Source organism: Candidatus Niyogibacteria bacterium CG10_big_fil_rev_8_21_14_0_10_46_36 (assembly GCA_002772995.1).
Classification (GTDB): Bacteria; Patescibacteriota; Minisyncoccia; order 1-14-0-10-42-19; family 1-14-0-10-42-19; genus 1-14-0-10-46-36.
This window is the reverse complement of record PFCO01000001.1, coordinates 1-198,309: the sequence shown is the minus strand read 5'-3', so window position 1 is coordinate 198,309 and position 198,309 is coordinate 1. Positions and strand designations below refer to the sequence as shown.

202 protein-coding genes, 4 tRNA genes and 1 pseudogene (1 of these 207 only partly in view) are annotated in these 198,309 nt (G+C 45.8%); 164 read left to right on the top strand and 43 right to left on the bottom strand.

Annotated elements, in window-relative coordinates; all coding sequences use genetic code 11:
* Both COU47_01035 and COU47_01030 read left to right on the top strand, forming a co-directional pair.
* A pseudogene (locus COU47_01035) lies at positions 1-533 on the top strand (hypothetical protein) (it extends 19 nt beyond the left edge of the window).
* Positions 534-536: 3 nt separating this feature from the next.
* Positions 537-764, top strand: coding sequence for a hypothetical protein (locus COU47_01030; GenBank protein ID PIR70001.1), 228 nt, complete (start codon positions 537-539; stop codon positions 762-764).
* A 35-nt stretch (positions 765-799) separates the two neighbouring features.
* Here the strand turns inward: COU47_01030 and COU47_01025 are convergent, their stop codons facing one another.
* Positions 800-1,450: a hypothetical protein gene (locus tag COU47_01025; GenBank protein PIR70000.1), complete on the bottom strand. Its 651-nt coding sequence runs from the start codon at positions 1,448-1,450 to the stop codon at positions 800-802.
* Positions 1,451-1,502: 52 nt separating this feature from the next.
* Complete coding sequence (gene hppD / locus COU47_01020) at positions 1,503-2,666, bottom strand: 4-hydroxyphenylpyruvate dioxygenase (protein PIR69999.1); 1,164 nt, start codon at positions 2,664-2,666, stop codon at positions 1,503-1,505.
* 92 nt (positions 2,667-2,758) lie between these two features.
* On the opposite strand from hppD, the gene COU47_01015 reads away from it, so the two are divergent.
* The 11 genes from COU47_01015 to COU47_00965 all read left to right on the top strand — a co-directional run bounded on the left by COU47_01015 (position 2,759) and on the right by COU47_00965 (position 19,118).
* Positions 2,759-4,072, top strand: coding sequence for a hypothetical protein (locus tag COU47_01015; GenBank protein PIR69998.1), 1,314 nt, complete (start codon positions 2,759-2,761; stop codon positions 4,070-4,072).
* A 101-nt stretch (positions 4,073-4,173) separates the two neighbouring features.
* Complete coding sequence (locus COU47_01010) at positions 4,174-4,971, top strand: hypothetical protein (protein PIR69997.1); 798 nt, start codon at positions 4,174-4,176, stop codon at positions 4,969-4,971.
* Between the two features lie 9 nt (positions 4,972-4,980).
* A complete protein-coding gene (locus COU47_01005; protein PIR69996.1) occupies positions 4,981-5,640 on the top strand; it encodes a hypothetical protein in 660 nt (219 codons plus the stop codon).
* A gap of 93 nt (positions 5,641-5,733) precedes the next feature.
* On the top strand, positions 5,734-7,743 hold the full coding sequence (locus COU47_01000) for a hypothetical protein (GenBank protein ID PIR69995.1): 2,010 nt from the start codon (positions 5,734-5,736) through the stop codon (positions 7,741-7,743).
* A 72-nt stretch (positions 7,744-7,815) separates the two neighbouring features.
* The gene (locus COU47_00995) at positions 7,816-11,298 is read left to right on the top strand and encodes an isoleucine--tRNA ligase (protein PIR69994.1); all 3,483 of its coding nucleotides are present in this window, start codon (positions 7,816-7,818) and stop codon (positions 11,296-11,298) included.
* Between the two features lie 2 nt (positions 11,299-11,300).
* Entirely contained in the window at positions 11,301-11,882 is a 582-nt protein-coding gene (locus COU47_00990; GenBank protein ID PIR69993.1) for a hypothetical protein, read from the top strand.
* Positions 11,883-11,929: 47 nt separating this feature from the next.
* Positions 11,930-13,873: a hypothetical protein gene (locus COU47_00985; protein PIR69992.1), complete on the top strand. Its 1,944-nt coding sequence runs from the start codon at positions 11,930-11,932 to the stop codon at positions 13,871-13,873.
* Between the two features lie 30 nt (positions 13,874-13,903).
* Positions 13,904-15,211, top strand: a complete 1,308-nt coding sequence (locus COU47_00980) for a glycine--tRNA ligase (GenBank protein ID PIR69991.1) — start codon at positions 13,904-13,906, stop codon at positions 15,209-15,211.
* A 2-nt stretch (positions 15,212-15,213) separates the two neighbouring features.
* Positions 15,214-16,509 (top strand): hypothetical protein, encoded by a 1,296-nt coding sequence (locus tag COU47_00975; GenBank protein PIR69990.1) that lies wholly within the window; start codon positions 15,214-15,216, stop codon positions 16,507-16,509.
* A gap of 5 nt (positions 16,510-16,514) precedes the next feature.
* Complete coding sequence (locus tag COU47_00970; protein PIR69989.1) at positions 16,515-17,549, top strand: hypothetical protein; 1,035 nt, start codon at positions 16,515-16,517, stop codon at positions 17,547-17,549.
* Positions 17,550-17,552: 3 nt separating this feature from the next.
* The gene (locus tag COU47_00965; protein PIR69988.1) at positions 17,553-19,118 is read left to right on the top strand and encodes a methionine--tRNA ligase; all 1,566 of its coding nucleotides are present in this window, start codon (positions 17,553-17,555) and stop codon (positions 19,116-19,118) included.
* 30 nt (positions 19,119-19,148) lie between these two features.
* Here the strand turns inward: COU47_00965 and COU47_00960 are convergent, their stop codons facing one another.
* The gene (locus COU47_00960; GenBank protein ID PIR69987.1) at positions 19,149-19,385 is read right to left on the bottom strand and encodes a hypothetical protein; all 237 of its coding nucleotides are present in this window, start codon (positions 19,383-19,385) and stop codon (positions 19,149-19,151) included.
* An 85-nt stretch (positions 19,386-19,470) separates the two neighbouring features.
* On the opposite strand from COU47_00960, the gene COU47_00955 reads away from it, so the two are divergent.
* The 7 genes from COU47_00955 to COU47_00925 all read left to right on the top strand — a co-directional run bounded on the left by COU47_00955 (position 19,471) and on the right by COU47_00925 (position 27,441).
* A complete protein-coding gene (locus COU47_00955; GenBank protein PIR70014.1) occupies positions 19,471-20,298 on the top strand; it encodes a hydrolase TatD in 828 nt (275 codons plus the stop codon).
* Between the two features lie 141 nt (positions 20,299-20,439).
* Complete coding sequence (locus COU47_00950) at positions 20,440-21,693, top strand: hypothetical protein (GenBank protein PIR69986.1); 1,254 nt, start codon at positions 20,440-20,442, stop codon at positions 21,691-21,693.
* Positions 21,694-23,355: a hypothetical protein gene (locus COU47_00945; GenBank protein ID PIR69985.1), complete on the top strand. Its 1,662-nt coding sequence runs from the start codon at positions 21,694-21,696 to the stop codon at positions 23,353-23,355.
* 73 nt (positions 23,356-23,428) lie between these two features.
* A complete protein-coding gene (locus COU47_00940) occupies positions 23,429-24,646 on the top strand; it encodes a hypothetical protein (GenBank protein PIR69984.1) in 1,218 nt (405 codons plus the stop codon).
* Complete coding sequence (locus COU47_00935) at positions 24,643-26,013, top strand: hypothetical protein (GenBank protein ID PIR69983.1); 1,371 nt, start codon at positions 24,643-24,645, stop codon at positions 26,011-26,013. Before COU47_00940 ends, COU47_00935 begins: the two co-directional genes overlap by 4 nt.
* Positions 26,006-26,671: a hypothetical protein gene (locus COU47_00930; GenBank protein ID PIR69982.1), complete on the top strand. Its 666-nt coding sequence runs from the start codon at positions 26,006-26,008 to the stop codon at positions 26,669-26,671. Before COU47_00935 ends, COU47_00930 begins: the two co-directional genes overlap by 8 nt.
* Positions 26,659-27,441: a hypothetical protein gene (locus COU47_00925; GenBank protein PIR69981.1), complete on the top strand. Its 783-nt coding sequence runs from the start codon at positions 26,659-26,661 to the stop codon at positions 27,439-27,441. Before COU47_00930 ends, COU47_00925 begins: the two co-directional genes overlap by 13 nt.
* Here COU47_00925 and COU47_00920 read toward each other — a convergent pair.
* From COU47_00920 to COU47_00910, 3 genes are read right to left on the bottom strand one after another with little or no spacing between them, the layout of a single operon-like run.
* Complete coding sequence (locus COU47_00920; GenBank protein PIR69980.1) at positions 27,438-28,154, bottom strand: N-acylneuraminate cytidylyltransferase; 717 nt, start codon at positions 28,152-28,154, stop codon at positions 27,438-27,440. The genes COU47_00925 and COU47_00920 overlap by 4 nt on opposite strands.
* Positions 28,151-29,287, bottom strand: a complete 1,137-nt coding sequence (locus COU47_00915; GenBank protein PIR69979.1) for a hypothetical protein — start codon at positions 29,285-29,287, stop codon at positions 28,151-28,153. Before COU47_00915 ends, COU47_00920 begins: the two co-directional genes overlap by 4 nt.
* A 6-nt stretch (positions 29,288-29,293) precedes the next feature.
* Positions 29,294-31,027, bottom strand: coding sequence for a nucleotide sugar dehydrogenase (locus tag COU47_00910; protein PIR69978.1), 1,734 nt, complete (start codon positions 31,025-31,027; stop codon positions 29,294-29,296).
* A gap of 113 nt (positions 31,028-31,140) precedes the next feature.
* Between COU47_00910 and COU47_00905 the strand changes: the two genes are divergently transcribed.
* The 5 genes from COU47_00905 to COU47_00885 are packed head-to-tail and all read left to right on the top strand — an operon-like array spanning position 31,141 to position 36,901.
* Complete coding sequence (locus COU47_00905; protein ID PIR69977.1) at positions 31,141-32,487, top strand: hypothetical protein; 1,347 nt, start codon at positions 31,141-31,143, stop codon at positions 32,485-32,487.
* 2 nt (positions 32,488-32,489) lie between these two features.
* A complete protein-coding gene (locus COU47_00900) occupies positions 32,490-33,518 on the top strand; it encodes a hypothetical protein (protein ID PIR69976.1) in 1,029 nt (342 codons plus the stop codon).
* Positions 33,515-34,909 (top strand): hypothetical protein, encoded by a 1,395-nt coding sequence (locus COU47_00895; protein PIR69975.1) that lies wholly within the window; start codon positions 33,515-33,517, stop codon positions 34,907-34,909. The genes COU47_00900 and COU47_00895 overlap by 4 nt, the downstream gene beginning before the upstream one ends.
* 12 nt (positions 34,910-34,921) lie before the next feature.
* The gene (locus COU47_00890) at positions 34,922-36,295 is read left to right on the top strand and encodes a hypothetical protein (GenBank protein ID PIR69974.1); all 1,374 of its coding nucleotides are present in this window, start codon (positions 34,922-34,924) and stop codon (positions 36,293-36,295) included.
* A gap of 3 nt (positions 36,296-36,298) precedes the next feature.
* Positions 36,299-36,901, top strand: a complete 603-nt coding sequence (locus COU47_00885; protein PIR69973.1) for a hypothetical protein — start codon at positions 36,299-36,301, stop codon at positions 36,899-36,901.
* A gap of 2 nt (positions 36,902-36,903) precedes the next feature.
* Here the strand turns inward: COU47_00885 and COU47_00880 are convergent, their stop codons facing one another.
* Positions 36,904-37,635 carry an acylneuraminate cytidylyltransferase gene (locus COU47_00880; GenBank protein ID PIR69972.1) on the bottom strand — a complete coding sequence of 244 codons (732 nt, stop codon included), beginning with the start codon at positions 37,633-37,635 and terminating at the stop codon, positions 36,904-36,906.
* 53 nt (positions 37,636-37,688) lie between these two features.
* On the opposite strand from COU47_00880, the gene COU47_00875 reads away from it, so the two are divergent.
* The 6 genes from COU47_00875 to COU47_00850 all read left to right on the top strand — a co-directional run bounded on the left by COU47_00875 (position 37,689) and on the right by COU47_00850 (position 44,214).
* Positions 37,689-38,777 carry a hypothetical protein gene (locus tag COU47_00875; GenBank protein PIR69971.1) on the top strand — a complete coding sequence of 363 codons (1,089 nt, stop codon included), beginning with the start codon at positions 37,689-37,691 and terminating at the stop codon, positions 38,775-38,777.
* Positions 38,767-39,603 (top strand): hypothetical protein, encoded by an 837-nt coding sequence (locus COU47_00870; GenBank protein ID PIR69970.1) that lies wholly within the window; start codon positions 38,767-38,769, stop codon positions 39,601-39,603. Before COU47_00875 ends, COU47_00870 begins: the two co-directional genes overlap by 11 nt.
* Before the next feature lie 7 nt (positions 39,604-39,610).
* A complete protein-coding gene (locus tag COU47_00865) occupies positions 39,611-40,630 on the top strand; it encodes a hypothetical protein (GenBank protein ID PIR69969.1) in 1,020 nt (339 codons plus the stop codon).
* A gap of 2 nt (positions 40,631-40,632) precedes the next feature.
* Complete coding sequence (gene asnB, locus COU47_00860) at positions 40,633-42,486, top strand: asparagine synthase (glutamine-hydrolyzing) (protein PIR69968.1); 1,854 nt, start codon at positions 40,633-40,635, stop codon at positions 42,484-42,486.
* Between the two features lie 31 nt (positions 42,487-42,517).
* Positions 42,518-43,192, top strand: a complete 675-nt coding sequence (locus tag COU47_00855) for a hypothetical protein (GenBank protein PIR69967.1) — start codon at positions 42,518-42,520, stop codon at positions 43,190-43,192.
* A 125-nt stretch (positions 43,193-43,317) separates the two neighbouring features.
* Positions 43,318-44,214: a hypothetical protein gene (locus COU47_00850; GenBank protein ID PIR69966.1), complete on the top strand. Its 897-nt coding sequence runs from the start codon at positions 43,318-43,320 to the stop codon at positions 44,212-44,214.
* Positions 44,215-44,285: 71 nt separating this feature from the next.
* On the opposite strand, the gene COU47_00845 is transcribed toward COU47_00850, so the two are convergent.
* The gene (locus COU47_00845; protein PIR69965.1) at positions 44,286-45,527 is read right to left on the bottom strand and encodes a hypothetical protein; all 1,242 of its coding nucleotides are present in this window, start codon (positions 45,525-45,527) and stop codon (positions 44,286-44,288) included.
* A gap of 160 nt (positions 45,528-45,687) precedes the next feature.
* Here COU47_00845 and COU47_00840 point away from each other — a divergent pair, with 160 nt between their 5' ends.
* The 19 genes from COU47_00840 (at position 45,688) to COU47_00750 (ending at position 63,262) form a co-directional block, all read left to right on the top strand.
* Positions 45,688-46,569, top strand: a complete 882-nt coding sequence (locus tag COU47_00840) for a hypothetical protein (GenBank protein ID PIR69964.1) — start codon at positions 45,688-45,690, stop codon at positions 46,567-46,569.
* Positions 46,562-47,521 carry a GDP-mannose 4,6-dehydratase gene (locus COU47_00835; GenBank protein PIR69963.1) on the top strand — a complete coding sequence of 320 codons (960 nt, stop codon included), beginning with the start codon at positions 46,562-46,564 and terminating at the stop codon, positions 47,519-47,521. The genes COU47_00840 and COU47_00835 overlap by 8 nt, the downstream gene beginning before the upstream one ends.
* 77 nt (positions 47,522-47,598) lie before the next feature.
* Entirely contained in the window at positions 47,599-48,777 is a 1,179-nt protein-coding gene (locus COU47_00830; protein ID PIR69962.1) for an aminotransferase DegT, read from the top strand.
* A complete protein-coding gene (locus COU47_00825) occupies positions 48,764-49,711 on the top strand; it encodes a hypothetical protein (protein PIR69961.1) in 948 nt (315 codons plus the stop codon). The genes COU47_00830 and COU47_00825 overlap by 14 nt, the downstream gene beginning before the upstream one ends.
* Before the next feature lie 158 nt (positions 49,712-49,869).
* Positions 49,870-50,673, top strand: a complete 804-nt coding sequence (locus COU47_00820; GenBank protein PIR69960.1) for a hypothetical protein — start codon at positions 49,870-49,872, stop codon at positions 50,671-50,673.
* Complete coding sequence (locus COU47_00815; protein ID PIR69959.1) at positions 50,670-51,629, top strand: hypothetical protein; 960 nt, start codon at positions 50,670-50,672, stop codon at positions 51,627-51,629. Before COU47_00820 ends, COU47_00815 begins: the two co-directional genes overlap by 4 nt.
* Positions 51,596-52,552, top strand: a complete 957-nt coding sequence (locus COU47_00810) for a hypothetical protein (protein ID PIR69958.1) — start codon at positions 51,596-51,598, stop codon at positions 52,550-52,552. The genes COU47_00815 and COU47_00810 overlap by 34 nt, the downstream gene beginning before the upstream one ends.
* Positions 52,549-53,454, top strand: coding sequence for a hypothetical protein (locus tag COU47_00805; protein ID PIR69957.1), 906 nt, complete (start codon positions 52,549-52,551; stop codon positions 53,452-53,454). The genes COU47_00810 and COU47_00805 overlap by 4 nt, the downstream gene beginning before the upstream one ends.
* 72 nt (positions 53,455-53,526) lie before the next feature.
* Positions 53,527-54,282 carry a hypothetical protein gene (locus COU47_00800; GenBank protein PIR69956.1) on the top strand — a complete coding sequence of 252 codons (756 nt, stop codon included), beginning with the start codon at positions 53,527-53,529 and terminating at the stop codon, positions 54,280-54,282.
* Between the two features lie 6 nt (positions 54,283-54,288).
* Positions 54,289-54,798: a type 1 glutamine amidotransferase gene (locus COU47_00795; GenBank protein ID PIR69955.1), complete on the top strand. Its 510-nt coding sequence runs from the start codon at positions 54,289-54,291 to the stop codon at positions 54,796-54,798.
* Complete coding sequence (locus COU47_00790; GenBank protein ID PIR69954.1) at positions 54,791-55,456, top strand: hypothetical protein; 666 nt, start codon at positions 54,791-54,793, stop codon at positions 55,454-55,456. The genes COU47_00795 and COU47_00790 overlap by 8 nt, the downstream gene beginning before the upstream one ends.
* Positions 55,457-55,486: 30 nt before the next feature.
* Entirely contained in the window at positions 55,487-56,308 is an 822-nt protein-coding gene (locus tag COU47_00785) for a hypothetical protein (protein ID PIR69953.1), read from the top strand.
* On the top strand, positions 56,305-57,255 hold the full coding sequence (locus COU47_00780) for a hypothetical protein (protein ID PIR69952.1): 951 nt from the start codon (positions 56,305-56,307) through the stop codon (positions 57,253-57,255). The genes COU47_00785 and COU47_00780 overlap by 4 nt, the downstream gene beginning before the upstream one ends.
* Positions 57,256-57,333: 78 nt before the next feature.
* A complete protein-coding gene (locus tag COU47_00775) occupies positions 57,334-58,215 on the top strand; it encodes a hypothetical protein (protein PIR69951.1) in 882 nt (293 codons plus the stop codon).
* Positions 58,216-58,219: 4 nt separating this feature from the next.
* Entirely contained in the window at positions 58,220-59,215 is a 996-nt protein-coding gene (locus COU47_00770; GenBank protein ID PIR69950.1) for a hypothetical protein, read from the top strand.
* A gap of 4 nt (positions 59,216-59,219) precedes the next feature.
* Positions 59,220-60,587, top strand: a complete 1,368-nt coding sequence (locus COU47_00765) for a hypothetical protein (protein PIR69949.1) — start codon at positions 59,220-59,222, stop codon at positions 60,585-60,587.
* A gap of 1 nt (position 60,588) precedes the next feature.
* On the top strand, positions 60,589-61,812 hold the full coding sequence (locus COU47_00760; protein ID PIR69948.1) for a hypothetical protein: 1,224 nt from the start codon (positions 60,589-60,591) through the stop codon (positions 61,810-61,812).
* Positions 61,813-61,829: 17 nt separating this feature from the next.
* On the top strand, positions 61,830-62,279 hold the full coding sequence (locus COU47_00755; protein ID PIR69947.1) for a dTDP-4-dehydrorhamnose 3,5-epimerase: 450 nt from the start codon (positions 61,830-61,832) through the stop codon (positions 62,277-62,279).
* A gap of 5 nt (positions 62,280-62,284) precedes the next feature.
* Positions 62,285-63,262: a GHMP kinase gene (locus COU47_00750; GenBank protein PIR69946.1), complete on the top strand. Its 978-nt coding sequence runs from the start codon at positions 62,285-62,287 to the stop codon at positions 63,260-63,262.
* 2 nt (positions 63,263-63,264) lie between these two features.
* Here the strand turns inward: COU47_00750 and COU47_00745 are convergent, their stop codons facing one another.
* On the bottom strand, positions 63,265-63,867 hold the full coding sequence (locus tag COU47_00745; GenBank protein PIR69945.1) for a phosphoheptose isomerase: 603 nt from the start codon (positions 63,865-63,867) through the stop codon (positions 63,265-63,267).
* A 62-nt stretch (positions 63,868-63,929) separates the two neighbouring features.
* Here COU47_00745 and COU47_00740 point away from each other — a divergent pair, with 62 nt between their 5' ends.
* The 10 genes from COU47_00740 to COU47_00695 all read left to right on the top strand — a co-directional run bounded on the left by COU47_00740 (position 63,930) and on the right by COU47_00695 (position 75,724).
* Positions 63,930-64,961 (top strand): NAD-dependent epimerase/dehydratase, encoded by a 1,032-nt coding sequence (locus COU47_00740; GenBank protein ID PIR69944.1) that lies wholly within the window; start codon positions 63,930-63,932, stop codon positions 64,959-64,961.
* Positions 64,952-66,154 carry a histidinol phosphate phosphatase gene (locus COU47_00735; GenBank protein ID PIR69943.1) on the top strand — a complete coding sequence of 401 codons (1,203 nt, stop codon included), beginning with the start codon at positions 64,952-64,954 and terminating at the stop codon, positions 66,152-66,154. The genes COU47_00740 and COU47_00735 overlap by 10 nt, the downstream gene beginning before the upstream one ends.
* Positions 66,151-66,984: a hypothetical protein gene (locus tag COU47_00730; GenBank protein ID PIR69942.1), complete on the top strand. Its 834-nt coding sequence runs from the start codon at positions 66,151-66,153 to the stop codon at positions 66,982-66,984. Before COU47_00735 ends, COU47_00730 begins: the two co-directional genes overlap by 4 nt.
* Positions 66,981-67,874 carry a hypothetical protein gene (locus tag COU47_00725; GenBank protein ID PIR69941.1) on the top strand — a complete coding sequence of 298 codons (894 nt, stop codon included), beginning with the start codon at positions 66,981-66,983 and terminating at the stop codon, positions 67,872-67,874. The genes COU47_00730 and COU47_00725 overlap by 4 nt, the downstream gene beginning before the upstream one ends.
* Before the next feature lie 82 nt (positions 67,875-67,956).
* Entirely contained in the window at positions 67,957-69,030 is a 1,074-nt protein-coding gene (locus tag COU47_00720; GenBank protein PIR69940.1) for a hypothetical protein, read from the top strand.
* A 71-nt stretch (positions 69,031-69,101) separates the two neighbouring features.
* Positions 69,102-69,764 carry a hypothetical protein gene (locus tag COU47_00715; protein PIR69939.1) on the top strand — a complete coding sequence of 221 codons (663 nt, stop codon included), beginning with the start codon at positions 69,102-69,104 and terminating at the stop codon, positions 69,762-69,764.
* Between the two features lie 89 nt (positions 69,765-69,853).
* Complete coding sequence (locus tag COU47_00710) at positions 69,854-70,705, top strand: short-chain dehydrogenase (protein PIR69938.1); 852 nt, start codon at positions 69,854-69,856, stop codon at positions 70,703-70,705.
* Positions 70,706-70,765: 60 nt separating this feature from the next.
* A complete protein-coding gene (locus tag COU47_00705) occupies positions 70,766-72,652 on the top strand; it encodes a transketolase (GenBank protein PIR70013.1) in 1,887 nt (628 codons plus the stop codon).
* Positions 72,653-72,756: 104 nt separating this feature from the next.
* Positions 72,757-74,202, top strand: coding sequence for an aldehyde dehydrogenase (locus tag COU47_00700; protein PIR69937.1), 1,446 nt, complete (start codon positions 72,757-72,759; stop codon positions 74,200-74,202).
* 94 nt (positions 74,203-74,296) lie between these two features.
* On the top strand, positions 74,297-75,724 hold the full coding sequence (locus tag COU47_00695; protein PIR69936.1) for a hypothetical protein: 1,428 nt from the start codon (positions 74,297-74,299) through the stop codon (positions 75,722-75,724).
* On the opposite strand, the gene COU47_00690 is transcribed toward COU47_00695, so the two are convergent.
* A complete protein-coding gene (locus COU47_00690; protein PIR69935.1) occupies positions 75,721-75,924 on the bottom strand; it encodes a hypothetical protein in 204 nt (67 codons plus the stop codon). The two genes, COU47_00695 and COU47_00690, sit on opposite strands and share 4 nt — an antisense overlap.
* Positions 75,925-76,013: 89 nt before the next feature.
* On the opposite strand from COU47_00690, the gene COU47_00685 reads away from it, so the two are divergent.
* From COU47_00685 to COU47_00605, 17 genes are all read left to right on the top strand, one after another.
* Positions 76,014-77,390, top strand: coding sequence for a hypothetical protein (locus tag COU47_00685; protein ID PIR69934.1), 1,377 nt, complete (start codon positions 76,014-76,016; stop codon positions 77,388-77,390).
* 7 nt (positions 77,391-77,397) lie between these two features.
* Entirely contained in the window at positions 77,398-78,213 is an 816-nt protein-coding gene (locus COU47_00680) for a hypothetical protein (GenBank protein PIR69933.1), read from the top strand.
* Positions 78,214-78,222: 9 nt separating this feature from the next.
* Entirely contained in the window at positions 78,223-79,215 is a 993-nt protein-coding gene (locus COU47_00675; protein ID PIR69932.1) for a hypothetical protein, read from the top strand.
* 7 nt (positions 79,216-79,222) lie between these two features.
* Positions 79,223-81,922, top strand: coding sequence for a hypothetical protein (locus COU47_00670; GenBank protein PIR69931.1), 2,700 nt, complete (start codon positions 79,223-79,225; stop codon positions 81,920-81,922).
* Between the two features lie 5 nt (positions 81,923-81,927).
* Positions 81,928-82,674, top strand: coding sequence for a hypothetical protein (locus COU47_00665; protein PIR69930.1), 747 nt, complete (start codon positions 81,928-81,930; stop codon positions 82,672-82,674).
* A 5-nt stretch (positions 82,675-82,679) separates the two neighbouring features.
* Entirely contained in the window at positions 82,680-83,360 is a 681-nt protein-coding gene (locus COU47_00660; protein PIR69929.1) for a hypothetical protein, read from the top strand.
* Positions 83,361-83,494: 134 nt separating this feature from the next.
* Positions 83,495-84,661 (top strand): hypothetical protein, encoded by a 1,167-nt coding sequence (locus tag COU47_00655; GenBank protein ID PIR69928.1) that lies wholly within the window; start codon positions 83,495-83,497, stop codon positions 84,659-84,661.
* A gap of 234 nt (positions 84,662-84,895) precedes the next feature.
* Positions 84,896-86,071 carry a UDP-N-acetylglucosamine 2-epimerase (hydrolyzing) gene (gene neuC, locus COU47_00650; GenBank protein PIR69927.1) on the top strand — a complete coding sequence of 392 codons (1,176 nt, stop codon included), beginning with the start codon at positions 84,896-84,898 and terminating at the stop codon, positions 86,069-86,071.
* Positions 85,953-86,786: an acylneuraminate cytidylyltransferase gene (locus tag COU47_00645; GenBank protein ID PIR69926.1), complete on the top strand. Its 834-nt coding sequence runs from the start codon at positions 85,953-85,955 to the stop codon at positions 86,784-86,786. The genes neuC and COU47_00645 overlap by 119 nt, the downstream gene beginning before the upstream one ends.
* Positions 86,783-87,811: a hypothetical protein gene (locus COU47_00640; GenBank protein ID PIR69925.1), complete on the top strand. Its 1,029-nt coding sequence runs from the start codon at positions 86,783-86,785 to the stop codon at positions 87,809-87,811. Before COU47_00645 ends, COU47_00640 begins: the two co-directional genes overlap by 4 nt.
* Before the next feature lie 46 nt (positions 87,812-87,857).
* The gene (locus COU47_00635; GenBank protein PIR69924.1) at positions 87,858-90,134 is read left to right on the top strand and encodes a hypothetical protein; all 2,277 of its coding nucleotides are present in this window, start codon (positions 87,858-87,860) and stop codon (positions 90,132-90,134) included.
* A gap of 28 nt (positions 90,135-90,162) precedes the next feature.
* Complete coding sequence (locus tag COU47_00630) at positions 90,163-91,170, top strand: hypothetical protein (protein PIR69923.1); 1,008 nt, start codon at positions 90,163-90,165, stop codon at positions 91,168-91,170.
* A gap of 5 nt (positions 91,171-91,175) precedes the next feature.
* On the top strand, positions 91,176-92,054 hold the full coding sequence (locus tag COU47_00625; protein PIR69922.1) for an ADP-L-glycero-D-manno-heptose-6-epimerase: 879 nt from the start codon (positions 91,176-91,178) through the stop codon (positions 92,052-92,054).
* Entirely contained in the window at positions 92,051-93,220 is a 1,170-nt protein-coding gene (locus tag COU47_00620; GenBank protein PIR69921.1) for a hypothetical protein, read from the top strand. Before COU47_00625 ends, COU47_00620 begins: the two co-directional genes overlap by 4 nt.
* A complete protein-coding gene (locus COU47_00615; protein ID PIR69920.1) occupies positions 93,204-94,124 on the top strand; it encodes a hypothetical protein in 921 nt (306 codons plus the stop codon). Before COU47_00620 ends, COU47_00615 begins: the two co-directional genes overlap by 17 nt.
* A gap of 768 nt (positions 94,125-94,892) precedes the next feature.
* Complete coding sequence (locus tag COU47_00610) at positions 94,893-95,267, top strand: hypothetical protein (GenBank protein PIR69919.1); 375 nt, start codon at positions 94,893-94,895, stop codon at positions 95,265-95,267.
* Positions 95,268-95,270: 3 nt separating this feature from the next.
* Entirely contained in the window at positions 95,271-97,949 is a 2,679-nt protein-coding gene (locus COU47_00605) for a preprotein translocase subunit SecA (protein PIR69918.1), read from the top strand.
* A 37-nt stretch (positions 97,950-97,986) separates the two neighbouring features.
* Here the strand turns inward: COU47_00605 and COU47_00600 are convergent, their stop codons facing one another.
* A complete protein-coding gene (locus tag COU47_00600; GenBank protein PIR69917.1) occupies positions 97,987-98,199 on the bottom strand; it encodes a hypothetical protein in 213 nt (70 codons plus the stop codon).
* A gap of 274 nt (positions 98,200-98,473) precedes the next feature.
* Here COU47_00600 and COU47_00595 point away from each other — a divergent pair, with 274 nt between their 5' ends.
* Positions 98,474-98,920 carry a hypothetical protein gene (locus COU47_00595; GenBank protein PIR70012.1) on the top strand — a complete coding sequence of 149 codons (447 nt, stop codon included), beginning with the start codon at positions 98,474-98,476 and terminating at the stop codon, positions 98,918-98,920.
* Here COU47_00595 and COU47_00590 read toward each other — a convergent pair.
* Complete coding sequence (locus COU47_00590; GenBank protein PIR69916.1) at positions 98,917-99,573, bottom strand: hypothetical protein; 657 nt, start codon at positions 99,571-99,573, stop codon at positions 98,917-98,919. The two genes, COU47_00595 and COU47_00590, sit on opposite strands and share 4 nt — an antisense overlap.
* Positions 99,574-99,631: 58 nt before the next feature.
* On the opposite strand from COU47_00590, the gene COU47_00585 reads away from it, so the two are divergent.
* From COU47_00585 to COU47_00505, 17 genes are all read left to right on the top strand, one after another.
* Positions 99,632-100,156: a hypothetical protein gene (locus COU47_00585; GenBank protein ID PIR69915.1), complete on the top strand. Its 525-nt coding sequence runs from the start codon at positions 99,632-99,634 to the stop codon at positions 100,154-100,156.
* A gap of 30 nt (positions 100,157-100,186) precedes the next feature.
* Entirely contained in the window at positions 100,187-101,719 is a 1,533-nt protein-coding gene (locus COU47_00580; GenBank protein PIR69914.1) for a glutamine-hydrolyzing GMP synthase, read from the top strand.
* Between the two features lie 24 nt (positions 101,720-101,743).
* Complete coding sequence (locus tag COU47_00575) at positions 101,744-102,664, top strand: hypothetical protein (protein PIR69913.1); 921 nt, start codon at positions 101,744-101,746, stop codon at positions 102,662-102,664.
* A gap of 94 nt (positions 102,665-102,758) precedes the next feature.
* A tRNA-Met gene (locus COU47_00570) sits at positions 102,759-102,835 on the top strand.
* 25 nt (positions 102,836-102,860) lie between these two features.
* Positions 102,861-102,935, top strand: a tRNA-Asp gene (locus COU47_00565).
* 83 nt (positions 102,936-103,018) lie between these two features.
* Positions 103,019-103,891 carry a hypothetical protein gene (locus tag COU47_00560; GenBank protein PIR69912.1) on the top strand — a complete coding sequence of 291 codons (873 nt, stop codon included), beginning with the start codon at positions 103,019-103,021 and terminating at the stop codon, positions 103,889-103,891.
* Between the two features lie 20 nt (positions 103,892-103,911).
* Positions 103,912-104,310: a hypothetical protein gene (locus COU47_00555; GenBank protein PIR69911.1), complete on the top strand. Its 399-nt coding sequence runs from the start codon at positions 103,912-103,914 to the stop codon at positions 104,308-104,310.
* A 3-nt stretch (positions 104,311-104,313) separates the two neighbouring features.
* On the top strand, positions 104,314-104,679 hold the full coding sequence (locus COU47_00550) for a hypothetical protein (protein ID PIR69910.1): 366 nt from the start codon (positions 104,314-104,316) through the stop codon (positions 104,677-104,679).
* Positions 104,680-104,689: 10 nt separating this feature from the next.
* Positions 104,690-105,076 carry a response regulator gene (locus tag COU47_00545; protein PIR69909.1) on the top strand — a complete coding sequence of 129 codons (387 nt, stop codon included), beginning with the start codon at positions 104,690-104,692 and terminating at the stop codon, positions 105,074-105,076.
* Positions 105,077-105,099: 23 nt separating this feature from the next.
* Entirely contained in the window at positions 105,100-106,626 is a 1,527-nt protein-coding gene (locus tag COU47_00540) for a hypothetical protein (protein PIR69908.1), read from the top strand.
* 127 nt (positions 106,627-106,753) lie between these two features.
* Entirely contained in the window at positions 106,754-107,455 is a 702-nt protein-coding gene (gene pyrH, locus COU47_00535; protein PIR70011.1) for a UMP kinase, read from the top strand.
* A 100-nt stretch (positions 107,456-107,555) separates the two neighbouring features.
* The gene (locus tag COU47_00530; GenBank protein PIR69907.1) at positions 107,556-108,731 is read left to right on the top strand and encodes a hypothetical protein; all 1,176 of its coding nucleotides are present in this window, start codon (positions 107,556-107,558) and stop codon (positions 108,729-108,731) included.
* A 5-nt stretch (positions 108,732-108,736) separates the two neighbouring features.
* Positions 108,737-110,851 (top strand): DNA topoisomerase (ATP-hydrolyzing) subunit B, encoded by a 2,115-nt coding sequence (gene gyrB, locus COU47_00525; protein PIR69906.1) that lies wholly within the window; start codon positions 108,737-108,739, stop codon positions 110,849-110,851.
* A gap of 94 nt (positions 110,852-110,945) precedes the next feature.
* Positions 110,946-111,125, top strand: a complete 180-nt coding sequence (locus COU47_00520; protein PIR70010.1) for a preprotein translocase subunit SecE — start codon at positions 110,946-110,948, stop codon at positions 111,123-111,125.
* 3 nt (positions 111,126-111,128) lie between these two features.
* Positions 111,129-111,674, top strand: a complete 546-nt coding sequence (locus tag COU47_00515; GenBank protein PIR69905.1) for a transcription termination/antitermination protein NusG — start codon at positions 111,129-111,131, stop codon at positions 111,672-111,674.
* Between the two features lie 10 nt (positions 111,675-111,684).
* On the top strand, positions 111,685-112,113 hold the full coding sequence (gene rplK / locus COU47_00510) for a 50S ribosomal protein L11 (GenBank protein ID PIR69904.1): 429 nt from the start codon (positions 111,685-111,687) through the stop codon (positions 112,111-112,113).
* A gap of 104 nt (positions 112,114-112,217) precedes the next feature.
* Positions 112,218-112,802 (top strand): hypothetical protein, encoded by a 585-nt coding sequence (locus tag COU47_00505; protein ID PIR69903.1) that lies wholly within the window; start codon positions 112,218-112,220, stop codon positions 112,800-112,802.
* Positions 112,803-112,833: 31 nt separating this feature from the next.
* Here COU47_00505 and COU47_00500 read toward each other — a convergent pair whose 3' ends face one another.
* On the bottom strand, positions 112,834-113,268 hold the full coding sequence (locus tag COU47_00500) for a dUTP diphosphatase (protein PIR70009.1): 435 nt from the start codon (positions 113,266-113,268) through the stop codon (positions 112,834-112,836).
* A 169-nt stretch (positions 113,269-113,437) separates the two neighbouring features.
* Here COU47_00500 and COU47_00495 point away from each other — a divergent pair, with 169 nt between their 5' ends.
* The 7 genes from COU47_00495 to secF all read left to right on the top strand — a co-directional run bounded on the left by COU47_00495 (position 113,438) and on the right by secF (position 120,128).
* Positions 113,438-113,968: a DNA mismatch repair protein MutT gene (locus COU47_00495; GenBank protein PIR69902.1), complete on the top strand. Its 531-nt coding sequence runs from the start codon at positions 113,438-113,440 to the stop codon at positions 113,966-113,968.
* A 9-nt stretch (positions 113,969-113,977) separates the two neighbouring features.
* Entirely contained in the window at positions 113,978-114,616 is a 639-nt protein-coding gene (gene tmk, locus COU47_00490) for a dTMP kinase (protein PIR69901.1), read from the top strand.
* 78 nt (positions 114,617-114,694) lie between these two features.
* Positions 114,695-115,576, top strand: coding sequence for a thymidylate synthase (gene thyA / locus COU47_00485; protein ID PIR69900.1), 882 nt, complete (start codon positions 114,695-114,697; stop codon positions 115,574-115,576).
* 12 nt (positions 115,577-115,588) lie between these two features.
* Positions 115,589-116,356, top strand: coding sequence for a hypothetical protein (locus tag COU47_00480; GenBank protein PIR69899.1), 768 nt, complete (start codon positions 115,589-115,591; stop codon positions 116,354-116,356).
* A gap of 52 nt (positions 116,357-116,408) precedes the next feature.
* On the top strand, positions 116,409-117,854 hold the full coding sequence (locus tag COU47_00475) for a hypothetical protein (protein ID PIR69898.1): 1,446 nt from the start codon (positions 116,409-116,411) through the stop codon (positions 117,852-117,854).
* A 7-nt stretch (positions 117,855-117,861) separates the two neighbouring features.
* On the top strand, positions 117,862-119,220 hold the full coding sequence (gene secD / locus COU47_00470; protein PIR70008.1) for a protein translocase subunit SecD: 1,359 nt from the start codon (positions 117,862-117,864) through the stop codon (positions 119,218-119,220).
* Between the two features lie 5 nt (positions 119,221-119,225).
* Positions 119,226-120,128, top strand: coding sequence for a protein translocase subunit SecF (secF, locus tag COU47_00465; protein PIR69897.1), 903 nt, complete (start codon positions 119,226-119,228; stop codon positions 120,126-120,128).
* A 31-nt stretch (positions 120,129-120,159) separates the two neighbouring features.
* On the opposite strand, the gene COU47_00460 is transcribed toward secF, so the two are convergent.
* On the bottom strand, positions 120,160-120,507 hold the full coding sequence (locus COU47_00460; GenBank protein ID PIR69896.1) for a hypothetical protein: 348 nt from the start codon (positions 120,505-120,507) through the stop codon (positions 120,160-120,162).
* A gap of 114 nt (positions 120,508-120,621) precedes the next feature.
* On the opposite strand from COU47_00460, the gene COU47_00455 reads away from it, so the two are divergent.
* The 18 genes from COU47_00455 (at position 120,622) to COU47_00370 (ending at position 134,884) form a co-directional block, all read left to right on the top strand.
* A complete protein-coding gene (locus COU47_00455) occupies positions 120,622-122,334 on the top strand; it encodes an alanine--tRNA ligase (GenBank protein ID PIR69895.1) in 1,713 nt (570 codons plus the stop codon).
* A 21-nt stretch (positions 122,335-122,355) separates the two neighbouring features.
* Positions 122,356-123,573, top strand: coding sequence for a hypothetical protein (locus tag COU47_00450; protein PIR69894.1), 1,218 nt, complete (start codon positions 122,356-122,358; stop codon positions 123,571-123,573).
* A 68-nt stretch (positions 123,574-123,641) separates the two neighbouring features.
* On the top strand, positions 123,642-125,075 hold the full coding sequence (locus COU47_00445) for a hypothetical protein (GenBank protein ID PIR69893.1): 1,434 nt from the start codon (positions 123,642-123,644) through the stop codon (positions 125,073-125,075).
* 157 nt (positions 125,076-125,232) lie between these two features.
* On the top strand, positions 125,233-125,460 hold the full coding sequence (locus COU47_00440) for a translation initiation factor IF-1 (protein ID PIR69892.1): 228 nt from the start codon (positions 125,233-125,235) through the stop codon (positions 125,458-125,460).
* A 6-nt stretch (positions 125,461-125,466) separates the two neighbouring features.
* The gene (locus COU47_00435; protein PIR69891.1) at positions 125,467-125,580 is read left to right on the top strand and encodes a 50S ribosomal protein L36; all 114 of its coding nucleotides are present in this window, start codon (positions 125,467-125,469) and stop codon (positions 125,578-125,580) included.
* A gap of 11 nt (positions 125,581-125,591) precedes the next feature.
* Complete coding sequence (locus COU47_00430; protein ID PIR69890.1) at positions 125,592-125,978, top strand: 30S ribosomal protein S13; 387 nt, start codon at positions 125,592-125,594, stop codon at positions 125,976-125,978.
* A 1-nt stretch (position 125,979) separates the two neighbouring features.
* Entirely contained in the window at positions 125,980-126,414 is a 435-nt protein-coding gene (locus COU47_00425) for a 30S ribosomal protein S11 (GenBank protein PIR69889.1), read from the top strand.
* A 14-nt stretch (positions 126,415-126,428) separates the two neighbouring features.
* Positions 126,429-127,049 carry a 30S ribosomal protein S4 gene (locus COU47_00420; protein PIR69888.1) on the top strand — a complete coding sequence of 207 codons (621 nt, stop codon included), beginning with the start codon at positions 126,429-126,431 and terminating at the stop codon, positions 127,047-127,049.
* Positions 127,050-127,086: 37 nt separating this feature from the next.
* Positions 127,087-128,067, top strand: a complete 981-nt coding sequence (locus COU47_00415; GenBank protein PIR69887.1) for a DNA-directed RNA polymerase subunit alpha — start codon at positions 127,087-127,089, stop codon at positions 128,065-128,067.
* A 5-nt stretch (positions 128,068-128,072) separates the two neighbouring features.
* A complete protein-coding gene (locus COU47_00410; protein ID PIR69886.1) occupies positions 128,073-128,420 on the top strand; it encodes a 50S ribosomal protein L17 in 348 nt (115 codons plus the stop codon).
* Positions 128,421-128,424: 4 nt separating this feature from the next.
* Positions 128,425-128,793, top strand: a complete 369-nt coding sequence (locus COU47_00405; GenBank protein ID PIR70007.1) for a 50S ribosomal protein L13 — start codon at positions 128,425-128,427, stop codon at positions 128,791-128,793.
* Between the two features lie 4 nt (positions 128,794-128,797).
* Positions 128,798-129,214: a 30S ribosomal protein S9 gene (locus tag COU47_00400; GenBank protein PIR69885.1), complete on the top strand. Its 417-nt coding sequence runs from the start codon at positions 128,798-128,800 to the stop codon at positions 129,212-129,214.
* 177 nt (positions 129,215-129,391) lie between these two features.
* Positions 129,392-129,985 (top strand): hypothetical protein, encoded by a 594-nt coding sequence (locus tag COU47_00395; protein ID PIR69884.1) that lies wholly within the window; start codon positions 129,392-129,394, stop codon positions 129,983-129,985.
* Positions 129,986-130,136: 151 nt separating this feature from the next.
* Positions 130,137-130,805, top strand: coding sequence for a hypothetical protein (locus COU47_00390; protein ID PIR69883.1), 669 nt, complete (start codon positions 130,137-130,139; stop codon positions 130,803-130,805).
* Entirely contained in the window at positions 130,802-131,332 is a 531-nt protein-coding gene (gene grpE / locus COU47_00385) for a nucleotide exchange factor GrpE (GenBank protein ID PIR69882.1), read from the top strand. Before COU47_00390 ends, grpE begins: the two co-directional genes overlap by 4 nt.
* 30 nt (positions 131,333-131,362) lie before the next feature.
* Positions 131,363-133,270 (top strand): molecular chaperone DnaK, encoded by a 1,908-nt coding sequence (locus COU47_00380; GenBank protein PIR69881.1) that lies wholly within the window; start codon positions 131,363-131,365, stop codon positions 133,268-133,270.
* Positions 133,271-133,272: 2 nt separating this feature from the next.
* Positions 133,273-134,340, top strand: coding sequence for a molecular chaperone DnaJ (dnaJ, locus tag COU47_00375; GenBank protein ID PIR69880.1), 1,068 nt, complete (start codon positions 133,273-133,275; stop codon positions 134,338-134,340).
* A gap of 85 nt (positions 134,341-134,425) precedes the next feature.
* Positions 134,426-134,884, top strand: a complete 459-nt coding sequence (locus COU47_00370; protein ID PIR69879.1) for a hypothetical protein — start codon at positions 134,426-134,428, stop codon at positions 134,882-134,884.
* A 28-nt stretch (positions 134,885-134,912) separates the two neighbouring features.
* On the opposite strand, the gene COU47_00365 is transcribed toward COU47_00370, so the two are convergent.
* Positions 134,913-134,988 (bottom strand) — tRNA-Lys (locus COU47_00365).
* A gap of 150 nt (positions 134,989-135,138) precedes the next feature.
* Here COU47_00365 and COU47_00360 point away from each other — a divergent pair.
* Both COU47_00360 and COU47_00355 read left to right on the top strand, forming a co-directional pair.
* Entirely contained in the window at positions 135,139-136,035 is an 897-nt protein-coding gene (locus tag COU47_00360) for a mechanosensitive ion channel family protein (protein ID PIR69878.1), read from the top strand.
* A gap of 6 nt (positions 136,036-136,041) precedes the next feature.
* Entirely contained in the window at positions 136,042-136,674 is a 633-nt protein-coding gene (locus tag COU47_00355) for a hypothetical protein (protein ID PIR69877.1), read from the top strand.
* 31 nt (positions 136,675-136,705) lie between these two features.
* On the opposite strand, the gene COU47_00350 is transcribed toward COU47_00355, so the two are convergent.
* Positions 136,706-136,981, bottom strand: coding sequence for a hypothetical protein (locus COU47_00350; GenBank protein ID PIR69876.1), 276 nt, complete (start codon positions 136,979-136,981; stop codon positions 136,706-136,708).
* 114 nt (positions 136,982-137,095) lie between these two features.
* Here COU47_00350 and aspS point away from each other — a divergent pair, with 114 nt between their 5' ends.
* The 32 genes from aspS to COU47_00190 all read left to right on the top strand — a co-directional run bounded on the left by aspS (position 137,096) and on the right by COU47_00190 (position 161,245).
* A complete protein-coding gene (gene aspS / locus COU47_00345) occupies positions 137,096-138,505 on the top strand; it encodes an aspartate--tRNA ligase (protein ID PIR69875.1) in 1,410 nt (469 codons plus the stop codon).
* 4 nt (positions 138,506-138,509) lie between these two features.
* The gene (locus tag COU47_00340) at positions 138,510-139,226 is read left to right on the top strand and encodes a hypothetical protein (protein ID PIR69874.1); all 717 of its coding nucleotides are present in this window, start codon (positions 138,510-138,512) and stop codon (positions 139,224-139,226) included.
* Complete coding sequence (gene scpB, locus COU47_00335; GenBank protein ID PIR69873.1) at positions 139,183-139,809, top strand: SMC-Scp complex subunit ScpB; 627 nt, start codon at positions 139,183-139,185, stop codon at positions 139,807-139,809. The genes COU47_00340 and scpB overlap by 44 nt, the downstream gene beginning before the upstream one ends.
* Complete coding sequence (locus COU47_00330; GenBank protein ID PIR69872.1) at positions 139,806-140,774, top strand: hypothetical protein; 969 nt, start codon at positions 139,806-139,808, stop codon at positions 140,772-140,774. The genes scpB and COU47_00330 overlap by 4 nt, the downstream gene beginning before the upstream one ends.
* A 32-nt stretch (positions 140,775-140,806) precedes the next feature.
* A complete protein-coding gene (locus tag COU47_00325) occupies positions 140,807-141,874 on the top strand; it encodes a hypothetical protein (GenBank protein ID PIR69871.1) in 1,068 nt (355 codons plus the stop codon).
* Entirely contained in the window at positions 141,871-143,724 is a 1,854-nt protein-coding gene (locus tag COU47_00320; GenBank protein ID PIR69870.1) for a hypothetical protein, read from the top strand. Before COU47_00325 ends, COU47_00320 begins: the two co-directional genes overlap by 4 nt.
* 180 nt (positions 143,725-143,904) lie before the next feature.
* The gene (locus COU47_00315) at positions 143,905-144,402 is read left to right on the top strand and encodes a transcription elongation factor GreA (GenBank protein PIR69869.1); all 498 of its coding nucleotides are present in this window, start codon (positions 143,905-143,907) and stop codon (positions 144,400-144,402) included.
* Between the two features lie 59 nt (positions 144,403-144,461).
* Positions 144,462-145,925: a lysine--tRNA ligase gene (gene lysS, locus COU47_00310; GenBank protein ID PIR69868.1), complete on the top strand. Its 1,464-nt coding sequence runs from the start codon at positions 144,462-144,464 to the stop codon at positions 145,923-145,925.
* A gap of 435 nt (positions 145,926-146,360) precedes the next feature.
* On the top strand, positions 146,361-146,795 hold the full coding sequence (locus COU47_00305; protein ID PIR69867.1) for a cell division/cell wall cluster transcriptional repressor MraZ: 435 nt from the start codon (positions 146,361-146,363) through the stop codon (positions 146,793-146,795).
* A 1-nt stretch (position 146,796) separates the two neighbouring features.
* Positions 146,797-147,675: a 16S rRNA (cytosine(1402)-N(4))-methyltransferase gene (locus COU47_00300; protein PIR69866.1), complete on the top strand. Its 879-nt coding sequence runs from the start codon at positions 146,797-146,799 to the stop codon at positions 147,673-147,675.
* Between the two features lies 1 nt (position 147,676).
* On the top strand, positions 147,677-147,982 hold the full coding sequence (locus COU47_00295; GenBank protein PIR69865.1) for a hypothetical protein: 306 nt from the start codon (positions 147,677-147,679) through the stop codon (positions 147,980-147,982).
* A gap of 58 nt (positions 147,983-148,040) precedes the next feature.
* Positions 148,041-149,738, top strand: coding sequence for a hypothetical protein (locus tag COU47_00290; GenBank protein PIR69864.1), 1,698 nt, complete (start codon positions 148,041-148,043; stop codon positions 149,736-149,738).
* 3 nt (positions 149,739-149,741) lie between these two features.
* Complete coding sequence (locus COU47_00285; protein ID PIR69863.1) at positions 149,742-151,043, top strand: hypothetical protein; 1,302 nt, start codon at positions 149,742-149,744, stop codon at positions 151,041-151,043.
* Between the two features lie 3 nt (positions 151,044-151,046).
* On the top strand, positions 151,047-151,505 hold the full coding sequence (locus tag COU47_00280; protein PIR69862.1) for a hypothetical protein: 459 nt from the start codon (positions 151,047-151,049) through the stop codon (positions 151,503-151,505).
* A gap of 2 nt (positions 151,506-151,507) precedes the next feature.
* Positions 151,508-151,580: transfer RNA gene (locus tag COU47_00275), tRNA-Glu, on the top strand.
* Positions 151,581-151,764: 184 nt separating this feature from the next.
* Positions 151,765-152,202, top strand: coding sequence for a peptidase M15 (locus COU47_00270; protein PIR69861.1), 438 nt, complete (start codon positions 151,765-151,767; stop codon positions 152,200-152,202).
* Between the two features lie 30 nt (positions 152,203-152,232).
* Complete coding sequence (locus tag COU47_00265; protein ID PIR69860.1) at positions 152,233-152,571, top strand: hypothetical protein; 339 nt, start codon at positions 152,233-152,235, stop codon at positions 152,569-152,571.
* 46 nt (positions 152,572-152,617) lie between these two features.
* On the top strand, positions 152,618-152,878 hold the full coding sequence (locus COU47_00260) for an endonuclease (protein PIR69859.1): 261 nt from the start codon (positions 152,618-152,620) through the stop codon (positions 152,876-152,878).
* A gap of 6 nt (positions 152,879-152,884) precedes the next feature.
* Positions 152,885-153,637: a hypothetical protein gene (locus COU47_00255; GenBank protein PIR69858.1), complete on the top strand. Its 753-nt coding sequence runs from the start codon at positions 152,885-152,887 to the stop codon at positions 153,635-153,637.
* 126 nt (positions 153,638-153,763) lie between these two features.
* Entirely contained in the window at positions 153,764-154,249 is a 486-nt protein-coding gene (locus tag COU47_00250) for a hypothetical protein (GenBank protein ID PIR69857.1), read from the top strand.
* Between the two features lie 43 nt (positions 154,250-154,292).
* Positions 154,293-154,625, top strand: coding sequence for a hypothetical protein (locus tag COU47_00245; protein PIR69856.1), 333 nt, complete (start codon positions 154,293-154,295; stop codon positions 154,623-154,625).
* Between the two features lie 101 nt (positions 154,626-154,726).
* Positions 154,727-155,059 carry a hypothetical protein gene (locus tag COU47_00240; GenBank protein ID PIR69855.1) on the top strand — a complete coding sequence of 111 codons (333 nt, stop codon included), beginning with the start codon at positions 154,727-154,729 and terminating at the stop codon, positions 155,057-155,059.
* Between the two features lie 3 nt (positions 155,060-155,062).
* On the top strand, positions 155,063-155,584 hold the full coding sequence (locus COU47_00235) for a hypothetical protein (GenBank protein ID PIR69854.1): 522 nt from the start codon (positions 155,063-155,065) through the stop codon (positions 155,582-155,584).
* A 74-nt stretch (positions 155,585-155,658) separates the two neighbouring features.
* On the top strand, positions 155,659-155,841 hold the full coding sequence (locus COU47_00230) for a hypothetical protein (protein PIR69853.1): 183 nt from the start codon (positions 155,659-155,661) through the stop codon (positions 155,839-155,841).
* Positions 155,841-156,446: a hypothetical protein gene (locus COU47_00225; protein ID PIR69852.1), complete on the top strand. Its 606-nt coding sequence runs from the start codon at positions 155,841-155,843 to the stop codon at positions 156,444-156,446. The genes COU47_00230 and COU47_00225 overlap by 1 nt, the downstream gene beginning before the upstream one ends.
* 10 nt (positions 156,447-156,456) lie before the next feature.
* Positions 156,457-156,873 (top strand): peptide-methionine (R)-S-oxide reductase, encoded by a 417-nt coding sequence (gene msrB, locus COU47_00220; protein PIR70006.1) that lies wholly within the window; start codon positions 156,457-156,459, stop codon positions 156,871-156,873.
* Between the two features lie 26 nt (positions 156,874-156,899).
* The gene (locus COU47_00215) at positions 156,900-157,274 is read left to right on the top strand and encodes a hypothetical protein (GenBank protein PIR69851.1); all 375 of its coding nucleotides are present in this window, start codon (positions 156,900-156,902) and stop codon (positions 157,272-157,274) included.
* Between the two features lie 63 nt (positions 157,275-157,337).
* Positions 157,338-157,616 carry a hypothetical protein gene (locus COU47_00210; GenBank protein ID PIR69850.1) on the top strand — a complete coding sequence of 93 codons (279 nt, stop codon included), beginning with the start codon at positions 157,338-157,340 and terminating at the stop codon, positions 157,614-157,616.
* Positions 157,577-158,140: a hypothetical protein gene (locus COU47_00205; GenBank protein ID PIR69849.1), complete on the top strand. Its 564-nt coding sequence runs from the start codon at positions 157,577-157,579 to the stop codon at positions 158,138-158,140. The genes COU47_00210 and COU47_00205 overlap by 40 nt, the downstream gene beginning before the upstream one ends.
* 37 nt (positions 158,141-158,177) lie before the next feature.
* A complete protein-coding gene (locus COU47_00200; GenBank protein PIR69848.1) occupies positions 158,178-159,044 on the top strand; it encodes a transaldolase in 867 nt (288 codons plus the stop codon).
* 71 nt (positions 159,045-159,115) lie between these two features.
* Positions 159,116-159,970, top strand: a complete 855-nt coding sequence (locus COU47_00195) for a hypothetical protein (protein ID PIR69847.1) — start codon at positions 159,116-159,118, stop codon at positions 159,968-159,970.
* Positions 159,971-159,973: 3 nt separating this feature from the next.
* On the top strand, positions 159,974-161,245 hold the full coding sequence (locus tag COU47_00190; GenBank protein PIR69846.1) for a glycosyl transferase family 1: 1,272 nt from the start codon (positions 159,974-159,976) through the stop codon (positions 161,243-161,245).
* On the opposite strand, the gene COU47_00185 is transcribed toward COU47_00190, so the two are convergent.
* Both COU47_00185 and def read right to left on the bottom strand, forming a co-directional pair.
* Positions 161,238-162,167, bottom strand: coding sequence for a methionyl-tRNA formyltransferase (locus COU47_00185; GenBank protein ID PIR69845.1), 930 nt, complete (start codon positions 162,165-162,167; stop codon positions 161,238-161,240). The two genes, COU47_00190 and COU47_00185, sit on opposite strands and share 8 nt — an antisense overlap.
* Positions 162,168-162,171: 4 nt before the next feature.
* Entirely contained in the window at positions 162,172-162,726 is a 555-nt protein-coding gene (def, locus tag COU47_00180) for a peptide deformylase (GenBank protein ID PIR69844.1), read from the bottom strand.
* Between the two features lie 264 nt (positions 162,727-162,990).
* Here def and COU47_00175 point away from each other — a divergent pair, with 264 nt between their 5' ends.
* Entirely contained in the window at positions 162,991-163,896 is a 906-nt protein-coding gene (locus COU47_00175) for a hypothetical protein (protein ID PIR69843.1), read from the top strand.
* Positions 163,897-163,915: 19 nt separating this feature from the next.
* Here the strand turns inward: COU47_00175 and COU47_00170 are convergent, their stop codons facing one another.
* A complete protein-coding gene (locus tag COU47_00170) occupies positions 163,916-165,295 on the bottom strand; it encodes a cysteine--tRNA ligase (protein ID PIR69842.1) in 1,380 nt (459 codons plus the stop codon).
* A 78-nt stretch (positions 165,296-165,373) separates the two neighbouring features.
* Here COU47_00170 and COU47_00165 point away from each other — a divergent pair, with 78 nt between their 5' ends.
* Genes COU47_00165 through COU47_00155 form a run of 3 tightly spaced genes read left to right on the top strand, consistent with a single transcriptional unit; the run spans position 165,374 to position 168,774 of the window.
* Entirely contained in the window at positions 165,374-166,627 is a 1,254-nt protein-coding gene (locus COU47_00165; GenBank protein ID PIR69841.1) for a hypothetical protein, read from the top strand.
* 26 nt (positions 166,628-166,653) lie between these two features.
* Positions 166,654-167,103: a 50S ribosomal protein L9 gene (gene rplI, locus COU47_00160; GenBank protein PIR69840.1), complete on the top strand. Its 450-nt coding sequence runs from the start codon at positions 166,654-166,656 to the stop codon at positions 167,101-167,103.
* Positions 167,104-167,148: 45 nt separating this feature from the next.
* A complete protein-coding gene (locus COU47_00155) occupies positions 167,149-168,774 on the top strand; it encodes a CTP synthase (GenBank protein ID PIR69839.1) in 1,626 nt (541 codons plus the stop codon).
* Between the two features lie 27 nt (positions 168,775-168,801).
* Here COU47_00155 and COU47_00150 read toward each other — a convergent pair whose 3' ends face one another.
* On the bottom strand, positions 168,802-169,074 hold the full coding sequence (locus COU47_00150; protein PIR69838.1) for a 50S ribosomal protein L27: 273 nt from the start codon (positions 169,072-169,074) through the stop codon (positions 168,802-168,804).
* Between the two features lie 38 nt (positions 169,075-169,112).
* Between COU47_00150 and COU47_00145 the strand changes: the two genes are divergently transcribed.
* Together COU47_00145 and COU47_00140 are read left to right on the top strand one after the other, a co-directional pair.
* A complete protein-coding gene (locus COU47_00145) occupies positions 169,113-169,517 on the top strand; it encodes a hypothetical protein (GenBank protein PIR69837.1) in 405 nt (134 codons plus the stop codon).
* Positions 169,518-169,579: 62 nt separating this feature from the next.
* Complete coding sequence (locus tag COU47_00140; protein ID PIR69836.1) at positions 169,580-170,008, top strand: hypothetical protein; 429 nt, start codon at positions 169,580-169,582, stop codon at positions 170,006-170,008.
* Between the two features lie 93 nt (positions 170,009-170,101).
* Here the strand turns inward: COU47_00140 and COU47_00135 are convergent, their stop codons facing one another.
* From COU47_00135 to murA, 17 genes are all read right to left on the bottom strand, one after another.
* A complete protein-coding gene (locus COU47_00135) occupies positions 170,102-170,752 on the bottom strand; it encodes a hypothetical protein (protein PIR69835.1) in 651 nt (216 codons plus the stop codon).
* 52 nt (positions 170,753-170,804) lie between these two features.
* A complete protein-coding gene (locus COU47_00130) occupies positions 170,805-171,992 on the bottom strand; it encodes a hypothetical protein (protein PIR69834.1) in 1,188 nt (395 codons plus the stop codon).
* 679 nt (positions 171,993-172,671) lie between these two features.
* Entirely contained in the window at positions 172,672-172,938 is a 267-nt protein-coding gene (locus COU47_00125; GenBank protein ID PIR69833.1) for a hypothetical protein, read from the bottom strand.
* Between the two features lie 132 nt (positions 172,939-173,070).
* Complete coding sequence (locus tag COU47_00120) at positions 173,071-174,429, bottom strand: hypothetical protein (GenBank protein ID PIR69832.1); 1,359 nt, start codon at positions 174,427-174,429, stop codon at positions 173,071-173,073.
* A 7-nt stretch (positions 174,430-174,436) separates the two neighbouring features.
* The gene (locus COU47_00115; protein ID PIR69831.1) at positions 174,437-175,912 is read right to left on the bottom strand and encodes a glutamate--tRNA ligase; all 1,476 of its coding nucleotides are present in this window, start codon (positions 175,910-175,912) and stop codon (positions 174,437-174,439) included.
* Positions 175,857-176,984, bottom strand: coding sequence for a hypothetical protein (locus COU47_00110; protein ID PIR69830.1), 1,128 nt, complete (start codon positions 176,982-176,984; stop codon positions 175,857-175,859). Before COU47_00110 ends, COU47_00115 begins: the two co-directional genes overlap by 56 nt.
* A gap of 33 nt (positions 176,985-177,017) precedes the next feature.
* The gene (ftsW, locus tag COU47_00105) at positions 177,018-178,115 is read right to left on the bottom strand and encodes a putative lipid II flippase FtsW (protein ID PIR69829.1); all 1,098 of its coding nucleotides are present in this window, start codon (positions 178,113-178,115) and stop codon (positions 177,018-177,020) included.
* A gap of 17 nt (positions 178,116-178,132) precedes the next feature.
* The gene (locus COU47_00100; protein PIR69828.1) at positions 178,133-179,761 is read right to left on the bottom strand and encodes a hypothetical protein; all 1,629 of its coding nucleotides are present in this window, start codon (positions 179,759-179,761) and stop codon (positions 178,133-178,135) included.
* 37 nt (positions 179,762-179,798) lie between these two features.
* Entirely contained in the window at positions 179,799-180,173 is a 375-nt protein-coding gene (locus COU47_00095) for a hypothetical protein (protein ID PIR69827.1), read from the bottom strand.
* A complete protein-coding gene (locus tag COU47_00090) occupies positions 180,173-180,934 on the bottom strand; it encodes a hypothetical protein (protein PIR69826.1) in 762 nt (253 codons plus the stop codon). The genes COU47_00095 and COU47_00090 overlap by 1 nt, the downstream gene beginning before the upstream one ends.
* A 25-nt stretch (positions 180,935-180,959) precedes the next feature.
* On the bottom strand, positions 180,960-182,018 hold the full coding sequence (locus tag COU47_00085) for a rod shape-determining protein (protein ID PIR69825.1): 1,059 nt from the start codon (positions 182,016-182,018) through the stop codon (positions 180,960-180,962).
* Between the two features lie 39 nt (positions 182,019-182,057).
* On the bottom strand, positions 182,058-183,311 hold the full coding sequence (locus COU47_00080; GenBank protein ID PIR69824.1) for a hypothetical protein: 1,254 nt from the start codon (positions 183,309-183,311) through the stop codon (positions 182,058-182,060).
* Positions 183,312-183,389: 78 nt separating this feature from the next.
* A complete protein-coding gene (locus tag COU47_00075; protein PIR69823.1) occupies positions 183,390-184,466 on the bottom strand; it encodes a hypothetical protein in 1,077 nt (358 codons plus the stop codon).
* 9 nt (positions 184,467-184,475) lie between these two features.
* On the bottom strand, positions 184,476-185,027 hold the full coding sequence (locus COU47_00070) for a ribosome recycling factor (protein PIR69822.1): 552 nt from the start codon (positions 185,025-185,027) through the stop codon (positions 184,476-184,478).
* A gap of 130 nt (positions 185,028-185,157) precedes the next feature.
* Positions 185,158-185,880, bottom strand: a complete 723-nt coding sequence (locus COU47_00065) for a hypothetical protein (GenBank protein ID PIR69821.1) — start codon at positions 185,878-185,880, stop codon at positions 185,158-185,160.
* Positions 185,795-186,808, bottom strand: a complete 1,014-nt coding sequence (locus COU47_00060) for a rod shape-determining protein (GenBank protein ID PIR69820.1) — start codon at positions 186,806-186,808, stop codon at positions 185,795-185,797. Before COU47_00060 ends, COU47_00065 begins: the two co-directional genes overlap by 86 nt.
* A gap of 11 nt (positions 186,809-186,819) precedes the next feature.
* Positions 186,820-188,109: a UDP-N-acetylglucosamine 1-carboxyvinyltransferase gene (gene murA, locus COU47_00055; protein PIR69819.1), complete on the bottom strand. Its 1,290-nt coding sequence runs from the start codon at positions 188,107-188,109 to the stop codon at positions 186,820-186,822.
* A 92-nt stretch (positions 188,110-188,201) separates the two neighbouring features.
* On the opposite strand from murA, the gene COU47_00050 reads away from it, so the two are divergent.
* The 4 genes from COU47_00050 (at position 188,202) to COU47_00035 (ending at position 191,606) form a co-directional block, all read left to right on the top strand.
* Positions 188,202-189,227, top strand: coding sequence for a hypothetical protein (locus COU47_00050; GenBank protein PIR69818.1), 1,026 nt, complete (start codon positions 188,202-188,204; stop codon positions 189,225-189,227).
* Positions 189,228-189,377: 150 nt separating this feature from the next.
* On the top strand, positions 189,378-190,772 hold the full coding sequence (gene dnaB / locus COU47_00045; protein PIR69817.1) for a replicative DNA helicase: 1,395 nt from the start codon (positions 189,378-189,380) through the stop codon (positions 190,770-190,772).
* A gap of 4 nt (positions 190,773-190,776) precedes the next feature.
* Entirely contained in the window at positions 190,777-190,998 is a 222-nt protein-coding gene (locus tag COU47_00040) for a hypothetical protein (protein ID PIR69816.1), read from the top strand.
* A gap of 5 nt (positions 190,999-191,003) precedes the next feature.
* Entirely contained in the window at positions 191,004-191,606 is a 603-nt protein-coding gene (locus COU47_00035; protein ID PIR69815.1) for a recombination protein RecR, read from the top strand.
* A gap of 28 nt (positions 191,607-191,634) precedes the next feature.
* On the opposite strand, the gene COU47_00030 is transcribed toward COU47_00035, so the two are convergent.
* The 6 genes from COU47_00030 to COU47_00005 all read right to left on the bottom strand — a co-directional run bounded on the left by COU47_00030 (position 191,635) and on the right by COU47_00005 (position 198,132).
* Entirely contained in the window at positions 191,635-191,844 is a 210-nt protein-coding gene (locus COU47_00030; protein PIR69814.1) for a hypothetical protein, read from the bottom strand.
* 58 nt (positions 191,845-191,902) lie between these two features.
* A complete protein-coding gene (gene rplU / locus COU47_00025; protein ID PIR69813.1) occupies positions 191,903-192,223 on the bottom strand; it encodes a 50S ribosomal protein L21 in 321 nt (106 codons plus the stop codon).
* 27 nt (positions 192,224-192,250) lie between these two features.
* The gene (locus COU47_00020) at positions 192,251-193,276 is read right to left on the bottom strand and encodes a DNA recombination protein RmuC (GenBank protein PIR69812.1); all 1,026 of its coding nucleotides are present in this window, start codon (positions 193,274-193,276) and stop codon (positions 192,251-192,253) included.
* Positions 193,252-194,226 carry a hypothetical protein gene (locus COU47_00015; protein ID PIR69811.1) on the bottom strand — a complete coding sequence of 325 codons (975 nt, stop codon included), beginning with the start codon at positions 194,224-194,226 and terminating at the stop codon, positions 193,252-193,254. The genes COU47_00020 and COU47_00015 overlap by 25 nt, the downstream gene beginning before the upstream one ends.
* 1 nt (position 194,227) lies before the next feature.
* Entirely contained in the window at positions 194,228-196,849 is a 2,622-nt protein-coding gene (locus tag COU47_00010; GenBank protein PIR69810.1) for a hypothetical protein, read from the bottom strand.
* A gap of 305 nt (positions 196,850-197,154) precedes the next feature.
* Positions 197,155-198,132 (bottom strand): hypothetical protein, encoded by a 978-nt coding sequence (locus COU47_00005; protein PIR69809.1) that lies wholly within the window; start codon positions 198,130-198,132, stop codon positions 197,155-197,157.
* Positions 198,133-198,309: the final 177 nt, after the last annotated feature.

Below are 198,309 nucleotides of genomic sequence, written 5' to 3'. Positions count from 1 at the left end.
ACGATCAGATTCAGAGCCACCACGCGCTCGACGCGTGGAAAGGTCAATCGCTTCGCGATTGGAAAAAGGTTCGCGCAAAGGTTAATATTTCTGCATTACATTTGCTATACTATATTTATATGCATCTTAAGCGAGCTATCGGCATAAGTGTTCTTGCGTATCTTGCGTCCTTTGTAGTGGGCAGTGTCGTTGGCGTTCTTATGGGCATCGACTTTGCCGAAACCCAAGAAATCCCGGCGGTCATGTGGTATGTGGGCGCGGTAACATCCGTTGTGTTTTCTGTTTTGTTTGCGTTCTGGTATTTTCGTTCGCCAAAAACAACCTCAAGCGCAAAGGAGGGGGTAAAGTTCGGTGTTGTTATGATACTGACAGGATTTGCTCTTGATATCGCTGCGTTTTTGCCTTTGTTGCGGCACGAAGACCCATTCGGCCCGATTCTTGCCTATTACGGCGAACCCTTCTTTTGGATAAGCGTTTTATTGGTGCTTGCGGGCGCGACACTCGCAGGAAAATTAAAAGCAAAGAAAAATTGAATTATGACGTTTTGGAATAAGAAAAAGTTAACTATCGGGAGATTCGCGCGTATTTTTTCGGTCGTGTTGGGGCTGGTTCTTATCTGGCGGGGGATTTGGTACGCGCTTGATGGTTTGGATTTGATGATATTTGGAGGGAGTCACACATGGACCGCGTTCGGCGGCATTATTCTCGGATTTTTTATCTTGTGGCTGCCTGACCACGACCTGAAAGAGATAGAAAAACTATAAAAATAAAATCCCTGCATACATGCAGGGATTATTTTTTATACCGAAGTTGAGCAGTATTCGTAGAGAAGCTCCACGCATCGCTTGAATGCTTCTAAGTTCGTGAAGTGCTCATTGTGTGGCACTTTTTTTTCTATGACCACAAATCCGCTTCTGATAACGGAACAATCAACCATGAGATTATCGCCGAGGCCAAAGTTTTCTATCGTCACACCTTTTGGGTCAGTGACGTGCCCGCCTTCTTCCGGATGGGCGGAGTGGCGGCGTTTTTCTCCAAAAAAATGAAAGATGCGCTGGGCGTATGTTTCCGTGGTATTGCGATATCCGAGCACCGGGCGCTTTAATCCGCGCATGTGTCCCATTTCGTGCGCAGTGCCTACATCCATGCTTGGTCCGCGGAAGGGTGTCATGTTTGCGATAACAAATGCAGAAGATTCCATTACATCCACATTTGCGTCATAGATTGCAATACCCATCTCATTCGGTTCAAGGCCGTCCAGGGCAAGTTCGTTATCGAGAGGGAATGCTCCCTCAAAATCATAACGCGCGCAGATTTCTTTTTTCTTTTCTCCTATTTCTATTGCGTTAGGAAGGAACACATCGGGGCCTGCAAGATAAATGCGCTTGTCAGAATATTTCATGTCGTTACGTCTCCTTTGCGGTAAATTCTTACTCATTGAGCGTATCATGCACGATGCGCGCAGTGCAATAATAAAAGCCGCACTATGTGCGGCTTTGTGGTTATACTAGATTTTGCAACTCAAGATCTCTTTCTATGGATTCAAAGAGTGCCTTAAAGTTTCCAATACCAAATCCTTTTGCGCCCGCTCTCTGGATTATCTCAAAGAAAAGCGTTGGCCGATCCATCTGGGTCTGGGTGAATATCTGGAGGAGATACCCGTCTTCGTCGGCATCCACAAGAATTCCTAAGTTTGCCAATTCCTCTAAGTCTTCCTTGAACAAAGCTTTGTGTTTTGCGATACGGTTCGGCACTTCTTGGTAATATGTTTCCGGCGGGCGGGAACGAAACTCTACGCCTCGTTTCCGCAGTTTTCTTACGGTTTTAACAATGTTATCGGTGGCTACTGCAATGTGCTGCACGCCCGGCCCTCCATAAAAATCAAGATACACTTGTATCTGTGATTTCTTTTTCCCCGGCGCAGGTTCATTTATCGGGAACTTGATGCGTCCGTTCCCGTTCGCCATCACTTTACTCATGAGCGCGGAATGCTCGGTGTGTATCTGTTTGTCGTCAAAGGTAAGGAAGTTATAAAACCCCATTGTCTTTTCGTACCAGGTTACCCAGTAATTCATTTTTCCGAGCTCTACATTGCCGACCATATGGTCAATGTATGTTAGGCCAGCGGGCGAAGGGGCGTAGGCGGGTTGCCATTCTTTGTATCCGGGCAGAAACGGACCGGTATAATTTTTGCGTTCTACAAAAACATGCACCGTGTCCCCATAAGTATGAATGCCCGAGAGAAGCGCGCTTCCGTGTTTGTCTCGGCGAAGCGTTGGTGGCATGTACGGATACGCGCCGCGGTTTACAGTTTCTTCAAATGCGCTTTTCGCGTCTTCTACCCCGAGTGCGATAACTTTTACGCCATCGCCATGCCGGAGCACATGCGTTCCTATATCAAAGTCTCTGTAAAGCGCGGAGGTAAATACGAGCCGTATTTTGCCTTGCTGTAATACATATGACGCGCGGTCTTTTACTCCCGTTTCGGGGCCGGCGTATGCAAGCGGCTGAAAACCGAAGGCGCTCTGGTAGTAGTGGGCGGCTTGTTTAGCGTTGCCGACATAAAACTCAACATAGTCGGTACCCATGATAGGCAGAAAATCTTTCGCGCCTTCAAACATTTTTCCGGTGCCGGATGTTTTGTTTTCGGGTTTCTTTTTTGGCATGAGGTGCTGTATCTCCTTTTGTGTATTTCGTTGTTAAATTCGTAATATCGTAAAATATATTCCATGTTTTGTCTATCTTGACACATAAGAAAATGCGTGATACCTTTTTGGGCAATGGCATTTTAAAAATTGTATACAACGAGGAGGGCAGTATGCCGATAAGAACTATCACCACGGAACCGTTTCCAGAAAAGGAAATGGCACGAAGCGGGAACTATAAAGCTTTACTTAAAAAGATGAATGGCGCTCCACGCGAAGGCTTGTATGTCGGGAAGATAGGATTTTTAACTGAGCTATATATGGAAAAGCCCCCAACACTCATAAAAGAGATAGAGGCATATGATATGGGTTTTTCATTCTCAGGGGGTTCAAGCAATATATATCCGCAGGCATTCAAAATAGCGGAAAAGCTTGCTCCGAGATCACATCCGCATACACTGTTAAGCACAGCAGACAAGCAGGTCATGATACATGTAATTGTGCTGAATGCGGGCGAAACAAGCCGTCATGGCGAGACAAACCGGGTTCTTAATATGGATGCCGATGCAGTGTGGTATGTGCACCAGGGGAATGGAGTGTGTGCTACATCGCTTGGCTGGATAGAGTTTCGCACTGGCGATTTTATATACATCCCCGCACGAGTGTGCCATAAGTTTGTGGCTACCAATGATACGGTGGGCGGCAAAGTCATCATGGTTGGCATGGAAAGCGCCGGAGGATTTGAGGCGCCTGAGCGGAGAGTTATAGATAATATTGATATTCCGTACAGCTCCGGAGATGTTCGTTTGCCAAACCCCGATTATCTGAGCGAATTTGATAATCCTGACAATAGTCCGTCCGGTGGTATGGACAAGAGTTATGCTGTTTTTGTAAAACGGGACAACGAATGGAACCGGATTGTGTACCCAGAAACGCCATTTCAGTGCGTAGCGTGGAGAGGGTATGTGTACCCGTTTGCAATCCACGCAAGCGATCTCCATTTTGCTTACACCACAGCTATTCACCCCGATCCGTCCAACTTCGCATTATTTGCGGCAAAGGATATGAGTGCAGTTCTTTCCGTGCTCGGCCCGCGCTATGTACATTCGCTTCCATACAATCACTTAAATCAGTGGGAGGAGGCATTGTTCTACGCACGCGATTACGAAGCGCGTGAAGGAAGCGCTATTGGAGCAGGAGACATGACACTTCATCCTCAGGGCGTATGGCATGGTCCGCAGATACACGCACTTCATAATTGGAAGACGCCAGAACGGGCGGAGTGGCGCGACGAGCTTGCTATTATGTTTGAGGCAGCGAAGCCGTTGCTTCTCTGTGAAGATGGCGAGCGCATACGTGTCCCTGGATATGAGCGTTCGTGGTACGAAAGCTGGGAAGAATATCAGGAATCACAAAAAGAAAAATAAAAACAACGAGCCGAGACATGTTCTCGGCTCTTTACTTTCCCGCTGAATTATTGTATATAAACTACAGTGTAGTTTGATAAATATATACGAGGAGATGAGCAATGACCCAGGTGCATTCGATATTGGAGAAAACGGACGGGTATATGATTGATACGCTCGGGTTTGAAGAGCATATGGCGCAAATCCGCGGGAAAAAGGGGATACCTGTCCCCGGCGAATGGTATAAGCGCCCGTATTATTACGCGCTTCAGATAGAAAAGGATAAGATGCGTCATTCCGGCGAAACAATCCGCTTCCCATCGTTTGTCCAAAAGAAGGATTACGAATTTGAAATAATCGGTATGTTTTTAAAACCCATAAAAACAACTGATAGAAAAGAAGCAATAGCGCATGTCCGAGACCATATGATATTCTGCATCTTCAATGACGCAAGTTGCAGAGACTTCCAGGGGATAGACATGAAGCTCCCGCTTGGCGTCAGCAATTCAAAAGGAATCGCTGACAAGGGGTTTGGAGATGTATGCGCGCATGGGCGCGATCTGAACATGGATGTAAACGGTGTGTTTCATATGCCGATGCGCTTGAAAGTGAACGGTGAAATTCGTGCAAGAACGAATTTTGAAACGATATATTTTAAAGACCCGGAAACAGGCGAGAGGAAAAACTGGTCGTTTGCTGAAGTCATTGTCTTTATGGGGCGCATGAATCAAGGATTTCATGAGAGCATGCTTATCGGTTCGGGTACCGTAGGCAACGGCTCTATCGCGGATGATAAGAAGAACCACCCGTGGCTAAAAGAAGGCGATACCATAACAATGGAAGCGGAAGGACTCGGATCACTGACGAATACAATTGAAGTGGTAGACATGCCGGACCCTGCTGATATCTACGGACGGTAAGGAGAGATTATGAAACAATATATCAAGACGGTATCGGAAACATTTGATTTGGGCGTCATGAATATGATCTTGCGGACAAAAGATATTTTCTTTGATGATGTGCATGTGTTATACCCGGCTGATTGTGATGGTTCGCATCTCACGCGGTTCTTTATGATAGAAAAGGTTTTGTCGCAAGACCGAGATAATGATTTTTGGATGTTTGTTGCGACAGACATATGCAGCTGGATACGGCGCGAAAAAATAGATTTTGATTTTGTGTTTGCGCCCGCACAGCCCGGTGTGCTGGAGATTGCGAAGATATTAGCGAGGGAATTCAAAAAACAATATGCACTCTGGGAATATCATCCTACAGGACGGTTTGGGAATAAGGTCGTAGGCGGGAAAATGGTACCGTTCGGCAGAGCGCTTATGTTTAATGGCATGAGTGCCCAGGGAAGATGTATCGGAGACCGTCTCCCGAGCTTTTTAAAGCAATGCCAGGCCTATCCCGTTGCAGCTGCCGTATTTGCGAAAGGTACAACGGGGCTGGTAGAAAAAGTGGAACGGGAATTTGGTTCCAGATTCTATTCCACGATTCAAATAGACATACCGGTATATAAAAAGGAAGATTGTCCGGAATGCGCGCAGGGCAAGTACGCAACACTCCAGCGCTGGATTGATCTTTGATTACAACCAAAGCCGAGAACACTTCTGTTCTCGGCTTTTCTTTTTGTATTTTTTGTGGTATGGTTTTTCTGAAAATCAAGGAGGCCTTTGAAAATGGCAGACGAAAAATATATATGGGAACCGAATGAATATTTTCTGAATGAGTCGCGCGTTGCACGCTTTATGCAGCGTTATGAAATTTCATCGTGGCAAGAATTACTCGAGGCATCAAACGATATAGAATGGTTCTGGCCGCGTGCGATGGAATTTTTAGGTGTTCGGTGGTTTACGCCGTACGCTAAGCTTTATGATGACACAGAAGGCATTTCTCATACCAAATGGTTTATCGGCGGAAAGCTTAATATTTATAACAACTGCATTGAGCGGAATATTGCACGCGGGCTTGGGAGTAAGGTCTGCGTATGCTATGAGCACGAATCTGGGAAGAAGCGCGCAATCACATTTTGGCAGCTAAAGCTACTTGTTGATACTATTGCTTCCGCCATGAAAGCACATGGCATAGGGAAAGGCGATTTTGTAGGGATGTGCATGCCAATATCAATCGATTCTATAGCGGTCATGTTCGCGTGTTTTAAGATTGGGGCGGTGTGCATGCAAATGGCGCCGACCACGAGCACTGACGGGACAAAAGATATTGTTGACCATGTGAGAATAGCGCGGGCAAAAATGTTCTTTATGGCCGATAGTTATTCGTATGGCGGAAAAAACTTTACTCTGGAAAAAATTCATCAGGGTGTTTCCGATATTTTTTCGGTGCGGCATATTGTTGTGTTTGAGAACGATGCGCCTCATAGTCCGTTTTCCCCGTTTGTTTTCGGAAAGAAAGAAATGAGAAGTGTTTTCTGGGATGATTTTTGCAAGCAGGGCAAAAGCACGATAGCGCGCACGGAACGGTGCAATGCCGAAGATGTAGCCCTTATGCTTTTTAGCTCCGGAACAACGCGGGAAAAGGGGAAAAAGCCAAAGCGTATTCTTCATACGCATGGCGGAGTGCTTGCGCAGATATGCAAAGAGGTGGGGTTTGGATTTGACTGCAAAGAAGACGATGTCTTTTACTGGATGACAAATTTCGGCTGGATGATGGCGCCGTGGGAGATTGTCGGTGCGCTGCATTTTGGCGCTACGCTCGTCTGTTTTGAGGGCGCCCCTTCGTATCCAAAGCCCGATAGGATATTTGGCATCATAGAAAGATATAAAGTAAGCATCTTCGGTTCAACGCCCGGTTTTATAGCGGGGCTCCGCAAGAATCATATAAGCGGAGATGATTTTAACCTTTCTTCGTTACGGATACTCGGCTCAACCGGCTCCATTCTTTTTTCGGAAAATTGGGAGTGGTTCTTTTCCGTGTTTGGGAAGGGAAAGTGCCCGATAAATAATATTATCGGCGGCACGGAGATGCTGGGCTGTTTTGCGCAAAATCTTCCGAATATCCCCTGCAAAATAGGAAGTGTCGGCGTGTTCGCGCTTGGCATGGGCGGAGATATATTCAACGAAAAAGGGGAATCGGTGCGGCGCGAAACCGGCCGGGTTGTCTGCACGCATCCCTTTCCATCTATGACCCGCGGATTTTATGCTGACGAGGAAGGCTACCAGGAAACATATTTTTCTGCCTTTCGCGGCGTCTGGGCGCACGGTGACTTTGCCGAAATGGACGAAGACGGGTTTGTATTCATGCGGGGGCGGAGCGACGACATTATTAATAAAAATGGGATAAAATTTTCTCCGGCAAATATAGAAAGCGCGCTCATTGGTTTCCGGGCGGCAGAGTTCCGGGTTATGGAAGCGATTGCCGTCGGCATTCCAGATAAAAATTCAGAAAACAAAATAATATGTTTTGTTATTCTTGAGGGGCAAGACCGGCTGACCGAAACGGATGAGGCGGCGCTTAGATCTGTAGTTGCGGATATTGTTAATCCGCAAGCAAAACCCGAACGCATATTTGCCATCAAAGAGCTTCCGCGCAATGCCGCGGCAAAAGTGCCATATAAAGCAATAAGTAGGGTGTTCTGTGATAGGTATGTAATAGCGCAAACGCGCGTTGTTAACCCTCAGGCACTTGAAGAAATAGCATGCCATGGAGAATCATACTTCTCTCGTGCGTAAAAAACAAAGCCGTTCTCTTACATATAGAGAGACGGCTTTTTTTATTATCTTTTTTTCTATAAAATAAAGGAAATGGCAGATACGGATAAAAAAGAAAAACGAGTCCCCAAAACGATATTTCCTCAGATAGAAGAGGAGATTCTTTCGTATTGGGCAAAAAATGACACATTCAAGAAGCTTGTCAAAAAAACGGCGAAAGGCAAACCGTTTGTATTTTATGAAGGTCCGCCCTACGCGAACGGCAGGCCGGGCATTCATCATGTGCTCGCACGCGCTTACAAAGATGTTATATTACGGTTCCGCACCATGCAGGGGTATGCTATACCGCGTAAAGCCGGCTGGGATACGCACGGTCTTCCGACCGAAATGGAAGTTGAGAAAAAATTGAATGTACATACCAAAAAGAAGATAGAAGAACTCGGACTTGAAAAGTTTGTTGAGACCGCGCGTGAGAACGTTTTTGAATATAAAGCGGACTGGGAAAAGATGACCGAACGGATGGGCTATTGGCTTGATCTTGAACATCCCTATGTCACAATGACGAACGAATACATAGAGGGGTTGTGGTGGGTATTCGGGCAGATTGCGCGTAATGGATATGTATACCGCGATTACAAAGTATTGCCGTGGTGTCCTCGATGCGAAACCTCCCTTTCGTCGCACGAAGTCGCGCAGGGGTATAAAAAAACGAAAGATACTTCTCTCTATATAAAGTTTCCGGTGAAGGGGGAGAAAAATACATTCTTTTTGGCGTGGACCACGACTCCGTGGACATTGCCGGGGAATGTTGCGTTGGCAGTGAATCCTAAGGCTGTGTATGTAACAGTAACGCACAACGGAGAAAAGCTCATTCTCGGCAAAGACCGTATTTCTAGCTTAGGCGAAGAGTATTCTGGCGGAGAAGAAAAAAGGGGGAATGACTTTGCGGGGATGGCGTATGAACCGCTCTACCCCACAAAAGAAAAACACAAAAATGCATATACGGTTATTGCGGACGATTTTGTAACAACGGAAGATGGAACTGGCATTGTGCACATAGCACCCGCGTTCGGCGCTGATGACCAACGGGTGGGAAAAAAGCACGATTTGCCGACGCTTGTTACCGTAGGTGAAGACGGGCAAATGAAAACACCCGGTTATGCCTGGGATAAAAAAATATTTTCTGATGCGAATGCAATTATTACCAAGGATCTCGCAGAAAAAAAACTTCTTTTTAAAAAAGAAATATATGAGCACGATTATCCGTATTGCTGGCGGTGCAAATCGGCGCTTATGTATTACGCAAAAAATTCTTGGTTTTTGCGTACAACCGCGGTGAAAAGCGCTATGCAAAAAGAGAATGCAAAAATTGGGTGGCATCCGGACTTTGTAGGAAAGAACAGATTTGGCGAATGGCTCCGCGAAAATGTGGATTGGGCAATCAGCCGTGAGCGTTATTGGGGAATGCCGCTCCCGATATGGACATGTGCGTCATGCGATTCGCATGAGATTGTTTCGTCTCTGGATGATTTAGATAGACGCGCAATGCCGGATACGACAGAGCTGTATGTTATGCGGCACGGTGAAGCAACGCATAACAAAGCGGGGATAGTGGGGCCAGCAACTCCAAAGACAGACAAGAAAAACCAGCTGACTGAAAAAGGAAAAAAGCAGGCGCAGCAAACCGCGCGTGCGCTGAAAGGAAAAATAGATGTTATTGTCTGCTCGCCGCTTAAGCGCACGAAAGACACAGCGCATATTGTATCTAAGGAATTAGATGGTATTCCCGTGGAGGTGGAAGAAAGCATTCACGATATTGATGTCGGCGATTATACCGGAAAAACAATAACAGAAGTAAATAAAATCTTTCCGCGCGAAACGCGTTTTGCCACACCCTTTCCCAATGGAGAGAGTATGCGTGATGTCCGTGTGCGTATGATGAATAATATCCGTGACATTATTACGCGCCACAAAGGCAAACGCATACTTGTTGTTTCGCATGGCGATCCGTTGTGGGAATTGTACGCCGCACTTGAAGGAAAAAAAGAAGAGGACTTTTTTGATTCGTGGTATCCAAACACAGGAGAGGTAAAAAAACTCCGCCTGCATAACTGGCCGTATAGTTTTACGCGCGGCGAGCTTGATTTTCACCGGCCATATATCGACAATATTGTTCTTCGGTGTCCGTCATGCAACGAAGAAATGCACCGCATCCCTGATGTTGCGGATGTTTGGTTTGATTCAGGCTCAATGCCATATGCGCAGAACGAAAAGTTTTGGGCAAAGATAAAAAGCAAAACGGTGGGCGCGCGGGATATTAAAAAGACAATTCCGTATCCTGCCGACTACATCGCCGAAGGTATAGACCAGACGCGCGGGTGGTTTTATACGCTCCTCGCGGTGTCTTCTCTTATGCATCTGCCGGCGCCCTATAAAAATGTCATTACTATGGGCTTGGTGCTTGATAAAAAGGGAGAGAAAATGTCCAAGTCGCGCGGCAATGCCGTTGATCCGTTTTCACTGTTCTCTTTGTACGGTGCAGACGCGGTACGGTGGTATTTTTATACACTCAACCAGCCGTGGGATGAAAAGTTGTTTGAAGAAAAAGACGTGCAAGCTGCATCGCGCAAATTTCTTATGATATTTTGGAATGTATTTCAATACTGGGATGGCGCACAAGGAGGAGTGTCTGTCAAAAAAATAACGCGCCCCACGCTTACGCTGCACGATTGGCTGTATGCCCGTCTGCACGAGGTGACGCGCGAAGTAACCGAATACCTTGAAGCGTATGATGTTGTGCGTGCTGCGCGCGTGCTTGAAGAATTTGTCGGAGAGGATATCTCACGCTGGTATGTGCGCAGGGTTCGCGATGCGGTAAAGCTCGGTTCAAAAGCGGAACAGCAAGAGATAGTGTATGTCCTCGGCGATGTACTTCAGGCGGCAGCAACGCTCGCAGCGCCCTTCACTCCATTTTTGAGCGAAGCGATATCCGCCCGTATGAAAAAGAGCGGAAGCGTGCACGAATCCTCATGGCCAAAAAATAAAACGCTTACTGTAAAAGAAAAAACTCTTATTAAAGATATGAAGGAAGTGCGTGAGATCGTTTCCCTAGCGCTTCAAGCGCGCACGCAAGCAGGAATAAAGGTACGCCAGCCGTTAGCATCTCTTACTATCCGTACTGCACAGTATCATATTGAGAAAAAGAAAGCATTGCACGAGCTTATCGCGGGAGAGGTGAATGTAAAACAGGTGCTATTTGATGCAAAGATGAAAGAAGCGGTACGGCTGGATACTGTACTTACTCCGGAATTGAAAAAGGAGGGAGCGTTCAGAGAGCTCACCAGGCAGATACAGGGCATGCGCAAAGAAGCAGGGCTTACGCCAAAAGACAAGATCATCCTGCATATTGGTACGGATGAAAAAGGGGAAGAAATATTATCTCAATATGAACATGACATTAAGCAGGGGGTGGGCGCGCATGCAATCGTCCGTGAAGCATTATCACACCAGTTATTTATGAAAACATCGCTTCAGGTAGATGACTATTATTTTGAGATAGGGTTTGTAAAAAGATAGGCATGTCGGCTTTGATATACCATACTGATAGCATTGTGCTTGATGCATTTGATATCGGGGAGACTGATCGGATGTATGTGTTATTCACAAAAGAATTCGGACTTGTGCGCGTGTTTGCGAAAAGCGTACGGGCGCAATCCTCAAAGCTCAAAAGTCATCTGCAGTTATTTTCTTATAGCCGGGTATCATTTGTACTCGGAAGAGCTTTCCCGCGGCTGATTGATGCCGAGGAAAAGCACGCATATTCATTTTCGGAGGAAGCGTTTTTTATGGCGGGACGCATGGGCAGGTTTCTGTTGCGGGTTATACAAGGAGAAGAGCGCGATATGCGCATATGGGAAGCATTACTTTCTGCGTTCCATTTTTTGCAGGGAACGAATGTGGGCAACGAACACGGCGTGCCGGTGTCTATTGAACTGCTCTTCCAGGCGCGCATGCTTTATTATCTCGGCTATGTCGACGAGCAAGAAGAACATATCCGCCGGCTGCTGCGTGCAGACAATTGGAATGTTCCGTTCACCGGGAACGAAGAGAATATTTTGCAAACAGTGTGCAGTAAGGGCATTCGTGCAAGCCATCTGTAGCGAGATACCGCGTTCGTGCAAATTTTTATATACTATATATGTAAGCTATGAATGAAGAACTTGACGGCAATAATTCAGACTATGTTCCCGGCGATTCTATTGAGCGGCTGCGCAAGCGTATTTATGGCAGGGGAGAATCATACGGACAGGAGCGCATACAGCGCCCGGAATTGGCTCCGTTGCATGACCGGGCTCCGCACGATTGGAAGGATATAAAAGAAGAAGAAATGGCAAAGCAAAAAAAACATCTGCCCAAAAAAATGTCTTATCTCAAACTCTTCCTTATCGGGAGCGGCGTTCTTGCGTTGGTTACTATGGGCGTTGCGGCGTGGGTTGTTTTATCCGGTGGTGGCGGCGTTTCTCTTGAGGGTGCCGAAATATCCGTTGATGCGCCGCGCGAGATTGCCGGAGGGGATTTTGTTGCGTGGGAAGTGCATGTGCGCAACCAAACAGAAAGCGCGCTCGAAGTCGCTGACCTCATATTTGAATATCCTGATGGCGCCCGCCCGGTGACTGAAGAAGACCGCAAAACGCTCCGGCGCCGGATATCACTCGGACCGCTTCGTCCGGGAGAAGAAGTCACAAAGACATTTGAAGCATTTCTTTTCGGAGAAGAGGACAGTATCAAAACTGCGCGTGCGACGCTTGAATACCGCGCTGCCGGATCCAATGTTATTCTGGCGAACGAATCCGAAGGACAGACGCGGATAACTCAATCACCGCTCTCAGTTTTTTTGACCGCTCCCGAAATAATTAATTCCGGAGATGAGGCGGAATTTACTGTAGAGATATCTTCGCAAGCCGATGATGTGCTAGAAAACGCAACGCTTGTGCTCCAGTATCCGGAGGGGTTTTCATTTCGTACCGCAGACCCAGTGCCGTCATTTGGAGACAATCGGTGGGCACTTGGCACCATTGAGCGCGGGGAATCTATGAAAATTACATTCCGCGGCGCTGTCACTGGAAGTGAGCTTGATGCTAAATTATTCCGCGCGGAAATAGGTCAGGAAGAAAATAGCATTCTTACCGTGCTTTACGGCGTTGATAGCGTGTCAGTCACGGTTGCAAAATCATTTCTTGATTTTTTGTATGTTATAAACGATGGCAGTCCGATTGTGCTTGCACCTGACAGTTTTGTTGATGTGCAAATACGCTGGAAGAATAATTTATCGGTACCGGTTGAAAATGCCATATTCCGCCTTCGCTTCGAAGGAAAGGGATATCAAGAAGCATCGGTTATTGTTCCAAACGGAACATACCGCGGCACCGACCAGACAATAACATGGAATGCGTCTTCGTATGCGCCATTTGCGTTCCTTGAGCCCGGTGAAGAGGGGGCATTTAATTTCCGTTTCCGTACTCCGCAGTCGTTCCCAATCCATTCAACTGCTGATGCGAACTTTTTCGTACGGTTTGAGGGAACATTTGAGGCATTGCAGCGCCCGCCGGGTTTTGAGAATATAGATATCGCAACGACTAAGCAGCATGAAATAAAAATAAGTACGGACTTGCAGTTGGTGCGCAAAGCCTTGTACCACGACACAGTATTGCCGGGTTCCGGTCCGTTGCCGCCAGAAGTAGGAACAGAGACAATATACACTGTCATTTGGTCGCTTATAAATTCATCAAACGATATTAATAATCTTACAGTCAAAGCATCACTTCCTTCCTATGTGATATGGAAGGGGCTTGTTTCACCACAGGGCTCCGGTGTGTCTTATAATTCGCTAACGGGAGAGGTGATATGGGCCGTGGGGACGCTTCCGCAGGGCACGGGCATTATCCGTCCGGTCCGTGAAATACGGTTCCAGATTGGGTACATTCCTGCGCCGGGCGATGTTGGCGCGCGTCCCATTATTGTGTCTGAAGTTATAGCGGAGGGAACAGATGCGTTCACTCAAGTTCCTATACGCGAAACAGCACCCGCACAAAATACAGAGCTTCGCTCTGATTCGCAGACGGGGCAAGACGACTGGAAAGTAGCGCCATAGCGCCAAATCTTGTATTATGGCGGGAAAGGTATGGATCAGGAAAAGATGGAAAATATCATACGGTTCTCTAAACGACGGGGATTTATATTCCCCGGTTCTTCGCTGTACGGCGGGCTTGCAGGCACCTGGGACTACGGTCCGCTCGGGTTCCGCCTGAAAGAAAATATCCGAAGGGCGTGGCTTTCTTTTTTTGTTGATAGCCGCGACGATGTGCATGCGATAGATGCCCCTATTTTGTTGCACCCGAAAGTATGGGAAACATCAGGCCATCTCAAAGAATTTACGGACCCACTGGTTGATTGCAAGCATTGCAAGGGACGGTTCCGCGCAGACCATATAGAGGGTACGGCATGCCCAGAGTGTGGCAAGGAAGAGCTAACCGAAGCGCGCCCCTTTAATATGTTGTTTAAGACATGGATAGGGCCGCTTGAAGAAAAATCATCTGAAGCATACTTGCGTCCTGAAAACGCGCAAGGCATTTTTATTAACTTTAAAAATGTCATGGATACGCTTCACCCGAAGTTGCCGTTCGGTATCGCGCAAGTGGGCAAAGTGTTCCGGAACGAGATATCGCCCGGCGAATTCTTATTCCGCACGCGCGAATTTGAGCTTATGGAATTTGAATATTTTGTACATGAAAAAGGATGGAAGAAGGCATTTGAATATTGGTCTGAAGAAATGATGAAATGGACGGATATCCTCGGCTTGTCGCGGAAAAAACTGCACGCGAATGATTTGCCTGACGGAGAGCGCGCGCATTATTCATCGCGCACGATTGATTTTGAATACGAATACCCGTTCGGCGTAAAAGAACTTATGGCGATAGCGTACCGCGGGGATTATGATATGAATCTCCACATGGAGGGGAGCAGCACGGACATCCGTTATTTTGATGAGGAGACAAAAACGCATGAGCTGCCGCATGTAGTAGAGCCGACATTCGGGCTTGATCGCGCGTTTCTCGCGGTGCTCGCAGAATCATATGCTGAAGAGCAAGTGAAAGAAAAAGATGTCCGCACCGTTCTTAAGCTTCCCAAAAAACTCGCACCATATCAGGTTGCAATATTCCCGCTTGTTTCTAATAAAGAGAACATCGTAAAAAAGGCAAGGGATGTGTACGAGGGGCTGCGGAAGGATATGTCTGCTGCGTGGGATGATATCGGCAATATAGGCAAACGGTATCGGAGACAGGACGAAATAGGAACGCCGTGGTGTATTACAGTTGATTACGATACGCTTGAAGACGGCACGGTGACAGTACGCGACCGGGACACTATGGAGCAGGAACGGATACCCGCTGATGCTATTGCTTCATATATCAAAGAAAAGCTCGGATAATTATGAAAAAGAAAAAATCATTTTTTAAAAAAACGCTCCCCAACGGTCTTCGTGTTATTGTAGCCCCCATGAAAGCGACACAGGCGGTAACATTGCTGGTGCTCGTAAAGACCGGATCTAAGTACGAAACCCTCCGCACAAACGGCGTTTCGCATTATTTGGAGCACCTATTCTTTAAGGGGACTACAAAGCGTCCCCGTCCCGAGCAGATTGCGCGGGAATTAGACCGGATGGGCGCGCAGTTTAATGCGTTTACGCTCAAAGAGACGACAGGATATTGGGTGAAGAGCGCCGCGAAGCATTTTGATACATCGCTTGATATTATCGCGGATATTTTGCTTGATCCGCTTTTTCAGAAGGAAGAAATAGAGAAAGAGCGCGGTGTTATTATCCAGGAGCTTTTAATGTACGAAGACATGCCTCAGCGGAAGGTCTTTGATGTATGGGAAGAGCTGCTCTACGGGAACCAGCCTTCTGGATGGCCAATCGGAGGAACCGCTGAAACTATGCGCGGCATTAAGCGCAACGATATTATAAAATACCGGGAAAGCCAGTATGTTGCGACAAACAGCGTTGTTGTTGTTGCGGGGAATATTGATGGCGATACTGCATTCCGGAAAATACGAAAAGCATTTTTCACATTCAAGCGAGGGCGCCCGAGGGGGAAGGTCGCAGTCAAAGAACATCAGGTGCGTCCTGCGCAAAAAATATTTACGAAAAAAACGGAACAATCGCATCTTGTTGTGGGGGCGCGGGCGTATGATATGTACGACAGGCGGAAGTATGCGCTCGGTCTGTTGAGCGATATTTTGGGCGGCACAATGTCCTCCCGGCTTTTTGTTGAAATACGCGAACGGCTCGGCCTTGCCTATTATGTGCAATCCGGTGTTGAATCGTATACGGATTCCGGGTATATCCTTGCACGCGCAGGTGTTACGCACGGCTCGGTAAAGCTGGCTGCAGAAAAAATGCTCGAACAAATGTTTGACCTCAAGCTCTCCGGGCCGACCGATGAGGAGTTGGCATTTGCAAAAGACCATCTGCGCGGCTCGCTTGCGCTTTCGTTTGAATCATCTGATGACATCGCGCAATTTTATGCTGAGCGGGAGCTTTTTTATAAGGATATAAAACCCCCCGAAGAGCTCTTGCGGGAGTTTGAGAAAGTAACCAAGAATGATATTATAGAAGTAGCGCGCGATGTTTTTAATCCTAAAAAAATAAATTTCGCGCTCGTAGGGCCGCGGGCATCAGTGAATCTCTCAACGCTCATCAAGCATGCTTCGCGGTATAAAAAGTAGTTTGTATGGAGTCTCGCAAGCAGATAATTGAAGTAGGGAGCGGCACCATTTTGCGTGTCATTCTTTTTCTGTTACTTTTTGCTTTTTTGTATATCATCCGGAATATTCTTGCGATAGCAATTTTTTCCGTTGTTATCGCGTCGGCAGTTGAGCCTGCGGCAATATGGTTTTCAGACAGAAAGATACCTCGGGTTATCGGCGTACTTATTACATATATCCTTGCGGTTATAGTGCTTACTGCGGCATTTTCGCTCGTCGTGCCGCCGCTCTTCTCTGAATTCTCAAGCCTTGCAACGGATATTCCTACATTCATTCAAAATGTTACGGAGCCTACGGTGCTTGCCCAGTACTTTCCCTCATTGCCGTCTTCTATCGGAAGCATCCTCGGCTCAATCGGCAGAGAGCTCTCCCAGGCTATTTCCGGATTTTCGGGGGACTTTTTCCAAACTGTATCCGGGATATTCGGTGGCGCGCTTTCGTTGCTTGTAATCGTAGTTTTATCTTTTTACTTGTCCGTACAGGAAAATGGAATAGAAAATTTCCTTCGTATTATCACCCCGCTTAATTATGAAGATTATGTGCTGAATGTATGGAAGCGCTCAAAGCGAAAGATTGGGCGATGGATGCGGGGACAAATACTGCTGGGAGTACTTGTAGGCGTTATGAGCTTTTTGGGACTTGCTATTTTGCAGGTTGATTTTGCGCTTTCGCTTGCCATACTTGCGGGAGTATTTGAGCTTATCCCGATATTCGGGGCAACACTTGCTGCCGTCCCCGCGGTTATTCTCGCTTTTTTGCAGGAGCCAATCCTGGGGCTATTGGTGCTTGCGCTCTACATTATTATCCAGCAGATAGAGAACAATCTCGTCTATCCTATTGTTATGCGTAAGGCAATAGGGGTTCATCCGGCGCTTGTCATTTTGTCGATGATCATTGGCGCACAGTTAGGCGGTATTGCGGGAGTTCTTTTAGCAGTTCCCATTGTCGTTGTTATCGTGGAGATATCAAATGATATAATGGCAGAAAAGCATACTACGTAACGTATGGAAAAATTTTATGTTACAACGTCGCTTCCGTATGTGAACGCGCCGCCTCATATAGGATTTGCTCTTGAAGCGGTACAAACAGATGTCATTGCACGATGGAGACGCATCAAAGGAGATGATGTCTTTTTTTTGTCGGGCACGGATGAGCATGGGGCGAAAATAGCGCGAAGCGCTGAAAAGGAAGGGAAAACTCCGCAAGAACTAGTTGATGCAAATGCCGCCACGTTCAAAAAGCTATTAGAAGAGCTCTTCATATCGCATACGGATTTTATACGGACATCGGATACAAAGCGGCATTGGCCAGGTGCGCAAGTGCTCTGGAAAAAGATAGAAGCAAAAGGCGATCTCTATAAGGCGACGTATAAGGGGCTCTATTGCGTAGGACACGAAGCCTTTATCACCGAAAAGGATCTTATTGACGGCAAGTGCGTTGATCACAACCAGAAGCCTGAATTACTTGAAGAAGAAAATTACTATTTCAAACTTTCCCGTTATTCTAAAAAGATAAAAGAACTCATTGCAAAGGGAGAGCTTACGGTGTTTCCTGAATCGCGTAAAAACGAAATTATGGCGCTTTTGGATGATGGGCTCCAGGACATAAGCTTTTCGCGTCCCGCGAAAGATATTCCGTGGGGGGTGCCGGTCCCGGGAGATGACACGCAGACGATGTATGTGTGGTGTGACGCGCTTTCAAATTATATTTCAGCGCTCGGGTTTGGAAGCGAAGATGATGCGCATTTCCAGAAGTATTGGCCCGCGAACCTCCATGTTATTGGAAAGGATATTTTGCGATTTCATGCAGCAATTTGGACCGGAATGCTTTTATCCGCCGGTCTTTCGTTGCCGAAGGCCATCTTTGTGCACGGATTTATTACATCAGGGGGAAAAAAGATGTCGAAGACAATCGGTAATGTGATAGACCCCTTTGATATTATGCGTCGGTTTAGCGCAGATGCGCTCCGGTATTTTCTGCTCCGCGAGATAGAGCCGTTTGAGGATGGTGACTTTACAGAGGAGCGGTTTGTTGATGCGTATAATGCAAATCTTGCAAATGGGCTCGGCAATTATGTATCGCGTGTTGCAAAAATGATAACCCAATATTTCGGGGAAGATTTTAAAAAACCTGAAGGCGCTCTGTTGGACGCGGTGCCGCTCCAGGAATCTTCTGAACTTTTGCGCCAACATAAAGTGAACGGAGGGAATATAGAAACATTCAGCGTGCCGTTTTCCTTTGAGCAATATATCCGCCCGCAGTACCAAGAAGCACTTGATGCGTATCAATTTTCGCGGGCGCTTGATATCGCGTGGGGATTTTTAGGAGAGCTTGATAGGTTTATCCAGCATTATGAGCCGTTTAAGCTTATTAAGACCGACGCAGAGAAAACGCGGGCGGTATTATGGCACACAGTATATGGCGCGTTAGCATTTGCGGATATGGTGCGTCCGTTCTTGCCCGCGACATCTGAAAAGATATTTGCTATTTTTGGCGCAGCTCCCGAGGATTACAAAACAAGGGATGTATTCCGCGTGACGATGGGAGAAGGGCTCTTCCCGAGAAAATAAAAAACGGCCAGGAGAGCCGTTTTTTTTGCTTCAGATATTTTCAATGATAATTTTCGTGTCTTTCCTTTTGAGGATTTTTATTGTTTTTTCTTTGGGATCCGTAAAGATTTCAAGCAAAAATCCTTTTTCATTTTGGACTGCGAAAGAGGCTTTTTTGGGTTGGCGCATAGTAAGCAACACTCCTGTATCTGTATGTTCGCACTGGATATCGCCTGGGTGTGCCCATGTTGCGTACGATTCTTTACTGCCTCTCCCGCTTGTTGGCATTAGTTCTTTACCCATATAATCACATACCCCCGTTTAAAATCCTTGTTGATTCTAGTATAATGATTTTTGTATGTCAATTCCAAAGATGATTGATTCTCATACGCATATGCAGTTTGCTGCGTTTAAGGATGATGTGTCCGAGGTTATTTGGCGTGCGCGCGGAAAGGGAATATGGATAATAAATGTCGGTACCCAAAAAGACACATCAAAACAGGCAGTTGCGCTCGCGGAACAATACGAAGACGGGGTGTATGCAACCGTAGGGCTTCATCCGATTCATACCGATGCATCGTATCACGATCCGCAGGAATTAGGGGGAGGCGAAGGATTTACAAGTAGGGGAGAAGAATTCAGCGTTGAAGAATACACAGAACTTGCGCGCCACCCAAAGGTAGTAGCAATTGGCGAATGCGGCCTGGATTATTATCGGATTGAAGGCGATATAGACGCCATAAAAGAAAAACAAAAAAATATTTTCCGCAAACATATTGATATTGCGAAGGCCATTTCTAAGCCCCTTATGATTCATTGCCGTCCCTCAAAAAAGGACGACGCATACAGGGACATTATTGAAATACTCCGTGAAAAAAGCGCAACGAATGGCGTTGTTCATTTTTTTGTAGGTTCACGCGAGGTTGCCGATGAGTTTTTGTCGCTCGGATTTTCGTTTACATTCGGCGGCGTGATAACATTCGTGCACGATTACGATAAAGTTGCGCGTCATATCCCGCTTGACCGGATACTCTCCGAAACTGATGCGCCCTATGTGACTCCTGCACCCCACCGAGGCAAGCGGAATGAGCCGGCATATGTAGAAGAGGTTGTTAAAAAAATAGCGGAGCTCAAAGAAGTGTCGTTTGAAGGTGCGGCGCGACAAACGGTTTTGAATGCGAAAGAAAAATTCGGGGTATGATAGTGTGCTGAGTGCCAATAGCTTGAAGCCCTTAGGGGCTTTTCTTTTTGGGAAAAGTGTGGTACTGTTTGTGCAGTTTGCCTGGCACTTTTAATAAAAAGTGTTCCGGAGATACTTTGAAAACATTACAATAACCCGCCCTTGAAATACATGATTTTGCGGACAAGGAGGAATAGTATGAATGTATTAGAATGTATGGGCGTGGATCCAATGGATTGGTTTTTGGGCGACAAAGAAGTTGCCTCGCGCCTTATGCAGATGACGACGATTGTTTCCCAGACGAATGATGCGGGAGATATTCGGGACGCATTTTACGAAGTGCTTGAGCCTGTCCATGACAGGCTTCCGTGGACATTCGCGCCACTGTTTGCATCGGGTCGTTTGTCTTCCCGCATGCTTGCGCGTGAGCTTCACTGGGGGTTCCGGCTTTTTGCCGGCCGCTTTATTGGCGGGAATGATCTTTCGAGCATATCGCGGACAATACGCGGATACCATAAGAAGAAGATAAAAGTGAATCTGGATATTTTAGGAGACGCGGTGTTTTCCGAAACAGAAGCGCAGAAATATGTAGACGATTATTGCCGTTTGTTTTCTGGGCTTCCGAAATACGGAATTGACGCATCGTATGATGTCAGCGCGTCGGTAAAAATTTCAGCGGCGTATTCCCAGATTGATCCTCTTTCGCTTGAATATTCGGTTGATATGATATGCGACCGGCTTGAGCCATTCTTTGTGCTCGCACAGAAAACAGGATTCAATATATTCTTTGATGCGCTTGAACGGGATTACCGAGAGATACAGCTCCGCGTGTTTGAGCGGTACTATAAAAAGTACGGCGCAATCGCCCGGTGTGTATTGCAGTCATATACTACTGATTCGCTTGAGATAATCCATAGGCTCGCACGCTTGCATTACCGCTACGGAGATGAATTATGGGTCCGCTTAGTACTCGGTGCGTACCATTCATTTGAACAGTATCTGGCGGAATTACGCGGATGGCATGTTCCTGTCTGGACGGTGAAAGAAGACACGAATAGGAATTTTCGTGCCTGTTTCATTGAGGGTATTAGGCAAGGACTGCATATGGTGTCGGGGACTCATAATGTCGACCACATCCTTCATGCGCTTGTGCACGGTTCTTACGAAACCCAGCTTATCCGTGGAATGGGCGAGCCGTATGCAGAGCAGGCTCTTATTCCGAACGGGCTTCCGGTGCGTTTCTATGTGCCGGTTCTTTTAACAAGTAGCTTTGCGCAAGGTATAGGATTCTTGATCCGCCGCGTTGACGACAACACAGGCTCCGAAAGTTTCCTTGCACGTTTTCACGGCAAGAAAATGAAAAACGCTATAGATATCCTGCAAAAAGGAATCCAGGCGCTCCCCGGGAGGGAATAAATGAAATACAGAGAAGAACAATTCCGGAATGAGCCGCAAGAAGATTTTTCCAATCCCAAGGTGCATGCACGCATAGAAGAAGCGGTTCGCTATATTGATTCAAAAAGACTAGATATGCTGAAACCCTGCCCCATACTCATAGGAGGCAAGGAGTATTACACAAAAGAGTATATCGAAGTATACGACCCCGCGGATTGTTATAAGATATTCGGGAAAGTATGCAAAACAACACCTGAACTTCTGGCGCGCGCGTGTACCGTTGCCGAACAGGCATTCAGAAAGAGTCAGGAATTATTCTGGGATGATTTTGATGGATGGCTTCACAGAAGAAAACATGTGGTGAGAAATGCGGTATCTTTCATACGCGAAGAGCGCTATCACATAGCAACGATTATAGCGCATGAGGTTTCAAAATCGATCAAAGGAGCGCTCGGAGAGGTAGAAGAGGCGATTGATTTTGGCGAACTATACCTGCGGCATATTGATGATGTGTTTGTGCGGGTGTATTCGCGTCCGGATCTTGTGTCGGAGAAAAACATTCGCATTCCGCTCCCGAAAGGACCGATTGCGGCAATAAGCGTATGGAATTTTCCATTTTCGCTTAGTGTCGAAAAGATCTTTGCAGCATACTTGACCGGATGTCCCGTGCTGTTTAAGCCGGCAGAACAATCCCCAATAATAGGATATTACCTTGCGCGTCTCTTGCTTCGCGCAGGAATGGAGGCTGATTTTATCGCGTATCTTCCGGGGCACGGTGATACTGGTGAAGCGCTCGTGCGGCATCGTTTTGTTTCGGGTGTTTGCTTTACCGGTTCTATGAGCGTAGGACATAAGATAAATACTGCGGCTGCGTTATCCGTTGCGGATGATCCGTATGGGTATCCCTATGGCATAAAGCGGTTTGAGCCGGAGCTTGGCGCAAACAATCCGATGATCGTTACGCGAAGCGCAAACCTTGATGATGTTATTAAGGCTGTGTTGCGTTCAAAGTGGGAACAGCAAGGAGAAAAATGTTCCGCGTTGCAGCGTCTTATCATAGTTGCAGAACCCAAACACGAATTTTCCGTATCGGCAACATCGCGGATTATTGATGCCGCATCTTCTTTGGAATACGGCCATCCGGCGAATCGCAAGAAAAAATATAATTACAATGCGGTTATTGATAGAAATGCGTTTGACCGTATAAAGAAACGGATTGCTGACTGCGCGGAGATTAAACAGCCGCTTTTAGCAGTTGATCTCTCGCACATGGAAGAATGCGGATATTTTATCGGGCCGCAGATATTTGAGGGTATACCGCACGATTCGCCTTTGGTGGGTGAAGAAATATTCGGACCGGTTCTATTTATCTTTTTTGCAGGTACGCTCAAAGAAGCAATATTGCTTGCAAATGCATATCCGCATATCACCGCAGGGATTTATTCGCAAAGCGAAGAGGAAAAAAAACAATTTGTGCGCGGCATGGTTACTGGCGGCAAATCAGGGCTGATATATGTGAACCGCGAGATTATCGGTGCGGTGGCAGGACAGCATCAGTTTGGGCCGATGAATCAGTCGGGGAGCGGGTATAAGCTCGGCACAAAAGATCGCCTGCATTTTTTCATTAATGAGGCAGGCATATGTGAAAATTATATGTCCCAGGGCGTTCTTTTTACAGCGTAAAAACAAAGCCTCGTACAGGTCGTACGAGGCTTTTTTATTGCTATAATAGATATATTGAAATAGGCCAACATCTATGAAGGTAGCTATGATAGTGCGAAAATTGAATACACGCGGAGGTGTCCAGCGTCATGTCTTATATGTTGCGCGGGAGCTCAAAAAAGCAGGGCACGAAGTGGTGCTCTACACCTTTCTCTATTCAAAGGAAGATTGCTTTGCGGATTTGCTTGAGGGCATGGATGTGCGTTCGTTGGATTTTTTCCCTACGTACAAGCATCGGAGCGCGTGGAGCATAGTCAATATATTCCGCTCGTTCGGGCAGATGTTCCGTGAGAACGACGCATCAAAAGAACTCGCTGACCTTATTGATAAGGATACAGACATACTGAACCCGCATGACCATGTATGTTACCGTGTTGCGTACTATTTTAAGGAGCGCTCAAAAAATGTGCCTTCCGTATGGGTGATGCATGACATGCCGACAAAACAATTTATGATGCTCCGCGCACAAAAATTAGATTCGCAACTCCGCGTATCTCTTGTAAAGCGCGCGTTTTACCGGGTATATGATGCCTATGATGCTCATAAGTTTATTAAGGCGCAGAACGAGATTGCCGTGCTGGATGAGCGCGATAAGAAATGGGCAAAAAAATATTTTGGGAAAAACGCAACGATAATCCGGAACGGCGTTGATGCTAATTATTTTTCATACCAAGAGCGCATCCCGCCTACAAAAGAAACGGTGTCACTTTTTATGAACGGCATATTTTTTCCGCACCGGCGTTTCGAGGACGGCATATCTGCACTCGGTCTCTTAGTGCAGAGGGGATACAATGCGACGCTCACTATTTCCGGAAGCACAAAAAGCAATGAAAAATATTATGCATCGCTCGTAAGTCTTGTTGCTCGCTTAGGTCTGCAGAAGCGTGTGCGTTTTACGGGAGAGATATCCGAAGAAGATTTTTTGGCAGAATACCATAAGCATCATCTTTTCCTGTTTCCGAATCACATGCAAAGTTGGGGGCTGGCGGTGTTTGAGGCAATGTCTTGTGGGATGCCCGTTATTGTTTCGGATACCGCAGGGGCATCAGAAGTATTGACAGACAAGGAAAATGCTGTTTTATTTAGTGCAAAAGACGTCGGAGCTTTGGCGAAAAGCATAGAGATACTGGTTTCTGATTCACAGCTATACAATACTCTCCGAAAAAACGGCAGGTCGTTTGTTGAGAAAAAGCTTTCTTGGGCGCAAACCGCCGATGCCCTCATACGTCTTTTTGTAAAAGCGAGCGTATGAAAAAAACAATTTTTTTCAGTGTGTACGATGTGCACGTATTCCGAAACCTTTTTTTGCCTCCGGACAGTGTTGTCCGGAAACTTGTTTTGCGTGGAGACCATAATATTGTCATACTGCGGCGCTCTCAAGTATTGCCCGAATTTTTTTCTGCGGAAGAATTAAAAAATATGCCGCATGTAGTGATAGAGAATATATCTTATTTTCGTCCCAAAACGCGGCTTGAGCGCGCGTTTCATTTTTTCTATTCATATCTGGTATTTACTGGCACTACGAAATTGCTTGCTACTGTTGGCGACCGGCTGGATGCGCCTCCCGCCGGAGGGAACAGACACTTATGGGTTATAAAATGGGTTATAGCGCATACCTTTGGAAAATTTAACATAATAAAACGGAATGTAGTTCCGTGGCTCTATCAAAAGATTTTTACTGAGCGACCGTATAAAGCATTATTTGATACGCATAATCCTGATCTTGTGTTTTGCTCTGATATCGCGCATTTCCCCGATATAGAAATAGCGGCCGAAGCAAAACGCCGGAATATAAAAACAGCGGGGATGCCTTCAAAGTGGGACCATTTCAATAAATATTTTGTACCCGTGCAAACGGATGTTCTTGCGGTGCAGAACGAGCCAATGAAAAAAGAAGCAGTCAAATATGAGGGGTACAAGTCTTCGGAGGTTGATGTGGTTGGCTTTCCGCAATGGGATAATTATTACGGTATTGAGCGCCATGTAATACAGCGAGATGAATTCTTAAAGAAGATGGGCATGCCGGGAGACAGCAAAGTCATCCTTTTTGTATCGGGAAGCGTATATGCGGCTGACGAGCCGGATATTTTGCAAGCAATCTCCAACCAGATATCGAAAGGTTTTTTTGGACCTTCTGTGCGGCTATTGCTGCGTCCGTATCCGCAAACAAGCGAAAAGGCAAAGTATCTGCAATTCGAGCAAGATCAGAATGTTTTCATAAATTGGATAGACAATACAAATAGCATGGATAATTTTTTGCACTATGTGAATATGATGTACCACGCAGACGTAGTTATTTCCCTTTTTTCAACGACTGCAATAGAGGCGGCAATATTTGATAAGCCTGTGCTTACAATAGGATTTGACGGGTATAAAAAACGGCCGTATCACCAGTCTGTAAGGCGTTGGGAAGATCTTGCGCATTTTCGCCATGTGCTTGATACAGGGAGTGTAAAGGTGATTAAATCATTCCCCGAGTTATTCGCGCAGATAAGGGCATATCTGGATGACCCGGGGCAGGATAGAGAGCTTCGCAAGGATCTCGTGGACAAGATGTGTTACAAGATAGACGGAAGGTCATCAGAACGATTAGCCAATTTTATTCTTCAGAATGCCTAGTATGTCATTTTCAGAAAAAAATATTTATAAGCGAAATGCCGAAACATGGGAACATATGGCCATACATGGCATGCATCCGGACATACATCTCATAAAGGCGCAAAAAGCTTTATTTCCTGACGGTAAGGGCAAAAAACTTCTTTCTATTGGGTTTGGCGAAGGTCAGGATCTTTTACATTTTGCAAAGGAGGGGTTTATGTGTTCTGGCGTTGAACTTGCGGAAAACCGGATCGCGCACGCAAAAGAGCTTCTGGCAAAATCTGGGTTTAATGCGGAGTTTAAACGGGTTGATTCTCCCAGACTCCCGTTTGATGACAATACATTTGATGTGGTGGTTGCATGGCAGTCATTGTATTACAACTCACGCGAAACGCTCACCGAGTCGCTTGCCGAGGTGTTTCGCGTATTGAAATCGGGCGGGCAATTTTTATCATCCATGGTATCTACAAAGCATAATTTATGCGCAGAAGAGATAGCCCCGTCTTTATACCGGCCTTCGCGCACACCTTCGCAACAAGACGCTATTTTGTATTGTTTTGATAGCGAAGACGAGATACGAAACATATATGGGCAGTTTTCCGATATTAAGATAGGGCACTACGATACCTATTTATTCAAAACGCGCGATTTTCATTACGTTATTGCATGCAACAAATAGACGAGCAACAGCATAAACAAAGGCTCCTAGAATTATTGCCTCACTTTTCTCTTTGTGGTCTCCCGTATATCCGTACTGTGATGCATACGGTTACTGCGGGTGAGCTCGCGTCTCTGCAAAAGAAACATCACTACATATATCTTGTTTCGTATGTAAAATGCGCAGCACCCCGAGGCTGTACGCGTACCGAAAAGCATACAGCAGTCATTCCGCTTACAGATGCCCCCGATGCTATTCTTGCCCGGTTCAAAAAAAATACGCGCAATGAGATACGGAAAAGCGAGCACATTCCGGAACTCACATTTAGGGTAGATGACACCAACCGCCGCGAGTCATATGCCGTGTATGCTCACGCAAAGACTGTTGATGGCGCGCTTCTTTCCCTTAAACGGGAGTTTAGCCAATGCCTGCTGTCAAATGCCTATTGGAAGGGAAAAATGATTGTATCCATTGCTTCGTATCGTGCTGATGGCATTCTGCGTTTCAAGACGATAGCGTCTTTGCGCAAAGACGAAGACATGGATCCGCGCATCATTGGGTATGCTACCCGCCGTCTTGTGTGGGAGATATGTATGTACGGCAAAGAAAAAGGATACACGACGATTGATTTGGGAGGGATTAATTTTTCTCAAAACGCAAAAAAGGGGATTGCTCAATTCAAACAATCATTCGGGGGGGATGTTATTCCGGAGTACACATATCGTTATGAGAGCCGTATATTTTCTATATTGCGAAAGGTGCTTACGCTGTTCGGGAAAGAAATATTTTAACGCTTGCTTCGTCGATTTTTTATCAGAAGTTCGGCAATCTGAAAATCTAAAACGCTATCTATATTCACCGACTCTTCTTCTGTCATGATGTAGGGGCGGGAATCTTTTCCCTTAAAACTGTTTTGCCGCATCAGTACATTTCTTTTGCATGCGTATATCGCCCCGTTTCTCAAGTACACCGGAGGAAGGCTTTGGCGGGGCATATTCTCTTTTGTTTCTTTCCCAAAGTCTACGAGCCGCCCGCGCTTTATTGTTTTCATGCGGTAGGGGTGCTTGTCCCATACGCGGACAACGCTTATGACCGAATCAGCTTTCGTGCGGATGAGCTGCAGGAGACAAGCATCAATATGGCGGGTGGTGCGAAGCGGAGTGGTCGGCTGAAGCATAACAACATAATCGTATGTTGTGTTTTCTTGGCGTTCCATTTCTCGTACAGCATGCTGGATGGTAGGCACGGCAAGGGCGGTGTCTGTTGCGAGTGCTTTTGGGCGGACAAATGGCGCTTCAGCTCCGTATCTCTTTGCTGTGCGGATGATGCGCTTATCCTCAGAGGAAACAACTACTCTTGTAAGTAATTTGCTTTTCAGCGCTTCCGTTATGGAATAGGTGAGTAATGGTTTTCCCGCAAGGGGTTTTATGTTTTTCCGGGGTATGGATTTTGATCCACCTCGGGCCGGGATTACGGCGAGAATGGCGTATTTCTTTTTTCTCATAGTGATAAGTGATTTTTTGCAAAATGTTCCGCTATTTTTTTTGCAGCATAGTGTGTGCCGTTTGTTGTTCCGAATGTGTCCAAAATCTTTGCGTTGTACGATTTTATTGTAGCACGAAGCGTTTCAGTAGTTTTAATAAGGGAATCGATATGCTGGCCTTCGTATGGGATTCCCAACCCCAATGTTTTGACGCATATATTATTAAAGTATATTTCGGGATCGTCTGTGTGTTTCCATTGCGGATACACCAACGGGGTGCCGGAAAGGTGGGAGAGCCATACCGAGCTCCAGCCCGTGCGCGCAAATTGGAATAGTATGTTCCCGCTAAACATAACGGAAGACGGAGTTTTTGTTCCTTGGGGGAGCGTCGTTGTGTCATTCGTATAGATGTGGGTCTCCATCTCTAACGCAGCCTTGTAGAGTCCTGCAAGGCCTGGGATGCCTGTAACATTCACGAATATGCCTTTTTCAACGGGCGCTTCGGTATGTGTATAAGGCGATATCAATGGGGGAGAAAGAATTTCGTCAGCGTATTTTTTTGAATAGTGTTTCCATGAAAATGTTCCGGGCGTTGAGATAATGTGCATCAAGTGCTCTTTTTCAATGGAGGACGCATATTCGGCGGCATGAAGAAGCGTTTCTTTGCGTATTGCTATATCGGTATTATCTATGGAGCGCTCATAAATATCTGACAGGTAACCGAATGAGGCAAAGTACGAGGGAGCGATATTGATACGGACCCTTGGGGAGCGTTGCAAAATCATTGCAATACGGTTGCCGTATGTATCTTGTATGTGTTTCTCTAGCTTTTTTGATGCGTCTTCAGCATTTTTTGCCCACGCGTTTAGATGCGTTTCGTATGTATCGGTGCCGATATAAAAAGTTTTTTTGAGATGCGAGCCGAATGTTTCATCAAGAATTATCTCTTTTGGGTGCTTGGCAAAGAGCAAAGAAAACTCTTCCTGCATAATGCGTTTTTGTTTTTCTCCATAGATAAGGGGGACGACAATAGAAGAACGCGGATGCCCAAGGCGCTCCAGTTCGTCGTTTACCGCGAGTGCGAGTTCCGTGGTGCGCACATAAGGGCCCGTGCCATATGCAAAGTTGGTGATGATGTATGAATGAGGCGCCATATATTATTACTGCGGCAGTTGTCCCACTCCCAAGCCATCGTAGGTAATATGGTCAAAGTGGGCAAAATCCTGCGGCGCAAATACACTCCAGCCGTCTAAAAGAAGGCTTGGTGTGTTCATTGCCTGCGTCGCTTTATGGATATCTATATTTTTATATGAGTGGTGATTATTAAGCAAAAGAACACAATCCGCATTTTTAAATCCTGCGGCAAGGGAGGGTGCTATTTTTATTCCCAGTTTTTTTAGGTCGTATGATGTTGCCACCGGATCATACGCTACAATATTTTTATATGTACGCTGAAGCTTTTTTGTAATATCTACCGCGGTGGAGTTACGGATGTCGGATGTTTCCGGGCTTCCTTTAAATGCCATTCCCACAATAAATATTTTTGCATGTTTCGCAGATTTTTTATTTCGCTTGCAGAACGCGTGCACTTTCTCGTGGACAAAATCAACCATATGTTGATTTATCGCTCTGGAGACGAGCGGAAGCTGGGCTTTGTAGTTCACTTTTTTTGCTGATTCTGCAAAAATGTACGGGTCTTTGACCAGGCATGAGCCTCCCACTCCGGGGCTTGGGTAAGGAATTGGGTTCCGGGGGTAGCCCTCATTTGCTGCACGGATAATTTCCATCGTGTTCAAGTTCATGCGGTCGCATATCTGCGCTACTTCATTTGAGAACGAGAAGCTGATATCGCGGAATGTGTTATTAAGCAGCTTTACCGTTTCTGCCGCTTCCATACTGGATACGCTGATAATGGTATTTGTAAGAGGTTGGAAGAGTTGAGCGGTATAATCAAGGCTTTGTTTGTTGAGCCCGCCAATGACTTGCGGAAGTGTACGAAGTTCTTCAAGTGCTTTTCCTTGGGCGGTGCGTTCCGGAGCGAACGCGATGAAAAAATCGCGTCCCGCTTTTAATCCCGATTCTTTTTCAAGAATGGGGACCACAATATCGCGCGTCGTTCCTACGACAACGGTTGAACGGAGAACAATCAGGTCGTGGGCTTTGAGCGCTTTCCCCACTGCGTGAGCCGCGTTTTTAATGTATGACGATATCATATTATTTTTTTCATCAGTTGCAGTTCCAACGCAAATAATATAGATGTCGCTTTCATTTTTTGAGAGCGTTTTTTTAACAAACAGATTCTTATTGATGTGTTTTTTGAGGAGCGCATCAAGGCCTTTCTCATAAAAATGAGGAACCCCTTTTGTTAATTGCTTTACAACATGCGCGCTTGTATCAATACCAAACACCTTAATGCCGAGATCCGCAAAACTAAGCCCGAGAGTGAGGCCGACATACCCAAGCCCTATGATGGCGACATTTTTTGTTTTGAGTTCACTCCGTCGCCATAATTCAAACGGTGTTACCACGTCTTCAACGGCGCCATTTTCATGCACGATAACTATTTGATGATATTTGTTTTCTGTTGCGTTCCTATTTTTAAATTCGTGGTGAAGGTCTATAAGCATATCTTTCGGAAGAGACGCGCTTTTTACGGTAAGGGGATTTTTGGTCATGATGGACGAGACTGGCGTGGAGAGCGTGTGTCCGGCGAGCAATGCCTGGCGTATATCACCGTCAGTCACTACGCCTTTGAGCTTCTTTTTTTCGTCGACAATAAGACAAATACCCCAGGGGGCTGAGGGTCCGATTTTTTTTCCTTCCTCCATTTTTTTCATTGCATCTTTGATCGTATGGTGGGGGTGGAGAAGGATAGATTGTATGCGTTTATTCATGCAATTTCGTTACAATAACAGAGGTTTTGTATTATTATTTTTATACAAATTTGCTAATCCGTCAATTTTGACAAAAACGCCAAAAATGGTTTATTGTAAAGCATTATCTTCGTATGAAGACTGTTTTTCTTTTTATTTCAAACACCGTTCACACCTCCGATCTGTTACGGACGGAATACATCCATCACCTTGCGCGTACGTTCCGGGTTATTGTCTTTTTGCCCGATACGCTCTCAACCAATATATATCCTGTGATAAAAAATGTGACATATGAGAAGATGCCTATTGCGGATCTTCGTTTTTGGAATCGGATGAAAGAACTGCGCTTAACGCTCAATCGCGAAAACGAATCGTGGTATGAGCCCTTGGTAAACCGGCTACGCATCGATTTTCCCCACCGCAAAAGGCTCCGTTTTATTGCCAAGTTCATACACAAAGGCATTATCCGCAACGACACATTTACTTTTATTGAGGGCATACTGACCAAAAAAATGCCCGAGTTTGAGCGTGCTGTACAGGCGTATAAGCCAAGTTTGGTCTTAATGCCCACTCCCGGCCTTAAGCCGTTTGAAGCGCAGGCAGTTATCCAGGCGCGAAAATTCAATATCCCTACGGTTGCTATGAATTTCAGTTGGGATAACCTTACAACGAATTTTGGACATACAAGAAAAACAGATTATTTGATTTGTTGGAACCAAATGCAGTATGATGATGCGCTTTCTATTCACCGCTACACGCCCGACCATGTTTTTATTGGAGGGCCTATCCGTTTTGACTATTACTTTGATAGTTCTATTCCTTTGGTGGGGCGTGAAGATTTTTTACGGAGCAAGGGGCTTGATCCCCACAAAAAGACCATTCTTATTACGAGCGTTACCAAGGCGTATCCGTTTCAAGTGGAATTGCTCGGGCGGATTATTGCGCTCCGGGATTCAGGAAAAATAAAAGGATCGCCAAATATATTCTTTCGGGTCCACCCGCGCGATCTTATAGAAACCTATAGTGCATTCGCTAATACAGAACGGGTGTACATGGAAAAGGCGGGAGCCGAAATTTCCAATACGAACGGGAAAAAATACACCGAGATGACAAAAGAAGATCTTCTGAATTTAAAACACACGCTTATGTATGCGGATGTTAATGTGAACCATCGCTCTACGGTTACGATTGAGTGCTGTATTTTTCATACCCCTGTTGTAAATATTACATTTGATGATGTATATGGGATGATGTATAAGGAGCGCCATTACGAACCAGTGCTTCGGCATGGTGCGGCGGTGCTTGCGAAAACAGATGAAGAGCTTGCGGGCGCTATTAATGCGTATCTAGACAATCCTGCGCTTCACGAGACAAAACGCCAAACATTACTCCGAGAGTTTATCCCGCACCACGATGGGAAAAGCTACGAAAGAAACATTAATCTTATCGAGCGCATCGCAGCACTCACAGAGAAACAATAAATATGCTGTTGGGCGTCAATTATCACTATATTGGTGAAGAGAACGAATATCCGTATCCGGGGATTTACGCAACTTCGCCTGCGCACCTTACATCCCAGTTAGAATTGCTGGAGAGGCATTTTTCTTTTATGGGGGAGCGGGATTTGCTTAAAGTAATTGCGGGAGAGGCAGCACTCCCCGAGCGTGCTTGTATCGTAACTTTTGATGACGGAATGCAGAACCAATACGAACGGGCGCTGCCAATACTGGACAAACTCGGCATCCCCGCAGTTTTTTTTGTAAATGGGCTTCCATACGGGGAACAAAAAGCGATTTCTATCCATAAAATACATTGGGCGCGGGCTCATATGCCTCCGGAAACATTTTGGCAGAAGGTGCAGGATTATTTTCGGGATATAACCGGCGATATACTTGATCTTTCTCAATTGAGCGTAAGCGAGGAGGAGCTTCGGAAGCACTACTATTATGATGATCCGTATGTTGCGCGTTTAAAGTTTGCGCTTAATAAAGGATTTATATCCGCTGACATCCGGGAGCGCATAGTGGATAGAATATTTTTGGAGTTGGTGCAGAATGAGAAGGATTTTGTAAAAGAGTTTTATATGTCTCCTGAACAGCTTCGGCAATTATATAAACGCGGGATGCTGGGCATTCATACATATTCACATCCGGCTCTCTCATCAATCGATGAGGGGGTTATAAGGAAAGAATTTGATTTGTGCGTTGAAGCGCTTTCATCGGTGATACAAGAACATCCTTTCCGTCTATCAAGTGTCTCATACCCGTACGGCAATGCCGAGGTAATCCCCGCATCAATTCCTAACATAGGGGAGTCGCTTGGGTTTCAGCTCGGCTTTACGATGGAGCGGAGCTTTAATAAAGCTCTTTCTCATCCGCTGTTATTATCGCGACTGGACACAAATGATGTCATTGGAGGGAGGGCGCCGTATTTTTCTATAAAAGACGATGGTTCTATAGCGATGCTTAATCCTAGGATGACGATGTATCGTCATGAATATTTTCGAGAATGAGCAATACAGCACAACAACGAGGAAAAGATCTCTTTTTCACCGAAAGAATGCTCGCATCAGAATCATATGCGACCATTTCCCGCGTCATTGTGCGGGTACTTGCTCTTGGGATTAGTTTTTTTATATTATCATCCCTCTCACCGTATGAGTACGGAGCATACCAGCTGCTTATTGTGACATATGCATTTTTTTCGGCGTTTGTTGGCTGGGGAGGGGGCGTTATCGGTAATGATATTTTTCGGTTTTTTGGGGAAGGAGATGACGCGCGCGCAAAAAAATTATTCCATGAGCTCGCGTTATATCGGTTTATATCGGGAGTGTTGATATGGGCGGGAGTATTTTTTGGAGCATCCTTATTGTCTTTTCGGTTCGGGGAAGAGTTTATCGGCATCATGCGGTTGCTCTCTTTTCTTTTTCTTCATGATATCTTTTTTGATCTATGCAAACTCTTGGTTCGCGCGCGCTTGTTTTTCCGCGCCATTGCGGTGCGTTCTAATGTTAACAAACTTGCACAACTCATAGCGCTTGCGGTGTTTTATTTTACCGCGCATATCGGTATACGCGAGGTGGTTCTTTCGGAGATAATCGGCGCATTTGTCGGGCTTGCAACAATGGTCCCGCTCGCATTGAAGGCGTATGCTCCCTGGCGAAGCATCGCGTCTGCAAAAGAGCGGTTTATGATGTTCGGTATTTTCCGCTCGTACGGAAAATGGAATCTGTTTCGCCCGCTTATCAATAACACATCGGATCTTGTTCAGCCATGGATAATCAAGGTTCTTTTAAGCACAGAGGTGCTCGGTCTTTTTGTTGTCGCAAAAAGCATTATTGGCATGGTAAAAGACTTTTTCCCAGTAAAGTCATTTGTGACACTTATTCCGCTTGTAGGGAGCGACGCAGTCCGCCAGCAAAGGATTTTTACATACGGTACAAAATATATGTTTTTACTGTCGCTTGTTCTTGCGGGCGGCGCGCTTATTGTGTTCCCGCCGGTTATTAGAATATTTTTTGAGCAATATACCCCCGCCCTCCCATTCTTTTATATTTTGCTTTTCAATGTTCCCATCATAGCCTTTGGGTCGCTCCTGGGGTCATATCTTGTGTATTTACGCAAGCAGAAGTTTTTATTTGTAAAAAGCGCTTTGAATGAGACCTTTATATTTGTTTTTTATCTCGTGTGTATACCGCTTATCGGTATTTGGGCGCTTCCATTGGAGCGTATCGTAACGCCGTTAGTTATCTTGCCACTTATTTATTTTTATCTTCGGCGATATAAGATTTCTATCCAATTTGAGTGGAAAAAATTATTCTCTTTCGGAGAAGAGGACAAGGTTTTTTTGCGGACTATCATTTCGCTTTCCTCGGGTTTTCTAAGGAAGGTCGTTCGTGTATAATAAAAAACGCTTATGTCCCGAGATAAACGCGCAAATATCAAAAAAACCGTTTTTATTTCAAGCTTTCATCCGTTCATATCGCGCAACATTCTTGCAACGGATGTACTGCGCTTTCTTTCGGAGAATGGAAATGTCCGGGTTGTTCTTTTTGTGCTTCATTACAAAAAGGATTATTTTGAAAAACACTTTTCATATCCGAATGTAATAATAGAGAGCATCGCCATGCCTTCTCCCTCCGGCAATTTTGCCACTCTTGCGTGCAAGCGTATCTCAAAATTTGTTCATCATACGGCATCGGTGCGCCTTGAGCGGAAATTGAAGTGGAAGCAAGAGGGGAAATTCTTTTATTGGCTGGGGATGTTTGCGCTCGAACCACTCTTCCGTTTTCGTTTTATGCGTTCGTTTCTGCGATTTATAGATTTTCATACCGCGTACAAGGGAAGATTCAAGCCGTATTTTGAGAAATACAATCCTAATCTCATATTTGCCACTGATTTATTAAATGAACGGGATGTGGAGCTTATTCATGAATCAAAACGCTATGCCGTTCCGGCGTACGGAATGGTCCGTTCATGGGACAACCTAACACTCCATGGCTTAGTGCGCGCCATGCCTGATCACCTGGTGACCGCGACCTACCGGTTGCGTGATGACGCACTTCGCTTTCATGATTTTGAGAATAAAAATATAACCGTTGTAGGGATTCCTCATTATGATAAATATTTCCGCGGCCCAAAGCTTTCGCGTGATGAGTTTTTCAAAAAAATCGGCTTTGATCCGGCAAAAAAAATGATTATGCACGCAGTTATCGGGGATCAATATATACCTGACAATGATACCGATCCATATGTATTGGGTATATTGAGCACAATGTCCGAACAGGTCTATGTGCGTTTCGCCCCTACTATTCCTACGAGACAGTTGCAAGGCCAAAAGCCTTATCCAAACATGTACTTTGATAAACCCGGCGTGGTATTTCGCGATGATGTAGAGGGGGATAGAGAGATCAGCATTGAAGACGACGATAATCTCATGTGCGCGATATATTATAGCGATGTAGTAAGCTGTGGGCCGTCTTCCATTGCGCTAGACGGCGTATTTTTTGATAAGCCTGTTGTGATCGCCGGATTCCACTCGCGTCCTCGGGGGTATTTTGAGGGAGACCACCGGTGGGATTATAATCATTACGCGCATCCCGTCGCGCTTGGCGCCATTCGTTTAGCAAAAACAAAAGAGGAATATATAAGCGCTCTTCATAATTACATGAAAGACCCATCGCAAGACAAAGAGGCGCGTAAAGAATTCCGAGAGGCGTGTTGCGGTATTATGGACGGCAAATCCGGGGAGCGGCTCGCAAAGTTTTTAATTATTGCTTCGGGGGCATAGTTTATGGGGCATTTTCGTTACTATATTAAAATGTTGTATTGGCGATACTCTGCGTTTCGTATGCGCCGCTTTAAGCGCCTTTTTGATAGCCGTCCGGCAGATGCGTATTCTCCAAAATGGCATAAGTTATGGAATCTGTATTGGAGAATAAAGAAATACAAGCCCGAAACAGTAGTGGAGTTTGGGAGTGGATGTTCAACTATTATTATTGGACAGGCGTTGTATGAGAATAGAAAAGGACATCTTTTTGCGTATGATGAAAGCGAAAAATGGAAAAAGGTTACGGAAAACTCTTTGCCTGCTCATGTAAAAAACTTTGTTACCGTTTTCTATGCGCCGAAAAAGGAAACCGAATACCAGGGAGTCCAAGGATTTTATTTTGATGGCGATGTTAAGCATGCCGATTTTGTTTATCTTGACGGACCCGAACTTTTGCCTGATAGATTGGTCGCGGTAGATATTCTCCTTATGCAAAATCGACCGACATATATAGTAGTTGATTCCCGGAAATCAAATTGTAATTTTCTTAGGCAGCATCTTTCGGGGCACGCGTTTTCTTTTAATTGGCTTAACAACCAGTCATTATTCATAAAAAAAGAAGGATAAGATTAGCCTTCTTTTTTTCTTTTTAGTAGTTCTTCTGCGGTTAAGAAATCAATTTCGGTATCTATGTCAATCGCTTCTTCTTTTGGTATAAGATGGTAGCGCACATATTTGCCGGCCATCTCTTTGTTTTCTACTAATGTTTTCCATCGAAGCGCGATGACATCCACATGCGCATAGGCTTCGGGGAATGATTGGCGGGGGAGATTGTGCGCGTCTTTGAGGCCCGTATACTCTTCCAGGAAGAAAGGTTCAATATAATTGCCGTTTAGGCGCCATAATTTATAGGGATGCTTGTTCGCCTTTGTGACTGTTCTTGAAGAGTCAGCGCGCGGGTCATCCAATAAAAGCTTGATGCAGGCATCTATGTGTTCGGGCGTGCATAGCGGGGTGGTTGGTGGAAGACGCAGAATAATATCTGCTTGCCAGCCTTCGTGTTCCTTAAGCCATGTTGCCGCGTGATACAAAAAATCAAAGTCGGGAATATTGTCTCCCGCGAGTTCTTTCGGGCGCAAAAATGGAACTTCTGTGCCGTATTGCTTACCGATATCCGCGTATGCTTGAGAGTCGGTAGAAAGGACAACGCGGGGGGCGTGGATTGATTTTTTTGCTGCCTCAATTATCCATGCCATGAGTGGTTTGCCTGCAAGCGGTTTGATGTTCTTATCGGGTATGCCTTTAGAACCAGAACGCGCGCCCACCACTCCAAGTACCCGCAGCCCGTTTTGTTGTTTCATATGGTTATTCCAACAGGTTTGAATTTTTGTGTCAAATACTTTATGCTAATTCCATGAACAATAGGATAAAACTTATTGTCACTCTTGGTCCGTCAACGAAAAATGAATCGGATCTCAGGCGCCTTAAGGATAACGGGGTTGATTTTGTGCGCGTAAATATGTCCCATTCAAGCATCGAGGATCTTGAATATTTTGTTGCGCTCGCGCGTAAGGTCGGCATCCCGTTTATTATTGATACCGAAGGCTCGCAAATCCGCTCAGACATGATCGCGCATGATGCGGCATATCTTGAAAAAGGACATATGATTAAAGCGTATGCTGTTCCGACGGTTGGCGATGCGCATTCGTTTTCGTTGCGGCCAGGCCATATTTTGGGTCAGCTCGCGGTCGGAGATATATTGCGTGTCGGGTTTGATTCTTTGGCGTTGTGTGTATCCGATGTTACGATGCTTGCGGAAGGATATATTGTTTTGCGGGTGCATGAAAGCGGGGTATTAGGAAGCAATAAAGGAATTGCTGTGCATTCTTCAGCCCAAAAACAGTTTAATCTTCATCCGTTAACAAAGAAGGACCACGAATCTATCGCGATCGGACTGCGGGAGCAGATTGGACATCTTGCTGCCTCTTTTATTCGTTCCGGAGAGTATGTGGACGCTATGCGAAAGGCGTCAAACAATTCTATGAAGATTATCTCAAAGGTAGAATGCGCTGATGCATTACTGCATATAGATGACATAATAAAAAGATCGGATATGATCTTGATAGACAGGGGAGATTTGAGCAAGGAAATACCCGTTGAAAAAATACCATTTGTGCAGAAAATTATACTCAAAAAAGCTCGCGAGGCAGGCAAAGAGGTTTTTGTGGCAACAAATCTTTTGGAGACAATGGTTGAGAAAAGAAGCCCGACGCTTGCGGAGGTGCACGACATTGTAACAACGGTGCGTGACGGTGCGGCAGGCGTTACATTGTCAGCGGAGACCGCTATAGGAAAACATCCCATAGAAGCAGTTATGACCATGAATAGAATTTTAAAACATGCATCGTTGGTTCTTGAACATTACCCCGATAAGCATAAGCATGATGAATTAGCCAGGCATTTGGAACAAATAGGGTATCTTGTAAAACATCATGACACGTGATCCCATAATTTTTCTTCATATCGTGAAGGGGGGTGGCGTTACATTCCAGCGGGTCATCGCACGCGCATTTCCAGAGCGGGCAGCAGTACGCACAAAACTTCTTGAGGACGGAACGATGTGGGGGTTTAGCGGCCTTTCACAGCAGGAAAAGGATTCTATTAAGTTTTTATGGGGGCATATTCCTTTTGGAGCGCATACGTATTTTTCAAGGCCTGTCAATTATGTCACGATGCTCCGCGAGCCTATTTCGCGGGTTGTTTCATTTTATTACGCAGCACAAGAAAAAAAAGCATCGCCGTACAAGGCGGATCAAATGGCAAAAGACATTTCACTGCGCGAATTTATTGAAAGTGATGTCGCTATGGTTTCTAATTTTCAGACCCGCATGATTGCGGGAGAAGACATAATGGGCTATGCGAAAGCGGTTCCAATTGATGCGCGCGCGCTTGAGACGGCAAAGAAAAATATAGATGAACATATTGTATTTTCGGGCGTTGTTGAACAATTCGATGAATCTTTGCTTTTGTTGAAAAAAGCGCTGGGTATCCGTCGGGTGTATTATGCGCGGGCGAATGAAAACAAAGCCCCGCGATATAGCAAAGAACGAACACGAATCCCCGAATCTTTGATCGTTCGTATAAAAGAAAAGAATCAATTAGACATACAGCTGTATCATTATGTTCGTGAGCGTTTCGAAAGAGAGAAAAAAGCATATGGCTCCGAATTTACGCGTGATCTTGCGCGTTTTAAAAAATGGAACAAGTGGTATCAGGCATTGCGATTGAATAAGGCAGAAACAACATTACAAAAAATTTTTAATCTCTAATTACACAATGTCCAAGAGAATAACCCTTTGTAATAATTGTGTAGCTCGCGATTTTCATACGCTCTTAACCTTTCGGGGGAATGAGGGGTACGACTTTTTAGGCGACTCCTTTGATGTTGTTGTGTGTAAGCGTTGCGGGCTTTGTTTTTTGCATCCGCGGCCTGCCGCATCAGCGTATGCGGCATATTACAGCGGAGGACTTGGCTCTAGAAAAAAGCGAAATAACACACTATCAAAAGAGAGTATATTAGATAAAAAGCGATACCAAGAGTGGTATGCGGATTGGGTGGTGCGGCATTGGGGCCTTCCTAAAACCGCATCCGTATTAGAGGTGGGATGCGGTATGGGCGCATTTTTATATTTTTTAAAAGAACGCGGATATGAGAACGTATCAGGTGTTGAGATGGGAGAAGAAGCGGCGCAGAAAGCACAAGATGTGTTTGGGGTTCCGATAACTGTGGGTGATTTTTTCTCCCAAGCATATTCTCCGGGGTCATATGATGCGGTAGTTGGTATTGCTTTAATTGAGCATATGCTTGATCCGAGGGCGGCGATAAAGCGCATGGGGGAAGCGTTAAAGCCCGGCGGCGTACTGTATTTGAATACTCCCGACTTGTATGGCATGACATTTCGCAAGCAATTTTTTAAATTTGTGCATACATATTATTTCACCTCGGTAACACTCTCAAGCCTGCTTGAGCAGGAGGGTTTTGAGGTGGAACGCATGCTTTCCGTGCCACTTTTAAAAAGGCATTCAAACATCTTTTTTCCGGAAAATTGCATTCCGGGCGAGATACACATTATCGCGAAAAAAACAGGCATTAAAAAAACGTTCAAAAAAGAAAAGCATCAAGACATCGTTCGGTTGTGTTCGTCTACAAAAATAAAAGAACTTCCATACCTGGCTGCAAACAAACTATTTTTGAATAAATACGCGGGCCCGTTACGGACATTGCGGGCGCGGTTCCGGGATGCTTACAAAAAAAATCCTAAAAGCGAGATGAAAGAATTTTTTGAAACAATATAATTATGTGTGGTATTGCAGGCATTATTCATAGGGATAATTTTGCTCCTTCAGAGGAGCAGCTCAATACGATGGTGCGAAGCCTTGAGCATCGGGGTCCTGATGACGAGGGAACATATATGCGTGAAAATGTGGCGCTCGGTCATAGGCGGTTGAGCATTTTGGACCTGTCTTCGGCGGGGCACCAACCTATGGCATCTGCCGACAAATCATGCTGGATTACATATAACGGAGAGGTGTATAACTATCTGGAGATAAAAGAGGAGCTGAAGGATGTGTCATTCAAAAGCACGAGCGATACCGAGGTTATTTTGCATGGATATCAAAAATGGGGACCGGCTGTTGTTTCGCGGCTGAACGGGATATTCGCGTTTGCCATCTGGGATGAGCGAAAAAAAGAACTTTTTGCGGCTCGCGATCATCTCGGCGTAAAGCCGTTTTACTACGCGATGGAGAACGGCGTATTGTATTTTGCTTCAGAGATAAAAGCGTTGCTTGCCGCGGGCATTAAGACGCAGCCGAATGATAAAATAATCTATGATTATCTCGCGCGCGGTTATTATCAGCACTCGCACGAAACTTTTTTTAAAAACATTTTTCAATTACCGGCAGGCACAACGCTTCGTTGGAGGGATGGTCATATTACGATACAACGATACTGGGATCTTGCCGAGCGGGTTAACGCCGTATCCTCACTCCCGGAGGGAGATGTGTCTGAGCGTTTTTTGCACTTATTCAAAGACGCGGTTACGCTTCAGCTAAGGAGTGATGTTCCGATAGGCATTCAGCTTTCCGGCGGGTTTGATTCTTCCGCGATTACCGCAATGGTGAATAAAGTATCGCAGGGGCAGAAGAATTTCCATCTTTTTTCTCATATTTACGGCGAGCATCAAGATATAGAAAAGCCCTATATGCAGGCGCTTGCCGATGGGCTCGGATGGCATGTTAATTTTATAGAGATACGGCCGCATCATATGGCGGAACTTGCGGAACGCGTACTATGGCATCAAGATGAGCCATTTCCTGGACTGCCCACTTTCGGACTCCATATGGTCGCTGAGCATTGCAAGAGGCAGGGTATTCCCGTTGTGCTGGGTGGTCAAGGAGGAGATGAGATTGGAGGAGGATATGAGTATTACATGGGGGCGTTTTTGCTTGATGTTATGCGTGAGAAGGGAGGGGAACAGGCAAAAAAAGAACTAATGCGGTACGGAGAATCACATGCGTTTGCCGGAGCGGAGGAACATATGAATTTTTTTATGAACACGCTTTCATCATATTTGTACGGGGGGACTTCCGCGGATGGAACGGCATTTACGCATGCGCACGCGTTACGCAGCGAGTTTTTGCGAACACACGCCTCCCGGCTTGAATTTGAAAAGCCCTTTGTGTCTCATTTTAGGAATATGCAATATCGCGACATATTATACACAAAGTTACCCCGCATTTTGCATAGCGCGGATAGAGCAGCCATGGCGTATGGTGTTGAACAGCGCGTCCCCTTTGTTGATTATCGTTTGATAGAGTACGGCTTATCATTGCCGGGCGAGCATAAAATACGGGACGGAGAACAGCGATATTTTATGCGTAAAGCGTTCCGCGATCTTATACCGGATATGGTGCGCAATGCCCCGAAGCGCGCGGTTCCATCGCCGCAACGCGAATGGTTTAAAAAGGACCTTACTTCGTGGATATACCCCATCCTCGCTTCAAAGTCTTTTGCTGAGCGCCCTTACTTTAATCAAAGCGCGGCTCTTGAAGAATACGGGAGATATTGTCATGCGGAACATAACCCGAATTCGTTTCATATCTGGCAGTGGGTGCATTTGGAGCTGTGGTTACGGAAATATTTTGAGTGATATATCCTAATCTCTAACTATCAATCTTTTATTGTTTCCGACAATGAGAATAATTAAAAAAATAAAAAGACGAATAGGATACGAAATAAAACGAACAGTTCGTTTACTTGGGTATGAGTTGTTTTCTAAGAAAAAAGGATATAATTATATTCCCGGGATTTTTGGCGCGGATACTTGGCGCTTGATGGACATTCGGGAATCTGAGCCATTCGGGCGCTTAGCGGAAGAAGTTTCTCGTGAAGGAAGAACCTTGTTAGGCCATGATAGGCTATATACGATATATCAGGCGATTGAAAATGCCGTAAAAAATTCTGCCGGCAAATTTTGTATGGCAGAAGTGGGGGTATATAGGGGTGGAACAAGTAAATTTATGACGAAAGCAGCCTTGTTTTTTTCTGAGGATGCAGAAATGTATAGCATAGACACATTTGAGGGCCATTCTGCAAAAGACATCGCACCCATAGACAGCAATACGCACAGCGCGGGCAAATTCAATCACGCGTCGCACGAAGATGTTAAAAAATATCTTTCAGGGTTGCCTATAACAGCAATAAAAGGAAGAATAGAGGATGTGAGCCACACCACGGCAGATAAAAAGTTTAATGTTGTGCATATTGATACCGATTTATACGGACCCACAAAATACTCTTTGGGATTTTTTGGAAAGCGATTAGCGACGGAGGGGGGGGGTCATTATTGTAGATGACGCATTATCAAACACATGCCCCGGTGTAAAGCAGGCGATTGATGAATATGTTGATGGAAATAAACATGTAAGGAAGTTTTTTCTTCTTACGAATCAGTGTATATTATTGTTTTGATGTTATAGAAATGTTGTATCATATTTATAAAAAAATAAGAAAAAAAATTACAGGACGTGATGCGATAGCACGACTTAAATATTCACCAAGCATTATTGGGTTATTTAAGAAAGCTAATTTAAAAATAATGGATATAGGAGGCAGGGGGGGTGCATCAAAATTATTCCACGGATTTGAATCATGTATGGATTTGTCTATTTCCGAGCCGGATTCTGTCGCACGAGAAGATTTAAAAAAAATTCTTAAAAAAGAGGGGTGGAGGAAAGCAATAGTTATTCCCGAGGCAATTTTTTCAAAAGAGGGGGAGGCAACACTTTATATTACGCGCCAGCCCGGGCTTTCTTCGCTCCTTGAGTCTGATAGAGACTCCCTCTCTCTCTTTAATGTTGCGCATTCTAAATTTGATATTGTGGGGGAAGAAAAGGTAAGAATTATTTCTCTTGATAACGCTGCGTCTCGTTATGATTGCAAGGATGTCGCATTTTTAAAAATTGATACGCAGGGAACAGAGCTTGATATTTTAAAATCAGGAAAAGAAATGCTGCATTCCGTTGTTGTAATTGCTATTGAATCGGAATTTGTTTCTTTATATAAAAATCAATCGCTTTTTTCTGATGTTCATGCGTTTCTTACAGAAAAAGGATTTCGTCTTATTGAAATAGAACCAAAACGAAGGGGGAGAGGCGGGTTTGCTTTTAAAAAATCAAAAAAAGAAATTATGTGGGCGGATTGCTTGTATGTGCGTGATAAAAATAACGATGGCTCCGAACTTTCTTCTTTGCAGAAGATTCGCCTTGGGTCTTTGATGATGTTATACGGATATTTTAGTTTCGCCTTGTTTTTGTTGAAGGACAATGTTGATAATATCCTTTATGAGTCTTTAAAGAAGGATATTGAGAATTTTTAGAACAGAATATTATATTCAAAAAACCAAAAAGACCCCGCGCACGGGGTCTTTTTGGTTGGATTGCAGTTATATTAATCTATCTCATTTGCTAAAAGGTAACTTCCCTGGATAACAGAAAGTGCCGCTGCGTTTGATTGTGCTTGCGCCCATTTAAAAATGACATCTCCGTCTACAGAGCCCATCTGGATGGTCCCGTTAATGGCGATCATCGAATCAGTGTCCTTAGCTAATGCTATTCGATCGCTCGTGATGTCTGCAGATCCTGTTCCTTGAAGTATATCCGAATTGCTCAAACTCCCGCTTGTGGATACAAATCCTATATCGGCTACGGCCCCTGCAGGAATGTTAAATGCTATTTTTAGATCTGGGGCGGCAGCAGTGGTGCTTGCGAATATTGCCCCGCTTACAATATATGTTTTTCCTGCTTCCAGGTCAATCAATTGAAGCTCGCTATCGTTTGACAGCGTTGTATCGTTTGTAATTGTTTCGGTTGTTGATTTGAATACCTGCAAATCCTGTGTTGGGGGGTTAGATAGTCCAGGAATATCCGTTGAGAATACGGGGCTATTATTTGCCGTTAAGGTGTTCCCATTCGTCGTTTGATCGGTATAGTCATTATTGAGTTTCCAATAAGATACAAGATTTGTTTCGTTTCCTACGAGCTCTGATTGGTAGTTGTTTGATATTTCGCTGTTGATTCTAATATCGCTCCATACCCGCACGTCATCTATCAAGCCATCAAAATAACTATTTGTTCCTTGATGCGATCCGATTCTAAATGTTGAATTGCTATTATAGATTGATGTCTTTGAAGCAGCATCAGTTCCTATGCTTGTACCGTTATGAAAGAACTCTGCACTCGCCGCGGAGGCATCCCATGTCATAGCGACATGATACCATTGGCCAGTATTTAAAGAACCAGCAGCGACTTGGTATGTGTCAAAGTTTGTTCCATCGTCCGAAACCTCGAATTCTTGCATCAGCGTTGATCCATTCACAATAAAACTCCAATGATAAGAAAGATTGGGCACACTGTTCCATTTGCCAAGGATTTCATATCGCGTTCCGTCACCGGAAGGAATGGTTTCAAATTTAACCCATGCTTCAAAAGTTAAATCTCCTGATAAATCTAATCCCGTTTGACTGCCATCTGTAATTGACAGGTACTGGCTAGAGCTTGCTTTCAGGTCAACAGAGTGACTGTTTGCCGCATCTACAAAGTCATAGAAGAGGATGAGCGAGATACCGAGCGCCACAACTAAAAAACCCGCTATGAATTTTGCGCTTAGCGCATTTGATTTTATTCTGTTCATGTTGTTTAATTTTTTCTAATGATAATGCTCGACCTTTTTTAAAATATATAGCAATATTTTTTTTTCTTAAAAGCGGATTTCATACTATGCAACAGAAAATGATTTTTATAAATAAACTCCCTAATGCGCATTTTTCTTGTAAAGAAAAGCATGTGTTTATATGATATGGGGTATGCAAAACCTCATCTTTCTTCATATCGCAAAAGTGGGCGGGATGACATTCCGTGCCATTATTGCGCGGCAATTTCCTAAGGATGCAGTTTTTTTGACATACGGCGGGACAGAAAAAGACATACGGGCGCTTGCCGGATTGCCGGAAGAACATCGTCAGCGCATCCAGTGTGTAAGCGGGCACATGCCTTTTGGCGTTCATGAGTACTTTTCGCAGCCGTTTGGATACATAGCCTTTATACGTAATCCTGCCGATCGTATTCTTTCCGAATATTATTACGCGCGGGGGAGCGCTCGCTCCGGCCATTACGCGCATACAAAGATGGCAACAACGCCTCTTCGACAATATGTGGCGGAGGGGGGCGTATCTGTCTCAAATTTCCAGACGCGTGTTCTCGCGGGTCAAGTCGCAAGCGGTATTACCCGGTGGGATACTTTGCCCATGCCCGGTGACGCCTTGGCTCGAGCAAAAAAGAATATCCATGATCATTTCGCGTTTGTTGGTGTGGTTGACCGCTTTGACGAATCTTTATTGGTATGCAAAAAGAAGTTCGGCTGGGATGATGTTCGTTATATTTTGGCCAATGTTACCAAAGAGCGCCCCCGGCGGGAGACTACCGCGATTGATGTTATGCAGATAATACAAAAGAACAACACGCAGGACGCGGAATTATATGCATACGCGAATGCATTGCTTGATGAATCTATTAGAGAATATGGGCCTTCGTTTACGCGCGACTTGAAACTTTTTCGTTTGCGGAATAAAATGTTTAGGACATTTGAACACCCTTTAAAAATCAAATACAAGCATATACGATACCGCGTCGCAAAAGCATGCGGCTTCGGGGGAAAGGAGAATATAGTTGCTTAAAACAATTCTAATAACGGGCATTCGGGGAGCCGGAGGCGGCTCTTTTGCCGAATATGTGTTGGAAAACCATCCGGGCATTGATGTACACGGGCTTGCGCGATGGAGAAGTGGGGCAGAAATAAGAGACATTCAGGGCGTTACCACGCACGAATGCGACCTGCTTGATTTTGGAGCAATTACCTCCGTGATCCAAGGCGTAACACCTGATGCTGTTATTCATTTTGCCTCGTATGCAGATGTGAAGGCATCATTTAGTAATCGTCTTGCGGTGCTTGAGAACAATATCATGGGCACAGCGAATTTGTTTGAGGCGCTGCGGCAGCATTGTCCGGAAACAATCGCGCACCATATTAGTACATCCGAAGTCTATGGATGTGTTACGCAAGCAGACATACCGATAAAAGAGTCTTGTCCGTTTCGCCCGGCAAGTCCCTATGCAGTGTCAAAGATAACGCAGGATTTTTTGGCAGAATTGTACTGGCGCGTAGATGGAATGAAGATAATACGCAGCCGGATGTTTTCATACATGAGTCCGCGCAGAGGCGATTTATTTGCAACATCGTTTGCGCGGCAAATTGCACTCATTGAGCAGGGCAAGAAGAGGGAATTAGTCCACGGAAATCTTGATTCCATACGAACTATTCTTGATCCGCGCGACGCAATGGAGGCGTATTGGCTTGCAACGACAAAGGGGCATTCTGGAGAAGTATATAATATTGGGGGAGATGCTTCCTTGCCGGTGGGTGATTTTTTGAAGCTTCTGATATCATATGCTTCTTGTGCTATACCAACACGCCTTGATTCTGACTTACTGCGTCCGGTTGATGTGACATTGCAAATTCCCGATACAACGCGTTTTAAAAAACTGACCGGCTGGCAGCCCCGCTATATGCTTGCCGAAACCGCCGAATATATGCTCTTCCACGCACGAGAATGGGTAAAAAAACAGTAAACAATGGTCCGCTGCGCTTTGACGCGGCGGATTTTTTTGTTATAACAGAGTGGATATAGGCAGTAAGGAGACGAACATTGAAAACACGCTACCCGTTAGCAGAACAGGTTATTAATACTGAAGACATAGATGCGTTGCGGGAATGGCTCGGAACGTATCCTCGCCTTACAAAAGGAGAAGAAACAGAAGCGTTTGAACGCGAATGGGCAGGGCACATGGGAAGCAGGTTTGCGGTTTTTGTGAATTCCGGCTCGTCGGCAAATTTGCTTGCCGCGTATGCCGAAGCGTATCTTGCCGGAGACGCAGGAACACGCAATAAAAAAGTCATTGTCCCCGCAACCGGTTGGCCGACGAGCATAGCTCCATTTATGCAAGCAGGGTTCCAGTCGCTTATGTGCGGCACGAACAAAGAAGATTTCGGGTACGATTATAATCAGCTGGAAGATACGCTAAAACGGCATAGTCCGTTTTATGTCGTGCTTGTGCATACGCTCGGTGTTCCTGCCGATATGGATATTATCCGCGCGTTGCAGGATGCCTACGGATTTTGTCTCGTATTGGAAGACGCGTGCGCGTCGTATGGCGCGACATATCGCGGCGAGCCAGTCGGTTCAAGCGGAAGCATGTCTTCCTTTTCGTTTTATTTCGGCCATCAGCTTTCCACTATAGAAGGCGGCATGATATGCACGCAAAACAAAGAGCTGCACGATATGTTGATGATGCTCCGGAGCCACGGATGGCAGAAAGACCTGATGCGGAAGGATCAGCTCGCGTTGTTTGCCAAATACGGACCAGATTCGTTTTATGACCCGTTTTTGTTTGTTGTGCCCGGTTTCAACGTGCGCGCGACAGACATCCAGGCATTTCTGGGGCGCAGGCAGATACAAAAGGCAAAAGACATATTTGCTATTCGTAATCGTAACCATGTTCTGTATGCTCGTTCTCTTAAAACTGTGTCACGCCAGACATGGGGAGAAGAAAAAGAACCTTGCAGTATTCATTTCTGCGCGGTCGCTCAAAGCAGAGAGCATCGCAGGCGGATACTTGAAGCGCTTACGAGACATGGCATTGAATCGCGCGTATTTTCTGCGGGAAACCTCGGACGCCATCCGTTCTGGACTGAGCGTTACGGCGAGTTTCGCCACCCGGTCTCTGATTGGCTGTATAATCGCGGCTTCTTTTTGCCGAATAATGAGTCGCTCACCGAAAACGATATCAAATGTATATGCGAGGTGGTAAACAATGTCGACATATAAAACGCACGTACTGGTAACGGGCGGGGCAGGATATATCGGCTCCATCCTTGTACCGGCACTGCTTAAAGAAGGCTATAAAGTAACAGTCATTGATGTATGTCTCTATGGGCAAGCATCATTACTCGATGTGATGCACGAAAAAGTATTACATGTCGTATATGGCGATGTCCGTAACGAACAGCTTATAGCAAAGCACATTCGTAATGCGGATATTATAATTCCGCTCGCAGCGCTTGTGGGCGCGCCGTTATGCGAGAGACTCCCGCTTGAGTCCCAGGCAGTCAATGTAGATGCCATACAAACAATATTACGCTTGCGCAGCAGGGGACAGAGTATATTGTTTCCCACAACGAATAGCGGATACGGCATAGGAGAAGAAGGCATACATTGCACTGAAGAAACGCCGCTTCGCCCGGTATCATTGTATGGACGTCAAAAGGTAGAAGCAGAACGCTTGATACTTGAATCCGGTGATGCAATCACATTCCGTTTTGCAACGGCGTTTGGCATTTCTCCGCGCATGCGGCTTGATCTCTTGGTAAATGATTTTGTGTATCGTGCGGTGCGCGACCGGTATATCGTTCTTTTCGAGGCCGGCTTTAAACGCAACTATGTCCATGTCCGCGACATAGCGCGTGCATTCCTGCACGCCATTGCGCATTTTGATGATATGAAAGACGAACCGTACAATGTCGGATTATCGAACGCCAACCTGAGCAAGCGGGAATTGTGCGAAGAGATAAAAAAACAGGTTTCTGATCTGTATGTGGCGGAATCGGATATCAATGAAGACGAGGATAAGCGGAACTATATTGTAAGCAACGCAAAAATTGAGCACACGGGATTCTATCCGGAGATATGCTTACAGGAAGGTATCTCGGAGCTCATCAAAGGATATCAATTCATAAGGAATGAGATATTCTCTAATGTATGATGCAAAACTCCATGCCATAGCATGGAGTTTTTTTGTTCCGCTAAACGGCTAACACGGGGGTGTGAGCCGTTTATTTGACCGCAAAAGAAAGTTGTTTTTTGCATATTTTTGTGTACAATAGGCAGTGATTTACCTTAAAAATACAAAGGAGAACTGTAATGGGGAAATACACCGGACAGACTGTTTTGGTCACGGGCGCAACACAAGGGGTTGGCAAGGCGATTGCGGAAGCATTCGCAGAAGCAAATGCGTATGTTATCGTCTGCGGCCGCAACGAAGTGCGCTTACAGAATACAAAAAAGCAATTATTACTCAAAGGGGCGGCAGCTGTGTTTTTGTATGCGTTTGATTTTGCTGATGCAGAGGGCGCGAAGAAGGCGCTTAGCAACATACAGAAAGATCATAAAAGGATAGACATACTGGTGAATAATGTGGGTGATCCGTCGCCGTTCGGGAATTTTTTTGAACTTTCGGATGAGGATTGGACGCGTTCCTACGAAATAAATTGTATGAGTATGGTTCGTATGGTGCGCGGTGTCCTACCCTGTCTCTGCCAGTCTCACACGGGACGCATTATCAATATAGCGTCCATGTCGGCGGTAGAACCAGGCATGTATAATCCGCATTATGTCGCGGCAAAGGCGGGGATGGTTGCGGTAAGCAAATACCTTTCCCGTGCACTTGCCGATAAAAACATTCTGGTAAATGCAATATGTCCCGGAACGCTCACAGGTGATGCCTGGGAGCGCAATATTCGGGACTTTGCGGATCGGCATTCATGCGGGATAGGAGAGGCGCGTTCGATTATGGAAGAACAAGAAAAAAAGAAAGTGCCGCTTGCGCGCATGGGTTCGCCTGAAGATGTAGCGCGTCTCGTGCTGTTTCTCGCGTCCGATGCAGCTGACTTTATAACCGGCGAGTGTATTTGTCTGGATGGCGGGAGAGGGAGGTCGGTGCTATGAAAAGAAAAAAGGTTCTTGTAACAGGCGCGTCGGGATTTATTGGAAGAAATATTTTTGAAGTATTATCCGTACGCGATGAGCTGGAGGTATATGGGACATATTTTTCTTCGGAGCCTGAACATAAGGAGCGCTTTATACAAGCTGACTTGCGGGATCGCAACACTATTTTTGAGATCACGCGTGGCATGGACATGGTTATTCATGCAGCAGCGATAACGTCGGGTGCCGCGGATATTGTTTCGCGTCCGTTCATACATGTTACGGACAATGCCATCATGAACACGCTCATATGCGAAGCGGTTCATGTGCAAAAGGTGCCGCACTGCGTTTTCTTGAGCTGTACGGTGCTATACCCAATGAACACAGGGTATCCGGTGACGGAATGCGATGTTGATTATTCTTCAATCCACGATGTCTATTTTGGAGGCGCATGGATGAAAATATTCGGCGAGAAGCTCTGCGAATTTTATTCCCGTATGGGTAACACGCGCTTTACCGTCATTCGTCATTCTAATATCTACGGCCCGCATGACACATACGACATAAGCCGTGCGCATATGTTTGCGGCGACCATCACAAAGGTGATGCAGGCTCCCGAGGGGGGTGAGATTATTGTGTGGGGTGACGGAAGTGAACGGCGCGACTTGGTGTATGTAGACGACATCATCCGCTTTATAGAAACACTTACACGGACAGAACACGGCCCGCTTGAGATAATTAATATCGGAAGCGGAACAGCGTACGCCGTACGGGAGATTGTAGAAAAAATAGTCGCTGCTTCGGAGAAGAACATCACAATACGATACGATGCTTCAAAGCCATCTCTTAAAACATCTCTTGTGCTCAATGTCACAAAGGCGAGAAAAGATTTTTTGTGGACGCCGCGAGTTTCTTTGGAAGAAGGCATACGTAAGACGATGCGATGGTACGAAGAGGAATTTGGAGGTGCGTTATGAGATCATCTGACTGTGGCATAACGGAACGGCTTATTGAAACATGCGCGAAAGTGCATATAGGAGAAAAGGATGAAATATTATCCGTGTTCCGGAATATGTGCCGCATACGGTATTTTGAACTTCAGGTAAAATACGCATTTGATACGGGCGGTATGAAAAAGATGCCCATATATCTCTCTGTGGGGCAGGAGTCTGTGACATCTGCTCTTGCAGCGGTATACAAAGAACCGTATATATTCGCACAGCATCGGGGCCATGATGTCTATCTTGCATACGGCGGGGATGAGCGGGCGCTTGCAGATGAGTTATTGCAGCGTTCCACCGGATGCGCGGGCGGCATGGGCGGTTCGGCTTCCATCCACTCGCCTAAGATTAGTATGTTTGGTCACGATGGCCATATGGGGACACAGGTTCCGATATCCGTTGGCTTTGCTCTCGGTCTCCAAAAAAAAGGAGAGGGTAAAGTGCTGAGTATTATGGGAGACGCCTCCGCCGAAGAAGATTATGTGTTGGGCGCCATGGGATATGCCGCGCGCAAGCAATTGCCGGTCCTGTTCGTTTGCATGGATAACGGCCTTTCTATTCTTACCGAAGTTTCTGTGCGCAGGAACTGGAATATGGTTGATGTTGCCCGTGCCTTCGGGATGCCCGCAATAGAAATAACGGATGACCCATGGCTTATTATGTGGCATGCGTTTTTGATGCAAGGGCAGCTTCCGGCGTTCATAAATATCCATACGGTCCGGCATCTGTGGCATAATGGTACGGGATGCGACGGTCCGCCTGAATGGGATAGATTTGCAATGACAAAAGAAACGATGAAGTCGCTGGGATACGGCAAAGAGATTCGGGCGATAGAAAAAGAAACGAAACGCCATATGGAGTTGCTGTGGGAAACGGCGATAAAGGAGGTGCCGGCATGACGGTAGCCGAAACGATAAAAGAGATAACGCGAAAGCATCTTCTTGAACATCATGGCGTAGCGCTCGGCCAATGTCTTACGGCAGTCGGCTGGGTTGGAGGAACTGTTCCCGAGCTCACCGAAGAACAAGGTCTTATTGAATTATCAATGGCTGATGTTTCCGGAGGGTATATTGCTGTAGGGCTCGCACTCGCGGGCAGGCGGCCGATATATATTGTGCGCTACCAGGGGTTCCAGTGGTTCAATTGCCCCGGCGTTATAAATTACGCCGCGAAAGCAAAAGACATGTGGGGGTATTCATGCCCCATGTTCGTGCGTTCCATTGCGATGGACGGCGCGATAGGGCCGGTTGCGTCAGGTAGTCATCACAGCTTATTTGCGCGGATGCCTGGTATCGCAGTTGCCGCTCCCATGACGCCGAACGAGTATCGGCAGGTATGGGATTATTTTACGGCGCATGACGAGGTGGTGTATGCAAGCGAACATAGAAGAAGCTTTGGGATAGATTATGAGATGCATAATATCATTCGTCCCGATTCCGACATCACGCTTTTTGCAATATCGTCAACGCGGCTGGAAGCCATGAAAGCGGCAAAGCGGCTCTGGGAAGAAGGAAGGATACGGTGCAATCTCATTCATCTACTGTGGCTGAAGCCATTTTTGGTAACGGATGTCATGCGGAAGTCGCTTGCTGATTCGTCCTTTGGCGGACTTATCATTGACGGTGACTTTGAGAACGGAACAGCAAAGCATATTGCATTTGATCTTATGCAGCAGACAGGAAAGACAATGCATGTGCTGGGGCTTGAGGAACGCGCTGCGGGGTTCGCGGAACAATGCGATAATCTCCCTCCTACTGCTGAAAAAATATACGCGCATGTAAAGCGTATTGTAAAAAAATAAACAGAACCGCACCGGGTATCCGGTGCGGTTTTTTCTTGATTTTATCACCTTTTTTTGTAGTATGAATGGTATATGATTGAACGGATTTTCCCGTCAGCGGCGGATAAAGAGCACTTACGAAAAGCAGGTATTCATCCGGAATCCATTGAGGATGATTTTTTTGATTATTCAGGCGTATTAGTGCAAAAGCCCTGGGGGCATGAATATCTATTCTTCAAGAACGACGCTGTCGCGATATGGATGCTTTTTATACAACCGCAGGCGCAAACATCCATGCATTGTCATCCGAACAAACAGACATCGGTTACTGTGCTTTCTGGGGAGGCTGAATGCTCAACACTAGAACGCTCGCTTTACATGTCTGCCGGCAAGGGACTTCTGCTTGAGAAAGGAGTTTTTCATTCAACAAAAGCTCTTTCCCCAAAAGGAATTTATGTCCTGGAGACAGAAACGCCTACAAATAAAAAAGACCTTGTGCGCTTGCGCGACAGTTATGGGAGGGAAGGAAAGGGATACGAGGGGAAGGAGTCTTTTACTTCTTCCAATGAGCACTCGCTTACTTTGCCGATTCTTGCTGATTCACCGCATATTCAAATGGGAGATTGTTCTATCAGCAAGAAAATCTATGCACATACAGATGCGCTATCCAAAGATGCGCCAAATATGCAGAATGCCTCAGTAACGATATTGGCCGGAGAGATTGCTCACACGAAGAAGGAATACAGTATGAAGCCGGGGGATGTTGTGTGGGGAGGAGATTTGCAAAACATAAAAGAATATCATATACCGAAAGAAATAGAATTATTATTGATATCAAAAACACATTAACGCGATATGAAAAAAGCTCTTATTATTACAGGAAAGAATGTTCAGGACCACGAATTCATCTATCCGTATTATCGTTTGCAGGAGGCGGGGTTCAATGTTGATGTGGCCATCCGCGGCAATGAAACAGTACAGGGGATATTAGGCACAAAGATTGTCCCTACACGCGACATTGCAGGTATCAATCCAGATGATTATGACCTCTTAGTATTGCCTGGAGGAGCAAAATGCATGGAGTATTTGCGTCAAGATAAAGAGGTAATTGATTTTATTGCGGAATTTCATGGGCGTGGGAAAGTGATCGCAAGCATTTGTCACGCGGCGCAGTTGTTGATATCCGCGAAAATAGTAAAAGGCAAAAAAATATCAGGATACTATAGCATCAAGGATGACATTGAAAACGCCGGGGCTACATATATTGATGAGCCCGCCGTGGTTGATGATAAGATAGTGACATCCGCGCATTACAAGCATTTGGGTCCGTGGATGAAGGCAACTCTCGCATTTTTTAATGAATAACAGTGCGCCATACAAAGGAATCCTTTTTGATTTTGACGGGGTGCTTGCGCGCACTATGGAAGACAATTTGCGTGCATGGCAAAAGGCATTCGGTGACGCGGGTGGGCAGATAACCGGAGAAGAATATTTTCCTCTGGAGGGCATGCGGCCAATTGATGTAGCTGTATTTTTTTGCGACAAAAACGGCATTCCTGAAACGCGCGCGGAAGACATCATGCACGCAAAGGAGCGCTACTATATGGATGACCATTCGTTCTTATTGTATCCGCATGTTGAGGATTTTATAAAGCTTTGCGCCACAAAGCAAATTCCTACGGGTATTGTAACGGCGGGACTGATGAAACGACTGGAGTCGTCGGTGCCTAATGATTTTTTGTCGCAATTTAAAGCAATAATCACAAGCGATATGTATGAGCGCGGGAAGCCGGAGCCGGACCCGTATCTTGCAGGAGCGGGCGCTATCGGTGTTGCTCCTCATGAATGCATTGTCGTAGAAAACGCCCCGTTCGGAATACGGGCGGCAAAAAGAGCAGGTGCGTATTGTATTGCTATTGCGTCAACTTTGCCCAAAGAAACGCTTTTAGAGGCTGACACTATTGTTGCTTCGTTTGGAGATATAAAAGAACTTCCCGTAGTGTCGACTTTTCTTGCTGATTGACGCAAGTCCTTGTTTTCTTCTACACTGGTGATGTTCTTTAACATCAGTACAGGAGGTTATATGCCGGATACACGAAAGCACGGGACAGTTGTTTCTATTGACGAGCTTCGTTTTTACCGAGAGAAAGGATTTCTCACAAGAGAGCAGGTGTTCTCAAAAGGAGAATGCCATGCGATAAACGCTCTATATGAATCGTATGCGGATGAAAATTTTTCTCCGCTTATGAATCTTCATTGGTATGAAGAATGGATTATGGGCGTGGTGGAGGATCCACGCATTCTTTCGGTTGTTGATACGCTGTCAGACGCCCCGGTAGAAGTAACGCATACGCACTTTAATTTCAAAAAGGCAGGGACTTCTTTTCAGGAACAACCATGGAATCCGCATCAGGATAATACGTATCCTCGCGCTCGTTGGGGGCAGTACATTACCGTTGGTATCGCGTTAACCGACCAGGACAAAGAGAACGGGGCATTGTATGTATATCCGGGTTCGCATGTCGAGCCGCTTCTTGAAGCGGAGCCGACTCCGACATTCCGTGAGCGCGCAGCAGTCGGAAATAAAGTACAGATCCCCGAACATTACGAGGAAACGCTCGTATGCTTGAAACGGGGCTCTATCTTTATATTGCACGGAAACACCGTTCACGGCTCGTACCCGAATATTTCCGACAGAGACAGGCCCTTGATGCTTATCACATATCTTCCGCCGGGTGTTGACTTTGTAGAGGGCAAGAATGCACAGCGAAGACGCATTGCATTACGAAGACCTCGCGTATTCCCGCTTTTTGACGATCATAATGAAAAGGACCGTCTGGGAAAGATATTTCGAAGCCCGGGGAGAGGACGATGAAATTTGATTTTACGGGCAAGAACGTATTAGTTGCGGGCGGTACCGGTCTTATCGGCACACCGCTTGTGCGGATGCTGATAGAAAAAGGCGCGAATGTTACGGTGGCTTCTCTTGATGATCCGTCACGCGCGCATTCTGATGCCGCATTCGTTCAAACGGACCTTCGTTCGTTTGAAGCGTGCCTGAAAGTATGCGCAGAAATGGATTATGTGTTTAATCTTCTTTGCGTAAAAGGCTCACCGTTGTTTATGAAGGAGCACCCCGCACGCGTGTTTGTATCGCATATTCAATTCAATACGAATCTTATGGAAGCGGCGCGGCTTAAAGGCGTGTCCGGATTTCTGTATACGAGCACGGTGGGCGTATACGCACCATCTGCAGTAATGCAGGAAGATAGCGTATGGCATACATTTCCGTCAGAACACGACAAGTTTGCGGGCTGGGCAAAGCGCATGGGGGAATTACAGGCAGAAGCCTATGGGAAAGAATACGGGTGGAACGCAATATCAATAGTGCGCCCCGCGAATGTATACGGGCCGCATGACACCTTTGACCCCGAATCAGCCATGGTAATACCGTCTTTGATCGCGCGCGCGATGTCGGGCGAAGGCCCCTTTGTTGTATGGGGCGATGGTTCCGCTGTCCGTGATTTTATTTATGCGGATGATGTTGCGCGCGGCATGCTTTTTGTCGCGGAACATGGTATCACCAAGCCGGTAAATATCGGAAGCGGGGTAGGTGTTTCAATACGGGAGCTTGTTGAGGTTATTATTTCGTGCCTGCCCGAGAAACCCACCATAGTGTGGGATACCGAAAAACCGACAGGGGATGCGATGCGCATTCTTGATACGTCGCGCGTATCCGTATACGGCTGGAAGCCCGCAATATCGCTGAAAGAAGGCATAGCAAAGACAATAAAGTGGTATGAAAAAAATCATGCCGCATAACCAATTTGACACACGAGGTGAGACCTCGTGTGTTTTTATTTATCTTGCTTGACAAAATTATAAAATATATACTGAATTATGCGTATCGGCACGCAGCAAGAAATGAACACATTTTTTACATTTGACAGCATCCCGCGCAAGCGGATGTCGTTCATTTTAATAACGAAAAATAATGCATCTGAGCTTGAATATGCAATCCAGCGCGCCAAGGAATTCATAACCGACGCAGATGAATTACTGGTTATAGACGGCGCGTCCAACGACAATACAAAGGAGGTAATCAAAAAACATCACCAAGACATACACATCTTTCTATCGGAGGAGGATGTGTGCGGGGCGCACGCAACGAACAAAGGAGTTTTGCTGGCTCAAGGGAAATACACACTGCTTTTATCCGGAGATAGCGTCATAAACAAAAATGCCCTAGAGCAAGCAATAGCGGTGATGGACGGCAACCCCGCCATTGATGTATTGGTGTGCGGGGGGTTTTCGTGGTACGGGAGACGCGCCATCCCTTTTTATGTTCCTCCGGGGGTGCGTTACGGTTCTCGTCCCGAAGACCCGTTTCGCCATAAGGCGTGCGGGTCAGGAACTATTGTACGACGGAGTTCATTCGCAAAGATAGGGCTCCATCCTGTTGGCTGGGCGGCAGACATCGCTTTTATAGCGCAAAGTATTGCGCGGGGCGGAGTCGTTAAATTTTTACGCGTACGATTATTTGAGCACACCATTGATGAGGCAAGCACCACCCAGAAGCACGCAAAACGCCACGCGCAACACCGCTTAGAGGCGGCACGGGAACATTGTTCATTTTCTTTTTATGTGCGTTATCGGATAAAAGAGTATGCGCAAAGATTTTCTATATTTCGGTGCGGTAGGGTTTATTGGAATCGTTTTCTAAAAAAAATAAAAGGACAGCCATTCAAACGACAATATATATGGGATGGCGGGTTGAGTTAATGATATGGATAATAGATTTGAGCAACTAAAAGAATTTCTCCTTATATCGGCGAAATCCCAAAACATTTCAAATTTTTGGGGCAATCAGATTGAAGGATATAAAATAGACGCCACAAAGAAAGATTGGGTCCGGCTGGCGGAAAGGAGGGTGGAAGGACGAGAAAAGCACTCGTTTGGTTTTAGAAAAGGCAAGATTTCTTTTTTGGATTACGCGAGATTCGCTTCATTAAAAGTATTCGCGAAGTTGGCGCGATTGCAATTTTCGTTGCTGGGAGAAGGTTATCACGAACACGCACGAGCCCTTTATTTTTTGTGGAGAAGGGGACTGTATCCGGAGTATAAGGATTTTCTTGCGTCGTTTGATGTTGAGTCGGCAATGTCGCAGGCGCGATACTTTTGGTACATGAAAGTCCTTAAGCGCAAGCAACAACAGCTCTTTCCTCATGGCATGCGTTCTGTGCTTGAGATTGGCGCGGGCGCGGGAGGATTTGCGTTGTTTTGTATAAAAGAATTCCCAATAGAGAGATATGTTATTGTCGACCTCCCGGAAATGTTGGGACATGCCGCTTTCCAATTTATAAAATACACCGATTGGGACATTGTCTACCCCCACCAAATAAAAAACTTTGATGCAACGCGTACAGTATATTTATTGACCCCGGAGCAGGCAGGTATGCTTCCTGATTCATTTTTTGACGCTAGTTTTAATTTTTGGTCGTTTAGCGAGATGCGGCAGTCCGATATCCGAAAATATATTGAGCATATATATCGTGCCGGGAAAGCGCATTCGGTATTTTATAACGTTAATTATATTTTGGCCGTACGTGAAAAAAATGGAGACATTTCGCATAATAATCCGTTATTTTTCCCGTACCGTCCGGATGATAATGTTGTCATTTATAGTATTGATGAGTTTCATCACGAAACGCGGTCGGTATTTGGTTTACGCAATCCCACGCTCGCTATGATGCGTCTTGCCATTATCAATCCTGAAAAATAAAACAATGAAAGTCCTCTTTGTTGTTCGGTGGGCGCTTTTGTTTCATTACTATAAGAGTATTATAGACGAGTTATGCGCGCGGGGACATGCCGTGCATATTCTTTTTGATGCGGCAAAAAATAAAACGGAATCGTTTGATGTTGTGGCCGCCTATGTGGAAAATAATCCTTTATGCAGTTACGCGACCATTCCGAGCAGAAGTGACAGGTGGACGAGCATTTTATTTCCCGCGAGAGACTTTCTAAGTTATCGGAAATATCTTGTGGTCGCGGAGCAAGCAGACCATTGGCGCACAGATTGGATCGAAAAAGCGTTACCGAGAAACATCAGGAATTTTTTACGCAATAAAAATTCTTTGCTCAATACGTTTTTTAAAACGCGTGTGGCGGGCGCATTGTTGCGCATTCCTGAACATTTTGTGCCGCCGGATGCCGGCATATCGGCATTTTTGAGGGACTATAAGCCGGATGTTGTTATTGGCGCTCCGGGCAACATGAGAAATTCAAGCGCCGATACGGAGTTTTTAAAAGCCGCGCGGGCGCTTGGTATTCCCACGGTTCTTCCAGTAATGTCCTGGGATAATTTGACGGTGCGCGGGCTTATTCACGTTATTCCCGACCTTCTTTTGGCGTGGAACGAAGAACATATGCGGGAGGCAATAACGCATCACGCCGTTCCCAAGGAGCGTATACGTATTACAGGCTCGCCACTCTTTGACCAATGGCTTGTACGGCGGAAGCCATCCGAATCCCGCGCGGCATTTTGTCAACGGTATGGTTTTAATAACAAGTGCCCGGTCATATTGTATCTTGGTTCATCAAAAAACATTGCGCGTGACGAATCATGGGTCATTAAAAAAATCGCTTCTCGTCTTCGCCAATCAAAAAAACGCGCGCTTCAGGATGCCCATATAATTATCCGCCCGCATCCAGCGAATATCCATCCATTCGAGCATCTTTCTTTGCCGAATGTTACGCTTCAGAAAGACGCGCAACTTCCGGAAAAAGAAGCCGCTGCTTCTTTGTTTGCCGACAGCGTTTTTTTCGCGGATGCTATTGTTGGCGTGAATACAAGCGCTATGCTTGACGCAATGGCGCTTGGCAAGCCCGTGATTACATTTATGCCGCAACAATACGAAGAAACCCAAAATGCATCTTTGCATTTTCGTAATCTTTTATCGCACCAAGCAACTCCTATCGCAAAGAATGAGGACGAATTATTGTGCGTCATTGAAGATATTATGGAGCATAAAAATTCGTATGACCGACAGAGAAAAAGATTTATTTCCCAGTTCATATGGCCGCGTGGAACGGAATATTCCGCGGGGACGGTTGCCGCTCGTGAAATAGAATTATTAGTAAAAAAGCGATAATATGAACGATGTCACATGCAGGGTTTGCGGTTCAGCCGAACTAAAGCAATTTTTTGATCTGGGGAAGCAGCCGTATGCAAACGCGCTTCGCAAGACAAAAGATCAGGAGGAGGTGCTGTATCCGCTCGCTCTTGTGTATTGCACGGCATGCAGTCTTGTTCAGCTTGGCTACACAGCGGACCCAAAAGAATTATTTTCTGAATATGTGTGGGTAACGGGCACCTCAAAACGTGCCCACGAGCATGCGGAGACATTTTATCGCGAATATAAATCGCGCGTACCAGGAACACACACCGGATATGTGTTGGAGATTGCAAGCAATGACGGAACATTTCTTTTGCCGTTTCAGAGGAACGGTCACGCAGTCCTGGGGGTTGATCCCGCCAAGAATATCGTCGCGCAGGCAAACAAGGACGGCATTCCTACGGAAGCGGAATTTTTCGGTGAAACATATGTTCGTGGACTTCTAAAAAGAGAAGGCCCAGCTTCTTTTGTGTTTGCCCGGAATGTTCTGCCGCATGTGGTGAATACCGTTGATTTTGTGAGAGGTGTCCGGGCCATTATGAATGAAGACGCTGTATGCGCAATAGAATTCCATTATGCGGGCACCATTCTTGAGGAATTGCACTATGATTCTATTTATCATGAGCATTTGTGTTACTTTACGCTACGCACGATGGAGCGGCTACTCCGTGATAACGGCTTGTTTGTATATGATGTGTTTGAAAGTCCGATAAGCGGCGGCTCATTGGTTGTGTATGCCGCAAAAAAGAGCGTTGCTGAAACTGACGCGTTGCGCGTATATCGAAGCCGCGAAACAGAAAAAGGAATAAATAATTATCCTGCTTGGGAGATGTTTCGTGAACGCTCGTGTGTCCATCGGGATGCCATAAGGGAAACACTTTTTGATATGAAGAAAAAAGGAGAGCGTGTAGTGGGGTACGGCGCGTCTGCTCGCAGTTCTACATTATTGAATTTTTGTGACATTGATGATACGGTAATTGCTGTTATCGCGGATGCGAATCCATTAAAGCAAGGACTATATACCGCAGGAACGCATATACCGATTACTTCGCCCGAAAAAGCTATGGCAGAAGATCCGTCCTGCATCATTCTTTTGGGGTGGAATTTTGCCGATGAAATAATGGAGTATGTAAAAAAAATATACGGATATCGGGGATCGTATTATGTTCCGTTGCCCGGCATGCCTCGGCTTATAAAATAGGATATAATAAACACACCATGATAGAAGGAGTGCGTATAATTTCTTTAAAAAAATTCCCCGACGAGCGGGGCGCTATTATGCATGGCGTCCGGAAAGATACGATATTGAATGATTTTGGTGAAGTGTATTTTAAAAAATTATATAAAGATATCATTAATGGGTGGCATGTCCATGAGTCTTTGATATTGAATTATATTTGCATCCATGGGGCGGTAAAGCTTGTGCTGCATGATATGCGCCCGGATTCACCGACCTATAGGCAATTTGAAGAAGTATATTTCGGTGATGATAATTATTGCCTCGTCCATATTCCTCCCGGTATCGCAAATGCTTCAAAAGGGATAGCCGCGCCTTTTTCTATTATGTGTAACATTGCTTCTGAGCCGCATAATCCGGATATTCGCTACACGCGGATAGATCCGCTTTCCGGGGAGATACCCTATGACTGGTCACGCAAACATTACTAATTTGTATGATTATTTCACGAACACCCTTCCGGATAAGTTTTGTCGGGGGAGGAACTGATTTCAAAGAGTTTTATACGCATAGAGCGGGGAGCGTAGTAAGTACCGCTATCGATAAATATGTCTATGTCATCGTCAATAGAAAATTTGGCGATGAAGTTCGCGTTAGTTACTCTCAAAATGAGATAGTGGCACATGTAAGCCAGGTACGGCACGACATCATCAGGGAGGCTCTCACATTGTACGGCATTACAGGCGGCATTGAGGTGGTCGTAGTTTCGGATTTGCCGTTGCGCGGAGTGGGAACCGGTCTCGGCGCTTCAAGTAGTTTAGCCGTTGGAGTGTTGCACGCGCTTGCGGCGTTCAAGAAAATACCGGTAACGCCTCGCAAGCTAGCAGAGGATGCGTGCCGGGTAGAAATTGATATTTTAGGGCGACCTGCGGGGAAGCAAGATCAATACGCAGCAGCTTTCGGACGCCTTAATTATATGCAATTTTATCCAGATGAGCGCGTTGATGTAGTGACGGTGCCTGTATCCCCGGACATACATGCGATACTTGAAAGCAATCTCCTTCTGTTCCATACGGGGACCGATACAAAATCAAGCGTTGTGCTTAACGAACAAAAAAAGCGCACATCTCAAAATATGTCTATGTTGCAGGCGATGGTTTGTCTTGCCCAAGAAACACAAGAGGACCTGCGGTCCGGTCGCATGACGCTCGGGCAGGCGCTTCATGAAAATTGGATGCACAAGCGCAATCTCGCAAGCCAGATATCAAATGCGATGATAGACTCATTTTATGAAAAAGCTCGTGCGGCGGGCGCAAGCGGGGGGAAGATTCTAGGTTCCGGCGGGGGCGGATTTTTGCTTTTGTATTGCGAACCCGAACATCACGCACATGTGCGCAAGGCGCTTTCGGGATTGCGGGAGATGCATTTTCGATTTGAGCGCACCGGGAGCCTTATTGTCTATAACGACGAATGATATTAATTGTGGGGGAGATTGTCTGCAAGGTGATCAAGGATTGCGTGCAGAAAAAGACCATGAGCAGTTTCGGTGGTGCCGTATGTTTGTGTAGGAATATGAATATTGAGCGTCCCCAATGCAAAGAGGGGATTTTTTTTATCAAAACCGGAAAGAGTTACGACAGCGCATCCATTAACCTTTGCTGTTTTTGCCGCGTTAATAATGTTTTTTGATGACCCCGAAGAAGAAATAGCAATAACAGTGTCGCCTTGGTCGGCGTAGAACTCTATTGCCTTCGCAAACATATCTTCAAATGAATAGTCGTTCCCAAAGCAGCTCATAAGAGACGGGTCATTGAAGCATACGGCACGGATACCGCCTATTTTTGTGTAGTCTTGCGCCATGTGGCTTGCGATAGCGGCACTCCCGCCATTTCCTACAAATATCAGTTTCTTCTCCGTATCTGCTGTATGTTTGAACAAAGCAGCTATTTCTCCAAGCGCTTTATCGTAAGGAAATGCGTTACCATGTGCGTCCGTAAAAGACGCATTGGTAATGCCGTTATTCATATGGGCGAGAAATGTTTCTATTGATGATTTGTCCATATTCAATAAAAGTAGCATACATATTTTACAATAGATGTGCAATTAGCGCAAATGCGATATTTATTTTATAGTTTATTTGCATGCGAGTATTTGTGACCGGACATCTCGGCTATATTGGTTCTGTGCTTGTTCCTCTGCTACAGGGGCGCGGGCACGAGGTGACTGGGTGTGATATAGGATATTACGAAGAATGCCGGCTTGACGGCACGCCTTTTGATATTGTTTTTTTGCGCAAAGATATTCGCGCTCTTACAGCTCAGGACCTTGCGGATATGGATGCCGTCATTCATCTTGCTGCCCTTTCAAACGATCCGTTGGGCGACTTGAATCCGTCTTTAACAGAAGACATTAATTTTAAAGGAACGGCGCATCTTGCGGTATGTGCAAAAAACGCGGGCGTTAAGCGTTTTGTATTTTCGTCTTCACAAAGCATGTATGGCATATCTGAAAGCGTTGAAGAGCTTGACGAAGATAAGAGCTCAAAGCATCCGTTGACAGCATATGCGGATACAAAATGGAGAGCGGAAGAAGCAATCCGCGCTCTTGCGTCGGATGATTTTATTGTTACGGTGCTTCGTCCGTCTACGGTATTCGGCGTAAGTCCGTATCTGCGCTCTGACATTGTGCTGAATAGTTTAACGGGATCTGCGTATACAGCGGGGGTGATAGAGATAAAAAGCGATGGGACTCCTTGGCGCCCGGTACTCCATGTACAGGATGCCGCAATGGCATTTATGCTGGCACTCGAAGCTCCTGCGGATATTGTGCAAAAACAGGCATTTCATGTGGGGTATCCGCACGGCAACTACACGGTCCGGGAAATTGCGGAAGCGGTGCAGAAAGCAGTGCCGAAAAGCAAAGTCACCTATACAGGCGAACATGGGAGCGATGCCCGCACATATAAAATTTCATTTAAAAAATTTTATAACGCATTTGGAGACAGATTTGCGCCGCAGTGGACTATGCAGAAGGGGGCAGAGGAACTCGTCTCGTTTTTTGGCCGTATAGGATTTACAGAAGACGATTTTCGCGGACGGCGCACGAATCGCCTTCTTCAGATCAAACATCTTCTTGATACAAAACGGGTGAATGCCCAACTTGAATGGATATGAAGACTCCCATACGACAAGCGGTTATACTCGCGGGCGGCAAAGGAGAGCGGCTTTTGCCGCTTACGCGCACGGTACCAAAACCAATGGCGCCCGTGTATGGGCGTCCATTTCTTGAATATCTGATAACGCGTCTCCGGGATGAGGGTATTACAGACATAGTATTACTCATTGGATACTTGGGGGAGAAGATTAAGTCTCATTTTGGGGATGGAACGCGTTTCGGTGTACATATCGCATACAGCAACGGTTCGCCTGAAGACCAAACAGGCAAACGCATATATGATGCGCGCCATGCTTTGCACGATACATTTTTTTTATTGTACGGAGATAATTATTGGCCGTTTATACTTTCTCGCATATCCGCAGAATATGTTCGTATCGGTGCGCCGGTTCTTATGTCGGTGTACGCAAATACCGACGGCGCCGGCGAGTACGGGAATGAAAATAACGTGGCTCTCCGTTCGGACGGTCTGGTGTATGTATACGATAAAATGCGGAAAGATAAACGTGCTCACGCTATTGATATAGGTTGTTTTGTCCTTACGCGTGATATGTGTGAGGGTATGCCTTCGGGGAATATTTCATTTGAAGAGGACATCCTGCCGCCGCTTGTAGCGCAGGGCAAGGTTGCTGCGTATAGTACTGAGCATCATTATTATACAATTACTAATCACGATCGGTTATTAGTTGCTGAAAAATTTTTTACTCCTAAAAAAAGTGTCATACTTGACCGGGATGGAGTTATAAATAAAAAACCGCGAGAGGGGGATTATGTAAAGCGGTGGAGTGAGTTCGAATTTTTGCCAGATGCGTTAGACGCGATGCGTATGCTCACGCGGAAGGGATATGATATTTTTATCGCAACAAATCAGCGCGGTGTTGCCCGCGGATATATGGCGGAAAAGGACGTAGACGATATTCATGCTCGTATGCGGGATGTATGCGACAAAGAAGGGATTTCCGTGCGCGGCATATATGCGTGTTTTCATAATGACACAGATAATTGCGGATGTAGAAAACCAAAACCGGGGATGCTTTTACAAGCGGCACACGACCATTTCTTTGATATTACGAAAGCTATTTTTATTGGGGATGATATCCGTGATGAGCAGGCGGGGAACGCTGCGGGGTGCAAAACATTTTTGCTTAACGGACAAAAAGACCTCTTATCTATTGCCAGCGCGTTATCATGAGAATTTTTATAACAGGAGGCACTGGGTTTATAGGTTCGTATGTACGCGAATTGCTTTTAAGGCGTGGTCATTATGTATTATCTCTTGAGCGCTCTCCAGGAAGGAGAAAAGAGCGTTCGAAAGAACGCATCATACAAGGAGATCTTGCGGATAGTTTGCGATGGAAAGACGCCTTGAATGCTTATGCTCCTGATGCGGCGATACATATGGCATGGGAGGGCATCCCTCAGTATGACAAAAGAACAAGCGATAAAAATGCTGCTTATAGCATCACCCTTTTCGATGTTTTACGCAGTTCCGGATGCAGGACGATCGTAGGCGTGGGGAGCGGATGGGAGCACGACCCGGAAGCACCCGTATCATTTGTGCGGGCGAAACAAGCTGTTCGGGAATACGGAGAATTGCTCGCGCAGAAAAGCGATATTCGTTTTATATGGGCGCGCCTATTTTATGTGTATGGACCCGGGCAGCGGAAAGACTCCCTTTTGCCGTCAGTGATCACTCAAGTATCAAATGGCATAATCCCGGATATTAAAAATCCGAATGCTTCCCATGATTTTGTTTTCGTAGAAGACGCGGCTGATGCGATGTGCGACCTTGTCGGATCAGAGCAGGCGTCGGGGACGTATGATATAGGATCAGGCAGCGCTTGCGCGGTTGGTACGATGGTGTCGCATGTGGCTCTTTCGTACAACTATATACCGAGACCTATTCACAACACGATATGCGCCGATATCACGCGCATAAAGAAAGATACGGGATGGGAGCCACGCACATTATTACGTGAAGGCATCCGGAAGACAGCTGATTTTTATAGTAATATCCTATGACCCACGAACCGCTCATTTCAATAGGACTGCCTGTTTATAATAGTGTTTCCCGGGAAAATGGTGAAAAGGAATTGTGCCGCGCGCTTGACTCATTGCTTGCTCAAACGCATGCGCGCACAGAGATCATCATTTCCGATAATGCTTCTTCTGACAGCACTGATGCAATATGTACGGCATACGCAGCCAGAGACTCGCGCATTCGTTATATCCGTCACACAGAAAATAAGGGACAAGTCGCGAATATTTCTTTTGTGATCCGTGAGGCGCGCGGTTCGTATTTTATGTTAGCGTCTGATGACGATGTATGGGAAAAGAATTTTATAGAACTGCTGCTTGCTGCGCTTGAGGCGCATCCCGAATATCAGGTAGCAATGGGGTCGTTTGATCGTTTTTATGATGACGGCGTCTTCAAGGATAGCGTCCGTCTTACCGGCAATTTGCATACAACACATCAAACGCCTTACGCAATTTATGAGAAATTGGCATTTGATGCGCCGCTTCATATCTATTTGTATGGATTATTCCGCACCGCATTTATTCAGCGCGCGTTTTTGCGGAATACGCCAGAATGCATACGCTGGGATAGGCCCATGCTTGCAGAGCTTGCTTTGGCGACGCCATTTTATGCGGTGCCGGACAAAGTATTTACGAAGCAATACAAAAAAACAGTAGGGCGTATCCGGTACGCCAATGAGCAGATCGGGCATGTATATACGCGTCCCTTTTCTTTTAGTATCTATGTATGGATGTTTTTGTGGAGGCCGATAACATCCCCGGTTGTTCCACTGCAAAGAAAGATTGGCTTTGTGCCGATATGGATTCGTTTCGTATTTTGGAGTAAAAAGCGAATCGCAAAGGATATGTGGCAGGCTTGCAAAAGAGCATTCTGAGCATTTGATAAAATAATGTATTTATTGTCTATTAATGATTTGCGTTGCTTGAAGGGGCAGCGCTTTTTATTATAGGACTGCTATGAAACAGTACCTTGAAAAAGCTAGATCTCAGATTACGATAGGCAATGTGCAGGTTGGAAACGGCGCGCCCGTTTTTTTTATTGCCGAGATTGGCAATAATCATAACGGGGATTATTATGTTGCAAAGCGTACAATAGAAAAAGCGGTTTGGGCGGGAGCAAATGCTGTAAAATTGCAAAAACGCTCTATTGTTGATGTGTTTGCGCGCGAGCTTCGTGAAAAGCCGCAAACAAAAGACGAAGTATACGGCAAGACATACGGCGAATATCGCGAAGCGCTTGAGTTAACAAAGGAAGAATTCATCCGGCTAAAAGAATATGCAGAGTCATTGGGGGTTATATTTTTTGCAACCCCGTTTGATACGCATAGTGTTGATTTTCTGGAAGACATAGGTGTAGAGACATACAAAATTGCTTCTTTTGATGTTACCAACACTCCGCTTTTGGAATATGTTGCCCGGAAAGGAAAGCCGGTATTTCTTTCTTCAGGCATGGTTACCATAGAAGAACTTGATCGCGCAGTGGGGACTATACTGAGGCACAATAACCAGCTTGTTATTAAGCATTGCGTTACTTCGTACCCGACGTCTGACGAAAAGTTGCATCTTTCCACCATACCGTTTTTTAAAAAACGGTACGCTCAGGTGCCCATAGGATATTCCGGGCATGAGCGGGACATTCTTCCAAGCATCGCCGCAGTGGCTATGGGCGCAAAAACCATTGAGCGCCACATCACTCTTGATAAATCGATGCCGGGCCCTGATCATGGCACGGTAAGCATTGAGCCGGAAGAGTTTAAAGAGATGGTAGATAGCACTCGCAGGATAGAACGGGCATGGGGAACGCCGCGTAAAAATTTTCTTTCTGACGAAGAGCAGGTCCGCAACAAGCATGGAAAGAGTATTGTCTCTCAAAAACGCATCAAAGCGGGAACAGTCATTACTGCGGATATGCTCTCATGTAAGAGCCCCGGGTACGGATTTAAGCCGTATCAGATAAAAGAAGTTCTTGGGAAAACTGCGTCAGTAGATATTGAAGAAGACAGCGTGATTACTGAGAAGCACATTTCTTAAATATAAAATACCAGCATGTATGCTGGTATTTTTTGTTTGACGAGAGCGCATTTGGATTATAGGATGGCAGCATGATAAAAGTTATTGTATTTGATTTTGACGGCGTTATCGTTGATTCTCCAAAGTTGAAGCAAGACGCGTGGTTTGATTTTTTTCCGGAGACATATACCGAGGGGCATGCCGCAGTACAGAAGGTGTTTGCTTCCTTGCAAGAGCAAGAGTCACGATATACTATCTTCCGCGCTATTTTGAAGGAGTTGCAAACTCCGGAACATAGAATAGAACCTCTTGTAGTGCGGTATGCTGACGCATACAGCAAAAAGGTAGAATCAAAAATTATTGAGCGGGGATGCGTTGCCGGAGCGCTTGAGGCGATTAAAGACTTATCGGGGCAGTATTCGTTATACATTAATTCCGGAACGCCCGAGGACGCGCTTATACGCATTCTTGAACGGCTGGATATAAGAAAATATTTTAAAGAAGTATATGGCCGGCCGATAACTCAAGACGGCGGCATCCTTGCCGCAAAGCAAGGAAATTTCGAAAAAATATTGGAGCGAGAACGGGTGAGTGCTCACGAGATGGTTCTCATCGGAGACAGCGATACTGATGTAAAAGCTGCAGAGGAGGTTGGGTGTGCGTTTGTGGGGGTGAGGAATGAAATGAATGCTTGGGATGAGCATAAGCCGTTCCCTGTTGTGCATAATGTGCTCGACATAAAACGATACATATAAAACAAGCCCGGAAGGGCTTGTTTTTCATTTATTTTCTTGTATAATATGTCCAGCGTTATTTAAAAAAAAGACACATAAAGGAGGCACGAATGCTTCATAAAGAATGTCTTTACGATATGTTTAATCTCCAGGGCAGGGTTGCTATTGTAACCGGCGGTAATGGCAGGCTTGGTGCGCAGTATGTAGAAACATTATTGCGCGCGAACGCAAAGGTTATTGTTGCCGATATTGCAAAAGAACCAAGTGAAAAGATAAGCATGTTATTGGACACATACAACGGAAATATTTATTTTCGTACGGTTGATATAACGAACAAAGAAGAAGTCTATTCACTTATGGAGCTTCTCTCTCTATATGATGAGAATGTTCCAAGTATTCTTGTCAACAATGCCGGAATTGATGCGCCGCCAAATGCGTCTGAGAAAGATTTTGGGCGGTTTGAGCATACTGATGAAGAGGCGTGGGAAAAGGTTCTTATGTCTCATCTAAAGAGCGCCCGGGTTATGTCGCGCAGCTTTATACGCGCGCTGAGCCGAAAGATACCAGCACAGAAATCAAGCATCATCAATGTCTCGTCACTCTACGGGATAGTCTCTCCCGACCAGTCCCTCTATGATTTTCGCCGCAATGATGGAGCTGAGTTTTTTAAGCCGGATTCTTACACGACCGCAAAAGCGGGGATGATAGGGTTCACGCGATGGCTTGCGGGGTACTGCGCAGAACAGTCGTTACCCATTCGTGTCAATTGCGTTGTGCTGGGAGGTGTGTATGCGAAGCAAGATGATTCGTTCGTGCGCGCGTATTCGAAAAAAACAATGCTCGGGCGTATGGCAAACGAAGATGAGTATAACGGACTTATGCTTTTCCTTGCATCCGAGAAAGCATCCTCATATATTACCGGCGCGGTGTTTATTGCCGATGGCGGCTTCAGTGCTTACTAACGGGAGGTTACTGCCTTGAAAAAAATAATGTATTACATCCCGCTTGATGAGATCCGGCGGATGAGAGAGAGCATTAAGGATACATTTTCACTGTGTCCTGTTCTCGCCGATATCTTCCGGATAAACGCACTCTACATGATACAGAATGCGGGATCGGGGCACATCGGGACATCTTTCAGCGTTATAGATATGCTGACATGGATTTGGGTGCGTCGCTTACACAATCCAAACAACGCAGATTATAGTAGTGATATTATATTCAGCTCCAAGGGGCATGATGCGCCCGCATTCTACGCGTTGTTAATCGGTATGGAGCGTCTTGCGTTTGAAAAAATACATGCATTGCGAAGAATAGGCGGACTCCCAGGCCACCCCGACAGGATGATACCGGGTATGGTAACCAACACCGGCTCGCTTGGCATGGGAATATCAAAAGCAAAAGGCATGGTATCCGCAAAGCGTCTCCAGGGCAAACTGGGAAATGTGTATGTTATATGCGGAGATGGTGAATTGCAGGAAGGACAGGTCTGGGAATCGCTTGTTTCGGCAAAAGCAGAGCAGATGAGCGAACTGACCGTTATTATTGACCATAACAAGTATCAATCTGACAGACTGGTTTCCGAAACGAGCGACCTCGGGAACATAAAAGCGAAATTTGAAGCATTCGGATGGAATGCTTTTGAAATAAATGGTCATGATATTTCTGCGTTAGAAAATGTTCTATGGCATGCATTTTACGACCAGAGAAAACCCGGGAATCCACGCGTTATCATCGCACACACGGTTAAGGGCAAGGGTGTTTCTTTCATGGAAGATAGTTCTGAAGACGGCTGGTATCAATACCATAGTGGCGCTCTTACGCAGGAACGGTACGAGCATGCTTTTGCAGAATTGTTTTCTGCGCTCACCCAAAAAACCGCAGCGCTTAATATGCATCCGGTGGCTGTGCGTAAGCGCACGGCAGCTGTTGCCACTTCCAATTCAGCTAAGAAGCAAGAGAAACTTGTTTCTGCGTATGGCGAAGAACTTGTTTCTATGGCGCGTGAGCGGGGAGATATCGTTGCACTTGACGCAGACTTGGTAAAAGATTGCGGGCTCGTGCAGTTTCGTGAAGAGTTCCCAGAACGGTATTTCCAGTGCGGCATAGCAGAACAAGACATGGTATCGCGTGCGGGAGGTATGGCGTTGGGGGGGCTTTTGCCGGTTGTGCATTCGTTTGGATGTTTTTTAACACTCCGGCCGAATGAACAGATATACAACAATGCAACCGAACGGACAAAGATAATTTATACTGGTTCGCTCGCGGGGCTCATTCCTGCGGGTCCCGGCCATTCGCACCAATCAGTACGCGATATCCCGCTTATGACGATGCCGGGGATGACAATCATTCAGCCGGCGAATGAACAAGAAGCACGCATGGCAATCCGTTGGGCGGTAGAAAAGAATGATGAAAGTACATACATCAGGCTTGTTACTGTCCCGTGTGAATGTCCATACGAGCTTGCCCCTGCATATGAACTTGAAAAGGGGAAGGGAGCGATGCTCAAGGGCGGAGATGATGTTGCAATTCTTGCGTACGGACCCGTGATGCTCACCGAGGCATGGATAGCAGCAGAGCAGGCATGGCGGGAAGAACGCATTTCTGTTGCGATATTCAACATGCCGTGGCTGAATTGCATTGATGGCAACTGGCTCCGTAGTGTCGCATTTGAAGATTTCTCTTGCGTGTTTGTGATAGACGACCATTATTGTGATACCGGTCTTGGAGAACGGTTTATGGCAGAAATAACCCGTCTCTATCAAAAGAATATTGAGTGTCCGATAGTGTATACGATTGGCATTGAAGATATCCCGGCGTGCGGAACTGCTGATGAAGCATTACGTTACCATGGGCTTCATGCAGATTCTATCGTTCAAAAAATAAAAAAGCGTTATACGGAAAGGTAACGCAAAGCTCCGGAAGAAACTCCGGAGCTTTTTATATATTGATTTTTTGTCGGATTTCTTGTACGGTATGCACAATTGAACATTGATAAGGAGGGTATGCACTCATGAGATATCCCGATACGATTGGCCATTGGCACGGAGGGTTATGGGTGGGGGCCTTGAATGGATGTATAGAAAAATTTGATCCCTGTAGCGGGAAAAGTATAGCTAAGATACACCAGGGGACGGAGGAGGATGCCGCTACTCTTGTAGATTCTGCGAGGAATGAATTTTTTTCATGGCGCAAAACTCCCATTTTAGAACGGGCCTCTATACTTCTCAAAGCAACACAGATAATGGAACGCAATAAGAACAATATCGCGCGCATCGTCCACATAGAAACAGGAAAATCCATGAAAGACGCGCTTGGTGAAGTGAGCGGGGCTATCCGTATGGGGTATTTTTGGGCGAGCGAAGGCGAGCGTTTCTATGGGCGCACCATGACGAGCGGGATGAAAGACAGATTTGCATATACGGTTCGTGAACCGGTTGGCGTATGTGCTCTTATCACCTCATTTAATACGCCCATTGCGAACACAGCATGGAAGATGTTTCCTGCGCTTCTTTGTGGGAATACCGCTGTTATAAAACCGTCCGAATACACGCCGTATACGACGATAATGTTTGCGGAGATGCTCGCGGAAGCGGGTCTTCCTCCGGGCGTGTTTTCTGTATTGCAGGGGGATGGACAAGCTGGGCGTGCTCTTATCGAGCAGGATATTGATCTCGTTAGTTTTACCGGTTCCGCCCGCACTGGATTTGCAGTACGTAGAATAGTTTCGGAGCGTCCGGTGAAAGTGTCTTTGGAACTCGGTGGGAAAAACCCGCTTGTTGTATGCGCAGACGCAGACATAGATTGGGCGGTCGAGTGCGCTCTGCTTTCTGCATTTAGCAATGCGGGACAGCGCTGTGCTGCGGGTTCGCGTATTCTTGTTGATGTCAGTATAGCGAATGTATTCAAAGAAAAACTAGTTGCACGAACGAATGTGTTGCGGCTCGGTAATGCTGATGAAGACGATCTCGGTCCGGTTGTCAGCGAAAAACAACTTATGGCGATGCTGACGCAATGTGAAGATGCGAAGAAGAGGGGGCGTATCGCATTTTTAGCAGGTGGCTATAGAGTGGGGCGACCCGGATATTTTATGGCGCCAACTATTATAGATGATGAATTTCATACATCCCTGCTTGCGCAGAATGAATTATTCGGGCCTATTGTTTCTATCCATGTATTCGATACATTTAGAGAAATGATCGAAATGGTTAACGGAACCCCGTACGGACTCACTGCTGCTATCCATACCAAGCACTCGGATGCCATCCAGTGCTTTATCCGAGATTGCAGAAGCGGTATTGTGTCGGTAAATGGTCCTACATATGGCAGCGAGCCAAACATGCCATTCGGCGGAGTGGGTGTTTCGGGGAACGGTTTCCGCGAACCGGGCACCGAAGCGCTTGATGTGTACACAGAAACTAAGGGCGTGTACATAAAATACTTTCCAGATACAGTCTAAAATAAAAGCTCTCGGGTTATCCGAGGGCTTTTTTATATATGTAATGAGAGGTTGACGAAATGCTTATTTTACGGGAGAATATGGGGTAATTATCATGCAAAAGGAACAGAAAAAGACCATTGTTATTTCAAGTTTCCATACGCTTATATCCCGGAATATCCTTCGTTCGGGAGTGCTGGAGTTTTTGCATGGTAAAGTAAATATTGTTATTTTTTGTCCGCAGCGAAAGAAAGATTTTTTCAAACGCGAATTTGAAAAAGATGGGATTATTGTTGTAGGCATTCCCGAGGTCCCTCTTTCTCGGAGAGAGCAGATTCTCCGGACGGCCGGGGCGTTGCTTTTACCCACATCCACCATGTCTCTTAAGAGCAGGGCGAAATATTGGCGTGAGAAAAAAAGGATACCATACGCTCTTTCCCGTTTTTTATACCATACTATAGCGCGTCTGCACTACACGCCCGTATTGTTCCGTAATATTTTTTCATCATTCTATGACCAAAATATTTTTGGCGGTTTTTTTCAAGCGTATCAACCGGACCTGATATTCTCTACGGACATGCTTGATTGGGATGACATTCGTATGCTTGTGGAGGCAAAACGGCACGGCATAAAAACACTCGGGATGGTCCGTTCGTGGGACAATCTTACGAACAAATCATTAATTCCCGTAGCTGCGGATCATTTTTTAACAAATAATGATTTTATAAGAAATGAGCTCGTGGGGCTCCACAAGGTGCGTTTTAAAGACATTGCTGCAGTCGGCATGCCGCAGTTTGATTACTATATCGGATATAAGCCCACGGGGAGAAAGACATTTTTTGAAAAGCTTGGATTTGATTCAGAGCGGCGAATGATTATGTTTGCACCCATGGGGAGTAAATTTATAGAAACCGATTGGCAAATGCTTCAGTTGCTGCATGACGCCATTCTTTCGGGGGAGATTCACGGACATCCCCAGCTTTTGGTTCGGATTCCTCCAGGGGATGATTTTAATAAAGATGCGCTTCGCCTTTCAGAAAAAGTGAAGATATTTTTTGATAAGCCCGGAACAGCATTTCAGAGTGGAAAAAGAAAGGATAATGAGATGGGAAGGGGTGACATGGTTCATCTTGCCGATTCTTTGTTTTACGCAGATGTACTAGTGAATGCGGGGTCCTCATTGTGTATTGATATGGCGGCATTTGATCGTCCGGTTGTTTATCCTGATTTTGACGGGGGGGAGGGAGCGCCATATTTTCGGAGTGTTCGCCATTTTGGTGAATACCATCATTATCAATATTTATTTAGGCATACGGGCTGCAAAAAAGCTCCTTCGCGGGAAGCGTTGATTGCATGGATAAATACATATCTTGCAACCCCTGCTTTGCATAGAGAAGAGCGCAAAGCATTTTTAGAAAGTCAATGTGGCAAGCACGACGGTAAAGCGCATGCGCGGGTCGCATCCGCCATATTGCAGCTGCTTGAAAACGGGTTCCATGCTTTTTCTGATATTCGCATGGGCAAGAACAAAGAAGATATCTAAAACTTACCCCAACGAATACCATGCCATACCCGTTCGTGTGAATAAAAGAGTAAAATTTTTGCGGCTATTTCAAAAATGCCAACACTCAATGAAAGCTTTATGTTTTTTGTAATAAAAAAAACAAACAGCGCGGTAGTTATTGTCGCAAAAATACGATACGTTATTCCTTTTAAAACACTTCGCGTATGGCTGTCGCGCATGGATGTGTAAGAATGATAACAACTTTTATATAGTATTCTAGGTAGCTGATTTATGCAATAATGATGATTACCATGGAGAACCGTGCGTTATGAGCAATAAGATTGTTTTTATCCCTATATTGCAAGGAGCAGAAGCAAAAAATATTTTGCGGACCCGCTTATATCAGCTTTTACTTTCTGATACGGATATCAGAATTGTTTTTTTTGTCGCGAGTGAAGCAAAGGCGGAATATTATAAAAAAGAATTTTCTCATCCGCAAGTACTATATGAGGTGTTCGGTGCGTACAAACGACCCCGGGGGAGTGAAATATTTGAATATCTAAAATTCCGCTTACTCCGCACATCAACCATTGATTTGCGGCGCAAAAGAGCGCGTGATATGGGTGGCAGCATCTTCGGGTACGTCGCAAGTTATATTCTAACGAGGGCATGTGCGAATAGACTCTGCAGGAGGGTGGTCCGCTTTTTTGATTATTATTGCATACGTGACAATGCCTTTTCTCAATATTTTGACAGGTATTCGCCCCAGCTCATCGTGACGGCGCATCTATTCGGAGAAATAGAGACAAGCATGCTGCGTGAGGCAAAGAAAAGGGGAGTGCGTTCAATCGGCATCGTAAATTCGTGGGACAAGTTAACGGGGCGTGCAATCATGCGCTTGCTCCCCGATATACTTCTCGTGTTTAATGAGATACAGAAAAAAGAGGCATTACGGCACGCAGATATAGATGAAAAAAACATTATTGTTGTGGGGGCGCTTCCGTTTGACTATTATGCGTATGGAACGCCGTCTACTCGTGCCGAATTTACAAAGCGGCTTGGTGTTGAGCCCGATAAAAAAATTTTGGTATATGCTCCCCTGGGCCGCTCAAATAGCGCATCTGATTGGGACATCCTTGATTTGTTGCAATCATGTATGAGAGATGGAAAAATAAAGCATAGCGCCGTTGTTTTGGTACGCTACCCTCCGAATGATTTTATAGACGAAAACGAGGCCAAAAAACGCCCCTCCATTATTTTTGATGTCCCGGGAGTGCGTTTTACCAAAAAACGAGGATTCGGATTGGATTGGGACATGACCCAAGATGACCTTCAGCATTTATTGGATACGGTGGCGCACGCTGATGTGTTTGTAAGTTATGGATCAACGCTCATACTTGATGCGGCGATGCTCGATAAGCCTATAATCAACATTAATTTTGAGATGAGGAAAAACATCCCGCTTTCTCAAAGACCAACGAGTTTTTACGAAACAGAACATTATCAAAAGGCGTTGCGCACGGGTGGCATCCGCATGGTTTCTACTGCTGATGAATTGATAGAGTGGATTAATGTGTATTTCTCGCATCCGGAGTGTGATCACGAGAGCAGACTACGGTTGCGCGATGAACAATGCTGGCGTTTTGATGGGAAAGCCGCGGAGCGGATAGCGGATGTGATATTTTCCGCCATGCGCCAAGAATAGAGATATTATGGAATACCCCAATAAAGAATTCATAGACAAATGGAAAGATATTTCAGGGAAAAGAGAGTCCGGGATGGAATGGACTCTTTTCGTGCCGCCTGGGGAACATCCGCGCACACAGCGACAATTTAATTTATATAATTACTATCAGCTCATTCATAAGATTGTCAAAGGAAAAGGGTATCGCACAGCGTTAGAGATAGGATGCGGCAGAGGGACGCTTGCGTTATTTCTTCACGCGTATGACCGCATGCAGGTAACGCTTCTTGATAGTTCCACGGATGCCATTGGGCTTGCCCGAAGGAATTTTCATGTGTTTGAGGGGGCGGGAGAGTTTGTTGTTGCGGATGCGGCAGATACCGGCCTTGCTGAAGACACGTATGATGTTGTTACATCCATAGGGCTTTTAGAGCATGTGCCCGATTACCATAAAGTGCTGATGGAGGCTTATCGTATTATGAAACCGGGTGGCATGTTGGTGACACTTATTTTGCCGCGCAAATTTTCTTTGCAAGCGCTGAATGATGTATACAAGTTTTTATTGCGCCCGTTTTTGCCAAAAAAGAAACTGCAGAAAGATTATTATCGGAATACCGATACTCCCAAACAGTATGTTACTGCGGCGCAGTCCGCAGGGTTTGCGAAGTGCTCGTATTTTTATGCAAATCCATTCCCCATATGGACGCCGATACCTTATATATGTGAACGGCCGATAACTATGCTGTATCGGGCGATATTACGGTTCCGCCGTTTGTGGACGAAGGAACCCATGAAAACGAATAAGTTCTTTTCGCACGGTTATTTTTTAATATGCTTTAAGTAGCGTTGCTTTATGTTTCAGTATCAAGACATGCCAAAAGAACATATAGTGTGCAATCTGTGCGGAGGAGATAATTTTTTTATTTTGGCAAGAAGCGCTTCTAATGGCCATGCAGCACAAACATGTCTTTGTAAGCGCTGTGGATTGATATATTTAAATCCACGCATGACGAAAGAGGCATACGACGAATACTACAGATCCTTTTATAGAGAAGATAGGGCGCACGCGAAAGGCGAGAAAGAGGAACAATCTCTTGAAGACGGATTTCAGATGAGTGTGCGTTTTGGAGAAGCGCTTGCGCGCGCACTCTCAACATATGTACATACGGAAGGCGTAACGATAGATGTAGGTTCGAATAGCGGGGGCGCGCTTCAGGGGTTTAAGAATATATTTCCCAAATTAGAACTTGTGGGCATTGAGCCATCAAAAGCGCATGCGGAATTCGCAAATATCCGGGGGATTAAAACATATAATTGTCTTTTTGAGGATTTTCCCAAAGAAAAAATGCAAGGCGTATCCCATATTTTGTGTTTTCATACACTCAATCATTTGCTTGATCCGAAGGGGTTTTTTATCTGGGCACATAGTGTGCTGGAGCCCGGCGGGCGACTTATTTTGTCGGTAAAAAATTTCCGAGCGCAAGCCCGCCGGGGCGGCTCCCTTGTCTCCGCAATTCAGATAGACCATGCCTTTATGTTCACTCCTGAGTCGCTCCGTCTTATGTTGCAAATGGCGGGGTTCCGTGTTTTGTATGAAGACAATGACGAATATAAAAACAGAAGCGAATGGACGCATCAACTTAAGTCAGGGTTGTCGGTTCATCACATCCGTATTGTCGCCGAAAAGGCGAATATTCCGGCTCCGGAGGAGCTGGATGTATTAGTAAGCATGCCCCCACTCGTTCTCCAAAGGCAACTTTCCCGTTTCCGTCTGTTTTTATACTACGCGTTATTTTATTCCCGAAAGACAAAGTTACTAAGAAGATTATTCCGTATCCGTTATTAAGCTATATATGCTTTTTTCGCCCCGAAGAAAAAGATATATGCGATATGCGCTCTTTGCTCTCATAGCGGGGTTTTTTGTTGTGGATGCGTTTTTTCTCCTTGTGTTTCTGCAGCAGAACAAAAATGCGCTTGTGTTTAATCCGTTGGTAAAAAAAATATTGCCGACATATCGGGGGCTCCGTGAGCTTGGGGTAAATATCTCGAACCTCGCATATATTCCATATATGTTTGGAGGCGCAGATATTCTTTCGTACGACCTTGAAATTGATAGCGAGGACCTCCGCGCGCTCAACGCAAATCTTCCGGATCCGTTTTCTGATGCGGTGCTCCGGGGGGAAGCGTGGCTGAGCGATGAATTCAAAAAAGAAGTGCCGGCGCGTTTCTTTTTTAATGGAAGAGAGCATGAGGTAAAAGTCAGATATCGCGGCGATAACCCGAACCATTGGGTGCGCACAAAACGATCTTGGCAAGTAGATTTTAAAAAAGAAGATTTGTTTGGAGGTATAGAGGTGATAAAATTAATCATTCCAAGCGACCGCGAGTATTTTGTAAAATACTTGAATGATTACCGCGCCCAGAAGTTTGGCCTTGCTGTGCCCGACGCAAAATATGTGACATTGCGTGTTAACGGAAAAGATATGGGAGTGTACTACCAGATAGAAGACTGGTCAAAAGAATTCTTGGAACGCTCCGAATTGCCGTCCGATGCTAATTTGTATATTACCGAAGACATATCTCTCTCCGAAGGAGATGGCCTTTCTGCGTATGATGGTATCTCCTTTTGGGACAAGCAGACAGATGATGGGCGGTTTAATTTTGAGAATAGGGCTGACCTTGATACGCTGTTGTGGGTTTTAAAAGAGCCTGACGACGCATTCCAGCGTGACATCGGCAATATACTTGATTTGGAAAAATTTTATGCGTGGAACGCCATGTCGCTTCTTGCGGGGAGTAAACATCAAAGTCAAAGCGGGAATGTTCGTTTGTATGCTAACCCAAGCAGCGGAAAATTTGAGACTATACCCTGGGATGTCGGTATAAGTTCGGATATCAGCTTGCCTTTTTTGGGGGAGGATGGCTGTGCTTCGTTCAATGATTTTGTCGCATGCAATGATAAGCTGGTGGATCGGGTGCTTGCGTATCCCGAATTTTCCTTTCGCCAAAAAGAAGTACTCTGGGCGTATGTGTCTGATGACCGTAATATAGAAGACGACATTGCGTTTTTCGATCAGGTGTATCACGATTTACGCCCCCATTTTTATCGTGATTTTGCAAAATACGATAGTAATAGAACATTTGACGCTAAAGTCAGACAAAACAGAAGCGACTTTCAGGATAGCTTTTTTTTGCTCCGCGGCCAGCTACAGGACACGCAAGCAAATGGGGTTATCTCGCTTGATGCATTGGCGCATGAATTGCAAATAGATATAGCGGTAGAGGGATTGGGAGATAGCGCGGTTAAAACACTCACTATTCCCTTTGCTGGAGAAGCAATAGGGAACGCGCGTGTATTTGAAGATTCTAACAAGAATAACATACATGATGCGGGAGACGCGCTTCTGTCCCAGGAATTTATTTCGGGCAAAAATAGTGTCGTCTTTCCGGGTATTCCGCTTCATTTTTCTCCATCGCCGGAGAAAAAGGATACAAAAACGATATTCGTGACATTTGAGCCATTTGGGCAAGGTATGCCTTTTGCGTGGCAGGATGTTCATATTTTGTTTGTGAACTTAATTACGCATGAAGAATTTGATTTTACCGAAACCCGATTCATAGATAAGACAACCTTCCATCATTTTAAGGACATAGCAATGTCTCCGCAGGAGTTTGTGTCTTCGCGCGCCGGTTTTTTCTTACGGAACGGGAGTATTGTACTTTCTTCCGGCACGCATATTATGAGCGGCATCACCGTGATACCCGTAGGGACAACATTTATCGTCTCTCCCGGAGCGACGCTTTTGTTCCAGGAAGGAGCCTCGCTTGTATCATATAGTCCGGTTGAAGCGCGCGGGAGCGAGTTTGCGCGTATTTCTTTCCGTCCATTGCGGGAAGGCGTGGCTTGGGGAGTGTTTGGGGTTGCAAATACTGGAGATGCTAAGAATGTGTTTGAATATGTTGATATGCGTGGCGGAAGTGAGGCCAATATAAATGGGATATTTTTTTCGGGGATGCTTTCTGTATATAATGCTGATGTTGTATTTTCTCATAACGCTGTTGCCGGAGCATATGCGGATGACGGGCTCAATGTGAAGTATGGGACAGTAGATATCATAAACAATATATTTGAGCACAATAGCGCAGATGCGCTTGATCTTGATTATATTAAGCACGGCATTGTTTCCGGGAACACATTTGTAGAGAACGGAAATGACGGCATTGACCTTTCGGGGGCAGGAAGCGGCCTGGTGATACGCAACAATACCATCTCGCGCTCTGGTGATAAGTGCATTAGCGTGGGAGAGAAGTCAGAGGGCAATAGTATTTCAAGCAATATCTTGACCGGCTGCAATATCGGCATTGAAGTAAAAGACCTTTCTACTCCGGTTATTAGCAACAATGAGATCACGGGCAATAATATAGGAGTGCATGCGTACCGCAAAAAAGAAATATTCGGCGGGGGCATGCCGGAGCTGCATGGCAATATCTTCCAAAAAAACGGCATCGATACGCAAAGCGATGAGTATTCAAGCATCATCTTTAATCCTTAACCATTATGCTTCCCAAGCTTCATTTTCAGCGATTTGAATTTAAATATCTGCTCTCTCCGCAGCAAGAATTTTTGATAAAGAAGCGCATTAAGCCATTTATGTCTCGTGATCCGCGTGCTGCAGAATCACAAACCGGGTCATATGAAATATGGAGCTTGTATTATGATAGTCCTCGCTATTTCTATTACCATGAAAAAAAAGACGGCGTAAGAAAGCGAAAAAAGATACGATGGCGGGCGTACAAGCAAAACGGCGTCTTCTCAGAGAACATATTCTTTGAGATAAAGCGGAAAGATGACGCTATTATCTTAAAAGATAGAATATATGTTTCAAAAAAGGAGTATGCGCTATTCGCCGGCCGGGAAGAAGACACCCTTTCCGAAAAAAAAGACAACGTTATCCAAGAATTCTTGTCGGAGAAGTTATTGCGGTCTATTGCGCCTGAGGTGCTGGTTGTGTATGAGCGGGAACCGTTCGTCGGCTCGTTAAATGAAAATGTGCGGATAACCTTTGACCGGAACATACGCGCACGAAAACACAATTCGCTTATATATGAAGGAGAGGATTTTGTTCCGGTGCTGCAAGACAAGACCGTTATGGAGGTAAAATTCAACGGCAAGCTCCCGTTCTATCTGCATGAGGTTATCCGGGAATTCAATTTGCACCGCATGTCGTATTCTAAGTATTGTGAGAGCCTTGATGCATCCCGGAAAGACTCTATTGCATTTTCTTTACGGGACGGTATTATATAATCCATATGGAAAGTTTATTTTCGGAAGGCGCGGGGGCGTCTTTCTCCATTCCGTATATTGCGTTCAATATCCTGCTCACATTTGGGTTGTCTTTTTTGATTGCGTATGTGTATAAAAAAACCCATCGCGGGGTGTCGTATTCGCAGTCCTTTGTATTCACGCTTGTATTGGTATCGGTTATCGTTGCAATGGTGATGATGGTCATCGGGAGCAGCGTTGCGCGGGCATTTGCTCTCTTGGGCGCTTTTTCCATTATCCGGTTCAGGACGCCGGTCAAAGATACGAAAGATGTAGGATTTATTTTCTTTGCGTTGGGTGTGGGTATGGCAGTTGGTACCGGAAATTACGCGATTGCGCTTGTTTCGACAGCGCTGATATTAGCGATAATCTTTTTTCTTACAAAGATTAATTTCGGTTCATTCCATTCGCACGAACATCTGCTTTCGTTTATTGTGGACAGTAAGGACGGCGGGTCCCACTCATTTGAGGAGTTGTTTCAGAAATACATAAAAAATAGCATGCTTTTGAACATTAACGCACGAGAGGGAGGTACTGCGTCCGAGATGGTGTATCATGTAAAGTTTATTGACACCCTTCGTATTGATGAATTTGTGCGGGAGCTTTCCGGGCGCGCGGGCGTTTCTCATGTAAAAGTTATCGCGTATAAGGATGATGTGGAATATTAGATCTAGCTTATTAGTTTTTGCGGGCGGGCCTCATGTGCCCGCTTTTTTTATATTCTATTTATGGGTATTCTTGGTAGCTTGCCTTGAGCTTATTCTAAACTTGCCGAAGGGTGACAATACATCTGGTTGACATTTTGGTATGTGTTTTATATTCTTTTGGCATGAACATTCACAAACAAAGAGGAGGCATGGATATGATCTGGGAAAAGCTAAGCACGGACCTTTTTATTATCGCCGAAGCAGGAAAGAACTTCATCCAAACGGAAGAAGATCGCTCGGTAGAGGAATATTTGGCGAATGCAAAACAGCTCGTTGACGAAGCGGCCGCAGCAGGTGTTGATGCCGTAAAATGGCAGACACATAATGTTGAAGACGAGCAGCTTGATATTGATGTAACAGCGCCTCACTTTAAAGGGAGCGATCGATATTCTTGGGTAACGCGTAATACAAACGCCACTCCGTTTGAAGCTTTTTGGAAGCCCTTAAAGGCGTATTGTGATAAAAAGGGGATATATTTTCTTTCTACGCCAATGAGCCGGGGTGCTGCAAAAATGCTGGATTCTGTAGGCATGCAATTTTGGAAAATCGGTTCGGGTGATATTTTGGATTTTGTTATGCTCGATTATATGCGTGAGAGCGGCAAGCCAATTATTATTTCTTCGGGGATGAGCACCCTTGAAGAAGTAAAAAGAGCAGTTGCCTTTTTGCGGGAGAAGAATGATAAGGTTGCACTTTTGCATTGCGTGTCGCAATATCCTTGCCCGCCAGAGGAGCTTCGTCTCCCAACAATAGAGCTATATAAAGAGATATTTCAGATGCCGATAGGATTTTCGGATCATTCTCTTTCATTTGATTCGGTAGAGACGGCGGTAGCTTTGGGCGCAACGATTATAGAAAAACATTTTTCTATGGACCGCGAGTTGTATGGCGCTGACCATAAGGTGTCATTTACACCTGGCGAATTTAAAGAATTAGTGGATCGCGCGCATGCGGCATATGAGAGCGGCTCCAGAAAAAAAGCAGTGCTGGCGAGTGATTTTGCAAAGAGAGCGCAGACAGCACCCAGAGAAAAGTGTCTCCAAGAAGGAGAGTCGGCTTTCCGTCCATTATTCAGAAAATCGCTTATGGCGGGTCATGACATGTCTGTAGGCACTGTTCTCACAAAAGATGTGCTTTATGCCATGCGACCCCAGCAATATGCCGGCGGGCTGCCCTCAGAAGAGTATGAATCTGTATTGGGAAAGACGATAACGAAAGCTTTAAAAAAATACGATCCCATCACTAAAGACATCATTGTGTAGGGGTTTTTGAGCAAAAGAGTGGAATTAAAATTCCACTCTTTTTTATTACTGTCAAGTCTAGACTAGGTGGGGTGATAAATTGTATTATAATGCCATATTATTGTATCTCAGGGGAGAGAAATGAGAGGGACGCACGAAGAACGGGCTACTTAGGGAGACAGGTAGCAAAAACCATACTACAATACATATATATTATTTCGTCAATTATTTTTATAGAAAAAAGACAGACGACATATGAATAAGAAAAGAAAAATTTGTTTTGTAATTACGAGCTTTATTCATTACAGCAGGAATTTTTTGATACTTGAAGAGCTCCGCAGGCGTGATGATACGGAGCTGCACATTATTGTCGGGGGAGCTGCTCTTCTTCCAAAGTATCTTTCCAAGTTTACAAACATAAAGGAAGAATTGCGGCGCGGAGGATTTACTCATATTCATGATGCATATTTCAATTTGGAAGGCAGTGACGGCATCACAAAAGCAAAAACCGCGGGACTTGGAACAATAGAGTTCTCGACGATTTTCGGAGCAATACAGCCTGATCTTGTGCTTGTGCGCGGGGACCGGTTTGAAGTACTTGCGGCGGCAACTGCAGCGGCGTACATGAATATCCCTGTTGCGCACATTGAAGGAGGAGATGTTTCGGGGACACTCGACGAATCAGTAAGGCATGCGATTACCAAGCTTGCGCACATCCACTTTACGACGAATGAAGATGCGCGTAAGCGGGTCATCTGCATGGGAGAGCGGCCGGAATATGTATTTAATTTCGGCAGTCCCGATGTTGAGCTGGTGCACAAAGCCGCCACCGACTCGGCAGACGTTATAGATTTTGATGAAACGGGGAGTGGCGCGCGCATCGCATTCAATAATGATTTTTTGATGGTGATGTATCATCCCGTAAGCACTGAGGTAGGAACATTGGGAGAAAAAACACGGATGCTTTTGGAGGCGGTACATGAAACAGGGATGCCCGCGTTATGGTTTTGGCCGAATTTTGACGCAGGTGCTGAAGAAATCTCGCACGAGCTCCGCAGATTTCGTGATACGGCAGAGGGTCATACCATCAGATTCACGCGGTATTTGCCGCCGAAAGTTTTTCTTGCGTTGCTGAAAAACACTAAAATGCTTATCGGGAATTCTTCAGCGGGCATAAAAGAGTGTTCGTACTTGGGAGTTCCTGTTGTTATGACAGGCACGCGGCAAAACGGACGATTGCGTTCAGAAAATGTCGTAGAGGTTTCTGACACAAAAGAAGACATAAAAAAGGCGATACAAAAGCAGATGACGCATGGGCGGTATCCGGCGTCAAGCATGTACCATGGAGAAAACACCGCAGAGCGTATCGCGGAAACACTTGCGACAGTTCCTCTGTATATTCAAAAAACATTCCATGAGCAAGAGCCATAAAAAAATATTAGGCATTGTTACTGCGCGTGGAGGTTCGAAAGGAATTCCGGGCAAAAATGTAAAGCCGCTTTTGGGAAAGCCGCTTATTTTTTATACGATCGCTGCTGCGCAAAGATCCGAGGTATTTGACCGTCTTATTCTTTCAACCGATGACGCAGACATAGCGGAAGTCGCGAAACGCTATGGATGCGAAGTTCCGTTCATACGGCCGAAAGAATTAGCGAAAGACAATACGGCGCATTTACCGGTCATTCGGCATGCGGTAGAGTGGCTCAAGGAGCGGGAAGGATATAAACCTGATTATGTGATGATATTACAGCCGACTTCGCCGTTGCGTCAGCCTTTTCATATCAAGGACGCCGTTGCTCTTCTTGATGCCGGCGCAGACACTGTGTTGAGCGTTTCAAAGATACCGAAGCAATTCAGCCCGTATAAGGGCATGGTCATACGGGATGACGGTTTTATGGAGTTGATAAACGGTGATCCGGTGCGCAACCGCGCGATACGGCGGCAGGACCTTAAAGATGCATATTGGAGCGTTGGCGCGATCTATCTTTTTAAGACAGATCTTTTATTTGAGGGAAAGGACCCTCATTTTTATGGGAAGCGGGTTGCCCCATATACAATAGAAACAAAATACATAGTTGACATTGATGAGCCCGAAGATTGGGAGGTCGCCGAAAAAGCATTAATACGGTTGGAAAAAGGAGTATGAACATACTTATTTTAGAAGGAAAACATGATTATTCTCCAAATGCGGTTACCATCTATCGCGCTCTTGGTAATGTCCGGTTTTGGGAGGATGATCTTGCGCTGTCAGTGACGAGTGACGATGAGAGAAAAGATTTCCTTGCGCATACGAATGTTCTCGTGGTGCGTCTTAGGCATAAAATAGACTTTTTGTGGATGGATAAGATGCCAAATCTCAAAATAATTGCGACAAATACAACAGGGCTGAATCACATTGATACGAGAGAAGCCAAGAAGAGAAAAATAAAAATCATTTCTCTGAAGGGGCGCACAGGATTTTTAAAACATATCCCCTCAACCGCGGAGATGACGTGGGGGCTTATATTGGCATTAGCTCGAAATATTCCTTGGGCGTATGGCACCGTTACCGGATACGGTAACAGCAGAGGTGTTGGCAGCGCTTCCGAAAGATGGAACCGAGATGCCTTCAAAGGCAACCAGCTTGCGGGGAAGACGCTCGGCATCATAGGGTTCGGACGTTTAGGAAAAATTGTCGCGCAATATGCAAAGGCGTTTCGGATGAATGTATTATTTTATGATCCGTACAAAAAAACAGCACGGTCGGCAAAAAAAGCATTGTCATTAGAAGAATTATGCAAAAGGGCAGATATTATATCCATGCATGCGTCATATGACCAGGAGAGGCCGGAAGTTATTTTGCAGCGGAGACATTTTGCATTGATGAAAGAAAAAACGCCCTATGTTGTAAATACGGCGCGCGGAGAACTTGTTGATGAAGAAGCGTTGTTGTGCGCCTTGAAAGAAGGATGGATAAAAGGCGCGGCGCTTGATGTTATGGCGCGCGAGGATATGGGAGGCGGCAAGCACTTAAGCGGGAATGAGTTATATAATCATGCATGCGTTTCTTTTGAAGATTTTGAGAAGATGGGCAGGCTCATTATCGTTCCGCACATAGGAGGCGCTACGCACGAAGCGGTGCAGATAACAGAAGATTTTATCGCGGATATCGTCAAAAAACGTTTACAATAATAGCGCATTTATTTTTATAGGGGACTGTGATAGTCTTTAATTACTTATGCAATCAAGAGAATTAGAAAAAATATTGTTATGGGTAGTGCGTATCGGCATTTATGCGTTGCCGTTCACATTGTTAATCGTTTCAAAGAGCGCGTTTTTTCCGTATATTACCACTAAAAATTTTCTTTTTCGGGGGATTGTTGATGTTGTTGCCGCCGGCTGGATCGGCCTGCTTATACTCAATTTTAAGCACTATTGGCCCAAAAAAAGCTTTATCATAATCGCTTTTTCTTTATTGATAGGGGTGGCATTTCTTGCAAGCGTTTTTAGTACTGATCCGTCGTACAGTTTTTGGTCAAATTTTGAGCGCATGGAAGGATTCATCGCGTATTTCCATTTACTTCTCTTGTTGTTGGTACTTGTAGGCGTGTTTCAGAAGCGGAGAGATTGGTTTGTCCTTTTCGGGATGTCTATTGCCGCAAGTGTTCTCTTGTCATTTTATGGGCTGCTTGAATACGCGGGGGCGGTGACAACATTCGCCGATAGCGACCGGGTTATTTCAACCCTGGGAAATCCGTTATATGTTGCCGCGTATTTAACTTTTCACATCTTCCTTTTGGGGTATTTTTTCTTTTATGTCAGAAATACGTATCTTCGCGTGCTTTTTGCGGCGCTCGCGTTTTTTGAGCTCGTTATATTTTTCTTGACCGGTTCGCGCGGAGCGCTTGTAGGTATTGTTGCCGGCTTGGGAGCGATGGTCTTTGTGTCTATGTTCATGGTGAAAGAAAAAAAGAAAAAACTGATCATAGGATTGATTCTTATCACGCTCGCGCTTGCCCCCCTTGGTCTCGGGATGCTTGAAGACGTTTCGTTCGTAAAAAATAACAGCGTCCTTGCGCGCTTCTCGCGCATCTCGATAACCGATACTACCGTATCTTCCCGCTTTATTATTTGGGGAATGGCAGTTGATGCATTTTTAGATAGGCCGGTACTTGGGTGGGGATTGAATAATTTTATTATTCCTTTTGGAGAGCATTATAACCCCGCGTTATTCGGCAATGAACCGTGGTTTGATAGAACGCACAATGTTCCGCTTGAGTGGCTGGTATCTACTGGTATCATTGGTTTTTTCGCATATTTATTATTGATTGCCGCAATACTCTTTTCTTTACGGAAGGCCGCAAAGCGGGGCATTTTAAAACCGCGTGACGCACTCATATTATTTGGAATGGTCATCACATATCTTTTCCAGACACTTTTCGTATTTGATGTGCTCGCAACACACATGATGCTTACGATTGTCGTTGCTTTTCTCGCGGTTTTGATGACCGTCTCAAAAGAGACATGGGAGCAGAAATACCAGAGCATGAGTAGTCGGGCGATATCCGGCATACATATCTTTGGTGTGATAGCAGTGTTTTTTGCCTCGTTTGCGTTTATGTACATTGCTACAATAAAACCGCATCGCGCATCCACTGCTCTTATTGATGCGTTCCGTGCAGTTGGAGAAGGGAAAAACGATGCCGTGCTTAGTTATTTTAATGAGGCGCTCGCATCGTCTCATGGGACTATAGGAGAGCCGGAGGTCCGGGAACAGCTTGCGCGTTTAGTATCAGATGGACTTTCGGGGAGTCCTGGTCTTTTGCAAAATGCTCAAATTCAGGCGATAGCCACTCGCGCACAGGATGAGCTAGAAAAAGAAGTCGCGAGTTACGGAACAACGCATCCCAATATCCGTTTTTCTATCATGCTCGGACGTTTATATGGAGTATTGGGAATTGTAAAAGATGATGAGGATTTGCTAAGACGATCAATCCAGATACACGAGGACGCGATTGCGTTCGCCCCGAACTATATTCCTTTATATCCGTTTGTCGCGAATTTTTATACGAAGTTGCGTCAATACGATATAGCGCTTGATCTTATTCGTGAGGCGGAGAAAAAATTGGCATTGCATAACAAATTCAGCTATGAGGTGTCTTATAACTTGCCTTTCATCAATGTTATCGCGGAGCGCTATGACACCGCATTGGTAGAGACGCAAAGACTTAAGATTTGGCTCGGCGGTAATTTGAACGATATCGACACAACCAAGATGAATGTTATCTTGGATGTCGCGCAGGGGAATAATTCTCCGGGGGGACGGAAGTTCATTGAAGATGTGTATAATTTGGATCCTCGGGTAACTCGTGCGGGCCTTTTGCTCGCAGAGATATATGCGGATGAAGGAAGATATGCCGATGCGCGGCGGGTTGTCGGCGAGGTTCTTGAGAAAGATCCTTCATTGGCGGAAGAAATTAACAATTTTTTAGCGAGTCTCGACGCGCTTGAATGATAGAGCATTTAGTCATACTCTATATTTTATGGCAACAGAAAAACCGAACATAGGAATAGTGGGATTGGGGATGGTGGGCGAGCCGCTCAAACGGTATTTTGAGCTGGAAGGGTTTGTGCGCGGGAAGAACCTATTTTGTTATGATACTGATCCAAAGAAGCAATACTCTGATAATGTGAGAAAGGCAGATATTATTTTTGTTACGGTGCCGACACCCCGGAATCCCGACGGAAGCTGCAATGTAAAGATTGTAGAAAGCGTGATTCAAGAGTATGCCGACAAGAAAAAGGCATTTGTGATTAAGTCTACGGTTGAACCGGGTACGGCGGAACGGATTGCTAAAAAGTATAAAGTAAAAGTTTTGTTTAACCCGGAATTTTTGACCGAATCGCGCGCATGGGAAGATATGATAAATCCCGACCGGCAGGTCGTCGGGCATACCGTATCAGCAAAGGAGCACACCTCAGAAATACTCAATCTCCTTCCTCGCGCATTTTTTACTTCTCCGGGGACGCTCGGAGCGTATAACTTTACGCGGATTAATGCGACAGAGGCTGAACTTGGGAAATACGCAGGGAATTCATTCGGGGCGGTGAAGGTCGCGTTCGGTAATATATTCGCAGATATCTGCAATGCCATTGAATATGTTTTTAAAAAAGAAGGAATAAAAGCGCCCGTTGACTATAATAATGTTCGGAAAATGGTTGCTCATGACCGGCGGATTGGAGACGCGTGGCTTGATGTGCATCACGGAACATACCGGGGCTTCGGCGGATATTGTTTGCCAAAGGATCTTGATGCAATTATTTTTACTGCCCGTACGCTTGAGAAGCAGTTACCCCCCAAGTCAGAAAATCGCTTGCTGCTTGACCGTGGTGTGCGGATTCTTGAGGCAGTCCGGGATTACAATAACACGCTTCTTGAAGTGCAAGGTATTCCGTTTGATAAAGCGACGGGGCATGACCATGAGGTCGCGGCGTTTTTAAAAGAAAAAACAAACAAGAAAGCATCTCCAAAGAAAAAAGAAAAAAAATAGATTCTATGGCTACTCATCAAAAAACGGTATTAGTTACCGGAGGAGCAGGATTTATCGGCACTAACCTTATAGAGCGGCTTGCTGCGGATTCGCATATCCGCGTTGTTTCGCTTGATAATTATTTCACTGGACTCAAAGAAAATCATATTGAGGGTGCTACGTATATCGAAGGCGATACAAAAGATATATTTTCCCACATCACAGAACCGGTTTCCATAGTGTATCATTTGGGAGAATACCCGCGCGTTGAACAAAGTTTTCAAGATGTGCGGCAAGTATGGGAATACAATAGCATGGGGACATTTGCCGTAATAGAATTTTGCAGGCAGCAGGGATGCAAGCTTATATATGCGGGGTCAAGTACGAAATTCGCGGACAACGGGTTCGGCAGGCATCAAAGCCCGTATGCGTGGACGAAGGCGACAAATTCTGACTTGGTGAAAAATTATGGCGATTGGTATGGCCTGCCGTATTCTATTGCGTACTTCTATAATGTGTATGGTCCGCGTGAACGTTCGGGAGAATATGGTTCAGTGATTCAAATATTTAAGGAGCAGTATATAAAAGGAGGACCGCTGACCGTGCGCATGCCCGGGAATCAGCGCCGGAATTTTACTCATGTGAACGATATTGTGCAAGGCCTTATTCTTATTGGAGAAAAAGGAGAAAGAGAGGAATACGGGCTTGGGTCAGAGGAATCGCATTCCATTCTTGATATAGCAAATATGTTTGAGAGCGAAATTGAAATGATACCGAATCGTCCCGGCAACCGCATTGATTCATCGATTGATACGACTACCGCACGGGCGCTTGGCTGGAAAGCTGAGCATAGTATTAGAGATTATATCGCAAGCATTGTTCGTTCGCGTACACAAGTCGTATGAAACAGCGCGTTCTTATTTTTTCAACGGCGTACCTTCCGCTTGTGGGAGGAGCGGAACTCGCAATAAAAGAGATTACTGATCGTATGCCGGAATACGATTTTTTTATGATTACTACCCGATTTTCGCGGGCGCACAAAAAACACGAACGCGTGGGAAGCATAGAGGTATATCGTGTTGGTTGGGGAGTGTTGCCGTTTTTTGATAAATTATGCTCCCCGGTACTCGGCGCCTTGCGGGCGCGGTCTCTCGTGAAAGAGCAGCCGTTCTCTCTTTTTTGGAGCATGATGGTATCGTTTACGAGCATGTCGCCATTTCTTTTGAAAGTACTCGGTTTGCATAGAAAAACGCCGGTGCTGCTGACACTGCAAGAAGGCGATTCGGAAGCACATCTGACATACCGGTATGGAGGACTTATGTTTTTAATGTGGAAGATGGCATTGCGTTTGGCAGACAGAATTCAGGTTATCAGTAATTATTTAAAATCACTTGCAGAGAAAAGGGGAGCTCGTGTTCCGATTGATGTGGTGCCAAATGGGGTCGCGTATACGCATTTTTCTCGGCAGTACGCCCCCCAAGAATTAGATGCGTTAAAGCGCGCACTAGGAAAGGGTAAAGAGGATGTGTATGTTATCACCACTTCGCGATTAGTGTTGAAAAATGCTGTTGACGATGGTATAAGAGCCTTAGAACGTCTTCCTCATCGGGTTAAATTTTTAGTGCTTGGCAAGGGTCCGCTTGAGCGCGATTTAAAAAAGCTTGCAACAAATCTGCATGTTGCCGAAAGAGTTTTTTTTCTTGGCGAGATTAGCCACGCGGATATGCCCAAATATTTGCGCATTGCTGATATATACATACGGCCTTCGCTTTCTGAGGGTCTCGGGAATTCTTTTTTGGAGGCAATGGCGGCAGAGGTGCCGGTTATTGCAACTCCGGTGGGCGGCATCCCTGATTTTTTAACTGACGGAGTGACGGGTCTCTTTTGCAATGTCCGCAATCCAAAAAGTATTGCGATGCAGGCGGAGAGACTTATGCGCGATAATGCATTACGCGATAGCATTATTCAAAATGCCAAGCGTATGGTGGAGGAGAGGTATAATTGGGATACAAGCATAGCCGGGAAGATGAAGATCATATTTAAAGAACTTATTCATGGACATCAGTGGTAAAAAAGTAATCGTTACGGGAGGCGCGGGATTTATCGGTTCTCATGTGGTGCGTGAGCTTCTTTTGCGCGGATGCAGAGTAACTGTTATCGATAATTTATTGACAGGAAAAAAAGAGCGGCTACACCCGCAGGCGGATTTTCAAGAAAAGGATATCCGCTCATTTGAAGATATAGCACCCTTGTTTTCCGGAGCGGATATTGTATTCCATATTGCGGCTCTCCCGCGTGTGCAGCCATCCATACAAGACCCGCGGACAACTCACGATATTAATGTTACCGGCACGCTGAATGTATTGCTTGCCGCGCGTGATGCAAAAGTAAAGCGAGTCGTGTATTCCGCGTCTTCTTCGGCATACGGCAATCAAGAAGAACTCCCGCTGCAAGAAGAAATGGAACCGCGCCCGTTGAGTCCGTATGCGTTGCAAAAATTGCAGGGAGAAATGTTGTGCAAACTATTCAGCGGCATTTATAGTCTCCCAACGGTTTCTTTGCGGTATTTTAATGTGTATGGTCCTGGAGCGAATACGGAAGGCGCATACGCTTTAGTTATAGGAAGATTTTTGGAGCAAAGAAAAAAGGGAGAAAAGCTTACCGTTGTTCCGGATGGAAAACAGTCGCGTGATTTTACGCATGTCTATGATATTGTGCGTGCAAATATTCTTGCCGCGGAATCTGAAAAAGTAGGAAGGGGAGAAGTGATAAATACAGGCGGAGGAAACAATAAAACAGTTTTAGAAATAGCAGAACTGATAGGAGGTCCGTATGAGTTTATTGAACCGCGACTTGAACCGAAGCATACGCTCGCCGGCATTTCGAAAGCAAAGGAGCTATTGGGATGGGAGCCTCGCGTAGATTTTAAAGAAGGCATTTTAGAACTGAAAAAGCTCTATGGTCTGGAAGAGTAGACTTCCCAAAAGCATACTTATTGACATATGTTAAGCAATTTGCTATACTCCTAATAAGTGAGTGTGCCAATTTTTGACACATTTCATCATCATCACGAAAGTTCCCGGCTCTGCCGGGATTTTTCGTTTTTTATGGGTCTTTATGAGTCTTTCATTTTCGTACATGTGGTGGTAGTATTATGGAAGAGAATATTCTTTTTCCTGACGGTCAGGGGTGAGCGCACTCACACATGATGTATGATGGAGTCAAACCTCCCCCTGACTTTCAGGGAAAAGAATGCATGTAAAAACTTTTCTAGAGAAAAGTTTTTTATTTTTTTTGCGTGATGTAATATTTTTTTATTGCATAACGCGCATATGTATAATATTTTTTTAAAATATTTATCCACAGGTTTAGAAATTTTTTATTGTTTTTGTCAATAAATCATTTGATAATATATATAGAAGTACTTTCAAGAAAATTTTATAAAAAATTTTTACACTCTATTCCAACTCGTATTACAATTTTATTGTAGTATGAGTTGGAACAACAAACAGCTCGCGGTCGATGTTTGTTGGGTAGAATTTTTTTCGCATTTTTTATGGCAAAAAAAAGAAAGAAAGCAGCGAAAAAGAGCTCACGCAAGACTACGAAACGAAAGACAACGAAGCGAAGAAAGGCAGCAAAGAAGAGCACCAAAAAGAGCTCACGCCGCAAGAGGAGATAATTTTGATCTCTCGAGAAGCGTCCTGATTTACGGGGCGCTTCTTTTTTGATATACTGACCCTATGAAAATACGCATATATAGCAAAAATCTTGAAATTACAAAATCTATTGAAGTGTTAGTCAATACTAAGCTTGCTGTTCCTATTAAGCGGCTGCTTCCCAAAATAGACAAAAAAATGAACGCCCAGTGCGATATAGAGATACGCAAGCGAAGTGTGCGCAATGCCAGCACGCAGTGGTTTTGTGAAGCACAAGTCGTGGTTCCTGGGAGACGCCTTCCTCTCCGCATGAGCGCGGTTGCGGCATCGCTTGAGGCGGCGGTGAACGAAGCAAAAGACGGAATTGAGCGGCGTATCAAAAGCTTTAAGGGGAAGAAAGAATCTCGTTCGCGACGCGGCGCGAGACAAGCAAAAGAAGTGCTCAAAAGTAATCAATAATACATGTCTCTATTTAAAAAAATATTTGGCGATCCGCATAAGCGCGCAATAGAAAAATTGTCCGCAGCTATTCCAGACATCAACAATGCGGAAGAAAAAATACAATCATATTCCGACGACGCTCTTAAAGAACGGACACAACAGTTAAAGAAGCGCCTGCAAGAAGGCGCTTCTTTTGACGAGCAGAAAAACATGCTGAATGAAATACTTCCCGAGGCGTTTGCATTGGTGCGGGAAGCGTCTCGTCGTTCCATAGGACTGCGCCATTTTGACGTGCAGCTTATCGGAGGCATGGTGTTGCATCAGGGAGGGATTGCTGAGATGCGGACCGGTGAAGGAAAGACGCTTGTTGCGACACTCCCTCTCTATTTAAATAGCTTGCTCGGCAAAGGATGCCACTTGATAACCCCGAACGAATATCTTGCCCGTGTTGGAGGCGGATGGATGGCTCCCGTGTACCATACACTTGGCGTTTCGGTCGGTGTTATTACGCACGACTTTTCCGCGGTATATGACCCGGCTTATACTGACCAGCATGACCACGGAGATGACCGTCTCAACCATTGGCGTCCGGTATCGCGCAAAGAAGCATACGAGGCAGATATTACCTACGGAACAAATAATGAATTTGGATTTGATTATTTGCGGGATAATCTTGCATCAACTCCTGACGCATTAGTTCAGCGTGAGCCATTTTTTGCGGTTATCGATGAAATAGATTCCATTTTAATTGATGAGGCGCGTACGCCGCTTATTATTTCCGCACCCGACCAAGAATCAGGGGCACTGTACCGGACATTTTCGCGCCTTACCCCGCAATTAGAAGAAGGGCGGGACTACAATATTGATGAAAAAATGAAAGCGGTAACTATAACGGAAGAAGGCATCGACCGCGTTGAGAAGCTTTTAGGCATTCAAGATATGTATTCTGAGGGAGGTATCCGATATGTGCATCATCTAGAGCAGGCACTCCGCGCGCAAGCGCTTTTCCATAAAGATAAAGACTATGTAGTTAAAGACGGAGACATTATTATTGTGGATGAGTTTACCGGGAGGCTCATGCCAGGGCGTAGGTGGTCGGACGGGCTGCATCAGGCGGTTGAAGCAAAAGAAGGGGTTGTCGTCCAGCGCGAATCCCGCACCATGGCATCTATTACATTCCAGAATTTATTTCGGATGTATGACAAACTTTCCGGCATGACAGGGACCGCAGCAACATCAGCGGAGGAATTTAGCAGGGTGTATGATTTGGATGTTCTTATTATTCCCACAAACAAGCAGCTTATGAGAAAAGATCTTCCAGACAGGATTTTCCAGACGACCGGAGGAAAGTGGAAGGCGGTTGTTCGTGAGATTAAAGAACGGCACACAAAGGGTCAGCCGATATTGCTGGGGACTACATCTATAGAAAAGAATGAGTATCTCTCAGCGTTATTAAAAAAAGAAGGCATTCCACACGAGATGCTGAACGCAAAGAATCACGAACATGAAGCGCAAGTTATTGCGCAGGCAGGCCGCCCCGGCGCGGTTACTGTTGCAACTAATATGGCAGGACGCGGTGTAGACATTATTTTGGGGGGCAACCCGCAAAGCGTTGAAGAAGCGAAACGGGTAAAGGAACTCGGAGGACTTTTTGTATTAGGAACCGAACGGCACGAAGCACGCCGCATTGATAACCAGCTTCGGGGCCGTGCGGGACGCCAAGGCGACCCGGGGGAGACGCAATTTTATGTTTCGCTTGAAGATGACCTGATGCGCATCTTTGGTCCTGACCGTATAAAAAATATGATGGGGCGCTTCGGCATACCCGAAGATGTTCCTATTGAACATAATATGGTGTCGCGCGCACTTTCGTCCGCGCAAGAGAAAATAGAAGGATTTAATTTTGATGCGCGCAAGCACTTGCTCGAATATGATGATGTATTAAACAGGCAACGCATGTCATTGTATACAACACGCAAGGATTTTCTTTTTTCGGAGCCGGAAAAAATATTTGAAAAAGCAGGAGAGATGATAGAAGAAGAAATAGACAGCATACTCGCGTTTCATACCCAGCATAATTTTATTGATGAATGGAATATAGAAGAAATATACGAAAATCTTCACGCGCGTCTCGGTGTTGCGTCTGATGTGCATAGCCGCTTGCTTGAGATAAAAAAAGGGAAGGGGGGTGCTGAAGAGATACGCAACGAAATGCATATGTATGTTCACAATGTGTGGCGTGGCATGTTTGATAATCGAAAAACAGGGCTCGGGGAGCAGGCGTTCGCGAATCTATTGCGAGCGTACACCCTCCAGATAGTTGATCTTAGCTGGGCGAATCATTTGGAGGCGATGGAGTATATGCGCTCCTCTGTCCGTCTTCGTGCGTATGGCCAGCGGGACCCGCTTATTGAGTATAAAAATGAAGGCTCGCGCATGTTCAAAGAAATGCAAGCGGCAATCCGGGCGCATCTTTCTCATATTGTATTCCGTGTTGGTTCAAATCCGCCTATTAAGCAGACAGAAATGCATGCGTCGCATGCTTCGGCTCAAAGCCCGCTTTCAATGGAAAGCACGCACGTGCATGCCGCACCGAAAGCGCAGTCAGCACCTAAAACGCCGGAAGGGGAAAAAGTAGGACGGAATGACCTCTGTCCCTGTGGTTCGGGCAAGAAGTATAAAAAGTGCCATGGCAAATAAAAAAAGCAGTTTAGAGTGATGCTTAGCACTATGTTGGTTAGCCAATTATGCGGTCGGCAAGCCAGCCAAGGGGTAATAGGTCTCGGACCGAGAGCTCAGGGCTGAAATCAAGCTCCCTTACTTCCGTTTCAGTGATTTGAACCTCAATATCAGCGTCCTCTTCGGCAAAACATTGGGGACAGGGGACTTCGGGAAGGCGGTGTTTTTCGCATCCGTGTTCCGTCCAGTTGGGACTATCTATTTTTGCCATTCTTAACCTCCGTATTTTTTTATGAAATACTAACTTTTTGAGATTATATCATTATATTTATATTTTGTCAATATTTTTGTATGTGTAAGGTGATGAAATGAAGTCGCAGTGGTTCTTGGTTAATGAAATACCGCTTCGGGACATGTGGCCCGATGACAAGCATTGGCTGCCGCTTTTTTCTCAGGAAAGTCGTTTTCCGGGAAGTTTCTTTTTGGCGATACGGATGCTATTCTGAACTATGACCTTAAAGAAGTTTAAACGCAAAAAGAAGATTATGAGGAAGAGTGTCTCACCTATCATTGTCGCGGTATCCGGAGGATTTGACCCGATTCATATCGGGCATATCCGTCTTTTTAAGGAAGCAAAAACACTAGGGGATAGGCTGATTGTTGTTCTGAATAATGACCACTGGCTCCGTGCGAAAAAGGGATATGTGTTTATGCCCGAACGGGAGCGTAAAGAGATTATTGAAGCGCTTTCGTTTGTAGACAAGGTAGTAGTAACGGGTCATCCGAAAAACCCCAAAGACATGAGCGTTACTGATGCGCTTATGCGTATCCGTCCGCATATTTTTGCGAACGGCGGGGATGTGACACAAAAAAATGCCCGTGAGAAGGAAGTATGCAAAATTATCAAATGCAAAATGGCATTTAACACAGGAAAAGGAGGCAAGATTCAGTCCAGCTCCTCTCTGGTGAAAAGATATCAGCGGTCGCTCTAAAGTCCCTGCCCCTTCACCATAAACCACAAGGAGAGCAGAAGGATTTTTATATCGTAAAAAACTATACGCATACCTCTGTGCGCGCGTTGGTAAGAGACATAGCGGTCATCAAGCATATGTTCGCCTCCCACCGCTTTTGCGTCGTGTTTATGAATTTGTACTGGGCCGGTAATACCCGCCTTGATAGCTTTCTTCCGGTATATTCCCTTTGCGATTTCTTTTTTGTAATCAGGGGGAGTCCAGGGACGTGTTCCCACCATGCTCATATCTCCCCGAAGCACGCTGAACAGCTGTGGTAATTCATCGAGATAGAATTTTTTTAATATATTTCCCGTCCTAGTCATGGTTCCCGGCTTTCGTTCAAGCATCTTTGTGCTCACGATTTCACCCCGATCACGGATAGACTGGTAACTTGCCACCTTAAAAATGCGGAACTTGCGGAGTGTGAATGGTTTTCCTTGCGACATGCGCGTTTCCGTGTAAAAAACAGGCCCCCTATTTTTTTTATTGAAAACGCCTTCAATATATATGCATATACTTATAAGAAGGAATATCGGGGAAAGGAGCATAATAAAAAAACTTGCGCTCAGTATGTCAAATGCACGCTTTGTTGTTGCTATGGGTACCATTGTTGTGTTTTCAGATTCTTTCATCGATAATAATGCTATCGTGAATATATGATACTACCTGTTATTATTTTGTAAATATTGCATGCAGGAAATAGAAGTAAAATTTAAGGTGCGTGACTTTTCTTCTGCCAGAAAAATTCTTGAACAGAGAGGCGCGCATATGATATGGAAAGGGATGGAAAGAAGCATTTTTTTTGACACTAGGCGCCGGGATCTTCACAAAAAGAATACTATTTTTCGGCTGCGGGAATGGGATGACCACGGCGTCTACATGGCAGTAAAAACCCCCTCAAAACAGAACAGCAAAAAATACAAGATAAAAGAAGAATTTGAGACCGAGGCGGATAATTTCCAAAAAGCGGAAAAGATGATACGGGCACTTGGCTTTGTAGAAGATTTTTCGTATGAGAAATACCGGGAACATTGGAAACTGGGAGACGCATTTATAGAGCTTGATAGGGTGGGGCGGTTGCATTTTGTGGAGATAGAATCAACAAAAAAAAACATTGATGAGCTTGTCTCTATCCTTGGTCTTGATTGGAAGAACGCAGAGCGGAGAGGATATGTAAAGATACTCAAAGATCTGTCACGGAGAAAAAAAATTTGATGAAAGGGGGGCGAATGATATACTATAGGTATGATTGTAATATTGAACTTCGGTTCACAATTCGCTCATCTTATAGCAAGGAGAATACGGGATCTCGGCGTGCGTGCCGAGATTTTGCATTTTCAGGCATCGATAGAAGAGATACGGGCATTCCATCCTGTGGGTATTATTCTTTCGGGCGGTCCGCGGTCTGTGCTAGAGAACGGATATCCGCGTCCGCAAAAAGAGATTTTTGAATTAGGTATACCGGTATTCGGCATTTGTTACGGTGCGCAGGTCATGGCAAAATTTTTCGGGGGGGTTGTGCGGACGGGAGAAGTCCGCGAATACGGAAAAGAAAAAATATCATGTACCTCGCGCAACCCGCTCTTTAAAGGGCTCACAAAAAAAGAACCTGTGTGGTTTTCTCATGGAGATTATGTGTATATGCTTCCGCAGGGGTTCCAGGCGATTGCTTCAACTGAAGCCTGCGCTCATGCTGCGTTTGCTCATGAGAAAAAACCGTGGTTTGGAGTGCAGTTTCATCCCGAAGTCGCGTATACAAAACGGGGAAAGGACATTATTGCCAATTTTGTCTTTTCTGTATGCGGCGCCAAGAAGAATTGGAGTATGCCCATATTGAAAGATGAGATTATTGCTTCTATGCGAGAAATGGTGGGGGACGCGCATGTTGTCATCGCGCTTTCAGGGGGTGTTGATTCTCTTGTTGCGGCAACGCTGCTTCATCGTGCAATCGGCAGACAACTACACGGCGTATTTGTTGATAATGGATTATTGCGCAAAGACGAAGTCGGGGCGGTGGGAAAAGCAATCACCGCGCAAGGCCTCCATGACATACGTACCGTGGATGCGCGTAAGAATTTTCTTGAACGGCTGAAGGGAATAGAGGATCCGGAAAAGAAAAGGAAGATTATCGGGCATACATTTATCCATGTATTTGAACGGATGATTGCATATGATTTTAAAAAATACCCCGTACGGTTTCTAGCGCAGGGCACCATTTATCCGGACAGGATAGAGTCCGCGTATGGTTCGCATGTGGCAGAAAAAATAAAAAGCCACCACAATCTCACATTGCCGGAACGGTTTGGGTTCCACATCCTCGAACCGCTTGCCGATCTGTATAAGGATGAAGTCCGGAGGCTCGGAGAAGAGTTACGCTTGCCCAAAAAAGTGCTTTGGCGCCACCCGTTTCCGGGGCCCGGTCTTTCTATCCGCGTTGTGGGAGAAGTTACCGAAGAGCGGTTGCATATGGTGCGTGAAGCAGACGCTATTTATATAGAAGAATTGCGGAGGGCGGGGGAATACGGAAAGATATGGCAGGCGTTTGCAGTTCTTTTGCCATTACGCACAGTGGGAGTAATGGGAGATGCGCGGACATATGAGCACATTATTGCGCTCCGCGCGGTGCACTCTGTAGATGGGATGACTGCCGACTGGTATAAAATGAACCACAGTTTGCTTGAGCGCATTTCAAACCGCATAGTCCGGGAAGTAAAAGGAGTAAACCGGGTACTCTACGATATCACTCAAAAGCCGCCTGCGACGATTGAATATGAATAACAAATAACGGTATCATAGATACACATGGTTACGATATACCACAAAGCACTCAAAGATAAGAGTATAAAAGCGCTCAACGAATTCAGAGCGGGTTCCTGGCTGTACGCAGAAAAGCCGACTTCTGAAGAGCTGGAGCGTCTTGCGGACGCGTATGCGTTTGATATCGGGCTTTTGCAGGATGCCATGGATCCGTATGAGGTACCTCGTTTAGAGATTGAAGATTCTATAATCTATATTTTTATCCGTGTACCATATGAAGTAGAAGGGAGAGCGAGCACCGCGCCGCTTCTTATCGCGATTGGAACAGATTTTGTGCTCACGCTTGCAGAGCAATATCTGCCCATTTTTGAGAAGTTTAGAGATGAAAGAATAGAGTTCTCCACAACCCAAAAAACAAAATTAGTGCTCCAGATATTATCTGAAGTGAACAACGCTTATCATCGTTTTTTGAATAATATCAGCAGAAAAATACGGGGGACGAGCGTGAGCATTGACCGGATAGACAACAAAGATATTATCCAATTTGTGACATTTGAGCACATCTTGAATGATTTTATATCGGCTCTTGTCCCGATCAATGACAGTCTGCGCACCTTGCTTCATGGGAAGTCGCTTACATTATATGAAGAAGATAAGGACTTGATAGAAGACTTTATGCTGAGCAATGATCAGCTGGTAAAGCTCTGTTCGTCAAACATAAAATTGATAGTAAATATCCGGGGTGCTTATTCTACTATTATGACGAACAATCTGAACCGTATTATAAAAGTGCTGACCGTGCTCACCATTGTCCTTACCGTGCCCATGATCATCGCCAGCTTTTATGGTATGAATGTCCGCCTTCCGCTTGCTGCGTCGGACCATGCATTTTGGATAATTGTTAGTATCACAAGCGTAATATCGGCTTGTCTCTTCGGTATTTTTGTATATAAGCGCTGGCTTTGACGCTCTAAAAAAGATTGCGCATGCGCCCCGCCCTTCTTGAAAAAAAATAAAAAACAGGGTATATTTTTAACAATAGACTAGTGTTTTGTGTATTGTCGGGGTGGCTCAGTTGGTTAGAGCGAGGGACTCATAAGCCCTAGGTCGTGGGTTCGAATCCCACCCCCGGCACAATGGTGCATAGCTTGCATCTATATATGGGCGCGTGGTGTAGCCCGGTTAACACGTCTCCCTGTCACGGAGAAGATCGCCGGTTCAAATCCGGTCGCGCCCGCTCATAAAACAAACAAACCGCCGTACCGGCGGTTTGTTTGTTTTTCCACATTCCTTAGATACAAAAAGTGCTATACTAAACGCATGGATTTTTTCGTATACGGCATTCTCATAGCATGCATCATTCTTCTTGTTATATCTGCATGGTATTGGCGCAGAAAAGCAAGCGCTGTTTCTGAAAGAAGCAAAAAAGTTCTTCAGGAGCTCGTATCTCTCTTGGTGCATGATTTGAGGGGACCACTGGACAATGTACAGAAGATGAGCGAGCTGATGCTTTCTTCTCGTACCATGACAGAGGAGCGCAAGACACAGTACACCGGGCTTATCCACGACAGCGCATTAGCAATGCTTGTATTGATAAATAATATTTCTGACGCGGCAAAGCTGGGTGCGGGGACATTGGTGGTCAAAAAAATAGATGGCGATATTACACAGCTTATCAAAGATCGTCTTTCATTTTTTTCGCTTGCGATAAAGAACGCAGGACTTACTGTGCGTATGTCTTTTGGGAAAGAAGTCCCTGCCTCCATTGCATTTGATGGAAGGGTTGTGTCAGACACAATCAACATTCTTCTTTCCAACGCGATAAAGTTTAATGAACCAGGAGGGAAGATTGTCCTAAATGTGTTTCGTCACACGAAGGGAGGTGACATAACAAAGGAGGCGAAGCGCAACAATATAACATGGTATCCGCCGACGTATAGCGAGGGAGGAGAAGACGCCGACGCAGTGGTTGTTGTGATCACGCATAGCGATGTCGGCATACCCACGGAGACCCTCCCGCTGCTTTTTAAGAAATATGAGGGAATGGGAGAGACATTTCTTGAAAAAATAAAAAGAGCACATGGCATCAGCCTTTTGATAGCGCGCCATTTAGTGCGCCATACAGGAGGGACTATTGGAGCGGGCTCCGAAGAAAATAAAGGGACGACATTTTTCTTTACCGTTCCGTTTTAATAATGATATAGTGATGGGATATGGACAAGAACACAAAAAGGATCCTTATCGTAGAAGATGATGCAAATTTTGTAAAGGTGCTTGAAGACGGATTGTCACAACATGGGTTCACCCAAATCATAACTGCTGTTGACGGCGAAGAGGGGCTCACAAAAGCGACTCAAGAAAAACCCGACCTTATTTTGCTTGATCTCGTACTTCCCAAAATGCGGGGAGAAGATTTTTTAAAGAAGCTTCGGGAGCACGAAGATATAAAAGCAACGGCGGTGCTTATTGTTTCCCAGCTTTCGGATTACGAAAAGATATCTGAAACAATGAGCCTCGGTATTAAGGGGTATCTGGTAAAATCTGATTTTAGTCTCGAGAGCATGATAAGCCAGATAGAAACGATTCTTTCGGAGGGAGAAAAGAAATCATAGTCTATGGCGAAAATTCTTCTCGTTGATGATGACAAAACATTTTTAGCTGTGCTCTCCGATTGGTTTGAGGGACGCGGTTTTGAGGTGGTGACGCGCACAAGTGGTGCCGCGGCGCTTGAGTATCTGGCAAAAACGCATGTTGATGTAGTTGTTCTTGATTTTATGATGCAGCCGATGAATGGTCTTGAGCTTTTAACGCATATTAAAGAAGATCCCAAAACAAAGGACATTCCTGTGTTTATGCTTTCACAGTTCGGAGAGGGGGATCATATTGAAAAAGCGAAGCGTATAGGTGCTGAGGATTATTTAGTAAAAGCGAATTTTAATTTAGAATCGCTGACCGAGCGTATCAAAAAAATAGTAACGTAATAATGCCATTATGGAGTATCAAAAGAAAATTCTTATTATAGATGACGATATAGCGCTGAGCCGTGTTCTTGCAGATGCTCTAAAAGAACACAATGCATCCTATCAGGTAGAGCTTGCGTCAAGTGGGGAGAAAGGTATCACGAAAGCGAAGGAGCTAAAGCCCGACCTCATTCTGCTTGACCTCATGATGCCGGATTTGTCCGGTGTTGGCGTTATGCAAAAGATGAAACAAGACCCGGAGCTGAGTGCTTTGTCGGTGATTATTTTATCTCAGATGTCAGATATGGAAAAAATTGCGGAAGCTCTGGCGCTGGGAGCAAGGGGGTACATTATAAAAGCTGATGTCGACCTAAAGGCAATGCTCGAACAGATAGACGGCCAGCTTGCTACTCCATAAGGGAGATAAACATCGGAAGGGTTTTGGGAGAATCCGTGAAGAGCGGATTTTTTCTCTTTCAGGCTTTTTGTTATGATACATATATGCAGGAATTACTCGCTACTTTGTATTCAATAGACGGATTTTTTAGCAATGTCCGTATTGTTGATGTTTTTGACGTGCTCATAATCGCGCTTTTTTTGTACATTATAATCATCTTATTTAAGCGGACGCACTCTTGGCCAATTCTTGCCGGCATCGGTATTTTGGTTATCATTTATTCGCTTGCCCAGGCGTTCCATCTGTATCTCACTTCGCTGGTGCTGCAATCATTCTTTGCGGTGTTTATTGTTGTGCTTGTCATTATTTTCAATCAGGAGCTCCGGCGATTTTTTGAGTTCATTTCTTTCTGGAATACGCGGCAGTTTAAGCTCAAACAGGAAACCTCCATCTTCCCATTTGATGTTAATGAAATATTGCAGGCCGTGGCAAAGCTTGCAAAAGAAAAACGGGGAGCGCTCATTGTATTCCCGGGGAATGAAAATATCGAGCGTTTTCTTGATGGAGGGAAGCGCATTGACGGTCTTATTTCCGAAGAGCTTTTAGAGAGCATTTTTGATCCGCATTCTATCGGGCATGATGGTGCGGTAATTATTAGCAAAAACCGTATTGCACGGCTTGGCGCACACTTGCCGCTCTCGTCAAATTTTAAGCAGATAGGAAAGCGGGGGACTCGTCATAGTGCAGCATTGGGTATTGCCGAACATACGGACGCTCTGGCGGTATCTGTTTCAGAGGAACGCGGAACGATATCCGTTGCGCATAACGGAAAACTAAAGGAGCTTGGCAGCGTTGAGGAACTCGAATCATCTTTGAAAAAATTTTATAAAGATATGGCGCAAGGTCCGGTAGGTTCTATGTGGACTGATTTTATAAAACACAACTCGTATCTTAAATTGCTTGCAGTGGGGAGCGCGCTTGTTATATGGTTCTTCTTTTCTTTCCAGGCAGAAACGGTTCAGCGGAGTTTCTCGTTGCCCATCGTGTACCGTAATTTGCCGGAGCGTCTCTTTATTCAGGAGTCCGAACCGCGCGAAGTCACTGTTACTTTTGTAAGCCGTGGCCAGCTTGCGTTTGAGCGCATTGACGAACGGCTTATAGAGATTGCAGTCGACGCAAAAAATTTTTCGGAGGGGCGTAATGTTATTGTGTTAAGCGAAGATATGATTATCCATCCAGCGAGCTTTTCGGTGGTTGAGGTAGTTCCTTCGCAGATAACCGTCCAGGTGAAAAAATTCAATTCTTTTGATGTTTCGGTGCGCACAGACACCCAAGGTACTGTAGCAAGCGGTTACCGTATAAGTTCAATAACCATAACGCCTGACCGCGTAGGCGTGTTAGTCCCTGAGGGCATAGTGCCCCCTGAATTCATTATTACTCAGCCTATCAGCGTAGACGGGCTCGATGCGACAAAAACATTCTCTTCACGGCTTATTTTACCCGCAAATATGCGTTTTCGAGATAATGTTAGTCCGACCGTTTCGGTAAAAGTTACGCTAGTAAAGCGATAACATACATTTGGACCCAAATAAAAAGCCTCGCTGTGTGCGGGGTTTTTATTTGACAAGTGAGTTGGTTTTTCATATCGTTGGCAGAGATATTTTTACACAAGGAGGGAGCATATTGAAAAGCGAGCCGATATACAAACGGATTATTTTGAAGCTAACAGGCGAGATATTCCGTGACGATGAAAGCAATTTAAGCGAAACGCGCGCAGAAATTGCGGCGCAAGAAATAAAAGAAGCGCATGACTTAGGGGTAGAGATTGGGGTTGTGCTCGGCGGCGGCAATATACTAAGAGGGCGTTCACGCGAGAACGATCGTTTCCTTGACCATGCAAGCGCTGATTATATCGGCATGCTTGCGACAATAATGAACGGAGTGCTGCTCGGCGATGTGTTGGAGGGGTACGGCTTAACGCCGCGGCTTATGAGTGCGATAGAGGCAAAAAATATTGCGGAGCCGTATTTCCATAAGCGGGCGCGTCGCCACCTTGAAAAAGGGCGTATAGTGATACAGGTCGGGGGAAGCGGGCGTCCCAACTTCACTACCGATTCAACGGCGATGCTTCTCGCGGTTGATATTAAGGCAGATGCCATACTGAAGGGGACTAAGGTGGATGGTATTTACGATAGCGATCCGGTACTTCATAAAGACGCACATTTCTTTCCGGAGATAGATTATCGTGATGTTAAGAATAAGGAGCTTGAGATAGTTGAAGAAGTGATGCTTTCTTTAAACCGTTTCAAGAAGCCTGCGCATGTCTTTAATATTTTTACGCAAGGCAATCTTAAACGGCTTCTCTTGGGGGAGAAGATAGGCTCGCGGATAATTTTCTAACAATGACTATAAAAAGGGCTTAGTAAGGCCCTTTTTTTGATATATTTTTCCACCTTTTAGGCTTTCCAAGTGGCCTGTTTTCGGCTATACTTAGCGTATCGTGAATAACCTAAAAGAAGCTGAAAAAGCTGCGAAAAGCAGCCAAATTATCGTTCAATCCAAAGACGAAAAAACGCTTCAGGAGGCGCTTGCGGACAAGCATGATGCGGAGAGCGAGCGGCTAAAGCGATATCTTGCAATGCCTGATCTTACGCGGACACCCGGGAGTCCGTTGCACGATTTAGCGGGACGCATCCGTGCTATCCCGCGATTGTCTGATTTTGATATTATTCAAGTCCCAGAAATAGTTGATGCTGATGTAAGCTTTGACTTATTCAATTTTCCTCCTGATCATCCCGCACGGAGCCATTCTGACACATATTATGTAGACGATGCGCACATCTTGCGCACTCATACGACTATAATGTGGTATTACTATGTGCGTGAGCCGGCAATCAAGCAACGAATAGAAAAAAAACAGCCGGTCGGTTCGCTTTGTTATGGCAAAGTATATCGGAAAGATGAAATAGACCGCAATCACATGAATGTATTCCACCAAATGGATGGGTGGTACTTAGTCCCGAAAAGCGAGGGCGTCATAACAATTGACGACCTCAAGGAGGTTCTCATCGAAATAGCGCAAGCGATTTTTGGCAAAGATATCGAATATCGATTCAACAAAGATTCATTCCCATATACAGAGCCCAGCATAGAAATGGAAATAAAAATGGAGGATAGATGGGTTGAAGTGCTTGGTTCAGGAGTTGTACGCCCGGTGGTGCTTCGGCATCTGGGAGTTGACTCCGAAGAATACACCGGCTGGGCGTTTGGTTTCGGTCTTGAGCGGCTTGCTATATTAAGCATGAAGCTTCCTGATATCAGGCTGTTATGGTCTTCTGATCCCCGGATACAAAAGCAGTTAATTTTGGGACAAGAATATATTCCGGTGAGTAAATACCCGCCGATTACCCGCGATATATCGTTTGTGGTAGATAAGAGCTTCGTCCCTAATAATTATTTTGATGTAATACGCGATATCGGCGGCGATTTGATTGAAGAGGTCAAACTGCTTGATAGATATGAGAACGCAGAAAAATTCGGAAAGGATAACATAAGTTATACATATAGGATTATATATCGCTCTCAGGAACGGACGCTCCGGTCCGAGGAGGTAGATGTTTTACAAGACACATTATACGAAGAAACAAAAACACAATTTAAAGCGGAGCTCCGTTAAAACATATGACAGCAAAAAAAGCATCAAAAAAATCAAACAAGGCAGCGGCAAAGCCCCCCAAAGCAAAAGACGCGGCTGCATCAAAAAGCGGCTATAGCGCAAAAGACATTTATGTATTGGAAGGACTAGATCCGGTACGAAAGCGCCCGGCAATGTATATCGGCTCTACGGGAGTCGATGGTTTGCATCACTTAATCTGGGAGGTGGTAGACAACTCTATCGATGAAGCGATGGCAGGATATGCAAAGAATATCTCGGTAACAATGTTGCCTGATGGTGCGGTCCGGGTCGTGGACGACGGCCGGGGCATTCCGGTAGAAAAACATACGCACACTAAAAAATCAGCGCTTGAAACGGTGCTTACAACACTTCATGCAGGAGGAAAGTTCGGAGGCGATTCATATAAAGTTTCCGGAGGACTCCACGGGGTGGGAGTGTCGGTGGTCAATGCGCTCTCTGAATGGACCGAAGCTGTGATATGCCGTGATGGGTATCAATGGAAACAAGAATATGTCCGAGGGAAAGCAAAATACGCAATTAAAAAATTAGGTAAATGCTCAGGTTCGGGTACATCGGTAGCATTTCGCCCCGACCCGCAAATATTTTCGGGCACTGACGGTAATGGTATTCCTCCGTTTGATTGGGAGCGGGTGATAGAGCGTATGCGCCAGCAGGCTTACCTTACGAAGGGCGTTCGCATCAGCGTCAAAGACCAGCGGGAAAAAGATCCGCTCAAACACGAATCGCAGGCATTCTATTTTGAGGGCGGTATCCGTTCGTATGTAAAGCATGTAAACCGCTACTCAGTGCCGAAGCACGATACTATTTTTTATACGGCAAAAGAAGCAGAAAAGATATTTGTAGAGGTGAGTTTGCAGTATGTGGATGATTTGTCCTCGCGCGAACTTACATTTGCAAACAACATCCATACGCCCGAAGGAGGAACGCACCTTACGGGTTTTCGGACTGCGCTTACGAGAATATTAAACGATTATGCACGCAAGAGTAATTTTTTGAAAGCGGATGAGGATAACCTCACGGGAGACGATGTGCGGGAAGGATTAACGGTAGTAATTTCTGTAAAGCTCCGTGAGCCGCAATTTGAAGGGCAGACGAAGGTAAAACTCGGCACACCCGACGCCCGAAGCGCCGTTGAAACGGTTTTTGGAGATGCATTCCGCGCATATCTTGAAGAAAACCCAAATGACGCGCGCTCTATCGCAGAGAAAGTTATTTTGGCGCTCAAGGCTCGCAAAGCCGCAAAAGCCGCAAAGGACACCATTATCCGGAAAGGAGCGCTTGAGGGGCTGACACTTCCGGGAAAGCTTGCCGATTGCCAGTCGCGTGACCCGGAAGAATCAGAATTGTTTATCGTTGAGGGGGACTCTGCGGGAGGTACTGCAAAGATGGGACGAAGCAGGAGGTTTCAAGCGATACTGCCGCTTCGTGGAAAAATTTTGAATGTTGAGCGCGCGCGTATTGACAAGATGCTTGCCTCAAAAGAAATAAAATCATTAATTATCGCGCTTGGTGCCGCTATCGGTGCTGAATATGACGAAAGCAAGCTCCGGTATCATAAAGTCATTATCATGACCGATGCTGACACCGACGGTGCGCATATTAGAACACTACTGCTTACGCTTTTTTACCGGTATTACAAGTCGGCAATCGAGAACGGCTACATCTATATTGCAAATCCGCCGCTTTACCGAATACAAAAAGGAAGAGATGTGCGCTATGCGTATAGCGATGCGGAAAAAGAAAAAATACTAAAAGAGTTGGAGAAAGAAATAAAAGCTAAACCCTCCTCAAAGAAAATAAAACAAACGGCGGAGAAAGAAACAGAAGCTGAAGCGCCCGCCGGAGGTGAAGAAGTGCCCGCAGAAGATGGGAAGATACGAGGTGTTACCATCCAGCGCTATAAGGGGTTAGGAGAGATGAATTCGGGCCAGTTGTGGGAAACTACTATGGATCCGGAAAACCGCATATTGAATAAGGTGAATATAAAGGATGCCGAAGAAGCAGATCGCATATTTGATGTGCTTATGGGTTCTGAGGTAGCCCCTCGTAAGAGTTTTATCCAAGGACACGCAAAAGAGGTGCAGAATTTGGATGTGTGATGTTCGTTGACAGAATTCATCCTTTTCTTTATACTGTAGATATTATTGAACATAAAAAGCCCCTGCGGGGCTTTTTAAGATAGATGACATTATGATTCAAAAACTTGTTGATTACGTAAAAGGTTCGCGTCTTGAATTAAAGCAGGTCACTTGGCCGACGCGCGCAGAGACCACCCGGTACACTATTCTTGTGATTGGCATTTCTATTGCGATTGCGCTTTTCTTGGGCGTGCTGGACTTTGCGTTTACATCTATCCTTGAGGTGCTTTTGTAACATATGGGAAAACAGCAGTTAGAACAGGGAAGGAATTGGTACGCAATTCATACATATTCCGGATATGAAGCTGCGGTTGTTCGGAATCTCAAGCAGCGCATTGAGTCGCTCGGCATGGAAGATAAAATCTTCAGCGTTCTTGTCCCGACGGAAAAAAAGATAAAAATAAAAGGCGGTAAGCGTCATATTGTTGAAGAAAAAATATATCCCGGGTATGTTCTTGTAGAAATGGTGGTAACGGATGATTCGTGGTACGTGGTACGGAACACTCCCCGCGTGACGGGGTTCGTCGGGTCAGGCACAACGCCGACACCGCTTTCAAAGAACGAAGTAGACGGTCTCTTTAAGCGCATGGGCGTTGAGGAACCGAAATTTAAGATTGATGTTTCTATCGGTGACCCAGTCCGTATTACCGACGGTCCGTTCAAAGAATTTGAAGGGAAAATTTCAGAAATTGATGAGGAGCGGGGTAAGGTAAAAGTGCTTGTTGGTATGTTCGGGCGCGAAACACCGGTAGAGATTGACATTCTTCAGATGAAGAAACTATAATTTCAATATTATTATGGCAACAAAAAAGATAAAATCCATCGTAAAATTGCAGCTTCCCGCGGGGAAAGCTACGCCTGCGCCTCCGGTAGGAACGGCGCTTGGTCCGCATGGAATAAACATCGGAGAATTTTGTTCAAAGTTCAATGATGCAACCAAGGACCGGGCTGGAGATATCATCCCGGCGGAGCTCACTATTTACGAAGACCGCAGCTTTGACTTTAAGCTAAAAACATCGCCTGCAGCATTTCTTATCAAAAAAGCAGCAGGTGTTGAAAAGGGAGCGGCAAACCCGCTTACTACAAAAGTGGGGAAAATAACCAAAGCACAAGCGCGCGAAATTGCAGAAACAAAAATGGAAGACCTGAATGCTTACGATGTAGACGAGGCGGCAAAAATCATAGAAGGCACAGCGCGTTCCATGGGCATAGAGGTAAAGTAATCAACGTTCTATTACATTGGACAACCCCGCTTACGGCGGGGTTGTTTTTTTGTTCCGAAATACATACAATAACGGTGCAGTACATTCAAAAGGAGACATATATCATGAGCAAGGAACGGGATGAAAAGCGTGAGCGGGTATTTTTGTGTTCTATTTTATGCCATACTCCTATGTCGACTTGCGATCGGTTCCATATTGCAAGCGGCATAATAAAAAACAAGCGTATCGTCGGAGTTGGGTACAATGGGTCGCTTCCCGGAGAGCCGCATTGTGACGAAGCGGGCCATCTTATGATTGACGGTCATTGTGAGCGCACCAACCATAGCGAAGAGAATGCTGTGTTCAATACCGACCCGAAACAGCTTGAAGGGGCAACGGTTATGATAGTAGGTACGCCATGCATCCGATGCTTACGGACACTTATTTCGGTAGGAATAAAAAAGATTATTTGTTACGGCGAGTATGACAACGCGAAAGGAAAAGAGTTCATGAGTGAGCTGAAAAGAAAAGATATTGTCTTTGAGCAGCGCTATGTCGATTATCAGCAACTCTTCCAGCAGTTATTTGATGATATGACAAACAAGGGCGGCATATTACATAGAGAAAATTACCGGCTCAAAGTGACCAAAGTGCCGCTTGACGGCGCTTTGCCAAAGAGGGACGCGGGACTGCGCACAAAAAAAACATAATACGAAAAAACCGATGCATACGCATCGGTTTTTATGCTGTTCCGGTGCTGCCAAATCCGCCCCTGCTTTTTTTATCCATGGATTCTTGCTCATCCCACGAAAGCGCACGCGAAAGCCTCACGAACATTCCCTGGCCGATACGGTCTCCGCGTTGTATGGTGACAGGTGCATCGGTAAAGTTAAGCACTTGGAAAAGGATCTCATCGCTATCTCCGCAATAGTCGGAGTCAATGACACCGATGCCGTGCGGTATCAAAAGTCCCTTTTTGGGAGAGCTGCTCCGAGAGGCAAGAATAAGAACATGATTTTGAGGTGATTCGATGATCAGATTGGTGGGAATATACGCAAGAGACTGCGGCTCCACGACGGTATCAGTGCGCGCGTAGAGATCAAATGCAGCTGCTCCCGTCGTTTGGTATACAGGGAGTGGGAGCGTTTTATCAATCCTTTTGATTCGTACTTTCATAATATACGGTTTATGATATACCCCGGCCGAAATTTTGTACAGAAAAAACAAAGAATCGCGCAATCGCGGGCATCTATTTCAATAAAAGTTTTTCCACTAGACAATCAGACTGCCAGCGGGGTATACTTTTTCTACAATAAAATGTTCATTTACAAGGAGGCATAGAGTTATGCAGAGAGGTCCATATACCGGTATCGGAGTGATGATATTCAAAAGCGATCTCATTCTTTTGGGGAAGCGGAAAGGATCACACGGGGCGGGAGAATGGGCGTTCCCGGGAGGTTTGGTTGAGCTGGGAGAATCTTGGGAAGATGCAGTGTCGCGCGAATTAAAAGAGGAAACAGGAGATGCGTTACGGATAGGGCATTTGTGTTATTTTTGTCTTGCGCACGAAGCGCACTATGTCCATGAGGATCCGACGAAGCAATACACGCATTTAGGGTATGTCGCGGACTGGGAGGGGGGCGAGCCTTGCGTAATGGAACCGGAAAAGTGCGAGGCATGGAGCTGGTTTCCCGTAGATGAGCTGCCGAGCCCGATGTTCTCAATGACGAAGTATATGCTCATGAGTTATATCCGCGGCGTTCCGTATGCCGATATAGCAAAAGCAAAGCGCATTACGAAAGAATTCAATCAAGAGGAGGTCGCTGCATATTTTCAAAAAAAATTTTTTGAACAGTCAAAAAAACGATATGATTAAGGAGTGTATATGTATATGAAAGCATTGCCGAGGGGCATTTTTATTTTATTTGAAGGAGGCGACAAGGTAGGAAAAACCACTCAGCTAGAAATGGCAGAGCGGTATTTGGAAAGCAAAGGATATCCTGTACTGCGGACGAAAGAGCCGGGGGGCGGTGATATTGCAATCCGTGAAAAGGTGCTCTCTGACGAATCATTGACCGCAGAGGAGCAATTGGCGCTTTTTTGCGAAGACAGGCGGATACATGTAGAACAAAAGATCCTTCCTGCGCTCAAAGAAAAGAAAATAGTGCTTTGCGACAGATTCGAACCCTCAAGTATCGCATATCAGGGTGCAGGTGGAGGCATGCCCGTCAATCGTATCAGAGAACAAAGCGGCAAAGCCCGAAGCGGCACGTGGCCTGACATGATACTGCTGTATGATGTAGACCCGGAAAAGGCATTCACACGAGCAAGGGCCGAAACATCGTTTGAAAAAAAGGATATGGATTACCAACGGCGCGTCCGCAAAAGCTTCTTAGAGCAGGCGGAAGAAGACATAAACAGATGGAACATCATCGACGCCTCACGCTCCGTGGAAGATGTTTGGAAGAAAACAAAAAAATGTATTGATGCATTTTTCTTAAGAAGATTTGGTATACAGATTTAAATATACCAATCCGCACGGCTTGCCGTGCGGTTTTTTTGGTGGCAAAATAAAGAAAATTCTTTTACAGGGAGAATATGCATGCAGGCGTATCTAGACTTATTGCGTGACATCAGAGACAACGGAAATGAAAAAGAAGACAGAACGGGCGTGGGTACAAAAAGCGTGTTTGGCCGCCAGCTCCGTTTTGATCTCAAAAAAGGATTCCCGCTGCTTACAACAAAAAGAATGCCGTTTCGTTTGGTTGTTGAGGAGCTGCTGTGGCTTTTGCGCGGAGAAACAAACATCCAATCTCTTGTTGAAAAAAAAGTACACATTTGGGACGATTGGCCGTTTGCGGCGTATAAGAAAAGCGAGGAATATGCAGGCGAGTCCGCTCAAGAATTTGCAGAAAAAATACGGACGGACAATCTCTTTGCGCTCCGGTGGGGGGATCTTGGGCCCGTGTACGGAAAACAATGGCGCGCATGGCCAGGACTGGACGGAAAGCCGATAGACCAGATAGCGGATGTCGTGTCCCAGATACAAAAGAACCCTGATAGCAGGCGTCTTATCGTAAGCGCTTGGAATGTTTCATATATCAGCAAGATGGCGCTTCCACCATGTCATTGTTTTTTCCAGTTCTATGTCGCAGACGGCAACCTTTCGTGCCACATGTACCAGCGAAGTGCTGATGTATTTTTGGGCGTTCCTTTCAATATCGCTTCCTACGCCCTGCTTACATGCATGATTGCGCGTGTAACCGGGCTCAAGCCGCATGAATTCGTGCACACATTCGGCGATGTTCATATTTACAGAAATCACATAGAACAAGTGAACGAACAGCTTGAACGCGCTCCCAAGCCGTTACCGGTTGTTAAGCTTAATGCATCTATTGATTCGATATTTGATTTTTCGTACAGCGATATTGCATTACTCAACTATGAACCGTATCCGGCGATAAAAGCGCCCATCGCGGTGTAAGGAGAGATGATTATGGCGGTATCAATGATTGCGGCTATGGCAAAAAACAATGTTATCGGACATAGGGGAAAGTTGCCCTGGCATTTACCGAAGGATATGGCGTACTTTGCGAGTATGACAAAAGGGCATCCGGTTATCATGGGACGAAAGACATTTGAGTCAATTGGAAAAAAGCCCCTTCCGCAAAGGACTAATATTGTTATCACAAAGCGTGATGTATACGCGGCTCCGGGGTGTCTTGTCGCGCATTCATTAGGTGAGGGGCTTTTTTATGCCCAAATATCTCCTCACGCAGAAGAGATATTTATTATTGGCGGTTCAGTGGTGTATAAGGAGGGATTGAGATATACCGAACGGCTTTATATCACCGAAATTGATTATGAGTGCGAGGGAGACGCGTTCTTCCCGGATATTGATTCCTCATGGTGGAAAGAAATATCCCGCATTGAAGCATTGCCTGATGAAGAGAACATGCATCGCCACGCGTATGTCACCTACGCAAAGTTGACCGAAAAAGAACGGAGTGTCCTCGAGCGGGCATTCCATGTCGTCGTTGAAATCATGCCGAAGGATTCTATTCTTGATCCGGAAGGGGCTGCTATTATGAAGGGACTTCACACGCTCGGGTTTACTCATGTGAATCGCGTACGGATTGGAAAGCGCATACAGCTTGAAATGCGCGGGACAAGCTCGGCAAGCATCCGCAAGAGCGTTGAGTCAATGTGCCAAAAACTTCTTGCAAATTCTATTATCGAATATTATGCAATACAGGTTATGTAACCCGTAAGCCCCGTCAGTAAGAGCGGGGCTTTTTCTATGGTATGCTGGAATTATGCGCTACAAGATTAATGATACTATCCACCGGATTATTCCGTATGGCGAGCGGGAAAAAACAGTCATTGACCATCCGTACTTTCAGCGTTTGCGCCACATTAAGCAGTTAGCGCTTGTGCATTTTGTATTTCCTGGCGCGGTACACGACCGTTTTTCGCATTCATTGGGTGCGATGCATATGGCGTCTCTCATCGGCCGGCAATTTTTTTACAACAAAGAATATTCTGTGCTTGCGCGGGTTCTCAAGAAAAAAGAAAAAGAATTCCTAATGCTTATGATGAAGCTTTCGGGACTCTTGCATGATATCGGACATGCGCCGTTCTCTCACGCAACAGAGTATCATATGCCCGATTTGAAAGACCTTGCTATCCCACAATCCCGTTTTAAAGAAAAGCAGGCTCGGCGCGCGAAACACGAAGATTACAGCGTCCTTATCATATACGCGCTTGCAAAAGATGTGCTTTTCCGCGGACGGAAATATAAGGCGGTTTTGTCAGAAACCGAAGCGGAGATTATAGCGTCTCTCATCCATAAACACATCCGTATTCCTGATTCATGGCACAAGCAATTTTCTTCAGACATCAACACAAAAGCACTTCATGCGCTTATCCGTTCGTGGATATCCGGCGATATCGACATCGACCGGATGGATTATCTGTTACGCGATTCATATTTTACCGGCGTTCCGTACGGCAACTACGACGCATATTGGCTTATCAATTCGTTCGGCGTCATAGAGCGAAAGGGGGAATATATAACATCTATTTTTGAAGCGGGCGTTCACTCGTTTGAATATTATTTGCTCGCGCGCTACAACATGTTCACGCAGGTGTATTTTCACAAGACAGTGCGTTGCTTTGAATATTATCTGAAAGAAGCATTTTCTACCCGCGAAATAGACTATCCTATCCCGAGCGATCTTGAAGAATATGTTATGCTCCAAGATACGACTTTTTTTGAATTGTTGTATCAGTATGCGGAAACACATCCATTTTCGTGGTCAGGCAGGCTGATTGCGCGTAAACCCGCCAAGCGCGTGGTGCGCATATGGGGGAAAAATTCAGGAGCTGAAACATTGTTTAAGAACATGCGGCGGGATTTCCAGAAAATATCGGTGCACCCGTTCCTGGTATTTTCTCAGAGCAAGTTTTTAGACTATGAAGAAGGCATTTCGTCCAAAAAAGAACACGAAAAAACACGTTCTCTTTTTTCCGCGCTTTCCATGACCCCCCTTATGATTATCCGTAAGCAATTTGGCATCCGAACTGCTCTTAGTATGGAGGATTCTTCGTTCATCTTGAAACATTATCACCAAGATATTAGTATGGGAGATATCTTCATCCCGCCTGAGGAATACGAACAGGGGAAAGATGCTATAATCGCTATATTAAAAAAACATTTTAAGGCATCTCCCTCGGAGATTATTCTGGAAGAAGAGCATTGATCGTATGATGAAATCTCAATTAGCAATACGCATAGGAGCCGTTATCCTCCTCTTGTTAGGGGTATGTTTGGGCTATATCAATATTTCTCCATTTATCGGTGGAGCATTTCAAGACGTTGTCCCATTCAAGCTCGGTCTTGATTTGCAGGGAGGAACGCATTTAGTGTATCGCGCTGATACATCCGTTTTGGGCGGGCGCAACATAGACGAAGCGATGGCAGGTCTCCGAGATGTTGTTGAACGGCGTGTAAACTTTTTTGGCGTTACCGAACCGTTGGTGCAGGTTCAGCAGTCAGGCGACGAGCAGCGTCTTATCGTAGAGCTTGCGGGCGTCTTTGACATAGGACAGGCAATCCAGATAATCGGCCAAACCCCGTTTTTGGAATTTCGTACCGAACGCCCTGAAGAAGAAGCAAAACAGATGCTTGCGGACTTAGGCATTCAAGAAGGTGAGCCGATACCTGCAGGTACGGCAATTCCTGACGATCTTTTTTATTTGCATACTGACCTTACCGGGAGATATTTAAAAGAAGCAACTATATTGTTTGGAGACGGACAGAGCAGTTTGGGGCCGAGTGTGGGGCTCCAATTCAATGATGACGGGGCGGAAATTTTCCGGCAGCTTACCCGCGATAATGTCGGGAAAACCATAGCCATTTATTTGGACGGCGTTCCTATAAGTACGCCGGTTGTGCAGGGGGAAATATCGGGGGGACAAGCGCAGATTACCGGAAACTTTACCGCGGAAGAAGTGCGTGATTTAGTGCGTAATTTAAATTCGGGGGCGCTCCCGCTTCCTATTGAATTGATATCACAGCAGAATGTCGGGCCGTCGCTTGGCGCTTCAGCTCTTGCAAAAGGAGTGAATGCGGGCGCGTATGCGCTCATTGCGGTTGCGTTGTTCCTGCTCTTATGGTACCGGCTCCCCGGGCTCATCGGTATTTTTTCGATCGCATTCTATACCATTGTCCTGCTTTTTTTGTTTAAGCTGTTTGGCGTTACACTTACAACCGCGGGCATCGCAGGATTTATTCTTTCGGTCGGTATGGCGGTGGATGCAAATATTCTTATTTTTGAGCGCATCAAGGAGGAAGTCCGCCGCGGACAGCAGCTGGACATTGGTGTAAAAGAAGGATTTTGGCGCGCGTGGCCGTCTATCAGAGACGCAAACATTTCTACGCTTATTACTTCAACCATCTTGTTCTGGTTTGGGACAAGTATTATAAAGGGGTTTGCGTTAACCCTTGGTATTGGAGTGTTCGCGAGCTTAACATCCGCATTTTTGGTGACTCGCACATTTTTACTTGCGGTGGGATTCCGCAACAAAGCGATAAGTTCGTTTCTGTATGGAAGCGGCATTAAATAAAAAATATGTTCATCGTAACGCATAGAAAACTATTTTATATATTTTCAGGGGTGCTTGTATGCGCGAGCATTGTGTTTCTTGCTGTGTGGGGACTGCAGTTTGGTATTGATTTTACGGGAGGGTCGCTTTTAGAAGTGCGCTTTACTGATGTGCGTCCGGAAATCCCAATATTGCAAGAACGTCTGAATAATGTGAAGTTTGGTTCGGCGGTATTACAACCTTCGGAGGAGAGCAATCTTTTAATACGCACCCGTGATATAACAGAAACCGAACACCAAATCATTCTTCAGGCACTTGCCGGGGACACAGAGCCCGCAGTGGTGCTTGAGGAGTTGCGTTTTGATTCCATTGGTCCGGTTATCGGGAATGAATTGCGGCGAAAATCATTTACGGCACTTTTGCTGGTGCTCTTGATGATACTTATTTTTATCACATGGAGTTTTCGTAAGGTGTCGCGTCCGGTTGCGTCATGGAAGTATGGGCTAGTGGCGCTGATTGCTCTTGCTCATGATGTTATTATTCCGGTGGGACTCTTTTCGCTTTTAGGTCAGTTTTATCATGTTGAAGTGGGAACGCTCTTTGTGACTGCTCTTTTGACCATTCTTGGGTTTTCGGTCCATGACACTATAATTGTATTCGACCGCATCCGCGAGAATATTACGCGCATCGGTTCTACTATTCCTTTTGAGGAAGTCGTAGGAAAGAGCTTAAGCGAAGTTATGGGGCGCTCTATTGCAACATCTTTTACACTCTTTGTTGTGCTCTTCCTCCTCTTTCTTTTCGGCGAATCATCAACGACATTCTTCTCCCTTACTCTTTTGGTGGGAGTTGTTGCGGGAACCTACTCATCTATCTTTCTTGCAAGCCCGCTTATCGTAACCTGGCAACAATTCTCTTCTCGAAAATAAATAAAAAAAGCGGCCGTCGGGCCGCTTTTTGTTAATGGATTTCTCCGCGATTGAATGCATGAAGCACCTTGCAAAGCGCTTCTATGTGCTCGGAAGGAGTATGTCCGCATACGAGCGCGTCTTCTTTTGTGGTCTTCAGCGCTTCAAATTCTTTTTCAATAACTTCCATATAAAAGTCTTTGTGTGTCTCCGTCGGGATAAAGATAAGCTGCGTTGTGTCTCTAAATATACTAAGGAACCCAGCCACCCATTCTTTGCGGGGGACGCGGGTTCTGTATGCTTCTTGTATTTCAGATGCATCAGATTGAAGATTCGCAAGCGCGCAGCATGCGACAGCGCCAAATGTTATTGCATCAGGGTGTATCTTTTTTAGGTCCATGGAATTTCCCCCTTTTTAAATATCCAACCAGGATTTTAAAAAATTATATATTATATTTTGCTTCTTGTCAATATTCATTTGCGGGAGTATAAAAATCTGGTTTAATAAGGAAAGATGAATTCAAACGAACTCCGTGAAAAATTTCTTGATTTTTTTAAGGAACGGGGCCATGCGGTCGTCCCGTCGTCTTCTCTTATTCCTGATGACCCGTCGGTGTTGTTAACGACCGCGGGGATGCAGCAATTTAAACCTTACTTTATTGGTAGGGCGGATCCGGTGCGCGATTTTGGGAGCAAGAATACGGCTTCTGTGCAAAAATCGTTTCGTACTTCTGATATTGACGAAGTGGGAGACGAGTCGCATCTGACATTTTTTGAAATGCTCGGAAATTTTTCGTTTGGCGGGTATTTTAAAAAGGAGGCAATCCAATATGGATATGATTTTATTACGAGAGAAATCGGCTTGCCGATAGAATATGTAAGCGTGTTTGAGGGCGATAGCGAAGTGCCCGCCGACACCGAGTCTGAAGAGATATGGAAAGCGCTCGGCGTTACAAACATAAAAAAATTAGGCCGCGAAGATAACTTCTGGGGTCCCACCGGGAGCGAGGGGCCATGCGGGCCGACAACGGAAATATATGTAAAAAGCGCCGGAGGGAAAGATATAGAAGTCTGGAATATTGTGTTTAACGAATTTTATTGCAACCCCGATAAAACACTTCGCAAGCTCGAAACACCCGGCGTGGATACAGGCATGGGGCTTGAACGGCTCGCAATGGTTTCGCAGGGCGTGCCGACTATTTTTGATACGGATTTATTTAGGTCTGTTATGGCGCTTCTCCCTGAAGCAATGGATATCCGTAGAAAAAGAATTTTTGCTGATCATGTCCGTGGAGTTGCGTTTTTGATTGCAGATAGCGTGCGTCCTTCCAATAAAGATTCCGGGTATGTGCTGCGCAGGCTCATGCGTCGCATCATTGTGTATGGCGAAAAGGGGATTAACATCAAAAAAGCATTTGAGCATATTGTTCGGGAGTATAGCTCGTTTTACAAAAATCTTACCTATGCTGTTATCGAGGGCGTGTTTGATGAAGAATACCAAAAATTTTCAAAAACGCTTCGCCGAGGATTGCGGGAATTACACAAGCAAGACATGATTACTGCGGAGTCCGCATTTATGTTGTACGAAAGCTACGGGATTCCGTACGAAATTATAAAAGAAGAGGGGGGAGAGCATGCCTCAGCATTAAAACGAGAAAACTTTGATAAGGAATTTGAGCGCCATCAAGAAGCATCGCGCAAAGGCCAAGAGAAAAAATTCGGCGGGCACGGACTTATTTTGAACACCGGAGAATTAAAGGCGGCAAACGACGAAGAGGTCAAAAAAGTAACCCGCCTGCACACCGCAACGCATCTGCTCCAGGCATCTCTCCGCAAGGTATTGGGGGGCGATGTACAGCAGGCAGGTTCCGATATCACCGCGGAACGCACGCGTTTTGATTTTACCTTCCCGCGCAAGGTTACTCAGGATGAGCTCCAGCAGATAGAAGACATGGCAAACAAAGTGGTTGAGGGCGATTTTGATGTTATAATGGAAGAGATGGCATATGAGGATGCAATACGGAACGGGGCGCTCGCATTCTTTAAAGAAAAATATCCGGAGCGCGTTTCCGTCTATAGTGTTGTAAAAGACGGCGAAGTGTTTTCCCGCGAACTCTGCGGAGGGCCGCATGTACGGCACACCGGAGAGATAGGGAAGATAACTATCACCAAAGAAGAATCTTCTTCAGCAGGTGTCCGGCGCATCCGGGCCATCATAGAGCCCTAATTAGGGGTTTCAGATGGAATTATGTCTGCACTCAGACGATCTCATAACGAAAAGATTAATATTGGTATTGCGATAGGCACGGGGAGTGTCAACGCAATTATCTATGGCGTCAGGAATGGAGCAAAGCCGCGTATTATTAAAAGCGTTTTGCGTCCGCATTCCGTCATGCCGCAGCCTGACTTTAAGGCGCTTGAGCAATTTGTAAAACACGAGTTTGGTGAGGTGAAAAAAGACTTTGCTGATGTCTTGCATGGCGAGCGCATCCATGATGTGCATGTGCTTTTGTCTTCGCCGTGGTACTTTTCACAGACCCGGATTGTAAACATAAGCAACAAAGAGCCGTTCGTAGCCGAAAAATCGTTTTTAAAAGAGAATATTAATGAGGAAAAAGAGCGGTTTATACAGGATGCGCGCAAACAGTTTTCTTTTCCAGCAGAGGATTACGCGATTATCGAAATGTCATTTATGAAGATTCTCATGAATGGCTACGAAGTAAATGATTTTTTGAATAAAAAGGCGCACGAGGTATCGCTTGATATGTATATGAGCTTGAGTCTCAAGAGTTTTATTGACCACTTGACGCATGTGCTTGAGACTCATTTTGCTCCCGAAGACATAACATTTTATACAAGTCCGTTTATATTTTTTCGGACACTCAAACAATTATGGGAAGATGAAGAAGGCAAGGTGGCATTTAATATCGACGCGGGGGTGCTCGCGGTAGAGATAGGAGGGGAGATAACCGATGTAACGGTTATTCGGAAGGGCATCATTGAAGAGACATTTTCATTCGGCAAAGGGCTTCACTTTATTATCCGCAGGCTTGCAAGCGCCTTAGGCGTTCCGCCAAAAGATGCCATATCGCTTTTCCATGCGTGGGCGCAGGGAAAAGTTGAAGCGTCAAAAGAAAAAAAGATAGCATCAATTATCGAAGAAGGTATCGGAGAGTGGAAATCTCTTTTGGAAAAGGTGCTGAAAGATGCGTCTTCCCGCGCGTTACTTCCCAAGACGGTTGCATTTTTGGGCGAAGGCGCAGTATATGACGGATTTGTGAAAGCATTCTCTGACGAATCGTTCAAAGAATATGTCCTTCAAGACAAGCCGTTTGATATTCATCTCTTTACGCCTTCATTTTTCCGCACGGCGTTTGACGGGCCGACCTCTGCGTTTATTGGAGGAGTGGAGGCGGCATTCTTGTATATGCTGGCGCTCCCGGTTGAATTAAATAGCATAGATTAGTACTATTAAAAAAAGCCCCTCATTTTTGGCATATGACACCATCTCCTCATAACAACAAAAAGCCCCTCATGCACGATATGGTCGTTAAAAAAACGGCTTCTTCGGGCGTATCAAAACCGGGCGCGCATATTCCGATACGGCGGGTAGCACCGAAAAAAGAAGAAGAGCCAAAGGTTTCTTTTGCAGAAAAACAAGAAGATTTTTCTGCGCCGGTATCCGTGGTTAAAACAGAGGCGCATACCGTAAAGGCGGATTCTTTCTTTGCAAAGATGAAGCCTGCGCATACACAAAAATCATTCAAGCCGAAAACAACAAAGCGGAAGCGTTCAGAGCCGCAAGGAAACGGCACTCGCCGATGGTATGGTACGCGTCCATTTTTTATTTTATACGGCGTTCTTGCGTTCACGCTGTTTTTGCTTATTGTTGATATGATGTCCGGCGTGACGGTTGCGGTAACGCCTCATCAGGAGTTTTTTAATATTGATACCTTGGTAAAGTTTTCTGCAAGCGAGAGCACGGGGGCGCGAGTGGAGACAGTCCATCTTGAAGAAACGATAGAGGGAAGGGCAGAAACGCAGGGAGAAAAAGATGTGGAGGAAAAGGCTTCGGGCAAGCTGACCATCTACAACGAATTCAGCTCTGACCCGCAGGTGCTTGTTAGGCGTACGCGGTTTGAAACGGAAGATGGAAAGATATACCGTATTGCTGAACAAGTAACTGTGCCCGGCGCCAATGTAAAAGATGGGACGATAGAGGCGTCCTCTATTGAAGTGATAGTGTACGCCGACGAGCCGGGCGAAGAATATAATATTGGTCCCGCCGAATTCACTATCCCCGGATTTAAAGGCTCTCCGCGGTTTGATAAATTCTATGCGCGTTCATTTGCCGGCATGACCGGCGGGTTTAAAGGAAAAACGCGCGTAGTAACAGAAAAAGATGCGGCGGATCTTTCTTCATCGCTCCAGACTCAGCTATCCGAAGAACTGAAACGGCAGGCGACAAACGAGCTTCCCGAGGGTCTTTTGATCCCGGCAGGCGCATCCCGAATCACAACCATTGCGAAAGATTTTTCTGCCGATATTGGCAAGCCTGCAGACCAGCTCACGCTTAACATGTCGCTTCGGCTAGACGGCCTTGCGGTCTCTTTTGAAACAATAGAAGCAGAGATAATCAATAAGTATCTTGCGAAAGATGATACCGATCCGGAGGCATTTGATATCGTAAACGTCCATGACCTGTCATATAGTACCGAAGATGTTGATTTTGACGCAGGAACCATGACGCTTCGCATTCAGGGTCTTGCGCATGTTGCGTGGCATATTGACTATGACGGCCTTACCTCCGCCTTGGCGCATGCTGATTACCGAAAACAGGTGCGTATATTTTCACAGTACGCATCTATAGAAGAAGCGGCAATCTCGTTTTTCCCGTCATGGTGGCGAGTATTCCCAAATAACACCGATAAAATTATCATTGAGCGGCGGCTGTTTGATTCCCCTTAGTATGCTTTCGGCAGCAGAAGGGAGGAGCCTGTGGGCTTCTTTTGTATTATATTTTGGCGTGATAGCATAAAAGCATAGAAAATAAGGCTTTTTGGCCACGGAGAGCGTGGTTATTGACTTTATTTATCATTTTATCTACACTATTCTTATTCATTGAATGACAAAAGAAGGAAGAAAAGAGAAGGAAATAAAGACAGGAGTTGTTGTTGAGGCCTTGCCAAATGCTACATTCCGTGTTGATGTAGAAGGCGGCGAAGGCCTTGTTTTTGCTCATTTGTCGGGGAAGATGCGGATGTATCGCATTAAGGTATTGGTTGGCGATAAGGTAAAGATGGAAATGGACGATTACGACTCTGCAAAGGGGAGAATCATTCAGCGAATGTAAAAACATATGAAAGTACGCGCATCAGTAAAGAAAATTTGTAGTGATTGTAAAGTTATACGACGCAAGGGAAGAGTGCGTGTTATTTGCAAAAATCCAAAACATAAACAACGGCAAGGATAAATAAAACACATATGCCACGCATTGCAGGAGTAGAAATTCCTGAAAATAAAAGAATAGAATTTGCGCTACCTTCCATTTATGGCATTGGGCGTTCTTTGGCGCGTCGTATTGCGGAATCGGCAAAGATAGGTGTGGATAAGAAAGTCTCTGAATTAACTCCTGATGAAGTAAATCGCCTCCGTGCGATTATTGAGGGACAGATGACGATAGAAGGAGACTTGCGCCGCGACATTCGTACGAACATAAAGCGATTAAAAGACATTAAAGCATATCGGGGCACTCGCCACATGAGAAATCTGCCCGTGCACGGACAGCGTACAAAAACAAATTCACGGACCCGCAGAGGAAATGTCCGCCAGACCATGGGTTCCGGTAAGCGAAAATTAGAGAAGAAGTAATATGGGTAAAAAGCGTATAGCAAGAAAATCAGGAAGCGGCGTGAACGCGGATTTAAAATCCCGCGCGTTGAGCAGGCTCCCAAAGCGCAAGCTCGAAAAGGGGCATGTGCATATCCAGGCTACGTATAACAATACGATGGTCGGATTTTCTGATGAAAAGGGCAACATGCTCATCTGGTCAACTGCGGGCGCTATGGGGTTTAAGGGCGCACGCAAAGGCACGCCGTACGCGGCATCAAAAGTAGTTGAGCTTATTGTTGAGAAGGCGAAAATGGTGGGGGTTTCCCATATTGATATTTTTGTAAAAGGAGTGGGCGCGGGACGCGAGTCAGCAATCCGTACGCTTATTGGTTCCGGTATAGGCGTTGACGCAATACGCGATGTAACGCCAATCCCGCACAACGGACCGAAAGCGCCAAAGCCGCGCCGCGTATAATAATTTATATTTGTATGGCAACCATCATTACATGTAAAAAATGCAGACGATTAGGAGTTTCGGTATGCGGCCGCGAACGCTGTGCCGTGAAGCGAAAGCCCTATCCGCCGGGAACCGCTCCGGGACGAGGCAGAGGAGGACGGCGCCGCGGATTATCCGAGTACGGAACCCAGCTCAAAGAAAAGCAGGTGGTGAAGTTTTCGTATGGGCTTCGGGAGCGACAATTCCGTAACTATGTCATGAAAGCAATGGTGGTAAAAGATGGCATGAGTTCAAACCGCTTGGTAGCCTTTTTAGAAAAGCGGCTGGATAATGTCGTGTACCGCTTGGGGTTGGCAACATCGCGCTCACAGGCACGCCAGATTGTTTCGCATGGACATATCCATGTAAACGGCAGACGGGTGAATATCCCGTCATTCCAGGTACGGGAAGGCGATGTGGTATCGTTGCGTCCGCAAAGCCAAGGGAAGGGATTGTTTGCTGATCTTGAAATCCGCTTAAAAAATCATGCCGTTGCAGGGTGGCTTTTGTTGGACAAAAAGACATTCACCGGAACAGTCAAAGGGATGCCGCATATTGATGTCTTCGATATTCCGGCGAACCTGAACAATGTCATGGAATTTTATTCGCGTTAATTTTTAATAATGTATTATCATTCAGAGTTTTTCATATATGGATAAATCAATCATACTGCCATCAAAACCCCGCGTTATTTCCGAAGAGAAAATGACAGGGGTGTACGAAATAGACGGCTTGTATCCCGGGTATGGCCACACATTTGGCAATGCGTTACGCCGCATTCTGTTGTCATCTTTGCCGGGCGCTGCCGCGACTGAAGTAAAAATAGAAGGAGTAAAGCACATGTTCTCAACAATCGACGGCGTAAAAGAAGATGTTGTTACTATTCTCCTGAACCTAAAACAGCTCCGCGTGAAAGCGCATTCAGATGAGCCGCAAAAACTTACCCTTCAGGTAAAGGGTGCGAAGGAGATTACGGCAAAAGACTTTAAGGTCCCGACTCAGCTTGAGCTCGCAAATCCGGAACTCATGATTGCAACTCTTACGGATAAGGAAAGTTCTATCTCTATGGAAGTAACTGTAGAAAAGGGACTCGGGTACCGCGCGCATGACGCGGCACAGCAAAAGAAAAAGATGGACATCGGCTCCATGATGCTTGATGCGGTGTTCACTCCGATACGGCGTGTCCGTTACGAAGTAGAGAACATGCGTGTGGGCGACCGGACAGACTTTAACCGGCTCCGTATAACCATTGAGACTGACGGCACACTCACCCCGCGCGAAGCGCTCGAAAAATCAATTACCATCATGATAGAGCAGCTAAAGGCAATTATCGGATTTGTTGAGGAGGAAGAAACGCCAATTATTGAAGAAAAAATAGACAGCAAGGAAGAAGATAAAGACGAGGGTGCGGGCCAAGAAGGCGATTTGTCTGATGTATTGAAAGTGCGCATTGAAGAGCTGAACTTTTCAGGACGCGTATTGAATGCGCTTTCGCACGCAGGCATCCGTACCGTCGGCGGTTTGGTAAAAAAGACCCCTGAGGACCTCATGAAGCTCGAAGGTATCGGAGAGAAGGCGGTAGAGGATATCAAGCAGGTTCTTGACGGCATGGGTCTTACATTGAGGGAATAATTATTATGCGACACCGAAAGAAGGGAAAAATTTTAGGAAGAAAACGAAATTCGCGGAATGCTCTCCGCCGGAGTTTGCTTCGCTCACTTATTCTTTCGGGCAAGATAAAGACCACCGAGGCAAAGGCAAAGGTGCTGCGGATAGATGCCGAAAAGATGATAACAAAGGCGCGGACCGGTTCTGTCGTTGCACGGCGGCGCGCAGCAGAGTCGCTTGATAACCGCGCGGTTAAGCAATTATTTGAAGTCGTAGGTCCCCGCTACAAAGAGCGGAACGGCGGGTATACCCGCATCATGAAAGCAAATCCGCGCAAGGGGGACAGTGCCCGAATGGCGGTCATTGAGCTTGTATAATCATATGAAAACAGACACACCGACAAAACAGGAAGAAATAATCATTGATGCCGAAGGCCAGATTTTGGGCCGTCTTGCGACGCGTATCGCGTATACCCTCATGGGCAAGGATAAGCCATCCTATGAACGCCACGAATTAAAGCCGGTACCGGTAAAAATCACGAATGCTTCAAAGGTAAAAGTTTCGGGTCAGAAGCAAAAGCAAAAAATATACACCCGTTTCACCGGGTATCCGTCAGGGCTCAAAAAGCGCACATACGAGGAACAACTTGAAAAAGACCCTACCGAAATTATCCGTACTGCCGTATGGGGCATGCTCCCGAAAAACAAACTGAGAAAGCAATTTATTAAATATCTTACGATAGAAAAATAATAGTATGCCTACAGCAGTAAAAGAAACATACATCGAAACCGTAGGACGGCGGAAGACCGCAAGTGCACGCGCTCGCGTTTTTGCCGACGATAAGCAAAAAAAAGTACACATCACCATTAACGACAAGCCGGTAGAAAAATTCTTTTCAATTGATGAATTACAGCGGGCGGTGTTTGAGCCGTTAGAAAAGCTCAAAAAAACAAGCGGGTACCGCATTACGATAAAAGTACAGGGAGGCGGCATACGGGGGCAGGCAGAAGCCATCCGCCATGCGATTGCGCGTGCTCTTGTAAAAGAAGACGAAAGTATCCGTAAAAAACTCAAGCGGCCTGGATTTTTAAAGCGCGACCCGCGAGTGAAAGAACGAAGAAAATTTGGACTGAAAAAGGCAAGAAAAGCTCCACAGTGGAGCAAGCGGTAGTCTAGCGCACTTGGAGGAAAAATAAACGGCTCACACGGGGGTGTGAGCCGTTTATGTATGCGCACATTTCTATGAATAGAGCCAAGAGCGCATACTCTTGACATTTTTTTATATATACTATATAATTCGCACTATACATTTGTGCATTAAAAAATACAGAGTACGGAGGAGGTTATTATGGTGTATGAGTTTGCTAAGAGAAGTATTCAGTTTTTTCTGTTGGTTTTTATGCTTGCTCTCACATTTTCGTTTGGCGCAAATGCGTATCAGACGGAAACAGGGGGAACGATGCTGACATGGGAGTGGCTCCATCAGTTAGGTAAAGGGGACCCAGTGCCACCGCCCAACAAGAAGCCAAAACATAAAAAGCACCCCAAAAAAGACTGCAAGAAACACAAAGACCATAAGAAAGACAAAGATCATGGAGAGCGTCCCTCAAGGCCGCCTGTCACTACCCCAGACAAGAAGCCAGATCATCATGATAAGCACCATGGCCGGAAGGGGCATCATAAGAGCCATCAACACTCTCACGGGCTTCCTGTAAAATACAGAGAAAGAATGCACAAAGATCATTCTAGGCCTGCTGCCACCCCAGCTCCAGCGCCGGTTCGTGATAAGCGCATCAATCGTAATAAGCACCATCAATACCAGGGGTACTCCCAAGGAAAGCGGTATCAGAACGGTAAGATGGAACGAGGAAGAAGTAGCGCATGGAATAAAGGCTCGGCTTCACAAAGGCGCCAGCATGGAAGACAACGAGGGAGAAGGTAGCAGAGGCTCCGTATCGTAAAGGGAAAAATTTGTAACGAAATATAAAAAATCACTTAAAAGAGGGAAGCTCAAAGCATCCCTCTTTTTGTTTGTACAAAATACAAATTAGCACTCTTGACATGGGAGTGCTAATTTGTCTATGATGGAAACAATGGAAGCAACAGACCGTGATTTTTCAATTCTGGAACATGTTATCCGGGACTATATCCACACCGCAGAGCCGGTGTCTTCTGCTCGTATTGCGCGGAACATCCGCTACAAGGCAAGCCCCGCAACAGTCCGCAATATAATGATGCGGCTTGATGACGAGGGGTACTTAGAACAGCCGCACACTTCTGCGGGGCGTGTTCCTACAGATAAGGCATACCGGTATTTTGTAGACACGATACTTGCAGAAGAATCGAGAATGCGTCAAAAAGAGGAGCGCCTTCCGGAAAGCGTCCCCGCGCTTCATCGGTTTGTCCACGAGCTTGCGGAAGAGACCGGCCTCTTTACTATGATGAGTTTGGATAAAAATTCTGTGTTGTGGGCGGGGATGGACGAGCTCTTTGATGAGCCGGAATTCCGCGAATATGATGTAGCGCGCGCGTTTGCATCGTTCGTAGAAGAAGCACATGACCGTATGAAATATTTTTATCAGTATGAGAGTAGCGCGCCGCAGGTATTTATTGGGAAAGAAAATCCGTTTCCGGACGGCTCGCATTTTAGTTCAGTTGTAGGGCGGCCGACGCGCTCAAGCATTATTATTTCTATCGGCCCGAAACGCATGGATTACGAACGGGCGACTGATGTTATACGAAGATTTTTACAATCAATATGACACGAGCAAAACACAAAAAAGAAGACGACGACATTGAGATCGTAGAAGAAGGCGAAGACAGGGCAGAAGGACGGATAGACAAGCTGCGCACGGATCTCGCGGCATGCAGAAAGGAAAAACAAGAGTATCTGGAAGGATGGCAGCGCGCAAAAGCCGACCTTATCAATCACAAGAAGGACGAAGCAGAACGGAAACAGGCGCTCGCACGCTTTGCAACGGAAGGCATGGTACATGATATCCTCCCCGTACTTGATAGTTTTGATCTTGCACTCAAACATGCGGAAGGGAGCGACATAGAAAAGGGAATTTTAATGATACGGAGCCAGCTTGAAGATGTGTTGCGCCGGAAGGGAGCAGAAGTAATTCCAGTACGCGCAGGAGACCCATTTGATATGATGATACACGAAAGCGTAGGCGAGACCGAATCAGACGCCCCGCCGGGCACGGTCGCCGAAGAGACACAACGAGGCTACCGCATGCATGGAAAAGTCATCCGTGCATCACGCGTAAAGCTCTCAAAAGAATAATTATTACATTAATATATTTATCACAATACTATGGCAAAGATATTAGGAATTGACCTTGGGACAACCAACTCCGCAATGGCAGTGGTTGAGGGAGGAGAGCCCAAAATATTAGAAAGCACCGAAGGCGCGCGTACCACGCCGTCTATGGTCGCACTTTCAAAATCAAACGAACGGCTCGCAGGACTTCTTGCGAAGCGCCAAGCAGTAACCAACCCGCAGAATACAGTATATTCGGTAAAACGCTTTATTGGGCGGAAGTTTTCTGACCCGGAGGTGCAAAAAGATAAAAAACTCATGCCGTATGAAATGCGCGAATCAAGCGCGGGAGGGGTGGAGGTAAAGATGGGCGAAAAGTGGTACCGCCCGGAAGAGATGTCGGCAATGATACTCCAGAAGCTCAAGCATGACGCTGAAGCGAAACTTGGAGAAAAGATAGAAGAAGCAATCATCACGGTGCCTGCGTATTTTGACGATTCACAGCGCAAAGCTACAAAAGATGCGGGCGAAATTGCAGGGCTGAAAGTCCGTCGTATTCTGAACGAACCGACAGCGGCCGCTCTTGCGTATGGATTTAACAAGAAAAATGATGAGCAGATTGTAGTATATGACTTTGGGGGAGGGACATTTGATGTATCGGTGCTTGAGGTTTCAAACGACACAATAGAAGTAAAATCAACCGACGGTGATACACATCTCGGAGGTGATGATTTTGACCAGACGATAATTGAATGGCTTGTAGATGAATTCAAAAAGGATTCGGGTATTGATATTTCTAAAGATACCCTTGCGCTCCAGCGGCTAAAGGATGCTGCAGAAAAAGCAAAACACGAATTGTCTTCAACGCCGGAAACTGAAATAAATATTCCGTTTATTACATCAGATGCATCCGGTCCTAAGCATTTGCTTGTAAAACTTTCCCGTGCAAAATTTGAAGACCTTGTGGGCGAATATATTTCGCGCTCAATTGAGATTACGAAGCGCGCAGTGAAAGAAGCGGGCTTTGAGATTTCCCAAATTGACGAAATTATTCTTGTCGGCGGACAGACACGGATGCCTGCTATTCAGAGGGCCGTAAAGGAATTATTCGGCAAAGAGCCAAATAAGACCATTAATCCTGATGAGGTGGTTGCGGATGGTGCTGCGGTGCAAGCGGGGATTTTACAGGGAGATGTAAAAGATGTGCTGTTGCTTGATGTGACGCCTTTATCATTGGGGCTTGAAACGCTCGGGGGCGTTATGACGCGGCTTATTGAAAAAAATACTACCGTGCCGGTGGAGCGTACACAAGTATTTTCTACTGCAGCTGATAATCAGACATCGGTTGAGATTCATGTGCTCCAGGGAGAGCGTGAGATGGCAGGTGACAACAAAACGCTCGGACGGTTTATATTAGACGGCATTCCGCCGTCGCCCCGCGGCATCCCGCAGGTTGAAGTAAAATTCGACATTGATGCAAACGGTATTTTGAGCGTGTCTGCAAAAGATAAAGCGACCGGTAAAACTCAATCCGTGCGCATCGAGGGCTCAAGCGGGCTTTCAAAAGAAGAAGTAGAAAAGATGAAGAAGGACGCGGAAGCACATGCTGAAGAAGACAAGAAAAAGCGCGAGTCCATTGATGTCAAAAATGCTGCTGATACCCTTGTTTATTCTGCGGAGAAATCACTGCGTGATGCGGGGGATAAGGTAGAAGCAGGCGTGCGGGACGATGTGAATGCAAAGATAGAAACACTAAAGAAACTCAAAGAATCCGGCTCTAAGGAGGAGATAGAAAACGCGTCAAAAGAACTCTCTCAAGCACTTGCTAAAATTGGTGAAGTACTTTACAAGCAGGCCCAGGAAAAAGAGAAAGACGGTAATGCGGATACGGCGAGCGAGGGAGGCGTAAAAACGCATGATGTGGAGCATGAGGATGTCGATAAAAAAGACGAACAAAAATAAGTATGAGCGTTGATTATTATCAGGTTCTCGGCATAGAAAAGGGCGCCTCCAAAGACGACATCAAAAAGGCGTATCGGAAGCTTGCTCATAAATACCACCCGGACAAACAGGGGGGGGATGAGAAAAAATTCAAAGAAATAAGCGAAGCCTACTATGTGCTCTCGGATGATACACGTCGAACGCAATACGACCAGTACGGGCGTGCATTTAGCGGCGCGGGCAGGGGTTCGCAGGGATTTGACCCGAATTTCTGGCAGAATGCTGACTTTGGCGGACAGGACTTCGGTGGATTTTCAGATATTTTTGAGGGTATGTTCGGTTTTGGGGGCGGAGCGCGCAAGCGCCAGAAGCGTGGCCACGATATTTCAATAGATATTGAGCTCCCGTTTGAAGATTCAATATTCGGGGCTACGCGCACGATAGTACTCCGCAAGACCGGCGCATGCAAAATCTGCAAGGGTTCGGGTGCCGAAGAAGGCTCAAAAACAGAACAATGCAAAACCTGCAACGGATCAGGGTCGGTGCGCGAACAGCGCCAGACCTTTTTTGGCGCTGTGCATATGCTTCAGGAATGTAAAGAGTGCCAAGGAAAAGGAGCTATCCCCGATAAAAAGTGTAAAACCTGCGGAGGCGTAGGTATTGAAAAGCGCGAAGAAGAGATTACCGTTGTCGTTCCGCCCGGCATTGAGCATGGTGAGATGATACGGATGACAGGACAAGGCGAAGCAATTGCGAATGGCGCTCCGGGAGACCTGTATATCAAAGTGCACGTGCAAAGGCACGCGTTTTTAAAACGCCATGGCACAAATCTTATTATGGACCTCGAAGTCCCTATGACCGAAGCAGTGCTTGGCGGGGAGAAAGTGATAGAATCTATTGATGGTAAGATAAAAATAAAAATACCCGAAGGCATTGATTCGGGCGAAGTGCTCCGCGTGCGCGAGCGGGGCGTGCCGATGCAATCTGGCAAAAAGGGAGACCTGCTCATACGCGTGCTCGTGAAAAATCCAAAAAAACTTTCCCGTAAGGCAAAAAAACTCTTCGAAGAGTTACGGGAAGAGGGAGTGTGATATAAAAAAGCACATTAAAAAAGAAAAAATAGATTGGACAAAAGTATGCGTGTATACGCTTATAGGAGGCTCGCTCGTCTTTTTCTTGGCTATTTTTGGGGATGCATGGGGGTGTAATCCGCGTAATGTAATGGTAGAAACGTGCGGCGATGCACAAAAAATGACCTTTGTGGTTAAAGAAATGGTACGAGTAGATACTGTCGGTGGTTCCCAACACGCACTTACCGCGTATCAAAAGAAGGTTTTTGAAAGCAAGAAACGCATTTACCTTGTGAAAACCGTACGGACATTTAAGCTCGGAAGATTGTATTACGACGGGTTTTATATAGCATGTGATACTACCTTCTTCGGTGTTCCTTCCTTGGATGACGAGCGCATAATACGCATGTTTACCGGAGAGACCATCCAGCTCAATTTTGACCGCGTGTGCCTAAAAAACATTTTTTATTCCACAGGCATAGATACCTATAGAGAGGGCGGTAATAGATATATCTATTTAAACTACAGGCCGGTTTTAAATTTGAAATCCATAGCCATACAATAAAAAATCCCGCATTGCGGGATTTTTATATTTGTCCGCCCGGAAGGACTCGAACCTTCGACCCTCAGCTTAAAAGGCTGCTGCTCTACCAACTGAGCTACGGGCGGATGTTTCCTCATTATGCCAAATTTTACAGGATTTTCAAGGGGGAGTGCGCGGTTTTGATAAATATCTGTTTCATTTTATACTATACATATAACTCTTCATTTGTTATAGTTTTCCGAGATATCCGTTTTTAAAAAGGAGGAAGCGCAATCTTGGGACATTCTCTTATTTACACAACTCTTATGGATTTTTCAATTTTGATTAGTGATGTTGTTGGACCGTGGTTTTTTGAGCACGGTGTCCGCCTGATATTTATTGTCGTGGTGCTTTTTGCGGCACAGAAAATAGTGCGGATTGCGATACGGAAAGCCGTTGAAGGATACACCCAGCACGCCTATAAATCGCGCGATAGTAAAGCCCAGACGAAGCGCAGAGAAACGCTCGCAGGGGTGTTTTCTTCGGCAATAAAAGTGGCTATATGGATATTTGGAGGGATTATGATTCTTTCGGAGCTCGGTGTAGACACGGGTCCTCTCATTGCGGGCGCAGGCATTGCGGGCATTGCATTAGGATTTGGCGGACAATGGCTTATTAAGGATATTATCGCGGGATTTTTTATTATCCTTGAGGATCAATACCGAAAAGGTGATGTGGTTAAAATCGCAGGGGTATCCGGGGAGGTGCAAGAGATAAATTTGCGCCACACTATATTGCGCGACCTGGATGGCGTGGAACATCATGTGCCGAACGGAACAATATCAACTGCATCCAACATGACCAAGTTTGAATCGCGGGTGCATCTGGATATCGGGATTTCTTACAGCGCGCGCGTTGATGATGTTATCGCGGTTTTGAATGAAATAGGGCAGGATATGGCAAAAGACGAGGCGTGGGGGGAGAAATTCAGAAAACCGATAGAAGCGCTGGGGGTCAGTGAATTTGCAGATTCTTCGGTCATTATCAAACTGCTTGGAGAAACAAGACCTGGAGAACAGTGGGCGGTTGCGCGGGAGTATCGCCGCCGGGTAAAAAATGTATTTGATGAACGGGGGATTGAGATTCCATTTCCACAGCGAGTCATCCATATACAGGGAGGGCAAAACAGTTAATCCTGTATGAGTATAGTGTATACAATTATACAGCGGTTCTTGTGGCTTATTGCCAAGCCGCTGTTTTTATTTAGCAATGTTGAAGTACACGATCCGCATCGGGTGCTTGCTACGATGCATCCGCCTGTAGTCTTTGCTTCTACCCACAAAGGCATCTTGGATAAGGTCTACATATTGATGCAATTCCCATTTTTTCATCCCATATTCCCGGTTCGTTTCATGGTAGAAACTAAGCAATTCAAAACTCCACTTCTGGAGTTCTTCCGCAAGATTCGTGCGCTTTCCGTCATATTCAAGCTGGCAGGAGCATTCCCATCGGGCAGAGGCTTGGGGGTTGAGCATGCGACCGACCTGCCTGTTTTGCTTGCAAAAAAAGGTTACTCTATCTTTGTTTTTCCGGAAGGCGAACGGATATTTGAGGATACCGTGGGGAAATTTTATCGGGGAGCAGCCGCCATAGCCATAAAAGCAGGCATACCGATTGTACCTATTTCATTCCGTCCGCAAACGCAAAACGGAAAAAAAAAGATAGTTATCCGTTTTGGGAGGCCGTTTTCGCTTGGGAGTGGGACATCGTACGAAGTGGGCACGGAAATGCTCCGCGAAAAAATAAAAGTGCTTTATTTTGAGGGTGAATAAAAAGAAAGGACTCCGTTTGATAGGAGTCCTTTTAGATGAATGAGGCATGAGGGAAATAGTTTGATGCTACGATTTTCCAGCAATGCTCACAAGACGCAAACCATCCGCCATCGCTCGTCCGTCTTGTTGCTAGTAATTCTTTTGGCAGAGAGGCGGTGGGATGGGAGAATTCAAGAAGCCACTTCTTAATGGGCTCATCTATTTCCGGATTTTCCATTCTTTTCCTCCAACAATCCGGGCAGATGTCATCGCCATCTTCATTTGTCATCCATCCCTGGAGGTCTCTTTTAAATTGAGCAAGACCCATAACATAACCTCCTTTTTAATTTTTTAAAATTATATCATTTTCTCATATTTTGTCAATATTTCTATGATATTTTGTTCTTGCTCAACGCCTCAAAATACCATAGTATAAAGGGATATTATGAGGACTCTCATCAACCAAACTCCGGAACATGCAGGCAAAAAGGTGACCCTTTTCGGCTGGGTTTCGGTTAGGCGCGATCACGGCAAGCTTATTTTTATTGACCTTCGTGATATGTCGGGGACGGTGCAGGTAGTGTTTAATCCCAAGAAGGATGCGCTTTTGAAAGTTGCAGACACCCTGCGCCCCGAGTGGGTTATCCGTCTTGAGGGTGAAGTGAAAAAGCGCCCCGAGGGCATGATAAATAAAGATATGCCGACGGGAAGTGTTGAGATAAATGCAACAGCGCTTGAAGTGCTTTCGCAGGCGGCAACGCCGCCCTTTGCGCTTGATTCTGATGGCAAGGATATCGGTGAAGAACATCGTCTTGCATATCGTTATTTGGATTTACGGCGCGAGCGTCTCCAGAAAAATATCCGCGCGCGCGCGGCGGTCCATTTACTCATTCGCAACATGTTGGCAGAGAAAGGATTTACCGACATAGAAACGCCGTATCTTACACGCTCTACTCCCGAGGGCGCGCGCGATTATGTTGTGCCATCCCGGTTGCAAAAGGGTTCGTTTTACGCCCTCCCGCAAAGTCCTCAACAATATAAACAGCTTTTGATGGTTGCGGGATTTGAAAAATATTTCCAGATTGTACGGTGTTTCCGCGATGAAGATACGCGCGGTGACCGCCAGCCCGAATTTACCCAACTTGATATAGAGATGAGTTTTGCGTCAGAGGAGGATATCATCGGTCTTGCGAAAGAAATTTGCGAAACAGTAGTCAAAGAATTGTACCCCACAAAGAAGCTGTCCAAGCCGTCGTTCCGGCATCTTACCTACGAAGAATCGATGAAAGAATACAAAAGCGACCATCCTGATCTGCGCAAAGATAAGGATGACCCGGACGAACTTGCGTTTGCTATCATTACGGATTTTCCGATGTTTGAAAAACTTCAAGACGGGTCATGGTCGTCAGTCCACCACCCGTTTACCTTACCGAAGCTTAAGGACGGCGGAGACGCGTTTCAGGCGCTAAAAGAAGGAAGAGATTTTGGGGATTTTTTGGCGCATCAATACGATGTAGTGCTTAATGGAAGCGAAATAGCAGGAGGGTCGCTTCGTATTTATGAACCTGAATTTTTGCAGACGGTGTTTGAACGGCTGGGACATGACAAAGAAATTTTTGGCGATCAATTTAAGCATATGCTTGATGCGTTCTCATATGGCGCGCCTCCGCACGGCGGCATTGCGTTCGGTTTGGACCGCTTTCATACAATCCTTCAGAACGAGTCGTCTATCCGCGAAGTGATGGCATTCCCAAAGACTGGGGACGGCAGAGACCTCATGATGCGCGCACCTGCTCCGTTATCTGAAGAACAATTACGAGAACTCGGGCTTCGTATTGAAAAGGATAAATAGTGCTATGATATTTCATATTAAAACACAAACATTTGAGGGTCCGTTGGATATGCTTCTCACCATGATAGAGGAGCGTACGCTTTCTATAAGCGAAGTCTCTCTTGCTGATATTGCGGGGGAGTACCTTGCTCATATAAAAGAACTCCCACATCTTCCTGAGCGCGAAGTGTCGCAGTTCTTGGTTATCGCGGCAACATTAATGCTCATCAAATCACGCTCGCTTCTCCCGCAGCTTGAAATAGATAAAGAAGAAGAAGCAGACATAGAAGAACTACAAGAACGGCTCCGGCAGCTGAAGATGTTCCGTGAGCTGGGGGCCAACCTCACGAAACTTGCAGGGCGGCACAAACATATGTATTCCCGGAACACTACATACGATTTTGAGGTGGGGTTTTTCCCGCCCGAAGGGTTTGTGTTTTCTAATATTCTTGAAGCAGCCGAATCAATCGTTTCGCGCTTGCCGAAAGAAGATCCGCTTCCCGAACGCATTCTTGAACGCATTGTAACGCTTGAGGAAAAAATAGAAGAATTAACAGAGCGCATACGGAAAAATCCAAAAGCGCTTTTCGGCGCGCTTACCGATAAAAAAAACAAGACCGATGTTATTGTCAGCTTTCTTGCGCTTCTTGAGCTGTTTAAGGACGGCATAATCGTTGCTGAACAAAAGGGCTTATTCCATGATATCCATGTACATCATGCAGAAACTGGCGAAAACAATTGAATCGCTCCTGTTTGTGTTGGGAGAAGCAACAAGCATTAAGCGGCTCGCGACATTGACTGGTGCTTCCGTTGAGGATGTCAGCAAAGCGGTTGAGGAACTGAATGCCGCGCTCCAAGACAGGGGAATACGGCTGGTATTTACCGGAGACGCGGTAAGTTTGGTGACTGCGCCTGAATCTTCAAAAGAGGTATCTGAAGTTATGAAGGAAGAATTTTCGGGTGACTTAAGTAAGGCGGCTACCGAGACACTTGCGATAATCGTATACAAAGGACCTGTGTCCCGCCCCGATGTTGATTATATCCGCGGAGTGAACTCGAGCTTTACACTCCGCAATCTTCTTGTGCGTGGGCTGGTAGAACGCGTTCCGAACCCAGGTGACGCCCGTTCGTACTTGTACAAACCTTCGCTTGACCTCTTAAAATATTTCGGCATTTCGCGGATAGAAGATGTGCCCGAATACGAGCGCGTCAAAGAGGAATTGTCGCGTCATGGAGCGGAAGATGAGGAAGGCCACATCAAAGCCGAAACAGATGAATCAGCGCCGCCACCTGAGGATGCGCCAAGGGCAGATGAACAATTATGAGAACATTTTTCGCTACATTGATAGGAGTGTTATTGGCGGGCTTCATTTTGCAAGCCCCTTTTGATCGTTTGAAGCAGGGTGGCGCCTCCAGCAACACTGCGGCAGTGACGCAGGCAGACAGCGTTACCCTTGAGAAAGAACGGGCGCAGAAGATATTTAACGCCATCTCAATCAAAGCGAAGGGGGTAATCGTTGAAGAATATCCTTCAGGAAAGGTTCTTTTTGCAAAAGATGAAAGAGCTGTTTACCCGCTCGCAAGTATTGCAAAGCTGATGACTGCGCTCGCGCTTCAGGATGTGGAGGAGCGCAAAACATCGCCGTTTCCGCTTGTAGTGTCCATAACGGAAGCCGCAGTCCGTGAAGAGGGAGATAATGGGCTTCTCGTCGGGGAAAAGTTTTATTTTGATGATTTGATGGATATCATGCTCGTGCAGTCATCTAATGATGCAGCGCACGCACTTGCCGCGTTTGCGGGGAGCATGTTCTATCAAGGAGAGATTGATGAGGATGCGTCTCTCTCCGTATTTTTGCAGTATATGAATACGAAAAAAGAGGAACTCGGACTTTCTGATCTCGGGTTTTTAAATGTAACCGGTTTAGATATAGACGAAGAAAATAAAGAACCGGGAGCGTGGGGAAGCGCTGCAAGTATCGCTCGTCTCCTTCGTATTCTTATCACCCAGCATCCGTTCATGCTAGAGCGCACTCAGAGAGACAGTATTACCATTTCTTCGTCGGACATGGCGCATACATTCCAGAATAGCAACACATCGGCAGCTTTCTTGCCAGGGCTCCGCGCATCGAAAACAGGGTATACTGATGCTGCGGGTGGAAACCTTGCAGTTGCCATGGATGTCGGTTTTGGGCGCACGATTATTATTGTTGTTCTCGGTTCAAGTTTTGACGGCCGCTTTTCAGATGTGGAGTCGCTCTATCAGGGAGCACTCGAATATTACCGGGAATAATGGCGCATGCGATATAATAAAAAGTAACAAGTATGATTCTTAATGTATTAAAAGTATTCGGCCTTACGACACTTGCATTCTTTATCGGGATACTTGTAACGCCGATACTGTCTCATTACTTATATAAATACAAATTATGGCGCAAAGAGGTGCGTCAGTTTGCACCCGACGGCGCGCCAACACCGATATTCGCGCGTCTTCATGCAGAACGGGAGCGCAATGTTCCGCGCATGGGCGGGATACTCGTATGGGGCGTTGTGCTTTTTGTAAGTCTTGTTTTTTTTGTGCTTTCGGTTTTATTCCCACAGTCGTGGCTGTTAGATAAATTGAATTTTGTAAGCAGGACACAGACATGGCTCCCGCTTTTTACCCTGGTTGCTGCGTCTCTGGTGGGGCTTGCGGACGATATATTCCAGGTGTTCGGGCGTGGCAAGTATATTGCAGGCGGCATCCGTTTCACCCGCCGTTTAGCGCTTATTGTGCTTATAGCCGCAATTGGTGCATATTGGTTTTATGTAAAGCTTGATGTTTCGTCGCTGTTTGTGCCGTTTGTGGGGGAGCTTAGCTTAGGGATTCTCTTTCCTGTGGTATTTGTATTTGTGATGATTGCTACATTTTCAGGCGGGGTTATCGACGGGCTTGATGGTCTTGCCGCGGGTACTTTGGCGGCTTCTTTTGCGGCACTTGGTGGCATAGCATTCTTTCAAAATCAGATAGACATAGCGGCATTCACAGGGGTTCTTGTGGGCGCCTTGCTTGCTTTTTTATGGTTCAATATACCACCTGCGCGTTTCTATCTGGGAGAGACGGGCATGATGGGCCTTTCAACTGTGCTTACCGTTATCGCGTTTCTTACGAAAAGCGTTCTTCTGCTTCCGCTTATAGCGTTTCCTCTTGTTGTTGCTGCGCTTTCCTCCGCACTGCAGCTTTTATGGAGACGGGCGTTTGGACGAAAGCTTTTTTTGGTAGCGCCAATTCATCATTATTTTGAAGCAAAGGGATGGCCCGCGCATAAGGTCACTATGCGGTTTTGGGTGGTGGGCATCGTGTGCGCGCTTATCGGCATGGTCATTGTGCTTATTGGGAAGGCAGGAGTATGATGTTTGCAAAAAAGAGAAAAAAAACGCTTGAACTGTCTCCTGATGAAATTTTTCTTGATTCAAAAAATCTTCCTGGATTTGATCGTAATCAAATGGAAGGGCGGCTCGTTATGCTGTTAAGCAGGCGTGTCGCGCTTTTTGTTTTTCTGTTCTTTGCGATAATTTCGTTCATCATGCTTGGCAAGTTGTGGAATCTCCAGATAAGCCATGGTGCAACATTCCGGGAGCGTGCGTTCTTCAACAGTTTCGATAAGCATGTTTTATCTCCCGAACGGGGGATTATTTATGACAGAAACGGTGAAGAGCTCGCATGGAATGAGGCTCGTTTTAAAATAGTTATTGATGCAGACAAAAAAGATGCGCTTGAACAAATTCCTGACGCGCTTCGTGTGCAATTCTTCCCCAAATTTTCATTTGATGCGTTTGAAAAAGCATCTGATGCGCCAGCTGTCATTATTGATGATCTTTCATGGGAGAGCGCGGAACGGTTTATCGAAGCCTTTCCTGCAGTGCCATTCCGTATAGAAGCCTCCTCTGCCCGCACCTATACTGACCGAAGTGGCTTTTCGCATCTGCTTGGATATGTGGGTCGTTCAAGCGATGAGCCGAGCAGTGCTACAAAATCGGGCAAAACCGGTGTAGAAAAGTATTATGATTTATTATTGCGGGGAGTGGATGGTGTGCGTTTGGTTGAGACGGATGCAAAAAATAACATTGTTTCCGAGAGTCTTCAGCAAGAGGCAGAAAACGGGGAGGCGCTAACGCTTACTATTGATGCCGACGCGCAATCAAAATTATATTCTGCGATTGGCGATGTTGTAGAACAGTACGGTTTCCATGGCGGGGCAGGGGTGGTAGTGGATGTGCGTACGGGAGAAATACTTGCGATGACCAGCTATCCTGAATTCAATCTGAATAATTTTTCTCACGGAATCTCACAGGAGGAATTTTCACGGCTGAATAACGATCCGCATGCGCCATTTTTTGCTAGAGTATTTAACGGTACTTATATCCCGGGGTCTATCTTTAAGCCTATTGTAGCGCTCGCCGCGCTTGATAAGGGGATTATTTCTCCGGAAAAAGAGATATTCAGCTCCGGGAGCATTTCTGTGCCAAATCCGTATTTCCCTGACCAGCCGAGTATATTTCGTGACTGGAAAGCGCATGGCTGGGTTGACATGGTTCGCGCCATCGCCGTTTCATCGGATGTGTATTTCTATACAATCGGGGGCGGATACGGTAATCAGGAAGGCATTGGTGCGAGTGCTATTGAGCGATACGCAAAACTCTTCGGGTTTGGAGAACCTGTATTTTCAGGCATTGATGAGGCAAGAGGCATGGTTCCGTCGCCGGAACATGCTGAAGAGTGGAGAATAGGAGATACATATCACTTCAGTATAGGGCAGAATAACTTGCAAGTGACACCGATACAGGTAGCACGCTTTGTTTCTATGCTTGCTGAACATGGGAAAGTCCCTGATCTTCACTTTGTGGAAGAACCCGATGAAGCACGCTCAGTTGTCACTGCGTACCCGCTGCCTGATGTCGTCGTTCTGGATGAGGACTTTTCTATCATCCAGGAGGGGATGGCGCTTGCGGCAAAGCCCGGGGGCACGGCTCAAGCTCTTGCAGGGCTTGGTGTTGATTTCGGTGCAAAAACGGGGACGGCAGAGATTGGAAATGGCAGAGTGAATTCGTGGATTATGGGATACGCTCCCCTTAATGATCCGCATGTTGCGATGACGGTTGTATTAGAGAGCGGAAGCGAGACTAATTTGGTCGGAGCAGCGTCTGTCTCAAGGACATTTATGCAGTGGTTCATCCAGCACATGCCGGAATATGTAAAATAATAGGAACGCACTGAAAAAGGCAGGGCACTTATTCACAGTTTCCAGTTGACCTTCGGGGGCAGGGAACATAAAATCAAGAACATAAAACTTTATCATCTTTCCCGCGCGTACTACAGCATGCACGGGGTGTCTACGGGGGGGGCTTGACAAAAGTTTCCGCATGCGTATAATAGAGTGCTTATGGAGATACTTTCAGACAATCAAAAGGAAGACAGCAACTTCGAATACTTAAGCGAAGCAGGGTTTAAGCGGCTCAAACAAGAGCTCGAAAATTTGCGCACCGAAAAACGGCAAGAGATAGCAAAACGCTTAGAATACGCAAAAAGCCTTGGGGATCTATCCGAAAACTCCGAATATGCCGAAGCAAAGACCATGCAGGAAAATAACGAAGCCCGCATCGCGGAACTTGAAGATAAATTAAGCCGCACAGTGCTTATCCAAAAGGCGGTATCTACTTTTGATGTCGCTATTGGGTCGACTATTGTCGTAAAGCGTCATGATACCGGGGCAACTCTGGAATACACGGTTGTGGGGTCAGAAGAAGCAGATCCGGTCTCCCGCAAGATATCAAACGAATCGCCTATGGGGCGCGCATTTTTGGGCGCCAAAAAAGGCCAAACAGTAAAAGTGTCCACCCCCGGAGGGGCGGTGGATTACACCGTCGTTGATATTGTATAATGAATATACTCTTGCAGCTCTGCAGTAGCGGTTAACGGCGCAAGTTAATTGTTTTTCGCATGTCTTCTCTTGAAGAAATCCGCGACTCGCGTCTTCAGAAGCGCGAGTCAATCATACAATCGGGGCGCTCTCCATACCCGCGGGACGGAGAGCTGTTTGTATCCCTCGAAACACTTCGGGACTCTTTTGCTAAATATAAAAAAAGCAAAAAAATAAGCATTGCAGGACGCATTGTCGCATTCCGTGAACATGGGAAATCATTTTTTGCGGATCTCTATGACGGCACGGGGACATTCCAGATATTCGGTAAGCTTGATGAGATGAAGAAGGGGGAGTTCGCTCGTTTTATGGAAACGGCAGATATCGGAGACATTATTGCCGTCGAAGGAACGGCGTTTATCACAAAAAAGAAAGAAAAAAGCATACTTTGTGCGTCGTGGATTATGCTCTCAAAATCTATTCGCCCATTGCCTGAAAAGTGGCATGGACTCCAGGATGTTGAGGAGCGTTTTCGAAAACGGTATCTTGATCTTTTGATGAACAAAGAAGTCCGTGCGCGTTTTTCTATGCGCTCAGATATTATTGGATCGTTGCGTCGGCTTTTGGATAAGGATGGATTTATGGAGGTGGAAACACCCCTTTTGCATCCTGTCGCAGGAGGAGCGCTCGCACGGCCGTTTGTTACGCACCACGGAGCGCTTGACCATGATTTTTATCTTCGCATAGCGCCGGAGCTATACTTGAAGCGCTTGCTTGTGGGTGGGATACCCAAGGTCTATGAAATAGGGCGCAATTTCCGGAACGAGGGGATAGACATGACGCATAACCCCGAATTTACCATGCTTGAGCTGTATGAAGCGTTCAAAAACGCTTCATCCCACATGGTATTTCTTGAAACTCTTTTTAAGAGTCTTGTAAAACAGGCACACAAAGGAGCACCGTTTGTATATGGGGAAGAAAAGATATCATTCACGAAAAAATTTGAACGAGTATCATTTGCAGAAACACTGAAGCGTTTCGCGCTTATTCCTGATTATGATGCTATTTCAGAAAATGAGCTTGGACTCCGTGCGCGCCAATTAGGGGTAGACAGCAAAGGAGAAAAAACAAAAGGAAAGATTGCCGACGAGATATTCAAAAAAGTATGCCGCCCGAAGATTATCCAGCCAACATTTATTGTAGACATCCCGCAAGACATCTCTCCGCTTGCAAAAGCGTATCCCGACAAAAAAAGCATTGCTGACCGGTACCTATTGATTATCGGGGGGCTTGAGATTGCAAATGGTTTCTCAGAATTAAACGATCCCATAGAACAAGAAAAGCGATTCCGCGCGCAAGAGGCTGCGCTGTCCGCAGGAGACGACGAGGTGACCCGGATGGATGAAGAATTTTTAGAGGCTCTTGAGTACGGCATGCCGCCGGCAGCAGGTCTTGGTATTGGTATTGATAGGCTAGTGATGCTCTTTACTGACCAGCGCAATATCAGAGAGGTGGTGCTTTTCCCGACGCTGCGCCCGCGATAACATATTTATACAAAAAGAAAAAACCTCCCGGAATATTCCGGAAGGTTTTTCGTATTGAGAACAGGTTAAATTTTCCCTGTAATGATGAAAAGTAGCCAAGCTATACTTGCGACCAATGCTCCTGCGATAAAGCCGGAGAGGGAGGATGCAATAACGGTTCCAAGCTTGAACCGATACCGTGTGTTTTCGCGCGAGATAAAATCGTCTTTTATCGGCATATAGATGCTATTAGTTGGTAATACCTCTATTATACTCCTTTATTATTGAGGTTTTGCTGCTATAGAGCTTGCTGTGGATAACTATGGTTGTGAAATATATTGATGTGGTATAAAATTATATTAAAGTGGTAGATTGTGGAAAAACCTGTGGATAATGTTAATAACTCAAAAAACCCTTTAATAGAGCCTATTTTTTAGGGGAAAGATAGCGATTTTTATGCTTATTGGAGAATTCCAGCACACATTAGACGTCAAAAGGCGCGTAGCGCTCCCTTCAAAATTCAGGAAGGAGCTCGGGAAGAAGGCGATTATCACCCGCGGGCTTGATCGCTGCCTTTTCGTCTACTCGGGAAAAGAATGGGCGGAAGTTGCGGAAAAACTTGCGGAACTCCCCACGGGACAGGCTGATACCAGAAATTTCGTACGGCTGTTTTTAGCGGGGGCATCGGAGACATCCACCGATGCGCTTGGACGAATATTAATTCCGGATTACTTGAAAGAGTATGCCGGACTTAGCACAAAGGTAGTCATTACGGGCGTGTATAAGCGCCTTGAGATATGGGATGAGAGCCGATGGAATGAATACAGATCAAATATAGAAAAGCAGACGGATGTGCTTGCCGAGAAGCTGGGAGAGATAGGTGCGTATTAATATGGAGCACGTATCAGTTTTTTTACAAGAAGTCATAGACATATTAGAACCACAGAAAAGAGCACGCATTATTGATGGGACGCTTGATGGGGGAGGACACGCAAGAGCAATCCTTGATCTACTGCCGAAGCGCGGAGTGTATGTGGGGATTGATCAAGACCAGGACATGGTCGCGCGGGCGCGGGTCCGTATGAAAGGGGACGAACGCTTTCATGCGGTGTATGGTAATTTTTCCCGTCTGGAAGAGCTTGCGTCGCCTGTTATCAAAAAAGCGGACGGCATTTTATTTGATCTTGGTATGAGTTCCATTCAGCTAGAAGACTCGGGAAGGGGATTTTCTTTCCGGAAAGATGAGCCGCTCGATATGCGCTATGACATTCATGGTTCGTTTACTGCAGAGAACGCGGTGAACTCCTGGAACGAGGAAAAGCTTACGGAAGTATTAAAAACGTACGGAGAAGAACGCTTTGCGCGGCGTATCGCGAAACGAATAGTTGAAGCTCGCGCGAAGTCTCCGATACATACGACGCTCAACCTTGTTGCCATTGTGGAATCAGCTATCCCGAAACGGTTTCACTCAAAACGGATACACCCTGCAACGAAAACATTTCAGGCGTTGCGTATTGCAGTGAACGATGAACTGCGTGCACTCGAAGAAGGTCTTGCGGACGCGAAACGGATGATTGCAGTACATGGAAGAATTTTGGTTATTACGTTCCATTCGCTTGAAGACCGCATTGCCAAGCATACATTCCGGGCATGGGCAAAGGACGATGATTTCATTCTCCATACAAAAAAACCAATATTGCCACGCGAAGAAGAGATACAAAAAAACCCACGCGCGCGTTCGGCAAAATTACGCGTTATAGAAAAAAGATAACATGCAAAGAACCTATATTTCATTCCATACACGATTTATATTCTGGACAAGCATAACGGCCACAGCATGCTTACTTGTGCTATATATGTTTTTCATGTACTTGTCCGTACATATGTCATATGCGCTCGATCACGCAGAAGACAGGATAGTCGCGCAAGAACAAACATTCCAGAAAGAACAGCAGCGGTATATCACTGCGCTTGAGTCATTTCATATTTCCGAGGAGCTTGCATCCGATGGCTTCAGCAAAATTACGTCACCCGTGTTTCTCTCCCGTACATCAAGCGTTGCGTTCCAGGGCCAATGATGGTGGCCAGCCTATCTCTTAAACCATGTTTTGATACAGGTAAACAGGGTATACTAATATGATGAAAAGCATCAGAGGACGCCTTGTTATCGTTACTGTTGCATTGACCATATTTGCCGTAGCGCTTGTGGTCAAGCTTTTTTTTATACAAGTCATTTCTGCCGATTACTACCAGTCTCTTGCTGAGCGCCAACAGGTTGCTTCTCAAGAGCTCTCTCCAAGGAGAGGCGAGGTATATGTTCATGACGGCGATAGCACGATTACCGTTGCTACCACCCGAAGCGGTTGGCTTCTGTACGCAGACGCCCGTAAAATTGAAGACGCAGAAGAAACATACGGCCGTCTTAGTATGGAGCTCAATAAGGTTTTATTACATATAGATAAGGAGCGTTTTTTTGCTATCGCTCAAAAACGCGATGACCCGTTCGAAATACTCATTCCACGGATTGAAGATGATGTTGCCGCAGAGATGGACGTTAAAGAGATCCCCGGTATAGGGCTTTTGTCCCGTGAGTGGCGTTATTATCCGCTTGGAGAATTTGCTTCTCATGTGATTGGATTTTTTGGGTTCGGAAGCGACGGGAAAGAGGCAGGTCAATACGGCATTGAACGGTTTTACGACAACGAACTCCAGGGGAAGCGGGGAATTCAGGAGGGCATCGCATCTTCCGGCGGTACCTTTTTAAATATCGGCAAAAGCATTTTTCTTCCTCCGCGTGAAGGGGATGATATTACGCTCACTATTGAATACGAAGTCCAGCAGATGCTTGAACGCGCGATGGACGATGTGGTGCAAAAATTCAGTCCGGAAACCGCAGGGGGTGTTATTATTGACCCAAAAACCGGAAAGATACTCGCGATGGCCGCGCGCAGTAACTTTAATCCGAATGCGTACGCAGGGGCAGATATCGCAAGCTTCTTAAATCCACTTGTTTCGTCCATTTACGAACTTGGGTCTATCTTTAAGCCGCTCACGGTTGCCGCAGCGCTCGATGCGGGCGTTGTGACCCCTGAAACCGAATATGTTGATTATGGGTTCATAGAGATAGATGGCGCGAAGATATCAAATTACGACGGGAAGGCGAGAGGAAGGACAAATATTCAGGGCGTGCTGAATGAGTCGCTCAATACCGGAGCTGTCTTTGTGGGGCAGCAGATTGGAAAAGAAAAATTCCTTGATTATTTTGAGCGGTATGGATTCGATACAAAGACCGATATTGATTTGCCGTTTGAAACGGTAGGCGATATCTCAAATCTCGAAACGAACCGCGACATTGAGTATGCGGCGGCATCGTTCGGGCAGGGTATAGCGGTGACTCCTATTGAGTTCGTTCGGGCAGCTTCTGCGCTTGCGAACGGCGGGTATCTTGTAACTCCGCACATCATAGAAGGGGCAGAGGAGGATTTGCGTCCGCCAAAGCAGATATTATCCGCGGAAGCCTCGCATACTATTTCACGGATGCTCACTACGGTTGTTGATAAGGCGCTTCTTGGAGGCGGGCAGGGGCCGGAACACTATAGCGTTGCCGCGAAGACCGGAACGGCTCAGGTTGCCAATATAGGTGCGCGCGGATACTCTGGTAGATTTCTTCATTCGTTTTTCGGGTATGCGCCATCATTTGACCCAGAATTCCTTATTTTTTTGTTTACGCAGGACCCGAAGGGCGTGCAGTACGCCTCACATTCGCTCGGCCCTGCATTTTTAGATTTAACTTCGTCACTCTTGTATTATTATGAAGTTCCGCCGGACAGATAACCTATGAAACCATTATTCAAACATATCGTTATACGAATACTTGCGTGGGAGGCAAAAAAAATATTGCAGAAATATTCGCCTGAAATCATCGCAGTTACCGGAAGCGTCGGTAAGACATCCGCGAAGGATGCCATTTTTGAAGTGCTCAAAGGCAGGGGAGGTGTCCGCAAAAGCGAGAAAAGTTATAACAGCGAACTCGGCATGCCGCTTACGGTCATCGGCAAGGAAAGCGCATGGTATTCTTTTTTCGGGTGGGCATCCATTCTTTTTGCAGGTCTTTCATTAATTCTCTTTAGAGATAAGGCATACCCGACAACATTGGTCATGGAGGCAGGAGCCGATAAGCCAAACGATATCAGCGGGTTTATTACGGCGGCAAAACCTGATATTGCGGTGGTGACTGCGATAGGAGAGGTCCCGGTGCATGTCGAATTCTTTTCAGGACCCGAGGCGGTCGCCCGGGAAAAAGCAAAATTGCTCCAGCCTCTTACCAGTACCGATACCGCGGTGTTGAACTATGATGATGCGGCGGTGCTTGATATGCACGAGAAAACGCGCGCTCATGTAATTACCTTCGGTTTTGGAGAAGACGCGCATGTCCGTGCGGAGCATTATCATATTATGTACGCAAAAGAAGGGACGAAAGAGCGCCCCGAGGGCATCGCATTTAAAGTTGCCTATAAAGGAAAAAATATTCCGGTACGGATATTCGGAGCGTTCGGCAAACAGCAGGTGTACGCAGCACTCGCTGCGATTTCGGTAGGTATCGCGCGCGATATGAATCTTATTGACATTGTTTCATCAATACAGCATTACAGTGCGCCGCCCGGGAGGCTTAAGCTCATCCGCGGAGAAAAAGATTCGTGGATATTAGATGATACATACAACGCTTCGCCGCACGCGATGCATGCAGCACTCGAAGTACTCCAGGACATTCCTGCAGAGCGGAAGATTGCGGTGCTTGGCGATATGCTTGAGTTGGGGAAATTTACGGAACACGCGCACCGTGCTGTTGCTAGGCATCTAAAAGGAGTGTCTATACTTATGACAGTCGGGAGGCGTGCCGCCTTCATCGCCGATGAGGCGCGAAAAATCAGTTTTTCTCCGGAGCATATCTTTGAATTTGACCGCTCGGTTGATGCTGCGCGTATATTGGAACGCGAACTCAGACAGGGCGATCTTGTGCTTATAAAAGGTTCCCAATCAATGCGGATGGAGCGTGCCGTTGAAGAGATTATGGCAGAACCCAAAAAGGCAGAAAAGCTTCTGGTGCGGCAAAGCAAAATATGGAAAAATAAAGAATAAGATATGTTTGAGAGTATGCATCCAGTATATTTTTATTCTGCGGTAGTAGTTATCGCAATTTTTGTGATAACATTTGTTTCTCACATCCCGTTCTATTTTCTTATGCGTAAGCGCATGCGGGAGATGCAGACGCTTGCCCAAGAGTTCCGCCTTTCGTTTACAAGCGCTTTCCCGCATTTTTGGGCGGTGCTTTTTTTATATTTTTTCCGCGATCTAAAGATTAACCGCATTGAGGGCACGATAGCAGGGCGCCATGTATCCGTGTATGATGTGTACCACTTTAACTTGATACAGATATATAAATATTACGAACGCGAAACAGTGATGGAAGTAGACGGGAAAACGCTTAAGGAGGGCTATAAGAATTTTTCTCTCGCACGCACATCATTGACATCAATAGAAGAACTGCATAAAATCTTCAAAGGCCTTAAACAAAGCGAAAGCCCATTTGAAGAGGAATAATTGCTCCCATCGTCTAGTGGCCTAGGACATCAGGTTCTCATCCTGAAAACCGGGGTTCGATTCCCCGTGGGAGCGTTTGAGCGAAGCGAAAACGATCACAAGCAAAGCAATTGATTGCTTTGCGGCGGGGATCGAAAGCCGTAGGCATGTCGCGAAGCGACGGCCGAGGCGGGGTCGCGGAAACCCCGCGATTCAATTTATTTTTTATGGAAGAAAAGAGCGGGGTTATGTGTGACCGATTCCCCGTGGGAGCGTTTTCATGAACAACGACACAGAAGCTGATATCTCATTACTCAAACCAAAAGTGCGGGCATTAGCCGTGCGGTTGATAGAAGAATGCAACAAGCAGGGATTTTCTATTATGGTATCGCGCGGTTTTCGGAGCACGGAACAGCAAGATAAATATTATGCTCAAGGCAGGACAAAGCCGGGTAAGATAATTACGAATGCCCGGGGCGGTTTTTCGTTCCATAATTTTGGCGTTGCGTTCGATATCCGGCCGGTACTTGATGCCGAAAACGAACATAAACGCGAAGCATTTTACCGCAAAGCAGGAGAGATGGGCATGGCTTTGGGGCTTGAATGGGGCGGCGCCTGGACCACATTCGTGGACCCCCCGCATTTTCAATACACGGCCGGATACTCAATTGAAGACTTTCGGAACAATGCTGTAGACTGGAGTAAGTTTGAGGCTTAGTGTTGTATAAATTTTTGCTATACTAAATACATGGACACAACATATATTTATTTCTTGTTGTACATTATAGGCATCGTTACATTTGGTGTGCTCGTTATGGTTTTGGGGAGCGTCCACGAAAAGAAAACAATAGGCGCTCACAATGGTTTTTCTCCGATAAACCAAAAGAAGCGCGAGGAGCTGGAGTCAGCAAAAGCAAAAATAATTCTGCTTTTGAAAGATAAAAAACAGATAACTAACAATGATGTAGAGGTGCTCTTAGGCGTGTCTGATGCAACTGCAACCCGGTATCTTCAAAGTCTGGAGGAGGAAGAAAAAATACGGCAGCAAGGGACAGAAGGACGTTCGGTTATTTACACCTTTAAATAGATTTATAATAAACGGCTCACACCCCGTATGAGCCGTTTATTTTTGTATGTATTATCTCTATATCCTCCGGTGTTCGGACGGAACGCTTTATACCGGCATTACTACCGACCTCGTCCGCAGGCTTAAGGAGCACAATTCTTCCCACATGGGTGCAAAGTATACGCAGGGGAGGCGTCCGGTGCGGCTTGTGTACTCCAAAAAATTCCGCACGCGCGCCACGGCATCACGCGCGGAGGCGGGTATGAAGGCTCTATCCCGGGACGGGAAACTGAATATTATAAGAAAGCAGAGAAAGGTGATACAATAGACAGACATGTCGGAATACTACAACGCAAAACGAACGCGGAATCTCTACAATCCGGAAGATAAAAAACCGTTCAAGATAAGCCGGTCAAAGATTGACCTCTTTTTTGAATGTCCGCGCTGTTTTTATCTGGATCGCAGGCTCGGGGTAGGGCGGCCGCCGGGGTTTCCATTTGCGATAAACAGCGCGGTAGACTTTTTGCTCAAAAAGGAATTTGATATTCATCGTACAAAAAATACCAAGCATCCGCTTATAGAAAAATACGGCGTTGACGCAATTCCCGTTGCGCATGAGCAGTTAGATGAATGGCGCGAGAATTTTAAAGGCATCCAGTTCTATCATGAGCCGACGAATCTTATTATCACCGGCGCTATAGATGATCTGTGGCAGAATTCAAAGGGGGAGTATATTGTGGTGGATTATAAAGCGACCAGCAAGGATGAAGAGATAACCGAACTCAACAAACCATGGCAAGATGGCTACAAACGGCAGATGGAAGTATATCAGTGGCTATTGCGCAAAAATGGGCATCCCGTATCGGATACCGGGTACTTTGTGTATTGTAACGGCCGTACTGATAAAGAAGCGTTTGACGGCAAGATAGAATTTGATATAACTCTTATCGCGCACAAAGGGAATGACAGCTGGGTAGAGCCGACCATACAAGAATTGCACCAGTGCCTTATTGCAGACGAAACTCCTGATTCAAAACCGGTATGCGACTATTGCGCATATGCCGACGCGCGCGGAGAAGCACTGTAAGATATAACCTACTGCATAGAAACAAAAGCACCCCCTTGGGTGCTTTTATGATTTCTTGACTTTTCTTTAAAAATATGGTAGTATTTGCGCTATCAAAGTACCTTAATAAAGGAGGAATAAGTGCTTATGAAAGGCCTGACAAAAGGATTGGTAGTGGTAGTTTTGCTGGTGGTAGGCTTTGCAATGATTCATTCTTCCCGCTCGCCAAAGAGTTCTTTGGGGAGCGTTTCGGATCCGGACCTTATACAACGAAGGTATGCGGTTCCGCACCCCGATTCGTTTACTGAATGTCAGCGAGTTCCGTTTCTGGTTGAACGCCCCGGTGTCATTTACAAATATGAATGTAATGAGGGGGAGTATCTGAAGGACCCAAGGAGCGATGAAGTATTGGCAATGACATGGTATGAGAGAGGGGGGTGGTATTCCGCTCTTCGTACCGGCGAAGATTCGTTTTATGTAGGCGGGCGCGGAGAACGGCTTTATTATTATCCAAGTGAGGAGCTCGTTTCTTCAGACACGGAGATAGTCATGGTGCATGTATCAATATCGTTTTGCAAAAAAGAAGGTCCATGCCACCACGAAGTATCCATAGATTTCCCAATCTACGAATAATAAAGCGTCGCCGCAAGCCATAAAGGATACAAGGAGAATAATCATGGAATCACAGGTTGAAAGTGCAAGCTTCCAGGGAGAATACGCAGAACAAACAGACTCGGCTAAAGCGTATGCGGAATGCTTGTTGCGCCTTTTAGAAGAACCGTACCCCACGACAAGAATGTGGTGCGATTCGGTGAGTAATGCAGCTCTGGAGTTTATCCGGGTGGTGGGGAGTTCAGGAGATGAGCAGCATAAGAGCCTTGTATTTTCATTGCGTTCCATAACCAGGTCGCTTACAAAGCCTTTTAATGGTGTTGTTACTTGGCATCTGGCGGTGGATGACGAGGCGGAAAGAGTTGTAGAGTACTTAAAAGAATTTCTCGGAAGATGAATAAAAAAACCCGCGTGATGAATGTGTCGCGCGGGTTTTTTATCCCCATTTTCTTACGAATATAATGCAGAAAGCTATGAATGATTTGGTATAATAGTACCATGACATTCATCAACGAATCGGGCCAAAATAATGAAAACCCCGCTGATTTGAGCGGTGTACCGCCCGTAAGCGGAGGCAGTACAGATACCACAAAGAAGGGTCCCGACCAGCTTTTTTATACTAAACCCAAAGGAGCGGCGGGGTGGCTTCTACAGTATTCTGGGGGACTGATAAAGAACGAAATGCAGGCGAATTACGCTATGATAGGGTTTGCTGTCATTGCGTTGGCAATTTCATTTTTTGTTGTTTTTAGTGGGAGGCAGAAGCAGGAACTCTTTACTCCCGGAGCGGAGGCACCTCCTGCCGAAGTTATAGCACCTGCAAATTTTTAACCTATGGATAAAAGAGGATTTACATTAGTAGAATTGTTAGTTGTGATAGCGATTATCGGGATACTCGCAAGCGTTGTTTTGGCGAGCGTTGCGAGTGCGCGCGCGAGAGGCAGAGATGCACGCCGGCTTTCTGATATGAAGCAGATACAAATAGCACTGGAGCTCTATTATGGTGATAATGCCGCATATCCCGGGAATACGGACAACGATTGCGGCGGGTGGGACGCCGGGTTTAATGGAGGTCAGGGGAGCGGAGACGCATTTGTAACTCCGCTTGAGACCGCGGGCGCAATTGTGGATACTCCGGGAGATCCGGTAGGAACTTCCAATTGCGGAGGATATGCGTATTTCCGTTATAACGCAGGCTCCTATGGATGTGATGCGGGCCGCGGAGCGTATTTTGTGTTAGGGGTGCGCGACATGGAGACGAGTGCGGGGGCACATCCGGATAGCCCCGGCTGGAGTTGTCCCAGTCGCGATTGGCAAGCAGAATTTGACTGGGTGACCGGAAAATTTGAACGGTAATAATTCCTGCTCTGTGTGAAATACACGGGGCTTTTGTTATAATAAAAGTTATTATTCATCTATTGTCATATTCCATGGCAACGAACTCCTCAAAACACCATCATCGTAAAGGTTTGATCCGTGGGCGCATTCAGGTGTTTAATCCGCGCAATAAGCGCTGGACAAAGATTGATACCGAAACCCACGAATTTATTGACCAATACAGCCGTCGCTGGAAAGCATTCAAGAGCATAAAGAAAGTCGGAAAAAAAGTATAATGGAAGAGCAGCAGTTGCAGAAAAAAACATATCCGCCTCCAATGTGGGCGCGTAATACTTCTCCACTCACACGGAGACTCCTTTTTATAGTGGCGGGGGTATTGCTGGTTGCAGGGCTCGCGTTTGCCGGCTACTCAATATGGAAGGGGGGTAGCGGAGAAGATGATATTGTTTTCTGTACACAAGACGCAATGCTTTGTCCTGATGGGTCGTATGTCGGACGTACCGGCCCTAATTGTGAATTTGCGCCTTGTCCCGAAAGAAAGGAGCAAGAGGGGTTGTTCAAAACATCAGGAACGGTGTATGGCAAAGTGTCTATTGGCCCATTGTGTCCGGTAGAACCGTGTAAAAATCCGCCGGATGTATACTCTGCGCAAACGCTTGTTTTTGCGCCCTCGGGCGGCGGGCGTCCGGTTGATGAGCCATTTTATGCGCCACTTTCTCCCGATGGTTCATATTCTATAGACCTCCCCGAGAGCAATTACTCGGTCTCTCTTCTTGGGTGCAGCTATCTCGGGTGTGGTGCCGTTTTTCCAAAAGAAGTTTTTGTACAGGCGAACAAAACAGTAGAATTAAATATTGATATAGATACGGGTATTAGATAGCCTTATGTATATGAAAAAGACCGAAGAAGAATGGAAAAAGGAATTAACGCCCGAAGAATACGAGGTGCTACGAAAAAGGGGCACAGAAGTGCCGTTTACGGGCAAGTTTGTGCACGAAAAAAGCGAGGGGATGTATTTGTGCAAAGCATGCGGAGCCCCTCTTTTTTCTTCAGATGCAAAGTTTGAATCGGGCACTGGGTGGCCTAGTTTTTATGATGTAGCATCAAGCGATGCGGTGGAATTAAAACGCGACACAAGCCACGGAATGGAACGCACCGAAGTTGTTTGCAAAACATGCGGCTCGCACCTGGGGCATCTATTTGATGATGGTCCTGTAAAAACCCCCAAAGGCAAAACATGCACTGGAAAACGCTACTGTATCAATTCAGTTGCATTAGACTTAAAAAAAGAAGAGAATAAGAAATAGAACTTTGAGATATACGGGGGCAGTACATGGACAACGAAGCAGAGAAAGACAGTCTGTCTTTAGCGAAAAAGAAGCTTGAAGCAGGGCCGTCATGTGTGTCAGAGGCAGGGGTGTTTGCCTTGATTGCATGCGCAGAAATTCTTCAAAGAATTGAAGAAAAAATCGATACCGGAAACAAAAAAATAGAAGAACGCTTAGCGCAGATGGTGAAAAGTAGGAACAAGGATTACGCTGCTATGTGGGAACGGCTCGGCCAGATAACCGAACGGGTGAATGGCTTGGGCGCGGGCGAAGTTGTGGTGGCGGCACAAGAAGAAAAATCGAAAAACCCAGAACATGAGTATGAATACGATTTTCTTGCAGATCAGATAGACCCGCAAGATGAGATATTGCTTCCATAGCAACAAACCTCGCAATGCGGGGTTTTTATTTAACATACGGCCGTATTCTTATATACTATATATATGCTTTTAGAATTTTATGGGAACGAATGCCCGCATTGCGTGCGTATGGCGCCGCTGGTAGAACGCCTCAAACAGGAAGAAGGGATAACGGTGGAGCAATTTGAGGTGTGGCACGATGACGATAATTCAATAAAAATGGATGAATATGATACTGGCCTTTGCGGGGGAGTGCCGTTTTTCTTTAATACTGAAACAAAGGAATTTATCTGCGGGTCGACTTCATATGAGGATTTGTGTGCATGGGCGAAAGGAGAAAAACGCCCTCAACGCTCCGGATAATTATGAGATGGGCAGTACTTGTTGCGGTTATCATTTTTGATATAGCGGTTGCGGTATATTTGTTCAGCGACCGATCTGCAGAGCAGCAGTCCCCCGAAATGCATCTGTCTGAGATAGCCGGCGACCTATTGCTTATTGATTATGGGAGCTACAAAGCAGATCTTTCCGTATTCCAAAATCAGCCTATGGTCATTAATTCGTGGGCATCGTGGTGTTCTTTTTGCAAAGAAGAATTGCCGGCCTTTGTGGAAGTGCAAAAAGAATTCGGACAGGTCCGTTTTATTGCAATCAACCGGCAAGAATCAATAGAAACCGCAAAGCACTATACCGATGAATTAGGCGTAACGGATGGCCTCATTTTTCTTATTGACACGCCTGATTCATTTTATAAAGCAATCGGGGGGTTTACTATGCCCGAAACTATCTTTGTGGACAGAGCCGGCACCGTTGTCTTTCATAAACGCGGGCACATGACTGTGGATGAAATCCGTGAACAAACGCAAAAAATAATAGATAATGAGTAGGTATTGTTCTTATCACATAACATACATAGGAGGCAGCATGAAGCATAACGTACGTAAAACAAGAATATTTTTAGATAGCGGGGATCCGACCGAGACAAGGAAGGCGCAGGAGATGCTCGGATTTTTAGACGGGCAGACAACGAATCCCACACTTGTTGCGCGCAACCCCGCCGTACAAGAACGGCTGCAACGGGGTGAAAAATTCTCAAATGATGAGATTTTCAAATTTTATAAAACGGTAGTGGGGGAGATATCATCTCTCATCCCGCATGGATCCGTATCTGTTGAGGTATACGCAGATGAGCGCACAAGCGCCGAAGAAATGTTCTTACATGGACGGGGGATGGCGTTATGGATTCCGAACGCACATATTAAGTACCCGACAACAAAAGAGGGGCTGCTTGCCGCAGACATGTCGGTCGGAGAGGGGATGCGCGTCAATATGACATTGGTATTTGCGCAGGAGCAGGCAGCGGCGGTGTATGCGGCGACACGGGTAGCGAAGCGGGGCGATGTATATGTTTCTCCGTTTGTGGGCAGACTTGATGACCGCGGCGAAAACGGAATGGATTTAATAAGAAACATTATTCAGATGTATAAAAAAGGCGATGGGCATGTGGAAGTGCTCACCGCGAGCGTACGTTCGCTTGACCACTTAATGCAGGCAATGGCGCTTGGGTCTGATATCGTTTCAGCTCCTTTCGGCGTGCTTGAAGAATGGGCGGGGAAGGGCATGCCTATACCGGGGCCGGAGTACTCATACAAGCGGGACGATTTGCTGGATATTCCGTACGATACCATCCCCTTAGACAAGCCCTGGGCGACATATAAAATACACCACGAATTAACAGATAAGGGCATAGAACGGTTCTCTCAAGACTGGAATAGCCTTATCGGCGTGTAATCAAATATATCCCGCAGACATGCGGGATTTTTGTTTGATTTCTTTTTGATATAGCAAGATAATAAAGGTATATGTATCTTTTGTTTGATATCGGCGGGTCAAAAATGCGTTTTGCTGCTTCTTCTGACGGAAAGCGTTTTTCTGATGTAAAAGTAGTTCCTACTCCTCAAAACTTTGAAGAAGGGGTAGCGCTTTTCGGTACGGTCGCAGGCGAGCTGGGCGGAGGAAAGGCATTTGATGCGATTGCGGGAGGTGTCGCAGGTCCTTTGAACAAAGACAGGACGCGCTTGGTAGCCGCTCCAAATTTGCCGTCCTGGGTGGCGCGTCCCTTAAAGCGCGAACTTGAAATAGCGGCAAAAGGACCGGTGCATCTTGAAAATGACACGAATATGAACGGCCTTGGGGAAGTGTACTTTGGTGCCGGGCGCGGACATGATATTGTGGTGTATCTCACGGTAAGTACCGGCGTTGGCGGCTCTCGTTTTGTCGACGGACGGATAGATGCGAGCGCATTCGGGTTTGAGCCAGGGCATCAGATTATTGATGCATCGGGCGCTCTCTGCCCTTCTTGCAGCAAGGATGGCAGACACGATCTTGAGTCGTATATTTCAGGGAAAGCATTTGAACAGCGCTTCCGCAAAAAGCCGTTTGAGGTTACTGACTTAAACATATGGGATGAAGCTGCGCATTTTCTTGCATATGGGCTTAATAACACTATAGTTCATTGGTCGCCCGAAGTTATCGTACTCGGCGGCTCTATGATTACCGGAGCTCCAGGTATTCCGCTTGAGCGGGTAGAATATCATTTAAATCATATTATGCAAATTTTTCCCGTTCTCCCAAAATTAGAAAAAGCGCAATTGGGAGATGAGGGAGGACTGTGGGGCGCTCTTATATATTTGGGAAAGAAGTTATACAATTCGTAGAACATGTGTAGTATGGCATTGTCTCCTTCTATTCTTCGTTTTCGTGAAGTAGAGAAGAAGTCACTTTCAGACTACTTTCAGTTTCTCTCTCTCAAAAAACGCGAGGAGATACGGCGCTCTGCGGAGCACCTTGCGGGCAAGCGGGTCGTTCATATTAATACGGCGCCCGAAGGCGGGGGTGTTGCCGAACTTCTAAAAAGTCTTGTCCCATTAGAGCGGGACATTGGCATGAAAAGCGAATGGTGGACGGTGAATGCTCCCCCGGAGTTTTTTGTCGTAACTAAAAAGATACACAATGCCCTTCAAAGCTCCCCGCTTTCATTATCTGAAAACGAAAAGAGCATGTATTTTAATGTGAATAAAAAAATAGCATCTGACCTACGCGGCATGGAGAAGGCCGATATCTATATTATCCACGACCCTCAGCCGCTTGCGCTTATCCGCGACTTTAGGGAGGGAGTAATGATATCACGGATGCATATTGATCTTTCAAATCCAAATCAAGAGATACTCTCCTTTTTAAAACCGTATATACGGGCATATGACTGTATCGTATTTAGTATGAAGGAATTTGCGATTCCCGGTGTGCGTACAAAAAAGGCGTACATTCTCCCCGCGATAGACCCATTCACGCCCAAAAATATCCATATAGATGAGACGCTATGCTGCAAAATACTGCAAGGATTTGGCGTTCATTCTGACAGGCCCCTTATAACCCAGATATCACGGTTTGACCCATGGAAAGATCCCCTGGGCGTGATACAGGCGTACTACCATGCAAAAAACGAGATACCAAATCTTCAGCTGGTACTCGTTGGTTTTGCCGAAGCGCAAGACGACCCCGAAGCGTATGAGGTCTTTGAGCATGTAAAAAAACATGCATCAGGCGATCCCGATATTGTTGTATTTTTTGATCCAAAAACGCTCGGCACATTTACCAATGAAATGCTGGTGAATGCCGTACAGACTTCTGCGGATGTTGTGGTGCAAAAATCTCTCAAAGAAGGGTTCGGGCTCACAGTGACCGAAGCCATGTGGAAGGGAAAGGCGGTCGTTGCGGGGAATGTTGGTGGCATCAAAAAACAAATACGGAACGGCAAGGACGGATATTTAGTTGATACGCCGATGGAGGCCGCGGGGCGCATTGTTGAATTGATACGAAACAAAAAATTAAATGTGCGCCTTGGGAAGTCTGCAAAAACACGCGTAAAGCAGAACTTTTTAATGAGCAGGCATCTGGAGGATCATTTGCAACTATATAAAAATTTTATGTAAGTTTTTCTCCAGATAGAAACGAATTGCCCCGCAGGAAGTCTTTGCCCGTCATATTTTGCTTTCCTTCGGGTTTTATAGAATCTATAACAAGCATAGTGTCGGACGCGGCGATTGCAAAATCGCCATTTTTTGTTTTTATGACAGTCCCGGGCGGGTGCTTCTCGCTTGTGTTTTCTATGTGCGCTTTTGTGATAATAAGGCGCGTTTTTCCATCCGTGAATGTATATGTCCCAGGCCATGGGTTGAGTGCCCGCACCTCCCGCTCAATGGCAGCGCCAGACTTTTTCCAATCAATATGCCCGTCTTCTTTTTTAATCTTTTTGGTATATGTTGCTTTTTCGTGGTCCTGCTCTTTGGGTGTAATTTCTCCCGCTACCCAGGCAGGGAGCAGGTCTGCAAGCATGCGCGCGCCAAGTTCCGCGAGCGCTTGCTCTAGTTTCGGGTATGAGAGATTTTTTGCTTCTAACGCTTGTTGGGCAAGTATTGGCCCATGGTCTACTTCCTCGTCGGTAAGCATAAGGGTCGCGCCGGTTTCTGCGTTTTTCAGTATTGCGGTTTGTATGGGGCTCGGTCCGCGCAAAAGCGGCAAGAGTGAGGGATGGATGTTTATCGTGCCCTTCGGCGGTATATTTAAAATTTCTTTCGGGATTATCTTTCCGTAAGAAGCGACAACAAACACATCAGCATGTTTTTCTTGAATGGCGTGCACAGCGTCCCTGTCTTTTAGAGTGCTTGGAGTTATGACAGGGATGGAATGTTCTTCAGCCCAAACTCTCACGGGAGAAGGGGAGAGTTGGAGTTTGCGCCCTTTTGGTTTATCGGGAGTGGAGACAATAAGAAGCGGCGCCATGCCCGCTTTTTCTAATATCTCAAGCGCAGGTATCCCGAAGGATGATGTCCCAAAAAATATTATTTTTATCATATGATCATTCTTCTTTTGGCGGTGCAAATTCTTTCACATCTTTTGCGGAATCTATAAAAAGGATGCCATTTAAGTGGTCCACTTCATGCTGAAAGATTTCTGCAAGAAGGCCGGAGGCGCCGCGCTCCATAGATTCCCCGCGCTCGTTATATGCACGAAGCGTTACTTTTTCAAAGCGTTTTATTTTTCCGTACATGCGCGGGACGCTTAAACACCCTTCATCCATAATGATAGTGGTTTTGGAGCGGTTCTTTATTTCTGGGTTGATGTAAATATCTACCTCCGAAAGAGGGTCTTTTTTTCGAGCTTCTTCCTGGTCTTTCTTTTCTTCGCTTAAGGTGAGGACTTTTTTGAGCACAATAAATACGCGGAGAGGTGCTCCAATTTGAGGGGCTGCGAGTCCCACGCCATTTTCGCTTTCTAATAATACTTCTGCCATGGTGCGGATAAGGGATTGTGTGTCTGGCGATCGTATGTCTTCCTTTTTGACTTCCTCTGCTTTTTTACGGAGCACCGGGTCGGGGTCTAGTACTATTTTTTTTTTGTATTTCATTGGCATATGTTCTCATATTTTACGATAGAATTGGACTCTTGACAAGATAATATATACATGTACAATGGGAAAAGATAAGTTAGCATCCTTTCCCTCGTCTGGCTTTTTGCCAGAGACGACAAAAGAGTCGAGGCTCTCATTTTCGCAAGGATGCGTGGCAACCCCTGTCCTTTACCCTGAGCGCATGAGCTCGAAAATAAGGGGGGGCAGTATATTGATCGAAGCGGAACATGTCTTGCGTGCACTATAGTCCGGACTATAGCAAACGGTGTGGGCAAGGGACCGCATGAAAGACAGATATGTTCACGCAGGCGGCAAACCCCCGCCTATAAAGAGAATGTACGATCTCTTCTCACGCGTGAGGGGGAGCGCTCTCATTCTCAAGGGATTGAAGTCTTTCAAGGGCTTGCAAGCCCATCCCTTCTTTTTAAAAGACCTGTAACCAGGTCTTTTCTTTTTGAGCAGGTTTTTGTGTCTTATAATGAGAGTAATATGCCAGGAGACAAAAAGACAAACATACATATAGCAAAGATATTCCACGAGATAGCTGAACTTCTGGAATTAGAGGGAGTGAAATTCAAGCCGGCCGCATACCGAAAGGCGGCGCGCGCGCTTGAAGAGATGGCCGAAGATATTGCGGATGTTTATGAGCGGGAGGGCATAAAAGGGATACAAAAAATGAAAGGTATCGGAAAAAGCACGGCGGAAAAAATAGAAGAATACATTAAAAAAGATGCGATACGGTATCAAAAAGAACTTCAAGACAAAACAGCAATACGCCAGATTATCGCGCACTTTTTTAAAAGCAAAGGGATATCGCTTGAAGAGCTTAAAGAAAATGCACGCAAAAAAGCGATAGTATACTCACGCTACACCGCTCCCGCAAAAAAATTGCTTGAACTTGCGGGCTCCACTCAAAAAGCAAAAGAAGCGATAGATAAAGTGGCGACATGGGCAAATTCGCGTAAGCTTGATTACGCAATAGAAACAATATTTAAAAAATGGCTTGAACTTGATCGTCTCAAGCCGAAGGAAATAGTAAAAAAGCCATTCTATGATGGGCACCCAATGGTATGGTCGGATACCAAACAACGCTGGTTTGTGGTAAGAGGAGGAGGGGATTGGCTGGAATTTGCCGGAGACGAGAAAGATATAGAGTGGCGGGTTATAAAATAGCGCAGACCCGGGGTCTGCGCTATTTTATTTCCTTTTGGATGAATACCGGTCCCTGTGGCGTATCGTCTATGAGCCAGCCATGGTTTTGTATGGTGTCCCGGAGTTCGTCGGCTTTCTTCCATTCCTTTTTCTTCCTGTGGTCGTCACGTTGCCGTGCGAGTTTTTTTATGTCTTTTGGCGGGTTCGGTTTCTTGATGCTCTGCAGTCCGAGCCCTAAGATTTTGTCTGCCCAAAGAATATCGGCGAGCGAGACAGTATCGGCATGGTCCCAAAATGCTGCAAGTGCTTGGGGTGTATTCAGGTCGTCCGCGAGGGCTTTTGTGAATGCGTTCCGGAATCCGTGATTGTCTTTCTTTTTATGCGTTTGAAGAAGCTTTTGGATGTGCTGGACAATGCGGTGCCGTGCTGCGCGCGCCCCTGCAAGCGCTTCAAGCGAGAATAAGAGGGGAGAGCGGTAGTGCGTTCCCACTACAAAGTAGCGGTAATCAAGCGCATGGAATCCTTTTTTGTATAACTCATCAAGTGTTAGCAGGTTGCCTTCCGACTTGCCCATACGCTTGCCGTCTACCTGTAAAAAGTTTCCATGAAGCCAAAACCGCACAAATTGCTTTCCGGTTGCGGCTTCCGACTGCGCTAGCTCATTTGTATGATGCACCGGGATATGATCAATGCCGCCCGCGTGGATATCGAATTCTTCACCCAAATATTTCATACTCATCGCAGAACATTCTATGTGCCACCCAGGAAATCCTTTGCCCCACGGCGAGTCCCATTCCATCTGGCGTTTTTCACTAGGATTGGAAAATTTCCATAACGCAAAATCTTGTTCGTTCTTTTTTTCTTCCGTTTGGATGCGCTCGCTTTTTTGAGCATTGGCGGGTTTCGTTTTCCAAAGAGCCCCGTATGCTTTGAATTTTTTCGTATCAAAGTATACGCCATCTGATATTTTGTATGCGTATCCTTTTTTTTCTAACGTTTTGATAAGGCGTATTTGTTCTTCAATATGTTCAGTTGCGCGGGGGAATGCGTCGGGCGAAAGAATATTCAGGAGCTTGAGGTCTTTTTTAAAAGCGTCTTCATAGAAACGCGCAAGTTCTTCCGCGGTTTTCTTTTGACGCGTCGCTTCTTTTTCCACCTTGTCTTCCCCGGTATCCTCGTCGGAAGTAAGATGCCCCACATCCGTAATGTTCATAATATGCTTTACTCGGTATCCGGAAAGAACGAGCGTCCGCTTGAGAATATCCTCAAAAATATAGGTGCGGAGATTGCCGATATGAGCATATTGGTAAACAGTCGGTCCGCAGGTGTAATACCCCACATCACGGCCATGGAGAGGCTGAAACAGGTCTTTTTTATGAGAAAGCGTATTATACAAAGTGAGTTTTTGTATGGCTGGCATGTTCATATTGTAGCGGTATTTTTATCCTTTTTCCACAAGTTGACCATAGGATATATTTTTGGGATACTAGAATAAAATATGTCTTTTCGGAGTAAAACATTCACTCTGGCGGCAGGAGCGATTATCGTAGTCGCTGTTTTTAGTATTGGGTTCGTTTTGGGGAAGCAGCAGAATGCCGCAATCAATTCGGTAACCGAAGTGTACAACAAAAACAGTGGCAATACTGATGCGGTTGATTTTTCATTGTTTTGGCAAACATGGGCGACGCTAAAAAGTAAGTATGTTTCTTCAGACGACATAGATCCACAGGATCTTGTGTGGGGCGCTATTCGGGGCATGGTGGACGCGGTAGGCGACCCCTATACCGTCTTTCTCCCTCCGCGCGAAAATGAGCTATTCCAGAGCTCCGTACGGGGTGATTTTGAGGGGGTGGGGATGGAGATAGGTATGCGGAATGACTTATTGACGGTCATCGCTCCCCTGGAAGGGACGCCTGCGGATCGCGCAGGGATTAAGGCGGGGGATCAGATAATACAAATAGATGACATGTCTGCCGCCGGTGTTTCGCTTGATGAAGCGGTAACGCTTATACGGGGCCCGAAGGGGACTGATGTGGTGCTTACTCTTTTGCGGAAGGGCGAAGATGAGCCGGTAAAGATAACTGTAACGCGCGATCGCATTGAGATTCCTGTTGTTGAAACTGATACGCGCGAGATTGTAAGCAAGGGCGAAGAAGCGGGCGACAAAACCGCGCACACCGTAGGAGATGATATTTATATTATCCGGCTCTTTAGTTTTTCTGAAAATTCAACATCTGCGTTCCGGGCTGCAGTCCGCGACATGATTCTTTCCGGGCGCCAAAAGTTAATTCTTGATTTGCGTAACAACCCGGGCGGATACCTGGAAGCGGCGGTTGATATATCAAGTTGGTTCTTGCCGCTTGGCGATGTGGTGGTGCGCGAGGATTTTGGTTCAGGCGAGGAGCAGGTACATCGTTCACGGGGGTATGAAACGCTTGAAGGAAAATCGGTAGTAATTCTTGTGAACGAGGGCTCCGCGTCGGCTTCAGAGATTCTTGCAGGGGCATTGCAGGATCATGGTGTAGCAACCTTGGTTGGCACAAAAACATTCGGGAAAGGGTCAGTGCAGGAACTCATCCCGTTTGATCAAGATAGTGCGCTGAAGGTGACTATTGCCCGTTGGCTGACGCCGGATGGGCACTCCATATCCGACAATGGCCTTGATCCGGATATTGTTGTTGAACAGGAGGATGACGAACAGGGTGTTGATGAGCAGCTTGAAAAAGCAATAAACATACTGCAGGACAAATAAATCATATTATTAATGAATAATTACATATGAAGGTTATATTTTTAAACGAAGTCCCCGGCGTTGGGCACAAAAACGATGTAAAGGAGGTTAAAAGCGGCTATGCGCGTAATTTTTTGTTGCCGAAGCATCTTGCGGTAGAGGCAACGCCGAATGCGCTTAAGACCCTTGAACAGAAGAAGCAGGAAGAGGCAGCAACACTAGAGAAAAGCACCACATTGTTAAAAGAGGCGCTTGGCGAGATTGCAAAGGCATCAATAGAAATCACTGCAAAGACAAACGACAAGGGCGCACTGTTCAAAAAACTGCATGCAAAGGACATCGTAGACGCTATTAGCAAAGCAGGGTTTTCTGCGATTGCTGAAGAAGATATCCTTCTTGAAGAACCGATAAAGGAGGAGGGGAAGCATATGGTTCGTATACAGCGCGGGAGCGCTGAGGCAACGATTACGGTAACAGTAGTTTCGGCGAAGGAATAAATTTATTTACCAATTCATTTTTCTTTTTACTCGTTCATAGATATTATGGCCAGGTATATTTTTGTTTTAGGCGGAGTAATGTCGGGCATCGGTAAGGGTGTCGCAACGGCATCCATCGGTAACATTCTCAAGAGCTACGGTTTTTCGGTGACAGCCATAAAAATTGATCCCTATCTAAATGTGGATGCAGGAACCATGAACCCCGTAGAGCACGGTGAGGTCTTTGTGACTGATGATGGTTTGGAGTGTGATCAGGATATCGGGAATTATGAGCGGTTTCTGGGCGCTCCGATGTTCCGGTACAACTATATGACGACAGGCCAGGTTTACCAATCAGTCATCGCAAAGGAGCGGGCAATGTATTATGGCGGGAAATGTGTAGAAGTGGTCCCGCATATCACCGGAGAGATAACAGAACGCATTGAACTTGCAGCGCGCAAAACAAAGGCTGATTTTGTGCTGATAGAGGTGGGAGGCACAGTAGGTGAGTATCAAAACAACATATTCCTGGAAGCGGGCCGTATGATGAAATTGAAAGCACCGGATAAGGTGATGTTCATTATGGTAAGTTATTTGCCGGTGCCGAAAATGATAGGGGAGATGAAAACGAAGCCCACGCAGCACGCGGTACGCATTCTCAATAGTATCGGTATCCAGCCGGACATGATACTTGCGCGTTCCGCCCATCCGATTGATGCGCCTCGGAAGCAAAAGATAGCGATATTCTGCAACATCAACGAAGAAGATGTAGTATCGGCCCCTGACATTGAAAGCATTTACGAGATTCCTATTAATTTTGAGAAGGATAACCTTGGGAAGCGGGTGCTTGCAAAATTCGGCTTAAAGCGGCGGCAAAGCAATATGCGTGAATGGCGGGCATTGGTGCGGCGTATTAAAAATATAAAAAAGACGGTCCGCATCGCGGTTGCGGGGAAGTACTTTGCTACGGGAAATTTTATGCTTTCCGATTCATATATTTCTGTTCTTGAGGCGATTAAGCATGCAGCATGGCGGTCTGGATTTAAACCCGAAATACACTGGATAGACACCGAAGAGTATGAAAAAAAACCGGCTCGTGTGCGTGAGCTCGAAAAATTTGACGGTATTGTCGTTCCGGGCGGTTTTGGGAAACGTGGCATTGAAGGAAAAATAAAAGCAATCCGATATGCGCGTACGCACAATATCCCGTACCTTGGACTCTGTTACGGCATGCAGCTCGCAGTCATTGAATTTTCACGCAATGTCGGAGGCATGCGGAAAGCGCATACAACAGAGATTCAATCACAAACCCCGCATCCGGTCATTGCGACTATGCCTGAGCAGGAGGTTAATCTAAAGAACAAAGACTATGGGGGCTCAATGCGTCTTGGGATGTATCCCTGCGCGCTGAAAGAAGGGACTACAAGCTTTCGGGCGTACAAGGAAAAAAATATTTTTGAACGCCACCGCCATAGGTACGAAATGAACAATGATTTCCGGGAGCGCCTGGAAGAAGCGGGGCTGGTGGTCGCCGGCACAAATCCTCAGCGCAATTTGGTAGAAATTATAGAGATAAAGAATCATCCATTTTTTGTAGGGACGCAGTTTCATCCCGAACTCAAATCAAGTCCGCTCAAGCCCCATCCCTTATTCCGCGAATTTTTGCGGGTAGCAGTGAAAAAGAAAAAATAAAATCCCTGGACAAGTCCAGGGATTTTATTATGCGACGGAGACAACTTTTACTTTTTTTGTTTTTCCGTTAAAGCCAGTCTTTCTTTTTTCTTTGAATGCCACGGTTCCGTCTTTGAGTGCGAATATCGTGTGGTCTTTGCCGATGCCCACATTTTTACCCGGAGTATACCTTGTTCCGCGCTGGCGAACGATAATAGAACCTGCCTGCGCTTTCGCGCCGTCAGATAATTTTATCCCTAAATATTTTGGTTTTGAGTCCCGTAGGTTCTTTGTTGAACCCTGGGCTTTGGTATGTGCCATAGTTGTTTATTGTGAGGCTATTTACTAGAATAGTTCTTATGATACCCGAAAATGATAAGGATATCAAGACCCCCATTCGCCAAGGCTTCGGCGGGCAGGGATGGATACGGGACAACGCAAGCGATCTTTTTCTTGCTGGGAGCTTTTTTCTTATAGCCGTTATTGGCTTTGGATTGGGGCGTTTTTCAGTCATTTTAGGCGAGCATAGCGCGTTTTCAGTTCGTGTTGAGGAGGAAGGCGCTTCGTTGGGGATTTTAGGCAGCGCGGCGGGGGAGAGCGTAGAAAACGGCATGTATGTGGGCTCAAAGAACGGAAGCGTGTACCATTTACCGGGATGCTCAGGAGCGCTCCGTATAGCAGAAGAAAATAAAATCCTATTTTCATCAAAGGAAGAAGCGGAGAGTTTGGGGTATAGGGCGGCAAAGAACTGTGAGGGGATATAGATATTGACTGTATTTAAAATATATATTATAATTTTAATCAAATTAAAGGAGGTGTTTGAGAGGTGAATATAAGGAAAAAGCACTCACTGTTTGTGCTATTGCTCGTTGCGGTTCTTTTTGCGAGCGGGTTTTATGCGGGTATGCGGACAGAAAAAATAACGTATAAAAAAGGCGAGGGATATGAGCATGTCTTCTCCGGAGAAACGCTTGATATTGCGTATACAGTAAAGAAAGAAAATGCCCAGGTAAAAAGCATCGGTGAGGCGCTCGTAGAGCTATCGGTGCAAGCAACGGAAGAAACACTTGGCCTTTATGGTGTAAGAAATAATAAGTTATTCCAAAAAGCGTCTCGTGCGCTTGCGTATGGTTTGCGTCATTTTTCTTTGCAGCTCATCCAAATGATGAAACAAACATTAGACTCGGAGCAAGAACAGCAGCAGTTTCAAAAAAAACCGTACTTCCCGCGGGATGGGAGAAAAATAGAAACGTAAAACAAAGCAGGCACAAGCAGCATTCTTATAATTTGTCAGGTAACAAGAGGTTCGACATAACAAAAAATAAAAAGCGTATCTTCGGGTACGCTTTTATTTTATGTTTTTTAAATCAATATGTGCCAAACTTCTCACCAGAATGTCTGCGGGGTATTTATTCTTATCTAAAATATCACTCTGCACAAGACCGATACATCTCATGCCTGCTTTTTTTGCCGCGATCATGCCTTGTATGCCATCTTCTATTACAATGCAATATCTGGGATGTATCCCAAGACGTTTTGCGGCAAGCAAAAACACATCCGGTTCCGGCTTCCCGTTTGGGACCTCTTGAGCGCTTGCAATTGCGTCAAAGTCAGACAAGATGCATAATTCTGTAAGTACGAGTGCGATAAAATCCATACGTGAAGCGCTCGCAACAGCAATGGGCGTAGCATCTTTTTTGAGATGTTTAATGCATGCAATCGTGCCGGGAATTGCTTTGATATTTCCCTGAACTGCTTTGAATATTCTTTTCCACCGTTCTTCCGCAAGCGGTTTGATGTCCGGCATTGTTTTATTGAATTGTTTGAATACGGCAGGGAACATGTCGTAACTCATAGTGCCTGCGTATTGTTCCGTAAGCTCGCTGGGGGAGATATGAATCCCGTGTTCTTGCAACATGTCTGATTCTATTGCCGCACAGACACTTTGAGTGTCTGAAATAACGCCGTCCATATCAAATATGACTGCATGCACGCTCATAGGTTTTCCTTGGTAATGTTCGTTTATGGAAAGAATATCAGGAGGATACGACTTATTCAAGGTCTTCGGGCATAATTTTTTTCTTTCGCATCAAAAGAGATTCCGTTGTGCGTTTACGCAAAAGCGCTTCGTCTGTGAGGCGTTTTTTTGTTTGGGAGGGGAGTAGGGGTATTAATTTCTCGAGTTTCTTGTGGTCCGCAGCAAGCACCTCCCCCCATTTGTTAATTGCTTCAAGCGCAGGACGCGCTTTCTCAATATCGTAAATATCTTGTTCGCGGATAGTGCGCGTAACATAGCCCTCATCGGTGAATAAGCGTTCAAATTTTTTATCTCTCATGTATCCCAAAAGAACCGCTTGAAGCTCTTTGATGCGGGCGGTGGTCTCTTGGGCCGCGGTCTTTAGGGCGATGTACTCTTTGAGTGTGTTCTGGGCGGCAGTATCGTCCAGATTGTGGGGTGTGTCTTTTTTTGCGTACAAATAGCTCCACATGGGGCATATTTTATTGTATGGGTGCATAGCGCAGAGAGGAGAGGACTGCGCAGGAAAATCGTCGCGTTTTTGGCGGTCTTGTATCTCGCGTATTGTTGCTAGTATTTTTTGCTTGGTTGCCTTGAGTTCCTCGGCGGTACGCGCGGTTGTAAGATGCTCGCCGTGCTGGAGGTATTGCAATGTGAGTTTTATTTTTTTACCCGCAAGGTGCGGCCAGCGGGAAAGCACTCCCAGGTGATATATCGCAAGCTGCAAGTTTTTATCGGCGTGGTCTTGCGCGGGCATTCTGCGCGCGGTTTTGTAGTCAATTATTTCGTATGTATTGTCATCTATTTTGTCTACGCGGTCGATGATGCCCGAAAGCGTATGCGTCTCGCCGGTTTCAGGATCCTGAAGGGGAGCCTCAAACCGGGTTTCGAGACCAAGGGTCGTAAAGTTCCATGCAGGATGTTTTTTGTAAAAACGCGTGAGCATGTCTGTGCCGTTCTTATGAAGCGCACTTTTTTCGTAATCGTCTTTGAATGATATTTTTTCTATGCGTTCTTCCCACTTTTTATTAAAAAAGCTAACAACCTCGTCTACAGTAGGGAAGAGGGGGTTTTTTGTGAATAAAAAATTAAGAGCCTCGTGCACCGTAGTACCCAAAAATGCCTCCTTAGTTTTTGGGAGGCGTACTTTATCAAGCACAACGCATTTAAATACATGCGGGCAGCGTTCAAATAATTCCAGTGCTGAATAGGAGATACGCATAGGCTTTTATGGTGATACCGGAGGCTGAGGCGTCTTACAGAGCATGGGGTCAGTTCCGGGTATAAAGCCCCACAATTGAAAATCTACATCAAAGATGCGCGGTAAAGAAAAACACATAGATGTATACACCGCCGCATACACAAGCACAAGAATCACTATCCATTTAAATATTTGAGGCACCATATAATATCCATTATAAATGCCCGTCTCCGTTAGGGGAAATGGCGGTTCTAGAGATATACAATGTCGCACAATATACCTTTTGCGACATATATAGTGTGAGGCCTATGATGAGACCGCTTCCCTCGTATCAAATTGGAATAAAAAACAGATCAGATACATTGTATCTGATCTGTTTAATGGCGTGCCGTCCTTAACAAGATTCATATCGGTTTGTTCAGTGGTTGTCATTGTTTATTTTTCTTGAGAGCTCTTCCAACCTGTGGAAATATCACGTTTGCGATATTAGGCATTTCGGTTTGCAGTGTTCTGTACAGCTTATCCGTACACCCGCAGAGAGTATCTTGGATCGGTTCTTTGGAGCAGCAATCATTAAAAGAAAAAAACCAGCTATAGCGTTCATACGTCTTCTCCTTTCCCCTCTTTTTAATGTTCTGGAATAGAAAAATAGTAGCATAAAATATGCTATTTGTCAATTATCAGAATGGCGAGTATTTACTTATGACTGGGAAGGTTCGGTGACCGGGTGTTCTTTTATCTGTTCCTTTATCGGCGTGAATATAAACTCTACGAAGAAGTTCCACACGGCGGTTGTAGGTGCTTTAAGATAATTCTCCCAGATAAAACTGGACCAATGCCAAACAAAAGAAAAATTGTTGCGGAGCGTTTCGTTTTGGGTGAGAGATGAGAGCGACACACCAAGAAGGCTCAATACAACAACGAAGAGTATGAATATAATAAGAATTTGGATAATACCCTTCTCCATATCTTTATTATACCCCACAAGATATAGTCCTGTAAACTCGTGGAGCTAATGGGAGCGAGCTCTTATCAATAAACAACCAATACGGGGGGGGGTTGGTGGTGTGTTTTGGGCGTTAGCTGGTTATAACCCCCCCTAGAGGTAACTCAAGGGGTTTAGATAGCCGTTTTGGGGTGATATTGGCAAATGCAGAGGCGTTCCGCATATTTTGCTTTTGTAGTAATATGTATCGTTCGGATTAAGCGAAGTAACTTGAACCGCCTGCGTTGCAAACACGGTAAAATGCAAATGGGGTCCGGTAGAATAGCCGGTGTTGCCGCTGTACCCGATGCGTTGTCCGCGGACAACCGTTTGCCCTGAAGCAATCGATATTTGTGATAGGTGCGCGTATAGGGTTGATAACCCGTTGTTATGGTCAATAAGTACCCATTTGCCATACGACACTCCGCGGCATTGTTGATCGGTATCCCCCACATCGCGCACTATTCCGGATTCGGCTGCATACAGAGGCGTCCCGGTGGTAGCACGAAAGTCTGTGCCGTTATGTCCCTTGCCGTTATACACTTGCGGGTTTTGGGTAGCAAAGTCAGTGTTTCCAAAAAATTGTGTTATGCAATTTTTAGAGCCATTTCCGCCGCGAAAGCAGCTCAACAGAGAGACATATTCTAATGGCCAACCAAGAACACCGGTCCCTGATTGCGGGAGCGAATTTGGATCAATGGCGACCCGGATCTGGTCTTCAATGCCTCGTATCTCTTGCTCGAGCGCTTCTTTTTTCGCAAGCCGCTCATCCAGTAATTTTTGGTATTCGCTTTCTTTTTGCCGGGTAATATCCAATAGATACGCCTTGTCATCGCGCGCACTTTTTTCTATAGCGGTCCGGTCTTGTAGTTCGCCCGCAAGAGAATTAAGCGTTGCTTTTTCCTTTTCCCGCTCTGCTTTTTCCTCTTCTTGTTCGCGTTTAATGGTGCGGAGTTCATCTAACTGTTGCTGGGTTACATTTTGCAGAGTCTCTACATAATGGAGCGAATCAAAAAAATCAGAGAGCGTTGCGTTTGCAAGCAGTATTTCAACCATGCTTTGCGATGACGTATCGTTCAATTCGCGGATAAATTCCCCGAGGAGTCTTCTGTCTTTTTGTATCTTTTCTTCTTTTTCTTGTATACCGAGATCAAGTTCCTCAATAAGAATGCCGGTAAATTCTATCTTACGTCTGGTAACGGTAATGTCCGCCTGTAATTTTTTAATAGTCGTAGTAAGACGGTTTACTTCTGCCTGGAAAGAATCTGCCTCTTTCCCCGTTTCCTCTATATCTTTTTGGTACTGCCGTATTTCCGCCTCAAGTTCTGCAATTGCGTTTTCTTTTGCTTGGAGTTGGCTTCGCAGTTCATCTACATTTGCCGCGCGGCTTGGTATTGCGGACGGCAAAAAAAGAAGTATTGCCGATACTCCTACACAAAAACGGATGACCCAATGCGTATACGGTTTTCTCATAAAAATATTACGCTGTCAATGTTTCAATAGCGTTTTTCAGGCGTTTTTCGGTTTGTTCTTTCCCAAGTATTTCTGCAACTTCAAATAATCCGGCCGAGGCGCTTTTACCGGTGAGCGCAACGCGGAATGGCCATAGTACAAACTTTTTCCCCTCAGCTTCGGCATACGGGAAAACAGCGTTGTGAACGGCGGTATGAGTGAATGATTCTTTTGGGATATTTTGAAGTGCGTTAAGAACAGTTTGCAGACGATTTCTTGTTTCGTCCGCAGTGCCCCCTTTTTCAAGAAGAAGCTCTTTACGCGCTATCGGGTCTTCAAAAAAATAGTCGACACGTTCGGTTATTTCTTCAAGGGTAGCCAGACGGGTTTGTTCAAGGGCGGATATGCTTTGCCACCACTCAGGACGGGCAATTGCGATATTTTGCCAAGTTTGTTTGAGGTACGGGAATAATAATTGCGAAAGGTCCCCTGGATCTGTGACACGGATATACATCCCGTTTATCCATTTAAGTTTTTCAATATCAAACACGGCACCCCCTTTTTGCACATCCGTGAGGGAAAAGAGCGCAATAAGTTCGTCTGTGCTGAATATGTCTTCATTACTCCCCTGTCTCGTTTGCTCAGGACGCCAGCCGAGAAGCGCTAAAAAATTAACAAGAGCGGGGGCAAGGTACCCCTCTTTTTTGTACTGCGTAACGGCTGTAGCACCGTGCCGTTTTGAAAGTTTTGATTTATCTTGCCCAAGGATAAGCGGAAGATGCGCGTATGCGGGCCGGACAAAACCAAGGGCTTCCTGTATGAGAATTTGTTTCGGCGTATTTGGGATATGGTCTTCTCCGCGGATGACATGGGTTATGTTCATTTCTGCATCATCTACGACTGCTGCAAAATTATACAGCGGTTCATCAAGTTTTTTTGCTATTGAAAAGTCTCCCAGGAGCGCGGGCATAAATGTTATCGTTCCGCGCACGATATCTTCAAATGTAAGCTCAGTATCTGCATCATTCTTAAAACGAAGTATGCCGTTTCCGTCTGCATTTTTCTCGCCATTTCTGAATTCGCAGACATGGCGCGGAGCCTGTTTGTCCTGCATTTGTTTTTCGCGCTCTACGGAAAGCTCCTCTTCGGTATGCGGACACCAGAATATCTTATGCTCGGAAAGCAAACGCTCCAAATACTTGGTGTGTGATGTTAGCCGATCCGATTGGAGGGCCTCTTCGTCCCAGGATATTCCAAGCCAGGCAAGCGCCTCTTTGATATCTGTTTCAAAGCGTTTTTCCGATCGTTCCTTGTCGGTATCTTCAATACGGAGTACGAACGTCCCTTTTTGATTCTTTGCAAATAAATAGTTAAAAAGCGCCGTACGTGCAGTACCGATGTGAAGCGGCCCCGTGGGGCTTGGTGCTATGCGGACCCGTACACTCATATCAGCTGTGCTCAAGCGCGAGATTGATAATTTCTTTTGCGATTTGTTCGGCTGCATCTTTTTTTGCGAAATTCCGCCCACCCGCCTTCATGCGCTTCCGGAGCTCTGTGTCAGATATGAGGCGGTTAATCTCTTCAAAAAGTAAATGCGGCGTAAGATTGTTTTCTTCCATAACGGTTCCGCCGCCCGAATGCGCGTATGCGTACGCATTTTCACGCTGATGGTCTTGTGCTGCGTGCGGCAACGGAATAAAAATTGTGGGCGTTTCCCACGACGCAAGCATAAAAATGGATCCTGCACCTGCGCGTGATACAGCAACATCGACTATTTGTGATACATCCCGGAGTTGCGCCTCATTAAGATATGCCACCGGATGATAGCGTGCCTTGAAATTCTCTTTTTCAAGAATAATGCCGGCGCGGTCAGTAACCTCTTTGATATGAGCACTTCCTGTTTGGTGGATTATTTGAAAATTGCGTAACGCGAATGGGAGCATGGAAAGAACGGCTTCGTTTATTTTTAGTGCGCCCTGCGAGCCGCCCATGACAAGAAGTGTTGGCAATCCCTTTTGGAGTCCGAATGTCGCATACGCGCTTTCCGCGTTACCGCCAAGGACAACCGGCCATATGGGCTGTCCGGTAAGCGCCACTTTTTCTTTTGGGAAATAATGCACGCTTTCAGGGAATGAAATAGCTATCCGTTTTGCGAAGGATGCCGCCCATACGCTTACGCGTCCGGGAATGGAGTCGGATTCGTGGATAATAGTAGGAATCTTAAAAAATCGTCCGGCAACGAGCGCAGGAAAACTTGCATAGCCCCCTTTTGCGAAAATCACATCCGGCAAATCTATGAATATGTTGAGTATTGCTTTGATAATGCCAAGCCCCATTTTGAAATAATCAAAAAAATTAAGCAAAGAAAAATACCGTCGCATCTTTCCCGCGGGGATCCAAGTAAATTGTATTTCTTCTTGGCGAAGCAAATCTTTGTCGTACGGAGATGTCGAAAGAAATGACGTTTTTATTTCTAAAATCTGATTTTCTTCAGCTATTTTCCGGATGGCGCGGTTGACGGCGATGATGGGGTAAAAGTGTCCGCCTGTACCGCCTCCGGCGTAAAGTATTTTCATAGGATGCGCGCGATTATGGTGAGGATTAAATGATTATGCTCGTGCGTATTTTGAGATATGCAGCAGGATGCCAATACCGGCAAGAGTAATTGCAAGCGATGACCCCCCTTGGCTGATAAACACCAAAGGAATACCGGTCATGGGGACGATACCGATTATTGCTGCAATATTGATAAATGACTGGAATACTATCATTATAACAATTCCCGCGCCAAACAGTCGAGCAAATTGGTCAGGCACCCGCGCAAGAATATAAACGCTTCTCCATAAAAAAAGCAGGAACAACACAATGAGCGATACGCTGCCGATAAACCCGAACTCTTCCCCGACAACCGCAAAAACCGCATCCCCCACCGGCTCGGGCAAGTAATGGAATTTTTGTACGCTTTGTCCGAATCCCCGTCCGAATATATCCCCGGAGCCCATAGCGATAAGGGCTTGGTGGAGCTGGTATCCCGAATCATCCAGGTCTTCTTGCGGGTTTAAGAATACTTGTATGCGCTCAAGGCGATATGGTTCAGCAGCGACAAGAGCCGCAAGAAGCAGAGCGCCTAAGCCACCCATAAGAGCAATATGTTTAAGTCTCCCTCCTCCCACAAAGAAGAGAAGAGTTGCCGCTCCTAAAATAACAAATAGCGTCCCTACATCGGGTTGCAAGACAAAAAATACACTCACGATGCCTGCCATAATGAGGAACGGAATCAGGCCGGAACGGAATGTTGGGATGTCTTTTTTGTGCGACGTAAGCCATGCAGCGAGATACATCATAAACGCGAATTTGAACGGTTCGGCAGGCTGAAGCGATATTGGCCCTACATCTATCCAGCGCGCCGCTCCTCCGGCAATAATCCCTATTCCGGGGACGAACACCAACGCTAAGAGTACGAACGCAAGGGCAAGAAAAACAGCAGATGTTTTCTGCCAAAAGGTGAAAGGAATAAAAAGACTTACTAAAAAAAGAATGCTTCCCGCACCGACGCCTAGCAGTATCTGGCGGAAGAAAAGCGATATGGGAGATTCCGCGTTCCCTCCGATGAGGCCGATTGCCGCTGACGCAAAAACAAACACTCCGATAACAAGAAGCGCGAGCGAAATAAAGAAAAGCGGTTTATCCCATGAATATGTTTTCATTATCGAAGAGAAACGGGTTATGATGTCCCGTTTTGTTTTTTGACAACGATTCCCGCGGGATCTTTTCTGATTTCCCCGTTCTCAAGAACAATCTCACCGTTTAAGCATACAACCTCTATACCCTCCGAATACTGAAGCGGATTTTCGTATGTTGCCTTGTCGAGTATCTTTTCGGGGTGCAAGACAACAATGTCGGCATGCGCGCCCTTCTCGATTACCCCCCGGTCGTCTATGCCCAAAAGCTTTGCGGGGAGGTATGTCATTTTATGGACTGCCTCTTCCCACGAAAGAATAGATTTTTCCTTAACGAATTCGCTCAATACACGAGGGAATGCGCCGAAAGAACGCGGGTGCGGGAGTATATTCGGGGTCTTTTTTGTGACATTAAATCCCGCGCCATCCGATGCGAAATAAATGTACGGGCGTTTCGCGAGCGCTATTACATGTTCTTCTGATATGACTTCGTTAAATATGGAAACATTGAGATTGTTGATTTGGAGAAGATTCAAAATAACCTCTTCTGGTGTGAGGCTTGTTTCCCCAGCAAGTTCCGCTATTGTTTTGCCGATCGCTGTTTGATCGCGGAAGGTACTTGCGACAACTATTCTTTCATAATGCAGTGTGAGCTTTTTTAAATCTTCCTGTATTGCCTTGCGCGTTTCTTCTTCGCTCAATCGTTTCAGCATTGCGTCTCCGCCACCTTCGCGGGCCCAGGATGGCAACAAAAGATACAGGCTTGACCCGGTTCGTGTATACGGGAACATGTCCATAGTTATCGCAATACCGTCTTTCTGCGCTTGTTCTACCATGTGCAACACTTCGTCAAAGAACGGCCAGGACTGTTTCCCAAGAATTTTAAAATGCGAAATATGCGTGTGGAATGGGCGCGGGTTTTCTTTTGTCGGCGGGTGGTTGCTTGTAATGTCTCGAGCAATCGCAATTGCCTCGGAGAGCGCCGGGAGTATTCCCTCCCCTTCATTGCGGAGGTGGTACTTTACGATACCGCCCGCTTCCGCGGTTACCTCGGAGAGTGCCATGAGCTCCTCTTTGCTTGCAAGTTGTTCGTGGGAACGTCCAAGGCTTGTTGAAAGGCCAAATGCCCCTGCCTTGATTGCGTTTTGGAGCAGAAATTTCATTTTTTCTATTTCTCCGGTTGACGCGGGAGCATTGATGTTTTTTACAACTCCGCGGCGTATTGTTCCGAATCCAATGAGAGTTCCCACATTAACACCAAAACGATGGCGGTCCAATTCATCAAATAATTCCTCCACTGATTGCCAGTTGATATTAATTGTTGTTGTGTCGGTCCATTTTTGTATCGCCTCTATTTCCTGTCCGGAGACAAGGGGTGCGAGTGACGCACCGCAATTGCCGCCAATAATAGTGGTAACGCCTTGCCACAAAAGACTTTCTTGAAGCGGATAGTTAAAAAGCGTCCAATACGTATCGGAATGTGAGGTGATATCTATAAATCCGGGCACAACATAGCGATCCCGTGCGTCTATCTCTTTCTCTCCCGTTTCAACCGAAAGATCGCCGACTGCCATGATTTTGCCGTCCTTAATGCCAACATCCGCCTGTTTGGGGGCGGAGCGCTTCCCATCAATAACGCGGCCATTTCGTATGATTATGGAATAACTAGCCATATATGTATGATATCATAGCATTTTTGTTTTCGTCAGCTTAAAAAAGGGTGAAAAATTGCCACGCGAGAACGCCCGGATAGCCGAATAAGATGAGCAAAAAAAGCGCCCGGATGGAGATAAATACAAATATGGAAACCGCAAGGAGGATTACTATCGCGATGAACGAGTCAGCATCCAAGCGGTCCTTAAGCTCATTTTGGAGCGCTATGGTAAATGCAAGCGGAAGAATGACAGTTCCCGGAGGAATGCCGGAAAGAAATTCAAATGCTAAGCCAAGGATAAGTATTTCAAGCGGGTTTTTAAAATAGAGTGAAAATAAAAAAGCGCCGCACACGAGCGTTACCCACGGCGCAAGGAATATGCCAACCGCTCCGATGAGGAAAAAAGCAGTACGGAGAAAGAATGTCTTCATTAAGGAACAAGAGCAACGAGAGAAATAGTTCTCGGATTAAATGGTGTTGTTGCCTGAATCTTCCGGGTTGATTCCGCCCCCGGTTCTTTTACTGTGTCAACGATAGCAGCAAGGAATGGAGCCGAATCAATGTACAAAAGCCGGTCCCCCGGGATAACCGGAAAATCGCGCGGAAGGGTAATCTGCAATAAGCCGTCTCCCCGGCCCGTTGCAAGAATAGTAGATTGTGTATCACCGAGTTTTAACTGTGTTTCTGTGTTGAATGACGATAATAAGCGGACGCGCGCTGAGTGCGCGGATACCTCTTCTACAAACCCCACAAGTATTGTGCCATGAAGCAGGGCTTTCATGTTTGTCTGAATGCCGTCCTCGCTTCCCTTGTTCACTGTTATTATGCCAAATGTATGGGATGAGGGATTTGGGAGGACACGCGCGATGGTTCCTTCGTCCGGAGATTCATCAATTGCCTTCAGGAGCGAATCGTAGTCGCTCCGTATGTCTTCGGTGAGCGCAAGTTCTGTCCGCAGGCGTTCTATCTCTGCAGTGAGCGCATCACGCTCTTCGGTGAGGCGGTCTTTGGATTGAACATAGCTCCAGATATATGCTGATGTATTGGATATATATTCGGCGCTTGCCGAGAATGGTTTTTGGATGAGCATGAAAAATGATACCCCCATGCGCCGCGCATCTCCCCACGAAAAAAGAGCGATTAAGATAATCGCTATGATAAAAAGCCATCCTTTTTTAAACAAGGTCCGCATTACACAAAAAATGGTAAAGAAAATATTATTGAGGAATAATCTCTTCGCTGTCTTGTATTAAGACGCTTTGGTATTCTTCAAAATTATCAAGAATGATGCCGCATCCGTTCACCACCGCATACATAGGGTCATCGGGAACTTTTACGGGAATCTTTGTTTCGCGCTGAATAAGCATGCCGATGCCGCGAAGATATGATCCGCCCCCTACGAGGTATATCCCCCGCTGCATGATATCTGCGACGAGCTCTGGCGGGGTAGTTTCGATAACTTCCTTGACTGATTCAATAATTATTTTGATTGACTTGGACATTGCTTCTTGGATATCGTCATCAGTGATGATAACTTCGCGTGGAAGGCCGCTGATAATGTCCCGTCCTCGTATGGTTGATTCTTGTGTTTGGCCCACTTTGTACGCCATGCCAATTGCAACTTTTACATCTTCGGCCGTTTTTTCTCCTAGAAAAAGCCGTAATTCGTCTCGTGAATACGAAACAATATCGTCATTGAGCTTGTCCCCGGCAACCCGCAAGTTCATAGAGGTAACAATACCCCCAAGAGAAATAACCGCAATGTCGGTCGTTCCTCCGCCGATATCAACTATCATGTTACCCACCGGCTCTTTTACGGGGAGCCCGATGCCGATGGCAGCTGCCATCGGTTCTTCTACCAAATATGTTTCTCGTGCTCCGGCGTTCTGGGACGCATCCCGTACGGCGCGGCGCTCGACTTCTGTAATCTCCGACGGAACACCAACGACTACGCGCGGACGGGCAAAAAGTTGCTTGCCCTCGGAGTGTACTTTTTTGATGAAGTACGAGAGCATTTCTTGAGTTATTTCAAAGTTGGACACCACGCCCTCAATAAGCGGGCGGATGATGCCAATATGTGCGGGCGTGCGCCCAATCATTTGTTTTGCGTTTTTCCCGATAGCAACTACCTGCTCTGTTTTTTTGTTCAGCGCGACAAGCGATGGTTCGTTGATAATAACGCCGCGTCCTTTTACATAGACGAGCGTATTTGCAGTACCAAGATCAATGCCAATGTCGTGTGAAAATAAACTAAAAATTTTATTGAATAGATTCATATGGTGTCGGGATTGTGTTATACAAACTGAACAGATTGTTTAGCATGATGCGATGATTGTATCAATATCTTTTTTAGGAATAAGTATCGCCGATTTCTCGTTCCGTTTTTTTAATTCAACTGAGTCCTCTGTCAGTGTCTTTGCGGAAATAACTATCCGGAGCGGAATGCCGATAAGATCGGCGTCGGCAAATTTTTCTCCCGGTGTTTTTTCTTTTCGATCGTCAAAAAGAACATCGATGCCACGTTCCGTAAGCGTAGTATAAAATGTTTCTGCCTGTTTTTCTATGCCGGGGTCGTTCCCGGAAATTGCTACCAGGTGGGTTTGGAACGGGCTTAATGTTTTCGGCCAAGCAATTCCCCTTTCATCGGCATGCACCTCAACCGCGGTAGCCATAAGGCGTCCTGGGCCGATGCCGTAACTCCCCATCCACACGGGGTATTTCCTTCCTTTTTCGTCGCTGTACATGAGACCAAAAGCTTCTGCAAAAGTCGTGCCGAGGCGGAAAATATTACCCACCTCAATGCTTTTCCCCGTAGCTATCGCCCCCGTGCACTTGGGACATGAGTCTCCTTCGGCAAGATTGGCAATTTCTTTGTTTTGGGAAAAATGGCATTTTTTGCAATAAAAAATAATATCCTCTCCCGCTTCGGAAAGCACCTGGTATTCATGAGTAATGTCATCGGTGAATGTTCCTCCACCAGCCTCTGTCGCAAGGGCCGGGAGGTTCATTCGTGAAAATATGGTTTCGTACGCCTTTCCCGCGCGCATGTAAAAGGCATCCAGGTCTTCTTTTGACGCATGGAAGCTGTAGAGGTCTTTCATCAAAAATTCGCGTCCGCGCATAAGTCCTGATTTTGCGCGCGGTTCATCGCGGAATTTTGTTTGTATTTGATACACAAAAAGCGGAAGGTCTTTGTATGACTGGATAGATTGCGTCGCGATTTCGGCAAGCGCCTCCTCATGAGTGGTTGCAAGTCCAATGTCCCGTCCGGAATTATCTCGGAATTGGTACATAATCTCTTTTAATTTTTCCCATCGTCCTGTTTTTTCCCATCGTTCGCGTGGCTGTAGTGCAGATAAAAAGAGCTCTTGTCCGCCTATCGCATCCATTTCTTCGCGGATAATTGTATTTATTTTTTCGAGCACGCGAAACCCCAGTGGTAAGTAGTCGTACACCCCCGCCATGGTCTTATAAACAAAACCGCCTTGTTCAAGAAGGATGGCGTTTTTTGCAATTTCATCCGCTGGTTTTTCTTTTTTGGATTTTCCGAAGAGTTGCGATTGGCGCATATACTCTAAAGTACCAGCATTAGAGCGTATTATCAATATGCGTTGCAAATAAAGGGAAATGCGCGTGTGGAAGGAGTCTTAAAAAAGCTTTTTTACGTCCGCAGCCGTTATCAAGAGCATCAGCCCGATGAGGAAAAAGAATCCAAGTGTGTTTGCGTAATTAGTGAATGTTTTTGGAAGTGGGCGGCGCATCACCGTTTCTATGAGCAAAAAGAAAAGTCTTCCCCCATCAAGCGCAGGGAATGGCACAAGATTAATGACTGCCAGGTGCACTGCCAGGATTGCGGTGAATTGCAAAAGAAATAAAAAGCCAAGATCAAGCGATTGCCCTACAAGGGAAACAATGCCGATAGGTCCTGCAAGGTACGCGCTTGTGTCCTCGCCCGCAAGAGCAATGCGTATAATATCGTAAAAACCCATAATGACAAGATAGAAGCTCCGCGCAAGAGTTTCTGCGCCCTCCCATAGCGCTTTGTACCAGGGCGATTTTACAATTCCTACACGAAGAAGCGAAATGCCGAGCGGCCCTTCTCCGGGAGGCGGATTTGCGCGTGCAAGCACAGGTATTGTTTCTTCATGTTTGTCGCGAAAGAGTGTTAGCTGGATGGTCTCTCCTTTATATTCTTCGGTGAACGCCTGAATATCGCTTATGGTGTGAATATCGGCAGATGCTTCTCCAAAACTTGCCCGGACAATAGTGTCTCCCGTAATGAGTCCCGCGTTTTCTGCAGGAGACTCAGCATCGACACTTCCTACAAGTATGCGTATATCCCGGGTGCCCGGCGGTGTTTCATCTCCGATATCCGTGGGGGTCCCCGCCCAGCTGATAGCGACGAATAAAAGATATGCGAACAGAAGATTAAAAAAAACTCCCGCGACAAGCACCGCGGCTTTGATATAGGCCGGCTTTGCTGCAAAGCTCTTCGGGTCGTCGGGGTGCTCCCCCTCCTCGCCTTCTATTTTTACGAATCCACCAAATGGGATTAGGTTAAATGAATAGAGGGTTTCTCCCCGCTTAATACCAAAAAGACGCGGGGGAAAGCCTAATCCAAATTCTTCTACGCGGATGCCCGATCGTTTTGCAGTGATAAAGTGTCCGAATTCATGGGAAAGAATAAGGAATGCGAGGATGATAATAAATAAGAGTATAGTCATGGTGTGCGATTATGATTCTATTTCTTTTGTTTTGCGCAGAGCGACTGCGTCAAGTTCCTCCGTCGCTTTCTCTATGTGCTTCTGGAGGTCTTCTTTGTAACGGAATTTGTCGTCTTCGCTCATCTCCTTTGCTTTTTCTTGTTCTTCTATGTCGGCAAGAACCTCATGGCGGATTTTTCGCAATGTTATTTTTGCTTCTTCTAATTTTTCACGAACCACTTTTTTGAGTTGTTCGCGGCGTTCGCCGGTCAGCTCCGGAAGCGTCAGGCGGATGATATCTTTGTCCACAACCGGCTTTATGCCTACTTCAGATTGGTTGAGCGCTTTTTCAATGACCGGTATTGCGCTTTTGTCCCACGGTTGGATAACAATAGTATGCGCATCCTGAATAGTGATCGCGGCAATGTGCTTTATTGGTGTTTGTTGGCCGTAGTAATCCGCTTTTACATTCTCCACAAGCTGTGGGGAGGCCCTGCCAGTACGGAGTCCTGATATTTCATGTTGAAGCCAATCTTTTATTTTGTCTGATTCTTGTGTGAGATAAGAAAAATCGTAAGCCATAAAAAGTGATACTAAGGGAATAATTTAAACCTCTCGAAAAAGGTGCCTATTCCGCCCTCAAATAAGGATTGGAATAGAACGACCAATATCGCAAGTATAAACATAAAGAATAATATCAAAAAAGCCTTTTTCATAGAAGAAGCGAAATATAATCTTTAATGGATGATACGACGGGCACCGGATGCGAAAGCAAGGTGCGCGCAATATGTATCCGTTCCTGTGTCGTCGCGCGTTCCGCTTGTGCTTCTTTGCGGACGGTGTTTTCAAGCGCATGGAGAAATAGAGCAAGCGATGCGGTGTCGGCGATATCTTTGAGTGCTGCTTCCCGCTTTTTGGGATCATTGCCGGCTTTCAAAAACACAGCAACTCGTTTTTTTTGGTCTTCCGGTTCTTCGTATACAATTTTTCCTCCGTCTAATAAACGGGATGCGATCGCGGGAGTGAGTGTTTTTTTCGATGTTCCATAGAGAATAAAGTGCGTGTATGGGGGAGGCTCCTCAAGGATTTTCAAAAGCGCGCTTTTTGCTTCGCGTCCGAGGAGGTCGGCATTTAGTATGACAACCTGCCGCTTGTCAGGTATGGAGGCAAGAGATACGCGCTTTAGGATGTTCCGGACCTCGTCGATACCGGTCTTTTCTGTATGCATAATTACCTCAAAAGATTCGGGCCTGAAGAGTGTTTCAAGGTATGGCTTTGCTATGCCGGTAATAAAGTACGCATGCGCAAGCGTTTTTTGGCGTATGTGGTCGTCTAGAAGCATGATACGCTTATGATTTTGAGGTGAGGCTCTTTTTGTATGTATCGAGGTGGTCAAGTGCGATACCGGTTCCTTTTGCGACACAGAAAAGCGCATCGTCAGCAACCCGGGCTTTTACGCCTGTCGCGCGGTATACGAGCTCCGTCATGTTGTGAAGAAGGGACGATCCTCCTGTCATGACTATCCCCTGGTCAATAATATCTGCCGCAAGTTCAGGCGGTGTTTCCTGAAGAACATATTTTATTGCTTTTGTTATTTCACGGAGTTCGCTTTCAATCGCTTTTACAACTTCGTTTGTTGTGATGACAATACTCCGCGGGAGTCCCGTAAGGAGATCCCGTCCTTTTATTTCGTATCGTGCTTCTTTTTCAACAGGAATTGCAGAACCGATCTTTATCTTGATATCTTCAGAGCTTTTATCGCCGACCGCGAGGTTGTAATTCTTCTTAATATAATCGGATATTGCCTGGTCTATCTTGTTTCCTGCAACTTTTACTGAAGTAGATGAAACAATTCCGCCAAGCGAAATTACCGCAGCATCAGTTGTACCCCCGCCGATATCTACCACCATGTGGCCGGTCGGTTCATAAATCGGAATGTCTGCGCCGATTGCTGCAAGAATAGGCTCTTTGATAATGTATGTTCTTTTTGAACCCGCTTTCAGAGATGCTTCGCTTACCGAACGCTTTTCGGTGGATGTCACTCCCGCAGGAACGGAGATGAGCACCTCAGGCTTTGCAATGTTCCACTTGCCGAGCGCTTTTTTTATGTAATAGCGGAGCATTGTTTCGGTGATGCGGTAGTCCGCAATAACCCCGTCTTTCATCGGACGGTATGCAATAATAGTGTCTGGCGTTTTCCCCACCATGCGCTTTGCCTCGTTCCCTACCGCAACCACTTTATTTTCCGCAAGGGAAACGGCAACAACAGAAGGTTCGTTCAGCACGATCCCCTTTTTCGGGACAAACACCAGCGTGTTTGCGGTTCCCAGGTCGATTCCTAATTTTGTCGTAAAAATTCCCACGGTAATAGTGATTATAGAGTCCGCCGTTCTATAGATGCGCCAAGCGCGCGCAAGCGTGCCTCAATGTCTTCATAGCCTCTGTCGATATGATATACATTATGAATGACTGATTCGCCTTTTGCAATGAGCCCTGCAATGATGAACGCAAGCCCCGCGCGCAAATCCGGACTTTTTACAGCTCTCCCTGAAAGCGGCGTTGGTCCAACAACAATCGCGCGGTGCGGGTCGCAAAGCGTTATATTCGCGCCCATCTGTTTCAACTCTTCTATGTAATGAAGGCGTTCCTCAAAGACGGTTTCAAATACCACGGCCTTTCCTCCCGCCTGCGTTAAGAGCACTGTGAATGGAGCTTGAAGATCAGTTGCAAATGCAGGGTACGGCCCGGTCTTTATGTCTACGGATGTAAATTGTTTTGGCCGCCGTATTTCTATCCAGTCATTCCCTGCGCGCACCGATACACCAAGGTCACGGAGCCGCTCCAGGAGGCTTTCTATGTGACGGGGCGCACACTGTGTTATGCGGATAGGATTTCCAAGAAGACTTGCAAGTATCGCAAAGCTTCCTGCTTCTATCCTGTCGGGCAATACGGGGAATGCTTCGGGGCGGCTTTGCGCAAGCAATCTGCCATTTGTTCCTTGAACGGTTATAGTGTGAGTGCCGGCGCCCGTGATATGGGCACCCCCTGAGCCAAGAAACTGCGCAAGGCTTTCTATCTCCGGTTCACATGCAGCATTTGTAATAGTTGTCGTTCCATTTCCAAGAGCCGAGTTTATCATAAGTGTTTCAGTTACGGTTACGCTGGGGTATGGAAGAACGATGTTCCCGCCCGTGTGTTTTTTAAGACGGAATGAGAATACGGTATCCGATTCGGTTACGTCAGCGCCGAGTTTTTTGAATCCATTTATAAAAAAATCTATGGGCCGTTTGCCGATAACACATCCGCCGGGATATGGAAATGTTATTTCGCCTAGACGCGCCATAACGGGCCCGATAAGCATAACGGAAGCGCGTATCTTTTCTGCAAGGGCGGCGTCAAGAACGGGATTTTTCACAGAAGACGGGTCTAGCGTAATAGTTCGTTTGTCCGGGTCTTCGGTAACCCGCACGCCAATTCCCTCAAGAAGCGCTTTCATTTTCGCGACATCGCTTATACGCGGAACATTTGTAAGCGTAACTGGATGGGAAAATACAACAGATGCTGCCATAAGTGACAAGACATCATTTTTTGCGCCGTTTACGGCAATGGCTCCGGAAAGTTCTTTCCCTCCCCGTATAACAAGAGCATAAGAGTCCTCATTCATATAGGTATCATATCCTGAAACAGAGGCTCTATTCAAACAAAAAGCGGCTTGTCTCACCTATCGGATACGTGTATAATTCTATTCATATATATATGAAGAAAAGAACACGAAATCGAATATTTTGGGCGGCAATTATCCTCTTTTTTCTGATAGCGCCGCCAGTGCTTTTTTATGCAAGCGGGTGGCGGATAACATCGGATTTGTCTTTTAAGCGCGTCGGCGGAATATTTATTAGTGCAGGGACGACAGGCGCGGAAATTTATCTGGATGGCGAACTTCAAAAGCGGACGAATATTTTGCAGCAAGGATTGTTTGTGCAAGGTCTTACTCCGGAGGAGGTGTCTATTATTGTCGCAAAAGAGGGGTATTGGCCATGGACAAAAACGCTCGACATTAAAGAAAGTTTTGTTACCGAGGCGCGTGCATTTTTGGTTTCGCAAGACATTACGGGAACCGCTATCCTTGAAGGGAAATATTCTAATGTGTATACAGTCCCGGAAAAAGAAATCATTATGCTTGAGCGGAAAACTTCAGGAGGAGTCACTTATGAATTCTTTCTTCCGAAAGAGCGCCGGCTCATGACAGTTGTACGCGGGGGCCCTAATCTTTCGTCAGTTTCTCCGCTTAAGACGTTTTATGCAGATGGTGATGATTTTTATCTTGTGTTCCCCGCAAAAACGCTTCGCATACAGTTTAACGAATCGTCAGGGACGCTTACCGCGAACCTCACATCATCTTTTTCAATAGATGATACACTCCCGTCGCTTCCGCATAAACTCATGACAGACACGCGCGATCAAAGCCGCATCTGGCTTTCAGAGGACAATACGGAGATCCGTGCTGAATGGATTGGAGAGCTTCCGCTCCCCTATTACTTTACGGACAAAGAGATAAATGTATTTCGTTCCCCGAATATTATTCACTCGTTCCAGTTTTATCCGTCACGCCGCGATATTGTATTGTTCGCGGTACAAAATAGCATTTTTGCGATAGAGCTTGATAATCGTTCTACGCGGAATTTTCAGCCGGTATATAAGGGTCGCGAGCCGCGATTCACGATTATCGGAAGCACCCTCTATATTATCGACGGAAACTCGCTTCTGGAGACAAAATTCTAACCTCACAAACGCCCGATGACCACCGGGCGTTTGTTTTTGGGTATATGTACGGTTATCCACGCCCTTTCCACTTTTTTATAAGGTTGGAGGGGTGTTTTTTGTTGTTTTTGCCATTGAAGGGGAAATATTTTCGCTGTACAATGGAACAATATGGCAGAGGAACGCGCACAATTCAAAGGCTCCCCGGTCACTTCTGAAAATATTTCTTTCCGCATACCGCCACACAACAAGGATGCGGAAATGTCGGTTCTCGGCTCTCTCATGCTCGACAAGCATGCGCCAATGAAAGTCATGGATATTTTGTCCCATGACGATTTTTATTATGAGAATCACCGCGTCATTTACGAATCCATCATAGAATTATTTGAACGGCATGAGCCGATTGATGTTGTTTCGGTTTCATCGCGCTTAAAAGAAAAGAGCAAATTAGATCAGATAGGAGGGATGAGCTATATCGCGCATTTGGTGAATATGGTTCCCTCTACCGCCGGCATTGCGCATTATGCCGACATCGTAAATAAAAAACGGGTACTTCGTGATTTGATAGACGCATCCCAGTACATCAATCATTTGGGGTACCAGGAAGATCTTGATGTCGAAGAATCGCTTGACCAGGCAGAGCACAAAATACTTTCTATCTCACAAGCGTCGCTCCGCAAAACATTCCTTCCCGTGCGCGGGGCTCTTTCAGAAGCGTTCGACCGCATTGACCGCCTCCACAAGAAGAAAGACGAAGTGCGGGGCGTCTCTACGGGCTTTCATGATTTGGATAAAGTGCTTTCGGGATTTCAGAACTCTGATCTCATAATTGTTGCGTGCCGTCCATCTTTAGGTAAGACATCATTCGCATTGGATATTGCTCGGAATGTTGCGGTACAAAAAGAACTGCCCGTAGGCATCTTTTCTCTCGAAATGTCCACGGAGCAGCTTGTAGACCGCTTGCTTGCAGCAGAAGCCCACATAGATCTGTGGAAATTGCGGAACGGCCGGCTTGCAGAAGATGAATTCCCGCGCCTTCGCGATGCGCTTTCGAAGCTTTCACAAGCCCCCATCTTTATCGATGACGAAGCAACATCAAATATCTTGCAGATACGCACAAAAGCGCGGCGCTTGCAGGCAGAACATGGCTTGGGACTTATTATTGTAGACTATCTCCAGCTTATGCAGCCGCGGACATCTTCGGACAGCATGGTTATGCAGATAACCGAAATTTCGCGCTCTCTCAAGACACTTGCGAAAGAGTTGAATGTTCCGGTGTTGGCACTTTCGCAGCTTTCCCGAAGTGTGGAACAGCGCCATCCTCCAATCCCCCGCCTTTCAGACCTTCGCGATTCAGGCAGTATTGAACAGGACGCTGATGTCGTTATGTTTATTTATCGTGAAGACAAGTACAAGTCATCAAGCGACCGGCCGAACCAGGCGGATATTTTAATAGAAAAACACCGAAACGGCCCTACCGGCAAGGCAACGCTTTTCTTCAACAAGGAGTACGCGAGCTTTTCATCGCTTGATAGAAAACATTTAGACGATCAAATTCAGTGGTAATAGTATGTCGTTAGAAAATGTAGGTTTTTCCCATTTGCAAAATTTTCCGGAAGGTCAGCAGCCGTCCCGGGGAAGCATGATAGAAAAAATAAAAAATGAAATAGAAGCGCTCTCGCGCGGGAACAAGGAGGATGCTTCAGAAGAACATCCCAGTATCGTTGGAGAACGGCTGCGCAATCTCAAACAAAAACTCAAGGAGCTTGAGGACGAAGATCAATCCCATTAAACATCATGTCATCCGAAAGAATAGAACAATTAGTACAGTTGCTCTCAAAACTGCCGGGGCTGGGGCCGCGACAGGCGTCTCGTTTGGTCTATCACTTGCTTGATGAAAAGCAAGAGTATCAAGAAACTCTTGCGCGCGCTATCGTTTCGCTTGCGGGCGTAAAGCGGTGTGCGCATTGCTTCCAGGCGTATGAGGGCAAAAATAATCTGTGTCTTTTATGTGCAAGTTCCGGAAGAGATAAATCGCGTATTATGGTCGTTGAAAAGGATATGGACTTCTCAAACATTGAGCGTGCAGGAGTATACGATGGACTCTATCATATATTGGGCGGCGCTATTTCTCCCCTGCGCCCGAAATCTCAAGAAAAACTCCGTCTTCGTGAACTGTATAACCGCCTTGCGGCTGCAAATGGCATTTTGGAAGTTGTTCTTGCGACATCCGCGACTCCCGAAGGTGACCATACTGCGCGGTACATTGAACAAATTTTAGAACCATTTACCAAGCAAAAACTCAAGATTACGCGTCTGGGGCGCGGGCTTTCAACGGGTTCGGAGCTCGAGTATTCTGACACTGCAACATTCAAAAGCGCGTACCTCAACCGAAAATAAAAATGCCTACACTAATGCAGGCATTTATTCAGTAATTCTTTTTGAGTATTTTTTTGGCCTCTATCTTAGCTTGCGCGCAAAGGTCTTTTTTTTCTTCTGGTGTGAGGAGAAGGTCTATCAGATGGACATAGTGCGTGCCGGATGGCGCGACATATACCGGTATACTATCATAAAATATCGGTTCGGGATGCGTGATATGCTTCCGGATAAATCTTTTTATTTTTTTAAAGAGTTTCATTATCGCCTCCTGTCTAAGTATATCACCCGGACAAAAAATAATCCCGCTAGAAGCGGGATTATTTTGCTTTGATATCTTTGATGAGAACTTCGGTGTACTGTTGTTTGTGTCCTTTCTTTTTGTGGTACCGGGTCTTTGATTTATAACGGATAACATCTATTTTTTTGTGGCGTCCCTCGCTTGCTATTTCTGCGGTTATCTTTGCGCCGGAAACAAAAGGCGTCCCGATGGTGACATGTTTGCCATCCTCTACCAAAAGAACCTTATCAAACTCAACACCGCCCTTTTTGCCGGGGGCGTTAAGCTTTTCCACTTTTATTTTTTTGCCTTTTTCGGCGATATACTGCTTTCCGCCGGTGGCAAATACTGCAAATGGCATAGTTTTGATATTGTAATAGGTTTTCTCTTACGAGTCAATCTCCTCACCCTCCTCCGTTCTCCGCACCAGCATAGGCTCTATAGTGCCCCCCGAACCGCTTAATTTTACGACATCTTTGTCGATTTTTTTGAACTCTTTTGAGGCTTTATTGTAGGCGTTCACGGTTGTATCCAAATTCTTCCCAAGACGCAACATATAGTCGTCGTATGCCGTGATATGCTTTGAAAGCTGCTGAACTCCTTTAATAATCTCCTTCGCTGATTCTTCTATCTCCATCGCTTTGAGACCCTGTAATACGGTTTGGAGGAAAGCAAGGAATGTATTCGGCGATACGATGAGCACGCGCTTTTTGTTAATAGCGTAAGAAATAAGATCCTCGGTATTTACTTGCACCGCACCCACCTTATTGATAAGCAGGTCGTAGTAGATTGCTTCTGACGGAATAAACATGAATGCAAAATCCATAGTCCCTTCTTCGGGGCGCACATATTTTGCCGTTTCGTCTATACGGTTTTTTAAGTCCTGGCGGAATTGTTTTTCCAGCTCTTTTTTTCTGTCTTCGTTGTGTTCTTCCAGGATACGATTATAGTTTTCTAAGCTGAATTTTGAATCTACGGGTATGATTTTGTCTTTGATAAATATCGCGGCATCAACGATGTTGCCGTCGCGGAATCCATATTGGATTTTGTATGACCCCACGGGCAATGTATTTTTGAGTACCGTTTCAAGGTAATATTCGCCAAGAATTCCCCGCTGTTTTGGATTTTGCAGAATATCCTGGAGCTTACGCAGCTGGTCTGTAAAATTGATGACCTGCTTATTTGTTTCGTCTAACTTCGTTAGGCGTTCGGTAACATCGCGGATGATTTTCGCGGATTCTCCGAACTGGGCTTGCATCATTTTTCCTGACTCACCGAGTTTTTCATCCAGCCGCTTGTCTATCGCCTGCAGTTGGTGCTGAAGCATGAGAAATGATTGAGAGCGGCGCGTTACCAAAAAGATAATAATACCGCCCGCGATAGCTCCTATTAAAATACCAAGCACGAGGTACATACGAGTTCAAATGCGATAAAGATAAGATAGACAAGCACAAGGATGACCGCTTCCCGCTTATCAATATTATTTTTCCGGTAGATAAAAAGGTTGAACAAGAAAAAGGCAATAATAAATGCGCCAAGCACCGAAAGAAATTCAAGTCGGTTCGGGATGGAGATAGGACGGATAATGCTGATGAGTCCCACAATAAAGGCGCTATTAAAAGCGATGGAACCCAGGGCATTTCCTGCAGTCATGGAACCGTGTTCCGAAATTGCTGAACGGATGCCTACTGTCATCTCGGGAATAGTTGTTGCAAGTGCAAGGAATAGTATACCAAATGAAAGCGTTCCTATGGCAAATGTCACTGAAAGCGCGGTGCTTGCCCAAACAAGGACAGCGGATGATACTACAAGGAACAAAAGGCCGGTAATGAGAAGCAATATCGTTCGGTGTGCGCGCTTCAGGATAGATGGCTGGTGAAACTGATTTACATCGTATGCTTTGGAAAAATATTCGCGTTCTCCTGCAATCAAAATAATATAAAATACGAACAAAAGCAAAAGGATGAGGCCGTCTCCACGCGAAATCGATCCGTCAAAGCCCAGCAAAAACGGGAACATTGACAGAAAAAAGATAAACCAAAAATTCCGTCTGCGTATCTTGGATTCTATGGTTAGGCGTCCGGACAAAAAGATGGGAACAGCAACAACAAGCGTGATATTCAAGAGATTCGCGCCAAATATATTTCCAAGCGAAAGCTCTGACACCCCGCCTACCGTTGATGATATCCCCACGAAAAGCTCTGACACCGAGGTCGCAAAGCTCATAAGTAAAAAGGATATCGCGTATTCAGAAATACGAAGAATGCGGGCGAGTGCGGCAATCGCGTTTATAAGAAAGGTGCTTGACCGTGCAAGCGTGATGAACGCGACTGCAAATATGAGTATGAGGATAACAGGCGACATACTAGGTGGTTTTCCTTATATAATACCATTTTACCGCTTCTATCGCGAAAAGATTAAAGAGTCCAAGACCGATAAGCATTAAAAATTCCATAGGAGTCGGGGTGACGGTCTGCAAGAGGCGTTCAAGCGGATGGAGTGTGATGGCCGCCAATAACCCCAGGAAACTCACGGCAAATGCTCCCAAAAGATATTTGTTAGAAAATATATTAATCTTCCATATCGGCTTTTTAAAGCTCTTAAGCGAAAAAGTGAAAAAGATGGCATCAAGCGACAAGCCCGCAAAAAGTATGGTACGTATCTCTTCTATGGGGTAGTTGAGTTGGGTTAGATAGTACAAAACGCCTACGAGAAGAAGGCTTGTGATAATGCCTACGCCAAAAATAATAATTTTCATCTCCTGCGTAATGATGCTCCGCGCTTCTTTTGCGTGAACATTTTCTTTGAGGACGTTTTCCCCCTTTTCAAAGGCAAACGCAAAGTTCATAAAACCTTCTTCTATGAGGTTTGCCCATAATATCTGCACCGGCAGTACGGGCAGCGGAAAACCCAAAAGAAGCGCGCCGCTCACAAGGATCACTTCCGAAAAATTAGTTGCGAGGACATATGTGATAATTTTCCGGAGATTTGCGAGCGCCACTCGCCCCTCTTCTATTGCTTTTACGATAATGCCGAAACTGTCATGCAGTAGTATAAGATCTGATGCTTCTTTGGCAACATCGGTCCCGGAACCGACCGCAATTCCAATATCCGCTTGAGTAAGCGCCGGCGAATCATTTACGCCGTCTCCTGTCATTGCGACAACCTCGTGTTCGTTGCGAAGCGCAGTCACTAGGCGCAGTTTTTGAGATGGGAGAATGCGCGCGAATATCTGATGCGTGTTTACCGCTTTTTGCACGGCGACATCATCCATACCTTCAAGCATCTCTCCGGTGATGACTACGCCGTCTGTTGCAAGGCCCGTTTCTTTAGCAACCGCATGCGCCGTGTTTGCATGGTCTCCGGTAACGAGTACTGGGCGGAGTCCCGCTTCGCGTGCGGCTTTAATGGCTGCGGGAACATCTTCCCGTATCGGGTCATGGAACGCAATAAGACCCATAAAAATTGTGTCTGCGCATAGTTCCCGCATATTTTTCCGCGAAATTTTGTTTTCCATTGTTTTCTTCATGGCGACGGCAATCACGCGCATGCCGTCTTTAGTGATGGTGTCATACGCGTCTTGTATTGTTTTTTTGTCCTCTGCCGAAAGACGTTTTCCTGATTCTGCGAACGATGCGTATTCAATAAGCGCTTCGGGGGCGCCCGTAATATAAAGCGTATGCCCCCCGTCTTTTTGGGCATTCAGAGAAGCGGCAAGGCGCCGCTCGGAATCAAATGGCAGATAATCAACGCGCTCCTCTTCTCTAAAAAGTGCCGAGGGGATGAGATTGTTCTTTATTCCCGCGCTCAAGAGCGCTTTATCGGTGGGCTTCCCACGGATAATCCACTGGGCCTGCTCTTTCTCTTCGTTTTCAATAAATCCTCCTGAAGTATACACACCTATGCGAAGCACTGCCGTATTTTCTTCGGTCGTGCGCCCGGAAAGAATAGCGGAAGTTGAAAGCGCATGCTTAAGCTCCATTTCGCCGCGCGTAAGCGTCCCTGTTTTATCGGTAAGGATAACGGTAGTTGAGCCGAGCGTTTCAGCTTTGATAAGTTTTTTGACAAGCCCTCCTTTGCCGAGAATCCGCGACATACTGAGTGCAAGAACTACGGTAACGGCAACGGGTAGTCCCTCAGGGATTGCCGCAACCGCAATTGCAACCGCCGTCAAAAACATCTCAAAAGGTGGGTCGCCCTCAAGAATACCGAGTATAAAGATAAGGATAACGATACAAACAACAACAATCCCTATCATGCGCGCGAGCTTCCCCACTCCTTTTTGGAAAGGGGTCGGCTCCTCTTTTTCTTGCTTAAGAGAGCCTGCAATTTTACCAAGTTCAGTATCTTGGCCCGTAGCGACGACAACGCCTTTCGCGTAGCCGTCTTCAACAAGCGTTCCCATCCACACCATATTTTTTTGTTCGGTGATGCGCATTTTTTTCAGTATTGGTTCGGTGTTTTTTTCCTGCGGGAGCCATTCCCCCGTAAGCACCGCTTCGTTTACCTCAAGCCCCTTTACTTCTATCAAGCGGATATCTGCCGGAACCTGCGCGCCCGCCTCCAGGATAACGATATCCCCGGGTACGAGCTGTTCTACGCTTACTTCCATCTGTTTGCCGTTCCGTAAGACTATCGCGTATTTTTTTACGGAGGAGCGGAGTTTTTCAAATGCTTTGGATGCGCGTCCCTCTTGGTAGATGCCAATTGCGGTGTTTATGAATACCGCAATAAAGATAACGAGGCTGTCGGTATATTCTTCAAGAAATACGGTAATAATGCCCGCAACGAGAAGGATAAATATGAGCGGACTTCGTAGCTGTTCAAAGAGTATCTTAAAAAAGCGAAAGTTTTTCTCTTCGGTAAGCTTATTTGGACCGTATTGCTCAAAGCGGCGCACGAACTCATCGCGCGAAATGCCCGTATGCGCGTCTGTTTTTTGAGATATGAGAATTTCTGCTGTTGTCTGCTTATAGAATGCTTTCATATATAATATATATAATAGTAGTATAAACCAAAAACACGCTTGAACCAGCGTGTTTTTGTGTAAAAATGGCAGAAAAAGGTGCAAAACAAACGGCTCACACGGGGGTGTGAGCCGTTTGTTGGGGTAAAAGAAAAATCACTCCATCTTCCCCCGCGCCTTAAGAGACTGAAGAAGTTTGAAAATAACGAATGTGCAAAACCGGATCTGGCACATATACGCAGGGTGTCGTTGAGTTGAGGGGTTTTCAGGATGTGTGCTAGGCCGGGTCTTGCACAGGGGGCAAAATGGGAGGGTGTGACGGAGTCCTAGTAGTCGCGCATATAGGAATAGGTGCGTTCGGCGACAGCTTTCATGATGGTTTGAGCCGTTTTCTCGCCCGCCTCAGGCGTGTCTTCGTAGCTCTGGACGAGAATGCCTATCAAAAAAGGCCTGTCAGGTAAATATACAATTCCAACATCAGCAAAAACGTTGCGTTCTATGTTTTTGCCCCATTTATGGGAAAACGATTGATAAGAAGGAAGCCCTTGCACAATAAAATTATTAAAACCGGTAAGAGACAGCAATTCTAATATATATTCTGATGATTCACGAGTTAAATAACTCGCGGTATAAAGCGACCGGAACATTTTGATATATTCGGCTAGTAATATTTTTCCTTCGAAATCATACAAAGCCGCAAGACCGATTAAATCTGAAATATTACTCCAATCTCGTTCTTTCATATGCGAGAGCAAGGTTTCGTATGCCGTGTTATCCGAATGTACAAGCATTTCTTCAAGAAGCTGTTTAACTGTTATTCCGTCACCATCTCGTACGCGCTCGTAGAGCGTCCCGGAACGTGAATCAATATGTTTTTCTTCTACTGGGAGCATCGTATCAAATGCCCATCCCCCTTCCTCAATGTTTTTTATAACTGCCATAGCAAGCGGAATCTTTGCGAGGCTTGCCGGGAATACCCGAACATCCTTTTGGAGTGTAATGGAAGCCCCCGAATTAAGCGCTTCTATATATATGGAGGTAGTCGCGACGCTTTCAAAGCTATCCACTATTTTTTTGATATCCTCGCGAAGCGGAACAAGGTTGGTGATAAAATCTTTTTGGTCTATGAGATTGCGCGCGGGACTCACAAAAGGATACGCACTCAATATATCGCTTAACTTTTCTTGGGTGTATGACTCCCAAAAGAAAAAAATACCTCCCACTATGGAGAGCAACGCAAAATTGAGCAGTATAAGAAAGGCGATCCATTTAATATGGGGATCTTTTTTTCGTGGCGGCTGCATAACGCTAAAAGAATAATTTTTTAATTGTTTTTATTATATCCGACTGTATGACTGTTGCAAGAACGCGTTCGGGAAGACTCGAACGCCCCCCTCCTCCACCTCCTCCGCCTGATGCCTGGTGGTATACGCGCGCGGTTATTGCATCAATACGCACCGCATTAGAACCCGATGGCTGTG

Coding starts and splice junctions, on each gene's coding strand:
- COU47_01030 (PIR70001.1), top strand. CDS start 537: ATGACGTTTTGGAATAAGAAAAAGTTAACTATCGGGAGATTCGCGCGT.
- COU47_01025 (PIR70000.1), bottom strand. CDS start 1,450: ATGATACGCTCAATGAGTAAGAATTTACCGCAAAGGAGACGTAACGAC.
- hppD (PIR69999.1), bottom strand. CDS start 2,666: ATGCCAAAAAAGAAACCCGAAAACAAAACATCCGGCACCGGAAAAATG.
- COU47_01015 (PIR69998.1), top strand. CDS start 2,759: ATGCGTGATACCTTTTTGGGCAATGGCATTTTAAAAATTGTATACAAC.
- COU47_01010 (PIR69997.1), top strand. CDS start 4,174: ATGACCCAGGTGCATTCGATATTGGAGAAAACGGACGGGTATATGATT.
- COU47_01005 (PIR69996.1), top strand. CDS start 4,981: ATGAAACAATATATCAAGACGGTATCGGAAACATTTGATTTGGGCGTC.
- COU47_01000 (PIR69995.1), top strand. CDS start 5,734: ATGGCAGACGAAAAATATATATGGGAACCGAATGAATATTTTCTGAAT.
- COU47_00995 (PIR69994.1), top strand. CDS start 7,816: ATGGCAGATACGGATAAAAAAGAAAAACGAGTCCCCAAAACGATATTT.
- COU47_00990 (PIR69993.1), top strand. CDS start 11,301: ATGTCGGCTTTGATATACCATACTGATAGCATTGTGCTTGATGCATTT.
- COU47_00985 (PIR69992.1), top strand. CDS start 11,930: ATGAATGAAGAACTTGACGGCAATAATTCAGACTATGTTCCCGGCGAT.
- COU47_00980 (PIR69991.1), top strand. CDS start 13,904: ATGGATCAGGAAAAGATGGAAAATATCATACGGTTCTCTAAACGACGG.
- COU47_00975 (PIR69990.1), top strand. CDS start 15,214: ATGAAAAAGAAAAAATCATTTTTTAAAAAAACGCTCCCCAACGGTCTT.
- COU47_00970 (PIR69989.1), top strand. CDS start 16,515: ATGGAGTCTCGCAAGCAGATAATTGAAGTAGGGAGCGGCACCATTTTG.
- COU47_00965 (PIR69988.1), top strand. CDS start 17,553: ATGGAAAAATTTTATGTTACAACGTCGCTTCCGTATGTGAACGCGCCG.
- COU47_00960 (PIR69987.1), bottom strand. CDS start 19,385: ATGCCAACAAGCGGGAGAGGCAGTAAAGAATCGTACGCAACATGGGCA.
- COU47_00955 (PIR70014.1), top strand. CDS start 19,471: ATGATTGATTCTCATACGCATATGCAGTTTGCTGCGTTTAAGGATGAT.
- COU47_00945 (PIR69985.1), top strand. CDS start 21,694: ATGAAATACAGAGAAGAACAATTCCGGAATGAGCCGCAAGAAGATTTT.
- COU47_00940 (PIR69984.1), top strand. CDS start 23,429: ATGAAGGTAGCTATGATAGTGCGAAAATTGAATACACGCGGAGGTGTC.
- COU47_00935 (PIR69983.1), top strand. CDS start 24,643: ATGAAAAAAACAATTTTTTTCAGTGTGTACGATGTGCACGTATTCCGA.
- COU47_00930 (PIR69982.1), top strand. CDS start 26,006: ATGCCTAGTATGTCATTTTCAGAAAAAAATATTTATAAGCGAAATGCC.
- COU47_00925 (PIR69981.1), top strand. CDS start 26,659: ATGCAACAAATAGACGAGCAACAGCATAAACAAAGGCTCCTAGAATTA.
- COU47_00920 (PIR69980.1), bottom strand. CDS start 28,154: ATGAGAAAAAAGAAATACGCCATTCTCGCCGTAATCCCGGCCCGAGGT.
- COU47_00915 (PIR69979.1), bottom strand. CDS start 29,287: ATGGCGCCTCATTCATACATCATCACCAACTTTGCATATGGCACGGGC.
- COU47_00910 (PIR69978.1), bottom strand. CDS start 31,027: ATGAATAAACGCATACAATCTATCCTTCTCCACCCCCACCATACGATC.
- COU47_00905 (PIR69977.1), top strand. CDS start 31,141: ATGAAGACTGTTTTTCTTTTTATTTCAAACACCGTTCACACCTCCGAT.
- COU47_00900 (PIR69976.1), top strand. CDS start 32,490: ATGCTGTTGGGCGTCAATTATCACTATATTGGTGAAGAGAACGAATAT.
- COU47_00895 (PIR69975.1), top strand. CDS start 33,515: ATGAGCAATACAGCACAACAACGAGGAAAAGATCTCTTTTTCACCGAA.
- COU47_00890 (PIR69974.1), top strand. CDS start 34,922: ATGTCCCGAGATAAACGCGCAAATATCAAAAAAACCGTTTTTATTTCA.
- COU47_00885 (PIR69973.1), top strand. CDS start 36,299: ATGGGGCATTTTCGTTACTATATTAAAATGTTGTATTGGCGATACTCT.
- COU47_00880 (PIR69972.1), bottom strand. CDS start 37,635: ATGAAACAACAAAACGGGCTGCGGGTACTTGGAGTGGTGGGCGCGCGT.
- COU47_00875 (PIR69971.1), top strand. CDS start 37,689: ATGAACAATAGGATAAAACTTATTGTCACTCTTGGTCCGTCAACGAAA.
- COU47_00870 (PIR69970.1), top strand. CDS start 38,767: ATGACACGTGATCCCATAATTTTTCTTCATATCGTGAAGGGGGGTGGC.
- COU47_00865 (PIR69969.1), top strand. CDS start 39,611: ATGTCCAAGAGAATAACCCTTTGTAATAATTGTGTAGCTCGCGATTTT.
- asnB (PIR69968.1), top strand. CDS start 40,633: ATGTGTGGTATTGCAGGCATTATTCATAGGGATAATTTTGCTCCTTCA.
- COU47_00850 (PIR69966.1), top strand. CDS start 43,318: ATGTTGTATCATATTTATAAAAAAATAAGAAAAAAAATTACAGGACGT.
- COU47_00845 (PIR69965.1), bottom strand. CDS start 45,527: ATGAACAGAATAAAATCAAATGCGCTAAGCGCAAAATTCATAGCGGGT.
- COU47_00840 (PIR69964.1), top strand. CDS start 45,688: ATGATATGGGGTATGCAAAACCTCATCTTTCTTCATATCGCAAAAGTG.
- COU47_00825 (PIR69961.1), top strand. CDS start 48,764: ATGTCGACATATAAAACGCACGTACTGGTAACGGGCGGGGCAGGATAT.
- COU47_00820 (PIR69960.1), top strand. CDS start 49,870: ATGGGGAAATACACCGGACAGACTGTTTTGGTCACGGGCGCAACACAA.
- COU47_00815 (PIR69959.1), top strand. CDS start 50,670: ATGAAAAGAAAAAAGGTTCTTGTAACAGGCGCGTCGGGATTTATTGGA.
- COU47_00810 (PIR69958.1), top strand. CDS start 51,596: ATGGTACGAAGAGGAATTTGGAGGTGCGTTATGAGATCATCTGACTGT.
- COU47_00805 (PIR69957.1), top strand. CDS start 52,549: ATGACGGTAGCCGAAACGATAAAAGAGATAACGCGAAAGCATCTTCTT.
- COU47_00800 (PIR69956.1), top strand. CDS start 53,527: ATGATTGAACGGATTTTCCCGTCAGCGGCGGATAAAGAGCACTTACGA.
- COU47_00795 (PIR69955.1), top strand. CDS start 54,289: ATGAAAAAAGCTCTTATTATTACAGGAAAGAATGTTCAGGACCACGAA.
- COU47_00790 (PIR69954.1), top strand. CDS start 54,791: ATGAATAACAGTGCGCCATACAAAGGAATCCTTTTTGATTTTGACGGG.
- COU47_00785 (PIR69953.1), top strand. CDS start 55,487: ATGTTCTTTAACATCAGTACAGGAGGTTATATGCCGGATACACGAAAG.
- COU47_00780 (PIR69952.1), top strand. CDS start 56,305: ATGAAATTTGATTTTACGGGCAAGAACGTATTAGTTGCGGGCGGTACC.
- COU47_00775 (PIR69951.1), top strand. CDS start 57,334: ATGCGTATCGGCACGCAGCAAGAAATGAACACATTTTTTACATTTGAC.
- COU47_00770 (PIR69950.1), top strand. CDS start 58,220: ATGGATAATAGATTTGAGCAACTAAAAGAATTTCTCCTTATATCGGCG.
- COU47_00765 (PIR69949.1), top strand. CDS start 59,220: ATGAAAGTCCTCTTTGTTGTTCGGTGGGCGCTTTTGTTTCATTACTAT.
- COU47_00760 (PIR69948.1), top strand. CDS start 60,589: ATGAACGATGTCACATGCAGGGTTTGCGGTTCAGCCGAACTAAAGCAA.
- COU47_00755 (PIR69947.1), top strand. CDS start 61,830: ATGATAGAAGGAGTGCGTATAATTTCTTTAAAAAAATTCCCCGACGAG.
- COU47_00750 (PIR69946.1), top strand. CDS start 62,285: ATGATTATTTCACGAACACCCTTCCGGATAAGTTTTGTCGGGGGAGGA.
- COU47_00745 (PIR69945.1), bottom strand. CDS start 63,867: ATGCTACTTTTATTGAATATGGACAAATCATCAATAGAAACATTTCTC.
- COU47_00740 (PIR69944.1), top strand. CDS start 63,930: ATGCGAGTATTTGTGACCGGACATCTCGGCTATATTGGTTCTGTGCTT.
- COU47_00735 (PIR69943.1), top strand. CDS start 64,952: ATGGATATGAAGACTCCCATACGACAAGCGGTTATACTCGCGGGCGGC.
- COU47_00730 (PIR69942.1), top strand. CDS start 66,151: ATGAGAATTTTTATAACAGGAGGCACTGGGTTTATAGGTTCGTATGTA.
- COU47_00725 (PIR69941.1), top strand. CDS start 66,981: ATGACCCACGAACCGCTCATTTCAATAGGACTGCCTGTTTATAATAGT.
- COU47_00720 (PIR69940.1), top strand. CDS start 67,957: ATGAAACAGTACCTTGAAAAAGCTAGATCTCAGATTACGATAGGCAAT.
- COU47_00715 (PIR69939.1), top strand. CDS start 69,102: ATGATAAAAGTTATTGTATTTGATTTTGACGGCGTTATCGTTGATTCT.
- COU47_00710 (PIR69938.1), top strand. CDS start 69,854: ATGCTTCATAAAGAATGTCTTTACGATATGTTTAATCTCCAGGGCAGG.
- COU47_00705 (PIR70013.1), top strand. CDS start 70,766: ATGAGAGAGAGCATTAAGGATACATTTTCACTGTGTCCTGTTCTCGCC.
- COU47_00700 (PIR69937.1), top strand. CDS start 72,757: ATGAGATATCCCGATACGATTGGCCATTGGCACGGAGGGTTATGGGTG.
- COU47_00695 (PIR69936.1), top strand. CDS start 74,297: ATGCAAAAGGAACAGAAAAAGACCATTGTTATTTCAAGTTTCCATACG.
- COU47_00690 (PIR69935.1), bottom strand. CDS start 75,924: ATGCGCGACAGCCATACGCGAAGTGTTTTAAAAGGAATAACGTATCGT.
- COU47_00685 (PIR69934.1), top strand. CDS start 76,014: ATGAGCAATAAGATTGTTTTTATCCCTATATTGCAAGGAGCAGAAGCA.
- COU47_00680 (PIR69933.1), top strand. CDS start 77,398: ATGGAATACCCCAATAAAGAATTCATAGACAAATGGAAAGATATTTCA.
- COU47_00675 (PIR69932.1), top strand. CDS start 78,223: ATGTTTCAGTATCAAGACATGCCAAAAGAACATATAGTGTGCAATCTG.
- COU47_00670 (PIR69931.1), top strand. CDS start 79,223: ATGCTTTTTTCGCCCCGAAGAAAAAGATATATGCGATATGCGCTCTTT.
- COU47_00665 (PIR69930.1), top strand. CDS start 81,928: ATGCTTCCCAAGCTTCATTTTCAGCGATTTGAATTTAAATATCTGCTC.
- COU47_00660 (PIR69929.1), top strand. CDS start 82,680: ATGGAAAGTTTATTTTCGGAAGGCGCGGGGGCGTCTTTCTCCATTCCG.
- neuC (PIR69927.1), top strand. CDS start 84,896: ATGAATAAGAAAAGAAAAATTTGTTTTGTAATTACGAGCTTTATTCAT.
- COU47_00645 (PIR69926.1), top strand. CDS start 85,953: ATGGGCGGTATCCGGCGTCAAGCATGTACCATGGAGAAAACACCGCAG.
- COU47_00640 (PIR69925.1), top strand. CDS start 86,783: ATGAACATACTTATTTTAGAAGGAAAACATGATTATTCTCCAAATGCG.
- COU47_00635 (PIR69924.1), top strand. CDS start 87,858: ATGCAATCAAGAGAATTAGAAAAAATATTGTTATGGGTAGTGCGTATC.
- COU47_00630 (PIR69923.1), top strand. CDS start 90,163: ATGGCAACAGAAAAACCGAACATAGGAATAGTGGGATTGGGGATGGTG.
- COU47_00625 (PIR69922.1), top strand. CDS start 91,176: ATGGCTACTCATCAAAAAACGGTATTAGTTACCGGAGGAGCAGGATTT.
- COU47_00620 (PIR69921.1), top strand. CDS start 92,051: ATGAAACAGCGCGTTCTTATTTTTTCAACGGCGTACCTTCCGCTTGTG.
- COU47_00615 (PIR69920.1), top strand. CDS start 93,204: ATGGACATCAGTGGTAAAAAAGTAATCGTTACGGGAGGCGCGGGATTT.
- COU47_00610 (PIR69919.1), top strand. CDS start 94,893: ATGAAAATACGCATATATAGCAAAAATCTTGAAATTACAAAATCTATT.
- COU47_00605 (PIR69918.1), top strand. CDS start 95,271: ATGTCTCTATTTAAAAAAATATTTGGCGATCCGCATAAGCGCGCAATA.
- COU47_00600 (PIR69917.1), bottom strand. CDS start 98,199: ATGGCAAAAATAGATAGTCCCAACTGGACGGAACACGGATGCGAAAAA.
- COU47_00595 (PIR70012.1), top strand. CDS start 98,474: ATGAGGAAGAGTGTCTCACCTATCATTGTCGCGGTATCCGGAGGATTT.
- COU47_00590 (PIR69916.1), bottom strand. CDS start 99,573: ATGAAAGAATCTGAAAACACAACAATGGTACCCATAGCAACAACAAAG.
- COU47_00585 (PIR69915.1), top strand. CDS start 99,632: ATGCAGGAAATAGAAGTAAAATTTAAGGTGCGTGACTTTTCTTCTGCC.
- COU47_00580 (PIR69914.1), top strand. CDS start 100,187: ATGATTGTAATATTGAACTTCGGTTCACAATTCGCTCATCTTATAGCA.
- COU47_00575 (PIR69913.1), top strand. CDS start 101,744: ATGGTTACGATATACCACAAAGCACTCAAAGATAAGAGTATAAAAGCG.
- COU47_00560 (PIR69912.1), top strand. CDS start 103,019: ATGGATTTTTTCGTATACGGCATTCTCATAGCATGCATCATTCTTCTT.
- COU47_00555 (PIR69911.1), top strand. CDS start 103,912: ATGGACAAGAACACAAAAAGGATCCTTATCGTAGAAGATGATGCAAAT.
- COU47_00550 (PIR69910.1), top strand. CDS start 104,314: ATGGCGAAAATTCTTCTCGTTGATGATGACAAAACATTTTTAGCTGTG.
- COU47_00545 (PIR69909.1), top strand. CDS start 104,690: ATGGAGTATCAAAAGAAAATTCTTATTATAGATGACGATATAGCGCTG.
- gyrB (PIR69906.1), top strand. CDS start 108,737: ATGACAGCAAAAAAAGCATCAAAAAAATCAAACAAGGCAGCGGCAAAG.
- COU47_00515 (PIR69905.1), top strand. CDS start 111,129: ATGGGAAAACAGCAGTTAGAACAGGGAAGGAATTGGTACGCAATTCAT.
- COU47_00505 (PIR69903.1), top strand. CDS start 112,218: ATGAGCAAGGAACGGGATGAAAAGCGTGAGCGGGTATTTTTGTGTTCT.
- COU47_00500 (PIR70009.1), bottom strand. CDS start 113,268: ATGAAAGTACGAATCAAAAGGATTGATAAAACGCTCCCACTCCCTGTA.
- COU47_00495 (PIR69902.1), top strand. CDS start 113,438: ATGCAGAGAGGTCCATATACCGGTATCGGAGTGATGATATTCAAAAGC.
- tmk (PIR69901.1), top strand. CDS start 113,978: ATGTATATGAAAGCATTGCCGAGGGGCATTTTTATTTTATTTGAAGGA.
- thyA (PIR69900.1), top strand. CDS start 114,695: ATGCAGGCGTATCTAGACTTATTGCGTGACATCAGAGACAACGGAAAT.
- COU47_00480 (PIR69899.1), top strand. CDS start 115,589: ATGGCGGTATCAATGATTGCGGCTATGGCAAAAAACAATGTTATCGGA.
- COU47_00475 (PIR69898.1), top strand. CDS start 116,409: ATGCGCTACAAGATTAATGATACTATCCACCGGATTATTCCGTATGGC.
- secD (PIR70008.1), top strand. CDS start 117,862: ATGAAATCTCAATTAGCAATACGCATAGGAGCCGTTATCCTCCTCTTG.
- secF (PIR69897.1), top strand. CDS start 119,226: ATGTTCATCGTAACGCATAGAAAACTATTTTATATATTTTCAGGGGTG.
- COU47_00460 (PIR69896.1), bottom strand. CDS start 120,507: ATGGACCTAAAAAAGATACACCCTGATGCAATAACATTTGGCGCTGTC.
- COU47_00455 (PIR69895.1), top strand. CDS start 120,622: ATGAATTCAAACGAACTCCGTGAAAAATTTCTTGATTTTTTTAAGGAA.
- COU47_00450 (PIR69894.1), top strand. CDS start 122,356: ATGTCTGCACTCAGACGATCTCATAACGAAAAGATTAATATTGGTATT.
- COU47_00445 (PIR69893.1), top strand. CDS start 123,642: ATGCACGATATGGTCGTTAAAAAAACGGCTTCTTCGGGCGTATCAAAA.
- COU47_00440 (PIR69892.1), top strand. CDS start 125,233: ATGACAAAAGAAGGAAGAAAAGAGAAGGAAATAAAGACAGGAGTTGTT.
- COU47_00435 (PIR69891.1), top strand. CDS start 125,467: ATGAAAGTACGCGCATCAGTAAAGAAAATTTGTAGTGATTGTAAAGTT.
- COU47_00430 (PIR69890.1), top strand. CDS start 125,592: ATGCCACGCATTGCAGGAGTAGAAATTCCTGAAAATAAAAGAATAGAA.
- COU47_00425 (PIR69889.1), top strand. CDS start 125,980: ATGGGTAAAAAGCGTATAGCAAGAAAATCAGGAAGCGGCGTGAACGCG.
- COU47_00420 (PIR69888.1), top strand. CDS start 126,429: ATGGCAACCATCATTACATGTAAAAAATGCAGACGATTAGGAGTTTCG.
- COU47_00415 (PIR69887.1), top strand. CDS start 127,087: ATGGATAAATCAATCATACTGCCATCAAAACCCCGCGTTATTTCCGAA.
- COU47_00410 (PIR69886.1), top strand. CDS start 128,073: ATGCGACACCGAAAGAAGGGAAAAATTTTAGGAAGAAAACGAAATTCG.
- COU47_00405 (PIR70007.1), top strand. CDS start 128,425: ATGAAAACAGACACACCGACAAAACAGGAAGAAATAATCATTGATGCC.
- COU47_00400 (PIR69885.1), top strand. CDS start 128,798: ATGCCTACAGCAGTAAAAGAAACATACATCGAAACCGTAGGACGGCGG.
- COU47_00395 (PIR69884.1), top strand. CDS start 129,392: ATGGTGTATGAGTTTGCTAAGAGAAGTATTCAGTTTTTTCTGTTGGTT.
- COU47_00390 (PIR69883.1), top strand. CDS start 130,137: ATGGAAGCAACAGACCGTGATTTTTCAATTCTGGAACATGTTATCCGG.
- grpE (PIR69882.1), top strand. CDS start 130,802: ATGACACGAGCAAAACACAAAAAAGAAGACGACGACATTGAGATCGTA.
- COU47_00380 (PIR69881.1), top strand. CDS start 131,363: ATGGCAAAGATATTAGGAATTGACCTTGGGACAACCAACTCCGCAATG.
- dnaJ (PIR69880.1), top strand. CDS start 133,273: ATGAGCGTTGATTATTATCAGGTTCTCGGCATAGAAAAGGGCGCCTCC.
- COU47_00355 (PIR69877.1), top strand. CDS start 136,042: ATGAGTATAGTGTATACAATTATACAGCGGTTCTTGTGGCTTATTGCC.
- COU47_00350 (PIR69876.1), bottom strand. CDS start 136,981: ATGGGTCTTGCTCAATTTAAAAGAGACCTCCAGGGATGGATGACAAAT.
- COU47_00340 (PIR69874.1), top strand. CDS start 138,510: ATGATATTTCATATTAAAACACAAACATTTGAGGGTCCGTTGGATATG.
- scpB (PIR69873.1), top strand. CDS start 139,183: ATGATATCCATGTACATCATGCAGAAACTGGCGAAAACAATTGAATCG.
- COU47_00330 (PIR69872.1), top strand. CDS start 139,806: ATGAGAACATTTTTCGCTACATTGATAGGAGTGTTATTGGCGGGCTTC.
- COU47_00325 (PIR69871.1), top strand. CDS start 140,807: ATGATTCTTAATGTATTAAAAGTATTCGGCCTTACGACACTTGCATTC.
- COU47_00320 (PIR69870.1), top strand. CDS start 141,871: ATGATGTTTGCAAAAAAGAGAAAAAAAACGCTTGAACTGTCTCCTGAT.
- COU47_00315 (PIR69869.1), top strand. CDS start 143,905: ATGGAGATACTTTCAGACAATCAAAAGGAAGACAGCAACTTCGAATAC.
- lysS (PIR69868.1), top strand. CDS start 144,462: ATGTCTTCTCTTGAAGAAATCCGCGACTCGCGTCTTCAGAAGCGCGAG.
- COU47_00305 (PIR69867.1), top strand. CDS start 146,361: ATGCTTATTGGAGAATTCCAGCACACATTAGACGTCAAAAGGCGCGTA.
- COU47_00300 (PIR69866.1), top strand. CDS start 146,797: ATGGAGCACGTATCAGTTTTTTTACAAGAAGTCATAGACATATTAGAA.
- COU47_00295 (PIR69865.1), top strand. CDS start 147,677: ATGCAAAGAACCTATATTTCATTCCATACACGATTTATATTCTGGACA.
- COU47_00290 (PIR69864.1), top strand. CDS start 148,041: ATGATGAAAAGCATCAGAGGACGCCTTGTTATCGTTACTGTTGCATTG.
- COU47_00285 (PIR69863.1), top strand. CDS start 149,742: ATGAAACCATTATTCAAACATATCGTTATACGAATACTTGCGTGGGAG.
- COU47_00280 (PIR69862.1), top strand. CDS start 151,047: ATGTTTGAGAGTATGCATCCAGTATATTTTTATTCTGCGGTAGTAGTT.
- COU47_00270 (PIR69861.1), top strand. CDS start 151,765: ATGAACAACGACACAGAAGCTGATATCTCATTACTCAAACCAAAAGTG.
- COU47_00265 (PIR69860.1), top strand. CDS start 152,233: ATGGACACAACATATATTTATTTCTTGTTGTACATTATAGGCATCGTT.
- COU47_00260 (PIR69859.1), top strand. CDS start 152,618: ATGTATTATCTCTATATCCTCCGGTGTTCGGACGGAACGCTTTATACC.
- COU47_00255 (PIR69858.1), top strand. CDS start 152,885: ATGTCGGAATACTACAACGCAAAACGAACGCGGAATCTCTACAATCCG.
- COU47_00250 (PIR69857.1), top strand. CDS start 153,764: ATGAAAGGCCTGACAAAAGGATTGGTAGTGGTAGTTTTGCTGGTGGTA.
- COU47_00245 (PIR69856.1), top strand. CDS start 154,293: ATGGAATCACAGGTTGAAAGTGCAAGCTTCCAGGGAGAATACGCAGAA.
- COU47_00240 (PIR69855.1), top strand. CDS start 154,727: ATGACATTCATCAACGAATCGGGCCAAAATAATGAAAACCCCGCTGAT.
- COU47_00235 (PIR69854.1), top strand. CDS start 155,063: ATGGATAAAAGAGGATTTACATTAGTAGAATTGTTAGTTGTGATAGCG.
- COU47_00230 (PIR69853.1), top strand. CDS start 155,659: ATGGCAACGAACTCCTCAAAACACCATCATCGTAAAGGTTTGATCCGT.
- COU47_00225 (PIR69852.1), top strand. CDS start 155,841: ATGGAAGAGCAGCAGTTGCAGAAAAAAACATATCCGCCTCCAATGTGG.
- msrB (PIR70006.1), top strand. CDS start 156,457: ATGAAAAAGACCGAAGAAGAATGGAAAAAGGAATTAACGCCCGAAGAA.
- COU47_00215 (PIR69851.1), top strand. CDS start 156,900: ATGGACAACGAAGCAGAGAAAGACAGTCTGTCTTTAGCGAAAAAGAAG.
- COU47_00210 (PIR69850.1), top strand. CDS start 157,338: ATGCTTTTAGAATTTTATGGGAACGAATGCCCGCATTGCGTGCGTATG.
- COU47_00205 (PIR69849.1), top strand. CDS start 157,577: ATGGGCGAAAGGAGAAAAACGCCCTCAACGCTCCGGATAATTATGAGA.
- COU47_00200 (PIR69848.1), top strand. CDS start 158,178: ATGAAGCATAACGTACGTAAAACAAGAATATTTTTAGATAGCGGGGAT.
- COU47_00195 (PIR69847.1), top strand. CDS start 159,116: ATGTATCTTTTGTTTGATATCGGCGGGTCAAAAATGCGTTTTGCTGCT.
- COU47_00190 (PIR69846.1), top strand. CDS start 159,974: ATGTGTAGTATGGCATTGTCTCCTTCTATTCTTCGTTTTCGTGAAGTA.
- COU47_00185 (PIR69845.1), bottom strand. CDS start 162,167: ATGATAAAAATAATATTTTTTGGGACATCATCCTTCGGGATACCTGCG.
- def (PIR69844.1), bottom strand. CDS start 162,726: ATGCCAATGAAATACAAAAAAAAAATAGTACTAGACCCCGACCCGGTG.
- COU47_00170 (PIR69842.1), bottom strand. CDS start 165,295: ATGCCAGCCATACAAAAACTCACTTTGTATAATACGCTTTCTCATAAA.
- COU47_00165 (PIR69841.1), top strand. CDS start 165,374: ATGTCTTTTCGGAGTAAAACATTCACTCTGGCGGCAGGAGCGATTATC.
- rplI (PIR69840.1), top strand. CDS start 166,654: ATGAAGGTTATATTTTTAAACGAAGTCCCCGGCGTTGGGCACAAAAAC.
- COU47_00155 (PIR69839.1), top strand. CDS start 167,149: ATGGCCAGGTATATTTTTGTTTTAGGCGGAGTAATGTCGGGCATCGGT.
- COU47_00150 (PIR69838.1), bottom strand. CDS start 169,074: ATGGCACATACCAAAGCCCAGGGTTCAACAAAGAACCTACGGGACTCA.
- COU47_00145 (PIR69837.1), top strand. CDS start 169,113: ATGATACCCGAAAATGATAAGGATATCAAGACCCCCATTCGCCAAGGC.
- COU47_00135 (PIR69835.1), bottom strand. CDS start 170,752: ATGAGCGTGCATGCAGTCATATTTGATATGGACGGCGTTATTTCAGAC.
- COU47_00130 (PIR69834.1), bottom strand. CDS start 171,992: ATGCGTATCTCCTATTCAGCACTGGAATTATTTGAACGCTGCCCGCAT.
- COU47_00125 (PIR69833.1), bottom strand. CDS start 172,938: ATGGAGAAGGGTATTATCCAAATTCTTATTATATTCATACTCTTCGTT.
- COU47_00120 (PIR69832.1), bottom strand. CDS start 174,429: ATGAGAAAACCGTATACGCATTGGGTCATCCGTTTTTGTGTAGGAGTA.
- COU47_00115 (PIR69831.1), bottom strand. CDS start 175,912: ATGCAGCCGAACAAATCGCAAAAGAAATTATCAATCTCGCGCTTGAGC.
- COU47_00110 (PIR69830.1), bottom strand. CDS start 176,984: ATGAAAATACTTTACGCCGGAGGCGGTACAGGCGGACACTTTTACCCC.
- ftsW (PIR69829.1), bottom strand. CDS start 178,115: ATGAAAACATATTCATGGGATAAACCGCTTTTCTTTATTTCGCTCGCG.
- COU47_00100 (PIR69828.1), bottom strand. CDS start 179,761: ATGGCTAGTTATTCCATAATCATACGAAATGGCCGCGTTATTGATGGG.
- COU47_00095 (PIR69827.1), bottom strand. CDS start 180,173: ATGAAGACATTCTTTCTCCGTACTGCTTTTTTCCTCATCGGAGCGGTT.
- COU47_00090 (PIR69826.1), bottom strand. CDS start 180,934: ATGCGGACCTTGTTTAAAAAAGGATGGCTTTTTATCATAGCGATTATC.
- COU47_00085 (PIR69825.1), bottom strand. CDS start 182,018: ATGAATCTATTCAATAAAATTTTTAGTTTATTTTCACACGACATTGGC.
- COU47_00080 (PIR69824.1), bottom strand. CDS start 183,311: ATGCGCCAATCGCAACTCTTCGGAAAATCCAAAAAAGAAAAACCAGCG.
- COU47_00075 (PIR69823.1), bottom strand. CDS start 184,466: ATGACTATACTCTTATTTATTATCATCCTCGCATTCCTTATTCTTTCC.
- COU47_00070 (PIR69822.1), bottom strand. CDS start 185,027: ATGGCTTACGATTTTTCTTATCTCACACAAGAATCAGACAAAATAAAA.
- COU47_00065 (PIR69821.1), bottom strand. CDS start 185,880: ATGCGCTTTTCTGTGTCGCAAAAGGAACCGGTATCGCACTTGACCACC.
- murA (PIR69819.1), bottom strand. CDS start 188,109: ATGAATGAGGACTCTTATGCTCTTGTTATACGGGGAGGGAAAGAACTT.
- COU47_00050 (PIR69818.1), top strand. CDS start 188,202: ATGAAGAAAAGAACACGAAATCGAATATTTTGGGCGGCAATTATCCTC.
- dnaB (PIR69817.1), top strand. CDS start 189,378: ATGGCAGAGGAACGCGCACAATTCAAAGGCTCCCCGGTCACTTCTGAA.
- COU47_00040 (PIR69816.1), top strand. CDS start 190,777: ATGTCGTTAGAAAATGTAGGTTTTTCCCATTTGCAAAATTTTCCGGAA.
- COU47_00035 (PIR69815.1), top strand. CDS start 191,004: ATGTCATCCGAAAGAATAGAACAATTAGTACAGTTGCTCTCAAAACTG.
- COU47_00030 (PIR69814.1), bottom strand. CDS start 191,844: ATGAAACTCTTTAAAAAAATAAAAAGATTTATCCGGAAGCATATCACG.
- rplU (PIR69813.1), bottom strand. CDS start 192,223: ATGCCATTTGCAGTATTTGCCACCGGCGGAAAGCAGTATATCGCCGAA.
- COU47_00020 (PIR69812.1), bottom strand. CDS start 193,276: ATGTACCTCGTGCTTGGTATTTTAATAGGAGCTATCGCGGGCGGTATT.
- COU47_00015 (PIR69811.1), bottom strand. CDS start 194,226: ATGTCGCCTGTTATCCTCATACTCATATTTGCAGTCGCGTTCATCACG.
- COU47_00010 (PIR69810.1), bottom strand. CDS start 196,849: ATGAAAGCATTCTATAAGCAGACAACAGCAGAAATTCTCATATCTCAA.
- COU47_00005 (PIR69809.1), bottom strand. CDS start 198,132: ATGCAGCCGCCACGAAAAAAAGATCCCCATATTAAATGGATCGCCTTT.